This is a genomic window from Pantoea sp. S61 (genome assembly GCF_016625145.1).
GTDB lineage: Bacteria > Pseudomonadota > Gammaproteobacteria > Enterobacterales > Enterobacteriaceae > Pantoea > Pantoea rwandensis_B.
In genome coordinates, this window is the sequence record NZ_JACVUO010000010.1 from 1 (window position 1) to 211428 (window position 211428).

197 protein-coding genes, 3 pseudogenes and 1 riboswitch are annotated in these 211428 nt (G+C 54.1%); of the genes and pseudogenes, 120 read left to right on the plus strand and 80 right to left on the minus strand.

Going from position 1 to position 211428, the window contains the following annotated elements; translation table 11 throughout:
* Window positions 1–334 precede the first annotated feature (334 nt).
* The 3 genes from IAE30_RS17965 to IAE30_RS17975 form a co-directional block, all read right to left on the minus strand.
* Window positions 335–1306: a ParB family protein gene (locus IAE30_RS17965; RefSeq protein ID WP_200680524.1), complete on the minus strand. Its 972-nt coding sequence runs from the start codon at window positions 1304–1306 to the stop codon at window positions 335–337.
* Between the two features lie 7 nt (window positions 1307–1313).
* On the minus strand, window positions 1314–2513 hold the full coding sequence (locus tag IAE30_RS17970; protein WP_058960453.1) for an AAA family ATPase: 1200 nt from the start codon (window positions 2511–2513) through the stop codon (window positions 1314–1316).
* 2155 nt (window positions 2514–4668) lie between these two features.
* The gene (locus tag IAE30_RS17975) at window positions 4669–5598 is read right to left on the minus strand and encodes a RepB family plasmid replication initiator protein (protein ID WP_034822338.1); all 930 of its coding nucleotides are present in this window, start codon (window positions 5596–5598) and stop codon (window positions 4669–4671) included.
* A gap of 480 nt (window positions 5599–6078) precedes the next feature.
* Here IAE30_RS17975 and IAE30_RS17980 point away from each other — a divergent pair, with 480 nt between their 5' ends.
* The 4 genes from IAE30_RS17980 to IAE30_RS17995 all read left to right on the plus strand — a co-directional run bounded on the left by IAE30_RS17980 (window position 6079) and on the right by IAE30_RS17995 (window position 10908).
* Window positions 6079–7455: an aldehyde dehydrogenase family protein gene (locus IAE30_RS17980; RefSeq protein ID WP_045831931.1), complete on the plus strand. Its 1377-nt coding sequence runs from the start codon at window positions 6079–6081 to the stop codon at window positions 7453–7455.
* A gap of 171 nt (window positions 7456–7626) precedes the next feature.
* Window positions 7627–8901, plus strand: a complete 1275-nt coding sequence (locus tag IAE30_RS17985) for a nucleoside permease (RefSeq protein WP_045816791.1) — start codon at window positions 7627–7629, stop codon at window positions 8899–8901.
* An 11-nt stretch (window positions 8902–8912) separates the two neighbouring features.
* Complete coding sequence (locus IAE30_RS17990; protein WP_200680693.1) at window positions 8913–9944, plus strand: ADP-ribosylglycohydrolase family protein; 1032 nt, start codon at window positions 8913–8915, stop codon at window positions 9942–9944.
* Complete coding sequence (locus IAE30_RS17995; RefSeq protein ID WP_200680525.1) at window positions 9928–10908, plus strand: PfkB family carbohydrate kinase; 981 nt, start codon at window positions 9928–9930, stop codon at window positions 10906–10908. Before IAE30_RS17990 ends, IAE30_RS17995 begins: the two co-directional genes overlap by 17 nt.
* On the opposite strand, the gene IAE30_RS18000 is transcribed toward IAE30_RS17995, so the two are convergent.
* Window positions 10895–11635, minus strand: coding sequence for a GntR family transcriptional regulator (locus tag IAE30_RS18000; protein ID WP_200536956.1), 741 nt, complete (start codon window positions 11633–11635; stop codon window positions 10895–10897). The genes IAE30_RS17995 and IAE30_RS18000 overlap by 14 nt on opposite strands.
* Window positions 11636–11833: 198 nt before the next feature.
* Here IAE30_RS18000 and IAE30_RS18005 point away from each other — a divergent pair, with 198 nt between their 5' ends.
* Together IAE30_RS18005 and IAE30_RS18010 are read left to right on the plus strand one after the other, a co-directional pair.
* Window positions 11834–12223, plus strand: coding sequence for a type II toxin-antitoxin system RelE/ParE family toxin (locus IAE30_RS18005; RefSeq protein ID WP_045816787.1), 390 nt, complete (start codon window positions 11834–11836; stop codon window positions 12221–12223).
* A complete protein-coding gene (locus IAE30_RS18010; protein WP_045831927.1) occupies window positions 12216–12533 on the plus strand; it encodes a DNA-binding transcriptional regulator in 318 nt (105 codons plus the stop codon). The genes IAE30_RS18005 and IAE30_RS18010 overlap by 8 nt, the downstream gene beginning before the upstream one ends.
* A 42-nt stretch (window positions 12534–12575) precedes the next feature.
* Here the strand turns inward: IAE30_RS18010 and IAE30_RS18015 are convergent, their stop codons facing one another.
* On the minus strand, window positions 12576–12761 hold the full coding sequence (locus IAE30_RS18015; protein ID WP_034822328.1) for a tautomerase family protein: 186 nt from the start codon (window positions 12759–12761) through the stop codon (window positions 12576–12578).
* Window positions 12762–12951: 190 nt separating this feature from the next.
* Here IAE30_RS18015 and IAE30_RS18020 point away from each other — a divergent pair, with 190 nt between their 5' ends.
* The 4 genes from IAE30_RS18020 to IAE30_RS18035 are packed head-to-tail and all read left to right on the plus strand — an operon-like array spanning window position 12952 to window position 17589.
* On the plus strand, window positions 12952–14478 hold the full coding sequence (locus tag IAE30_RS18020; RefSeq protein WP_200680526.1) for an ABC transporter substrate-binding protein: 1527 nt from the start codon (window positions 12952–12954) through the stop codon (window positions 14476–14478).
* 2 nt (window positions 14479–14480) lie between these two features.
* Complete coding sequence (locus tag IAE30_RS18025; protein ID WP_200680527.1) at window positions 14481–15413, plus strand: ABC transporter permease; 933 nt, start codon at window positions 14481–14483, stop codon at window positions 15411–15413.
* Window positions 15410–16192, plus strand: a complete 783-nt coding sequence (locus IAE30_RS18030) for an ABC transporter permease (RefSeq protein WP_200680529.1) — start codon at window positions 15410–15412, stop codon at window positions 16190–16192. Before IAE30_RS18025 ends, IAE30_RS18030 begins: the two co-directional genes overlap by 4 nt.
* Complete coding sequence (locus IAE30_RS18035; protein ID WP_200680531.1) at window positions 16189–17589, plus strand: ABC transporter ATP-binding protein; 1401 nt, start codon at window positions 16189–16191, stop codon at window positions 17587–17589. Before IAE30_RS18030 ends, IAE30_RS18035 begins: the two co-directional genes overlap by 4 nt.
* Here the strand turns inward: IAE30_RS18035 and IAE30_RS18040 are convergent.
* Both IAE30_RS18040 and IAE30_RS18045 read right to left on the minus strand, forming a co-directional pair.
* Window positions 17586–18107: a GNAT family N-acetyltransferase gene (locus IAE30_RS18040; protein ID WP_200680694.1), complete on the minus strand. Its 522-nt coding sequence runs from the start codon at window positions 18105–18107 to the stop codon at window positions 17586–17588. The two genes, IAE30_RS18035 and IAE30_RS18040, sit on opposite strands and share 4 nt — an antisense overlap.
* A 133-nt stretch (window positions 18108–18240) precedes the next feature.
* Window positions 18241–18789, minus strand: coding sequence for a helix-turn-helix domain-containing protein (locus IAE30_RS18045; protein ID WP_045831923.1), 549 nt, complete (start codon window positions 18787–18789; stop codon window positions 18241–18243).
* Window positions 18790–18891: 102 nt separating this feature from the next.
* Between IAE30_RS18045 and IAE30_RS18050 the strand changes: the two genes are divergently transcribed.
* From IAE30_RS18050 to IAE30_RS18110, 13 genes and pseudogenes are all read left to right on the plus strand, one after another.
* Window positions 18892–19566 carry an AzlC family ABC transporter permease gene (locus tag IAE30_RS18050; protein WP_200680533.1) on the plus strand — a complete coding sequence of 225 codons (675 nt, stop codon included), beginning with the start codon at window positions 18892–18894 and terminating at the stop codon, window positions 19564–19566.
* Window positions 19556–19876, plus strand: coding sequence for an AzlD domain-containing protein (locus tag IAE30_RS18055; RefSeq protein WP_200680535.1), 321 nt, complete (start codon window positions 19556–19558; stop codon window positions 19874–19876). Before IAE30_RS18050 ends, IAE30_RS18055 begins: the two co-directional genes overlap by 11 nt.
* A 74-nt stretch (window positions 19877–19950) precedes the next feature.
* Window positions 19951–20421: a GNAT family N-acetyltransferase gene (locus IAE30_RS18060; protein WP_045816777.1), complete on the plus strand. Its 471-nt coding sequence runs from the start codon at window positions 19951–19953 to the stop codon at window positions 20419–20421.
* 34 nt (window positions 20422–20455) lie between these two features.
* The gene (gene corA / locus IAE30_RS18065; protein WP_200680695.1) at window positions 20456–21424 is read left to right on the plus strand and encodes a magnesium/cobalt transporter CorA; all 969 of its coding nucleotides are present in this window, start codon (window positions 20456–20458) and stop codon (window positions 21422–21424) included.
* 308 nt (window positions 21425–21732) lie between these two features.
* Window positions 21733–23220 carry an amidase gene (locus tag IAE30_RS18070; RefSeq protein WP_234472793.1) on the plus strand — a complete coding sequence of 496 codons (1488 nt, stop codon included), beginning with the start codon at window positions 21733–21735 and terminating at the stop codon, window positions 23218–23220.
* Between the two features lie 2 nt (window positions 23221–23222).
* Entirely contained in the window at window positions 23223–24020 is a 798-nt protein-coding gene (locus IAE30_RS18075; RefSeq protein ID WP_045816776.1) for a DeoR/GlpR family DNA-binding transcription regulator, read from the plus strand.
* A complete protein-coding gene (locus IAE30_RS18080) occupies window positions 23959–25242 on the plus strand; it encodes a M20 family metallo-hydrolase (RefSeq protein WP_200680537.1) in 1284 nt (427 codons plus the stop codon). The genes IAE30_RS18075 and IAE30_RS18080 overlap by 62 nt, the downstream gene beginning before the upstream one ends.
* Window positions 25236–25748 carry a hypothetical protein gene (locus IAE30_RS18085; protein WP_200680539.1) on the plus strand — a complete coding sequence of 171 codons (513 nt, stop codon included), beginning with the start codon at window positions 25236–25238 and terminating at the stop codon, window positions 25746–25748. The genes IAE30_RS18080 and IAE30_RS18085 overlap by 7 nt, the downstream gene beginning before the upstream one ends.
* A 24-nt stretch (window positions 25749–25772) precedes the next feature.
* Window positions 25773–26171: pseudogene (locus IAE30_RS18090) on the plus strand (phosphotransferase family protein); the annotation flags it as partial.
* Window positions 26168–27106: a choline kinase family protein gene (locus IAE30_RS18095; RefSeq protein ID WP_200680543.1), complete on the plus strand. Its 939-nt coding sequence runs from the start codon at window positions 26168–26170 to the stop codon at window positions 27104–27106. The pseudogene IAE30_RS18090 and the gene IAE30_RS18095, both read left to right, overlap by 4 nt.
* Window positions 27107–27278: 172 nt before the next feature.
* Window positions 27279–27548 (plus strand): hypothetical protein, encoded by a 270-nt coding sequence (locus IAE30_RS18100; RefSeq protein ID WP_200680544.1) that lies wholly within the window; start codon window positions 27279–27281, stop codon window positions 27546–27548.
* Window positions 27545–29071 carry a sodium:solute symporter gene (locus IAE30_RS18105; protein ID WP_045816772.1) on the plus strand — a complete coding sequence of 509 codons (1527 nt, stop codon included), beginning with the start codon at window positions 27545–27547 and terminating at the stop codon, window positions 29069–29071. The genes IAE30_RS18100 and IAE30_RS18105 overlap by 4 nt, the downstream gene beginning before the upstream one ends.
* Before the next feature lie 63 nt (window positions 29072–29134).
* The gene (locus IAE30_RS18110; protein WP_200680545.1) at window positions 29135–29830 is read left to right on the plus strand and encodes a DJ-1/PfpI family protein; all 696 of its coding nucleotides are present in this window, start codon (window positions 29135–29137) and stop codon (window positions 29828–29830) included.
* Window positions 29831–29950: 120 nt separating this feature from the next.
* On the opposite strand, the gene IAE30_RS18115 is transcribed toward IAE30_RS18110, so the two are convergent.
* A complete protein-coding gene (locus tag IAE30_RS18115) occupies window positions 29951–30682 on the minus strand; it encodes an SDR family oxidoreductase (RefSeq protein ID WP_200680546.1) in 732 nt (243 codons plus the stop codon).
* 160 nt (window positions 30683–30842) lie between these two features.
* Here IAE30_RS18115 and IAE30_RS18120 point away from each other — a divergent pair, with 160 nt between their 5' ends.
* A complete protein-coding gene (locus IAE30_RS18120; protein WP_200680547.1) occupies window positions 30843–31775 on the plus strand; it encodes an AraC family transcriptional regulator in 933 nt (310 codons plus the stop codon).
* A gap of 1 nt (window position 31776) precedes the next feature.
* Here the strand turns inward: IAE30_RS18120 and IAE30_RS30285 are convergent, their stop codons facing one another.
* Complete coding sequence (locus IAE30_RS30285; protein WP_255530260.1) at window positions 31777–31908, minus strand: hypothetical protein; 132 nt, start codon at window positions 31906–31908, stop codon at window positions 31777–31779.
* Window positions 31909–32101: 193 nt separating this feature from the next.
* Window positions 32102–32806 carry an SDR family oxidoreductase gene (locus IAE30_RS18125; protein WP_200680548.1) on the minus strand — a complete coding sequence of 235 codons (705 nt, stop codon included), beginning with the start codon at window positions 32804–32806 and terminating at the stop codon, window positions 32102–32104.
* Window positions 32807–32911: 105 nt separating this feature from the next.
* On the opposite strand from IAE30_RS18125, the gene IAE30_RS18130 reads away from it, so the two are divergent.
* The 12 genes from IAE30_RS18130 to IAE30_RS18190 all read left to right on the plus strand — a co-directional run bounded on the left by IAE30_RS18130 (window position 32912) and on the right by IAE30_RS18190 (window position 44547).
* On the plus strand, window positions 32912–33799 hold the full coding sequence (locus IAE30_RS18130) for a LysR substrate-binding domain-containing protein (RefSeq protein WP_200680549.1): 888 nt from the start codon (window positions 32912–32914) through the stop codon (window positions 33797–33799).
* 275 nt (window positions 33800–34074) lie between these two features.
* Window positions 34075–35262 carry a M20 family metallopeptidase gene (locus IAE30_RS18135; RefSeq protein WP_200680550.1) on the plus strand — a complete coding sequence of 396 codons (1188 nt, stop codon included), beginning with the start codon at window positions 34075–34077 and terminating at the stop codon, window positions 35260–35262.
* A gap of 21 nt (window positions 35263–35283) precedes the next feature.
* Entirely contained in the window at window positions 35284–36132 is an 849-nt protein-coding gene (locus tag IAE30_RS18140) for a transporter substrate-binding domain-containing protein (RefSeq protein WP_370585619.1), read from the plus strand.
* Between the two features lie 12 nt (window positions 36133–36144).
* A complete protein-coding gene (locus tag IAE30_RS18145; protein WP_200680554.1) occupies window positions 36145–36864 on the plus strand; it encodes an ABC transporter permease in 720 nt (239 codons plus the stop codon).
* A gap of 9 nt (window positions 36865–36873) precedes the next feature.
* Window positions 36874–37560, plus strand: coding sequence for an ABC transporter permease (locus tag IAE30_RS18150; RefSeq protein WP_200536971.1), 687 nt, complete (start codon window positions 36874–36876; stop codon window positions 37558–37560).
* Window positions 37557–38333 carry an ABC transporter ATP-binding protein gene (locus IAE30_RS18155; protein WP_045816764.1) on the plus strand — a complete coding sequence of 259 codons (777 nt, stop codon included), beginning with the start codon at window positions 37557–37559 and terminating at the stop codon, window positions 38331–38333. Before IAE30_RS18150 ends, IAE30_RS18155 begins: the two co-directional genes overlap by 4 nt.
* A gap of 419 nt (window positions 38334–38752) precedes the next feature.
* The gene (tssB, locus tag IAE30_RS18160; RefSeq protein ID WP_045831911.1) at window positions 38753–39250 is read left to right on the plus strand and encodes a type VI secretion system contractile sheath small subunit; all 498 of its coding nucleotides are present in this window, start codon (window positions 38753–38755) and stop codon (window positions 39248–39250) included.
* 29 nt (window positions 39251–39279) lie between these two features.
* Window positions 39280–40827, plus strand: coding sequence for a type VI secretion system contractile sheath large subunit (tssC, locus tag IAE30_RS18165; protein ID WP_200680562.1), 1548 nt, complete (start codon window positions 39280–39282; stop codon window positions 40825–40827).
* Between the two features lie 14 nt (window positions 40828–40841).
* Window positions 40842–41888 (plus strand): VasL domain-containing protein, encoded by a 1047-nt coding sequence (locus IAE30_RS30435; RefSeq protein ID WP_370585620.1) that lies wholly within the window; start codon window positions 40842–40844, stop codon window positions 41886–41888.
* Between the two features lie 151 nt (window positions 41889–42039).
* Window positions 42040–43371, plus strand: coding sequence for a sensor histidine kinase (locus IAE30_RS18180; RefSeq protein ID WP_200536993.1), 1332 nt, complete (start codon window positions 42040–42042; stop codon window positions 43369–43371).
* A gap of 4 nt (window positions 43372–43375) precedes the next feature.
* Window positions 43376–43987, plus strand: a complete 612-nt coding sequence (locus tag IAE30_RS18185) for a response regulator transcription factor (protein WP_200536994.1) — start codon at window positions 43376–43378, stop codon at window positions 43985–43987.
* A gap of 86 nt (window positions 43988–44073) precedes the next feature.
* On the plus strand, window positions 44074–44547 hold the full coding sequence (locus IAE30_RS18190) for a heme-binding protein (RefSeq protein WP_200680563.1): 474 nt from the start codon (window positions 44074–44076) through the stop codon (window positions 44545–44547).
* A 130-nt stretch (window positions 44548–44677) separates the two neighbouring features.
* On the opposite strand, the gene IAE30_RS18195 is transcribed toward IAE30_RS18190, so the two are convergent.
* The 3 genes from IAE30_RS18195 to IAE30_RS18205 all read right to left on the minus strand — a co-directional run bounded on the left by IAE30_RS18195 (window position 44678) and on the right by IAE30_RS18205 (window position 47058).
* Complete coding sequence (locus IAE30_RS18195) at window positions 44678–45460, minus strand: molybdenum ABC transporter permease (protein ID WP_200680565.1); 783 nt, start codon at window positions 45458–45460, stop codon at window positions 44678–44680.
* Window positions 45460–46383, minus strand: coding sequence for an extracellular solute-binding protein (locus tag IAE30_RS18200; RefSeq protein WP_200680567.1), 924 nt, complete (start codon window positions 46381–46383; stop codon window positions 45460–45462). Before IAE30_RS18200 ends, IAE30_RS18195 begins: the two co-directional genes overlap by 1 nt.
* A gap of 114 nt (window positions 46384–46497) precedes the next feature.
* On the minus strand, window positions 46498–47058 hold the full coding sequence (locus IAE30_RS18205) for a hypothetical protein (RefSeq protein WP_045813826.1): 561 nt from the start codon (window positions 47056–47058) through the stop codon (window positions 46498–46500).
* Window positions 47059–47346: 288 nt separating this feature from the next.
* Between IAE30_RS18205 and IAE30_RS18210 the strand changes: the two genes are divergently transcribed.
* The 3 genes from IAE30_RS18210 (at window position 47347) to IAE30_RS18220 (ending at window position 50008) form a co-directional block, all read left to right on the plus strand.
* Window positions 47347–47616, plus strand: a complete 270-nt coding sequence (locus IAE30_RS18210; protein WP_200680569.1) for a hypothetical protein — start codon at window positions 47347–47349, stop codon at window positions 47614–47616.
* A 110-nt stretch (window positions 47617–47726) separates the two neighbouring features.
* Entirely contained in the window at window positions 47727–48743 is a 1017-nt protein-coding gene (locus IAE30_RS18215; RefSeq protein WP_200680571.1) for an NAD(P)-dependent alcohol dehydrogenase, read from the plus strand.
* A 248-nt stretch (window positions 48744–48991) separates the two neighbouring features.
* Entirely contained in the window at window positions 48992–50008 is a 1017-nt protein-coding gene (locus IAE30_RS18220) for an NAD(P)-dependent alcohol dehydrogenase (protein WP_045813829.1), read from the plus strand.
* A 43-nt stretch (window positions 50009–50051) separates the two neighbouring features.
* On the opposite strand, the gene IAE30_RS18225 is transcribed toward IAE30_RS18220, so the two are convergent.
* Together IAE30_RS18225 and IAE30_RS18230 are read right to left on the minus strand one after the other, a co-directional pair.
* On the minus strand, window positions 50052–51794 hold the full coding sequence (locus tag IAE30_RS18225) for a DUF2534 family protein (protein ID WP_200680573.1): 1743 nt from the start codon (window positions 51792–51794) through the stop codon (window positions 50052–50054).
* A gap of 62 nt (window positions 51795–51856) precedes the next feature.
* The gene (locus IAE30_RS18230; protein WP_200680574.1) at window positions 51857–52273 is read right to left on the minus strand and encodes a DUF2946 domain-containing protein; all 417 of its coding nucleotides are present in this window, start codon (window positions 52271–52273) and stop codon (window positions 51857–51859) included.
* 186 nt (window positions 52274–52459) lie between these two features.
* Between IAE30_RS18230 and IAE30_RS18235 the strand changes: the two genes are divergently transcribed.
* Window positions 52460–53401, plus strand: a complete 942-nt coding sequence (locus tag IAE30_RS18235) for a D-2-hydroxyacid dehydrogenase (RefSeq protein ID WP_200680575.1) — start codon at window positions 52460–52462, stop codon at window positions 53399–53401.
* Between the two features lie 5 nt (window positions 53402–53406).
* Here the strand turns inward: IAE30_RS18235 and glsB are convergent, their stop codons facing one another.
* Complete coding sequence (glsB, locus tag IAE30_RS18240) at window positions 53407–54333, minus strand: glutaminase B (protein ID WP_234472801.1); 927 nt, start codon at window positions 54331–54333, stop codon at window positions 53407–53409.
* A gap of 266 nt (window positions 54334–54599) precedes the next feature.
* Here glsB and IAE30_RS18245 point away from each other — a divergent pair, with 266 nt between their 5' ends.
* Window positions 54600–54947: a cupin domain-containing protein gene (locus IAE30_RS18245; protein ID WP_200537004.1), complete on the plus strand. Its 348-nt coding sequence runs from the start codon at window positions 54600–54602 to the stop codon at window positions 54945–54947.
* A 100-nt stretch (window positions 54948–55047) separates the two neighbouring features.
* On the plus strand, window positions 55048–56451 hold the full coding sequence (clcA, locus tag IAE30_RS18250; protein WP_200537005.1) for a H(+)/Cl(-) exchange transporter ClcA: 1404 nt from the start codon (window positions 55048–55050) through the stop codon (window positions 56449–56451).
* Here the strand turns inward: clcA and IAE30_RS18255 are convergent.
* On the minus strand, window positions 56448–57644 hold the full coding sequence (locus IAE30_RS18255) for an L-talarate/galactarate dehydratase (protein ID WP_200680699.1): 1197 nt from the start codon (window positions 57642–57644) through the stop codon (window positions 56448–56450). The two genes, clcA and IAE30_RS18255, sit on opposite strands and share 4 nt — an antisense overlap.
* A 199-nt stretch (window positions 57645–57843) precedes the next feature.
* On the opposite strand from IAE30_RS18255, the gene IAE30_RS18260 reads away from it, so the two are divergent.
* Window positions 57844–58857 (plus strand): LacI family DNA-binding transcriptional regulator, encoded by a 1014-nt coding sequence (locus tag IAE30_RS18260; RefSeq protein ID WP_200680577.1) that lies wholly within the window; start codon window positions 57844–57846, stop codon window positions 58855–58857.
* Between the two features lie 93 nt (window positions 58858–58950).
* The gene (locus IAE30_RS18265; protein ID WP_200537007.1) at window positions 58951–59415 is read left to right on the plus strand and encodes a heme-degrading domain-containing protein; all 465 of its coding nucleotides are present in this window, start codon (window positions 58951–58953) and stop codon (window positions 59413–59415) included.
* Window positions 59416–59667: 252 nt separating this feature from the next.
* Here the strand turns inward: IAE30_RS18265 and IAE30_RS18270 are convergent, their stop codons facing one another.
* The 5 genes from IAE30_RS18270 to IAE30_RS18290 all read right to left on the minus strand — a co-directional run bounded on the left by IAE30_RS18270 (window position 59668) and on the right by IAE30_RS18290 (window position 65629).
* Window positions 59668–60981, minus strand: a complete 1314-nt coding sequence (locus tag IAE30_RS18270; protein WP_200537008.1) for a cytochrome c — start codon at window positions 60979–60981, stop codon at window positions 59668–59670.
* Between the two features lie 2 nt (window positions 60982–60983).
* Window positions 60984–62753 (minus strand): GMC family oxidoreductase, encoded by a 1770-nt coding sequence (locus IAE30_RS18275; protein ID WP_200680578.1) that lies wholly within the window; start codon window positions 62751–62753, stop codon window positions 60984–60986.
* An 18-nt stretch (window positions 62754–62771) separates the two neighbouring features.
* Window positions 62772–63500: a gluconate 2-dehydrogenase subunit 3 family protein gene (locus tag IAE30_RS18280; RefSeq protein ID WP_200680579.1), complete on the minus strand. Its 729-nt coding sequence runs from the start codon at window positions 63498–63500 to the stop codon at window positions 62772–62774.
* A 273-nt stretch (window positions 63501–63773) separates the two neighbouring features.
* On the minus strand, window positions 63774–64598 hold the full coding sequence (locus tag IAE30_RS18285; RefSeq protein WP_200537011.1) for a sugar phosphate isomerase/epimerase: 825 nt from the start codon (window positions 64596–64598) through the stop codon (window positions 63774–63776).
* Between the two features lie 17 nt (window positions 64599–64615).
* Window positions 64616–65629, minus strand: a complete 1014-nt coding sequence (locus IAE30_RS18290; protein ID WP_200680581.1) for a LacI family DNA-binding transcriptional regulator — start codon at window positions 65627–65629, stop codon at window positions 64616–64618.
* Window positions 65630–66083: 454 nt separating this feature from the next.
* On the opposite strand from IAE30_RS18290, the gene IAE30_RS18295 reads away from it, so the two are divergent.
* The 4 genes from IAE30_RS18295 (at window position 66084) to sfnG (ending at window position 70224) form a co-directional block, all read left to right on the plus strand.
* Complete coding sequence (locus IAE30_RS18295) at window positions 66084–67262, plus strand: Gfo/Idh/MocA family protein (RefSeq protein ID WP_200680583.1); 1179 nt, start codon at window positions 66084–66086, stop codon at window positions 67260–67262.
* Window positions 67263–67270: 8 nt separating this feature from the next.
* Window positions 67271–68212 (plus strand): sugar phosphate isomerase/epimerase, encoded by a 942-nt coding sequence (locus IAE30_RS18300; protein ID WP_200680585.1) that lies wholly within the window; start codon window positions 67271–67273, stop codon window positions 68210–68212.
* Window positions 68213–68299: 87 nt separating this feature from the next.
* Window positions 68300–68650: a helix-turn-helix transcriptional regulator gene (locus IAE30_RS18305; protein ID WP_045834301.1), complete on the plus strand. Its 351-nt coding sequence runs from the start codon at window positions 68300–68302 to the stop codon at window positions 68648–68650.
* A 485-nt stretch (window positions 68651–69135) separates the two neighbouring features.
* On the plus strand, window positions 69136–70224 hold the full coding sequence (gene sfnG, locus IAE30_RS18310; RefSeq protein ID WP_200680586.1) for a dimethylsulfone monooxygenase SfnG: 1089 nt from the start codon (window positions 69136–69138) through the stop codon (window positions 70222–70224).
* 2 nt (window positions 70225–70226) lie between these two features.
* Here sfnG and IAE30_RS18315 read toward each other — a convergent pair.
* The 3 genes and pseudogenes from IAE30_RS18315 to IAE30_RS18325 form a co-directional block, all read right to left on the minus strand.
* A pseudogene (locus IAE30_RS18315) lies at window positions 70227–71417 on the minus strand (CynX/NimT family MFS transporter).
* A 131-nt stretch (window positions 71418–71548) separates the two neighbouring features.
* Window positions 71549–71857, minus strand: a complete 309-nt coding sequence (locus IAE30_RS18320; protein ID WP_045834141.1) for a CcdB family protein — start codon at window positions 71855–71857, stop codon at window positions 71549–71551.
* A 3-nt stretch (window positions 71858–71860) separates the two neighbouring features.
* Window positions 71861–72100 carry a type II toxin-antitoxin system CcdA family antitoxin gene (locus IAE30_RS18325; RefSeq protein WP_045816186.1) on the minus strand — a complete coding sequence of 80 codons (240 nt, stop codon included), beginning with the start codon at window positions 72098–72100 and terminating at the stop codon, window positions 71861–71863.
* A gap of 154 nt (window positions 72101–72254) precedes the next feature.
* On the opposite strand from IAE30_RS18325, the gene IAE30_RS18330 reads away from it, so the two are divergent.
* Window positions 72255–72785 carry a sterol desaturase family protein gene (locus IAE30_RS18330; RefSeq protein ID WP_045816185.1) on the plus strand — a complete coding sequence of 177 codons (531 nt, stop codon included), beginning with the start codon at window positions 72255–72257 and terminating at the stop codon, window positions 72783–72785.
* Here the strand turns inward: IAE30_RS18330 and crtB are convergent.
* The 5 genes from crtB to IAE30_RS18355 are packed head-to-tail and all read right to left on the minus strand — an operon-like array spanning window position 72724 to window position 78488.
* On the minus strand, window positions 72724–73653 hold the full coding sequence (crtB, locus tag IAE30_RS18335; protein WP_045816184.1) for a 15-cis-phytoene synthase CrtB: 930 nt from the start codon (window positions 73651–73653) through the stop codon (window positions 72724–72726). The two genes, IAE30_RS18330 and crtB, sit on opposite strands and share 62 nt — an antisense overlap.
* On the minus strand, window positions 73650–75131 hold the full coding sequence (locus tag IAE30_RS18340; protein WP_200680587.1) for a phytoene desaturase: 1482 nt from the start codon (window positions 75129–75131) through the stop codon (window positions 73650–73652). The genes crtB and IAE30_RS18340 overlap by 4 nt, the downstream gene beginning before the upstream one ends.
* On the minus strand, window positions 75131–76297 hold the full coding sequence (crtY, locus tag IAE30_RS18345; RefSeq protein WP_200680588.1) for a lycopene beta-cyclase CrtY: 1167 nt from the start codon (window positions 76295–76297) through the stop codon (window positions 75131–75133). The genes IAE30_RS18340 and crtY overlap by 1 nt, the downstream gene beginning before the upstream one ends.
* Entirely contained in the window at window positions 76297–77568 is a 1272-nt protein-coding gene (locus IAE30_RS18350) for a glycosyltransferase (protein WP_200680589.1), read from the minus strand. The genes crtY and IAE30_RS18350 overlap by 1 nt, the downstream gene beginning before the upstream one ends.
* Before the next feature lie 14 nt (window positions 77569–77582).
* Window positions 77583–78488 (minus strand): polyprenyl synthetase family protein, encoded by a 906-nt coding sequence (locus IAE30_RS18355; RefSeq protein ID WP_045816180.1) that lies wholly within the window; start codon window positions 78486–78488, stop codon window positions 77583–77585.
* Between the two features lie 241 nt (window positions 78489–78729).
* On the opposite strand from IAE30_RS18355, the gene IAE30_RS18360 reads away from it, so the two are divergent.
* The 5 genes from IAE30_RS18360 (at window position 78730) to IAE30_RS18380 (ending at window position 83028) form a co-directional block, all read left to right on the plus strand.
* Entirely contained in the window at window positions 78730–79671 is a 942-nt protein-coding gene (locus tag IAE30_RS18360; RefSeq protein WP_200680590.1) for a 2-hydroxyacid dehydrogenase, read from the plus strand.
* A 117-nt stretch (window positions 79672–79788) separates the two neighbouring features.
* The gene (locus IAE30_RS18365) at window positions 79789–80970 is read left to right on the plus strand and encodes an FAD-binding oxidoreductase (protein WP_200680592.1); all 1182 of its coding nucleotides are present in this window, start codon (window positions 79789–79791) and stop codon (window positions 80968–80970) included.
* 119 nt (window positions 80971–81089) lie between these two features.
* Complete coding sequence (locus tag IAE30_RS18370; protein WP_045816177.1) at window positions 81090–82115, plus strand: Gfo/Idh/MocA family protein; 1026 nt, start codon at window positions 81090–81092, stop codon at window positions 82113–82115.
* A gap of 101 nt (window positions 82116–82216) precedes the next feature.
* On the plus strand, window positions 82217–82708 hold the full coding sequence (locus IAE30_RS18375; RefSeq protein WP_200680594.1) for a GNAT family N-acetyltransferase: 492 nt from the start codon (window positions 82217–82219) through the stop codon (window positions 82706–82708).
* Between the two features lie 101 nt (window positions 82709–82809).
* Complete coding sequence (locus IAE30_RS18380) at window positions 82810–83028, plus strand: hypothetical protein (RefSeq protein ID WP_369800373.1); 219 nt, start codon at window positions 82810–82812, stop codon at window positions 83026–83028.
* A gap of 37 nt (window positions 83029–83065) precedes the next feature.
* Here IAE30_RS18380 and IAE30_RS18385 read toward each other — a convergent pair whose 3' ends face one another.
* Window positions 83066–84121 carry a mechanosensitive ion channel family protein gene (locus IAE30_RS18385; RefSeq protein WP_045816174.1) on the minus strand — a complete coding sequence of 352 codons (1056 nt, stop codon included), beginning with the start codon at window positions 84119–84121 and terminating at the stop codon, window positions 83066–83068.
* A gap of 295 nt (window positions 84122–84416) precedes the next feature.
* Window positions 84417–85925, minus strand: a complete 1509-nt coding sequence (proP, locus tag IAE30_RS18390) for a glycine betaine/L-proline transporter ProP (RefSeq protein WP_045816173.1) — start codon at window positions 85923–85925, stop codon at window positions 84417–84419.
* 230 nt (window positions 85926–86155) lie between these two features.
* Here proP and IAE30_RS18395 point away from each other — a divergent pair, with 230 nt between their 5' ends.
* Window positions 86156–86695, plus strand: coding sequence for a GNAT family N-acetyltransferase (locus IAE30_RS18395; protein WP_200537163.1), 540 nt, complete (start codon window positions 86156–86158; stop codon window positions 86693–86695).
* Window positions 86696–86712: 17 nt separating this feature from the next.
* Here the strand turns inward: IAE30_RS18395 and IAE30_RS18400 are convergent, their stop codons facing one another.
* On the minus strand, window positions 86713–87195 hold the full coding sequence (locus tag IAE30_RS18400) for a glutathione peroxidase (protein ID WP_200537023.1): 483 nt from the start codon (window positions 87193–87195) through the stop codon (window positions 86713–86715).
* A 207-nt stretch (window positions 87196–87402) separates the two neighbouring features.
* On the opposite strand from IAE30_RS18400, the gene IAE30_RS18405 reads away from it, so the two are divergent.
* Window positions 87403–87870: a GNAT family N-acetyltransferase gene (locus IAE30_RS18405; protein WP_045816171.1), complete on the plus strand. Its 468-nt coding sequence runs from the start codon at window positions 87403–87405 to the stop codon at window positions 87868–87870.
* Between the two features lie 419 nt (window positions 87871–88289).
* On the opposite strand, the gene pckA is transcribed toward IAE30_RS18405, so the two are convergent.
* Window positions 88290–89909, minus strand: coding sequence for a phosphoenolpyruvate carboxykinase (ATP) (gene pckA, locus IAE30_RS18410; RefSeq protein WP_200537024.1), 1620 nt, complete (start codon window positions 89907–89909; stop codon window positions 88290–88292).
* Between the two features lie 156 nt (window positions 89910–90065).
* Here pckA and IAE30_RS18415 point away from each other — a divergent pair, with 156 nt between their 5' ends.
* Complete coding sequence (locus tag IAE30_RS18415) at window positions 90066–90956, plus strand: LysR family transcriptional regulator (RefSeq protein WP_200537025.1); 891 nt, start codon at window positions 90066–90068, stop codon at window positions 90954–90956.
* Window positions 90957–91108: 152 nt separating this feature from the next.
* Here IAE30_RS18415 and IAE30_RS18420 read toward each other — a convergent pair whose 3' ends face one another.
* Window positions 91109–92308: an MFS transporter gene (locus tag IAE30_RS18420; protein ID WP_200537026.1), complete on the minus strand. Its 1200-nt coding sequence runs from the start codon at window positions 92306–92308 to the stop codon at window positions 91109–91111.
* A gap of 456 nt (window positions 92309–92764) precedes the next feature.
* On the opposite strand from IAE30_RS18420, the gene IAE30_RS18425 reads away from it, so the two are divergent.
* Entirely contained in the window at window positions 92765–93286 is a 522-nt protein-coding gene (locus IAE30_RS18425; RefSeq protein WP_045816168.1) for a type 1 glutamine amidotransferase domain-containing protein, read from the plus strand.
* Window positions 93287–93402: 116 nt separating this feature from the next.
* Here the strand turns inward: IAE30_RS18425 and IAE30_RS18430 are convergent, their stop codons facing one another.
* The gene (locus tag IAE30_RS18430; protein WP_200537027.1) at window positions 93403–94410 is read right to left on the minus strand and encodes an NAD(P)-dependent alcohol dehydrogenase; all 1008 of its coding nucleotides are present in this window, start codon (window positions 94408–94410) and stop codon (window positions 93403–93405) included.
* Between the two features lie 95 nt (window positions 94411–94505).
* Between IAE30_RS18430 and IAE30_RS18435 the strand changes: the two genes are divergently transcribed.
* Window positions 94506–95408 carry a LysR family transcriptional regulator gene (locus IAE30_RS18435; protein WP_200537028.1) on the plus strand — a complete coding sequence of 301 codons (903 nt, stop codon included), beginning with the start codon at window positions 94506–94508 and terminating at the stop codon, window positions 95406–95408.
* 107 nt (window positions 95409–95515) lie between these two features.
* On the opposite strand, the gene IAE30_RS18440 is transcribed toward IAE30_RS18435, so the two are convergent.
* The gene (locus IAE30_RS18440) at window positions 95516–96370 is read right to left on the minus strand and encodes a helix-turn-helix transcriptional regulator (protein ID WP_045816165.1); all 855 of its coding nucleotides are present in this window, start codon (window positions 96368–96370) and stop codon (window positions 95516–95518) included.
* 116 nt (window positions 96371–96486) lie between these two features.
* Here IAE30_RS18440 and IAE30_RS18445 point away from each other — a divergent pair, with 116 nt between their 5' ends.
* Both IAE30_RS18445 and bamA read left to right on the plus strand, forming a co-directional pair.
* On the plus strand, window positions 96487–97896 hold the full coding sequence (locus IAE30_RS18445) for an MFS transporter (protein WP_200537030.1): 1410 nt from the start codon (window positions 96487–96489) through the stop codon (window positions 97894–97896).
* Window positions 97897–98101: 205 nt separating this feature from the next.
* Complete coding sequence (gene bamA / locus IAE30_RS18450) at window positions 98102–100540, plus strand: outer membrane protein assembly factor BamA (protein WP_200680596.1); 2439 nt, start codon at window positions 98102–98104, stop codon at window positions 100538–100540.
* Window positions 100541–100729: 189 nt separating this feature from the next.
* On the opposite strand, the gene IAE30_RS18455 is transcribed toward bamA, so the two are convergent.
* The 5 genes from IAE30_RS18455 to IAE30_RS18475 are packed head-to-tail and all read right to left on the minus strand — an operon-like array spanning window position 100730 to window position 105760.
* Entirely contained in the window at window positions 100730–101812 is a 1083-nt protein-coding gene (locus IAE30_RS18455) for an ABC transporter ATP-binding protein (RefSeq protein ID WP_200680598.1), read from the minus strand.
* Between the two features lie 3 nt (window positions 101813–101815).
* Window positions 101816–102757: a carbohydrate kinase family protein gene (locus IAE30_RS18460; RefSeq protein ID WP_045834299.1), complete on the minus strand. Its 942-nt coding sequence runs from the start codon at window positions 102755–102757 to the stop codon at window positions 101816–101818.
* Window positions 102758–102765: 8 nt separating this feature from the next.
* Window positions 102766–103605, minus strand: a complete 840-nt coding sequence (locus tag IAE30_RS18465; RefSeq protein ID WP_200680600.1) for a carbohydrate ABC transporter permease — start codon at window positions 103603–103605, stop codon at window positions 102766–102768.
* Window positions 103595–104503 (minus strand): carbohydrate ABC transporter permease, encoded by a 909-nt coding sequence (locus tag IAE30_RS18470; protein WP_200680602.1) that lies wholly within the window; start codon window positions 104501–104503, stop codon window positions 103595–103597. Before IAE30_RS18470 ends, IAE30_RS18465 begins: the two co-directional genes overlap by 11 nt.
* A gap of 9 nt (window positions 104504–104512) precedes the next feature.
* Entirely contained in the window at window positions 104513–105760 is a 1248-nt protein-coding gene (locus IAE30_RS18475; protein ID WP_200680604.1) for an extracellular solute-binding protein, read from the minus strand.
* Window positions 105761–106021: 261 nt separating this feature from the next.
* Here IAE30_RS18475 and IAE30_RS18480 point away from each other — a divergent pair, with 261 nt between their 5' ends.
* A complete protein-coding gene (locus IAE30_RS18480; protein WP_200680606.1) occupies window positions 106022–107191 on the plus strand; it encodes an ROK family transcriptional regulator in 1170 nt (389 codons plus the stop codon).
* Between the two features lie 120 nt (window positions 107192–107311).
* Here IAE30_RS18480 and IAE30_RS18485 read toward each other — a convergent pair whose 3' ends face one another.
* Window positions 107312–108019, minus strand: a complete 708-nt coding sequence (locus IAE30_RS18485) for a GNAT family N-acetyltransferase (RefSeq protein WP_200680608.1) — start codon at window positions 108017–108019, stop codon at window positions 107312–107314.
* Between the two features lie 188 nt (window positions 108020–108207).
* Here IAE30_RS18485 and IAE30_RS18490 point away from each other — a divergent pair, with 188 nt between their 5' ends.
* A complete protein-coding gene (locus IAE30_RS18490; RefSeq protein WP_200680610.1) occupies window positions 108208–108666 on the plus strand; it encodes an acyltransferase in 459 nt (152 codons plus the stop codon).
* Here IAE30_RS18490 and IAE30_RS18495 read toward each other — a convergent pair.
* From IAE30_RS18495 to IAE30_RS18505, 3 genes are read right to left on the minus strand one after another with little or no spacing between them, the layout of a single operon-like run.
* The gene (locus IAE30_RS18495; RefSeq protein ID WP_200680612.1) at window positions 108663–110453 is read right to left on the minus strand and encodes an ABC transporter ATP-binding protein; all 1791 of its coding nucleotides are present in this window, start codon (window positions 110451–110453) and stop codon (window positions 108663–108665) included. The two genes, IAE30_RS18490 and IAE30_RS18495, sit on opposite strands and share 4 nt — an antisense overlap.
* The gene (locus IAE30_RS18500; RefSeq protein ID WP_200680615.1) at window positions 110450–111892 is read right to left on the minus strand and encodes a M81 family metallopeptidase; all 1443 of its coding nucleotides are present in this window, start codon (window positions 111890–111892) and stop codon (window positions 110450–110452) included. Before IAE30_RS18500 ends, IAE30_RS18495 begins: the two co-directional genes overlap by 4 nt.
* Window positions 111893–111902: 10 nt before the next feature.
* Window positions 111903–113036 carry an ROK family transcriptional regulator gene (locus IAE30_RS18505; RefSeq protein WP_200680617.1) on the minus strand — a complete coding sequence of 378 codons (1134 nt, stop codon included), beginning with the start codon at window positions 113034–113036 and terminating at the stop codon, window positions 111903–111905.
* 201 nt (window positions 113037–113237) lie between these two features.
* Between IAE30_RS18505 and IAE30_RS18510 the strand changes: the two genes are divergently transcribed.
* The 5 genes from IAE30_RS18510 to IAE30_RS18530 all read left to right on the plus strand — a co-directional run bounded on the left by IAE30_RS18510 (window position 113238) and on the right by IAE30_RS18530 (window position 118959).
* Window positions 113238–114773: an ABC transporter substrate-binding protein gene (locus IAE30_RS18510; protein WP_097118782.1), complete on the plus strand. Its 1536-nt coding sequence runs from the start codon at window positions 113238–113240 to the stop codon at window positions 114771–114773.
* Window positions 114774–114776: 3 nt separating this feature from the next.
* Complete coding sequence (locus IAE30_RS18515) at window positions 114777–115697, plus strand: ABC transporter permease (RefSeq protein WP_045816151.1); 921 nt, start codon at window positions 114777–114779, stop codon at window positions 115695–115697.
* Entirely contained in the window at window positions 115697–116563 is an 867-nt protein-coding gene (locus IAE30_RS18520; RefSeq protein WP_200680619.1) for an ABC transporter permease, read from the plus strand. The genes IAE30_RS18515 and IAE30_RS18520 overlap by 1 nt, the downstream gene beginning before the upstream one ends.
* Window positions 116560–117495, plus strand: coding sequence for an ROK family protein (locus IAE30_RS18525; RefSeq protein ID WP_200680621.1), 936 nt, complete (start codon window positions 116560–116562; stop codon window positions 117493–117495). The genes IAE30_RS18520 and IAE30_RS18525 overlap by 4 nt, the downstream gene beginning before the upstream one ends.
* Before the next feature lie 228 nt (window positions 117496–117723).
* Window positions 117724–118959 carry an MFS transporter gene (locus IAE30_RS18530; protein WP_045816148.1) on the plus strand — a complete coding sequence of 412 codons (1236 nt, stop codon included), beginning with the start codon at window positions 117724–117726 and terminating at the stop codon, window positions 118957–118959.
* A gap of 297 nt (window positions 118960–119256) precedes the next feature.
* Here IAE30_RS18530 and IAE30_RS18535 read toward each other — a convergent pair whose 3' ends face one another.
* On the minus strand, window positions 119257–120135 hold the full coding sequence (locus IAE30_RS18535) for a LysR family transcriptional regulator (protein ID WP_200537043.1): 879 nt from the start codon (window positions 120133–120135) through the stop codon (window positions 119257–119259).
* A gap of 123 nt (window positions 120136–120258) precedes the next feature.
* Between IAE30_RS18535 and IAE30_RS18540 the strand changes: the two genes are divergently transcribed.
* The gene (locus IAE30_RS18540; protein WP_200537044.1) at window positions 120259–120984 is read left to right on the plus strand and encodes a pirin family protein; all 726 of its coding nucleotides are present in this window, start codon (window positions 120259–120261) and stop codon (window positions 120982–120984) included.
* 107 nt (window positions 120985–121091) lie between these two features.
* Here the strand turns inward: IAE30_RS18540 and iolG are convergent, their stop codons facing one another.
* The gene (gene iolG / locus IAE30_RS18545) at window positions 121092–122090 is read right to left on the minus strand and encodes an inositol 2-dehydrogenase (RefSeq protein ID WP_200537045.1); all 999 of its coding nucleotides are present in this window, start codon (window positions 122088–122090) and stop codon (window positions 121092–121094) included.
* Between the two features lie 238 nt (window positions 122091–122328).
* Here iolG and IAE30_RS30350 point away from each other — a divergent pair, with 238 nt between their 5' ends.
* Both IAE30_RS30350 and IAE30_RS30355 read left to right on the plus strand, forming a co-directional pair.
* Window positions 122329–122745, plus strand: a complete 417-nt coding sequence (locus tag IAE30_RS30350) for a LacI family DNA-binding transcriptional regulator (RefSeq protein ID WP_304622281.1) — start codon at window positions 122329–122331, stop codon at window positions 122743–122745.
* Window positions 122742–123353 (plus strand): substrate-binding domain-containing protein, encoded by a 612-nt coding sequence (locus tag IAE30_RS30355; RefSeq protein WP_370585622.1) that lies wholly within the window; start codon window positions 122742–122744, stop codon window positions 123351–123353. Before IAE30_RS30350 ends, IAE30_RS30355 begins: the two co-directional genes overlap by 4 nt.
* A 118-nt stretch (window positions 123354–123471) precedes the next feature.
* Here IAE30_RS30355 and IAE30_RS18555 read toward each other — a convergent pair whose 3' ends face one another.
* The gene (locus IAE30_RS18555; RefSeq protein WP_156150588.1) at window positions 123472–123687 is read right to left on the minus strand and encodes a hypothetical protein; all 216 of its coding nucleotides are present in this window, start codon (window positions 123685–123687) and stop codon (window positions 123472–123474) included.
* Window positions 123688–123980: 293 nt separating this feature from the next.
* On the opposite strand from IAE30_RS18555, the gene IAE30_RS18560 reads away from it, so the two are divergent.
* Together IAE30_RS18560 and IAE30_RS18565 are read left to right on the plus strand one after the other, a co-directional pair.
* Complete coding sequence (locus IAE30_RS18560; protein ID WP_200537048.1) at window positions 123981–125291, plus strand: MFS transporter; 1311 nt, start codon at window positions 123981–123983, stop codon at window positions 125289–125291.
* 326 nt (window positions 125292–125617) lie between these two features.
* Entirely contained in the window at window positions 125618–126178 is a 561-nt protein-coding gene (locus IAE30_RS18565) for a hypothetical protein (RefSeq protein ID WP_156150589.1), read from the plus strand.
* A gap of 235 nt (window positions 126179–126413) precedes the next feature.
* Here the strand turns inward: IAE30_RS18565 and IAE30_RS18570 are convergent, their stop codons facing one another.
* Window positions 126414–127088, minus strand: a complete 675-nt coding sequence (locus IAE30_RS18570; protein WP_058961675.1) for a GntR family transcriptional regulator — start codon at window positions 127086–127088, stop codon at window positions 126414–126416.
* A gap of 114 nt (window positions 127089–127202) precedes the next feature.
* On the opposite strand from IAE30_RS18570, the gene IAE30_RS18575 reads away from it, so the two are divergent.
* From IAE30_RS18575 to IAE30_RS18590, 4 genes are read left to right on the plus strand one after another with little or no spacing between them, the layout of a single operon-like run.
* Window positions 127203–127883 carry a DUF2848 domain-containing protein gene (locus tag IAE30_RS18575; protein WP_200537049.1) on the plus strand — a complete coding sequence of 227 codons (681 nt, stop codon included), beginning with the start codon at window positions 127203–127205 and terminating at the stop codon, window positions 127881–127883.
* A gap of 11 nt (window positions 127884–127894) precedes the next feature.
* On the plus strand, window positions 127895–129238 hold the full coding sequence (locus IAE30_RS18580; RefSeq protein ID WP_200680623.1) for an amidase: 1344 nt from the start codon (window positions 127895–127897) through the stop codon (window positions 129236–129238).
* The gene (locus tag IAE30_RS18585) at window positions 129238–129873 is read left to right on the plus strand and encodes a DUF4286 family protein (RefSeq protein WP_200537051.1); all 636 of its coding nucleotides are present in this window, start codon (window positions 129238–129240) and stop codon (window positions 129871–129873) included. Before IAE30_RS18580 ends, IAE30_RS18585 begins: the two co-directional genes overlap by 1 nt.
* A complete protein-coding gene (locus IAE30_RS18590) occupies window positions 129866–131179 on the plus strand; it encodes an MFS transporter (RefSeq protein WP_200537052.1) in 1314 nt (437 codons plus the stop codon). Before IAE30_RS18585 ends, IAE30_RS18590 begins: the two co-directional genes overlap by 8 nt.
* A 334-nt stretch (window positions 131180–131513) precedes the next feature.
* Here the strand turns inward: IAE30_RS18590 and IAE30_RS18595 are convergent, their stop codons facing one another.
* Window positions 131514–132131 (minus strand): Fic family protein, encoded by a 618-nt coding sequence (locus IAE30_RS18595; protein ID WP_200537165.1) that lies wholly within the window; start codon window positions 132129–132131, stop codon window positions 131514–131516.
* A 363-nt stretch (window positions 132132–132494) separates the two neighbouring features.
* Here IAE30_RS18595 and mdcA point away from each other — a divergent pair, with 363 nt between their 5' ends.
* The 8 genes from mdcA to mdcH all read left to right on the plus strand — a co-directional run bounded on the left by mdcA (window position 132495) and on the right by mdcH (window position 139547).
* Window positions 132495–134150: a malonate decarboxylase subunit alpha gene (gene mdcA / locus IAE30_RS18600; RefSeq protein ID WP_200680625.1), complete on the plus strand. Its 1656-nt coding sequence runs from the start codon at window positions 132495–132497 to the stop codon at window positions 134148–134150.
* A complete protein-coding gene (locus tag IAE30_RS18605) occupies window positions 134150–135001 on the plus strand; it encodes a triphosphoribosyl-dephospho-CoA synthase (protein ID WP_200680627.1) in 852 nt (283 codons plus the stop codon). Before mdcA ends, IAE30_RS18605 begins: the two co-directional genes overlap by 1 nt.
* Window positions 135002–135014: 13 nt before the next feature.
* Window positions 135015–135314, plus strand: a complete 300-nt coding sequence (mdcC, locus tag IAE30_RS18610) for a malonate decarboxylase acyl carrier protein (RefSeq protein WP_034830400.1) — start codon at window positions 135015–135017, stop codon at window positions 135312–135314.
* The gene (locus IAE30_RS18615) at window positions 135307–136143 is read left to right on the plus strand and encodes a biotin-independent malonate decarboxylase subunit beta (protein ID WP_200680629.1); all 837 of its coding nucleotides are present in this window, start codon (window positions 135307–135309) and stop codon (window positions 136141–136143) included. Before mdcC ends, IAE30_RS18615 begins: the two co-directional genes overlap by 8 nt.
* On the plus strand, window positions 136140–136940 hold the full coding sequence (gene mdcE / locus IAE30_RS18620; protein WP_200680631.1) for a biotin-independent malonate decarboxylase subunit gamma: 801 nt from the start codon (window positions 136140–136142) through the stop codon (window positions 136938–136940). The genes IAE30_RS18615 and mdcE overlap by 4 nt, the downstream gene beginning before the upstream one ends.
* 140 nt (window positions 136941–137080) lie before the next feature.
* Window positions 137081–138040 carry an AEC family transporter gene (locus IAE30_RS18625; RefSeq protein WP_200680633.1) on the plus strand — a complete coding sequence of 320 codons (960 nt, stop codon included), beginning with the start codon at window positions 137081–137083 and terminating at the stop codon, window positions 138038–138040.
* Between the two features lie 2 nt (window positions 138041–138042).
* Window positions 138043–138651: a malonate decarboxylase holo-ACP synthase gene (locus IAE30_RS18630; protein ID WP_200680635.1), complete on the plus strand. Its 609-nt coding sequence runs from the start codon at window positions 138043–138045 to the stop codon at window positions 138649–138651.
* Window positions 138648–139547, plus strand: a complete 900-nt coding sequence (gene mdcH, locus IAE30_RS18635) for a malonate decarboxylase subunit epsilon (RefSeq protein ID WP_045816129.1) — start codon at window positions 138648–138650, stop codon at window positions 139545–139547. The genes IAE30_RS18630 and mdcH overlap by 4 nt, the downstream gene beginning before the upstream one ends.
* Here the strand turns inward: mdcH and IAE30_RS18640 are convergent.
* The 7 genes from IAE30_RS18640 to IAE30_RS18670 all read right to left on the minus strand — a co-directional run bounded on the left by IAE30_RS18640 (window position 139529) and on the right by IAE30_RS18670 (window position 146270).
* Window positions 139529–140476, minus strand: a complete 948-nt coding sequence (locus IAE30_RS18640) for a LysR family transcriptional regulator (RefSeq protein ID WP_200680637.1) — start codon at window positions 140474–140476, stop codon at window positions 139529–139531. The genes mdcH and IAE30_RS18640 overlap by 19 nt on opposite strands.
* A gap of 108 nt (window positions 140477–140584) precedes the next feature.
* Window positions 140585–141958: a Fic family protein gene (locus tag IAE30_RS18645; RefSeq protein ID WP_200680639.1), complete on the minus strand. Its 1374-nt coding sequence runs from the start codon at window positions 141956–141958 to the stop codon at window positions 140585–140587.
* Window positions 141959–142219: 261 nt separating this feature from the next.
* Complete coding sequence (locus tag IAE30_RS18650; protein ID WP_200680641.1) at window positions 142220–143065, minus strand: metal ABC transporter permease; 846 nt, start codon at window positions 143063–143065, stop codon at window positions 142220–142222.
* Window positions 143058–143921: an iron/manganese ABC transporter permease subunit SitC gene (gene sitC, locus IAE30_RS18655; RefSeq protein ID WP_200680643.1), complete on the minus strand. Its 864-nt coding sequence runs from the start codon at window positions 143919–143921 to the stop codon at window positions 143058–143060. The genes IAE30_RS18650 and sitC overlap by 8 nt, the downstream gene beginning before the upstream one ends.
* Window positions 143905–144690: a manganese/iron ABC transporter ATP-binding protein gene (locus tag IAE30_RS18660; protein WP_200537071.1), complete on the minus strand. Its 786-nt coding sequence runs from the start codon at window positions 144688–144690 to the stop codon at window positions 143905–143907. The genes sitC and IAE30_RS18660 overlap by 17 nt, the downstream gene beginning before the upstream one ends.
* Window positions 144687–145586 (minus strand): metal ABC transporter substrate-binding protein, encoded by a 900-nt coding sequence (locus IAE30_RS18665; RefSeq protein WP_200680645.1) that lies wholly within the window; start codon window positions 145584–145586, stop codon window positions 144687–144689. The genes IAE30_RS18660 and IAE30_RS18665 overlap by 4 nt, the downstream gene beginning before the upstream one ends.
* A 246-nt stretch (window positions 145587–145832) precedes the next feature.
* Window positions 145833–146270: a 6,7-dimethyl-8-ribityllumazine synthase gene (locus IAE30_RS18670; RefSeq protein ID WP_034830445.1), complete on the minus strand. Its 438-nt coding sequence runs from the start codon at window positions 146268–146270 to the stop codon at window positions 145833–145835.
* Window positions 146271–146434: 164 nt separating this feature from the next.
* Window positions 146435–146554: riboswitch (TPP riboswitch) on the plus strand.
* A gap of 115 nt (window positions 146555–146669) precedes the next feature.
* Between IAE30_RS18670 and IAE30_RS18675 the strand changes: the two genes are divergently transcribed.
* The 8 genes from IAE30_RS18675 (at window position 146670) to fepB (ending at window position 153207) form a co-directional block, all read left to right on the plus strand.
* Window positions 146670–147614: an FAD-dependent oxidoreductase gene (locus IAE30_RS18675; RefSeq protein WP_200680647.1), complete on the plus strand. Its 945-nt coding sequence runs from the start codon at window positions 146670–146672 to the stop codon at window positions 147612–147614.
* Complete coding sequence (gene thiS / locus IAE30_RS18680) at window positions 147598–147795, plus strand: sulfur carrier protein ThiS (protein ID WP_045816121.1); 198 nt, start codon at window positions 147598–147600, stop codon at window positions 147793–147795. The genes IAE30_RS18675 and thiS overlap by 17 nt, the downstream gene beginning before the upstream one ends.
* A gap of 3 nt (window positions 147796–147798) precedes the next feature.
* Entirely contained in the window at window positions 147799–148557 is a 759-nt protein-coding gene (locus tag IAE30_RS18685; RefSeq protein WP_045833233.1) for a thiazole synthase, read from the plus strand.
* Between the two features lie 9 nt (window positions 148558–148566).
* Window positions 148567–149532, plus strand: a complete 966-nt coding sequence (locus IAE30_RS18690; RefSeq protein WP_200680648.1) for a HesA/MoeB/ThiF family protein — start codon at window positions 148567–148569, stop codon at window positions 149530–149532.
* Window positions 149529–150242 carry an ABC transporter ATP-binding protein gene (locus IAE30_RS18695; RefSeq protein ID WP_200680649.1) on the plus strand — a complete coding sequence of 238 codons (714 nt, stop codon included), beginning with the start codon at window positions 149529–149531 and terminating at the stop codon, window positions 150240–150242. The genes IAE30_RS18690 and IAE30_RS18695 overlap by 4 nt, the downstream gene beginning before the upstream one ends.
* Window positions 150226–150960: an ABC transporter permease gene (locus IAE30_RS18700; protein WP_045816117.1), complete on the plus strand. Its 735-nt coding sequence runs from the start codon at window positions 150226–150228 to the stop codon at window positions 150958–150960. Before IAE30_RS18695 ends, IAE30_RS18700 begins: the two co-directional genes overlap by 17 nt.
* 9 nt (window positions 150961–150969) lie before the next feature.
* Window positions 150970–151905: an ABC transporter substrate-binding protein gene (locus IAE30_RS18705; RefSeq protein WP_200680650.1), complete on the plus strand. Its 936-nt coding sequence runs from the start codon at window positions 150970–150972 to the stop codon at window positions 151903–151905.
* 342 nt (window positions 151906–152247) lie between these two features.
* Complete coding sequence (fepB, locus tag IAE30_RS18710) at window positions 152248–153207, plus strand: Fe2+-enterobactin ABC transporter substrate-binding protein (protein ID WP_234472795.1); 960 nt, start codon at window positions 152248–152250, stop codon at window positions 153205–153207.
* A gap of 90 nt (window positions 153208–153297) precedes the next feature.
* Here the strand turns inward: fepB and entS are convergent, their stop codons facing one another.
* The 4 genes from entS to fes all read right to left on the minus strand — a co-directional run bounded on the left by entS (window position 153298) and on the right by fes (window position 164631).
* Window positions 153298–154554 carry an enterobactin transporter EntS gene (gene entS / locus IAE30_RS18715; RefSeq protein WP_200680652.1) on the minus strand — a complete coding sequence of 419 codons (1257 nt, stop codon included), beginning with the start codon at window positions 154552–154554 and terminating at the stop codon, window positions 153298–153300.
* Window positions 154555–154623: 69 nt separating this feature from the next.
* Window positions 154624–163008 carry a non-ribosomal peptide synthetase gene (locus tag IAE30_RS18720; RefSeq protein ID WP_200680654.1) on the minus strand — a complete coding sequence of 2795 codons (8385 nt, stop codon included), beginning with the start codon at window positions 163006–163008 and terminating at the stop codon, window positions 154624–154626.
* A gap of 53 nt (window positions 163009–163061) precedes the next feature.
* Window positions 163062–163283, minus strand: coding sequence for an MbtH family protein (locus tag IAE30_RS18725; RefSeq protein WP_034830344.1), 222 nt, complete (start codon window positions 163281–163283; stop codon window positions 163062–163064).
* Window positions 163276–164631, minus strand: a complete 1356-nt coding sequence (fes, locus tag IAE30_RS18730) for an enterochelin esterase (RefSeq protein WP_200680656.1) — start codon at window positions 164629–164631, stop codon at window positions 163276–163278. The genes IAE30_RS18725 and fes overlap by 8 nt, the downstream gene beginning before the upstream one ends.
* A gap of 276 nt (window positions 164632–164907) precedes the next feature.
* Between fes and IAE30_RS18735 the strand changes: the two genes are divergently transcribed.
* Window positions 164908–167097, plus strand: a complete 2190-nt coding sequence (locus tag IAE30_RS18735) for a TonB-dependent siderophore receptor (protein WP_200680657.1) — start codon at window positions 164908–164910, stop codon at window positions 167095–167097.
* A 189-nt stretch (window positions 167098–167286) separates the two neighbouring features.
* Window positions 167287–167745 (plus strand): hypothetical protein, encoded by a 459-nt coding sequence (locus IAE30_RS18740; protein WP_097118821.1) that lies wholly within the window; start codon window positions 167287–167289, stop codon window positions 167743–167745.
* Window positions 167746–167786: 41 nt separating this feature from the next.
* Here the strand turns inward: IAE30_RS18740 and IAE30_RS18745 are convergent, their stop codons facing one another.
* Together IAE30_RS18745 and IAE30_RS18750 are read right to left on the minus strand one after the other, a co-directional pair.
* The gene (locus tag IAE30_RS18745) at window positions 167787–168416 is read right to left on the minus strand and encodes a LysE family translocator (RefSeq protein WP_200537089.1); all 630 of its coding nucleotides are present in this window, start codon (window positions 168414–168416) and stop codon (window positions 167787–167789) included.
* Window positions 168417–168491: 75 nt separating this feature from the next.
* Window positions 168492–169241: a YoaK family protein gene (locus tag IAE30_RS18750; protein WP_200680658.1), complete on the minus strand. Its 750-nt coding sequence runs from the start codon at window positions 169239–169241 to the stop codon at window positions 168492–168494.
* A gap of 218 nt (window positions 169242–169459) precedes the next feature.
* Between IAE30_RS18750 and IAE30_RS18755 the strand changes: the two genes are divergently transcribed.
* The 3 genes from IAE30_RS18755 to IAE30_RS18765 all read left to right on the plus strand — a co-directional run bounded on the left by IAE30_RS18755 (window position 169460) and on the right by IAE30_RS18765 (window position 173086).
* Window positions 169460–170362 carry a lipid kinase gene (locus tag IAE30_RS18755; RefSeq protein WP_200680659.1) on the plus strand — a complete coding sequence of 301 codons (903 nt, stop codon included), beginning with the start codon at window positions 169460–169462 and terminating at the stop codon, window positions 170360–170362.
* A gap of 290 nt (window positions 170363–170652) precedes the next feature.
* Entirely contained in the window at window positions 170653–172554 is a 1902-nt protein-coding gene (locus IAE30_RS18760; RefSeq protein ID WP_200680660.1) for an acyltransferase family protein, read from the plus strand.
* A gap of 232 nt (window positions 172555–172786) precedes the next feature.
* Window positions 172787–173086, plus strand: coding sequence for a helix-turn-helix domain-containing protein (locus IAE30_RS18765; RefSeq protein ID WP_200680661.1), 300 nt, complete (start codon window positions 172787–172789; stop codon window positions 173084–173086).
* Between the two features lie 6 nt (window positions 173087–173092).
* On the opposite strand, the gene IAE30_RS18770 is transcribed toward IAE30_RS18765, so the two are convergent.
* From IAE30_RS18770 to IAE30_RS18780, 3 genes are read right to left on the minus strand one after another with little or no spacing between them, the layout of a single operon-like run.
* Window positions 173093–173701 carry a class I SAM-dependent methyltransferase gene (locus tag IAE30_RS18770; RefSeq protein ID WP_200680662.1) on the minus strand — a complete coding sequence of 203 codons (609 nt, stop codon included), beginning with the start codon at window positions 173699–173701 and terminating at the stop codon, window positions 173093–173095.
* A 43-nt stretch (window positions 173702–173744) separates the two neighbouring features.
* Window positions 173745–174089 (minus strand): cupin domain-containing protein, encoded by a 345-nt coding sequence (locus IAE30_RS18775; protein WP_200680663.1) that lies wholly within the window; start codon window positions 174087–174089, stop codon window positions 173745–173747.
* Between the two features lie 12 nt (window positions 174090–174101).
* Entirely contained in the window at window positions 174102–174779 is a 678-nt protein-coding gene (locus tag IAE30_RS18780) for a hypothetical protein (protein WP_370585623.1), read from the minus strand.
* A gap of 853 nt (window positions 174780–175632) precedes the next feature.
* On the opposite strand from IAE30_RS18780, the gene IAE30_RS18785 reads away from it, so the two are divergent.
* Window positions 175633–176871 carry a hypothetical protein gene (locus tag IAE30_RS18785; RefSeq protein ID WP_200680665.1) on the plus strand — a complete coding sequence of 413 codons (1239 nt, stop codon included), beginning with the start codon at window positions 175633–175635 and terminating at the stop codon, window positions 176869–176871.
* Window positions 176872–177155: 284 nt separating this feature from the next.
* On the plus strand, window positions 177156–177614 hold the full coding sequence (locus IAE30_RS18790) for a GNAT family N-acetyltransferase (protein ID WP_200680666.1): 459 nt from the start codon (window positions 177156–177158) through the stop codon (window positions 177612–177614).
* A 211-nt stretch (window positions 177615–177825) separates the two neighbouring features.
* Here the strand turns inward: IAE30_RS18790 and IAE30_RS18795 are convergent, their stop codons facing one another.
* The 4 genes from IAE30_RS18795 to IAE30_RS18810 form a co-directional block, all read right to left on the minus strand.
* Window positions 177826–178245: a VOC family protein gene (locus tag IAE30_RS18795; RefSeq protein ID WP_234472796.1), complete on the minus strand. Its 420-nt coding sequence runs from the start codon at window positions 178243–178245 to the stop codon at window positions 177826–177828.
* Between the two features lie 191 nt (window positions 178246–178436).
* Complete coding sequence (locus tag IAE30_RS18800) at window positions 178437–178625, minus strand: YjfB family protein (RefSeq protein WP_045816831.1); 189 nt, start codon at window positions 178623–178625, stop codon at window positions 178437–178439.
* A gap of 150 nt (window positions 178626–178775) precedes the next feature.
* The gene (locus IAE30_RS18805) at window positions 178776–179717 is read right to left on the minus strand and encodes an aliphatic sulfonate ABC transporter substrate-binding protein (RefSeq protein WP_234472797.1); all 942 of its coding nucleotides are present in this window, start codon (window positions 179715–179717) and stop codon (window positions 178776–178778) included.
* 108 nt (window positions 179718–179825) lie between these two features.
* A complete protein-coding gene (locus IAE30_RS18810) occupies window positions 179826–180731 on the minus strand; it encodes a LysR family transcriptional regulator (protein WP_045816833.1) in 906 nt (301 codons plus the stop codon).
* 143 nt (window positions 180732–180874) lie between these two features.
* Here IAE30_RS18810 and IAE30_RS18815 point away from each other — a divergent pair, with 143 nt between their 5' ends.
* Window positions 180875–181876 carry a zinc-binding alcohol dehydrogenase family protein gene (locus IAE30_RS18815; protein WP_200680668.1) on the plus strand — a complete coding sequence of 334 codons (1002 nt, stop codon included), beginning with the start codon at window positions 180875–180877 and terminating at the stop codon, window positions 181874–181876.
* An 87-nt stretch (window positions 181877–181963) separates the two neighbouring features.
* Window positions 181964–182617, plus strand: coding sequence for an oxygen-insensitive NAD(P)H-dependent nitroreductase NfsB (locus tag IAE30_RS18820; protein WP_045833255.1), 654 nt, complete (start codon window positions 181964–181966; stop codon window positions 182615–182617).
* Window positions 182618–182762: 145 nt separating this feature from the next.
* Here the strand turns inward: IAE30_RS18820 and IAE30_RS18825 are convergent, their stop codons facing one another.
* Genes IAE30_RS18825 through IAE30_RS18835 form a run of 3 tightly spaced genes read right to left on the minus strand, consistent with a single transcriptional unit; the run spans window position 182763 to window position 185601 of the window.
* On the minus strand, window positions 182763–184142 hold the full coding sequence (locus IAE30_RS18825; protein WP_200680669.1) for a heavy metal sensor histidine kinase: 1380 nt from the start codon (window positions 184140–184142) through the stop codon (window positions 182763–182765).
* A complete protein-coding gene (locus IAE30_RS18830) occupies window positions 184139–184813 on the minus strand; it encodes a heavy metal response regulator transcription factor (protein WP_045833257.1) in 675 nt (224 codons plus the stop codon). Before IAE30_RS18830 ends, IAE30_RS18825 begins: the two co-directional genes overlap by 4 nt.
* A 26-nt stretch (window positions 184814–184839) precedes the next feature.
* Window positions 184840–185601, minus strand: a complete 762-nt coding sequence (locus IAE30_RS18835) for an alpha/beta hydrolase (protein ID WP_200537115.1) — start codon at window positions 185599–185601, stop codon at window positions 184840–184842.
* Window positions 185602–185851: 250 nt separating this feature from the next.
* Between IAE30_RS18835 and IAE30_RS18840 the strand changes: the two genes are divergently transcribed.
* The 8 genes and pseudogenes from IAE30_RS18840 (at window position 185852) to IAE30_RS18875 (ending at window position 194235) form a co-directional block, all read left to right on the plus strand.
* A complete protein-coding gene (locus IAE30_RS18840) occupies window positions 185852–186832 on the plus strand; it encodes a TIM barrel protein (RefSeq protein ID WP_200537116.1) in 981 nt (326 codons plus the stop codon).
* 50 nt (window positions 186833–186882) lie between these two features.
* Window positions 186883–187923 carry a substrate-binding domain-containing protein gene (locus IAE30_RS18845; RefSeq protein WP_097118840.1) on the plus strand — a complete coding sequence of 347 codons (1041 nt, stop codon included), beginning with the start codon at window positions 186883–186885 and terminating at the stop codon, window positions 187921–187923.
* Between the two features lie 16 nt (window positions 187924–187939).
* On the plus strand, window positions 187940–189442 hold the full coding sequence (locus IAE30_RS18850) for a sugar ABC transporter ATP-binding protein (RefSeq protein WP_200680670.1): 1503 nt from the start codon (window positions 187940–187942) through the stop codon (window positions 189440–189442).
* Between the two features lie 33 nt (window positions 189443–189475).
* A complete protein-coding gene (locus IAE30_RS18855) occupies window positions 189476–190447 on the plus strand; it encodes an ABC transporter permease (protein ID WP_045816842.1) in 972 nt (323 codons plus the stop codon).
* Complete coding sequence (locus IAE30_RS18860) at window positions 190447–191304, plus strand: MurR/RpiR family transcriptional regulator (protein ID WP_200680671.1); 858 nt, start codon at window positions 190447–190449, stop codon at window positions 191302–191304. The genes IAE30_RS18855 and IAE30_RS18860 overlap by 1 nt, the downstream gene beginning before the upstream one ends.
* 2 nt (window positions 191305–191306) lie before the next feature.
* Window positions 191307–192170 (plus strand): PfkB family carbohydrate kinase, encoded by an 864-nt coding sequence (locus tag IAE30_RS18865; protein WP_200680672.1) that lies wholly within the window; start codon window positions 191307–191309, stop codon window positions 192168–192170.
* A 181-nt stretch (window positions 192171–192351) separates the two neighbouring features.
* Window positions 192352–193122, plus strand: a pseudogene (locus IAE30_RS18870) (transporter substrate-binding domain-containing protein).
* Between the two features lie 24 nt (window positions 193123–193146).
* On the plus strand, window positions 193147–194235 hold the full coding sequence (locus tag IAE30_RS18875) for a DUF2817 domain-containing protein (protein WP_200680673.1): 1089 nt from the start codon (window positions 193147–193149) through the stop codon (window positions 194233–194235).
* Here the strand turns inward: IAE30_RS18875 and IAE30_RS18880 are convergent.
* Entirely contained in the window at window positions 194220–194990 is a 771-nt protein-coding gene (locus IAE30_RS18880; protein WP_045816847.1) for a 2OG-Fe(II) oxygenase, read from the minus strand. The genes IAE30_RS18875 and IAE30_RS18880 overlap by 16 nt on opposite strands.
* A 98-nt stretch (window positions 194991–195088) precedes the next feature.
* Here IAE30_RS18880 and IAE30_RS18885 point away from each other — a divergent pair, with 98 nt between their 5' ends.
* From IAE30_RS18885 to IAE30_RS18900, 4 genes are all read left to right on the plus strand, one after another.
* The gene (locus IAE30_RS18885; protein ID WP_200680675.1) at window positions 195089–195988 is read left to right on the plus strand and encodes a LysR substrate-binding domain-containing protein; all 900 of its coding nucleotides are present in this window, start codon (window positions 195089–195091) and stop codon (window positions 195986–195988) included.
* A gap of 102 nt (window positions 195989–196090) precedes the next feature.
* The gene (locus IAE30_RS18890; RefSeq protein WP_200680705.1) at window positions 196091–197377 is read left to right on the plus strand and encodes an SLC13 family permease; all 1287 of its coding nucleotides are present in this window, start codon (window positions 196091–196093) and stop codon (window positions 197375–197377) included.
* Between the two features lie 35 nt (window positions 197378–197412).
* Window positions 197413–198270, plus strand: a complete 858-nt coding sequence (locus tag IAE30_RS18895) for an AraC family transcriptional regulator (protein WP_200680677.1) — start codon at window positions 197413–197415, stop codon at window positions 198268–198270.
* Between the two features lie 34 nt (window positions 198271–198304).
* Window positions 198305–198712, plus strand: coding sequence for a DUF2000 family protein (locus IAE30_RS18900; RefSeq protein WP_045833270.1), 408 nt, complete (start codon window positions 198305–198307; stop codon window positions 198710–198712).
* Between the two features lie 27 nt (window positions 198713–198739).
* Here IAE30_RS18900 and IAE30_RS18905 read toward each other — a convergent pair whose 3' ends face one another.
* Together IAE30_RS18905 and IAE30_RS18910 are read right to left on the minus strand one after the other, a co-directional pair.
* Window positions 198740–200083 (minus strand): amidase, encoded by a 1344-nt coding sequence (locus tag IAE30_RS18905; protein ID WP_200680679.1) that lies wholly within the window; start codon window positions 200081–200083, stop codon window positions 198740–198742.
* 4 nt (window positions 200084–200087) lie between these two features.
* A complete protein-coding gene (locus IAE30_RS18910; protein WP_200680681.1) occupies window positions 200088–200909 on the minus strand; it encodes an MBL fold metallo-hydrolase in 822 nt (273 codons plus the stop codon).
* Between the two features lie 102 nt (window positions 200910–201011).
* Here IAE30_RS18910 and IAE30_RS18915 point away from each other — a divergent pair, with 102 nt between their 5' ends.
* The gene (locus IAE30_RS18915) at window positions 201012–201935 is read left to right on the plus strand and encodes a LysR family transcriptional regulator (protein WP_200680683.1); all 924 of its coding nucleotides are present in this window, start codon (window positions 201012–201014) and stop codon (window positions 201933–201935) included.
* A 131-nt stretch (window positions 201936–202066) separates the two neighbouring features.
* Here IAE30_RS18915 and IAE30_RS18920 read toward each other — a convergent pair whose 3' ends face one another.
* Window positions 202067–202747 carry an SDR family NAD(P)-dependent oxidoreductase gene (locus IAE30_RS18920; protein ID WP_200680707.1) on the minus strand — a complete coding sequence of 227 codons (681 nt, stop codon included), beginning with the start codon at window positions 202745–202747 and terminating at the stop codon, window positions 202067–202069.
* Window positions 202748–202880: 133 nt separating this feature from the next.
* Between IAE30_RS18920 and IAE30_RS18925 the strand changes: the two genes are divergently transcribed.
* Window positions 202881–203801 carry a LysR substrate-binding domain-containing protein gene (locus tag IAE30_RS18925; protein ID WP_200539376.1) on the plus strand — a complete coding sequence of 307 codons (921 nt, stop codon included), beginning with the start codon at window positions 202881–202883 and terminating at the stop codon, window positions 203799–203801.
* Here IAE30_RS18925 and IAE30_RS18930 read toward each other — a convergent pair.
* Both IAE30_RS18930 and IAE30_RS18935 read right to left on the minus strand, forming a co-directional pair.
* Window positions 203776–205059, minus strand: coding sequence for a histidine-type phosphatase (locus IAE30_RS18930; RefSeq protein ID WP_200680685.1), 1284 nt, complete (start codon window positions 205057–205059; stop codon window positions 203776–203778). The genes IAE30_RS18925 and IAE30_RS18930 overlap by 26 nt on opposite strands.
* Window positions 205060–205118: 59 nt before the next feature.
* Window positions 205119–206153 (minus strand): LacI family DNA-binding transcriptional regulator, encoded by a 1035-nt coding sequence (locus tag IAE30_RS18935; RefSeq protein ID WP_200680687.1) that lies wholly within the window; start codon window positions 206151–206153, stop codon window positions 205119–205121.
* Between the two features lie 214 nt (window positions 206154–206367).
* Here IAE30_RS18935 and IAE30_RS18940 point away from each other — a divergent pair, with 214 nt between their 5' ends.
* The 4 genes from IAE30_RS18940 to IAE30_RS18955 all read left to right on the plus strand — a co-directional run.
* The gene (locus tag IAE30_RS18940) at window positions 206368–207396 is read left to right on the plus strand and encodes an ABC transporter substrate-binding protein (protein WP_045816679.1); all 1029 of its coding nucleotides are present in this window, start codon (window positions 206368–206370) and stop codon (window positions 207394–207396) included.
* A 118-nt stretch (window positions 207397–207514) separates the two neighbouring features.
* Entirely contained in the window at window positions 207515–209737 is a 2223-nt protein-coding gene (locus IAE30_RS18945) for an iron ABC transporter permease (protein ID WP_200680689.1), read from the plus strand.
* Window positions 209734–210795, plus strand: coding sequence for an ABC transporter ATP-binding protein (locus IAE30_RS18950; RefSeq protein ID WP_200680691.1), 1062 nt, complete (start codon window positions 209734–209736; stop codon window positions 210793–210795). Before IAE30_RS18945 ends, IAE30_RS18950 begins: the two co-directional genes overlap by 4 nt.
* 14 nt (window positions 210796–210809) lie before the next feature.
* The coding region (locus IAE30_RS18955) for an inositol monophosphatase family protein (protein ID WP_200680692.1) at window positions 210810–211428 on the plus strand (619 nt) is incomplete at its 3' end.

Genomic DNA, 211428 nt, shown 5'->3' on the forward strand with positions numbered 1-211428 from the left:
TCAGCCTGAAATTTCTACATAGGTTAGATATTTTTCATACAGTTAGCGATGAAATTGAGATGGCGAATGAAGAGAATTTCAGGGCATCCGCAATCTTATTTCCTCCCCTGGGTAGCCTTTGTTGATTTCCTATCCAGCTGGTTATTTTGCCTTCACCATAGATTCACTAAACTCTGTAGCGCAAGAATTTTACGCATATATACGGTGAAAAAGTTGGCGATTTCAGCCTGAAATTTCTACATAGGTTAGATATTTTTCATACAGTTAGCGATGGAATAGCACTGGCGAAAAGCTGAAATTCAAGCAAAAAAAACCGCCCGAAGGCGGCATTTCGCTACTGATTGAGATATTTATTGAGTGTCTCGTTTATCACCCGATCCAACTCATCTTGTAACTCTTTCGACTGACGATTGAATTCGTAGCTGAACATACGACCGCGCGTCTTCTTACGGGCATAGCGATCTTTATCAGCAAACGTCCAGAGAGGAGTGGCGACCGCTTTGTCCTTTGTTGGCGACTGGATCAGCGTTTGGCTACCATTACGCACCAGACGCAGAATCCCATTTTTTACTTCATCTTCAGCCAGACCATCACGTGCGCAGACCGTATCAACATCCATGCCAATGGTATCAATTAACGCTTCAACCGACTGACCAATCTCCTGAAGCTTCTCATACGCCTGCAGCAGCGTTTTGTAATCCGGGTAGGTTAACTCGGAATGATTTGGGAACAGGGTAACCAACTCTAGTGGTACGCTCGCGGCCTGCAGCGCACGCGTAACTTTTGCCTGCGAAAGACCTTCGCTTTGAGCAATCTCTTTCTGTGACAGGCCACTCTCTTTTAATGACAGCAGGCGCATCCCCACTTCACGCAGGTTATGTTCGCGTGCGGTTTGAATATCCTGCGCCAGACGACGTGCTTCATCTGCCGTGATGGCAACCTCAGTGACCAGCACATCCAGCCCGGTTTTGCAGTGCAGAGCAGCGGCACGGCGGCGGGAACCATCCAAAATTTCGATGCGGTCGCCACGCTTCACACCAATAGCAGGGAAGAACTGCTGTAATTTAATGGTGCGGATAATGTCGCGCAGCGATTCAGGCGTCAGGCCTGACTGATCGCGACCGTTAGTCTCCATTACCACATAGGTTTTTTCTTCAATTTCCTTTGCAGTAATGTGTTCAAGCGTGAACAGGGCACGTTTACCGGTCGAAAGGATAAAGGTTTGAGAATGTCCATCTGAGGCATCCTCAGTCTGCAAAGGTGTCTGGCTGAAGGTACGGCCAATCGTGATTCGTTTTGCGCTCATAGTAACCTCAGTTCAGGCGAATAAATTCAATGCGGTCAAATACGGCTTTAGCGAAATCTTCCGCTGCCGAACGCGCATTCTTCAAGGCTTCGGTGCTGCCCACATAGGTCGATGGGTTCGCAGAGATCACCGTATCAAACGACTCACCACAACGCTCAAAACCGTCCAGACGTGGTAAAGCAGCATCCAGCATGTCGCCACCAAAGATCTCTTTCGCCAGGCTGTGACACAGCTTGTGGTCCGCTTTATTCGATAGCTTGGACATAAAGCCGATGTTGCCTTGCAAGCGGCAGGATGCGCCTGATTCCTCGATAATGCCAATCAGTTCCGGCAGGCGCGTCAGATACTTCAACGTCGAGTGGAAATCAACTTGTGCTGGTGGAACTGGCGTCATCAGTAAATCAGACGCGGCGATGGCGTTCTTTAAGAAGGCATCCAGATGTGGGCCACTGTCGATGAAAATGAAGTCATAGTCTTTCTTCAGTTTTGCTACGACGTTGTCATACAGAACCGCATGCACATTCTGCGTAGGCAGATGCTCAGCACACAGTTCTTCCCAACGTGATGCAATAAAGGCGTCGTCAATGGAGGCCGGCAATACGTCAACTCCAGGAATAATCGATGGCACGATGAATTCGTTAAGTAACTCTTCGCGGCCCACGTTTTGCAGCATCGCTTGCGCAGCTGTGGCTTCTACCAGTCCGACCGAACGCTCATGATTGAGGAACATGGTGGCAGAGGATTGCGGATCGAGGTCGATAACCAGAATGCGCAGGTCTTCATACAACAGATGCGGGTGCGCACGCAGCGCATGGGCCAGTGAGACCGTTGATACAGTTTTCGATACGCCACCTTTGAGATTACCAACAAACAGCGTGAATGCCTCTGCGTGACGATCGCGATACTTTGGCACACCACGGTGATGGTAGATATCAATGATGTTTTGGATGGACATTGCGTATTTGGTAGAGCTGCCCGCCGCACGTTTATCGAATGGATAGCCGTTCTCTTCCATTTCATTTACAGCGTAATCAACGCTCGCACGCGTTAATTTAGGGAGTTTGGCTAACGCCGCTTTGGCGTAAACCTGATAAAAAGTGTTTTCCTGCAACTCTTCTTTCTGCGCCTGAATCTGTTCCGTCAGGCTCATTAGCATTTTTTCTGAACGTTGTGCGACTTTCAGAACTTGCTTCTCATCGTTAGCCATACTTGCTCCACACATGTAGGATTTATGACTTTATACCGAAATCCTGCACATGAGGCAAATCTATCTCATCTAATGCGAAACATTTAGCGCTGCGAAAATACCTTGAGTAAGAGGGCGTTAGTGCAAACATTCACTGTAACCAGCGGAGATGTTTTAATCAGCTCGGAATAATGGATGAAAGTGTGAGCAACGCCGCATTCGCGAATTTGCTCCAGCATTCACTGTAATCAGTAATTTGATCGTCCGTTGCACGAGCTTTGCGGGCAGGGTGTTACGGCTGAAATCTCAGCCTGCATTCACTATATTCGGCATAACATTCACTGTAATCAGCAAACATTCACTGTAAGTGGGAATAGGTTCACTGTAATCAGTACACATCTGCGCTACGTTCACTGTATTCAGTAATATTGATTTTTCACGCTGAGCCTTTGAAAGCCTGGGTTACCCATGACGAAATCGGCTGTGGACGTTTTCGGTAGGTGGAGACGCCACAGTCCCAACATAAGCATTCACTATAATCAGTAGACTGCATGTAGAGAGCATTAATTTGCCCCTAGTGTTCACTGTAATCAGTAATCGACAGTTCGTATGGCTAGCTGGCATTCACTGTAATCAGCAATTTGTCTAAGCCACATTCAAACGTTCACTGTAATCAGTAACCCAAATCGCTCTCTCAGCGGAGCGTTCACTATAATCAGCAATTTTGTCTTAAATGGACTCGCCATAATCGGCCGAAAGGGAAGGGCATAAGTGAGAACGTTCACTGTAATCAGTAAAGGAGTCAGGAGTCAGGAGTCAGGAGTCAGGAGTCAGGAGTCAGGAGTCAGGGATGTAAATACGGGCTGGAATGACTGCCAACATTCACTGTAATCAGTAACCCAATTTGCGTTTTTAGTTGTGATTTGTGGTTTGCGAATGTGGGTTTGCTGTTTGTGAGTGAGTGAGTGAGTGAGTGAGTGAGTGAGTGAGTGAGTGACGCTAAATCATCAGTGGCTTATGACTACCTGTACGTGAGTGAAAACGGGTAGATGCTCAGCGTTCAGCCATGGCAAGTGCGCGATAGCGGGTAAGCAGTAACTGGCGAGTTCTGGCGGGTACCCATGGTCTACAGGCGATATTGAAGAATCTTCGAAAACCAATGGCCAGAGCAAGAACGACTGGAGAGGCGTGCTCGGTGATATATGGCCAATGGCAAATGACCGATTAGAGATAAGAAGAGAGAAGAGAGAAGAGAGAAGAGAGAAGAGAGAAGACCATTTTAGCTACTCTTACTGGTGGAGTGTCAGGTTTGAACGGAGGCTATTACATGTTCCGCTGCCGACTCAACCCTAAACGCAATGTTTGTCTTTGAACTCCAACGTTCACTGTAATCAGCAAAGCAGGTGAAGGCCGTTCTCCTGAAACCCCCGAATCCTGAGTCGGGACATTCACTGTAATCAGTAACTGCTGCTCGCTGGCAAAGTCATTTACGTTCACTGTAATCAGTAATGCGATCCTCAGTGACCACAACGATCAGGCAGAAAATGTATCGGAAGAGGGAAGGGCTGCTGAGCATTCACTGTAATCAGTGACAGCGTGACGCGCACGATTGAGGCCTCAAATCCATCCCCCAACCGCACTGGCCTAACGTTCACTGCAATCTGCAATAAAGGGAAAAATTTACTGTAATCAGTGAAGGTGACCAACCCTGTCACTTTTACTGTTTATTTGTACAGACAATATGCTGATTACAGTGAACGAATGCCGATCATTAAATATTAACTATAATATTCAGATGGTTATATTAAATCATTCACTATAATCTGTTTTCACCGCATCACCACCATTCACTGTAATCAGCATCCAAATGCGCTATGGCTAATGTTCACTGTAATCAGCAAACCGACTGCAAAAGAGGGCGTGCGAGTGTTAAATACCCACCTGGTAAGTACTCACTATCATATTTAAGCCCAATAAATCGTCGAATCTGATAACACCCTAAGTGGATGCAAGACTAACGTGTCGCTGAATACTGTTTACAGTGAACGTTACTGATTACAGTGAATGCATGATGGGATGCAGATTACAGTGAACAGTGCGGAGGAGAAGTGTGTCACTTTTGGCGATTAAGTGACACACTCAAGTGAAGGGGACTGATTACAGTGAACGTGAAAAATCAGTCTTCAAACTCAATATCATCGAGGGAATCAATGCTCTCAAGATTGCTGATACCGTCCAGCTTCGGCGTTCTGCTATGGATAATAAAGAACACAGAACGTCCACGCTTCACCTCTGAATAGTCGAGGTAGCCAATCTCCTTTAGCTGCTCCATCGCGCGTCGGACTACGTGGTTTTGCGTGGTCGTCTTAGAGCCTAAGTTTAAACGCATGCGCAGACGCGCCAGCGATATAGGTGCAGGATTGGTTGGCAGGCTTTCCAGGTAGGTATATAACGCCTGAGCCGATTCCTTACGTTTGAGCCGTGAAATAGCACGCAGCTGCAGCAAGACTTTATGGTCAAAGTTATACAGCTCAAACAGTTTAGGATCGGCTTGAATGCGCACCAGATCCTTTTCACGATCGTAATACGCCGACTGCACAAGGTGGGTATGATACGCTTTGCCATTACCTTCAAAGGACAACGTATTGGTTGCGATGCGTCTTAAAGAGGCATCTAAACGCTTACGTAAGGCCGCTGACGAGTTTGCCGATGGGATCCCGCACATTTTCACGAAATCAATAAACGGCAGCGTCACGGTGTCGCCCTTTGAGGGATAACGCGAGAAAGACTGAATGATGCCAGCCCAGGTTTTGAAATCATTATCCATGTCCAGCCTTGCGCCAGTAATGGTAATCTTTTCATAGCCTTCCGCTTTAACTAACGAAAGGTTCTTGAGCTCTTTAGTGGCGTCCGTTGAAGCCATCGCGCCCGATTTACCACGCGCAGTAGACTTTAGTGTCGGAACGAACAGACCCAGGCGCATCAACGCGACCGGTTGTACGGTGTTATTTTTATTAGGATGAAGCTGGATAACCTCACCGCTGTTTTTTGTCACCGACAGAAAAGGTTCTAGTAACGCCTTGTTTTCACTCTCTTTATCTGCCATAGCCTGAGATCTTCATTCTGTGGATGAAAAGGATCGATTTCTGATTACAGTGAACATTAACACTGTTTATAGTGAACATTCTACAGTCTATAGTGAATATTATGCTGATTGTAGTGAACGTTTTTCTGATTATAGTGAACGCGATCACCTTCTCAGGCCTTGTGGGGTGCGGCTTGCAGCGATCGGGGATCTCTTAGGATCTCTTTAAGATCTCTCTATGATCTTTCTTTTAGATCTATTCACTGTATAACTGCATAACCCTATGAAGAATCAGCTTCTACCCTCAAAAACTGTCAGAATATGCAGGTCAGTAAGATTGATCCCACCAATGGCGAAAAAACATTAATTCCTTGCGAAGAAGATCCGTGACTTTCATCAGAAGAGAACAACTTCCTCATTATTATTCATTTTTCATCAACCTTCACCGAGCGTAAGGTGAAACTCATATTCATCCCCTACAACTCATGACGAAGGCATCTTATGACTGACAACGTTATTTCACGTAACCCAACCACTGGCGAAATCATCGCATCCTATCCATTGCAGAATGCCGCTGAGCTCGAAGCTGCGTTACAGAGTAGCGCCGATGCATTCGCACAATGGCGAGCCACCAGCATGGCGCAGCGCGTCATCGTATTACGCCAGTTAGCAGAACAGATCCGCCAGCGTCAGGATCAGCTCGCCACCATGGCAACCCTGGAGATGGGTAAACCCATTGCACAGGCTCGTGCTGAAGTCCTTAAATGCGCAAATCTTTGTGACTGGTACGCTGAGCAGGGCCCAGCCATGTTGGCAGACAAGCCCACGCTGGTGGAAAATCAGCAAGCCTGGCAATCGTTTCGTCCATTAGGCGTGATTCTTGCGGTAATGCCGTGGAACTTCCCTTACTGGCAGGTGCTGCGCGGTGCAGTTAGCATGTTACTGGCAGGCAACACATATGTGCTCAAACACGCGCCAAGCGTAATGGGTTCAGCCAATCTGATGACAGAGCTGTTTGATGCAACCGATCTGCCAAAAGGTGGCTTCACTGTGATTAACGTCGATAACGATGGCGTTTCGGCTGCAATTAAAGATCCGCGTATTGCGGCTGTTGCGGTGACAGGAAGTGTGCGGGCTGGCGGTGCTATAGCAGCACAAGCCGGTGCGGTATTGAAAAAAACCGTGCTGGAACTCGGCGGCGCAGATCCTTTTATTGTTCTGGCAGATGCCGATCTGGATGCAGCAGTAGCTTCAGCGGTCACTGGGCGCTACCAGAACACCGGACAGGTCTGTATGGCTGCCAAACGGTTCATCATTGAAGAAAGTGTCGCAGAAGCGTTTGAGGCGCGTTTTAGCGCTGCTGTGCAAGCATTAAAGATCGGTGATCCTCTGAGCGAAGAAACTTATATCGGTCCAATGGCGCGATATGACCTGCGTGATGAATTGGATCAGCAAGTACAGCAGACCCTGAAGCAGGGAGCTCGCCTGGTCATCGGTGGCCACAAGATCGATGGTGTCGGTAACTACTATGCCCCAACGATCCTTGCTGACGTGACACCAGACATGACCGCTTTCCAGCAGGAGATCTTTGGCCCCGTGGCAGCGATTACCGTGGCACGTAATGCACAGCATGCTTTAGAGCTGGCGAATAACAGCGAATTTGGTTTGAGCGCTACCGTGTGGAGCGGTAACGAAGCGATAGCCAATGAGCTGGCAGAGAAGCTAGAAACGGGCGCAGTCTTTATCAATGGCAACGGTGCTTCCGACCCTCGCGTGGCTATTGGTGGCGTGAAGAAGAGCGGATACGGTCGCGAGCTTTCCAGCTTTGGTGTCCATGAGTTCTGCAATATTCAGACTGTCTGGAAAAACCGTCGTTAAAGATTTCAGGGCGTGCAGTGCACGCCCTTATACCTCGCACTCACTCTCGTCCCACTGTTAATTCCCCGTTAAAATTGTTGTGGAGTAGTTCAAAGAATCCGCTAATGGTATTACAAAGGTATTGTTAGTGGTGTTAGATTGGCCTCACCTACACCGGGGAGTCCTTTTTAAATGAAAACAACAATCCCAAAATTATCCTTCATGATGTTTCTTGAGTGGTTTATCTGGGGCGCATGGTTTGTGCCGCTCTGGGCTTTTCTCAGCAAAAATGGTTTTTCGCCCGTTGAGATTGCCTGGTGCTATGCCTGCACGTCGATAGCCGCCATCCTGTCGCCGATCCTCGTTGGATCTTTGGCAGACCGCTTCTTCCAGGCACAAAAGGTATTGTCGCTGCTGATGATCGTCGGTTCCATTCTGATGTATTTTGCGGCACAGCAGACGCACTTCAGTGGTTTCTTCCCACTGCTGTTGTTGTATGCGCTCACCTACATGCCAACCATTGCGCTAACGAACAGCATTGCCTTTTCGCATGTTGGCGATGTTGAACGTGATTATCCACGCGTGCGCGTGATGGGTACTTTAGGCTGGATTGCGTCAGGGATCGCCTGCGGTTTCTTGCCACCGTTGATGGGCTTTGGCGACATTTCAGCAAGTAATGTCCCGCTACTAATCACAGCTGCCAGTTCACTGGTGCTGGGGATCTTTTCGCTGATGCTGCCAGCCACTGAGCCGAAGAGCACTGGGAAATTCAGTCTGCGTGTGGCGCTGGGGCTGGATGCACTGCATCTCCTGAAAGATCGCAGTTTCCTGGTGTTCTTTGTTTGTTCCTTCCTGTTCAGTATGCCGCTGGCGTTTTACTACATCTTTGCCGAAGGCTATCTGACGGAAGTGGGCCTGCCGCACGCCACCGGTTGGATGACGCTGGGACAGGTATCGGAAATCTTCTTCCTGTTGGCATTGCCGTTCTTTATCAAGCGTTTTGGTATCGGCAAGGTGTTGCTGCTTGGCTTAACCACCGCAGCGTTGCGCTACATATTCTTCGTGTTCGGCGGAGATCAAAATGCCCTGACGATTGGCCTGTTGTTTATGGGCATCCTGCTGCACGGCGTCAGCTATGACTTCTACTTCATCACCGCTTATATCTACGTTGACAAAAAAGCACCGGTCGCGATGCGCAACGCGGCGCAGGGCCTGATCACGCTCGCATGCCAGGGTATTGGCAGCTTACTGGGCTATCGTCTCGGCGGATATTTGATGCAGGAGATGTTCGCTTACGACCAGCCACGCAATGGCCAGACGTTCAACTGGGCGGGCATGTGGATGTTCGGCAGCGTGATGATCATCATTATCACTATCGCCTTCATCGTGCTGTTCCGCGATGGCAAAAAACGCAGTGAAGAATTAACCGCTTTCGAGCAATCAGCCACCGCTGATAGCCATAAATAAGAGATGTAATGATGACAATGACACTCCAGGAAAAACGGATTTTAGGCGCTTTTTATGGTCAGGCTCTGGGCGATGCGATGGGTATGCCATCGGAATTGTGGCCGCGCAGTCGCGTTAAGCAGCATTTTGGTTGGATTGATGGTTTTCTGCCGGGACCTGCCGAAAACAATGCGGCCTGCTATTTTGGCCGCGCAGCATTTACTGACGATACGTCGATGGCGCTGGCGCTGGCCGATGCGATAGTGACCCATGATGGCGATATAAACGCCGAGACTATTGGAGCCAATATCCTGCGTTGGGCGGAGGAGTTTGATGCCTTTAACAAAAACGTGTTAGGACCCACATCAAAGATAGCCCTGAATGCACTGAAAATGGGAACGCCAGTGACGCAACTGGATAACAACGGCATGACCAATGGTGCGGCAATGCGCGTTTCGCCACTCGGTTGTCTTTTGCCAGCCAAAGATCTGGACGCTTTTATTGACGCTGTCGCACTGGCTTCCAGTCCCACTCACAAATCTGATGTCGCTATCGCGGGGGCTACGGTGATTGCCTGGGCCGTCTCACGTGCCATTGACGGAGCAAGCTGGACATCCATCCGCGATGAGCTGCCTGCGATTGCACGCGCTGCGCAGGAAAAACACGTCACGACCTTCAGCGCTTCCATGGCCGCGCGTGTTGAGTTGGGATTGAGCGTTGTGGCACAGGGCAGAGGTGTGGAATCAACAATGCAGCAGATTTACGATCTGGTCGGCACCGGTACTGCCACTATCGAATCGGTTCCTGCCGCTATTGCAATGGTCGAGCTAGCCAACACCGATCCGAATCGCTGCGCCATTCTGTGTGCCAATCTGGGGGGCGATACCGATACTATCGGCGCGATGGCTGTCGCCATTTGCGGTGCGCTGCATGGCATTGATGGGATTGATTCACAGCTCAAAGCGGAGCTGGATGCTGCCAACGCGCTGGATTTCACGCGCTACAGCAGCGCTTTTGTGCGGTTTCGTCAGCAGCGTGAGGCCGCTTATGCTGACGCCAGATGACCTGAATTGGTTGGAAGGCCGTTTGCCCGTTTGCGTCATTGGTGCAGCTGTGGTCGATGTGATTGCCGATGCGTATTCATTACCGCATCGGGGAAGTGACATTGAACTCCACCAGCAGGGCGTGAATGTGGGCGGATGTGCGTTGAATGTGGCGATCGCGTTGCATCGATTGGGCATTCCTTCCATCAATGCGCTGCCACTGGGTAACGGTATTTGGGCCAATATTGTGCGGCAGAAGCTGACGGAATATGGCATTACCAGCGTGCTGGAAACCAGTAAAGGAGATAATGGCTGGTGTCTGGCACTGGTGGAACCAGACGGCGAGCGCACGTTTCTGTCGGTTAGCGGTGTCGAAAATCTGTGGGATGCCGAACTGCTGGGCACATTGCCACAACCTGCACACCGTTGGATCTACCTTTCTGGCTATCAACTCACCAGCAAAAGCGGCGATGTGCTGATTGAGTGGCTTGAGCAGCAGGCGCAGACTTATCAGCTGCTGGTGGATTTCGGTCCGCGTTTGGCTGATATAGGTGAGCGCCAATTTGCCCGCGTGATGGCGCTAAAACCACTGATTACAGTGAACAGACAGGAAGCGGAATTACTTTGGCAGGAGCGTTTAAATCAACATGAATCCTTTGACGCCCGCCAGTTAATGACGCAATGGCAACAACGCTTTGGATCGCCGCTGGTGGTGCGTTTGGACAGTGAGGGCGCAGGTTATGTTGATGCGGACTCTCAGTGCTGGATCCCTGCTCTGGCGACGAAAGTGGTTGACACGATTGGCGCCGGTGACAGCCATGCGGGGGGACTTTTAGCGGGGCTCGCTTCAGGTTGGTCGCTGGCCGAGAGCGTGGCGTTGGGCAATGTTGTTGCGTCTTATGTGGTGTCGCAACGTGGAGGCGATTGCGCACCGGAACGCGCCACGTTGCAGGTCTATTGGCAGCAAAGGCTCATTCAGCAATAAAGACGTACATATCGCTGCGACAGTAGCTGATGCTGTACTCCAGCGGATTGCCTTGAGCGTCAAGTGCCAGCTGTTTGATCACCAGCACAGGGACATTGGCGGGCAGGGCAATCTGCTGCTGGAGCGCCTCATCAGGCATGCGGGCACTCACTCTACTTTGCGACTTAACGGGTAAAATCTGATGCTTGTTAAAGTAATCATACAAAGAAATCCCAATATCATCGGCATCCGCAATAAAGCGTGCCGGCACCCAGGATTCTTCCACGGAGACCGCTTGCTGGTCGACATAACGAATACGCTTGAGCAAGTAGACCTCGCTATCTTTACTTAATCCCAGTTTTTCACCGATCTCCGCGCTGCAAAGAATTTTGCTCTTATTAATCCACACCGTATCCGGCTTTTTACCGCGTAAAACGGCCTGCTGTGACAAACCTTTGGGCTCTTTCAGCGAATACTCAAACTGGCTACAAATCTGTGTACCGTAACCGCGTGAACGGAATACCACTCCCTCTTTTTCCAGCTCATCCATTGCTTTACGCACCGTAATGCGCGAGATGCCAAGCAACTGGCTGAAATCTCGTTCACTGGGCAGGATCTCTTCATGCAGCAGAATACCATCGCGCACTGCTTCTTTGATGCCGGTGGCAAAGCGTTTGTACAACGGCGTGCGGCTCTCTTCAGCCAGTGTGGTGGTAAGCCGCGAAAACAGCGGATTCTGTTCAGTCATAGCGGGCTGAGACACTCAATAGGGTTAATCAAGGGAAGATATGATACTGAATTTTGACCGTTCGCGTAGAGACTTTAACCGCATGTTATTGCGGTTATTAGCACATAGGTTCAATCAATTCTTTCGCTTATAATTTGACCTTACCCGTAACGAAGACTATAGTCTTGCTTACGGATTTTTTAAGGCAGGGAGGGGTAAATGGGCATTTACCTGACGCCAGAATTTCAGGAAGAGAGACGTCATGCACGCATCAACGATAAAATTCTGTGTAAAGCTGCTAAGTCGATTTTTGCGGGATTATATGGCGACCCATTAGGACGTTACACGTTCAAAAAACGACTTGGGTTGCCCGGCGTGGGGGCATCTGACGGCGCGCGTAGTATTGTTTTCTTCAATTATGGCAACAACATTTATTTCTTTGATATGTACTTGAAAAGTCAGTTGTCAAAGAAGAAAGGCAAAGAACTGGAAGATGATGAAATTGATGTTTATTGCCGTATCGCTCGGGATTTTATTGCGATGTCTGATGAGAAGGTCAGGGAATTGATTAAGCTGAAAGAATTAATCGAGGTAACTTGTGATGACTGATCGCTTGAAGAAACTCCATGAAATGGCGCAGCGCTACAACAAACTAGGTGTCGTTCAGGACGAGACGGTTGCTGAAATCAGTGCGGCGATCGAAGCACGTAATATCCCTCCTGTGCGCGATATGTCTGGGATTGAGATTAAAGCGGTACGCTTAAGATGGAAGATGTCGCAGGCTGCTTTAGCTATGACCACCGGCATGTCAGTTGAGAGTGTTTCAAAGTGGGAACGTAACGAAAGTAAACCCAATAAAGCGGCTTTACGTATCCTCAACACCATTGAGGATAAAGGCCCAGCGGTTTTCATCCTTTAAAACATAAAAGCCCATCCGGGCTTTTATGCATCAAATCTTCAATCACCGCTCATCAAACGGCACGCCGCCTTTGGATTTGTGATGCTTAGGCGTTTCGATGATTGAGACCGTCACCGAATTGGCATCAATCTCAAACGAGTCTGCGACTGCGGCAGTGACTGCTTTCAGCAACTTCTTCTTCTGCTCAACCGTGCGGCCTTCCGCAGCATAAACAACGATCTCTGGCATTTCTGTTTCTCCTACAGGGTTCAGATTCGGTTTCAGCATAACCCAGTCACGCCCGAGCATGCAGCGCCAATTTGTCATAAACACCCCCGCAACCGTTTATCCCTGAAGGCGATCTGTGTTTAAATGCGTATTGTTATGTTATAACGTAATTTCTCTGGGTTTTTTGTAGCGGTATTTTTCGGAAACTATAATGAAATCAATGAAAAAAATGCTGATCGCCACGGCGATCGGCCTGGCTTCGTGCGCCTCATTCGCGGCGCAGCATCACGAAAACACGGTGCGCATTGCCGCTCCGTTTGAAATTAAAGGAGCCGATCCGGCGCTTTCTGGCGACATTCTCCTGCGTATGGATGTGGTGGAAACGCTGGTGGAAGTGAACGAACGCGGTGAGCCCATCCCAGCATTAGCTAAAAGTTGGCAGGTATCGGAAGACGGTTTGCGCTGGCAATTACAGCTGCGCGAGAACGTGCATTTTCATGATGGTTCGCGACTCGATGCGGAAGTGGTGGTGAAATCACTTAACACGGCACGCAGTAAAGCGGGATTATTGGACAAGACACCGATAAGTGAGATCAGCGGGGCAGGGCAAGTGGTGACCATCACACTGCGCGAGCCTTTCACCCCGTTGCTTTCCGTTCTGGCGGAAAGCCGCTCCCAAATTTTGGCGTTATCCAGTTGGGATGCACAGGGCAACATCACACGCATCATCGGTTCTGGACCGTTTATGCTGACGGCATTTCAACCGCCGCAGTCGTTAGCGGTGCAACGTTTTGCAGGGTACTGGGGAGAGAACCCGCATATCGCCGCTGCCAGTTATCTCTCTTCTGGCCGGGCAGAAACCCGCGCGCTATTAGCAGAAAGCGGTGATGCGGATTATGTGTTCAATCTTGATGCGGCCAGCCGTCAGCGTCTGGCACGCAAGCCGACGCTGCAGCTTCCCGCCATTCCAGTGCCGCGCACGCTCATGCTGAAGCTTAATCTGGGGGATCCCCTGTTAGCGGAACAGCCGGTGCGCGAAGCGATTAGCATGGCCATTGATCGCAATGCGTTGGCGATGGCGGTGTTGCGCTATCCAGGGGCTGCCAGCCAGTTGTTCCCGCCAAACATGGGCGAATGGCATAACGCGACGCTGCAACCATTGGCCTATCAGCCCGATTTGGCCGTTACCCTGCTGCAAAAAGCCGGCTGGCAATCAGGATCAGACGGAGTGCTAACGCGCAACGGCCAGCGTTTCAGCCTGACGCTGCTGACCTTCCCGGATCGCCCTGAACTGCCGTTGATGGCAATGGTTATCCAGCAACAGCTGCGCAAAGTCGGTATTGAAGTGAAGATTAACTCAACGAATGCCAGCGAAATTCCCGCCCAGCATCACAGCGGGAAATTACAAATGGCGCTGTTCTCACGTAATTTCGCCTTGACACCCGATCCTACCGGCACCTTGCTGCAAGATTATGCCGAGAAAGGTGGCGACTGGGGGGCGATGAACTGGCATCCAACAGGATTCAGTGGCGCACTGCATACCCTGACGCAATCCACCGATGCCTCCGCGCGTGCCCAAGCTCGAACGCTCATCACTTCGGCACTGCAACAGGATCTCCCGGTGATTCCCATCGCCTGGTATCAACAATCTGCAGCGATCAACAGTCAGTTGCAAAACGTCGCGCTCGATCCGTTTGAGCGTCACTTCGGCCTGCGCCAACTGCGTTGGGAGCCGTGAGGATGAGACAATTATGCTGGCGTCTAATGCAGGCGTTTTTTGTCGTGCTCTCAGTGGGTTTACTCACCTGGTTTCTGGTGCGGTCATTGCCTGGTGACATGGCGTGGCGCATTGCCAGCGGTCGCTACGGCTATGACCGGGTTGATGCCGATGCTGTCGCACGCGTGCAACAGGAGTTAAGCGGGGCTGCTGAGCAAGGCAGTGCGTTACTGCACTGGTTGTTGGACCTGCTGCAATTTAACTTTGGCCTTTCACTGGTCTCCGGAGAACCGGTGATGGATGAACTGCGCTGGCAACTGAGTCAGACGTTAGCGTTAGCCGGGGTATCTTTGCTGCTGGCGCTGGCTATCACGCTGCCGTTGGGTATCTGGGCCGGTTGCCACGCCAATGGCAAACTGGATCGTCTGCTGTTTTGGCTGTCATCATTGCTTAAGTCGGTGCCGCATTTTGCGCTGGGTATGCTGCTGATTGTGCTGTTCGCGCTGCAACTCGACTGGCTGCCGAGTGCGGGACACGGTGAATTACGGCATTTCCTGTTACCGGCGATGACGCTGGCCTTGTCGCTGAGCGCGGTGGGCGTACGCGTGGTGCGTGAAGCCACCTGGCAGGTGGTGAATGCGGGCTATTACCAGTGGGGGGCGCAAAAAGGTCTGGCACCCGCCATCTTGTTGCAACGTCACGGTCTACGTAACCTCGGCACCCCGGTACTCACCTGGTTTGGCATGCAGTTTGTCTGGTTGGTGGAAGGCGTGGTGGTGGTGGAAACGTTGTTTGCCTGGCCGGGCATTGGTCATGCGTTAGTTCATGCCATCTTTGCCCGCGATGTGCCGGTGATTCAGGCCAGTGCGATGACGCTCGGCCTGCTGTTTGTCCTGCTGAATATGCTGATGGATGCAGGTTGTCATCTGCTTGATCCGCGAGGGACGCGCCCATGAAATTGACTTCACGCCACGTCGGTGGGTTGTTGCTGGCTCTACTGATGAGCTACGCCTTTTTGCTGCCTCTGTTTCATCATGGTGATCCTCTGCAACAAGAACTGCTGAACATGTTACAGCCTCCCAGCCAGGCCAATTTACTAGGTTTCGATCACCTGGGGCGTGACATGCTACCACGCCTGAGTGCGGCGTTGCGCCTGTCACTGGGCCTGGCAGCGCTGTGCGTGATCAGTGCAATGCTGGTCGGAGTGCTGGCAGGTGTCCTCAGCGCGCTCTATGGCGGTGTGATCGACCGTGTAGTCAGTATACTGGGGGATATGTGCCTGGCGCTGCCAGGGCTACTGCTGGTGTTGTTACTCGCCGCCATTGCGCCTGACTCGCCGCAGATGTTGTGGTTAGGGATCTCATTGGTGCTTTGGGTGGAATTCTTCCGCGTCACGCGTGCCACCTTGCGTCCTATTGTGCATTCGCCGGGCATGCAGGCCGCCAGCATGCTGGGTTTCAACCCAATCTATCGTTTTCGTCGTCATCTGTGGCCAGCCCTCGCACCGGTACTGCTCACGCTTGCGCTGTTCTCGTTCAGCAGCGCCATTATGGCGGTATCAGCGCTTGGATTTATCAGTGTGGGAGTCCGTCCACCCACACCGGAGCTAGGCTTGATGATGACCGAGCTGCTGCCCTTTGCCTGGGAAGCTCCGTGGTTGCTGCTGCAGCCTGTCGTCACCCTGTTTTTATTGCTGATTAGCCTCAACCTGATGATGAAAAAGGAGCGTGTATGAAAGGATTACAGGCCATCGGCATCACGATAACAACGGCGGATGCCACGCTGGTGGAACCCGTCGATTTTCAGCTGCAACCTGGCCAGCCGCTCACCTTATTGGGTGAGACAGGCTCAGGAAAAAGCCTGTTGGCGCAAGCGGTGATGGGAATCTTGCCGGAGGCCTTGCAGGCTAGCGGAACTTTAATCATCAAAGGTCAACGTTATCAATTACCGCAGGATCGTGATGCGTTATACAGCTTATGGGGAAGCACCCTGGCCTCCCTGCCACAAGAACCCTGGCTGGCGCTGGATCCCACCATGGCGATTCAGCAGCAGGTCGCGGAAGGTTATCGCTATATCCGAGGACATTCAGCGCCGCGTAGTGTGGCAGCTGCGCAGGATGACCTCACACAATTAGGGTTACAGGCTGCGGCACAGAAATTCCCGTGGCAATTATCCGGCGGCATGGCACAGCGCGCGGCATTTGCCGCCGCGCGCGCAGGCGGTGCAGAAATCCTGATAGCAGATGAACCGACCAAGGGGTTGGATGCCTCCCGACGCGATGACGTTTCTGCATTGCTGCGTCGTGAAGTGGCGGAAGGTGGGACGTTGCTGACCATCACTCACGATATCGCGCTAGCACGTCAGCTGGGCGGCAATGTCATCGTCATGCACAAAGGCAAAGTGATCGAGCAAGGCGCAGCACAACAAGTGTTACACACCCCGCAGCAGGGTTATACCCGCGAATTGCTGGCCGCCGATCCCGTTGCCTGGCCGCAACGGCAAACCACGATGATCCGCAGCAAACCCGTGGTGAGTGCGCAGGGTATAAAACTGCAGCGCGGCGGAAATACGTTGGGCGTGCCAGAAAACTTCGTCCTGCATGCTGGGGAAATGGTCGGTTTACATGGTGCCAGCGGCAGTGGGAAAAGCAGCTTTGGCGACGTATTGCTGGGGTTACTCACACCGCAACAGGGCAGCATCACACGTCATGTTGCGGCGAGTGCGTTGAAGTATCAGAAGATCTATCAGGATCCCTCGGCGCTGTTTCCCCCCACACGCACGCTGTCACAAAGCCTGGAGGATGTGCTGCGCCGTCATCGCATTGAACAGTCAAAACGCGACAGGCTAATGGAGCAATTGGCTTTAGATCCTTCATTGCTCACGCGCTGCCCGGATTCGCTCTCGGGCGGCGAATTACAGCGCTTTTCTCTGCTACGCGTCATGCTGCTTGAACCGGTTTTCCTGTTCGCTGATGAGCCGACATCGCGACTCGATCCGCTGGTACAGCAGCAAACCCTGCAGCTGATCACCCAGATGGCGCGTCAGCAGCAGTGTGGCGTGCTGCTGGTGAGTCACGATCGCGAACTGCTGGAGAAGGGGACAGATCGCGTGATCGTGATGCAGGCGGCTTAACGCTCTGGCGGCTGGCTATCACCGACACCCAGTGAGCGCTGCATCACGACGGTGTCGAGCCAGCGGCCATGTTTGAAGCCCACCGATTTCATCACACCGGTGTGCTCGAAGCCGAGCGCCCGGTGTAAACCCAGCGATCCCTGATTGGCGCTATCCCCGACGATGGCGATGATCTGACGAAAACCAGCTGCTTCTGCCAGCGCAATCGCTTTTTGCAATAACGCCCGTCCTACGCCACGTCCGGTTTGCTCGCGGTCGAGATAAATCGAATCCTCCAGCGAAAAGCGATAGGCATAGCGCGGTCGATAAGGCGCCAGATAACAGTAACCCAGCACCTGTTCATCCTCCTGCGCCACCAGCCAGAAGCCACCGCGCTGCTGGACATCCTTGATACGGTTTAGCATTTCACTTTCGCTGGGAGGCTCTGTCTCAAAGGTGGCGGTGCCGTGTAACACATGCCAGGCATAGATTTTTTGAATGGCGGCGGCGTGATGCGGTCGGGCGGGAATAATATCCATATGTTCCTGATAATCGGCTAGCGAAAAACACAGCATGCCACTGCGCTGCGTGGCGATCATCGGGTTTTATCAGAGGAAATTATTATGGGTAACGGCTCCCCGCCCGAGTGGGCGAGGGTATACGGGACCGTCGCTAGTTTTGCTCGGAAAGTTGCACCGCCATGGTATTCGCTTCCAGCGCTTCGAAGATGTGCGGTTCGTCGGCCGGATAGCAGATGTAGTCACCGGGATGCAACTCAACGGGCGCATCAGTCGGGCCGACTAATGCGCGACCCTGAGCAATGATAATGTGCTCTACGGAACCCGGTGGATGCGGATGCGAGGCGCGCGGTGCGCCTGGCTGGCTGGTGATCAGGTAGAGATCGCGGCGTCCCCCCGGCGGGCAGCTGGCCAGAAGTGCTGCCTGATAATCCGCTAATTCAGCCGACACCATCATGCCCTCGCCGCGACGGATCACTTGTAAACGCTTCACTTCCGGTTCCATCAAACGGGCGAAAGGAATATTCAGCGCCACGCACAATGACCATAGCGTCTCAATGCTGGGATTGCCGTTGCCCGCTTCCAACTGGGATAGCGTGGATTTCGCGATGCCGGCGCGACGAGCGACTTCGGTTAACGAGAGTCCGGCACGCTGACGTTCACGCACTAATCCAGCAGAGATAAGATCGATAGGCGGCGTCACAATTACTCCTGTTCTTTATATCGAACGTTTTGTTCATCTTGTAAAACACTCAGGGTGCGTTCATTATAACGGCTTTCCTGTTCGATATGAGATAAAATTGTGATGCGTCTGGGTGCAGTTCCGCTTGATCGCGGCGTATTAAAAGCGATTTTCCTGGTATGTCTGGCCGACGGTATTGTTGGACTCTCTTACGGTTCGCTGGCGGCGGCAGATGGTTTTCCGCTGTGGGTGCCGATTGCGCTCTCCACGATGGTGTTGGCAGGCGCATCTGAATTTCTCTTTATCGGTATTGTAGCTGGGGGTGGGAGCCCGCTTACGGCAGCGGCGGCAGGTTTGCTGGTCAATGCGCGTCACTTACCCTTTGGTATTGCGGTGAAAGATCTGGTCGGGCAGGGCGGACGCAGTTTGTTGGGTTGCCATATCATGAATGATGAAAGCGTGGTGTTTGGCATTTCGCAAAAGACGCACTCTCAGCGACGTGCCGCATATTGGGTATGTGGTTTGGGCATTTTTGCAATCTGGCCACTCAGTGTGGTGTGCGGCGCATTTATCGGGCGCTTCATCCCCGATGTCTCAGCGATGGGTCTCGATGCGGTTTTTCCCGCTATTTTGATCGCACTGATCTTTCCCGCCTTGCGCCAACGTCGCACGCGTATTCCGGCCACGCTCGGCACCGCACTGTCAGTGCTCGCCACGCCGTTTGTTCCGGCGGGAATGCCGGTATTGTTCTCGTTACTGGGTTTACTTAGCTGGCGGGAGCGCAAAAATGCACAATAACCTCGTGATCGCCGGCATCGCGCTGCTGGCCGTTGGCACTTACGTGATGCGCTTTGCGGGCTACCGTTTGGGAAGTCGTATGCAGATGTCGGAGTCCGTGCGCAATATGCTCTCGGATGCTGCGACGGTGCTGTTGCTGGCGGTTGCCGTCACCACGGCATTATTTGAAGGGAGCCATTTTGCGGGTGTCGCGCGGATAGCTGGCGTGTTATTTGCCATGTTTCTCGCCTGGCGCCGTACGCCGTTGATTTTGGTGATAATTGGCGCGGCCGCAATGACCGCCTTGCTGCGTTATCTGGGCGTACCCTGAACCAAAAAGAACACACGCGCGGCAAGCGTTTTGCTACTGTGGGATATCCGTCATCATCGCACAGAGAAAAATCCATGACACCGCGCTTAGCTCATCCACATGAAGCAGCCGACTTATGGCGCATCCGCAATCTCGCGATTCGCTATGGCTGCCAGTCAGTTTATCCGCCTGAGGTGATTGCTGCATGGACGCCTGACGCGTTGCCGTCAGGTTACTTTGAGGCGATCAAGGGTAATCCCTTCTTCGTGATTGACGATCCTGAACTGGGTGTCGCAGCCACGGGTTTTCTTGATCTCAAAAGCGGCAGCGTAGAAGCGATATTTACCCTGCCAGCGTGCAACGGCAAAGGCTATGCCAGCGCCATTATGATCGCGATTATCGCGGAAGCCCGCCAGCGCGGTTTCCGTCAGCTGACTCTGGCCGCAACACCCAATGCCAGCGGTTTCTATCTGCGCCATGGCTTTAGCACCGTGCGTGAGGCTTTGTATCCTTCCGCATTAGCCAAAGCCGATCTCCCCTGCGTCGAAATGATACTGACACTATGATTAAGTAAGTGAAAACAACATGGACAGTGCCAAAATGGTGATTAATTGCGTGGCCTATCGCCACGGAAAACGTGAAGAGCATGTCGATGTCGCCGACATTAGCGAAGTACTCAAAGACGAGAGTGCGTTTATCTGGCTGGGTTTGAATCAACCTGAACCGGCTTTTATGCAGACGTTGCAGGAAGAGTTCGGCTTACATGAGTTAGCCATTGAGGATGCGCTGGTAGCCCATCAGCGCCCGAAGATTGAGCAGTATGGTGAATCGGTTTTTATCGTGGTGAAAACGGCACATCTTGATGATCAGCAGCGTATCAGCTTTGGTGAAACCCACTTTTTCCTCGGTAAAAACTTCCTGATCACCGTCCGTCACGGATCATCAGAAGGCTATGCGGCGATTCGCGCCAGAGCAGAAAAAAACCACACCATGTTGTGCCAGGGACCGGGTTACGCGTTTTACTGCATCCTCGACTTTATCGTCGACCACTACAGCAAAATCATCGCATCACTCAGCGAACGCATTGGTACGCTGGAAGAGGGCATGTTTACCACGCGCTTTGACAGTAAAACCCTCGAAGATGTCTATCATCTGCGGCGCGAACTGCTGGCGCTGCGTAATGCCGCGATGCCGGTGACTGAAATCTGCGCCCAGCTGGCGCGTTTTCACGAAGACATTATCCCGAAGAATTTGCGCGCCTACCTGCGTGACGTCCAGGATCATGCTCACCATGTGATGATCGATGCCGAAGACATGCGCGAAATGCTGACCAGTGCGATGCAGGTTAATCTGGCGCTGGTGTCGGTTCAGCAGAGTGAGGTGAATAAGAAGCTGGCTGGCTGGGGTGCGGTGCTGATCGTCCCGACCATTGTCTTCAGTATGTACGGCATGAACTTCTCTGATATGCCCGAACTAAAAACCCACTTTGGCTACCCTGCGGTGCTGGTTGTCACGCTGGCGATTTGTGGCGTGATGTGGTCACGACTGAAAAAAGCGGGCTGGTTGTAATCTTTTTATCAGATGACTTTATTATCACTGCGCTGGTGATAGCGGCGCAGTGAGTTGAGATTTCCTTTCCACACATTTCCCCGAGTGATTATCCAGCACCTGAGTCGCTGCGCGTGTTGTCACGCAAAACCTTCACCGAATTGCCATGGATTTGTCATCTTGCTGCTTTTTTCATCATCATCTTTTCCTATAATAACGGTAGATTAAATACAACATATCCCACATTAACCACATAACCCGGTCTTGCTTCATTCGCCAACAGTTGCCACTATCGCTTCATAGTGATGCCAGAAACACAGGGTGTAACAATGGCGAAAGACCCGGCTTTATCTCATTCAATGCCTGATGTCATTAATGCGGCGCAACAGATACGTTGCGGCGAGGTGAGCAGCGAAACGCTGGTGGGAAATTGCCTTAAGCAAATCAAAACCCACAATCCCACATTGAATGCCTTTGGCGATGTTTACGATGAGCAGGCGTTGGAAGAGGCTATAAGCTGCGACCGCGAACGTCAGTCAGGCAAGATTCGTGGCCCACTGCACGGTGTGCCGTTCGGCGTGAAAGATTTGTTCTCAACGGCAGGCTTGCGCACGACCAAAGGATCATTGACCTCACTGGATAACGTGCCAGAAAGTGACGCCCCCATTATTGAACGACTGAAGGCGGCGGGAGCAATCATTGTCGGTAAAACCGCAACCACCGAGTTTGGCTGGACCGGATCAAGCTATTCACGGGTATTTGGCCATGGGCGCAACCCGTGGAACTCGGCGCTAACCAGTGGTGGTTCCAGTTCGGGATCGGCAATCAGTGTTGCGGCGCGCATGGTGCCTGCGGCGCTGGGCTCTGACGGTGGTGGCTCGGTGCGTATTCCCGGTGCATTTTGCGGCATTTTCGCCCTTAAAGCCTCGCTGGGACGCATCCCGACCTGGCCGTGGTCTGCGACTGAAATGCTCAGCCATGCCGGACCGATGACGCGCACCGTTCGTGACAGCGCGCTGCTGTTTGATCTGCTTTCGGGACCGGATGCGCGCGACCACCAGGCGCTGCCAGCCAAAAGTGAATCCTGGCTGGCGCGCTGCGACCAGCCTCTGCCTTCACTGCGTGTGCATTACAGTCCAACGCTGTTCAACACCCCGGTCGACGAGCAGATTGCGCGTTGCGTTGAACAGGCGGTGGAGCAGATTGCCCATTCGTTACCGGTGACGCTCACGGCACGCCCGCTTGACTGGCCATCACCGTTCGATGCGTTTGACACCTTATGGAGCGGCGGGCGCGGTGTGGCTTATGGCGCCGCACTGCAGCAGCAGCTTGACCAGCTCGATCCGGGCTTTGCCGCGCTGATTGAACGCGCGCAGAGCCTGAATCTGGCCGACTACCTGGCGGCACAGAAACAGCGTGCGGCCTTTGCCGGACAGGTACACGCCTTGTTTGACAGCGTGGATTTACTGATCACGCCTACGCTGCCGGTTCTGCCGTTCGCGGCCGATCGCCATGTGCCGGAAAATCAGTCGCCGGGCGATAGCGGAGTAGAGTGGGCGCGCTGGACACCTTTCACCTGGCCATTCAATTTGAGTGGTAATCCGGCGGCGACGATGCCCTGTGGTTTTACCCCGCAGGGGTTGCCGGTGGGATTGCAGGTGATCGGCCGACGTTATGCGGAAGGCGACGTCTTGCAGTTCTGTGCGGCGCTCGAAGCGCTGATGCCGTGGGATCAACATCAACCTTCTCTGCAGGGCGCGGCCTTGAGACCGCCCGAAAGGTATACTGCGGTTTTGGTCGATCAAAACAGAAGGTAAGCATGATTAATCAGCCACGACTGGATGAAATAAAACGGATTTTACACCACGAAAAGCGGGTACGCGTGACGGAGCTGGCGCAGAAATTCGTGGTATCAGAAGAGACGATTCGACGCGATCTTAAATATCTGGAAGAGCAAAGCGTATTACGGCGCGTGCACGGCGGTGCCATTTTACCGGTGCCTAGCGAAGAGCAGCCGTTACAGATCCGCAGCCGTATCAAGCCACGTGCTAAAGCGCGAATCGGTCAGCTGGCAAGTGAATTGGTGGAAGAGGGGATGGCGCTGTTTCTGGATACCGGCACCTCAACGCTGGCACTGGCGCAGCAGCTGACCCGCTTCTCACGTTTGAAGGTCGTCACTAACTCAATGGATATCGCCGCGCTGCTGACGCAGCAAAGCGACAACGCTGTCACGCTAACACCAGGGCGCGTTCGGCGAAATGATAACGCACTCATTGGCCCCCATACGCTGGAGTTCGCACGTCAATTCCACTACGACATTGCCTTTATGGGCATAGGTGCAGTGGATCGGGACAACGGTTTTATGGATTACGAAGAGCCCGAGGCGTTATTAAGGCGCGTGCTGAGCACGCACTGTCGCCAGAGTGTGATTCTGGCAGATGAAGGCAAATTTGGACTGCGAACCTTTGTGAACACGCTGCCGTTTAGCGCGGTCGACATCTTAGTGACCAATGCGCGACCTGCGGCAGCTTTTGTAGCGAGTCTGGAGAGTGCCCATGTCAACATCCTCCATCCCGGCAATGCCGCGGATGACACCGCAAGATTATCAGGCGTTTGATGCGCTGTTCGCCCTCAGCAGCAGCATCGGTGCGACACCCGCAGGCGGCTTACATCGCCTGACGGCGTCCGCTGCGGATAAGCAAATGCGCGATGCCTTTTGTACCTGGCTGACGCAACAGGGTTTTCACGTTCACGTGGATGAAATTGGCAACATCTTTGGCTTGATGACGCTTTGCGAAGGCGCGCCGTGGGTGCTGTGCGGTTCGCATCTGGATAGCCAACCGCTGGGAGGACGTTTCGATGGCGCCTACGGCGTCACCGGTGCAGCGGTGACCATTGCAACCTTGGCTCGCCAGCTGCGCGACCAGGCGCACACTGCGCAGCGTAATCTGGCGGTGGTGAACTGGACCAATGAGGAAGGGGCGCGCTTTCAACCCAGTCTGACCGGTAGTTCGGTGTTCACCGGCGCACTCTCGCTGGAGCAGGCGCTCGCATGCCGTGATGGCGAAGGCATCTCGCTGCAAACAGCATTACAAAGTATTGGCTATTGCGGAACGGCGTTAGCGGATCTGCCGGTGGCGGCCTATTGCGAACTGCATGTTGAGCAAGGTCCACATCTTGAGTTGCAGCAGAAGCAGATTGGTGTGGTGACAGAAACCTGGGCGGCGCTGAAGTGGCAGGTGACGTTTCGCGGCGAGCAAAACCATACTGGCCCGGCCTTAATGGATCGTCGGCGGGACGCGCTGTTGGCGGCCGCGCACACCATTGTGGCGGTGCGTGCCGAGGCCGAACATCATGGCGACGCGCTGCACAGCTCGGTGGGTCGCCTGGAAACTGCGCCTAATTCGCCGAATGTCGTGACCTCAGAAGCGACGTTATTCATAGAGTTTCGTTCTGCTGATGAAGTACTGTTGAGCCAATTGCGCGACAGTTTCAGCCAGCAGATGCAATCGATTGCGCAGTTAACCGCAACGGATGTCAGTCTCGACAGATCGCAGTATCGTCCACGGCAGCAGTTACATTCGGCACTCAGTGAACTGGCCTTAGCGCAGGCGGAAAACCTTGGGTTGAAGGCGATGCCGATGCGTTCGGTGGCCGGTCACGATGCGATAAGCATGAGCTATCACTGCCCAAGTGCCTTGCTGTTTGTGCCTAGCGTGGGCGGTCTCTCGCACAATGAACGTGAATTTACCGCCGTCGCCGACCTGCATCGCGGTCTCGATCTGCTGATGGCGTTGCTGAGTGAGCTATGCCTGAAAGGGGAGGGTGCCCTATGTTGATACGTTTGCAGCAAGCGCTGGCGGATTGGCAGCCAGCGCAATCCTTTGATATTCAGCCCGGTACCGCTGGCGTGGCGTCGCCGCATCGGCTGGCAACGGAATGGGCCGGATTTCGCTTGCAGTCGGCGGGCCAAGGTTATTACGCCAAGGTGCTGTTCGATGATCAGAAAACCTTGATCGATTTCCAGCGCAGTGCCGAAATCAGCCGTCAGGCGGGCGAGTTGGGCATCGCGCCCGCGCTGTGCCACGCCGATCCGCAGACTGGCGTACTGATCTTTGCGGCGCTGGATGACGGTTTCCGCTGGGCGCGACTGGATGCGTTACGCGATCCGCATCACTTTACCAGCCTGACGCGCACGCTGGATAAATTACACCACTCTGGTTTGCCACTGCCCTCACACAGTCGTCAACAGGATATGTTGCAGCTACGTCTGCAAGTGGAAACGCATGGCGTGCAATTGCCAGAGGAGCTGCAGTGGATCGGGGAATGTGTCGATCTGGCGTGAGAGGCCCTCAACGCCGCATCGTTTACACCCGTGTTGATCCACGGCGATAACATCGCCAGCAACTGGATGGTCAACGCTCAGGGTGAATGGCGCTTACTGGACTTTGACTACGCTGCACGGGGCGATGCCTGGCACGATATCGCCACGCTCATCCACGAACAATTGCCTACCGACGACCGCTGGCGTGATGCTATTCGGGCGTGGCGCGGGGACTGCAGCGAGGCTGATGTGGCGCGTTGCCGCTTGTATGCGCTGGTTGATGACTATCACTGGACGCTATGGGGCATGCTGAACGGCGCCACCAGCTCGCGCGGTCTGGAGTTTGCCAAGCTTGGTCAGTGGATGCTGTTACGTTGTCGTCAAAGCCTGAGCGATCCCCGTTTTGAACGTTGGTTAAACCTGACTGCGGAGCAGGCAAAATGAGCAAATCTCTGGGTGAAGCACAAAGCTGGCAGGAACAGCGGGTCGAACAAGCCATCACGGCGATGCCGGAATGGCAGGGCAGGGCGGTGCAGTATCGTCCAGTGAGCGGCGGTATTTCTAACGCCAACTGGCATGTCGTAGTAGAAGGCGCGCCTTGTGCTTATTTCGTCAAAATTCCCGGCGAAGGCACCGAACGCTTTATCAATCGCGACACCGCACATGAAGCGAGCCTGAAAGCCGCGCAAACCGGCTACGGCGTACCGGTGGTGGCGTACCTGCGCGATCTGGGTGTGGAAGTGTTTGAGTTCATTGATGGCTGGCGCGCATCGTCTAACCTCGATTTTCAGCAATCTGCGATTCGCCATCGTGCGTTGCAGGGCTTGAAAAGCTTCAACGACCAGCCGTTGCTCAAGCAGAACAAAACCGTATTCGACATGCTAAACGAACACATTGAGCAGGTCAGTGCACTCAATGTCGCGTTCTCTGCCGATGCCGCCTGGTTGCACAAACAGGCACAGCGCGCGCAGCAGGCGTTAGAAGCAGCGGGAATAGATTTGGTGCCATGCATGAATGACACTTTGGCCGGTAATTTTATGCTTAACGCGCAGAATGATATTCGCCTGGTTGATTTTGAATATGCATCAAATAACGATCGCTGTTATGAGTTAGCGCTATGGTTTGGTGAAATGTTTTTCACTCCGAAAATTGAACAGGAATTACTGGAGGACTATTTCGGCAAAGTGGATGCCGCATTATTTGCGCGCGTGCAAGTCCATAAATACCTGGCCGATATGAAATGGTCAACCTGGGCCATTATTCAACATCATGTGGCTGATATCGATTTTGATTTTTCGAAATATGGTGCCTGGAAACATTTACGGGCGCGCAGCGTGCTAAATCATCCCGATTGGGAAAACTGGCTGCGCGCATTGTAAGTTCAACCCAGAGTCCTTAACTCCTTGTTCGTCAGGTTATAACATTATCGGTCCGTTGTACCTTCGGGCAGCGCTTTTGCTTTTTATCGTTGAGGTTACACCAAAGGGGAAATGCTGATATTCAGCAGGTAAAGGAGTGCGCACACCGTCAAGTAATATTGAGGAGGTTATTATGAGTTCGATGGTCATGGCGCAGCAATTACGCGCCCGCATAAGTATTAAAAATAAAATATTCGCCCTATACCTGTTGGCATTATTGCTGCTGGCACTTTGTCCACCGCTTTATTTAAGCGTTAGCGGGAGTAGTGCATTATTGCTGGGAATACCTCTGCCGATCGTTTATTGGCTCGCGATTGCGGTATTCCTCGGTGTGGGATTATGGGTTATGTATCTGGCGGAATGCGCGTTTGGCGAAATTCCGTATGATGAGGAAGTCGCATGAAAATCAACGCAGCAGAACCCCATTATTTAATTACCTTTGGCATGATTGGCCTGTTTTTGGCAATCATGATTGCCGTGCTGTACGCCACCAATCGTAAAAGCACCTCCTTTTCCGATTACGCCGTCGGCGGCCGTTCTTATGGGCCGTGGTATATCGCCATGAGTTATACCAACTCGTGGTGGCCGGGGGCGACCTTCACCGCTTTCTTCTCACTGTCGGTGAGCGGGGTCATCGGCTTCTACGGTGCGGTGTACTCGACGCTCGGCGTGACGGCCATGTATCTGATGGCGCGCCGCGCGTGGAAATGGGGCCAGCACTTTAACCTGACCACGCAACCCGATTTGCTCGGCATGCGTTTTAATAGCCCGGCGGTGAAGCGTGTGGCGTCGATTATCGGCATCATCTGTGTATTTCCGTGGGTGGTGATGGGCATTCAGGCGTTGGCGTTGTTGGTGGAATTTGCCAGCTTTGGCCGTTGGGGTGTCACCACCTGCCTGATCGCTGGCGTATTGTTGATTTTGGTGCGTCAGTACTGGACCGTCAGCATGGGCATGCGCGGGTTGATCATGACGGATATGTATCAGGGCATCATCGCCTACGGTTTGGGCGCGCTGGTGTGCGTGGTGCTGCTGTTTGGTGGCGATCATGGTTTCGGCCAACTGGCGACATTGCCGCCCGCAATGCTGCAGATTCCAGGCGCGGAAGGTTCGCACTATGGTCCCTGGTATATGTTTAGCCTGATCTTCACTGGCGTGATTGGGTCAATGTGCTGGCCAATGAGCTTCCAGCGTATTTATACCGCCAGCGGCATCCGTGCCGTGAAGAAAGGCACCCTGCTGACGATTCTGCTGGTGGGCGGTTTCTATGCCATTCTGATGCTGTTTGCTACGGCAGTCAGCCAGGATCCTAACGTACAGGCGAATCCACAAAATGGCTTCTTCACTGCGCTGTTTGATCAAGGCGGTCCGTGGTTGCTGGCACTGGCGCTGGTGATTGTTCTTGCTGCCAGTATTGGTCATGTTGATGGTTGCGTGCAGGTGTGCGGTACCCAGTTCGCCAACGATCTGGCGACCTGGAATAAACCGCGTAGCGATCGTCAACTCACGGTGCTGGCGAAGTCGGGCATGGTGGTGTTTATCGTGGCTGCGGCGCTGCTGGCATACTTCACCTTCAACTATTCCCGTTTACAGCTGCTGGCACAGATCTCTTATCAGGGGATCATTCAGCTGGCAGTGCCGCTGTTCTTTGGCATCTTTAGCCGTTTTGGAAACAAACAAGGCGCGCTGATGGGCATGATGACCGGGATTATCATCGCTATCGTGCTCACCGTGTTCTTCCCGGATGACATCCCGGCGCTCGGCTCGCTCACCAGCGGCATTGTTGGTCTGGCGGGTAACGTGGCAGTGTTTGTGGTGTGTGGTGTGCTGATCCCGGTTGACGACAAGGAGAAAGCCCGTGTCGAAGCGTTGTTCGCGCTGGCTGATGGCGTGAAAGCGCCGGTGGCAAAACCGCTGATGAACTAACCCGTTGCATTCCTTTTCGTATCAAGGCCATGATAATGCTCTGACCCCTAATCGGAGCCTATCATGGCCGTCTCTTCGCCGTTCAATATTGGTCTGCTGCTGTTCCCCGATCTCACCCAACTCGATCTCACCGGTCCGTGGGAAGTCTTTGCCCGTATGCCCGGCGTGAGTAACTTTCTAATCTGGAAAGACCGGCAACCGGTGATGTCCGACCGTGGTTTAGCCATCGTGCCGACGACAACGTTTTCCGAGTGTCCGCCCCTCGATCTGATCTGCATTCCTGGCGGTCCGGGACAAATTGCGCTGATGGAGGATGAAGAGACGCTGGATTTTGTGCGGCAGAAGGCACAACAGGCGCAATGGGTGACCTCGGTTTGTACCGGTTCACTGGTGCTGGGGGCCGCCGGTTTGTTACAGGGATATCGTGCCACTTCGCATTGGGGATCGCTGGATCAGCTCAGCCTGTTGGGCGCAACGCCCGTGGCTGAACGCGTGGTGCGCGACCGTAATCGGATAACCGGCGCGGGAGTGACGTCAGGTATCGATTTTGCACTCACCGTGGCTGAGGAACTGTTTGGACGCGACGTGGCGGAGAACATTCAACTGCAGATGGAATACGATCCCGCGCCACCGTTTCATGCAGGTTCACCACGCAGCGCCTCGCCGCAACGACTGACGCAGGCGCAAAATCAAATGCACGACTTTCTTGCTCGCCGCCGGATAGCGACAGAAGCGGCGGCTGCCAAACTAAAGCGCTAACGAGTGGCTCGTTCATCCGTTTTAAACGCCGATTATCAAGGTGAAATTGATTATCGCTGCCGAGTTAATCCGCAGCGATTTCTACGAATTTCAGCCTGAAATCGCCAGGGATATTTCCCCTCAATGTCCACTGGCAGTAGGGCGCACGGTGATTTCGTTAACGTCTACTTCGCCAGGCTGATCGATGGCCCAGCTTACCGCCCTGGCGATTGCATCAGGCTTGAGTGCAATCTGTCGATAGCTTTTCATCGCCTCGCGCGCCACGCTATCGCTGATGCTGTCCGCCAGTTCAGATTCCACCACACCGGGGTTGATTACCGTGACGCGCAGCTCACGCGATTCCTGGCGCAGACCATCGGAAATGGCGCGAACCGCATATTTGGTTGCGCAGTAAACAGCGGCGGTGGGGGAAACCGTTAGCGCACCCACGGAAGCGATATTAATAATGTGCCCCATGCGCTGTGCCTGCATGGTGGGCAGTACCGCAGCGATACCGTACAACACGCCGCGAACGTTGACGTCCAGCATCAAATCCCACTCTTCAACTTTCATTGAACTCATAGGCGAAAGCGGCATGACGCCAGCGTTGTTGATCATCACATCAATGCGCCCGTATTTTTCCAGAGCGAAATCAGCCAACTTTTGGGTATCACCTCGTTGCGTCACATCGGTTGCGAGAAAGTCGACGCTGGCACCTTCGCGGCGCAAAGCATCGCACAGGGTGGTCAGACGATCGGTACGGCGTGCGCCGAGCACCAGTTTATGCCCTTGATGCGCCAGATGACGGGCGATGCCTTCACCAATCCCGCTGCTGGCACCGGTTAACAGGATAACTTTTTCGTTGGAGTTCATGATAGGTTCCTCGTGTAGTTGACGAGGTCATTGTTGAAAAAGTCAGTCAGACGTAACAGACCGAATTGTGGCGAATGTTTGCCTAATTCTCTCGCCGGCATTGTGCATGACAGAACGAAATGGCTATGCTTTGCCTGAACCTCTCTCTGGAACGCTATCTATGTCGAACACGGTAAAACAGCAAACCTGCCATCTGTTGCGCCAACTGGCGCGACAGGAAGGCTATACCGAATCTTTACTGGAGAATGTGCGCTTTATGCGTGCTGATCAGCAGTGGGCGCGTACGCCGGTACTTTATGAGCCAAGCATTATCATTATTTGCCAGGGATCAAAACGCGCCTTTCTCGCCGATAAAATGTATCGCTACGATGCGCAGCATTATCTGGTGCTGTCAGTGCCGTTGCCCTTTTCCGCCGAGACCGAAGCGACCTCTGAAGAGCCACTGCTGGGGATAGCGATTCGTCTGGATGCTACGATGGTCGCGCGTTTGGTGGCGCAACTTGCCGAAGTTGAAACAGCGGTCACAGTACCGCCGGCAGGGATCATCTCCACGCCGATTAATGAGGTGCTGGCTGAAAGTACGTTGCGATTACTGGAAGCACTCAGCGATCCACTCGAGGCTAAAGTGCTGGGACCGGCGCGCGTAGAGGAGATCTGTTTCCGTATTTTGATGGGTGAGCAGGGCGGGGCGGTGCGTGCGGCGTTAACCTATCAAGGCCATTTTGGTCGTATTGCCCGTGCACTGCAGCGCATCCATGCCGACTGGCAGCAGCCACTGGATGTAACGCATCTGGCGAACGAAGCGGGGATGAGCGTGCCACGTTTCCATCTGCATTTCAAAACAGTGACGCAGACGTCTCCGATTCGATATCTTAAATCGCTGCGTTTGCATCAGGCACGATTAATGATGATTCGCGATAATCTCACCGCAGCCGGTGCCGCCGCGCGTGTGGGTTATGAAAGCGACTCCCAGTTTAATCGCGAATTCAAACGGATGTTTGGCCGCAGTCCGGCGGAGGAAGCCAGAGTGATGAAAAGAGCATTTGAGCTGTTGCCACCTGCGCAATTAACCGGGCGACTGCAGGCGCACTGATTCAGCGAATTCCCATGACGGCGATGACCGCCACAATCCAAAACAGGGCACAGCCTGTCAGCATCCATTGCCAGATCTGATTGCGTTCAGGATTGAAAAGCGCATAAATTCGCGCACGTAAAATCGTTTGCATAGTCACCTCGGGTCAAAATGTTTAATCGGATATTGCGTGGCTGCGTTCAGAAATGTCTTGCAGCGGATAGGAACATTCTGACTATTTCTTAAGCAGCGATCGACGAGACCAGTCTTGTTTATGCGAGGGGAGAAGTGAGAGAGGTGCCCCCAGCCGCGCAAAATGGGACTTTACGTGGCTGGAGGCGTCGATTTTATACGCTGTGGGTGACCCCCCCATCAACCCGGATATTCTGAGCAGTAATGTAAGCCGCACCGGGTGAGGCGAGAAACGCGATGGTGGCGGCGACTTCTTCTGCAGTGCCATAGCGTTTTAGTGGCACACTCTCACGACGCTCATCACTTTTCGGCAGACTGTCGATCCAGCCCGGTAACACGTTGTTGATGCGAATGTTATCCGCTGCGTAAGCATCAGCGAAAATTTTGGTGAATGAGGCGAGTCCGGCGCGGAAAACCGCTGAAGTCGGGAACATGTCGGTGGGTTCGAACGTCCAGGCCGAAGAGATATTGATAATGCTGCCGCCGCCCTGTTTCTGCATGATAGGAGTCACCAGACGTGCTGCGCGCACCACGTTCAGGAAATAAGTCTCCATGCCGCGCTGCCAGTCATCATCACTCAGTTCCAGTATCGGCGCACGCGGCCCATGTCCGGCGCTATTGACCAGCACATCAATGCGGCCCCAACGCGCCATTGTCGCCTCAACCAGTTTTTGTAAGTCATCCACTGACTGATTGGATCCGGTGATACCTAATCCGCCTAAACGGTCAGCCAGCGCTTCCCCTTTGCCAGAGGAGGAAAGGATCGCAACGTTATAGCCTTCCGCCGCCAGTTTTTCTGCTGCTGCGGCACCCATGCCGCTGCCGCCAGCCACAATGACTGCGACTTTTTCTACTGTCATAATTCGTTTCCTTATTAGTTAGAAGTCGATTTATTGCAGTATAGGGGCTAAATTCGGCTGCAGAGAGTCAGTCTGATTCGCAATTGACGATAGGAAAACTACAGGATGAGTCAGGGGTTCCCCACACTACCGCCGCTTAATGCATTGAAAGTATTCGAAGCGGTGACGCGTCATCTCAATTTTCGCCTCGCTGCTGAAGAGCTTGGTGTCACTCAGGGCGCGGTGGCACAGCAAATTCGTGGACTGGAGAGCAGCCTGGGGCTGAAATTGTTCGAACGGCTGCCGCGGACTTTGGCGTTAACCGCAGCGGGTGCAGGTTATGCGGTGAGTGTCCGTCAGGCGTTTGAGTTGATTGATGAGGCCACACGTGCTTTGCGACCCGAACCGGACCGCTTGACCTTGAGTGTCACGCCGACTTTTGCCAGCCGCTGGATGCTGCCTCGCTTACCGGCCTTTACCGCCGCGTGGCCGGATATTGACCTTCGCGTACTGGCCTCAGAAAGATTGGTGCAGTTTCATCATGAAGGGGTTGATCTGGCGGTGCGTTATGGCCGCCCTCCGTTTGGGGCAGGGCTGGATGCCACGCTGCTGTTTCGTCAGAGTGTATTGGCAGTGGTGAGTCCGGATTTATTGGCTGGGTTGGGCGACCCGCAGGATCGGGATAGCTTTGAGCGCTATGTTTTGCTGCATGACGGGCACCATTTGTGGCCAGTGTTTCTCTCTTATCTTTTCCCGCACAACACGCTACATCATCAGCATCATTTGCGTTTTAACCAGACTGCGCTGGCCTTAGAGGCGGCGATCAGCGGGCAAGGCATTGCGCTTACCAGTCCGCACTTTGTCGAGAACGATCTCGCACACGGTCGTCTGGTGCCCGCCTTTCCTCAGCAAATGAACGTTGACGCGGGCTGGTATCTGGTCTCTCCCCATCGTCCACGTGAACACACGAGCGTTAAGGCCGTGCGTGCGTGGTTGCTTGAACAGATAAATTAGCGGTATAGGGCCGAAAATTGCTCCGTTTTTGTTCAATCACAAAATCAGTAAATCTGATGATCTTATGTGGATTATGAATGTTATAACTGACTGAAGATGCAAACCCGGGCTTTTATCCTGCAAACGCAGTGGATTAGCAAAATATCACGATATTTCAGCAAGTAACCATTAGCAATGCGCGTTGCAATCCTGCTATGGCTGTGAATAAATACGAGGTCAATCATCATAAAAATGCCATAAAGGCCAGGCGTCAGCCTGAAAAGATCAATGCCATCATGACCGACCTTAAAGATGTTTTAGCCAGGGACATCAGTGCCAAAAGCAAAAGCATGGAAGCGCACCTCATTACCATCCGCCGTGATATTCACGCGCATCCCGAACTGGGGTTCGACACGATTCGTACCGCTCATATCGTCGAGCAGGAATTGCTGCGCCTTGGTCTTTCGCCACAAACAGGCGTCGGCAAAACCGGCGTGGTCGTGGACATTGTGGGCGAACAGCCGGGCAAAACCCTCCTGATCCGCGCCGATATGGACGCGCTGCCGATACAGGAACAAACCGGATTACCTTTTAGCAGCACCTATCCCGGTAAGATGCATGCCTGCGGCCACGACATCCACACGGCGACGCTGCTTGGTGTGGCGGCGATTGTTGCGCAATATCGCGGCCAATTAAAAGGCACCGCGCGGCTGATCTTCCAGCCAGCAGAAGAGACGCCAGAGAGTGGCGCCGAGGCGATGATAGCTGATGGCGTGGCAGAGGGTGTAGATGTGGCGATCACCCTGCATAACAAGCCTGAGCTGGCGGCAGGTGAAATTGCCTTGACGCGCGGCGCCAGCACGGCTTCCAGCGACGAATTCGATGTCGTCGTCCACGGCAAATCCACTCATGCTGCGCGCCCGCATATGGGAACCGATCCGATTATTGCGGCGGCGAACCTCATCAGCCAACTGCAAACCATCATTTCACGTGAACTCGATCCGGCACATTCCGCCGTATTGACCATCGGCCATATTCACGGTGGCTCGACGCACAACATCATCTCCGATAGCTGCCTGATTCAGGGCACCGTGCGGGCGAAGTCACCTGAGTCACGCGCGCATATTGAGCACGCATTTAAACGTATCTGTGCCGGTGTGGCGCTGTCGCTGAATACACGCATTGATGTCAACTATCAGCGCGGCGTGCCCCCGTTAATGAATGATGATGCGCTGATTGATGCGCTCGAACCGATTTTGTCGCATCAGTTTGGTAAGCCGATTGTGGCGAAACCGAGTGCCAGTTTTGGCGCGGAGGACTTCTCCCTGTTTACTGAGCGAGCGCCGGGTTGCCAGATCCACATTGGATCCGGTGCGCCAGGACGCGACGACCATCTGCATAATTCGGATTACCAACCCGACGAACGCAGCATTCATGCAGGCACTCAGGCATTAGCCCGTTTAGCCATCGATTTACTCTCCTAAAATAATGAACTCTGAGGTTTTATGATAATGCGTAAAGGGCTGTTTACCGCTTCCGCTGGCCTGTTGTTGCTGGCTGCTTCTGCACTGGTGCAGGCAAAAGATTTTGGCACGCTGAAATTCGCGACTGAAGCGGCTTATCCTCCGTTCAACCAGTCTACGCCGAGCGGCAAAATTGTTGGCTATGAGCCCGATATGGTGGCGGAACTGGCTAAGCGTGCGGGCTTCAAATATGAAATCGTGGCGCAGAAATGGTCTGGCATGATCCCAGGCTTGGTCGATGGCAAATATAATGCTGTCATTGATGCGGTTACCGTGACACCTAAGCGTGAAGAAGTGGTGGATTTCACCCATCAGTACACCGTGAGCGTGTCTGGTTTTGTGACCCTGAAAGGCAGCGCTGTAGATACCTTGCCGGGTAACGGTGAAGTCGTTCAGGCGGGTGACGAGGCGGGCATGACGAAAGCCATCGATGCGCTGAAAGCAAAATTCAAAGGTAAAACTATCGCCGTGCAGGTCGCGACTATTCAGGCTGACTTCCTCAACAAATATCTGGCTGATGTTGCCACCATCCGTACCTATCAGGCTGGCCCGGAAACGTTTGCTGACCTGCTTAACGGTCGCGTTGATGCGGTGATGGCGTCACGCACCAATCTGAATGCCTATGTGAAAAAACACACTGATACCGTGAACAGCACCGGTTACGGCTTCTCCGGTGGTGTATTAGGGCAGGGTTCCGCGATTGCCATTCAGAAGAACAATCCCGAGCTGAAAGCGGCGCTGGATACGGCTTTAATTTCAATGATCAAAGATGGCACGTTGAAGCAGCTGTCAGAGAAATGGTTCGGCGAGAACGTCGCGCCTGCGGAGTAATGCTGAGCGCTTATGACTATTGACTGGCAACTGTTAGGTTTTGGTGACGAAGGCTGGGGCGGCGTGTTGCTTGACGCCGCCGCGGTGACCGTCACCGTTTCGTTATGTGCATGGCTGTTGGGCGCGGTGCTCGGTAGCCTACTCTGTTGGATGCAAATTGGTGGTGCGCGCTGGCAACAGCGCCTCGCTAATGGCTATATCACGCTGTTTCGCGGTGTCCCTGAGCTGCTGGTGATCTATTTGTTTTACTTCGGCGGACGTCAGGTGGTCTCCTTCGTCGGGGAAACATTGGGCATGCAGGTGCCGTTTGATGTTAACGGCTTTGTCGCCGGGGCTATCGCCATCGGATTGATCTCTGGCGCTTACCAGAGTGGTGTGTTTCGTGGCGCATTTTACGCCATCCCGAAAGGCACGCTGGAAGCGGCTACGGTGACAGGTATGGGACGACTGATGTTGTTTCGCCGCATGATCGTGCCGCAGGCGCTACGCACCGCGCTGCCAGGCATGGGGAATCAATGGCAATCAGTGATCAAAGAGTCTGCACTGGTTTCCGTCACAGGCTTAGTGGAAACCATGAACCAGATTTCCACTGCATCCAACTCCACGCAAATGCCGTTTTTCTTTTACAGCGTTGGCGCGGTGATCTACCTGATCATCACCACCTGTTCCGATTTTGTTTTCCGCTATGTGGAAAAAGTGGCCATGCGCGGGCAACAACGCGCGCGGTTGTAAGGAGCCACGATGGATTTCACCTTTTTACAGCATACGCTGGCCGCGTTGCTGCGCGGTTTACCACTGACCCTTAATCTGGCCGTTTTGTCACTGCTGGGTGGGGGGGTTTTAGCGTTATTGCTCAACCTGTTGCGCCAGAATCGCTATGGTAGCGTCTTTGCCCGCTTTTACGTTTGGCTGTTCCGCGGCACGCCCTTGTTAATCCAGATTTTTATGATCTATTACGGATTGGGGAGTTTACCGGCAGTGCGCGAGAGCGTGCTGTGGCCGCTGTTGCGCGATCCCTACTGGTGCGGGCTCATTGCACTGGTGCTTAACGATGCGGCTTACACCTCGGAGATTCTTCGTGGTGGTCTTAATGCCGTTAGCGTGCAGTCGCTTGAGGCAGCCAAAGTCAGCGGTATGTCGCGCTTCACGACGCTGCGCCGTATCACCTTGCCGCTCGCCGTGCGTCAGGCCTTGCCTGCTTACAGCAATGAAATTATCTCGATGATCAAATCCACTTCACTGGTCAGCACCATCAGCTTGATGGAAATGACCGGTATTGCGGACTCGATTGTGTCGGAGACGTTCCGCGCGCTGGAGGTGTTTATCAGTGCGGCGATCATCTATCTGCTGCTGACTGTGCTGGTCAGTAAAGCGGTGGCGCTGTTGGAGCGCCGTTTGTCACCTTATCATGTTGGAGCACGTCAATGAGTAAACCCACTATCGCCCTGAGTCATCTCAGAAAAAGTTATAGCGGGCATGAGGTGCTTCATGACATCAGCCTGACGGCGCAGGATGGCGACGTGATATCACTGATTGGCGCCAGTGGTTCCGGAAAAAGTACGCTATTGCGCTGTATTCCGTTTCTTGAAGTGCCGCAAGGCGGGGAAATCGCGGTCGGGGATGAGGTGGTCACCATTGACAATCCCAACGAGAAACTGAGCCGGGAGCAACTGCGCCGTATCAAACTGATGCGCATGCAATTGGGATTCGTTTTTCAGAGTTTCAATTTGTGGCCGCACAAAACGGTGCTGCAGAACATTATTGAAGCGCCCGTGCATGTCCAGAAACGCGGCCATAAAGAGGTGATTGAGGAAGCCGAAGCCCTGCTGCATAAAGTCGGCTTGTATGAAAAGCGCAACGCGTGGCCATCACAGCTGTCAGGTGGGCAGCAGCAGCGTGTGGCGATAGCGCGTGCGTTGGCACAGCAGCCCAAAGCGCTTCTTTTTGATGAACCTACCTCCGCACTCGACCCTGAACTGGTGGGCGAAGTGTTACGGGTGATCCGCAGCCTGGCTGAAGAGGGACGTACGATGATCATCGTCACCCATGAAATGGGCTTCGCGCGTGATGTCTCCAACAAAGCGGTGTTTCTGCATCAGGGCAAAATCGAAGAGTCGGGGCCGCCACAGCAGGTGTTCACTGATCCGCTCTCAGATCGATGTCGCGCATTTGTGAGTAGTCATTTACACCGCAACAGTTAATCCTGACAAACCCGCTTCTTAACGTGAACCCCGAAAGTTGGATAACCCACTTTCGGGGTTTTTCGTTTCAATGGGCAGAGAAAAATAGACGGCAGAATGTCACATCCTGACTAATGTACATTATCGACCATTTCATCATGAAATATATTAATGATTGAGATGTTTCTTACGATAAATCCTAAGAAAACAAGGCGCATAAAAACACTCATAAAAAATAAATCAGCACCATTCCACACATTAATCCTGGATTAACTTCAACGACTTAAAGCTAAGTATCAGAAATTTCCTATATAAATCAGATCGCAAAGTTCATCTTCATCTGTTGCTAACCCAAATTAGCCTGTTATATATTCGCCTCGAATCACACAAGGAAAGTGTGCATAAAGCGTGCTTTCCGCGCTTGTCTAACAGGAGGTTGTATGAGTAATTCTTATCAAAACGAAATACCCAAAGCGCGCGTTAATATCAAACTCGACGTTCACACCGGCGGCGCTGCACGCAAAATGGAGCTGCCGCTCAAACTGCTGGTGACCGGCGATTTCAGTAATGGCCAGGAAGATCGCGTGCTGAGCGAACGCGAAAAGGTCAACGTCAATAAAAACAATTTCGACAGCGTGCTCGCTGACTTTTCGCCATCAGTCCGACTCACCGTGCCGGATACCTTGTCAGCGGATGGCAGTGAACAGGCCATCAATCTGACATTCAGCAACATCAAAGACTTCGAACCTGAACAGGTCGCTCGTCAGATCCCGCAACTCAAAGCGATGCTCGCGATGCGTAATCTGCTGCGCGATCTCAAATCCAATCTGCTCGATAACGTCACTTTCCGCAAAGAACTGGAGATCATCCTGAAAGACCCGGCACTGAGTGACGAACTGCGTGCGGAACTTTCTGCGCTTGCCAGCGATAACGGCTGAACCCCTTTTAACGGACTAAATGAGAGACGATGCTGATGTCAGTTCAGAATGAAACCCGATCTTCCGGTGAAACCACTGTGCTTGAAAACCCTGCAGCGGAAGGCGTGTACGCCTCGCTGTTCGACAAAATTAATCTAAATCCGGTTAGCTCACTGAGTGACCTGAATGTCTGGCAAGACAATCAGGCAATGTCAGATGCCACTGCTGACGAGCGCGTGACGGCGGCGATGCAGGTGTTTCTTAATCGCTTAAAAATCAGCGGTGAGAAAGTCGAAAAGCTGGATAAAACCTTGTTGGATCATCACATTGCCGAGCTGGATTATCAGATCAGCCGACAGCTGGACGCGGTGATGCACCATGACGAATTCCAGAAAGTCGAATCGGTGTGGCGTGGTTTGAAATCGTTGGTGGATAAGACCGATTTCAGCCAAAACGTCAAACTGGAAGTGCTTGATGTATCGAAAGAAGATTTGCGTCAGGACTTTGAAGACGCGCCGGAAATTATCCAAAGTGGCCTCTATCTGCAAACGTATGTCGCTGAGTACGACACGCCGGGTGGCGAGCCGATCGGTGCGGTGATTGCAGCCTATGAATTCGATGCTTCTGCGCAGGATATCGCACTGCTGCGTAATATCTCGAAAGTTGCGGCATCCGCCCATATGCCGTTTATCGGATCAGCCGGTCCGGCATTTTTCCTGAAGGAATCAATGGAAGAAGTGGCAGCCATCAAAGACATCGGCAACTACTTCGATCGTGCGGAATACATTAAGTGGAAATCGTTCCGTGATACCGATGATTCACGGTATATCGGTCTGACCATGCCGCGTGTGCTGGGACGTTTGCCGTACGGACCTGATACCGTGCCGGTGCGCAGTTTTAACTATGTTGAAGAGGTGAAAGGCCCGGATCACGAAAAATATCTCTGGACCAATTCGTCTTTCGCTTTCGCCGCTAACATGGTGAAAAGCTTTATCAACAACGGCTGGTGCGTGCAGATTCGTGGTCCACAGGCGGGCGGTGCAGTGCAGGATCTGCCGATTCACCTGTATGACCTCGGCACCGGTAATCAGGTGAAAATCCCCTCTGAAGTGATGATCCCTGAAACGCGCGAGTTTGAATTCGCCAATCTGGGCTTCATTCCGCTGTCGTATTACAAAAACCGTGATTATGCCTGTTTCTTCTCCGCGAACTCGGCGCAGAAGCCCGCGATTTATGACACCACAGACGCCACCGCCAATAGCCGCATCAACGCGCGCTTGCCCTATATCTTCCTGCTGTCGCGCATCGCGCATTATCTGAAGCTGATTCAGCGCGAAAACATCGGCACCACTAAAGATCGCCGCTTGCTCGAACTCGAGCTAAACACCTGGGTGAAGAGCCTGGTGACCGAGATGACCGATCCGGGTGACGCGTTGCAGGCCTCACACCCGCTGCGCGATGCGAAGGTGGTGGTGGAAGATATCGAAGACAACCCTGGTTTCTTCCGCGTGAAACTCTTCGCAGTGCCGCATTTCCAGGTGGAAGGCATGGACGTCAATCTGTCGCTGGTATCGCAGATGCCAAAAGCGAAAGCGTAAGGCGGCTATCCGGAATGAAAATTTACCGTCCGTTATGGGAAGACGGCGCGTTTCTGACGCCGCAACAGTTTCAGCAGCAGGCCATGTGGGACGCGCATGTGGCAGGCACCGTCGCAGGCATGACGCTGGCACACCCCTGGGGCGTGCTGTGTGTTGAGTTCGATGAGGGTGCGCTGGCACTGTCGAAGCTGAATGCGACGCGCATTGCCGTCCGCTTTGCGGATGGCACCCTGGTCGATACCTGTCTGGCTGACACATTGCCTCCTGTCTGTGAGTTAAGTGATGTGACGGACCGGGACAGCGAGATGGCGGCGCAGCTATTAGAAACGGAGCGGTTGCTGATATCCCTGCGTGAAGCGTTGTTACGTTTTGGTATCAGGGAATTCGCGCAGGCCAATACCTTATTGCATCAGGTCAAACACTCCATGACGCAGCTGCAGGAGAGTCTGCCCTCTCCGGTGCAGCTTATCCCGGCAGCACTCAACAGTGAACACCACCGCCATCCGGCTCGCGTTTATGTGGTCTATCCTGATGCGGATGAGCAGCAAGACGCGCCCACAACGCCGTCATCATTAAAATCATTTGTGAGCGGGGCCTGCTGTGCGTTACTGGCTGGCGTTTTAGTCTTCGTTTGTGGCAGTTGGTATCGATACGAACAGCATCAGCACTCGATGGCCTCTCAAGCTCTGCTCGAACAACAGCGCAGAGAGAAACAAGCGATATCGCTGGAAAAATTACAGAGCTGGCATCGTGGTATGGCGCAGCTGGAAAATATGGCTGAACAACTCAATGGACTAGACAAAACTAAAGGGAAATATCTCACGGTGAGTGAGCTTAAAACGGGGATTTTTTCCGCGATGCAGGCCTTCAACCAACAGATTCCGGTTGAAGAGCAACTTCGACGTTATGCTGAAGGTAACGGTGATCAGTTGAGTGAACAAACACAGACGGGATTACTGTTAAAACAGCTCATGTTTCGTTATCAACTCATACAACAGGATAACGCAGAGTCGCTCACCGATCGGGAAAAAGCCAATCTAAATCAAAGTCGTACCAGGTAGACTTCTGAAATCAGCGCTAAACCAGTAAAACAGATTGAATCCAGGGAGTGGGCAGGTTACAACGTTGCAAAACCATGAATGGATGCAGGTGCAGTATCGACAACCCTCCTGACACGGAGGGCTTTTTTTATCGCTTTAACAACGGAAAACTATGCCTCACACTTACCGCCCATGGATGAAAAGGTATTGGCTGGTCTGGCTACTTCTCACGCTGGTGACGTTGTTCGCATTGCTTGCCGAACAAATCCTAAATCAACGTCGCACGCGTGAAGCGGAATACCATCAGCAGTTCAATCGCATTGCGGCCTATTTAACGCAGAATGAAACCCTGTTGCCATTATTGACGGGTGATGAAAATCTTGCTGAATTGCAGAAGAAATTTCCGCAAATCGTGCAGCTTGAGCACACGCAGAACTGGCCGTTAACCGGCCCGCGATTTGAAGATGCCAACGACGGACGTTACTGGCTGTATAACCCCTATCGACAATTCCGCATGCTGGTGGATTTGCATTTTGCCGTGCAAGCTCCAGAGGTCGGGCTGGCACTGGCATTTCATATTCACGCTCAGCCCGCAATATCGACCTCGGGCTATTCTGAAACGGCGCGTTGGCAATGGCAGCGCCCGTTTATCAACCTCTACCAACCTTTTCTGATTAAAGGCAGCGCGAATCCTGATTGGCGTGCGCTGCATGTCGCTCCGCCCCTGCTGGCGTTGATGTTGTGGCTAATTATCGGTTTTCTCGGTTGGGAATTATTGCGTCACTGGCGACAAAACGTCGAGATGCGCCTGCGGGCTGACTATTTCCAGCGCACGCGGCGTGAATCTTTGGGTGAATTCACGGCGGGTATCATCCATGAAATTAACCAGCCGCTCACCGCGATTAACACGTGGTTGCACACCAGCCAGCTGCTGCTTAAGCAAGGTAAACACGGTAGCCTGCCGCAGACACTCAGTGCCATCAATTTGCAAACGGAACGATTGGCTGGATTGCTACAACGTTTTCGCGACATTGTCAGCGAACGCCCGGTGGCGATGATCGCAGTCGGTGTTGAATCAACATGGCGGCGAGTCACGGTGCTATTGCAACAAGAACTGGATGCGGGCGGTGTGGTGCTTCATCAGCAGTTTCAGCATGATCACGCGCGCGTTATCGGCGACGAACAATGGCTCGAACAGGTCTTTCACAATCTGCTACAAAATGCGATCCACATGCAGCAAGGGCGGGCGGATGCGTGGGTGGCTATCACTTCAGAACGCCTGGCGCACGAGATCAAAGTCATCATCAGTGATAACGGACCAGGCTTTTCTGTCGAAGGATTAGCACAGGCCTGTATGCCGTTTTACAGCTCGCGCCCAGAAAGCATGGGGCTTGGCATGACGCTGGTTGAGAGCTTGATGTTACGCATGAATGGCCAGCTGCGGCTGGCAAACCGCGCCGAGGGCGGCGCGGAAATCACCCTAATTTTCCCACTGGCGGAGTAACGGAATGAGCGCAAAAGTTTGGTTAGTGGATGATGATTTGTCGGTGCGTGAATCACTGGGTTTTCTCTTGAGAACACTGGAATATGACGTTGCCGACTTTGCTGATTTGGCCTCATTTGAGGCGGCTACGTCAGCGCAGGAACCACTGCGCGGCTGTTTGTTGCTGGACGTCCGCATGCCGGGCATTAGTGGCCTTAGCTGGCTGGCAGAGAAGGGCGAAAGGCATCAGCTGCTGCCGGTGATCATCATGACCGGTCATGGCACGATTGAAGCCTGTCGCCGTGCATTCCGTCAGGGGGCTTTCGAGTTCTACACTAAACCGTTAGAGATTGAACCGTTGCTGGAAAGCGTTCACCAGGCAATGCATGAAAGTGAACAGCGCGCGCAGCGCTGGCAGGCGCAGCAGATTTTGCAGTCGCGTTTTGCCTTGTTGTCAGTGCGTGAAAACGAAGTGATGCAACTGATGATTGCTGGGCAAACCAGTAAAGAGATAGCGCGTGATTTATCGCTGTCACCACGAACGGTTGAAGCCCATCGCGCCTCGGTTCTGACTAAACTGGAAATGGACAATCTTGCGCAACTGATCCACGCCTGGCAGCAACTAAACCAGGTATAACTACCTGGCAGAACGCGTGATCGTCCGAATATTTATTAACCTGCTCTCGTTTTACAGTGTCACCTAACATAACTCAGGAGTGACACATGACTATTCGCCTTTCTTTGATTGCTGCTGCGGCGGCATTTGTTTCTTTTGGTAGCCAGGCCGCCGTGACTGAATCCAATCTGTCATTGGCTGAGGCGCAAAAACTGGCCAGCGCAGCCATTCAGTCCTGCGCAGCAAAAAATTACAATGTCACCGTGACAGTCGTGGATCGCGCAGGTTTAGTGACTGCGGTACAGCGTATGGACAATGCCGGTCCGCACACCGTAGAGGCGAGCCGTATGAAGGCCTACACCGCGCTGAGTACCAGGAATCTGAGTGGCAAAGTGATGGAAACAGCACAGAACAATCCAGGCGCGCAGAATATGCGTGACGTACCAGGCTTTCTGCTGTTAGCCGGTGGCGTGCCGGTAAAAAGTGGTGATCAGGTGATTGGTGCGATTGGTGTCGGTGGTGCACCAGGCGGTAATCTTGATGAGGCTTGCGCGCTGGATGCCTTGAAAGCGATTGAATAAGTCATGATGGGCGCAATAGATTGCGCCCATCATGCACATTGTCTGTCGTGTCACTTCATTTAGCCTGTCCAACATAGCCAGGGCGCATCTTACAGGCTACCCGCTCCGGAATATCGGTTTTCCTGCCGCGCTATGACTCCACTGATGAACTGCCATAACGTACGCGCCGTGATGCCACAAAACACAACAGTGGCACCGGCAAAGTAAACAACAGCAGCAACCACAGCAGCACGTACACCGCGTCCACGCCGTCATTTTGCAGATTGTTATAAAGTTGAACCGGCATCCCCTGAGGGAAATAGGCGAAAATCATGACAATACCGAACTCACCCATGGCGCGCACCCACGCCAAAGCCGTTGCAGAGGCTAAACCCGGCGCGGCCAGCGGAACCGACAAACGCCAAAACCCCTGCCACGGTGAGGCACCTAAGGTGCGACCGGCATCCAGAATATCCTGCGGAACACCTGCAAACGCGGAACGCGCGGTAGTGATGAAGTAGGGCAGTGCGCCGTACCATTGCGCCAGAATAAACGCGGCAGGATTGTTGACCAGCGTCCAGCCAAATTTCCCCAGTAACTCGCCTGGGACACTATAGGGTCCATAAGCGCTCACCAGTAAAATCCCCATTGCCAGCGGCGGTGTCAGCAAGGGAATCATCACCAACAGTTCAACGATGGCGCGCGCGCGGCCCTTTGCTTGTGACAGCCACCACGCCACCGGCAATCCGCCGATAAAAATTAACAGCAGCGCAATGGCGCCCAATCCCAGGGAGGTGGAGATGGCACTCCCATCGCCCCAGGCAAGGTGCATGTGCTGCCATTGAGTGACACCAATCAGGGTGACGAATGGCACGGCCAGCAACATCAGTGCTGGCAGTGACAACCAAAGCGCGGTGGCGTGACCGGTCTTCATTACTGATAAACAGCTCCGCCTTTCGGCGCGGCGTAGCCATTCTGTTTAAACAGCGCCTGACCTGGCTTACTCAGCATGAAATCGACAAAGGCTTTACCCGCCTCCGCACCGTGTGGCGCGTTTTTCAGCACGGCTGCGTAGTAAACCAGCGGTTGAGTGTGCAGCACTTTATCTTTGCCAGCGCTGTCTTTTACGCTGAAGCTGACAGTGTCATACCACTGTTTTGCCATGTCTGGATTGCTCAGGTTGATCTCATCCGGCAGCGCAACGTAAGGCAGATGTGCGGAAATCACTTCACTCTCATAACCTGCAGCGGCATCTACCTGACCACTCTCCAGGCGCGCCAGCAGACCGCCTTCAAGATGGGTCTGAGCAGGGTTTTGGTAGCTACCGAGAATTTTATCGGCGATGCCTGGCTGCTTAAAATACTTCTCAGCCAGCAGCAGGGTAAAGATAATGTTCTGGCCTTTTGGATCGTTAATCGGATCGGTGCGGCCGAATTTAATCCCCGGCGTGGCCAGCACTTTCAGCCAGCTGGCATCTGCGCCTTTCGCCTGTGCGAACTGCTGGGCAAATTTGCCTTTCGGGCTGTACGCCACCACCATGCTGGTGCTGGCAATCGGTACGGCATCATCAATCAATCCTGCATCTTTCAAAATCTGCATCGGGCCCGGCGTGATGGAAACGAACACATCAGCGGTGATTTTCTTACTCGCGAGCAGTCGAGCCATGCCGTATGCGCCCTGGCCTTGCCCTTCATATTTCCCATCATTCTGTTTAGCAAAGGCTGGACCTAAAGACTGGTCCATCACTTTCCCCATCGAACCAGCATAAGTTACGCGAATATCGGTACTGGCTTGTGCTTGCAGGCTGAGGCCCGCGGCGGCGGTTAACATCAATGCTGTGAGGTATCTGACTTGCATTCCCTTTCTCGCTATATAATTAGGTAAATAACGATTATCGGAAATTGTGCAATCAGTGCAAGCAGAAATCTGTTGCGAAATATGGGGATAGCCCGCCGGAGCGGGCTGACGACATCAGGCGAGAATGCGCTGAGCCCAGGACTCAATATCATCACCGCTACCGATATCCAACTGCACCAACCCGTTGGTGATAAAAGTGGGCGAGACGTGAATGCCGTTCTGGCGTGAATATTTGCAGTGCCATTTGATTTCGTTTTGCAACTCGGCGCGCAGGAACGGTGCATGTGCGTCGACGCCACTGTAGTGCTGTAAACGCGCCAGAATTTGGTTCGGCGTGGCGTCCATGTTCGGCCCATGACTGTGATCGGTGAACTCAAACTCTTCACGATGATCGGCGACTGCTTGCAGCACGCGTTTCGCCGCAATTTTGCCCTCTGGCAGCGTCGATGCGGCAAGGATGTAACGTACGATCAGCCCGGAATACATATGCCACGGCTGGGATTGCAGCCGAATCTTCAGCGTCATCTTATCTTCCCCAACCCATGCCAGCAGCGCATCCAGTTTATTAAAGGCACGGACTGAGAACGGACAGGTAGGTTCAAGAAACACTTCAAACACTTTGGGGCCATGGCCCCAGATCAGTGGATCGGCGTGTAAAGCTGTGGTTTGGCTCATATTCATTCCCTGTTGCGAGGTTAAACGTTGCTCTACTTTGGCAAAGCGCGGCGACGACAGCCAGCGTGGGTTTATGCTTTTTTGTTACAAGGGCATTCGCGGTCGTCAGCACGAGGCAAAATAAAAATCATTTTATAGATCCGTTAACTACAAGAATGTCCGCTGTTCCGGCATTTGCTCAGAAAATAAACGGCTATAGTTATGCCAGCTTTGTTCTCTTTTTGTGCGGTCAGCGCCGTGCGTTTGATTCATTTGCCTGGAGCCAATAGATAAGCAACGAGGTTAAATGTGTTTGCCGAAATATCCTGGAAAATCATCCATCAGGTGATCAATCAGACCATTGCGGAGATGGTGGATGAGCAGCAAACGTTAGATGTGGTCAGCCTGCGCAGACGACTACGTGAGATGGCCGAAAGCGAAACAGATGAAGAGATAGTGCTGTGCTACTGGCAAGCGAGCAAGGTGCTGATGCGTTTACCGCCGACGATCACCGCCAGCCAACTGATTGAAGCAGCGAGGCATGCTTTTCGCAGCCCACTGAATCACGATCCGCTTTAACCCTGAATGCTTTTCTGACGAATCGCGGATAATCGATTGATTTATCGTCATAATCCTGGCGTACGCTCTGCTAAACTAGTGAGTCGAAAACGCTGAAACAGAGGACAGTAATGAAAATCAAAAGTTATGCCGCGATGAACGCAGGCGAAGCGCTGGTGCCTTTTGAGTATGAGACCGGTCCGCTGGCAGCTGAAGAGGTACAGGTTGAGGTCGATTACTGTGGCGTTTGCCACTCTGACCTGTCGATGATTGATAACGAGTGGGGCATCTCAGCCTTCCCGGTGATCGCGGGCCATGAAGTGATTGGTCGCATCAGCGCGTTAGGGGATGCCGCACAGAACAAAGGGCTGAAAGTCGGTCAGCGCGTGGGTATCGGCTGGACAGCTAAAAGCTGCCAGCACTGTAATGCCTGTATCAACGGCGAGCAGGTTAACTGCGAAAACGGTTCTGTACCGACCATCATGAACAAAGGGGGGTTCGCCAGCCACCTGCGTGCTGACTGGCAATGGGTAATCCCGCTGCCAGAGTCAATGGATATCACCACTGCCGGCCCACTGCTGTGCGGCGGTATTACCGTGTTCAAACCGCTGCTGATGCACAACATCAATGCCACCAGTCGTGTGGGCGTGATCGGCATCGGTGGCCTGGGCCACATGGCGATCAAACTGCTGCGAGCCATGGGTGCGGAAGTGACGGCGTTCAGTTCCAACGCCAGCAAAACTGAATCTATCCTGGCGATGGGTGCGGATCGCGTGGTGAATAGCCGTGATCCACAAGCATTGAACGCGCTGGCAGGTCAGTTTGATCTGATCATCAGCACCGTTGCGGTTGATTTGGACTGGCAACCGTACTTCCAGGCGTTGGCACCACAGGGTAAATTCCACACCGTGGGTGCAGTGATGAAGCCCTTTGAAGTCCCCGCTTTCAGCCTGATCATGGGTGACCGTGCCGTGACCGGATCATCCACCGGTTCCCCGGGCCAGCTGCGTTCGTTAATGAAACTGGCATCGCGTGCTGACGTTGCACCAACGGTAGAAGCGTTCCCGATGTCGAAAATCAACGACGCGCTGGATCATGTCCGCGCCGGTAAAGCGAATTACCGCGTGGTGCTGAAAGCGGATTTCTAACATGGCGATAGGGTCGGCCCTTGCAACGTCAATGTCAGATGAGGGTCCGACTTTAGGTTGCAGTTCAGCCATGCCGACTTTGAGTCTTTCGGTGCGCATTATGCGCACCGATTCTTCGCCCCTCCATTCTTAACCTGCATCGTCCTTCCAAACAGCATTCCCCTCACTAATAAGCTGATTATTCAGCATTATATTGCTCATCACTTTGCTACTCTGATGCTCTATCGAGCAAAACTCCGAGGACAGCGATGAAGATTTCCAGCTATGCCGCTCTGCAAGCGGGTGAGGCGTTAGTGCCTTATGAATATGATGCCGGCCCGCTGGCAGCGGAAGACGTGCAGGTTGAAGTCGATTACTGCGGCGTGTGCCATTCCGATTTGTCGATGATCGACAACGAGTGGGGCGGTTCACGTTACCCGTTGATTGCCGGGCATGAAGTGATTGGTCGCGTGGCGGCGCTGGGAGAGGCAGCACAGAACAAAGGACTCAGTATCGGGCAACGTGTCGGTATCGGCTGGACAGCGAAAAGCTGCCATCACTGTGATGCCTGTATCGCAGGGGATCAGGTGAACTGTCAAAACGGCAAAGTCTCTACCATCAACAATCGCGGTGGATTTGCCAGCCATCTGCGCGCCAACTGGCAATGGGTGATCCCGCTGCCTGAGACGCTGGATCTGGCGTCGGCAGGTCCACTGCTGTGTGGTGGCATTACGGTATTCAAACCGTTATTGATGCATAACATCAACGCCACCAGCCGCGTCGGGGTGATTGGTATCGGCGGATTAGGCCATATGGCGATTAAGCTGCTGCGTGCGATGGGCGCGGAAGTCACTGCATTTAGCTCTAATGCGAGTAAAACCGATTCCATCCTGGCAATGGGAGCCAATCGGGTGGTGAACAGCCGGGATGCGGACGCTTTGAATGCGATGACAGGGCAGTTTGATCTGATTATCAGCACCGTCGCCGTGGATTTAGACTGGAAGCCGTATTATCAGGCTCTGGCGCGGCAAGGCAAATTCCACACGGTGGGCGCGGTGATGAAGCCGTTTGAGGTTCCGGCATTCAGTCTGATTGTCGGCGACCGTGCGCTGACGGGTTCTTCTACCGGATCCCCCGCTCAGTTACGCTCATTGCTTAAGCTCGCTGCCCGCGTGAATATCGCTCCGCAGGTGGAGGAGTTTCCAATGTCGCAGATCAATGCTGCGTTAGAACACGTGAGAGCGGGAAAAGCCCACTATCGCGTGGTACTCAAAGCGGACTTCTAAGTTTCACAGACGAACTGCGGTGCGCATCCCTGCGCACCCTTCTTTATTTACCTTGTGGGTCGCTCTCGCCAAGGAAGAAATACCATAGCGGAATCGACATCAGTGCGGTGAACACGGAGCTGTATAAGGCAATCATCAAACCTTGCGTGATGTACATCGTCAATGACCAGTGGCTAAACGGGATACCGTACTGATCGATCACTCCGCCAATAATCGCATTGCTCATCACCGAAACGACAATCACCGCCAGAATGCACACGCCGCGCAGGAAGTTACGCATCTCCTTGCGCTTCACCGTAAAGCGCGCGCGTATAATGCCAAGCGGAGACTGCTGCGAGGCCATAATCTCCGCTTCGGTCATGGGAACTCGCTGCTGCTTACGCCAGCGCAAAATGTCGATCAGCAGAAATGCCAGCAGACTCACTCCCATCACGGGCAGCGCATAACCCAGCGCCAACGCCACCATCAGGCAGGTGCCTTTAGTGTAGTGCGGTATAGCAAGCCAGGTCTCCGTTAACGTTTTCGCCGGGCTGGCTTCCGCCTGTTGCGGACGGCGAGCCCACCACATGCGATAACCCAGCACGATCATCATGCATAAACCGAGTCCAAAGAACGCTAATAGCAGTTGGTTAGGCAAGCCAAACAGCACGCCCATATGCGCATCCACGCCCCAGCGCGTCAGTTTTGCCACCAGTGGGAACTGGGCGAAATAGACGTGATCAACAATCGTGAAGTCCTGCGGATTCACGGAAACCGCATCAACGCGGGTTGGCCAGCTTCGATCGATTTCGGTCACAGCCCATGCTTTGTCCGCGCTTTTCGGCTGACGTAACTCCAGCTTACTGGCGCTCAATCCATCCTGACGGGCGGCGTTGAGTACGCGATCCCAATCGCTGTCCGGTTGGTTGTTGGGCATCGGCTTCGCGGGCTGTGCAACCGGTTTTGCCATCGATGACATCGACATGCTGGACATATCCATATCAGGCATGCCCGGCATGCTGTGATGGTCAGCATGAGGATCGGCAGGCGCCGTATCGCCACTGAGTGAGGTATTAACCTGCGGTGTCAGCCAGTTCAACTCCGTACGCCAGCGATCAATGTTATTGCCTGCCCACTGCGACCAGGTTAAACCGGTGGCGGAGAAAAACACCAATCCCAGCACCAGCGTCAGACCCAGCGTGATATGCCAGTGACGGCTAAAGGCGAATCCCTTGCGCGCGGCTTTCAGCTTACGTTCCGGGCGCGTACCCAGCCATAGCACCACGCCGCCCAGTGCGGCGACCCACAACCAGGACGCCGCCAGCTCGCTGTAGTTGCGGCCGAAATCACCTAACAACAAGCTGCTGTGGAGTAAATCGAGCGTGGTACGCAGCGGAAGCACGCCGCTGGTGCCGTACACCGTCATGTCGCCTTTCACTTTCAGGCTATAAGGGTCGATAAACACCGCGCGAGACTGCGAAGCACCCAGTGAGGCATCGCTGAACTGCACGCGAGTGGTATCCGTTGCGCTTGGCGCAGGCCGCACAGCGTAAATGTGCTGTTTCTCACCCGCGTAAGCGCGTGCCGCGCTGATTTGCGCAGATAGCGGCTGGGCAGGGCCATTGGGTTGTGCCGTTAACGCATCGGAGTAGATGACGTTTTCCAGTTGTGGCGTCAGCACATAGAGCGTGCCGCTGAGTGCCGCGACAAAAATAAAGGGCGCAACAAACAGGCCAATATAAAAATGTAAGCGACGAAGTAGATTAAGCACCGCACCACGCGGCGCTGCAGAGTGAGCAGCAGACAAAGCCGTCTTCCTTCCGGTTAGAGAATGCCGTGACGCAATAAAGTGCGTCGTTAATGATGTTATCAGCAGGAGAGAACAGCAGGCGGCGCACGCGGACGGTGTGTGGGGCTAAAGCGTCGGATCACCGGAGCCTGCAGAGGCGGCAGCGGTGGGGCGCGAGAAATCACCATCATCAGCCAGATGAACGGGATGAACACCCACATCATCAACGGCACATGCACCAGCAGGTCACAATAGCCGCAGGCGAATTCACCGTTTTCCATCATGTGATGGTCCATGCCCGGCATCGCCATATCCATCATCATTTCGTGATGATGCATCGACATTTCAGACGTCATGCCGTGGGATGGCATATCCATCATGCGGCTTTGTCGTTCCATCAACGTTTTCGACACGATCGGCGCGACAAACAGCAGCAGCACCGCCAGGATGGCGATACAGGCAGTCAGGCGCTGGCGAAGTTGATGTGAAAAGGTCATAGCGGCGACGAAATGATTCAACAAATGAGGCCGAAGTGTAACGCCATTGCCGCAGAAGGGTTACAGAAACTCAGGCTAATTAAGAAAAAATTCGCACCTTTTGAAAAAAGTCACTTTACGCGCTGCATTTGTTAACCTAAATGCAACCTGATGAGAACAGTACGGAAACATGTAAACGGAGACACGATGAAAATAGTGATGCTGGATGGTGATACGCTGCCGCAACCGCCGCTGCGGCCAAAATGGTGTACGGCATGGGACTTCCGCGCGACAACCGCGCACTCTGAAATCGTCTCAGCCCTACGTGGCGCACAGATTGCCATCACCAATAAAGTGCCGCTGCGCGCTGAAACACTGCACCAATTGCCGGATTTACGCTACATCTGTGTCGCGGCAACGGGTTACGACTGCATCGATTTGGATGCGTGTCGTGAACGCGGCATTGTCGTCAGCAATGTCCCGGGTTACTCCACGCGCAGCGTTTCTGAAGGCGTGATTGCCGCCTTATTTGCCCTGCGTCGCCATCTGGTGGATTACGCCAACAGCACGCGCGCGGCCTGGCCAGCATCGTCGCATTTTTGTGTGCATCGCCAGCCGATTCAGGACATTTTTGGTGCGACCTTAGGGATTGTCGGTAAAGGCGATATCGGCAGCGCGGTGGGTGCGATGGCAGAAGCGCTCGGCATGACGGTACTCTACGCGGACCGCAAAGGCAGTTCAGCGCCGCGCACAGGTTATGTACCCTTTGAAGAGGTGCTGGCACGCAGCGATGTGTTGACCTTGCATTGCCCGTTGACGCCGCAAACTCAGCAGTTAATCAATTTGCAGGCGCTGGCACAGATGAAGCCTTCTGCCTGGCTAATCAACACTGCACGCGGTGGCCTGATCAATGAAACGGAACTGGCTCACGCGCTGCGTCAGGGTGTGATTGCCGGTGCAGCGCTGGATGTGCTCAGCAGTGAACCACCGGCAGCCGATCATCCACTGTTGCAACCGGATATTCCTAACCTGCTGCTGACACCGCACATTGCCTGGGCCAGCCAGCAGGGAGTGCACAATCTGTTGCGCGGCATTGAAGCTAATCTCGGCGGATTTGCTCAGGGCAATCCATTGCATGTGGTGAGCTAAGCGCTTTAAAAAATCGAGCGGCCCAGTCGCTCGGTGAGTTTCTCCAGCAGGGCGGTGCCCGCCAGAGAGTTACCAGAATGATCCAGCGCCGGCGACCACACCGCGATGCACATTTCTCCGGGGATGACCGCGACAATGCCGCCACCTACGCCCGACTTCGCGGGCATTCCCACACGCCAGGCGAACTCGCCCGCACCGTCATACATACCGCTGGTCATCATCAGCGCATTGACCTGCCGTGCCTGACGCGGTGAGATCACGGCCCACTCATCGTGCTGACTGCGTCCCTGGTTAGCGAGATAGAGAAAGGTGCGCGCAAGCTCTTCACAGCTCATGGAGATTGAGCAGTAGTGGAAATAGGTTTCCATCACTTTGCTGACATCATTGTGGAAATTGCCAAATGATTTCATCAGCCAGGCAATCGCGGCATTGCGGGCGGAATGCTCGTATTCAGAACGCGCAACCACACGGTCATAGTTGATGTCGCTTTGCTGAGCCAGGCGGCGCACAATCTCCAGCATACGCTGGCGCGGAGCAGTTAAACGACTCTCCAGCAAGTCACACATTACCAGTGCACCGGCGTTAATAAAGGGATTGCGTGGTTTGCCCTGTTCCAGTTCCAACTGCACCAGCGAGTTAAACGCCTGACCGGAAGGTTCTTTACCTACACGCTGCCAGATCTCGGCATCGTCATATAGCGTCAGCGCGACAGTGAGTGACAGCACTTTGGAGATCGACTGAATGGAAAAACGCGTGGAAGCATCGCCAGCCTGAAAGCGCTGGCCATCGGGTGTGACAATGGCGATGCCGAGCTGATCGGCATCGACACCGGCCAATGCGGGAATGTAGTCCGCCACCTTGCCCTGACGCGTTAAAGGACGGACTTCAGCTACGATTTCTTCCAGCAATCCATTCGTGAGTTCTGACACCAGATGGCTCCAATTCTCTTGATTTTATCCGTTTCAAATACGTTTGCGGCGCGATGCATCGCGCGTATCCACAGCCATGAAGTCGCTATCGCACGCACAATAAATCGTATGGCAACCGAAGTGCGGTGGTAGAGACAGCATGATCTTTAAGGCCAGGATCATGGTGATTTGCCCTTTACTCGTCAACGAGAGACATAAAATTCTGTGAGCCTTCCGGGTGAAGCCTGCGTTACAGTGCATAAATCCAGCAAAAACATCGGGCTCACATTATGTTGACCAATCTGTTGCGTGATTTTCCGCCAGCGGCACAAAACGGCAGCGCTGAAACCTTCGAAGCGCTGCTGTCACAACCCAATCTCGTGATTGAACGTATCGTTTCAACCGGGCAGGCCAGTCCGCCCGATTTTTGGTACTGCCAGACGCAAGGTGAATGGGTGATGATTTTACAGGGGTCGGCTGGATTGCAGTTGGAAGGCGAAAGTGAAGCGCGCACACTGTTACCCGGCGATTTTATCGATATTCCTGCAGGCTGCCGCCATCGCGTTTGCTGGACTGATAGCCAGGGCCCTACGGTGTGGCTGGCGGTGCATTATGGTGAACTGCCTAGCCAACCGTAAAATTCTGTTGCCAATGATTGCGTTACGCGATCGCCTGCGTTAGCTATGCTGACGCCTTTTCGTCGCTGGAATGGCGGCGCTGATGTTATTGAGGATCTGCATGTCTGTTTCGCAAAATGCCAGTCAGCCTGAGAACGCCATGCGCGCCGGGCGTTTTATGCTGCTGCAAAAGCTGCTGCGCCGCGATAAAACACCCGTGGCTTTATTGCTGCTCGCCGCACTGGTCGGTGTCCTCACCGGTCTGGTTGGTGTTGCCTTTGACCGCGCGGTGAATCTCATCCTGCATTCACGCCTGAACTGGCTGGAAAATGCCGCCACTCATCCCATTTTTAAGGTCCTGTGTGCTTTCCTGGTTTCCGCTGTATTGGGTGCCATTGGCTACTATCTGGTGCGGCGATTCGCGCCAGAAGCGGGCGGTTCAGGCATCCCTGAAATCGAAGGGGCACTGGAGGAGCTGCGCCCGGTGCGCTGGTGGCGCGTGCTGCCGGTGAAGTTTCTCGGCGGTATGGGCGCGCTGGGCTCAGGTATGGTGTTGGGGCGCGAAGGCCCAACCGTGCAGATCGGCGGCAACATTGGCGGCATGTGTCTGGATCTGTTCCGCGTAAAGTCGTCTGAATCCCGCCATACTCTCATCGCCACTGGGGCCGCGGCGGGTTTGTCGGCGGCTTTCAATGCGCCGCTGGCGGGCATTCTGTTTATTATTGAGGAGATGCGCCCACAGTTCCGCTACAGCCTGATCTCGATAAAAGCGGTGTTTGTCGGTGTGATCGTCTCCAGCATTGTGTTTCGTTTGTGCAATGGTAATGAGGCCATTATCAACATCGGCCAGTTGCGCGATGCGCCTACCAACACGCTTTGGCTGTATCTGCTGCTCGGCATCCTGTTTGGCGGCTGCGGTGTGGCGTTTAACCGCCTGATATTTCTCGCCCAGGATCAGTTTCAACGATTACATCAAGGCCGCATCGCCGCCTGGGTGATGTGGGGCAGTTTGCTGGCGGGATTCTGTGGTGTGCTTGGGCTATTTCTGCCGGCGGCAGTGAGTGGGGGCATCACGCTGATTCCCGATTTCTCAGCGGGGAGTTACAGCGCTTTGGCCTTGTTCGGTCTGTTCGCCCTGCGGACATTGGTGACAATTTGCTGCTTCTCTTCAGGCGCGCCGGGTGGGATCTTTGCGCCGATGCTCACCCTGGGCACCTTGCTGGGCACCTGTTTCGGTCAACTGTGCATTCACTGGTTCCCCGGCTATCAACTGGAGGCCGCGACCTTTGCCGTGGCAGGCATGGGTGCGCTATTTGCCGCTTCGGTACGCGCGCCCTTAACCGGCATCGTGCTGGTGCTGGAAATGACCAATAACTATCAGCTGATTCTGCCGATGATCATCACGTGCCTGGGCGCAACCCTTGCTGCACAGTTCTTTGGCGGCAAACCGCTGTACTCTTCGATTCTGGCGCGCACGCTGGCTAAGGCTCAGCTTAGCGGTCACGCCAGCGCAAAGATCCACTAAGGGCGTTTGCCCACGCTGTGTGTGAGTGTGGTCCAGCGGCGTGCCTGTTCGCTGAGACTAAAGCCGAGGCCGTGGCGATCGGAGATCAGCATACGTCCGTCACGCAATTCTAACTGCTCATTGAACAGCGGATTGAGCCACTCAAAATGCTCCAGCCAGGGTTCAATGGGATAGGCGGCGGCGAGATGAATGTGAATCTCCATCGCGAAGTGGGGTGCCAGCTTACGTCCGTGGCGCGCCGCCAGACCCATGATCTGCAGGAATGGCGTAATACCGCCCACGCGCGGCGCATCCGGCTGCACAAAGTCGCTGGCGTTGCCAAGAATGAGTTGCTCATGTTCACGGAAGCTGGTGAGCATCTCACCGGTTGCAATCGGCGTATCCAGCGCGGCAGTCAATGCTGCGTGGCCTTCCACGTCATAGGCATCGAGCGGTTCTTCGATCCACACCAGATTGAACTGCTCCATCTTACGTCCCATGCGAATCGCTGTTTCACGATCCCACTGCTGGTTCGCGTCCACCATTAGCGGGAAATCATCGCCCAGCGTCTGACGCACCGCAGTGAGGCGACGCAGGTCTTCAGCGGTATTAGGTTGGCCGACTTTAAGTTTGATACCGCCAATGCCATTTTCACGCGAGATCGCCACGTTCTTGATCACCTGATCAAGCGGCGTATGCAGGAAGCCCCCAGAGGTGTTGTAGCACTGCACAGAATCACGATGCGCCCCCAGCAACTTCGCCAGCGGTAATTGGGCGCGACGCGCTTTCATATCCCAAAGCGCAATATCAAACGGTGAAATCGCCTGCACCGCCAACCCGCTGCGGCCCACTGATGCGCCCGCCCACAGCAGTTTGGTGTAAATCTTGTCGATGTCATTGGGGTCTTCACCGATCAACGCATCGGCAATTTCGCAAGCATGGGCGTAAATGCCCTGACCGCCAGCGCGTTTGGAATAGCTAAAACCGATGCCCTGGAAACCGTCACGCGTTTCGATCTCCGCCACGATGATCGCCACTTCGGTCAGCGGTTTCTGGCGTCCGGTCAGCACTTTGGCATCGCTTACCGGCGTGGCCAGCGGCAAAAAGGCCAATGACAAATTGACCCAAACGATGCGGTCACCACTCTCGGTAGCGTTACCGGCTCCCGCTGATTTTGCATAGCTGACGGCACTGGAATTCACACTCGACATGATGTTCTCCTATAAATGATTGCGCTAACATTTATGTTAGGAACAGACTATGCGCCAATAACGTTGAGGTTTAATGCAGAGCAGATCACAGAATAGATAATCCGGGGATTGAAATGATAGCCCTAACATTCTCAGCGTATTGCGCTGGCTTTGATAGGGCGGCCTGCTATGCTAGCGCTATCTGCTTCTAACCTGAGCCGCCATGAAACTACGCAACCCCGAGCGCAACGCTGCACCCACGCTGGAAGATGTCGCCCGCGTCGCGGGAATTTCGCCGATGACGGTGAGTCGCGCGCTCAACTCCCCGCATCTGGTTCGACCGGCGACCGTCGCCAAAGTGAAAGCGGCGATCAGCGCCACCGGCTACATTCCCAACGCGCAAGCGGGCAGTCTGGCGAGTAATCGCAGTCGCCTGATTGCCGTCGTGGTGCCGCAAATCAATAACAACATGTTCGTGGACACCATTCAGAGCCTGAACGACAGCCTGAGTGCGCAGGGCTATCACATGCTGTTGTGTGTCACCGGTTACGAAGCAGAAACTGAAGCAGAAACGGTGTCTACGCTGTTATCCCGTCGCCCGGATGGCATCGTACTCACCGGTATTCATCACAGTGCGCAGTTGAAAAAAGTGTTGTTACAGGTCAATGTGCCGGTGGTTGAAATCTGGGACATGACGCCCACGCCCATTGATATGCTGGTCGGTTTTTCTCATGAGAAGATCGGCGCGCGCGTTGCTGCTTATCTTGCCGAGCGTGGTTATCAAAAACCGGGTCTGATATGGACGGATGACCGCCGTGCATTGCAACGTAAACAGGGCTTGCTGGAGGCATTAGCGTTCCTGGAGATAAAACCGCTGGCTGATGTACCCGTCCAACTCCCTGCGCTGATGGCTCGCGGCCGTGAAGCCTGTGCACAATTGCTGGATCAGCACCCTGACGTCGATGTGCTGGTATGCAGCTCAGACACGCTGGCGCAGGGTGCACTGATGGCGGCGCAGGCGCGTGGTGTAAACATTCCACAGCAACTGGCGGTCATTGGCTTTGGCGACCTTGATTTCGCAGCGGCGAATTACCCGGCGATTTCGACAGTGCGTATTGATAGGCACCGCATGGGCGAACTTGCTGCTGAGCAATTGTTAAAGCGTCTGCAAAATCAGACGGTGGAAAATCCGATTATTGATATGGGGTTTACCATGGTGCCGCGTGATTCGGGTTAACCCAAACTGAACTGCGATCCTCATCACATGCGAAAAATATTTTCCATGCTATAAAAAGTGGAAAATAAATTTCATTTTGAGAGAATCCTATCAATGTCAGCACTGCCTTCCTTAGAAATACTGCTACAACAAGAGGCTGAGCACCGTTTGCCGCAGTTCGATCTCGATTTGGCGTGGCAAATTGGTCAGGGCATTCAACAGCGTGGCCGCGAAATGAACGCACCCATTGCTATTGAAGTTTATGCATTTGGGCAGGTGCTGTTCCTTGCGGCGTTACCCGGTTCTGCCCCCGAAAATCTGGAGTGGATGCGCCGCAAACGCAACACCGTACTGTTGACCGGTCATTCCTCCATGTACGTAGGGTTCGCTAATGAGCAGAAGGGCGAACGTATGGCGCAGCAGCGCAACATTCGTCAGGAAGATTACACCGATCACGGTGGTTCCTTCCCGCTACTGAGCCCGCAGGGCGCGATCATCGGCGCGGTGAGCATCAGTGGTTTGCCTTCTGAAGACGATCACGCTTTAGCGCTGTGGGGAATTAACCAACTGCTGCGCTAATTCCGGCGCAATGAGACGTCAGCGTGCACAAAACTGGAAAGCCGGTTTACCGAAAATGTTAAGGGTTGTTGGATGAGGGGAATGATGCAGAGCGGCCTGTTTTTTTAATTCCGGTGAATGCTTATGACTGCTCATTGTTGTTCCCCCGATACATTGGCATGGTGTCCAACTTTCGGGATTCACTTCATAGGTTGCGCCGCTACTCTTCGCACAGAAAGGAATAGCGGCGCGTTGATGATTGATGAGAAGCCGTTATTTCGCTGCCGGTACTTTGAGCTTATCTCCCGCATCCGTGGCTTTGCGCAGCGTGGCAACATCGCTGGCTTTCACCTCGGCAGCCTCGTTGCCCCATGAATTGCGCACGTAGTTGAGCACATCTGCCATCTCTTGATCGTTCAATTTCCATGAGAAGGCAGGCATACCGGCAGACGTTGGGCGTCCTTCGGTGTGCGGCGCTCGCGCCCCATCCAACAGCGCATGGATCATGTTGGTGGGATCGTTCTGCATCGCGGTGTTACCCGCAAAAGCCGGCACCATACCCGTGATACCTTCTCCCGACAAGCCATGGCAGGCTGAGCAGTCTACCTCATAGCGCAGTGCCGCCTGATCGTGTTTGGTCTTATCCATCACAAATGCAGTTGGCTTAGCCGTGGGCGACGCTGGCAGGCTGCGCAAATAGGTGGCAATGGCTTTCAGGTCCTGATCATTGAAATATTGCGTTGAGTGCTCAACCGCTTCAGCCATCGGACCGGCCGCAACACTTTCCCCGTTGGAGCCGGTTTTCAGGTAATCCGCGATCTGCTCATCGCTCCATTTTCCGATGCCAGCATGAGTATTCGGTGAGATATCCGGTGCATACCAGGTTCCTAAGTTGCCGCCTTGCAGATACTGGCTGCTGATCTCTCCCCCTAGCGCATTACGTGCGGTGTGGCACACGCTACAGTGCGCGGGGCCGTCAACGATGTATTTACCGCGGTTCCAGGCATCATTCTGCGCACTCTGGGGCTTGAACGCACTGTTATCAAAGAACAACAGGTTCCAACCCGCCATCGCCAGACGAATGTTATACGGGAAGTTCATGCCAGCGTTTTCATCAATGGCATTTTTCACTGGCTTCTGCGCGGAGAAATAGGCCCAAAGATCGTGCATGTCGGCATCGCTCATCTGCGTATAAGCGGTGTAAGGCATCGCAGGATAAAGGAAGCCGTGTTCGCCGCGTCCCTGACGGACCGCATTAAAGAAATCGTGCTCCGTCATGTTGCCGATGCCGGTTTCCCGATCGGGTGAAATGTTGGACGTTTGCAGTGCACCAAAGGGAGTGTCGATCTTGTAGCCGCCGGAGAAATCCGCGTTGTGGCACGCCGCGCAGTCCGCCAGGCGCATCACATATTCGCCACGTTTAATGGCATTCGCATCACTGCTGTGGAAATCGGCTAACCTGACCTTATCATCAGCCACATTTGAACGTGAGCTGTCCATCACCACCCACATTCTGCCGGTCACGCCAATGGCGGCGACCACGGCCAGCGCAGCGAGGGTATAGGTAATTTTCTTTGCCTTCGCCATGATTATGCTCCCACCAGCGGTGCCGGATTATTGATGTACTTCTGGTGGATAGCTTGCGCCGCACGCACCGCCAACGCACCCACGGTGACTGTTGGGTTATAGCCGCCATTGTTGGGGAACGCTGAAGCTCCGACCACAAACAAATTATGCGCATCCCAGCTTTGCAAGTACGGGTTGAGCGCGGAAGTACTCGGATCGGCCCCCATAACTGCGCCGCCAATGGTGTGCGAGCTGTGCTGCATGTAAGGGTTCCAGCTTTTCTCGGCTTGGTTATCGACCACAACGTGCTGACCGCCGACTTCTTTCATGATGTTGATTGCGCGATCGGTAACAAATTTCGCCATGCGCTGGTCATTCTGGTTCCAATCGAACGTCAGGCGGAGGAGGGGTTGGCCGTGGCGGTCTTTATAGTTGGGATCAAGGTCGAGATAGGCTTCGCGCATGGGCATCGACGTGCCCTGGCAGAAGATGGTGCCCGCCGTTTGGTAATCACGCGCATAACCCGCTTTCCATTCGCTGCCCCAGCGTTTGGTGCCGGGACGCAGGCCGTTCATGTTTTGAATCGGACGGCCATTGGTGGAGAAGCCCATAATCCCCGCGCCACCAATAAAATCGAGGTCGCTATGATCGAAGTTGTCGCCGTTAAAATCATCGATCTGCACAGCTAAAGCACCGCCGCCGATAAACGGGTTCATGTATTCGTTATCGAAGAAGCCTGTCACGCTTGAACACGTCTGATAGTTGTAGTTGCGACCAATGGTGCCACGGCCGGTGAGCGGATCGTATTTCTCTCCCACACCGGACAACAGCATCAGCCGCACGTTATCCATCTGGTAAGCGGTGAAGCAGACGACATCGGCAGGCTGGAAACCTTCCACGCCATCCTGAGTGACAAATTTCACGCCTTTCACTGTTTTGCCATCTTCATGCTTCACGGCATGCAGGACTTCTGTCTCCGTCAGCAAGGTGAAGTTCGGACGGCGCATTAACACCGGCAAAATGCAGGCCTGTGGCGACGATTTGGAGAAGTTACCGCAGCCGTGGAAATCGCAGAAACCACAATAGGTGCATGGCCCCATGCTAACGCCCAGTGGATTGACATAAGCTTGCGACAGGTTGCCCGCGGGCACCGTGAAGGGGTGGTACCCCATGCTTTCGGTGGACTTGCGATATTTGCTCATCCAGTGCGTATCTTTCAGCGGCGGGGTAGGGTAGTCACGTTGACGTGCGCCTTCAAAGACATTGCCGCCCGCCCGTTTTTCACCCTGAAGGTTGCCAGCGTAGCCGGAAGTTCCCGCAATACGTTCGAAGCGATCGTAGAAGGGTTCCATTTCGTCGTAGGTTACGCCCCAATCTTGCAGCTGCAAGCCTGCCATCTTTTTCGCGCCGTAACGTTCACGGGTCTGCGTCGCCACTTCAAAATCCCACGGTGTGAAGCGCCAGGACATTCCTGCCCAGTGCGTGCCTGCCCCCCCGACGTTCCAGCCAAACTGATATGCCGACCAGTTACGCACTGGCGCAGCAAGTTGGTCGCTGCGGTTGCGGAACGTGGTGGTTTCGACACTCATCGGCTGTAAAATTTTGCGACGCGTGTGGAAACGCAATTCATCGGCATCTATCGCCACTGGGAAATCGGTGGAAGTGTCACGCCACGCACCACGCTCGATACCGACCACATTCAGCCCGGCGCGGGTTAACTCTTCCGCCATCACGGAACCCGCCCAACCCATACCAACGATAACTACGTCAGCCTTATTTCTTTCTAATGACATTGACTCAGCTCCGGGGTATTAATCGTTTGGGATCAGACTGACAGGAATAAGCGCCAGATTTTCATTGCGGCGTTCGATATAAGGACGGTAGTCATAGCGGGCACCCGGAAAACCAATCATCTTCCAGCCCGCCATGTTTTTATTACCGCCGTAAATCGGATCGGCCAAATAACCTTCTCGGGCGTTTTGTAGCATTAATTCAAAGAAGGCCTGGCTATTCACCTCTGCCCCCAAATCGATTTTTCCGTCTTCCATTTTTGTGAGAAAATCATCAACCTGCTCAGTATTTAACGCATGGAAGGAGGATTGATGATTCTTCTGTGCCCAGTTTTCCAGTGCTTTCAAACCCGTTAAATAGCGTTCCTTGGGGGCCGAGAGAAATTGCGGGCTGCCCATTATTTTCTCTTCGTTTTCAGGATGCAGTGGCGCTTGCAAATAAAGCGCGGCCCCTGAACCGTAATCCCCCGCTAATTGATTATCGAGGAACTCAATACAGCCCGCTTCAGTGGCGGAAGGCCCTAGCTTATCGGCAGGGATCAAACGATCAAAAATGGCCTGTAGATTTTGACGGTCAAGCGGGTTGGTGAGCACCTGGTAACCGTCTTGCCACGCGGGCTGCGGCAAATGGTCGACACTAAGTTGGGTTTCCAGCGGCACATTGTGCAGCTCTTTGGCGCGCAGTTGCGGTGCCACGGCAAGTGACGCGACAATACCGCTCAGCGAAAAGAGCGCTTCTCTTCGGTTCATACTTCTTTCCCTTAATCATTCCATCATCTGATGGACACGGCAGATTAATATTGACAGAGCACGACGTTCCGGACATTCAGACATAGGCCGGCCACACGCTAATTAGCGCGCAACCGACCACGACGAATCCGTGTTCGTTATTATAAGTTCTCAGAAAGTATTGAAAGACGTTATGCGCGTGTTGTTAATCAACACGCGATTCCGTAGGCTGGAGTTTTTCCGCCATTGCCAAATGTCTTCACGGAAAACCCGTTATTCGGGTCTCCTTTATTTTTAATAAATATATTTTTTCATGTCGTCGATGCTGTGACGGGCAATATCCCAGAGATCATCTTCCCAGTTACGCGGGCTCAATAATTCCGGTGACCATACGCCGTTATATCCCGTGGCTTTCACTGCCGCCACCCAGGCTGGAATATCAACATCGCCCTCGCCGGGCGCGTAATTACGCTGGACCCATTCGTCCCAGGCTTCGCCGGGGTAGGCGGCGCGACCATCACAGAAATGCACACCGTAGATTAAATCCTTGTTCATGCGCGCCACTTCATCCGGTGTGGTGCCACCGCCGGCGTGCAGGTGCCAGAAATCGACCACCACGCCAAGGTTATCTTTGCCACTCTGTTTAATCAGATCCAGCGCGTGTTGCAGTGAATTGAAGGCGGTGAAGGCCACCACTTCTATCTGGAATTTGATGCCATGTGGCTTGCCGATATCGGCGATGGCGCAGAGGTTTTCCAGCAAGATGGCGTCACGTACGGCGTCTGGCAGATGATCTAATTCGGTTAACGCCATAATTTGCACCACCGGGCAGCGCAGTTCCACTGCCGCCTGCACCACTTTCTCCGCTTCACGCAGCAGGGCGGCACGTTCTTCTGGCTGGAAGCGACCGATGCGCTTCAGAGCATTAATGCAGGTGATCTCAATCTGGTGCTTCACCAGCAGATCGCGATATTTTGCGTAACTGCCGCCGTTCTCCAGATAGCGATACAGATGTTCAGGCAGAATCTCCAGTCCGCTATAGCCAGTTTCGTGGGCGATGCGTAACTGAGTGACGGCATTGCTGTACCAGACAGAAACACCATGCAGTGACAACTTCATCTCTCCTCCTTGTTACCTCACGGCTTCAGGTGAGAGCGTCGTATACGCAATTCTCCCTGAGACCAAACACCACCTGGAGTGGCCTTTCCGTCAATCAAGCGGTTGAGGGCTTCATTGACAATTAAATCCAATCGCTGGCTAAACGTGGTCAACTGCCAGCTGGACAAACTGGCTTCATCGATATCATCAAAACCCACCACCGCCATAAAACGGTTGCCTGCATGCTCTTTAAGCGCCGTCAGTGCGCCGAGTGCCAAAATGTCGTTCTCGCAAAACAGGGCATCAACCCGCTGCTGAGGTGCGTGCGAGTTGAGATAATCACTCAGCACTTCATGACTACGCTCACGAGAGTACTCGCCTGCAGTGAGCAGTAATTCCAGCGTCAATCCAGCCTCCTGAAGTGCCAGCTGTAGGCCATCCAGACGCTGGGTATGATGGCTGCTGGTTTCCGGCCCCATCATATAGCCGATACGGGTGTAACCCTGCGCCAGCAACAGTTCGCCTAGCTGTTTACCCGCGCGTAAACCGTCAATGTTCACCACATCGATATCGGGCTCGTCATTGTTTCGGCACACTTGCACCAGCGGAATCTGATGCATCTCGCGCGCCACACCAATCAGTTCGTCGGTTAACACGGTGCCGAGAAACAGCAGACCATCCACTTGCAACTGATCGGCGAGCGTCAGCACGGCGCTGTAATTTTTTCCGCTACCAATATTCAGCAACAACGCCATATAGCCGCGCTGTTGCAGCTGACGCGTGACCATGTCGAGCATCAGCATCGAGTGAGGATTCTTCATCTCATCGATGACCACGCCGATAATGTGCGTTTTCTTCTGCGACAGGCTGCGCGCCAGCAGGTTAGGGCGATAGCCCAGCTCCACCGCGATTTTCAATATCTGTTCGCGCGCCTTGTCAGAGATGGATGCACCGGGCGTGAAAGCGCGGGATACGGTCCATTTCGAGACGCCGGCAAGTCGTGCGACATCACTCGCTGTGGCTTTATGGGGCTTCTTTGTTGGTTTATTCATAGCACCTGCGTAGGGATAAAAAGGCGGAGACCCCTGCATTGAACGTGAAAGCCAACTGAAAATAAACACCTAAGCGCAGGCAAATGAGGCAAATGACATCGAATAACCCTGTTTTTATGATGTTACGATTATGTTTGATCTTTGCACCCGATTGCAATGAGTTTTGCGCTCGGGTGCAAATTTAAAGGTTTTTGTGATCATTCTCGCTGAATTGCATGTTGCCAGATTGACTAAAAAGTCGGCATCGCTGACATTCAACGCTTGTAAGCACAAGAATCATCCTTTTTATGCCCGATTCTGACGCGATTTGCACTCGGTAGCATATCGTGAAGGGTGGCAGTACGTGCAGTGCAATTGATATCAACGCATGAATAAATAACAAGAATCAGCAGTAACAGATAAGAACATCTACCCTCAACTCAATTTGCACCCGGGTGCAAAAACAGGAGTGACTATGTTAAACGGTGAAAAACTCATTCCACGCCCGCTCCGCTGGGCAATGATCGGTGGCGGCCGCCTGAGTCAGGTGGGTTATAAACATCGGTCCGGTGCCTTGCGTGACAACACCGCCTTCCAGATGGTGGCCAGCGCCTTTGATATTGAGGCTACACGTGGACGCGAGTTTGGCGTCAATCTTGGACTTGCGCCAGAACGTTGTTATGACAACTACCAGCAATTGCTTGAGGAAGAGTCTAAGCGTGACGATGGGGTGGAAGTCGTGTCAATCGCTACCCCCAATGGCACGCATTTTGAGATCGCAAAAGCGGCGCTGAATGCCGGTATTCATGTCATTTGTGAAAAGCCGCTGTTCTTCACCAGCGCGGAGGCGCAGGAAATTAAAGCGCTGGCAGAAGCGAAAAAGCGGATTGTCGGCGTGACATACGGCTTCTCCGGCCATCCGTTGTTGATGCAGATGCGGGCAATGATCGCCAACGGTGAGATCGGCGAAGTGCGTATGGTGGAGTTGCAATATACCCACGGCTTCAGCGCCAATGACAGCGCCGATAAATTTAGCGAAGCACAGAAATGGCGAGTCGATCCGAAAATCGCCGGCCCCTCGTTTGTACTGGGCGATATTTCCACTCACACCTTCTACATTTCGCAACTGGTGCTACCGCAGCTGAAAGTCAAATCGCTGCTGTGCGATCGCCAGAGCTTTATTCCCTCACGCGCACCGCTGGAAGACAACGCGATGGTGCTGATGCATTACGACAACGGGGCGGTAGGGCGTATGTGGGCGTCGTCGATCAACGCCGGTTCAATGGACAGCCAAAGCATCCGCATTATCGGTTCACGCGCCAGTCTGGAGTGGAGTGATTACAACCCCGGCGAGTTGAAATACGAAGTGCAGGGCCAGCCAAATCAACTTATGCATCACGGTATGCCGTATTTGCATGCCAGCGCACTGGCGGATGAGCGTCTCGGGGCGCTGCATACCGAAGGTCTGGCTGAGTCCTGGGCCAACATCTACCTGAAATTCGCTATCGCTATCAGTGCCACCCAGCGTGGCGATCAGCACACGCTTGATAACCTGATCTATCCCGACATTAATGCCGGACTGGAAGGCGTGCGCTGGATTGAAAACTGTGTTCGTTCCGCCGACAACGGCGCGACCTGGGTCAACTACCAATAAGGACTGCCATGAAACTCTCTTTTTGTACCGACAGCCTGGGGCATCTGCCGTTTGAGGCAATGCTGGATAAACTGCTGGAACTGGGTGTTTACGGCGTTGAGATGACGACGGGTGGCTGGTCCTCTGCGCCACATTTGCCGACAGAAGGGTTACTGGGCAGTGCCACACAGCGTCAGAACCTGTTGAAAGCACTGGAAAGCCGCGGGATGTCGATTGCAGCCCTGAATGTGTCGGGTAATCCGCTGGATCCCGGTGAACTTGGCCAGAAACATAAACGCGATACCGAGAATGCCCTGGCGTTAGCGGGTGAGTTGGGGGTGAAAAAAATTGTCATGATGAGCGGGTTACCGCCTGCCAGCCCACATGACACCATTCCTAACTGGATCACCTATACCGTGAGCTGGCCGCCGACACTGAAAAACTGCCTCGACTATCAATGGAATGACGTGGCGATCCCCTACTGGCAAGGGCTGGTGGCGCGCGCGAAGCAGAGTGGAGTCGAGAAGTTTGCGCTGGAAAACTTCAGCTCCATGTTGGTGTGGAATCCAGAAACCCTGTTCCGGCTGCGCAATGCGGTGGGCGACATGGTGGGGCTGAACCTTGATCCCAGCCATTTACTGTGGATGGGCGCCGATCCGATTGCCGCTGCTCGGGCGCTGGGGCCGGCGATTCATCACTGCCATGGTAAAGATGTGCGGATGGAACGGGGTCTGGTCAATATCAACGGTCTGCTGGAAACCAAACCGGTGGAAGATGTGGCAAACCGCGCCTGGAACTACGTTGCTGTGGGCTGCGGCCAGGATTTGCAGTGGTGGAAGGAGTTCTTCTCGGTGGTTCGCATGATGGGCTACAACGACTGGGTCTCACTGGAAATGGAAGATCTCACCATGTCGGTGGAAGCGGGCGTTACCTCATCCATTGCCGCGTTAAAACAGACCATCAGTCAGTAGGTGTTGAGCGCGGTGTGCTGCCGCGCTGTACATCCCGCATTCGCTGCCCGATACTTCGTGTTTATACGAACTATCATGAGGCAGCCTATGCTGGAGAATCACCCGCAGCGCGATGAAATCCGTCTGGAAAATGTGCTGGCCGCGCTCGGCAACCCGATGCGCATGAGCGTGGTCAATATCCTGGCGGATGGCGGTGATCATACCTGCGGATCGCTGCTTAAAGGCGTGTCCAAATCCACTTTAACCCATCACTGGCGCGTGCTGCGCGACAGTGGTGTCATCTGGCAAAAACCTTCAGGCCGTGAAAACCTCTTGTCACTGCGTCGTGACGACCTGGACGCACGCTTCCCCGGGCTGCTGGATGCATTTCTTACGGCGACCACGCAGGATGGTCTGACGCGTGGCACCGTGAACGACTTTCACAGCTCAGCGTCTTAATCAATTTTTGGCCGCAACAGATAGCCGGAGCGCACATCACCCTCAATATCGCCAAATGCCGATGCGCCAAAGTGCATGCCTGCTACCCGCGTTTTGTCCCTTGAAACCTGTTCGATAATAGCTTTGCGCGTGGCTTCAGCCAGTGCCGGATCGTGATCAAATGAAATGGAAACCTGCGAAGCATATTGAAACCCAGGTTGATGCTATCCGCTTTGAGTGGTGAAAAGCCAGGGACATACGGGGTGATTGTTTCAACGCGCAGATTCAATGTCTTCTCCTCTCACTGTTGCAATGGCGACGGGCGGTTTACAACGGCTGTTGTATTTGCAACTTCTCACGCGTTAAGCAACGTTATCATCTCAATTAAATCAATCGCTTATGTTTATGAAAATCTGGCACAGCTGCTGCATTACCCTATATATATCGAAAAGATTGAACTTGATTGAAATTCATATTTTTATGCTATATATCGACGGGAGAAGCTGATGTCAGATAAGAAACCCCTGCAATTTGCTTACTGGGTACCCAATGTGTCCGGTGGGTTGGTGATCAGTCAGATTGAACAGCGCACCCGTTGGGACGCGAAGTATAATCGCGAACTGGCAAAAATCGCTGAAAAGGCAGGATTCGACTATGCCCTGACGCAGATTCGATTTACTGCCGGATACGGCGCAGATAACCAGCATGAATCGGTGACCTTCTCACAGGACTTGCTCAGCCACACCTCAACGCTCAAAGTGATTGCCGCGCTACTGCCAGGCCCATGGAATCCCGTGCTGGCCGCCAAGCAGATTGCCACCATCAGTCATCTTTACGGTCCACGTATTGCCGTCAACATTGTCAGCGGCTGGTTCCGAGGCGAATTTAAAGCGATAGGCGAACCCTGGCTCGATCATGAAGAGCGTTACTTACGTTCCGAAGAGTTTATTCGCTGCCTGCAAGGTATCTGGCGCGAAGGCAGTTTCAGCTTTGCCGGAGATTTCTATCGCTTCCGCGATTACGCATTAAAACCCAAACCTCTTTTACCTTTACCTGAAATCTTCCAGGGCGGCAGTTCCCGTGCAGCGCGTGATATGGCGGCACGCGTGTCCGATTGGTACTTCACCAACGGCAATACGCCGGAAGGGGTACAGCAGCAAGTTGAAGACATTCAGGCGAAAGCCGTCACTTACGGACATCAGGTTAAAATTGGTTTAAACGGCTTCGTGATCGCCCGTGATACAGAGCAGGAGGCACAGTCCGTCCTGCAGGAAATCATCGCAAAAGCCAATCCCGATGCCGTTAAAGGCTTCCAGCATGAAGTAAAAAACGCGGGAAGTGCGTCACCGGAAGGTGAAGGCAACTGGGCAAAATCGTCGTTCGAAGATCTGGTGCAGTATAACGACGGCTTTAAGACCAATTTAATTGGCACCCCGCAACAGATCGCCGAGCGCATCATGGCGTTGAAGCGCGCAGGCGTCGATTTATTGCTGCTGGCCTTTTTGCACTTCCATGAGGACGTTGAGTTCTTTGGCCGCGAGGTGATTCCGCGAGTGCGTGAACTGGAACGTCAGGAAAGCCGGGTCTCCGCCTGACATTAAATATGGCGGGTGCGGCCCGCCAGTAACGCCATCACCATCTGAACCACAGTGACCGCCAGCAACATGATCAGCGGCACCAGCCAGTTGCCGCTGGCATCGTGCAGCATACCGAAACACAGCGGGCCAAGTGCCGCCAACCCGTAACCGACACACTGCGCCATGCCGGAGAGTTTTGATGCCTGCCGATGATCCTGGGTGCGCAGATTAAACAGTGAAAGGCTGATCACCAGCGATGCGCCCGCGCCCAATCCAGCCAGAATCAGCCACAAAAGTGACCATGCAGGCAGCAGCAGCAAGCCGCCTACCGCGACAAAAATCAGGAATGAAGCGACAAAGCCAATAGCGCGCTGATCGCGCAGTCGTTTAAGGGCACTCATGCAGGCAAGATTGGAGACGATGGCGACAATCTGATAGATGAACAGCATGCCGCCTGCCTCAATCTGGCTAATACCGTTGTCTTGCGCAAACGGGGTGAACCAGCCAATCAGGGTATAAAACAGCAGTGACTGACTGGCCATAAACAGCGAAACTTGCCAGCCCAATGCTGAGCGCCAGGGCGATCGCATCACGCTGTGGGGTGCTGCTGCGTGCACCTGCGGCCCCGATGTTTTCAGGTAAGGTAGCCAGGCGAGCAGCGCGATAAACGCCGGCACAAGCCATACCGCGAGTGAAAGACGCCAACCTGCGGAGCTCATTTCGGCCAGCGGCACCGCAATGCCCGATGCAATACTGGCTTAAATCCCCATCACCATGGCATACAACCCGATATAGCGTGCCGTGTGCTCAGTAAAGTCACGTTTGATCAGCGGTGGCAACAGGACATTGGCAGCGGCAATCCCGGAACTCAGAATAAGGGTTCCTGCCCACATGGCATTTTCACTGCCGGTAATGCGTAGCAACGACCCCAGCGTGATCAGCAGCAGCGAACCCCACAAACTACGTTCCAGGCCAAAGCGATTACCAAACCAGGCGGCCGGCGGTGCCAGCGTGGCAAACATCAGGAGCGGTAAAAAGTTGATCACACCTGCGGCACTGGCGCTCAGTCCAAAACTGGCGCGGATATTCTCCAGTATGGGACCGGTGGCGGTAATCGGCGTGCGCAGATTGGCAGCGGTAAGCAGCAATAAAAACAGGAAAAAACCCGCGCGTCGCAGGGCTGGATTTTGGGTTATCGCGGTATGGGACATATTTTGCGCACCATAGAATTGAGGCAGAACGATTCTGCATATGGTGCGTTGATTGACGTTAACGCTTACGCAGCAGTTCATTTCCGCTGAGGAGGGGGGATACTAGCGAGGGATGCTTGACATGTAAAGTCTCAAAATCCATCAAAGATAAAATCAATAGAATCTTTGATTCGCTGGCGATAAGGGCGGGCATCCATCGCCTGTTTTCCTAACAATGATACGGGCACGCTTGCCATTTCATGGGTCATGACGAGATATCCTTCTCCCTCAATTTCGATAACAGGATTAAGCCGTTTTACCTGGCCAGCCTGAAGTCGATTCATGGGATACAAGGGAATAACAATACGCGTCGTGAGCTCATCAATGATATCGCTTTGGACATCGACCAGATAAGGGTAAGCACTGTTTTTACTGGTGTTGTTATAAATGATGTACTGCATTTTTTAGAACGTCCTGTATTCATCGGACAATAAACCATGCTCTTCGGTTATGCGGTTCAGTTCCTGTAAACCGGCGCTATTTTCATGTTTCCATTTTTTTGCAGCAGCTATCCGTACTTCTTGTCGCAATGCTTCACTCAGAATCGCGGATAAGTTTAAACCGGCATCTCTGGCCTGTTGTAAAAGCATTGGTTCGACGGTAACGCTGACGGTTTTCTTTTGGTTAACACTGGTATCAGGCATGAATCCCCCGTGTTGAATACACGTGTTGCACTGCGAGTGAGTATGGATGAAAAGGCAATTGTCTTCAATCTTACAAAAATAAATGCTGGTGACTTGCCTCTCCACCTATCCGCGTCCACCTTTAAAGCCTCTGTTCAACACAAATGGATGCACGATGCTCTGGTTATGGAATACGCTGATCCTGCTGGCGTCAGTGGTAGTGATGGAAGTGGTGGCGGCACTGTCGCATAAGTACATCATGCACGGTTGGGGCTGGGGCTGGCATTTGTCACACCATGAACCACACGAAGGCAAATTTGAACTCAACGATCTCTACGCCGTGGTGTTTATGTTCATGGCGATTGCGCTGATCTACATCGGCGTAAACGGCTATTGGCCGCTGCAATGGATTGGTGCGGGCGTAACCTTGTACGGCGCACTCTATTTCATGGTGCATGACGGACTGGTTCATCAACGCTGGCCGTTCCGCTATATTCCGCGCAAAGGCTATCTCAAGCGTCTGTATATGGCGCACCGCATGCATCACGCGGTGCGAGGGCGGGAAGGATGTGTTTCGTTCGGCTTTCTCTATGCGCCGCCGTTACCTAAGTTGCAGGCGGCGCTGCGACAGCGCCATAAATCTGCTAACGCGGACGCTGCCATAACCCCTCAGGACGCGACTCCGGACGAGCCAAACGCGAAGTAAGCGCCAATCCGGCACCTTTTACCAGCAGCGCCAGTTTTTCTCCGCTGCTGGTGCGTTGTCGCGCATCCCAGGCGTGTTCGCCCGCATGTTGCACTTTCACCCCAATCTCACGATAGACACCGCGTGCGGTGGCGATAGCCCACGCGGAACGCAGCGGCAACCCTGGTAGGCCGGAACGAGCAGAGTGATAATAGGGTTCTGCCTCGCTCACCAGTCGCGCGGCCAGTGGCGCCAGGGCGGCGCGATGTTGCGGATCGGCAAGATTCTGGCCGGTTAAGCCTGCTTGATCCAACCAGCTTTGCGGCAGATAGCAGCGCCCGTTCTGCGCATCTTCGACGATGTCGCGGGCAATGTTGGTGAGCTGGAAGGCGAGCCCCAGATCGCAGGCGCGATCCAGCACCGCTTCGTCACGGACGCCCATCACGCGGGCCATCATCAGGCCCACCACTCCCGCGACGTGATAGCAGTAGCGTAAAGTATCATCGAACGTCACGTAGCGCGCCTCACGCGCATCCATCGCAAAGCCCTCCAGGTGATCAAACGCCAACTGTGGCGGCAACTGGTGAATTAACGCCACTTCCTGGAACGCTTTGAATGCGGGTTCATCCATATGCGCACCGCTGTAAGCACGGCGGGTTTCAATTTGCAGATGCAGCATGCGCGCTTCGGCATCTTCCACCACATGCTGTGTGCCGCCTTCGCCCAGCGTTTGTCCATCAATCACGTCATCACAGTGGCGACACCACGCGTACAGCATCAGCGTGCTGCGCCGCGTGGGCGCATCGAACAGTTTCGCGGCGGTGGCAAAACTCTTTGAGCCTACCGCCATGGTCTGAGTCACTTGCTCTAACAGGGGTTGGCGATTCATCCAGCGAGATCCTCCTGCATCAGTTGCGCAGTGGCTTTCGCCGAGCCAATCACACCGGGTACCCCGGCGCCGGGATGTGTGCCAGCACCAACCAGATAGAGGTTGGCGATATCCGCATCGCGATTGTGCGGGCGGAACCATGCGCTCTGCGTCAAAATCGGTTCCAGTGAAAACGCTGAACCCTGATGGGCATGCAGCGTGTCGCGAAAATCAAACGGCGTAAACATGCGGTGCGTCACCAGTTGCTGACGTAGTCCCGGCATATAGTGCTCCTCCAGATAAGCAAAAATGCGATCGCGTAAACGCGGTCCTTCCTGTTGCCAGTCGATCGCCGCCGTGCCGAGATGCGGCACCGGTGCCAATACGTAAAAACTGCCACAGCCTGCCGGAGCCAGTGAGGGATCGCTGGAGCAGGGTGCATGCAGATAAAGCGAAAAATCGTCTGAAAGCTGGCTGCTGTTAAAAATCTCGTCGATTAGCTCACGATAGCGCGGGCCAAAGCACACGGTATGATGCGCCAGCTGCGAATGCGGGTGATTCAGACCGAAATAGAGTACAAACAGCGAATTGCTCATGCGTTTACGCTTCAGCGAGGCGGCACGTTTGCTGGCGGCAGGATGCCCGCGCAGCAACCGATCATAGGTATGCACGACATCGGCATTCGACGCCACCGCATTCGCTGCAAACCGGCGACCATCTTTCAACTGCACGCCACTTATGCGGTTTCCCTCGGTTTCCAGCTGACTCACTTCGGCGTTGAGCAACAATTCGCCACCCAGGTCGGTAAACAGTTTTGCCATGCCTTGCACCAGCGCACCGGTGCCGCCACGCGGAAACCATACGCCCCATTCGCGTTCCAGCGCATGAATCAAGGTATAGATCGAGGACGTTGCAAAAGGATTACCGCCAACCAGCAGCGAGTGAAAAGAGAATGCCTGGCGCAGGTGATCGTCCTGTATAAATTTCGCCACCATACTGTAAACGCTGCGCCAGGCCTGCAAGCGCCCTAACTGAGGGCCAGCGTGCAGCATGTCACGGAAATGCAAAAAAGGCACAGTCCCCAACTTGAGATAGCCCTCTTTGAACACCTCGCGTGAATAGGCGAGAAACTGCCGATAGCCTGCGACATCGGCCGGGTTGAAGCGGGCAATTTGCTGCTCCAGCAAAGGCTGATTATTGTCATAGTCGAGCTGTTTGCCGTCTTCCCAGCATAAGCGATAGAAAGGCGTGACCGGCATCAATTCGACATAATCACTGAGCGACTTGCCCGCCAGCGTGAACAGCTCTTCAATCGCCGTCGGATCGGTGATCACTGTCGGCCCGGCATCAAAAGTAAAGCCCTGTTCCTGCCATGCGTAGGCACGTCCGCCGGGTTTATCGCGCTGCTCCAGCAGCGTGGTGGGAATACCGGCTGCCTGTAGCCGAATAGCCAACGCCAGGCCGCCGAAACCGGCGCCAATCACATAAGTGCGTGTCATTATTTCTTCCCTGGTTTAGAAGTGGTCGTCATCAGTGCGCGCACCGCTTCACCTATCGGCACGGGCGGTTTGCCACATAAAATGCGCGCTTTATCGCTGAGCTGAAGCTGCCCGGCGTAAAAGCGGCTGATTAATCCGGCATCCAGCCGATAAAAGCGCTGCATCACACGCCAGCGCTGTTCCGGGCGTCCGGCTAAGAACAGCATTCGATTGAGCAATCGGAAAAAACGCTGTGTTCGCCACTGCTCGCGCGCAAACTGTTCGATGTCGCGACTGAGCGTTACCGCATCACAAGGCAACAGTTGGGCAATGCGTTCTGCCAGCGCCAGGGCCGTGGGCAACGAGTAGCCCGTGGTGGCGTGGAACAAGCCCGCACGCAGCCCGCTGCAAGGTTGACCACGCTGTTGCTGCCAGAAGGCATCAATATCGCCACTCAATGTGATTGGCAGCGAACCTTGCTCCTCACGCAGCAGAAGGCTCAATCTCCAGTGATGCGCCTTGGCGTAGTCGGCGATATTCTGCCGTGCAGTGTGTTCTGCCAGCGTTGGCTGATTGATGTAGTGCGTATCTTCGATTAACAGACGATCTGCACTGAGCGGTAAGGTGTAGACAAAACGGTAGCCCTGTTGTTGATCCACTGTCGCATCCATCAAGATCGGCTGCGTTAAACCGTGAGGCCTCGCCAGATGCCACTCCTGACCGACAAAGGTTTGATAGCCCAGTTGCAGATGCGGCGTGTGTTGCAGGCCGCGACCATCAATCACCACCGCAGCATGCAGTACGCGATGGTCGGTAAGGGTAACCTGTGTGGGTTGCACCTCTTTCACGGGGGTATCGGTCCAGAGGTCCTCCCCCATCACCTCATAAAGCCGCCGGGCAAAATCCGCAGAGGTGATTGAGCAATACTCCCCACTGAGATCGCGGCGCAATGTGGGGAAACGCACCTGATAACCGGACCAGCGATAGGTAATCAACGGTTGCAGCCACTGAAGTTGCTCGGGGCTGAGGTCATCCTGATGGAATGACCAGGTATGGTTGCCCGCCGGGTGCGTATGACTTTCCAGCATCAGAATACGCAACTGGGGTTGGCGCTGGCGCAACTGTAGCGCGATCAAGCCATTAGCCAGTCCGGCACCCACTAAAATCACGTCATAATGTTCGGGCATCAGGTCGCCTCCGCCCGCACTACACATTGCTGACCGAGTGCCTGCTCAACGATATCCGCGGCGCGCTGGCAACCCCCTGCGCGCTGTAGCTGCGCCTGAATCGGCGAGATGCGCAGCCGATAGTTGTCATCCGCCAGCAGTTGCTGCAGGTGCTGTTCAAGCTGGTGCACGCGGCTAAAGCGAGAGGCACGATGACCGACGCCGTGCCAGATAATGCGTGATGCCACGCCGGGTTGGTCGAAGGCCAGCGGTAGCGCCAGCATCGGGGTGCCCCATTCCAATGACTCTAACGTGCTGTTGAGTCCGGCATGGGTGATAAACAGCTGCGCATGTTGCAGCGCGGCTGGCTGATCGAGAAAATCCGTCACCCACGCCGCACCGGCGCGCTCCAGCTGCTGCACCTGATTGGCGTCCAAAGCGCCACAATGGGCAATCACCAACGAGAGCTGTTGGTTGCGGCACGCTTGTGCCAGATGCAGGAACAAGCGAAAACGGTGGCCCTGTAATGTACCGAAAGAGGCATACACCACCGGTTGCCGCATCTCAGGCCAGGGCGCGCTGGCACTGCGGGGAGGATTCGATGCGTGCAGCAGACCCACAGCGTGAAAATGGCTGGGCAGATGCTGGCGCGGAAAATCAAATGCCGGAACGAGCTGGCTAATCTGCGCCAGCGGTGACAAACATTCATGCAGGCTGTGGCGATCGGGCAAACCCCATCGTTGCGCATGGTGGCTGATCACCGCGCCATGGCGCTGCATCAGGCGATCATAAATATCCTGGCTGGTCTGAAAACGTTGCAGTGATTTTTCATCCTGACCAAATTGAAACGGCATCACCGCCAGCGGAATGCCTGGTTCGCGATTCACCGGCAACGCGCAGGCCACTGAAACAAAGGGGAGCTGCAACGCTTCTGCCACTAATCCACCCGCCGCTTCCATCTGATCGGCAATCACACCATCGACTTGCAACGACGTTAAACGCGCAGGCAGTTCCTGACACAACATATCGGTGCTGGCGGCGATATCACCGATCACCCGCCATAACGCAAGAGGGGAAGCCAGATGCTGTAACACCCGTGCTAGCGAACCGGCTGGATGACTATGTTCACCCACGGCGCTGAATCCTACGCATCCATCACTCAGCAAGTGGCGTGCATCTTGCTGTTGCACAAAGGTGATGCGATGACCGCGCGCAATCAATACTTGTGATAACGCCTGCAGCGCGTGGAAATGGCTATACAGTGGCGGCGCAATAACGGCAAAGTGCCCCATTGGCAATACCGCGGTCAGTGAAACATCGCCAGCTGTTGATTAAACAGGGCGTGCATATATTGACGGGTTGCGATACCACGATGGCAGGCACAGGCGAGGTGCGCATCGGCACTGCGCAGATGGTCACGCAGGCGGCGTTCAGCACCTTCGGCCCCCAACATCTGCACCAGCGTTGATTTACCCTGATCCTGATTGATGTCCTTGCCCGTGTGTTTACTGCCGTCCGCGAGATCGTCGAGCAGTTGGAAAGCCTGACCTAAATCCTGCGCGAAATAGCTGAGTTTTTGGCGCATGGCAGGGGTTGCTTCCGCAGCAATCGCTGCCATCTGCAAGGTGGCACGGAACAGCACGCTGGTTTTCAGTTCGTTGGTGAGTGCGACGGCTTCCGCACTACGCGTTTGCGCGCCGTGCTGGAGATCCTGGAATTGGCCTTGCACCAGGCCCTGTAAACCCACGGCAGAAGAGAGTTCCGCAATCGCCTCTGATTTCTGCAGGGCGGCTAAACCCGGTGCGATGGCGATCACTTCAAAGGCGCGGCTCAGCAGGGCAATCGCCGCCAGAATCGCCACGCTTTCGCCAAATTCGCGATGCACCGTTGGACGTCCGCGTCGCATCTGCGCATTATCCATGCAGGGAATATCATCGAGGATCAGCGATGCGGCATGTACCATTTCTACCGCACAGGCGAGATCAAGCATGCCATGTTGTGATGCTTTGCAGCCCATATCTCGCGCAGCCAACAGCAGCAGCAGCGGACGAATGCGTTTACCTGGTGCCAGTGCACCGGCGCGCATGGCGGCACGAACCTGATCGCCTGGCTGGCCCGCCGGCAGCAATTGCTCAAGATGCGCCTGCAATAATTGCTGCAAAGAGTGAAGTTCGTGTTCCTGGCTTGCTGTGATATCGACATGGGCGGTCATAGCGGCTTTCCATGGTAAGTTGAATTGTTATGGTTTTTTTATTAACCGTAGACTGCGTAAGGTGAGTTCGCCAGCGCGCTCAACGCATTACGCTGTAGACAGATCCGAAATAAAACCTGATTGTCCACCGGGATTCATTTCACTTTCCCCGTGATCTTATTAGCGAAAAAAGTAACAAGGGTGCCGTAACATAAATTCATCCGGTAGTCTGAAACGACATGCTTATCCATCCGGGAAAATAATGATGTCTACGCAACCCCACATTTTGATTATCCAGCCACTGATGCCGCAGCTGGACGAAAAACTCTCGCAACATTTTCATTGCCATCGTTTATATGATGAGCAGGATGCTGCGCTATTTCTTCAGCGTCAGGGTAAAGAGATCCAGGGAATAGTGACGCGCGGTGACGTCGGTGTGGAAACGGCTATTCTTGAACAGTTGCCTGCCTGTAAAGCCATTGCGGTGTTTGGTGTGGGTACCGACCGTATCGACCTGAATTACACCTCTGCACATGCTATTCAGGTCAGCATTACCAGCGATATTCTCACCGATGATGTTGCCGATTTAGCCATGACGCTAACGTTAGCGTTCTCGCGCAATCTCGTGGCCTACCATCAATTCGCCCGCTCTGGTGCGTGGGAAAATACCGGCGCTTCACTCTCCAGTAAGGCCAGCGGAAAACGCATGGGTATCGCGGGCTTAGGCGCTATTGGGCTGGCCATCGCCCGCCGTGCAGAAGCATTCGGTATGGAGATCGCCTACACTGCGCGTAGCCAGAAAAATGTGCCTTATCAACGCTGTGAGAGCATCGAACAGTTGGCGGCATGCAGTGATTTCCTGGTGCTGGCGCTGCCGGGTAGCCCTGAAAATACCCAGCTGGTGGATGCAAAAGTGCTGGCGGCGTTGGGGAAATCGGGTGTGCTGATCAACATCGCTCGCGGCACGGTGGTGAATGAAAACGATCTTATCCAGGCATTGCAGCAGGGAGTGATAAAAGGCGCCGCGCTGGATGTTTTCCCGCAAGAACCGGTTATTCATCCTGCGCTGCGTGAATTGGATAATGTGTTATTAACGCCGCATATTGGCAGTGCCACCCATGAAACCCGTGAAGGCATGGCGAATAATGTGCTGGAGAATTTGCTGGCCTATTTCTCCGATGGAAAAATGCTGACGACCGTATAAATCTATTTTCTGGCATCAGAGGATTTTCTTATATCCTGTGAAATAAGATTTATATCGTCATTGCAATCCCTGCAGATGAAAGTTGTTATGATAGGCCCAATCATTCAGGAGCCATTTATGACAACTCAAAAGATTGCGATAGTGGGCGCTGGCGTCATCGGATTAGCGGTGGCGCGCGCGTTAGCCTTGCAGGGCGTGCAGGTCACAGTTTTTGAACAGCAACATATCGGTGCCGGCACCAGCAGCACCACCTTTGCCTGGGTCAACTCCAATGGTAAACATCCCCTTAGCTATCACCAACTCAATGTGCTTTCTATGGAGGAGCATGCCAGGTTGCAGCTGTCGCAACCGAATGGACTGCGCTGGCTGGAGACCTGCGGCACATGGGAGTGGGCGGCAGAGGGGGATGCGCAACAGAGATTGCATCAACGCGTCACCTCACTGCAATCGCTGGGCTACCCAGCGCACGAGGTCACCCCGGATGCGTTGCAGCGTGAAGTGCCGGAACTGCGTTCACAGGCTGTAAGTGGAAGTATCTGGCATTTTCCAACCGAATCGGTATTGCATCCTGCGCTGTATCTCTCGCGACTCTGGTCTGAAGCGCGTGCCAACGGAGCGATATTGCATCAGCATCACGCCATTGAACGTCTTAGCGAACACGTTGAGGGTGTGACGTTACATCTGACAAACGGTGAACAGTGGCAGGGTGATCGCGTGGTGATTGCCACCGGGCGCTGGGCCAATCAACTGCTTAACACCCTTAATCTTGATTTGGCGCTGCTCGATACCAGCAAACCCAACGCGGTGGCCTGTAGTTTCCTGGCACGTACGGCGCCACAGCCGCTATCGCTGGCAACCAATTTAATCTCCCCTCAGCTTAATGTGCGTCCGGACGGCGGCGGGCGATTGCTGTTGCAGGCGCTGGCGCTGGATGACCTTGCCGATCCTGCTGCACCCCCTTCGTGCCATGGCGATATTGCTCAGGCGTTTCGCGATCGCTACCACGCGTTGTTTGCAGATGCAGGTGAATTGCAGATTGAGAATATTGTGATTGGTCAACGCGCCAGACCGGCGGATGGTTTACCTGCCATCGGCTACGTCACGCCTCAGCAACGTGTTTATGTGGCAGTCACACACAGTGGTATCACGCTGTCACCGTTGATTGGCAAGCTGGTGGCGCAGGAGCTGGTGCAAGATCAGGCCAGTGAGCTACTGACAGATTTCCGCCCACAGCGATTGTTAGGCAAAAACGCCAGTGACTTTGCGCCGATAAAACGCAACTTCCCTGCGGCACAGTAAAGCCATTTTTCATAAAAATGATATTTTTGTGCCATTTTTGCGTGAGCGTGCAGTTTTAGTTGTTGCGATTATGTTATTACTGATTGCCTTACAACTCTTATCTGTTACAAGGAGGCAGCATGAAAATCGGTATCGTGGGCTATGGAACGGGCGGTAAGCATTTTCACGCACCGTTTATTAATGCGGCTGAAGGCGTCGAGTTAGCGGGCATCGTGGCGCGTGCGCCAGCCACTATCGCACGCGTGAAAGCGGATTTTCCCGACATTCCGATTTATGCCAGCCTGACCGACATGTTGGCGGCGGGTGTCGATGCTGTCACCATTACCACCCCACCGCAAACACGCCGCGAACTGGTGCTGGAAGCCATCGCCGCAGGTGTGGCGGTGATCGCCGACAAACCATTTGCACCCGATGCGAAAACGGGGCGTGAATTGGCCAATGCAGCAAAAGCCAAAGGCGTTGTACTGAGCGTGTATCACAACCGTCGTTTCGACCATGATGTGCGCACGCTGAAAAAACTGATTGAGCAAAATCGGGTGGGAAAAGTATGGCGTTTGCATAATCGTATGGATTTTGACGATGCCAATACCCTTGAAGGCGGCGAAACCGGCGGCCTGCTGCGTGATTTGGGCAGTCATATCGTCGACCAGGCACTGTTTCTGCTGGGGCCAGTAAAATCGGTTTATGCTCAGCTGGATATTATCGATCTGCCGGAAGGACCGACTGATGCCAGCTTTGTGCTGACGCTGACGCACCACAATGGGACGACATCCTATCTTTCCGCCACCAAACTGAATCGCTTTGTTTGCCGCGAGTTCCGTCTGTATGGCGATGCCGGTAGCTTTGTCTCGCAGGGGACGGATGTGCAGGCACAGGCCATTTTTGCCGGCCAGCGCCCCGCGGACGATCTCGCTGCCTGGGGCTATGAACAGCCTGAGCGCTGGGGCACGCTCAATACGCTGCAAGGTTCAGAGCGCGTGCCTTCCGAACAAGGTGCTTATCACGCTTACTACGAAGCTTTTGCTCAAGCAGTGCGCGATGGCAGTGAACCACCGGTAACGCCAGAACAGGCCATTGAAGTACTGGCGGTACTGGATGCTGCGTTTATCAGCGCACGGGAAAATCGGGTAGTGGAAGTTATTTAAAACAGTCGCGCTGCTGCGAAGCAGCGCTCTATTCTCTCAACCTTTCCCCATGACACCCTGCTAAAATGGCGTCCACGAGATGTTATGTTTAGAGGTCTGCTGTGTCGAATTTGATGTTCCGTACTGCCACCTTAGCCGATGTTGATCGTTGCTATGCCATTGAAATTGATGCCTACGAAGGCGATGAGGCAGCCACGCGCGAGAAAATTGCTACCCGTATTGCACAGTATCCGCAAGGTTTTATGTGCCTGGAAAGCGAGGGGCAAATCATTGGCTTTATCAATGCCGGTTGTGCCTGGGATGTGGTGATGTCAGATGAGGAGTTTAAGGAGTTAATCGGGCACGATCCTGTAGCACCTAACGTCGTAATCATGTCAGTGGTGCTCGATCCCGCGTATCAGGGCAAAGGTTACAGCACGCTGATGATGCAACAGTTCATTACGCTCATGAAGCAAATGGATAAGCAGACCATTCATTTGATGTGCAAGACCCATCACGTTGATCTGTATAAGAAGTTTGGTTATGAGTACATCAAACCTTCGGATTCCGATCACGGTGGCATGGCGTGGCACGAGATGCTGATGACGCTGTGATTATTTTTTAACCAAAAATAATTCATCACCTGATCGCGATCATAAAATTACGCTGAAAACTGCTCAACCATGTCAGTCAAATCACATGCAACGAGGAGGTTATGATGCGTACTTCACTGATGACCTTGCCGGAGGTGGCGCGCTATCTTGGCGTGCCCTCCGCCACTTTAGCCTGTGCGATTTGCAATCGTGGCACGCTAGAGAAAGTCCCGCTACCCGCCGCGGTTGACGACACCGCACCGTTGTCCTGCCGCTGCTGGACACCACAAGATGTCCGCCAGTTCAGGCTTGCGATGATGCGGGCGCGACGCGGGCACTGAAGAACAACTGGCGGTTCTGGGCCGCCAGTTTCCGTTCTTATCCATTCAGCGTTGCCCGCACTTTAGGAAGGCTCTGCGGATAATTCTGCTGAATAAACTCAATCATCTTCTCGCGCACATAGCAGCGTAAATCCCAGGCTGTTGGGGAGTTTTGTGCGGTCATTAATAAACGAATCGTCATGGTTTTGTCAGTGGTATCGGTCACCTGAAGCACCTGAGTTTGCTGATCCCAGAGTTTGGTTTCGCTGAGAATTTTTTCAAAATGCTGACGCAGCGGTTCGAGCGGCATCGAGTAATCGAGGTAAAGAAAAACCGAGCCTAATATTTGGGCATTGTTGCGCGTCCAGTTCTGGAAGGCGTTCTCGGTAAAATAGGTAATCGGCAGCACCAGTCGACGCAGGTCCCAGATACGCACCACAACATAGGTCAGGTTGATCTCCTCAATCCAGCCCCATTCATTTTCAACCACAACGGCATCATCAATTTTGATCGGTTGCGTGAAGGCGATTTGAATGCCAGCGAACAGATTTACCAGTGACTTCTGCAGCGCAAAACCAATGATGATTCCTGCCACCCCGGCGCCTGCGAGAATGGTGGTGCCGAATTTTCTCACGCCGGGAATGCTGATAAGAATCAGTGAAAGGCAGAATGACACAAGCAGGACAATCGCGACCTTTTTGACATAAATGATCTGGGTGCGAATCTTCCTGGCGCGCAGGTTGTTTGACAGATTAATATCATAGCGAATAAATAGCATATCCTGCGCGACGTTGGTCAACCTGATTAACACGGAGCATAACGACAATATGATAAAAACATTCAGTGTGGGAGTAATGAACGAAAGTGAATCGGGATGAATATTAACATAGTCAGCCCCGACATTAATCAACATGAGTGGAATGAACAGAAATAAGGATCCACGAAGATGCTTTTCAAGTGACTTAAATAATTTTCTGTCGCGATTCTGCCAGTAACGTATAAATCTAAGCAGTAGGAAGCGAGCCAAAAAACCCGCGACAAGCGAAAGGGTGACAAGTAACACAGCAGGCACCCATGAAGGGGCGTCAGATAACTCATCAAATATCGATGGCATTATTTTCCCTCATACTCAGCTGACAACTTAACGTTGTCAGATAAATTAAACATTCAGTAACCGTATTCAACCCGGTTATCAATAAATCATTTACTCACTAATAATGAGTTTATTTGTTACTCATTAGCGACCATGATAAAGCGATATTCAATGTTATTCGTTAATTGAATCTGGAGTCATCATCTAACCAACTCACTGAAAGTATAGACGGTTGTGAGTGTTCTGCGCCGGGTAACGTATAGGGGGGCGAATACGATTGAATGAAAATCCGCTGCCCGAAGGCAGCGGCTATTATTTATTGCGTTATTTCGGGGTGTTGAGCGACTAAATTGCGGCGCTTATTCTTCAACGCCTCAATTTGTTCATCAATATCCTCGATGCGCTGCTCAATGCCATCATGATGTTCCTGCAGTAACTCTTTAGCCTCTTCAAGGGATGAGGCCGCCGGGGTATCACCATACAGCGGTTTGTTAGCGGTTTCTCTCACGGTAAAACCCGTCACCACGCCAATCGCACCTACCACCATCAAATACCACGCGGGCATGTAAAGATTGCCCGTCACTTCCACTAACCAGGCGGTAAGGGTAGGGGTAATACCCGCCACCAAAATGGAGATGTTATAGGTGCTGGCCAACGCGCTGTAACGCACTTCCGTCGGGAATAACGCGGGCAGAGTGGAAGCCATCACGCCTATCAGGCAGTTGAGGATGACTGCCTGAATGAGGAGACCAAAAAAGAGTGCGACTAAACTGTGATGAGTAATCAGCATGAAGGAGGGAATAGATAACAGCACCATGGCCACGCTACCAATAATGATAAACGGACGACGTCCAAATTTATCACTGAGTAATCCCATAACCGGTTGCACAAACAGCATCGCCAGCATGATAACGACGATGATCAAAACACCCCGGTCTTCTGAATAGTGCAGATTGTGGGTCAGGTAACTCGGCACGTAAGTCAGCAGCATGTAGTAAGCCACGTTGGTGGTGATCACGATGCCGATGCAGGAGATCAGATTCCGCCAGTGCTTGCGTGCAATCTCTCTAAATGGAACGGAAGGGCCTTCACTTAAACCTTGTTTGGAACCTTCTTCCAGTGAATCTACATGTTTCTGGAATGCCGGGGTCTCTTCAAGTGCATGACGCAGGTATAGGCCGACTAAACCCAGCGGCAACGCCATAAAGAAGGGGATGCGCCAACCCCAGTCGTTAAAGGTTTCCTGGCCAAGAATGGTGGTGAGCAGCACAACCACACCGGCGCCGCAGACGAAGCCAACCAGTGAACCGAAATCAAGCCAGCTGCCTAAAAATCCGCGTTTACGGTCGGGTGAGTACTCCGCCACAAAGATGGATGCGCCGGTATATTCCCCTCCCACCGAGAATCCTTGCACCATTTTCGCAATCAGCAGTAAGACCGGTGCCCAGAAGCCGATAGTGGCATAGGAGGGAATGAGACCGATGCTGAAAGTACTGAAGGTCATCAATATGATAGTGATGGCGAGTATCTTCTGGCGGCCATATTTATCACCTAATACACCAAAGAACATTCCCCCTAGCGGACGGATGATAAACGGAACGGAGAATGTGCCCAAAGCGGCGATGATCTGGATGCCCGGAGAGGCACCTGGGAAAAACACCTTGCCCAAAACGGCCGCAACATAGCCGTAAACCCCAAAGTCGAACCACTCCATCGCATTACCCAGAGCGGCGGCGGTAATCGCCTTCTTGAGACGAGCATCATCAATGATTGTCACGTCCTTCAGCCGCATCGGTTTAACCTTTTTACGTCTTAAACTAAGCATTACCCTTCCCTTAAAAATCAAACACTTTTGGTTGATCTCTCATTATAAAAAACTGTAAATCGTTAAGCTGAATCCAGCTCATAGCTGTTGATTCAGATACAGCATAGACATAAATTTACAATTTGCCGGGCGAGGCTATGATTTAGCGGTTTTTAAAACCCTCCTATAGTCATATTTATCTTCGATCTATTAAAGTAAAGGACTCTGATGAAATGACAGGGGTAAACGGTATGTTCTGGGAGTCTGAACGCTTGCTTTATCGTTTTAATTTAGCTGAGGATCTGGACGACCTTTTCAGAATCTACGGCAATCCTGAAACGCATAAGTTTAATCCGCGTGGCCCGTATCCCAACATCGATTATGCGAAAGAAACATTAATGCGCTCACTCGAGAGTGATAAGGAAAACGGTTTCGGCGATTGGACCATTTTTGAGAAAGCGAATCCGCAGCGTGTCATTGGTTTTGGCGGGGTTTTTGTAAGCCATTTTGATGGGCGTAAAACAAATAACTTAGGATATAGATTTGAGCCAGAAGCCTGGGGTAAAGGTTATGCCACTGAACTTTCCAGAAGGGCTTTACGCTTCGGATTTGAAGAGGTTGGTCTTGACGAGATTGTCGGCGTAGTGAGAGAAAATCATATTGCCTCTCAAAAGGTGCTGGAAAAGGCAGGACTAAAATTTCAAAAAAAAGTAACGGACATAGAAGGGCTTCCACCCAGCCTGATGTACTGCATTAATCTGCAGGAGTGGAAGTCTTACCAAACCGAATAGTTCAGTGTCAGGAACATTTAAATTTTAAGTTCAGCCATTATTATTGATTCCATTTTCTCTGGCGTAGTAAAGGGTGCAAACCGCTTAATGGGGTTGCCGTCGCGTCCGATGAGGAATTTCGTAAAGTTCCACTTGATCCTACCGCCGAGCACGCCGGGTAATTCGCTTTTCAGATAACTAAACACCGGGTGGGCAGCGGCTCCGTTGACCTCGATCTTCTCGAACATCGGAAAGCTTACACCGTAGTTGATGTGGCAGGTTTGTGAGATCGCGTCGGCGTCACCGGGCTCCTGCTTACCGAACTGATTGCAGGGGAAGCCCAGCACCATCAGCCCCTGAGCGGCGTACTTCTTATAAAGCGCTTCGAGGCCTGTGTATTGTGGTGTAAAGCCACAGTGGCTGGCGGTGTTCACCACCAAAACCAGTTTGCCAGCGTAATCAGCCATTGAAATAAGCTGGCCGCTCAGGCTGGTGGCGGTAAGTTGATAAAAGGGGGTCATGTCAAAGTCCTCAAAGAACACCCGTTTAATTCTGCAGGATTTCTTTCACCCAGATTAATGACAGAGTAGCGAAAACCAACGCTCTGTTAATTAACACGGATCGATATCAATAACATCGGATCTCGCAAAGCAATATACATCAGAACCCATGGTCATTCCGCTATGATAGGATTTCAGCACCACTGAAAAAGTTATTTGGAGTGAAGAGTGACGCTTCCATCAATCCATGAATGGCATCAAAATGACTATCTCATTAGTACAGACAGCGCAAAATTGGATGTGGAGGCGATACACCAGTATCTGACGCGCTCAACATGGGCGAAAGGCATAGACGTGGAAACCGTCACCGCTTCAGTTCAAAATAGCCTCAACTTTGGCATTTATCATCATCAATCTCAGGTCGGATTTGCCCGGCTCATAACAGATTATGCGACCTTTGCTTATCTCTGTGACGTGTATGTACTGGAAGCGCATCAGGGGGAGGGGTTAGGCAGATGGTTAATGACGTGCATTCATGACCATCCTCTATTTAACAGGCTGCGCAGGATCATGTTGTTCACTACGACAGCGCCATGGCTTTATGAGAAATTTGGCTACGAGCCAGTCAATCGTCCTGATTATGCGTGGACAATCACGCGTCCAGATATTTACCGTAGCGATAACGATAAGAATTGATGCGCCGACAGGGCTTATCGAAGGCGGTTATGATTGCCGCCTGCAACCGTCAGCGTGCAGCAGACTGCTGGGCGATTTCCAGCAAAGCCGCTAAATTTTCCGGATAATAGCGTTCCCCACTGCATATCAGTTCTTCCAGTTTCCACCAGTGATAGTCCGACATCACCTCCCGCTCGTGCTGACTCCATCCCGCGGTTGAAATCTCCTGTTGAACAACCTGCACCGTATAATATTGCTCTTGTGCTAACACTACCTCGCCGCTGGGTAAGTGATAAAGAATGCCTGAGGACCAGCATTCTCTCTGTTCTTTTAAACAGAACGCTGCCCAGCGATATTACACAGGGCAGCGTGAGTTTACTGAGATTTCAGCGCCACATCAGCGGCAACCGCGTGCCAGCGAATGATAAGCCTAAGCGCATTTACAACTGCGGACCAGCCTGCGCAATACGCGCCCCGGCCTCGTTGTTGCTGTACTGTTTGAAATTATTGATAAACAGCTGTGCCAGTTTCTCTGCCGCTTCCTGCCATTCTGCTGGTGATGCCCAGCCGTTGCGCGGATCGAGCGTGTTCACATCGACGCCAGCAATCTCTTGCGGAATGGCGAGGCCAAAGATCGGCAGTTTTTCTTCACGCAATGCGCCAGTTTCCCCTTCAAGGATGGCGTTGACGATCTGGCGTGTATCTTTCAACGACAAACGCTCACCCGCGCCGTTCCAGCCCGTATTCACCAGCCACACTTCAGCACCGCTCTGCGCAACTTTCTCCTGCAGCACATCAGCATATTGTGTTGGATGCAGCATCAGGAAAGCCGCACCATAGCAGGCAGAGAATGTCGGCGTTGGGGCAGTAATCCCGCGCTCGGTGCCCGCGAGCTTGGAAGTGAAGCCAGACAAGAAGTGATACTGCATCTGTTCTGGCGTCAGGCGAGATACTGGTGGGAGCACGCCGAATCCATCCGCTGCAAGGAAGATAATGCGGGAAGGGTGACCGGCGCGAGACACCGGCTGCACGATATTCTCGATGTGCGACAGTGGATAAGAGACGCGTGTGTTCTCGGTTTTGCTGCCATCGGCATAATCCACGCTGCCATCTTCACGAACAACGACGTTTTCCAGCAACGCGTTGCGGCGGATGGCGCCATAAATTTCCGGTTCAGATTCCGCTTTCAGATTGATGGTCTTGGCATAGCAGCCGCCTTCAAAATTGAATACGCCGTCTGCATCCCAGCCGTGCTCATCATCACCAATGAGCTGGCGACGCGGATCGGTCGACAGTGTGGTTTTTCCGGTACCGGAGAGGCCAAAGAACAGCGCCACGTCGTCTTTTTCACCCCGGTTTGCTGAGCAGTGCATTGACGCGATACCCTTCAGCGGCAGCAGGTAGTTCATCACTGAGAACATCCCCTTTTTCATTTCGCCGCCGTACCAGGTCCCGCCAATCAGCTGGATATTCTCTGTGAGGTTGAAAGCAACAAAGTTCTCTGAGTTTAACCCTTGCTCCTGCCACTGCGGATTGACGCAACCGGCGCCATTAATCACCGTGAAGTCCGGGGTAAAGCTTGCCAGCTCTTCGGTGGTTGGTGCGATAAACATATTTTTGACAAAATGCGCCTGCCACGCCACCTCAGTGACAAAACGCACGGCCAGACGAGTATCGGCACTGGCACCACACCAGGCATCAACGATATACAGCGCTTTCTCAGATAAGTGATCGGCAACCAGCGTTTTCAGGTGTGCCCACACTTCAGTGGACATCGGTTTGTTATCGTTACGCCCCAGGCCAGCATCCGACCACCACAGGGTATCGCGCGTCACATCGTCGCGAACGATGTACTTATCGCGCGGAGAGCGGCCAGTGAACTCGCCGGTATCAACCGTCACCGCACCTGAGGTCGTTAATATTCCGCGCGCCGGGCCTTTAAGCTCGGTTGACGTTTCATGCTCGAACAGCAATTCGTAATTCGGGTTATAGACGATCTCGCTGACATCGTTGATGCCAAGGCTTGAGAGATGTTGCATGACAGATTTAATTGCGCTCATAAAATACCCTGACTCATTGGATGCATGGCGAGACGGCAAGGGCCGACCCGAGTAGAGGATGGATAGTAGCACTGGCTTTTTGATGCAGAAATTGCATATAAATCATTTGTCATGTAAAAAATGCATAGAAATGGGGGCTGTAATTGGAGCGAAGACGTGCTAAGTAACCTCGAAGTGAAGTGGTTCTATGATGTGATTGCATTAGAAGAATGCCGCAGCTTTACCCTTGCGGCAGAGAGACGAAATATTTCGCAATCCTCGTTTAGCAGAAGGATTCAGGCACTCGAATCGAACCTGGGTTTTAGCGTATTTAATCGTGAAGTGAACCCGCCACAGTTGACGCCGCAGGGCAGGATATTTGTCGGCTATGCCAGAAACATGCTTGACGATATGGACTTCCAGATTAGTCGAATCAAGGGGGAAGATAAGTCAAAGCAAAGTATCCGTATCGATGCGGCGCCTTCACTTTCCGTCCTTCTGCTGCCCGACATCTTAGCGGATTACCGCGACAGCCCGGACAAGGTGTTTTTTGTTGAATCGATTAACGTCAATGACGCAGTATTCAATCTTAAGGAGGGGAAAAGTGATTTTATCCTGTCCTTTTATAACGAAGAGTTGATGAATTACCCGTTCATCAACCATAAAATTTTCGATTCCGCTCTGCATCTGGTCTCACCCTGTGATCAGCACGGTAAGCCGATATTCTCTATTAATGGCGACACACTGCCGCTGGTCAAATATGCCAATGACAGTTATATGGGTCGCCAGGTTAATCAGGTAATTGATCGCATACCCAATACCACCTTTATTCTGACCTTTGTTTCATCGATGAGCGAGTTACTGAAAAGAATGATCCTGAAAGGCGATGCCGTTGGCTGGCTGCCGGATTACTCGATTCAGCGTGAACTGGAGGAGAGAAGGCTGGCGATCATGGACCACAGCCTATCGCTTAAGATTTCGGCTTATGTTTATCGCTCAGGCGCACGCTTAAATCTCACGGCGGAACGCTTCTGGCGCTATGTGAAAGGGCGGAATATTGAGGGATAAAGTGAAATTTTATGCGTGAAAAGGATATTCAGGATAAAAATGAGGGGCAGGGATGCTTTTGAGATTTTTATCAGCGTGTGTGGTACGTGCGAGTCATACGTTATGCCAATAAATCTCCATTTTATTATTCCCAACATCGTTTTTTGTTCAGCCTAAAGTGATTTAAAAACATGCTTGCTGAATATTATCCAGATGAAAACGGCGCAAAGCGCAATGCCCGCTAAAATAAGGTAGGCAAAGCTCCATGAGGTGTGGCTGACGATGGCACCAGCCAATGCCGGGCTGAATGAGGCTCCCAATCCTTGTAGCAGCATAACGAGCCCAAGCGCGGCGTTGATATGTCCTGAACCATTAAATAATGAGGCAATAAGTCCGGGAACGGCAACGCCTAAGATACCCGCAGCGACACCGTCCAGAGCCTGCACGGGAAACAACACGAACTCATTGCTCCAGAACGACGCAATCGCTGCACGAAATGGCAGTACAATCAGCGCAATAACAACAAGTCTGGCATAACCATACCGTGATGCATATCGCGCTGTAAGCAATGCGACAGGGATCATCACCGCTTGAGAAATGGCGACTGTGAGGGCAGCATAGGTTCCCGGCGAGAACAAAGATTCCGTGGGAGAGGAGGCAACCTGCATGCTTAACATGGGCAGTTGCGCTGCATTGGCCAGATGGAAGAGAAGCAAGGTCAACCCTGTTAGTGCCAGTTCGGGTCGCTTTATTAATGCCAGCACAGAGACAGACACGGTCGGACCTTCATGCTTTTCTATTCCTCTGGCCACATCGTGATCTATATCGTTTTTGTTGATCGCTAAAGTGCATAAAACCGCGCATACCGCCATGGTGGTCATCAGCAAGAATACCGAACCGGTGCCCCAGATCCAGCAGGTGATGGCCGCCAGCACCGCCACCGCCATATTGCCGCTATGGTTAAAAGCTTCGTTTCGTCCCATCTGAGACAAAAAACCTTTCTGACCGGTGATACCTAAGGTGACACCCGCAATCGCTGGCGCAACGACAGCTGCCGCAATACCGGTAATAATTTGCGATAAAATAACCACAGCAGATGTGGGGAAATACCAGAGGGCGAGGGCGCTCAAAGTAATCAGCAGAGATGCAGTAACAATCAATAGTCGTTTAAAACGGGTGGCATCGACAATCATCCCTGCGGGGAAGGTAGCCAATAGTCCAGCTAATCCGCCCAACGTCATCACCAGACCAATTTCTTCCGCTCGCCAGTGGTGGGATACCAGAAAAATGCCCAGAAACGGGCCCAGCCCATCCCGGACATCAGCGATAAAGAAGTTGAGCAGACAGAGAACCTGCAGTGAACGTAATCTCATCAACACCCGCCCCGAAAAGTTTTATCGTCCTAAAATACCCTGCGCTGTGGTCAGGGTTGATTTGCCTGTCTTTTGATTATTTTGTGACTGAAGAACCTTGATGCTTATCGTCTAGAACCTCGCTCAAAAAATAGTGCTGATCTCCCGCTTCGTCAAAGACAGCACCGCCTCTGATTTGGGACTAAGGATTGAAGCGAGGACGCTCGCGTGGGTGGGTGACTACTGTGGTGAGTTTACATATCCGGAGAGTTCCGGCACATCCTGTCAATACGGTTCACACCGTATGCTTACTATCCACTCTCATGCTGTATATGGAAGATCTATGCAAAGCATAATACTCCCCATTCAAATTGCCATGATTACCTGCCGCCTGGCTTGCGTTCTAAAACATGGCGACCAGACTTGTTGGGTTATCCAGCCATAAACGCACCGCGTTTTCCCAGCAAGGAGAAAGAAATGAGTAAGAAGATCGCCGTCCTGATCACTGATGAATTTGAAGATTCAGAGTTCACCTCGCCCGCAGAAGCCTATACCAACGCGGGTCATGAGGTCGTGACGATTGAGATGCAAGCGGGAAAGGTTGTTAAAGGGAAGCAAGGAAAAGCGGAAGTCACCATTGACAAGGATATTGATCACGTTAACGCCGCTGAATTTGATGCATTACTGCTGCCCGGCGGTCATTCGCCTGATGCACTGCGCGGTGATGACCGATTTGTGAATTTCACCAAAGAATTTGTCGCCAGTGGCAAACCGGTATTCGCAATTTGTCACGGTCCACAGTTGCTGATTAGCGCCAATGGTGTGCGCGGCCGCAAGATGACCTGTGTTAAAGCTATCGCTATTGATTTACGGAACGCGGGGGCAGATTTTTATGACCAGGAAGTGGTCGTCGATGACGATAAGCTCGTCACCAGTCGCACACCGGATGATCTTCCTGCGTTTAATCGCGAAGCGTTACGCATTTTGAATGCGATCTGAGTTTTAGCCCCCCTTTTTAGGGCTTACATGCTGGTCGCCGTGAATGGCGACCTTACGGTGACTGCTTGGAGCCGATGTGCACCGACCAATTTCTATGTGCAATGAAAGCCCCGTACTCAGACTTTCAAATCAATCACCACTTTCCCCACGTGTCCGGCAGATTGCAGATAACGATAAGCCTGCTGCGTTTCCGCAAAGGTAAACACGCGATCAATCTCGGGAACAATCCCAGACACTTCAATCGCTCTCACCGCCTGACGCAGGTCCGCCGTTGAGCCTGTGTTATTCCCGACAATATTCAACATCTTCTGCATGATTGGCAGTACCGGCACAGTCAACTCCGCACCACCCACAAACCCAATCACAAAAATCGTTCCGTTATAGGCCGCCGCATTAATCGATTTTGCAAATGTTGTCGCACCGACTGACTCCAGCACCAAATCCGCCCCCTGACCGTGCGTAAGCGCCAGCACCCGTTTATCCCACTCGGGTTCATCGCGGTAATTAATCCCTTCATCGGCACCCAGGGCTTTCACCTTCGCCAGTTTTTCATCGGAAGAGGAGAGCATAATCACCCGCGCGCCCGCCGCTTTAGCATATTGCAACGCAAACAGACTTACGCCACCTGTTCCAAGCAACAGCACTGTGCTGCCAGGCTGAACCTTACCGCGCACGATGGCATTCCAGGCCGTTGTTGCCGCAATCGGCAGTGTGGCGGCCTGCTGCCAGCTAAGGAATTCAGGAATGCGCACCAATGAAGCCGCCGGTACTACGGCAAATTCCGCCAACCCGCCATTGCCCGTCACGCCGCGTAGGGCATGATGATGTTCAGCGCGAATCAAACCCGCATGCCAGCTGTGCATCATTCCGGGTATCACAGGTTCACCAATCTCCCAGCCATGCACACCCGCACCTAATTCCACGATCTCCCCTGCGCTGTCTGCACCCGGAATAATTGGCTGTGGGAGGTCCCCAAACTGACCCGTTGCCAGCGCCAAATCGAGGTAGTTCAGGCTCACCGCATGTTGCCGTATTAACACTTCGCCCTGGCCAGGTAGTGGGCGGGGCAGTTCAGTGATCGTCAGGGCATTAATGTTCGGGGCAGTCAATTGGATAGCTCGCATCGTATTCTCCTGTGTTCAATGTGCGTTTAGTGTGGCGTGAAAACAGGCGCTATAATCGATGCTCAAACCAAATGACTGTTGCACAGGGAGCAATAATGCAGGATGACGATTTTCGCCAGCGCGAAGCGTTTTTAGCCGTGGTACGTGCAGGCAGCTTCAGTGCGGGCGCGCGTGAACTGGGACGTGATGTTTCTGTGGTCTCACGCCGCATTGCTGCGCTGGAAAAGCGGCTGGGAATTCGCCTGATCGAGCGCACCACGCGACGCATTCGTCCTACGGAGGAGGGGCAGCGCTACCGCCAGAAAATCGAACTGGCCGATGAGTTGCTGCGTGAGGCGGAGGAGGAGGCACGAGCATTGGCCGCTCGCCCCGCGGGCACCATCCGTTTAACCGTGCCAGCATCATTCGGTCGTAGCTGGGTGGCACAGGCGCTACCCGGCTTTTTGCAGGCTTATCCTGATGTTCGCATTGTGCTGAATTGCAGCGATCGTTATGTCGATTTATTGGGGGATAATTTTGACATGGCGATTCGTATTGGTGTGCTTACGGATAGCCGACTGATAGCACGCAAGCTGGCAGATACCCGTCGGTTGCTCTGCGTGTCACCCGATTATCTGGGTCGTCATTCCGCGTTAAACCAGCCTCAGGATCTCCGCCAGCACGACTGTCTGGGTTTTACCCCAATGCACAGCTGGCCGGAATGGCGTCTGGAGAAAGACGGTCATCAGATCGCGGTGCCAGTGCAAACGCGTTTTGAGAGCGACGAGATGGATGCACTGGTGCTGGCAGCCCAGGCAGGCATGGGGGTATTACTGGCGGCCAACTGGCTAGTGCAAAAGGAGCTGGCTGAGGGCTCGCTGGTTGCCGTTTTATCCGACTGGCAGGCTATCGGTGAGGATGGTGTCTGGTTGATGAAACCGTCCAGCCAACTTCAGTCGGCAAAAATCAGCGCTTTAACTGAATGGCTGGTCAGCTGGTTTGCCGAAAAGCGCTGGTAGCGTCGAAACCCAGGTGTCATTCGGAGGTGGCGGGTCTTCAGGCCGGTTCTTTGGTTAGCGCTGGCTGCCTCAATGAAAGTACAGCATTGTTGCGCTGGTGGCCGATTTTATGGTTTCACCAATTTTTGCAGCGATGCCGCACTCTGCTCATCATCCGGCACATACACCAGCAGGCGGTCGCCGTTGCGTGAAGCAGACCACCAGTTATTCTGGCGCAGCGTCATTTCACCGACTTCCTCGCGGTAAAAACGCTTCAGCCGATTTTCCACCTTGCCCAGTTCGTAGCGTTGCCAGGTATGGGCAAATTCATCCGAGCTATTCAGCAAGCGAGCCAGGAAGCTCTCCCAATGCGGGTCTCCGAGATGCTCGCCCATCTGCCCACGAAACATGGCTACCATCTGCGGCATGACATCTTCCCAATCATTAATTGCCTTGCGCCACCCGGGGTGATTAAACGCCAGCCAGATGCAGTTGCGATCCTCCACGGCGATTTCCGCAAGATCCACGCCCATCAATGCGCACCAAGCGGCGTTGTAGCCAAGAATGTCGAAGCGTGGTGTTTCGATAATCGCCGGTAACTGAATCGCATCCAGCATTTGCTGATTGTGCGCCGCAATTTTGCAGCAGGCGGCCGCCACCCGCACCGAAGGCAGTGAGTGCCCGGCAAGGGAAAACAGATGCTGAGTTTCCACATCGTTGCACTGCAGTGCTGTGGCAATCGCCGTCAGGGTTTTTGGCGAGGCTTTGATATCGCGTCCCTGTTCCAGCCAGGTGTACCAGGTCACGCCCACATCCGCTAACTGCGCCACTTCCTCACGTCTTAAACCTGGGGTCCGACGCTGACGCATAGGTGGCAAACCGAGGCGGTTAGGATCGAGGCTTTCACGGCGGGTACGTAGAAAAGTGCCCAGCAGTTTTCGATTATTGTGTTCCGCAGCGACAAGCGCAGTGGCCGTACTCATAAGCAGATCTCCGGACGAGACGGGTAGTATTTATACCATGATAAATAAGAACTGGTACCCGTTTAACGGTTAGGTGATGCTATGCCGTACTGCACTTAAAAACAAGGTCAAAAACGATGCACAGATCGCAACTTCAACGCGCGGGACTGGTGGTCCTGCTGGCTGGGCAACTGCTGCCCATGATCGATTTTTCCATTGTCAACGTGGCGTTAGATGCCATGGCGCATACGTTGCGCGCCACATCGATTGAGCTGGCGCTGATCGTCGCCGTGTACGGCATTGCATTCGCCATCTGTCTGGCGATGGGCGGACGCCTGGGGGATAACTATGGACGTCGCCGCGTATTCCTTGCAGGAGTATGGATCTTTGGTATTGCATCTTTATTATGTGGCATCGCTAACAGCGTCGGTCTGTTGATGTTTGCCCGCGCATTGCAGGGTGTCGGCGCCGCTTTCATCGTGCCGCAAATCCTCGCCACTATGCATGTCACCATGAAGGGCAGGGAGCATGCCCGCGCCATCGGTCTGTACGGCGGCATTGGCGGGCTGGCCTTTATTATTGGTCAGGTGTTGGGCGGATTCCTGATTAAAGCGGATATCGGTGGTTACGGCTGGCGCAGCGTGTTCCTGATCAACCTGCCGATTTGCCTTTTTGTGCTGATCACTGCGCGTCGTTTTGTGCCTGAAACCCACAATAACCAGCGCGTGCCGGTCGATGTCAGCGGTACCTTGCTGTTAGCGGGCGCGATTGGTTGCCTGATGCTGGCGCTCGCGCTGGGTCCGCTGCTGCACTGGTCGTGGCCCTGCATTCTGCTGCTGGTGCTGTTCCCGGTGTTATTGCATCGTCTGCGTCAGAGTTCACTCCGTCTGGAAGCAGAAGGTGGTTCGCCGTTGCTGCCCCCCTCGCTGCTGCGTCTGCCAAGCGTTCGCTTTGGTTTAACCCTGGCGGTGTTGTTCTTCTCCTGTTGGAGCGGCTTTATGTTTGCGGTAGCGCTGACGCTGCAGTCGGGTATTGGTTTAACCGCATTTCAGTCGGGTAATGCGTTTATCGCACTGGGTGCCGCCTACTTCATTGGCGCGATGCGTTCGACACGCATGGTGGAACGTTTTGGTAAGCGCACCACGCTCTTGACCGGCTGTGGCATCCAGATGATCGGTTTGATCGCCCTCATCGCCACTTTCCAGTTTGCCTGGCCAGAGGTTGGCGTCTTTACCCTGATGCCGGCCACGATACTGATTGGCTTTGGTCAGTCATTTATCGTTAGCACCTTCTACCGTATCGGCATGAGCGGTGTACCGCATCACCAGGCGGGCGCGGGCAGCGCGGTGTTATCCACCGTACAGCAATCGGCACTCGGCCTGGGCCCGATGCTGCTCGGAGGCGTGTTCACACAGATAAACGTGCATGGCAATCATTTGGCGGCCATCTCCGGTACCCTTGGCGTGGAGTTACTGATGATGGTGACACTGGTGATTCTGACCAGTCTGAACCGTCGTACTTTCCAGCCGGTGACGGCAGAAGGGTAATCCTTATGCTGTCATTTCTGCAGCGGCTTTTCAGCTTACTGTAAGGTAAGCGAAAATCCGTCAATTGCGCTGAATTTACCTTTGGCGCAGTGGTCTTTTTTCCGGAACATATCGCCGCAACTAACGGGCTGAACCGCGTGTTCAGCCCGTTTTTTTGTGGTGCGGCAGAAATGCGTTGAATGGAAAAACGGCAGGCTCATAGCAGATGAAAAAGATGTTAACCGGGTTACTTTTCATGGTAACCACCACAGCTTTTGGTGCAGACGATTTCACCCTCAGGGATATTCATTTTGACGGCTTGCAGCGCGTCGCACCGGGTGCGGCCATGCTGAGTATGCCCGTACGCGTGGGCGATCGCGTCACGGATGACGATATTCGTAACACCATTCGTGCGCTATTTGCCACGGGCAACTTTGAAGATGTGCAAGTGCTGCGCGATGGCGATGCGCTGCTCATTCGTGTGAAAGAACGCCCGGCCATTGCCAGCATTTCCTTCTCCGGCAACAAGGCAATCAAAGAAGATCAGCTGAAGCAAAATCTCGACGCCACCGGCGTGCGGGTCGGCGAAGCGCTGGATCGCACCACATTATCGGATATTGAAAAAGGGCTGGAAGATTTCTACTACAGCGCGGGTAAATACACTGCCAGCGTCAAAGCTGTGGTCACGCCGTTGCCACGCAATCGTGTCGATCTGAAGTTCGTGTTTACCGAGGGTGTATCTGCGAAGATTCAGCAGATCAATATTGTCGGCAATCACGCCTTCTCGTCTGATGAACTCATCTCCCACTTCCAATTGCGTGATGATGTGCCGTGGTGGAATTTTATTGCCGATCAGAAATACCAGAAACAAAAACTGTCCGGCGATTTAGAAACACTGCGTAGCTATTATCTCGATCGCGGTTTTGCACGTTTTGATATTGATTCAACGCAAGTGAGTTTAACGCCCGATAAGAAAAGTATTTATCTGACAGTCAATATTCATGAAGGAGATGTTTACCATATTTCCGATGTTATCCTGAACGGCGATATGGCGGGACACTCCGCAGAAATTGAGAAACTGGCCCATATACCGTCAGGGGCTTTATACAGCGGTGCCAAAATTACCGAGAACGAAGGCGCGATCAAAGCGCTGCTCGGTCGCTACGGCTATGCTTTCCCGCAAGTCAGTTCTCAGCCTGAAATTAACGATGCAGACAAAACCGTTAAACTGCATGTGAATGTTGAAGCGGGACATCGTTTCTACGTGCGTCAGGTGAAGTTCAGCGGCAATGACACCTCGAAGGATTCGGTGTTACGTCGCGAAATGCGCCAGATGGAAGGATCGTGGTTAGCCAGCGATGCTGTTGATCAAGGTAAGGCCCGTCTCAATCGTACCGGCTATTTCGAAAGCGTCGATGTTGATACCCAGCGTGTGCCCGGCAGCCCTGATCAGGTGGATGTGGTGTACAAGGTGAAAGAGCGTAACACCGGCACTTTCAACGTCGGTCTTGGGTACGGCACCGACAGCGGCATCAGTTACCAGCTTGGCGTCAGCCAGGATAACTGGATGGGTACCGGTAATACCGTGAGTTTTAGCGGCACGAAAAACAGTTATCAAACCTATGTTGAAATTGCCGCCACCAATCCGTACTTCACCGTGGATGGCGTGAGTCTTGGCGGTAAACTGTTCTACAACGATTACAGCGCCGAAGATAATGACCTGTCTGAATACACGCTGAAGAGTTTTGGTGCCAGCAGTACATTAAGCTTCCCGATCAGCGAAAACAGTAATCTGAGCTCAGGGCTGGATTACACCTACAACCGCGTCAGTAATATGGCACCGCAGGTCTCTATGTGGCGCTACCTGGGATCGCAGGGCATCCATCCGAAAGTCATCACCACCAATGAAGATGATGACGATGATTACGCCACCAGCGATGAGAAGTTTGTCGCCAATGACTTCTTCTGGAACATTGGCTGGAATTACAATTCGTTAGATCGCGGCTTCTTCCCGACCTCGGGGGTTTCAGCGGGCTTCAACACCAAAGTGACGATCCCGGGATCGACCAACAGCTATTACAAAAGTACGATGAGTGCCAACGCATACTTACCGCTGAGCAGTGACCATCGCTGGGTGCTGATGGGCCGCACCAAAGCGGGCTATGCGGATGGGTTCGGTGGCAAAGAAGTACCGTTCTACGACAACTTCTACGCCGGCGGCTCCAGCTCCGTGCGCGGATTCTCATCCAATACCATCGGGCCAAAAGCGGCTTATTACAGCTGTACCGGCAGCGAAAGCAGCTATGGCAACTGTTCGGTGAATAAGTCGGATGATGCGGTGGGGGGTAATGCGATGGCTGTGGCGAGCGCGGAGTTAATCGTCCCGACCCCATTTGTGAGCGATCGTTATGCGGATTCACTGCGCACCTCGTTCTTTGTCGATGCCGGTACCGTTTGGGATACCAAATGGGAAAATACCGCTGCAACGCGTGCGGCGGGCATTCCGGATTATGGTGATCCCAGTGAAATTCGTGTCTCTAGCGGTCTGGCACTGCAATGGCAATCACCACTGGGTCCACTGGTGTTCTCTTATGCCTTGCCGATCAAGAAATATGAAGGCGATAAGTCTGAGCAGTTCCAGTTTAATATCGGAAAAACCTGGTAGTGGTTATTTATCTGTTAAAGAAAGAAGTAAGATTTACGTTATCTTTAAACAGAGAGAACAGAATAAAATAGCCACTTGGGTAAAATAGTCAGGGTACGGTGCTTAAGGAATGAGTGCCTGCCACCATCGTTGTTATGCATTTTCTATCAATATATTTCGCCACCCATTTGGGTGGCTTTTTTATATTATTTACCCTTCGCTCAGGCGTAATCCGCTTTCCGCGTCAAACAGATGAATCTTTTCGGCGTTGAATCCAATACGAATCTGATCACCACTCACTGCAGCATGGCGCCCGGCGATCTGCATGTGCATCGCATGGCCGTGCCATTCGAGATGCAATAACGTGGATTCACCCGTGATTTCGACCACTTTTACCGTGGCGAGCGCGCGCGTGTCAGCCTCGATGAGATCGTGAGGGCGCACCCCCAGCGTCACCTGCGCGCCATTGCATTCACGTGCCGCCGCTTGCCAGCGCAAAGGTAGCGGTTGCCATAAATCCTGGCACTGCACACCCGGAATGTCATCGCGCGTGATCAACTGTGCAGGTAACAGGTTCATCGGCGGAGATCCGATAAAACGCGCCACGAACGTGTCCGCCGGCCGATCATAAATCGCCAGCGGGGCACCTTGCTGCACAATGCGACCCTCTTTCATCACCACAATTTGATCGGCCAGCGTCATGGCTTCAACCTGATCGTGCGTGACATACACCATGGTGGTTTTGAAGCGCTGGTGCAGTGATTTGATTTCTGCCCGTAACTCCATCCTCAGCTGTGCATCGAGGTTGGACAACGGCTCATCAAACAAGAACACTTGCGGATTGCGCACCATCGCGCGGCCCATCGCCACGCGCTGGCGCTGCCCGCCGGACAACGCACGCGGATAGCGCCCCAGCAACTTATCAATGCCGAGAATCCCGGCGATGCGTTCGATTTTGCTCTGTTGCTCTTCGCGCTTTACTTTCTTCACCTGCATATGAAATGCGAGGTTCTCTGCCACCGTCAGATGCGGATAAAGCGCATAACTTTGAAACACCATAGCGATATCACGATCGGCCGGGTCGCGATCGTTGATTTGGACTTTATCCATCATGATCGCGCCGTCTGACAGGCTCTCCAGCCCGGCTAGCAGACGGAGCAGCGTGGATTTTCCGCAGCCGGACGGGCCGACCAGCACGGTAAAACTGCCGTCGGGAATGGTGAGATCGAGCGGATGCAGAACCGATTGCTTGCCGTAGCGCTTAGCCACTTTTACGAGTTCAACACTGGCCATGATTTAGCGCTCCTGTGCGGAAAGTTGCAGTTGATGCCAGTCGGGATAGCGACGCGGCTGGGTACTGATTGCCAGTGAAGCCACCGCGATGCCCCATTGCAGCGCGGTGGTGATATTCTGCTGATGCAGCAATGCGGTGAGAAAACCGGCGTTAAAACTGTCACCTGCGCCAATGGTATCCACCACGGTGACGGGCCTGGCGGGCTGGATGATGTGCTGCTGCGATTGCCAGCAACCCGCCCCCTGCGCTCCGCATTTCACTACGCAAGCGCCACGTCCGCTGAGTTGTTGAGCGAGTTGGGTTGCGGCCAGGTTGAGATCCTCCGCGTTCATCAAGCCCAGCGTCTCGACTTCATTGAGCAGCAACCAGTCACACAGCGGCAACCACTGCGCAGTGTGTTGACGAACCTCTTCGGTCCAGCCCTGCGGTGGCCAGCCGGTATCGACAGCGGTGATATAACCGCGCTGCTGCAACTCACTCAGCAACAGCGGGTATTCGTTGTACAGATGCAGGCATAAGAAGGTGCCACACAGCAGCACGATATCGCCTTCACTGGCACGCAGCGGCAGTTGGTTCAGCACATCTTCGGCGGTAAGTCGCACAATATGGCCGAGATTACTGAGGAAGGAACGCTCGTGATCGGAATGCGTCACACCCACGGTGAGCGACGTTTCACAGTGGTAGCGCGTCCAGTGCGCGACGCTGTGTGGGAAGTAACTGCCAAGCCAGGCGCTTAATCCATCATCGCCCTGATTCGCCACCGCCCGATGCCGTACCTGCATCGCTTCCAGGGCTAACGCGCAGTTGCCCGCCGATCCGCCTGGACGCAGCTCGCTGTGATTCATCATTACTTCGGTGCCACGTTGCGGCCAGTGGTCGAGGGTGCCCATGATCAAATCAACGTTAATATTGCCGACCACATACAGTGTGGCGGTAGAGTCCATTTTCATCTTCATCCTTTGCTCCCACCACTGGCCAGGCCGCTCACCAGCGTTTTCTGTAGCCAGATAGCAATCAACAGTGGCGGTACCGAGGCCAGAATCCCGACCGCCGCGATCAAACCATCATCGGTGGCGCGCCCGGCGGTAAAGCCTTCAATCGTCACTGGCAAGGTTTGTGCCGCGATGTTGCTGGTGAACAACAGCGCATAGAAAAACTCATCCCACGCCAGCAACCAGCCAAACAGCGCCGCTGCACCCAATACCGGTTTCGCCAGTGGCAGGGTAATGCGCAGCAGTACCTGCCAGACGCGCAAGCCATCCAGCCGCGCCGCTTGCTCAATATCCTGTGGTAAGGCATCGAACTGGTTTTTCAGCATCCACGTCAGGAACGGCAGGATCAGCGAGCAATAAACGATGATCAAACCGGGGCGGGTATTAAGCAGATCAAACTGTTGCAGCAGGAAGTAGAGCGGCAGCACAAACGCCACCGGCGGTACCATGTAAATGGCGAGCGAGGCAAAAAGCCAGCCATCGCGACCACGGTAGCGGGAAAAGCTGAACGCCGCCGGAATGGCCAGCAGCAGACAGATAATCGTCGCCCCGGTTGCCACTAACAGGCTGTTACCCAACGCATGCAGGAACAGCGTGCCGGGTTGACCGGGTTCCAGTGAGATCAATTGGCCGTAGCGACTGAAGTCCCACTGGCGGGGCAACCATTCCAGCGGAACCCGCGTGAGATCGCTGGTGGCACTGACGCTCATCAGAAACAGCCAGCCCATCGGCGCGAGTACGGAAATCGCCACCAGCAGCGCGGCGGCATATTTGGCCGTGCTGCGTAATTTAGCCTTCATACGCGCTCCCTTTGCGGCGCTGACGCCACATTAACAACATGTACAGGGTAATCAGCACGGCGCACAGCAAGGTCATCAGCATCGCGTACGCCGCGCCGCTGCCCGCGCGCAGATAGCTGAACGACTCCTGATAAACGTAAAAACTCAGGGTTTTAGTGCTATCGACCGGACCTCCGCGCGTCATCACGTAGATGATGTCGAAAATCTTGAAAGCATCGATGGTGCGCAGCACCAGCGCGACGCTGAGCGGACCGACAATGGCCGGGAAGGTAATGGCACGGAAGCGTCGCCAGGCGGACGCGCCATCCAGACGTGCGGCTTCAAAAAGATCGTCGGGAATCGATTGCAGCGCAGCCAGTACCAGCAGCGTGACCAGCGGATAGTTTTTCCAGATATCGGCAAACATCACCGCGTTCAATGCCGAATCCGGCGATCCCAGCCAGCTACGATAGCCATCGATAATGCCCAATTGAGTCAGCAGGGCGTTAATGCTGCCGTAATCGGGGTTAAAGTTGAGGCGCCACATCATGGCGTTGACGATCGTTGGGAGCGCCCACGGCAGAATCACCAGCACGCGCAGGATATTGCGCCCGGCAAATTTCTGATTGAGCAGCAGCGCCACTAACACACCGATGATGCCCTCAAACGCCACCGATACCACGGTGAAGTAGAGCGTGCGCCACAGCGAAGTTTGAAAATCGGGATCGGTGATGGCGAACAAATAGTTCTCCACACCTACCCAGGCTGGCGCTTCGCCGCTGCCAATGAGGGCAGCATCGGTGAAACTCAGCCAGATGGTGCGCAGCAGCGGCCAGGCGGTGAGCAACAGCATCACCAGCAACATGGGTGCTAACAGCACCCATGCCTGCCGTTGTTCGCGTTGACGCAAACTCAGCATGCTGACCCCTTAACGTAAACGCGCCGCACTTTTATCCACTGCCTGCATGGCCGCGTCTGGCGTGGCGCTGCCCACCAGCACTTGCTGCAATTGCTGCTGCAAGGTGTTAGAGAGACGCGAATAATCAGCGGTTTCCGGGCGCGAGAGCATCACGTTCAATGATTTGTCCGCCGCCGCGATCAGGCTTTCCTGATTCTTCAGCACCGCAGGATCCTGATATGAGCTTTTCCAGATGGGCAGGCTCAGGGTGGCGTATTTGTTTTGCACCGGTTGCGAAGTCATGTAGCTGATGTATTGCCACGCCTGGTCACCGTGGGTGCTGCCTTTAGCAATGCCGAGCCCCATCGAACCGTTCACCGCACCAAATTTACCTGGCGCATCCCCCGGTGCCGGAACGATCCCGACCTGGCCGGCCACTTTGCTCTGCTTCGGATCGTTAGCCATGTTGTACATGTAGGTCCAGTTCAGCGCGAAGGCGGCATCGCCGTTGGAGAAGGCTTTACGCACGTCTTCTTCGAGATACTCGCGTGAAGCGGGGTTGCTCAGCCCTTCATCCAGCGAACTTTTCATCAGCTTGACCGCCTGCAAGGATGCCGGGCTGGAGAAATCGAGCTTGCCGTTGTTATAAAACTTGCCGCCAAAGCCAGATACCAGCGTGGTGTAATCACACACCAGCGCTTCCGCCTGTGACCAGCTCCACACCAGTGGATATTTGACGATGTTCTTCTGTTTGATGATGCGCGAGTCATCAATTACCTGCTGCCAGGTTTGCGGCGGGGTGGTGATCCCGGCTTTCTCCAGCATCGCTTTGTTGTAATAAAGGTACTTGGTATCCAGAATCCACGGCATGCCGAGCGTTTTGCCGTTATAGACCACGGTGTTCATTGCGCCGGGGAAGATCTTCTCTTTTTCATCGGCAGCGATGCGGCTGCTGACGTCCTGCAGCAGATCAAACTTTGTGAATTCTGCTGGCCAGATGGCGTCAAACAGCACTACGTCATAACCATTACCGCCTGCGCCACGCGCCGCGACAATTTTGTCATGCAGCGCTTCGTACGGCACAAACTCCAGATTGACCTGCACATCCGGGTGCGCTTTCTGGAACTCCTGCGTCATGGCGCGAATATCATTCTCGCTATAAGCCGCCTGAGTCATAAACAGCGCATTGAGGGTGGTTGCGGCTGCAGCGCTACCGGCGCTGGCTAACATCACCGCGATGGCACAGCCTTTCAATGTGGTCGAAAACCGGTTTTTCATAACATTTTCCGCCTTGATGCAAGAAGAGGGTGTTTAATTAAATCAATTTGATTGATTTAATAACGCGCACAGGTTGTCAGATTGCTGCTGCTGACATTAGATAGCTTAAGCAAGTGACGTGCCAGGGCATATATCGTGTTTGCCGCTGGACACTACTCTGCACAGATTTTTGCTGCTGTCAGGTAAACAGGTTGTAAATTGTGTCGTCGATCATAGATATTGATGCGCTGGCAGTCGCGGGCGTGAGAAGAGGGAAGCGGGATGAAAACATCAGGAACCAATCTGGAGCATGCGCGCGCGCACAACCGTCGTGTGATCATTGAAGCGATCCGCCTGCACGGTGAATTGACGCGGGCAGAGCTGGCGCGGCTCACTGCGCTAACCCCGCAAACCGTATCTAATATCGTGGCTGAATTGGAGGCTGCCGAACTGCTGACCAGCCGTCAACCACGCAAGCAGGGGCGCGGACAACCGGCGATTCCGGTGATCCTGAATCCGGCCAGTGCGTTCTCCATTGGTATTCATCTCGATCACCAAACACTGCTGATTGTGCTGGTGGATCTCACCGGTGAGATTCACTTCCGTCGCCTTATCCTGGTGCAAAAACCGCAACCTGATGCCACCTTAGCGCGCATTGCAGAGGTACTGGCAGAGATTAAAACGCAGCTCGGTGCCCGTTGGCAGAAAGTCCTGGGGATCGGCGTAGTGATGCCGGGTCCGTTTGGCGTTGAGGGGATTTCTTCGGTGGGCCCCACTACTTTGCACGGCTGGGAGTCGGTCGATATCGAAGCAAGACTGGCCGAAATGAGCGGCGTGCCGGTTACGCTGGAGAACGATGCCACGGTGGCGGCGATTGGGGAGCGTTTCCACGGCGTTGCGCGCCATCTCAACTCGTTTATTTATCTCTACATCGGCACTGGATTAGGCGCTGGCATCATCATGGATGGCCATGTGTACAGCGGCCATGCCCACAACGCCGGAGAAATCGGGCATGTGGTGGTGGAACCGGGGGGACGTGAATGCTATTGCGGCAATCACGGTTGCCTCGAACGCTATGTATCACTGCAGGCTGCCTATGAGTTCTGTGGGCTGGACCCGATGACCGCGTTGCCGGACGATCTGCTGGACGTCGATCCCGCTGTGTTTGACCGCTGGATTGATACCGTGCTAACACCGCTGCGCCAGGGCATCAATATGCTGGAGTGCATTTTCGATGCGGAGAGCGTGATCATCGGCGGCATGATGCCTGCGGCGCTACTGGATAAGATCATTCAGCGCTTACCACCGCTCTATCAGTCGGTGCGCGGGCGCTATCTCACCGGCTCACGCCTGAAAACCGGCTTAACCGGCAGTGATACCGCAGCGTTGGGGGCGGCGGCGTTGCCGATTTTTGATGAGTTTAATCCGCAGTTTCAGGTGTTGATGAAATGAGGGCAAAAATACGCGGGCAAGGCCCATTCCTGCCCTTGAATGACGTTGAAACAACGGAAATCCTGGCTTACCATCTGCCAGAGTACCGTTCCTGACGCCTGTGCTGCGGCCGGTGATTTGTCAGGATTTACCGGCAAAAAATACGCTCAGCTTTTGCTGCTCCCGCCCGTGCTCATCCATATTATCCGCCGCCAGCCAGGCCGATATCGCATGCTTCACCTGCGGCCATTCGCCATCAATGATCGACAGCCAGTCGGTATCGCGATTGCGCTGTTTGCGCGTCATTGCCTGACGGAAACGCCCTTCATAGGTGAAGCCAAGACGTTCCGCTGCCCGACGTGAGGCAAGGTTAGTCGAGTCACAACGCCAGGCAACCCGGCGATAACCCAGCTCAAATGCCTGTTGCAGTAACAAGTAGATCGCTTCACTGCCGAGCACGTTGCGCTGCATCAGCGGTGACCAGGTGACATGGCCAATCTCAATCGCACCGTTCTGCTCCTCAATATTGGCAAAACAAACGGCACCCACGGCTTGCTGAGTGCGATGGTCGAGCACCGCATAACTTACCAGCGCGCCATCCTGGCACTTTCCGCTGACCCACTTCTCCATCTCGGTTAGCGAAGCGGGTTTTGTTGCACCCAGCCAGGTCCAGTCCCGATCGTCAGGTGCGTTTGAGAAGGCATCGAACAAGGCGGCGCTGTGAGCAATATTTAACGGTTCAAGCGTGCAGAAGCGGCCATTAAGCGGAATAGCAGGTGGCGAGGCTAGCGGCTGCCAATCTGGCAGAGCAAAACCTACTGGCTGACCATATTGATTCAGTTGCGTCATCGTCTGTCCCTGGTTGAGTTGAATTTTAAAAACGGTTTAATGACAAAGCCCTGGATGGATCAATATCACGAAATCAAAATTTTCACATAATTAACCCACTCATTTCATTGCGAATTACCGTTGACCTCATGATAAATCGTGTCGCTAAACGCTAATTTAATGATCCAATACATCATGATGGAGACAGCATGCAGCCAAACCTTCGCGAAGTCGCAGTCAAAAACGTTGAAATCGGCAGTAACGTCACAATTTACCAGCCTGCGAATGTTTATGGCTGTACCTTACAAGACGATGTCTTCATCGGCCCGTTTGTCAAAATTCAGGCCCATACGGTAATTGGACGTGGCACAAAGGTGCAATCACACACTTTTATCTGTGAATACGTCACCGTAGGTGAAAACTGTTTTATTGGTCATGGCGTGATGTTCGCCAACGATATGTTCCGTGATGGCGAACCCAATGCCGACCGAGAAAGCTGGGCGCGCATCACGCTCGGTAATAACGTTTCAATCGGCAGTGGCGCGAGCATTTTGGCGGTGAACATCTGCGATGGTGTGGTGATCGGCGCGGGCAGCGTGGTGACGAAAGACATCACGCAGAAGGGCGTTTACGCCGGCAATCCGGCGCGTTTATTACGATATCTTTAACTCTCCATCACCCAATGCCCGGCGCTCACCTCGCGATAGCGCCGTGCTTCCGGTACAAACCCCAGTGCGCGCACCGGGCTTTTGAGTTCGCTGACTTCCATATGTCGCTTAAGGTGGCGTCGCGCCGGATCGGGAACCGGGACGGATGACAATAGCTTGCGCGTATAGTCATGTTGCGGATTCTCAAAGATAGCCGCGCGCGGACCGATTTCAACAATCTCCCCCAGCAGCATTACCGCCACGCGATGGCTAATGCGCTCTACCACCGCCATATCATGCGAAATAAACAGATACGATAGCCCGAGGCTGGTTTGCAGATCCAACAGCAGATTAATAATCTGAGCCTTCACGGTGACATCCAACGCAGAGACGGACTCATCAGCGATGATCATTTTGGGATCGAGCATCAGCGCACGCGCGATGCAGATACGCTGACGCTGGCCGCCGGAAAACTCATGTGGATAGCGTTTCATCATGGCGGCTGACAGGCCCACACGTTCCATCAAGACCGCCGCCTTCTCCTGTGCAGCCTGTTTGCTGCCAAGCCGATGTTGCAAATAAGGCTCAGTCAAGGCTTCGAGAATCGACATCCTCGGATTAAGGCTGGCGAACGGGTCCTGAAATATCATCTGCATCGCCCGACGTAATTGACGCAGTTCGCTGGTGGAGAGATTCAGCACGTCATAACCATCAAAGGCGACCTCGCCCGCATCGGCTTTGACCAGCCGGGTGAGTGATCGACCGGTCGTGGATTTGCCACAGCCGGATTCGCCGACCAGCGACAAGGTTTCGCCGGGCATCAGATCGAATGAGATATTTTCCACCGCATGTACCGCGCCGGTTTTGCGGCTTAACAAACCTTCGTGGATGCTGAACCGGGTGCTGAGGTTTTTCACTGACAGCAGCGGCTGTGTGGCGCCAGGGCGCTCCGGTGGTAATGCCACCTCATCGCCTTTCAGCGCGAACTTCAGTGGCCCGGCGAGCCCTCGCATCGCGCCGAGCTGCGGCACGGTAGCAATTAATGTGCGGGTATAATCCGCGGCAGGTGCCGAGAAAATATCTGCCGTGGTGCCGGTTTCCATCACATCGCCCTGATACATCACTAACGTGCGATCCGAGACCTCTGCCACTACGCCCATATCGTGGGTGATGAACAATACAGCGGTGCCTTCTTCTTCCTGCAATGTCTTAATCAGGTCGAGGATTTGCCCCTGAATGGTGACATCCAACGCCGTCGTCGGCTCATCGGCAATGAGCAGTTTTGGCCGCAACGCCAGCGCCATGGCGATCATCACACGCTGGCGCATGCCACCCGAAAAATGATGCGGATAATCATCAAAACGTTTTGCCGCGTTGGGAATACGCACTTTCTCCAGCAGCTTCACTGTCTCTTCGCGCGCCGCACGTTTGCTGATATGGCGGTGATTGATGAGCACTTCAGCGATTTGGTGACCAATGGTAAACGAAGGGTTCAGACTGGTCATCGGCTCCTGAAAAATCATTGCAACCGCGTTGCCACGAATATCGCGCATCGCTTTTTCGCTCAGATTCAACAGGTTCACACCGTTGAGGAGCACTTTGCCTGTCACACGTGCATGGCGCATATTCAGCAAACGCATGATCGCCATTGAGGTCACGCTTTTGCCCGAGCCCGATTCACCCACAATCGCCAGCGTTTCACCGGCATTGATGGTCATCGAAACGTTCTTCACCACCTCACGCCACTGATCGTCATGACGAAACGCAACGGTGAGGTTTTCCACCTGCAGAACCGGCTCGCGACTCATTTGGCCGCCACAAAGCGAGCCGAACGGGTGCTGACCGGCAGAAATTCAAAGTCCGTGTCGAAAGGATAGGCGGGCTGCAGTTTGCGTTTGCGCGCCAGACGTTCGACATACTGATCGACCACGCCTTCGGATAGCGCCATCAGGTTAGGGTTGGCAAGCGGTGCCAGCTCCGGTGACAGATAACCCGACTTCACCACCACAATTTTTGCCTGTGCAGGATGAAGCCCGAGCAATTCAAAATCAGCGATGTTGTGATAAGGGCGACGACGATCGGCGACCACCACGGTGATTCCGCCAGTTTTAAGCAGCGCCTGTTTCGCTAACGAACGCGCATCATCACTCACCAGCAGCACTTCAAATTCTGCGGTGACTTTGCCACCCGCGGGATCGAGCGTGGCACCGATCGTGAGTGTGAGTTTCGCCCCAACACCTGCGACGAAGGCGGCATCGGTGGCTGGTTTATCCGTTATCCCGGCGACGATCACATCCTGTGCGCCCTGGCGAATCAACTCTGCCAGCAGATTGGCGCGATCGCCCACGCCGCCGCCGGTGGGGTTATCGCCCGAGTCGGCGAGGATCACCGGCGCGGTTTCACTGGCTATCGCCATTTGCACGCACGCTTCGGTGCTGCCTGTCACGCAGCCAAAGACAAACTCATCACGCGCCTGCCAGTAGGCCAGTGCCAGTTTAGCTGCCTGTTCGGAGAGCACATCGGCGTCGGTACCGGTCATGATCGCCGCCGCCGTTGCACGCGGTTCATCGGCCCAGACATAGCCGACCATCAGTGACGCGTCCCAGATGTGGTCGATGTCATTAATGCCCGGCAGACGCGCATATAAACTTTTTGCCGGTTCATCTTCGGTGCTGGTCCGCTCGCCCGGTAATACCACCGGAATCGGTGCCCACACCACACCCGGTTTCACGCCGGTTTGCAGGCTTTTCACCAGCATCGATACCGAGCGCCGCATGGTCTCTTCCACATCAATGTGTGGTGCCGTTCGGTAAGTTGAAAACATGTCGATGGCATCAATGATGCGCTGCGTGACGTTGCCGTGCAGATCGTAACTCACGGTAATCTGGCAGTCCGGGCCAATCAGATCGCGCGTGGCAGTGATCCAGTCACCCTCGGCATCCTCCATGCCTTCGACATACACTGCGCCGTGCATCGCGAGATACACGCCATCCACTGGCAGCTGGGCTTGCAGACGGGTGAGAAAATCCTGCTTGAAGTCATCATAAGTCACGCGTGCCACCGGACCACCGGCGATGGCGCGCGCGTGGAAGGTCGGTAAAAACTCTGCATCGTAATCCTGCAGGAAAGCAAAGTAGGGGTTGGTCAGCAGATCATTACCGCGCACGATGCGGAAGTCGTCGGCATAGTTCAGCACCGGGTTATATGTACTGCACTCCGTATGAATGCCACCAAAAGCAATGCGCATACAGCCTCCGCTAGTCAGGTAATTGAATGATGAATCGATATGCCGCCACGCTTGCCGCGGCGCGCGCCCAGCTCTGTTCGCTGATCACGATGCTGGAAATCGGGGTTTTGCCCATGATCGATGGCAACACGTGGCTATCAATGGATTGCATCACCACGGTTTTCAGTAAGCCGTCAAAAGCATCGGGTTGATGAGCGATGACGATCAATTCGGGATCGTTCATCTGAATAATGTTGGCGATCGAGAGGCCCAGCGCGTGACCAGCCTGATGCAGAATGGCGATGGCGGCACTGTTGCCTTTCACCGCCAGCGCTTCCAGTTCGGCGATGGTTTGGCTCTCCAGCGCTTTATCGCGCATGCTCTCGCGAATCGCGGTCAGCGAGGCGAGAGTATCCAGACAGCCGCGTTTGCCGCATCGGCAAGGTCGTCCGCCGGGTTCGATAGTGCAGTGGGCGATTTCACCGGCCCCGCCGTGTGCGCCGCGATGCAGTTGGCCCTGGAAGAAGTGTGCGGAACCGATGCCGTCGCCGTGTGAAATCAGCGTGAAGTTGCGCGCTTTTTTCGCCACGCCGAAGATCTTCTCGCTGACGACCAGCGCTTTGGCATCGTTCTCCAGCGAGACATCAAGGCCGGTTTGCTGTTTGAGCATGTCGGCCAGCGGGACATTCTTCCAGCCCAGCAGCGCTGATTGCACGCAAATTGCCTGATTTTCATCGACAAATCCGGAGAGCGTTACGCCCAGGCCAATCAATTGATCGGCTGAAATGCCTTTTTGCGCAATCAAATCGGGAATCGCTGCCGCCAGCGTCGCACTCAGCTGTTGGGGATCAGGATTGAGCGGCATGTGCGTGCTCGCCAGTACCAATCCATGCATATCAATCAGCACTAAAACGACGTGCTCGCCGAGCAGCGAAGCGCCGAGAAAATAGGCGCTGTCAGCACGCATTTTTAATAATACCGATGGGCGACCCTGGCCGCTGGATTCTGCCAGGCTCTCTTCCAGCAATCCGGCATTCAGCATCTCTTTGACCAGTGGGCTAATCGCGGCTTTGCTCAACTTCATATTTTCCGCAATAGCAGTACGGCTCATGCCGTGCGAGGCAATAAGCAGACGCAAGATTTGCTGCTGGTGGGCATTGAGCATGTTGGTTCTCACTGCATTAGCGATATGACCTGACAATAATGAGGCTGGAAAACAAATTCAACGATATTTAGTTAATTTTCTGAACGCAGATCTAACTATAAGTAAAATATATGAACTTACGTATTGGCTTTTGTTCAGAGAGTGTGCCTTATATAGCGTTGTTATTTCACCGAACATTTCAATGATTCATTGAGGGCCTTCATGCAAAGCACATTCAAGCATTTAAAGGTACTGACGCTGGCCGGTTGTATCATGGCGTCACTGGCAAGCTCGGCGGCAATGGCCAGCCAGCTGGTGATTATGCAAAACGAACCGCCACGCAGCATGGATCCGGGCAACCAGACCGCTACCTTTACCGGCACGGTGCTCGATCCCATGTATGAAGGCCTGACGCGTCTGGGTGATGACGGCAAGATTATCCCCGCGCTGGCGCTCTCCTGGAGTGCGGATAGCAGCGGGTTACACTGGACATTCAAGCTTCGCCCCAATGTGAAATTCCACGACGGCACGCCGTTTAATGCCGATGCGGTAGTGGAAAACTTCCAGCGCCATTTGGATACCAAACGCGGCCTGGCGGGCAGCGGTAAAGTCCGCACCTTTATTCAGGATGTGAAGAAAACCGATGATTTAACGGTTGAGTTTGAGCTGAAAAAAATCAATCCGGCCTTTTTAACCGTGCTGGCATCGGGACCCGGATTAATGGTCAGCCCTACCGCAGATAAAGCGGGCAGCATCAATAATAAGGCGGACGGCACCGGGCCATATAAGCTGGAGCAATATAAATCTGGCGAATATGTGCTGGAGAAAAAGAACAGTGATTATTGGGGTAAATCAAACGGCCCTGATGAAATTAAATGGACGTGGAGCAGCGAGCCTTCCGTGATGAATATGGCGCTGCAATCCGGACAGGTCGATATTATTAATCCGGTACCACCGCAATTCGCCGGTATGCTGAAAAACAATGCCAACGTGAACCTCAAACAGTCGCCGGGGGCGGCCGTGTTCTGGGTGGATCTCAATACGCAAAGCAAAGCGTTGAGCGACGTACGTGTGCGTCAGGCGCTGAACTTTGCTACCGACCAGCAGGCGCTGGTGAAAGCCATCATGTTTGGCTATGCGCAGCCGGCTAACTCTTCACTGGCACCGGTCGATGCCAACTACGATAAGAATCTGAAGGATTACCCTTACGATGTGCAGAAAGCCAAAGACTTGCTGAAAGCGGCGGGCTACCCGGATGGCTTTAGCATGTCAATTGCTGTTCAGGCACCGGATGCGCGCACCGCGCAGGTGTTGCAGGGGCTATGGGCTAAAATCGGCGTGAAGTTGAATGTGCGCCAGATGGAAAGCGGCGTCTGGACCAAAGCCGCCTTCGCGGATGCCAAAGAGAAAGCCCAGCAGGGCACCGATGCGGTGCTGGCGTCGTGGTCCTCTGGTTTATACGGTTCCGATTTGCAACTGCGCCCGCTGTATCATAGCGCCAGCTTTGCACCGGGCGGCGCGAACCTCGGCTTCTTCAGCGATAAGCAAACTGATGACCTGATCGATACCGCCGCCTCCACGCTCGACGATGCGAAACGCAAAGATCTCTACTTCCAGGCACAGAAACAGATCAGCGGGCTGGCTCCGCAGGTGCTGTTGTTCTATCAGGATGACCTCTATGCCTCGCGCAAAAACATCAGTGGCGTCACCATGCAGCCAGGCGGACAGATTGTGGTTCGTGATGCAGTGAAGAACTGATTGATGAAAGCGTACGTTGCGAAAAAGGTGCTCTCGCTGCCGCTGATTATTTTCGGTGTGTCGATCATCGTATTCATCGCCATCCGCGCGCTGCCGGGCGATCCGGCGCGCCTGATGGCGGGACCGGAAGCACCGCAGGAAGCGGTGGATAACATGCGCATCCGGCTGGGGTTGGATCAGCCGCTGCCGCTGCAATACGTCAAGTTTGCCACTGAAGCGTTGCACGGCAATTTGGGTGACTCTTTGCAGTCGCAACGTCCGGTGATCACCGAAATCAGTGAGCGCTTGCCTTACACCTTATCGCTGGCGGCGCTGGCGTATCTGCTGGCGATTGCCATCGGCGTACCTGCGGGTATGACTGGGGCGATTTATCGCCAGCGGATTCCCGATCAAATCGTGATGGTGCTGACCATTGCGGGCGCGTCGATAGCCAACTTCTGGCTGGCGCTGCTGGCGATGAACTACTTTGCGGTGGAACTCGGCTGGCTGCCACTGTTGGGCGCGGACTCATGGAAAAACTACGTGATGCCTACCGTCACGCTGGCGATTTTACCGATGGCGATGATCGCCCGTATGACGCGATCCAGCATGCTGGATGTGCTGAGTCAGGACTACATCCGCACGGCCAAAGCCAAAGGATTGTCGTCGGCGAATATCCACTGGAAACATGCGCTGCGCAACGCCTTGATCCCGATTGTCACCATCGTTGCGCTCAACTTTGGCAGCTTGATTGGTGGCGCAGTCGTGACGGAATCGGTGTTTAACTGGCCCGGAATTGGTCGCCTGCTGGTGGACTCGGTGAAATACCGCGATTACCCGGTCATTCAGGGGGTTACGCTGGTCGCCGTCACGGGCGTGGTACTGATGAATCTGTTGGGTGAAATACTGATTGGCCTGCTCAATCCAAAAATAAGGTTCGACTGATGCACAGCCTTGATACCGCTTTAGTGCCTGCGCAGTCGCGCGGTCGCCAGCTTCTGCGTTTCCTGCTGAACAATCCGTCGATCACGATGGGCGGCGGGTTAGTGCTGTTGGTGGTACTGGCGGCAGCGCTGGCACCGCTGCTAACCCATTGGGATCCGATCGAGCAGGATCTGCTGAATACGTTACAGGCCCCGTCTGCTGCGCACTGGTTTGGCACAGACGACTATGGACGAGATATTTTTTCCCGGGTGATCTACGGTGCGCGTATCACGTTATTTGAAGTCGCCCTGAGCGTCGCGCTATCCATGGTGATTGGCATTCCGCTCGGTATCGTTTCCGGTCTGGCCGGGCGTAAAATCGATGCGCTGATTATGTGGGTGATGGACATCATCTTTGCCTTTCCGGGCATTGTGTTAGCCATCCTGATTGTCAGCGTACTGGGTGAAGGCCTGGCGAATATGTTAATCGCGATTTCGCTGTTCTCGATTCCGGTATATGCGCGTCTCAGCCGCAATTTAACGCTGGGCCTGAAGAACATGGAGTACATCGAAGCGGCACATATGCTCGGTGTGCGCTACCCCCGCATCATTACCCATTACATTCTGCGCAACGCCATTGGTCCGCTGATTGTGCAATCGACGCTGACAGCGGGCGCAGTGGTGCTGTCGGCGGCGAGTCTGTCCTTTCTGGGTTTAGGCGTGCAACCGCCGATGCCGGAGTGGGGCACCATGATGAGTGATGGTCGCAATTTCCTTGGGCTGAATATTTACGTGTCGCTGTTTCCCGGTCTGGCGATTTTGATTACCGTGCTCGGCTTTAATGTGCTGGGCGACGGCCTGCGCGATGTGATGGATAAACGTTTATGAGTACAACCCCGACAGTGATTTGCCTCGATCTGGGCGGTTCCTTTGTCAAACTGGGCGTGATGGATGTGCAGCAGCAGTTGACGCTTCTCGATCAGCAAAAAATTCCCGCCGACAGCTGGGCAGCGTTTACCGCGCTGATCGGCCGCCTGATTGAGCAACATCAGCAGCATTTCAGCACGGATTCACCGCTGGCAATTTCAACCGCAGGCATCGTTGCACCCGATACCGGAGAGATGTTTGCCAGCAATATTCCGGCTTTTCACCAACGCAATCTCAGCCAGTCACTGGGCGAGTTACTGCAACGCAACGTGATCGTGCATAACGATGCCGACTGTTTCACCTTCGCGGAAGCGCACGCTGGCGTCGGCAAAGGGCATAAAGTGGTGTTTGGTGCCATCCTCGGTTCCGGTGTGGGCGGCGGTTTGGTGGCGGATGGGCGAATCATCACCGGGCAAAATGGCCTGACGGGTGAATGGGGCCATGGTCCGATTACGCTGACCGAAGTGGACATTGAAGGCGAGACAATACGCTTGCCGCGCCAGCCTTGTCCCTGCGGTCAAAAAGGCTGTCTCGATAGCTACGGCGGCGCACGCGGTCTGGAGAATCTCCATCGCACGTTGCATAACGTCAATGCGAGCAGCATCGACATTACCACCGGCTGGCAACAGCAGGAAAACAAGGCAAAACGCACCCTTCAGGTGTGGCTACAACTCGTGAGTCAGCCGCTGGCCTACACCATCAATATCACCGGCGCTTCGCGGGTGGCGGTGGGCGGAGGATTGGCTTCAGTTAAGCCGCTGATGGAAGCGTTAAATGAGGAAGTGCAGCGTTATGTGCTGCGCAGCACTCTGCATCCGTTGGTGGTGCCAGGGGCATTTGCACATAATGGTGGGATGATCGGAGCGGCGCTGCTGGCGCGACAGATCGCTTAAGGAACATCGTTACTCTGCAGCGATGTCAGTAAAGATGCCCTTGCTTTGCGCCGTGATGGGCGCAAAGCGGCTGATTGACGATCAATTAGCGGCCACATAATTCTCTGCCATCGAATTTTCATCCAAATCAGTTATCATAAGCAGCTAAATCCTTTCAGTCTCAACGATGGTGGCCTTCAATGCCGCCACGATTGTGATTGGATTCTTCACCTGCGTTACTGGAAAACCATGTCATCTGCACAACCTCAACTTAATCAGCTGCCGGAGCAGGCATCGCTGCCGCGCGCCAGTGTGCTGAAAGCGCTGTTTGCGCTCGGCACCGGTGGCTTTGCCATTGGTACCGGCGAATTCGTCATTATGGGCCTACTGCCCGATGCTGCCACCGGTCTCAATGTTTCCATTCCCACCGCGGGCCACCTGATCAGTATCTACGCGCTGGGTGTCGTGATCGGCGCACCGCTGCTGGCTGTGCTCGGCGCGCGTGCCTCTCGTCGTAATTTCCTGATGACGCTGATGGGCCTGTTTGCTGCGGGTAACTTGTTTAGTTCAGTGGCGCCGGGCTACTACTCAATGCTGCTGGCTCGTTTCCTCGCTGGCTTCCCACATGGCACTTTCTTTGGCGTGGCGGCGCTGGTGGCGGCCGGACTGGTGGAGCGCAAAAAGCGTGCCCAGGCGGTGTCGATGGTGCTGTTTGGATTGACCATCGCGAATTTGCTCGGCGTGCCCGCTGTGACAGCCATTGGGCAGGTTTTTGGCTGGCGTGAAGCGTTCGCGATTGTTGGCGTGTTAGCGCTATTGACCATGGTGCTGGTGGGCCTGTGGGTGCCGAACGTGGCCGGTGATAAAACGGCCAGTCCGCTGCGAGAGCTGTCGGCGCTGACGCGTAAGCAGGTATTGCTGACGCTGGCGATTGGCGCGATCGGCAGCGGTGGCCTGTTCTCCGTGTTCAGCTACGTTAAACCCACGCTGACCGAGCTGGCGCAGATGCCGGTGAGTTGGATCCCGGCGGTGCTGGCGCTGTTTGGCCTCGGCATGATCATCGGTAACGTAGTGGGGGGGCGTCTGGCTGATCGCGGGCTGGAGAAAACCATTCGTATGGTGCTGATCTGGTCGGTGTTGGTGCTGAGCGCCTTTGTGTTCACCGCGCACTATGCGTTTGCCGGTTCACTGAATGTGATGCTGGTCGGCACCATGGTGGCACTGGCGAGCGTACTGCAGATCCGTTTGATGGATGTCGCAGGCGATGCGCAAACCATGGCGGCGGCGTTGAATCATTCCGCATTTAACCTTGCGAATGCGCTCGGCGCATGGCTGGGTGGCGTGACCATCTCAGCGGGCCTTGGCTGGCAGTCTACGGGTTGGGTCGGTGCGATTCTGGCGGTGTTGGGTTTGCTGATCCACGGTGTCGCCGTGCGCGATGCACGGAGAAAGTCGATTACGTTTGCGCATGAGGGCGGGGTTTAACGGCCCTTCTATGTAGGCTTGAACGTGGTCCCGTAGCCCCTCTGCGGCTACCGGACCGTCCTCGCGCCGCTGACGCGGTGCCATCGGCTTCCACGTCGTGCCGACGGATCGTTCGGGTAAGGCCGTCCTGGCCAACCCGAACTGACTGTCGCATCCCTGCGACGGGCTCCTGACCCATCGTAAAAGCCTCTGCGCTGAGGATAGCCCGGCAGCCGCAGAGGTGCTTAGGCCATAAGCAGGGTGCCATTTTTAACATCACGTCATTGTGCTTTTCAGCAGGTTGGGGTTTAAGCTGCGTCATCCTGCCAACTTTTCCTGCAAAAACGCCATAAAAACTCTGTTCACTTCGCTGCGCTGTCGATGCTGTGGATAGAGCGCGTTCAGGTTGAGTGAGGAAGGCTGCCACTCATCCAGCACCGTCATCAGCTCACCGCTGGCTAAGGCCGGTGCCACAATAAATTCCGGCAGCAGAATCAAGCCTAATCCGGCCACCGCCGCATCACGCAACATCTCGCCATTGTTGCTCACCATCGGGCCCTGCACTGCCATCACCTTGCGTTTGTCGCCGTTATACAGCTCCCAACCGGTCTGGCTTTCACGTCCATAGCGTAAACAGGCGTGATTGAGCAGATCCTCCGGTTCACGTGGTGCGCCCGCGCCCTGAATGTATGACGGGCTGCCGCAGATCACGCGGCGAAATACGCCGAGGCGTTTGGCGATCAGGCTGGAGTCGGGCAGGGTGCCAATACGGATCGCCATATCGAAGCCTTCACCGACCATATCGACGTAGCGGTCCGCCAACTCTACCTGAAACTGCAATCCGGGATGCTGGCTAAGGAATTCGGCGATATAGGGCGACAAATGGCTGATACCAAACGACATCGGCACGCTGAGTCGGAAGCTGCCTTGCAACACCTGGCGCCGCCCGGACACCGCCAGTTCGGCTTCCTGCACATCGTCAAGAATGCGTTGCGCGTGCTGGGCAAACACCTGACCGTTGTCGGTGACCGATAGCTTGCGTGTGTTGCGATTCAAAAGGCGTGCGCCGAGGGATTCTTCCAGTGCAGCAATACGACGGCTAACGTACTGCTTCGACAGCATCAGTTGCTCGGCGGCGGCGGTAAAGTTGCCGGCCTGGATTACAGCGACATAAATCCGAAGATCTTCTATCTGCATATTGTCCACTTATTGGTGACAGTCATTGTCAGGTTAGCGCATTGTTGAGCAAATCAGTTTACGTATACTGATCCTCATTCGGAAGGGCAAACGCCTTACCACAGCATATTTGAGGAGCAAATCATGATTGAACAACGTCTGTCAGAACAACGCGGCGTGGGTGACCACGGTTGGCTGAATTCGCATCACACTTTTTCTTTCGCCAACTATTGGGATCCAAAACAAACGGGCTTCTCCGATTTGCTGGTCATCAACGATGATCGTGTTGCACCGGGACGTGGCTTTGGTGCGCATCCGCACAATAATATGGAGATCATCTCCTATGTGCTGGAAGGGGCGCTGGAGCACAAAGATTCGATGGGCACTGGTTCGGTGATCGTCCCGGGTGATGTGCAGTTAATGAGCGCGGGCAGCGGCGTCACGCACAGCGAGTTCAACCACTCGAAAAGCGATAACGTGCACTTCCTGCAGATCTGGATTGTTCCAGGCGAGCGCAACACTCAGCCGGGTTATCAGCAGATTTCCGTGCCAGAGCGTGAGAAACGCGGCCAGTTGCGTTTGATTATCTCGCCAGAAGGGGAAGAGGGCAGCTTGAGCGTACGTCAGGATATTCGCATTTATGCAGGATTCTTTGACGGTGAAGAGCAGCAGACTTTCGCGTTGGGTGCCGATCGCTATGCCTATATTCACGTGGCCCGCGGCAGCATCGAAGTGAACGGTGTAAAATTCAAACAAGGTGACGGTGCGCGCGTGCGTAACGAAACGGCCCTGCAGTTCAGCAAAGGTTATGATGCCGAGGTATTACTGTTTGATCTGCGTCCGCTCGAAGTGAATCATCCACAGCGTTAATTAAAGTCAGGGCGTCTTAAAGGACGCCCTGACGCATAATGCGTTATCCATCCCTATTGGCAGCCGTTGAAGGGACGAACCCGGGCTCGCCCGCTATCGGCACCGCTTTACAGCAACGACTGCGGCGCTACCGGCTTGCCGGTTTTCAATGACTCCAGCGCGGCATCCGCCAGCAGTAACGCCTGCAATCCATCATTCCCGCTGGGATAATGACCTTCACCTTTGACCAGCGCTTCGATCAAGGTCGCGAGTTCATTGCGATAAGCTTCGGCATAACGCTGCAGGAAGAAGTGCTGCGGCTTCTGCGCCACCACGCCATTGGCAACGGATTTCACTAATTGTGACTCCAGCTGATTCGTCACCTGTAACATCCCTTCGCTACCGTGTACTTCAATACGCTGATCGTAACCATAGCTGGCACGACGGCTATTAGTGATCACCGCCATCTTGCCGCTGGCGCAGGTCAGGGTTACCACTGCGGTATCCACATCGCCCAGCGCTTTAATCTCAGGATCCACCAGTGCAGCTGCGCTGGCAAACACCGATACCGGCTCTTCATTTAACAACCAGCGTGCCATGTCGAAATCATGAATCGTCATATCACGGAACAGGCCGCCAGAGACTTTAACGTACTCGGCAGGCGGTGCGCCTGGGTCACGCGAGCTAATGGTCACCAGCTCGGTTTCACCAATCTCGCCATCACGCAGACACGCCTGCAGGTGCGCCATGCTTGGGTCAAAGCGACGGTTGAATCCCACCATCAGCGGCACGCCCGCTTTGCGCACTGTGGCTAAACAGCTCTGCACGCGTTCCAGGCTCAGGTCTACCGGTTTTTCACAGAAGATGGCTTTTTGGGCGCGGGCGGCGGCTTCAATCAAATCTGCGTGGGTGTTAGTGGCGCTGCAAATCGCCACCAGATCAATCGAACTGTCCGCCAGTATGGTGTCGAGGTCCGCCACTTGAGCGCCGTATTTCTCGGCCAGCGCATTGGCGGCAGGGGCGTAAACATCCATCACATACGCCAGACTGCACTGCGGGTGGGCGGCGATATTCCCGGCATGAATTTGTCCAATACGGCCAGCACCTAAGAGAGCAACTTTTAGCATTTTTCTTTCCTATTAAGGGCGACAGGTGATGGCGCTATTAATCGACTTAGCGTGCGGTTAAGTCAAAACAAAGTCCAAAACGAAGGGTGAAAGGATGAGGCCAATCACATATAAATTTGAGGTTTATCACCTCAAAATCAAACTAATTAAGTAAATACAGTATGTTATATCGATTTGATTTCTTTAGACTTATCAAGGTATTGTTGCCATCACGAGGTGGATAACATCAGGAACCGTCATGGCACTGCACAACTGGAAATCACCTTCCATCAAGGATATCGCGCAGGAAGCGGGTGTCAGTCCGGCCACGGTGGATCGAGTTCTTAATGGACGTGAAGGCGTGCGCGACGTGACGCGCAAGAAAGTGGACTCTGCCATGGCGCGGCTAGGTCTGCAGTCGGAGGGAGAGAGCCGCAGTGCCGGTGTTCAGCGCGTGGCGATCATCTGCGAATCGGGTAGCAGTTTTGGCGGTCAGCTTGAGCGCCAGGCGCGCGTGGTGATGGCGGATCGCCCGCAATTGCACATCAGTATGGATACCTTGCCGAGTGTCCAGTTTAACGCCGACCGTTTCAGCCAATTGATCACCCGCCGCGCCAGAGAAGCCAGCGGCATTATTCTGGTATGCCGTGACGATGTGAAAATTAATCGCGGGTGAAAGCCGCCATTGACGATGGCGTGCAGGTGATTTGCCTGACCAGCGATCTACCGAATTCCCGCCGTACCGCTTATGTCGGTATCGACCAAATCGCCTCTGGAGCGACCGCCGGTTGGTTTATGGGCCGCATGCTGCCGCCGCAGCAACCAGGCAATATTTTATTGATTTGCAGTTCGACTTATCGCACCCAGGAGGAGCGCGAAATCGGCTTTCGCCGCGTGCTACGCGAATCATTTCCGTGGCTGACGATCCGTGACCGCGTCAATATCAACGACGAAGCGGAAACGGCCTGGCACAGCGTGAAAAAGTGGCTGGAAGAGGGGAAACCGCTGGCCGGAATTTACAACACGGCGGGAGGGAATGAAGGCGTCGCCAGAGCGCTGGAAGCGTTTGGTGTGCAGGATCAGGTTATTTTCACCGGGCATGAGTTGAGTGAATCGAGTCGCTTACTGCTGGAGACAGGCACGATGGATATGGTGCTGGGACATGATATGCGGCGGGAGATTGAGCAGTGTCTGGCGATATTTGAACAGCCGTTGAGTGAGCGCTCATCGGCGGATGTGAAAACGCCGTTGCTGATTTACCACCGCTATTCGTACTTCTCATAAGCGTCGATCATGATTAACGATGAATGGTGTCAATAAAAATACTTTAAGTCATTTTGCAGAGACTATCAGCACCCCAATTCTCACGGTCAGGTCTGGAACGGCACCATAGGTATCAGCATCATTCAGCAAACTCGCTGAATCGCCAGCGGGCATTCCCTCTCCCTGGATTGAATTGCTCGGCTTGATAACGAGCAAGATGAATACGATGCAGTAAAGAGCCTGCTGATAGTTTGATGATTGAAATATCAAGTGAGGGATGCGGTGCGGGGATGATTTCCCCTGCCGTTAAACTGGACAGGGGAGGTGATTGCTTTTGCTCTGGCTGTTTATCCATGTTCAATCTAACCAGCATTTCACCATTAATAGCGACCTTGTTGCATGTCATGTTACGGCATCAGGTTACACCTGCTGTTTCAGCCACCAATCCGAATCAATCATCCCGCCAAAAATCGTATGGCTGAACTTGATGGCTCTAAAACCGGTGAATTGTGCCCCTGCGATCACGCCGTAAGTAACACAGTTTCTTAACATTCATCCCAGTGATTAAGATCGCAATAATTATTACCAAACTCTCTTTAATAAGGAGCCATAAAGCTTACGCATGGTTGCGCAAAAAGAGAGGGCGTTATGCACGAGAAAATCCCCGGAACACGTTGGTATCGCGTTATTGCCCCGATTTTAATTACCTGCATCATCTCGTTTATGGACCGCGTAAATATCAGCTTTGCGCTGCCAGGCGGCATGGATCAGGATCTGGCGATCACCAGTCAGATGGCCGGTATGGTCAGCGGCATCTTCTTTATTGGTTATCTGTTCTTACAGGTACCGGGCGGACGAATCGCGGTGAATGGCAGCGGTAAACGCTTCATCGCCTGGTCACTGATCGCGTGGATGGTGGTCTCCATCGCCACCGGTTTTGTCACTAACCACTACCAACTGCTGGCGCTGCGCTTTGTGCTGGGTATCTCCGAAGGCGGCATGCTGCCGGTGGTCCTTACCATGGTCAGTAACTGGTTCCCGGAAAAAGAACTCGGACGCGCCAATGCCTTCGTGATGATGTTCGCGCCGCTGGGTGGCATGTTTACTGCGCCGATTTCCGGATACATCATCAATGTGCTCGACTGGCGCTGGCTGTTTATTATTGAAGGCATGCTCTCTGCAGCGGTGTTGCTGGTGTGGTGGCTGGTGATCGCCGATCGCCCGGAAGAAGCGCGCTGGCTCCCTGCCCGTGAGAAAGCGTATCTGTTACGGGAACTGACCCGCGAACGCGCCGCCCATCGCAGCGCTGCGCCAGTGAACAAAGCGCCATTGAAAGCAGTTTTCCGTCATTCTGGCTTGATGAAGCTGGTGGCACTGAACTTCTTCTATCAGACCGGCGATTACGGCTACACGCTGTGGCTGCCGAGTATCCTGAAAAATCTTACCGGCACAAATATGGCGGGGGTCGGCTTATTAGCGGCAATCCCGTTTGTGGCCACTATCCTGGGTATTTATGCGATTTCGTGGCTCAGCGACCGCACGGGAAAACGCCGTTTGTGGGTGATGGTTTCCCTGTTCTGCTTTGCCGCCGCGCTGCTGGCTTCGGTGGTGCTGCACAGCAATATCGTCGCATCTTACATTGCGCTGGTGGTGTGCGGTTTCTTCCTGAAAGCGGCAACCAGCCCGTTCTGGTCGATTCCCGGCCGTATCGCCTCGCCAGAAGTGGCGGGTGGTGCGCGTGGCGTGATCAACGGGCTGGGTAATCTGGGCGGGTTCTGCGGGCCGTATCTGGTCGGCATGATGACGATGCTGTATGGGCAAAGTGTGGCGGTGTGCTGGCTGGCGGGATCGCTGGTGGTGGCCGGCATTATTACGGCATTGCTGCCGCGTAATTGCGATATCAATCCGTCGGCTCCGCGTGAAGCCGGGGCGGATGATCGGCTGATGAGCGTGAAGTAAAGGGTTGCGCTGCCGTTAGCAGCGCAACTCTGGCCTTGCAGACACCATTTAAGAGTGGCACGTAAAGTTCATTAAGAACGGCGTGCCAAATTCATTACATTCAAATTTATCGAAGATTCTTTCTCTATCAAACCCCAATTATTTGAATAAATTAACCCTAATCGGCATATCTCATTGCTGGTGCGTAAGTATTACGCTAAGAACACGCAAGCGAAATGAAATAACCCTGCGCGGCAGGATATGAAAGGTGTATGATTTTTTTGAGGCTTAAGTCCAATGTAAATCAGAAAAAACCTAATTCATTGCAACATTGCGTGAGTATTCGTATGCCACTGACTAACGCCAGGGTACTTAATCTGGGAACGACTTCGCTCGTGCTGTATTCAGATTGCCAATATACCGTAGCCGGTATTTCAGCCATGATGCGTGAGAGATTTCCACAGCAACCCACCGACAGTACCATCATTATCGTCAATGCCTGCTCGATGTCTCTGGAGGCAAGAATGAATGATGTTTTCGTATTACGAAAAAGATATGGCGAGCGCGCATTTATTTTTGTGCTGACGCAGGATAAAGACAATTACGAGATCTATTCCCGTATTCACTTTGTTTCGCTGAGATCATCAGCCAATGCGCTACTGTGTTACATCATGAGTGCGGTGATATTGCATGAAAGTAGAGCCGTCAGGCTATCGTTGCAAAGTATGCAAATCATCTACATGAAATCACTGGGTGTCGAGATTGCGGATATTGCATCACTGATGAACAGAAGTTATTCAACGATAAAAAACAACTTTTCATACTGCAAAAGGCGTTTGCATATCAGGAGTTCATTCTCTGAACGAGCACTGATCTATATTGCGAAAGGTATTGTCTGTAAACAATAATAAGGCAGGTCATGTCACAACTGGTTTTGGTTTTTATATTATGTTTAGTCCTGGCATTTTCAATTTATGCCATCGTTAATGGTAAAAAGAAAAAGCGCTTTTACAGCAGAAAAATTTCAAGTCGCCGCTAGATTCGACAGCAAGATTGAATCCCCCAGTGACCGCGAGTCGGTTGCTGGGTGCCTTGCCAACATAAGCGCTTAACGCCTGGTTACGAGGAAAATTTCCGGAGAAATCAGGTCGAGAGCAGGGCACGCTTAAACGAGAAAATATGAGCTCGGGCGGCATCGGCCGCTCGTTGCGTGTCACCGGATTCCAGCGCGTCAATAATCTCATTATGCTCCGCAATGACTTCATCCATATGGACAACATTGGACAACGTTGTCGCCCAAAAGCGCTGTGCCTGCGCATGAATCACACTCAGAATATCTGACAGCCGACTGTTTCCGGCGATATCCGCCAGCACCTGATGAAATTCGCGATCCAGCAACATCATTTCTTCGCGGCTACGTGATTCGCTCGCTCTGGCGATTTGCTGGTTCAGTTCGCGCAGCTGTTGAATGTGTGAATCAATGACTTTCTGACTGGCTAGTTCGACACACAGGGTTTCATTGACCAATCGCACCTCAATTAACTCCAGTGCATCATCTATCGACAAAGGCGCCACCATTACGCCTTTGCGCGGGATGATCTGCAACAGCCCCTCGGTGGCCAGCCGATGAATCGCTTGATTGATCGGCGTTCGGCCCATTGCCAAATCGTCCATCACCTGAGCGGTATTTAAATACTCCCCCGGTTTGTAGCGAAGCGTGATGAGCTTGTGCCTGAACGCCAGATAAGCCTGTTCATTCAAAGAGAGGCTCTTTTCCCGGCTGGCTGGGTTCACATTTTCAGTAACTGACTCACTCATCACGACGTTCCTTTTTTTGCCAATGAGACATATTACACAAAAATCTGGCATGAAAATCGCTAGTTTGAAAACACAGTGAAATTTCACAGTGATTTTTCTAATGGAGATCATCACATGCACCTTCAGTTCACAACCGGCGATGAAGCCGCTAGCACGCTCGATGTCGAGGTTTCCCATTTCATTATTGCGGGTTGGGCCGGACGCGATAGTGATGCGGTGTTGCACCATATCAGGGAGCTTGAGGCGCTGGGCGTGCCCGCTCCCGGTGCAGTACCGTTGTTTTATCGCGTCGCGACCAATCAACTGAGCCAGCAGCCACTGCTGGAAGTGGTCGGCAATGAAACTTCCGGGGAAGCCGAACCCTTTGTATTTTTCCATCGGGGTGAGTGGTGGGTCTCCCTCACCTCAGATCACACCGATCGTTATCTGGAAACCTTCAGCGTTGCCCTCTCCAAACAGGCCTGTATTAAACCGGTTGCCAGCAAAGCCTGGCGCATGAGCGAGGTGGTTGAGCACTGGGATGCGCTGGAGCTGACCTCGTGGATAAAAGAGCAAGGCGAATGGGTGGTTTATCAGCAGGGCACGCTGGCCTCATTACTGACACCACAAGATCTGCTGTCCCGCTATCTGAACGGCAGCCCGGCTAAAGAAGGGGTGGCGATGTCCTGCGGCACCCTGAGTGCGATTGGCGGTATTCGTCCCTCCAGTGAATTCCGCATGGCACTGCACGATCCACGATTGAACCGCACGCTGGAACACGCTTACTGCACTGGCGCGCTGCCAGTGGTCGCTTAAGGAGCATGCTAATGACCACACTCTGGCAAGCAAGTCAGCAGCTTCAGGCAGGTAATGCGTCTCCTGAAGCTTTTACTGAATTGGCATTGCGCGCAGCGCAGGATCCGTCAAAAGAGGGGGATCTTGTTTTCACCACCCGCTATGCCACCCAGGCTGCTCAACAGTCAACAGCAGCGAGTGCGCGCTGGCAAACCCAGCAAGCCTTTAGTGCTATTGATGGGCTGCCTGTCAGCATCAAAGATCTGTTTGATGTGCAAGGCGAGCCAACCACAGCGGGTTCACATTTGCTCCTGAATGCAGAACCAGCGGCAGCGAATGCCCGCGTGATCGATCGCTTACATCACGCCGGGGCGGCGATTGTCGGTAAAACCAACATGACAGAATTTGCCTTTTCCGGGCTGGGTATCAATCCGCATTACGGCACACCGGCTAATCCGTGGCGTCGCGAAGACAAACGCATTCCGGGCGGTTCTTCTTCTGGTGCGGCTGTCGCCGTGGCAGACGGCATGTGCCTGGGCGCTATCGGCACTGATACGGGTGGATCGGTGCGCATTCCTGCTGCGCTGTGCGGCTTGACCGGCTTCAAACCCACCGCGAATCGCATTAATCAGGTGGGTACGTTACCGCTCTCTGCTTCACTCGACAGTATCGGCGTGATTGCCCATGACGTACGCAGCTGCTGGCTGCTGGACAGCGTTATCGCAGAACAGCCGCTGGCACTCCAGCAGCTTGAGTTGTGCAATGCGCGTTTCGCCATCCCGCAGACCCGTGTACTGGATGGACTCGACCAAGACGTTGCGCTGGCCTGGAAACACGCTATCGCGGTGCTGGAACAGGCGGGGGCCACCCTCATTGCACTGCCACTTGAAGAGCTGGATGAGTTGAACAGTATGAATGCGCGTGGCGGCATTACTGCCTACGAGGCATGGCAGTGGCATCAACAATTCGCACTGGCGCAACCCGAAGCTTACGATCCTCAAGTGTTAGTGCGTGTGCAACGTGGCAGTTTGCTGACGGAGCAAGATGCCAGTGAACTTCATCAACAGCGGAAAGCGTGGCAGCACCGCATCAATAGCGCGCTGGCAGACTTTGACGCCTTACTGATGCCCACCGTTCCACGTATCGCGCCGACCATCGCTTCTCAGGACGATGCGCAGCAGTACATGGAGGTCAATGCTTTGATGCTCCGCAACACCAGCGTGATCAACATGCTGGACGGCTGTGCGCTCTCTTTACCCTGCCATCAAGCCGGTTGTGCGCCGGTTGGCCTAAGCCTTGCTTCTGTTCATGGTGATGACGCCCGCTTAATCAGCTGGTCGCTCGCCGTGGAAACTGCCCTCAACTGGAGATCCTGATGATGACTCAATCCCACGGCATGCTGTTTGTCGCCACCAACATTGGCGCTGAAGACGAAGCGGACTTCAACCAATGGTATGACCATGAACATGTAGAAGAGCGCGTCGCGATCAGTGGCTTCTTAAGCGGAACGCGCTATCAGGCTATCCATGCCGAGCGCAAATATCTTGGTCTGTACGAAACCGAGGCGCTGGAAGCCTTTACCAGCGCGGATTATCACGCGGCCTTCACTCGCCAGACCGAATGGTCAGTGAAAAATCTGCAAAAGATGGTTAATCCAATGCGTCGGGTCAGCGCGATCACCCATAAGCATGGCAAAGGGACCGGCAGCCAGCTGGCGGTGGTAACGCTGAAAGCGCTGGATGCCAGCGTGTTGACTGCGTGGCAGCAGCAAATTAGCCCTACGCCGGGCTATGTTGCTTCCAGTTTACTCACCCCGGATGTTGTGCTCAGTTCTCCGTTGCCGATGGAGAGCAAAGAACAGCGTCAAATGCTGCCCATGCTGCTGATTCACTGCAGTAACGCATCAAGTTGTGACCAGCTGGCCTCACAGGCAGCGGAACTGATGATGGGCGATGTTCAACGCTATGCCTTTAGCTGGCAGTTAACGAAACAGGAGATGGCACATGGCTAATACAGACTCTTCATTACAGCAGGCGCTGCGTGATAAGCGTACCGCTTCAAAAACCGGCCGTCTGGCCGCCGCCAGTTCTATCGGCACTGCGCTGGAGTGGTATGACTTTACCGTTTACAACATCATGGCCGCGCTGGTGTTTAACCATGTGTTCTTCCCGAGTTTTGATCCACTGGTCGGCACCATTCTGGCATTTTCAACCTATGCGGTAGGCTACATTTCTCGTCCGCTGGGCGGTTTTGTATTTGGTCATTTGGGTGATGTCGCTGGGCGCAAAGCGGTGCTGATCATTACGCTGGTGATCATGGGCGTCACCACCGCATTAATGGGTTTGCTGCCTGGTTATGCCGTGTGGGGCATCTGGAGTCCGGTGTTGTTAGTGGCGCTGCGATTTGTGCAGGGTATTGCGCTGGGCGGCGAATGGGCGGGTGCCGTTTTACTGTCGATGGAGCACGGTGATGCGGATAAACGTGGGCGTAATGCATCTTTTGCACAGGTGGGACCTTCCTGCGGAACCTTGATTGGCACCGGTTTTATCACCCTGGTGACGGTGATGATGAGCGGCGATCAGTTTCAGGCATGGGGCTGGCGCATTCCATTCCTGCTGAGTCTGTTGCTGGTGCTATTTGGATTGTGGCTGCGTCGTGGCGTGGAAGAGACACCGACCTTCGTCGCGATGCAGGCTGCGGAAAAAACGACGCATACGCCACTGAAAGAAGTGTTCGTCAACTATCCGAAACAGCTGCTGATTGCGGGTGGATCGCGTATCGGTTCCGATGTGCTCTACGCGCTGGTGGTGGTGTTTACCCTGACGTATGTCACCACCGTATTGCAGCTGCCACGTCCGCTGGCATTGATGGCCACGATGTTGGGTGCAATAGGGAATGCTATTACCGTCCCGATGTTCGGCGCGCTATCAGATAAATGGGGACGCCGCCCGGTATACATCACGGGTGCTGTGTTGGCCATCGTCTGGTCTTTCGTGTTCTTCGTGTTGTTAGACAGCACGCAGCCGGTGCTGATTGTGCTGGCGGTAATAGGAGGGCTGCTGATCCATGCGATCATGTATGGTCCGCAGGCCGCATTCGTTACCGAGCAGTTTCCCAGTCACGTTCGTTATGCCGGATCGTCACTGGCTTACACGCTGGCCGGTATTGTTGGCGGTGGATTTGCACCGTTGATCATCACCACGCTCTATAAAGAAATGGGCAGTACGCTGTGGGTGTCGCTGTATGTCACGCTGGCATTGTTGATCACGCTGTTTGCCGTGTGGAAGGCAAAAGAGACGGCGCATAAGCCGTTGTAAATGAAACACTCGCGCCGTTACCGCGGCGCGACATATCCAATACAAGAAATCTGCCGATTTTTGCTCTGCTAAGCCGCTTGAAACAATATCGAAAAATGTGATGTTATTTTGAAAGCTTGATAGAATGTTGAATTGTATCCTGTGGGTAATAGCAAAATAGAGAGGGTTTGATGAGTAATAACCGAAATGAGCAGGTCACCTATGCGAAGCCCTCTCGTGCGGATATTGCCCGTTCTGTCGCTACGTCTACGGCGGTGGAAACAGGTCAGCCATCCGCTAAAATTGAAGCCTCGCTCGAGGCAGCCCGAAAAAAATTTGCACATCTTCGCCTGGCTTAGTTGCTTTTCAATGCTTTACGCACCCAATGTTTCATTGGCTCGTAATCCATTGACATACCTGAATGTATGGCTGAAATGTACTGGGCTTTATTGCATTCCCAGCTTTGATAATTAAGTGTTTTAAATCCGGCCTGTACCGCCATCACATCGGCTAAAAGTCGCGCTAATCGTCCGTTCCCCTCTCTAAATGGATGGATCAGTATTATCTCAACATGCGTTATCGCGATGGCCTCAATGATTTGTTGTTCACTCATCTTTGAGCATGGAGTCAGTTGTGTAAGATACTTCGAGTCGAATTCGTTCAGCAGTTTTGGTAACTGAGCGGAAGGTGCAAACATAAAGCCGCCTTTGCTGATGTTGACTGTCCTCTCTTGCCCAGCCCATTCGTATATGTTGCCTAACCAACGACGATGCCAGGATTTAATCATCGCAACATCAATTTGCTTCATAGGAAATGCTTCTTCGAAAATTGATCGATAAAGCTGCTCTAGTAATACGAGCTCGGCGCCATCCATCTCTTCAGCATTGGCAATCCCCAGTTTATTTAGCAATACCTGCTCGCCAGACTCATTTTCATATTTTCCCTCACTATTTGAAACGTTGTATCGATTCATTGATTCGCTCGAAGTTAGATAAGGTGATAGGGAATCATAACCTTCAATAAAAATAGTGACAATCACCGATAAATCAATACATTATACTTGTGATGTGAAAATGTATTTTTCTTTATTTTTTGTGAGTGGGCTTAGAAAATCATGTGAGTCGCATACGCATTACTTCCCCCAATTTTCGAAGTCGGGTTTCCACCACTCATATAAATTTCCCCTAATCGTTGATCGACCGCAAATTTCTGTCCTCTCAATCATTACTCTCAGGCTAACGATCACATCCTCAGGTTGATTGATGGCTGAACGGCTTAAGACCACACTTTCCTGCATTGACGTCATCAAGATATTCGCTCATTCAGGAGGTTAGTCATGTCATCAGGACAACAAACGGCGCGAGTGTGGAATACGCGCCGCATCGAAAAACAGCGGCGGCAGGCGTCAGTGCTGGTGCAGGGTAAAGTGTTACCCACTGAACATATGGTCGAGATGCTGGAAAAATTAATCTCGCCAGGTGATCGCGTCGTATTGGAAGGCAATAACCAGAAACAAGCCGATTTCCTCTCACGCATGCTGGCCGAGGTCAACCCGCAAGTCGTGCACAATCTTCATATGATCATGCCGAGCGTGGGCCGCAGTGAACACCTCGACATCTTCGAAAAAGGCATCGCCCGCAAGCTCGACTTCTCTTTCTCCGGCACGCAGAGCCTGCGTATTTCGCAGCTACTGGAAGACGATCAGCTGGAAATCGGCGCGATTCATACCTACATCGAACTCTACTCCCGCCTCTACGTAGACCTCGCACCGAATGTCGCGCTGATCGCCGGATACAAAGCTGACCGTAAAGGCAATCTCTACACCGGGCCAAGTACCGAAGACACGCCAGCATTGGTTGAAGCAGCTGCTTTCCATGACGGGATTGTGATCGCGCAGGTTAACGAACTGGTGGATGACGAGTGTGATCTGCCGCGCGTCGATATCCCAGGCTCATGGATCGATTACGTGGTGGTTGCCGACAAACCCTTCTTTATCGAACCGCTTTTTACCCGCGATCCGCGACTAATCAAACAGGAACACATACTGATGGCGATGATGGCGATAAAAGGCATCTACGCCGAACATCAGGTGCAATCGCTCAATCACGGCATTGGTTTCAATACCGCCGCCATCGAATTGCTGCTACCAACCTACGGTGAGCAACTCGGTCTGAAAGGCAAAATTTGTAAACACTGGACGCTGAACCCGCACCCCACCTTAATTCCCGCCATTGAAAGCGGCTGGGTCGAAAGTGTGCACTGCTTCGGCGGTGAACTGGGTATGGAAGAGTACATCCGCGCGCGCCCGGATATCTTCTTCACCGGAGCCGATGGCTCGATGCGCTCTAACCGCGCGATGTGCCAGCTGGCGGGTCAGTATGCCGTCGATATGTTTATTGGCTCAACGCTGCAAATCGATGGTCTGGCAAATTCCTCAACGGTCACGCGCGGTCGCCTTTCTGGCTTCGGTGGCGCGCCGAATATGGGCCACGATCCGCACGGTCGTCGTCATGCAACCGCCGCCTGGCTGGCGATGAAAAATGGCGAAGATGCCATGGAACGCGGCCGCAAGCTGGTGGTGCAGATGGTGGAAACCTTCCAGGCCGGCGTGAAGCCGACTTTCGTCGAGAAACTCGATGCGATTGAGGTCGCGAAAAATGCCGGGATGCCGCTGGCACCGGTGATGATCTACGGCGATGACGTGACGCACGTCCTGACGGAAGAGGGCATTGCCTATCTGTATCGCGCGCAGGATCTTGAAGAGCGTCGGGCGATGGTGGCAGCGGTGGCCGGGATTACCGACATCGGTCTGGGAGTGGATGCCAAACGCGTCGCTGAACTGCGTCGCAGCGGCAAAGTGGTGTTCCCGGAAGATCTCGGCATTCGCCGCGCGGATGCCACGCGTTCGCTGCTGGCGGCCGGTAGCGTGGCCGACCTGGTCGAATGGTCTGATGGCCTTTACAACCCACCGGCAAAATTCCGGAGCTGGTAATGAAACGACTCGCGCCGCAATCGGTTGAAAGCCGCCTGCATCAACTGGCACAGCACGCCACCGATTGCCTGATCGAAGAAGTGAACCTGACGCCGAAACCGGGGCTGGTGGATCGTCGCGGTAGCGGCGCGCATCAGGATCTCTCGCTGGCGCTAATGGAACGTTCTGCACGCAGCCTGACGCCGACCTTTTATGCACTGGCGCAACAGTGCTGGCAGCGTCCAGCGGATATCGCTTTGCGCGAAACCGTTGGCCGTCTGGGCCGCGAAGGAGAGCGCCAGATGATGGCCGCCACCCATGGGGTGAATACCCATCGTGGCGCCATCTGGGCATTGGGTCTGCTGGTCAGTGCGGCGGCGATGCAGAGCGGTGATGCGAACAGTGAACAACTTTGTATTCGCGCCGCTGAACTGGCTTGCTTACCGGATCGTCATGCCCCGAAAACCTTTAGTAAAGGGCTGCGTGCGGTGCATCGCTTTCAGGTGCCAGGCGCACGTGAAGAGGCACAGCAGGGCTTTCCGCACATCACACAACGGGCGCTGCCGCAGTTATGGCGCAGTCGTGAATCTGGAGCCAGCGAAACCGAGGCGCGGCTTGATGCGTTGATGGCGATTCTCACCTCGCTCAGTGACACCTGCGTGCTCAACCGTTCAGGCATGGACGGTTTGCTGACCTTACAACGTGGTGCGCACGCGGTGTTACAGGCGGGTGGCACTGCGCACATAGCGGGTCGTCAGGCTTTACAACAACTGGATAGCGCGATGCTGGCGCTGAATGCGTCTCCCGGCGGCGCGGCTGATTTACTCGCTGCCACGCTGTTTATCGATCGCGTCAGCATCGCCACTCATTGATTAAGAGGTTGCTATGGAAAAGATAACGTTGTCTTACCCGGCACGTCGCACGCTCAGCGGAAATGCGCTGGCGGGCGTAGTGGGATCGGGTGATATGGAAGTGCTGTACCGCGCGGATAACAGTGCCGTGCTCAGCGTGGCGATCACCACTTCGGTGGATAACAGCAAAGCGCGATGGGATGCACTGTTCAGCCGCCTGGCGGAACTGACCGAGCTACCGGCGGGCCAGCTGGTGATCCATGATTTCGGCGCCACGCCGGGTGTCGCACGTATCCGTATCGAACAGGTGTTTGAGGAGGTGAATCATGCGTGATGACAGCAGCTTTATTGAATTACGCGCCCGTCAGCGTGCACTGGCATTGCTGGATAGCGGCAGCGCGCGCGAATTGCTCGATCCGTTTGAAGGCGTCATGTCACCGTGGCTGGAAAAGCAGGGCATTGTGCCGCAGGCCGATGACGGCATGGTAGTGATGAAAGGCACGCTTAACGGTAATCCTACCGTAGCAATAGCTATTGAAGGTACCTTCCAGGGCGGCAGCATGGGTGAAGTTTCCGGCGCGAAGATGGCCGGTGCGCTGGAGTTGGCGGCTGAAGACAATCGCAACGGCATTCCGACGCAAGCCATTCTGTGTCTGGAAACCGGCGGCGTGCGCTTGCAGGAAGCCAATTTGGGGCTGGCGGCGATTGCGGATATTCACGCCGCCATCGTCGATCTGCGTCAATACACCCCGGTGATTGGCATTGTTGCCGGGACCGTTGGCTGCTTTGGCGGGATGTCGATTGCCGCAGCGCTGTGCAGCCATCTGATTGTGACGCGTGAAGCCCGTCTGGGATTGAATGGCCCGCAGGTGATTGAGCAGGAGGCGGGCATTGATGAGTATGACTCGCGTAACAGACCGTTCATCTGGAGCATGACCGGTGGCGAGATTCGCTATCAAAGCGGGCTGGTCGATGCGCTGGTGCCAGACGGTGTGCAGGCGGTGAAAACGGCAGTGGATGCCGCGTTAGCACAAGGGGTTCCGGCACAGCATCGCAGCGAAAACTATGCATTTTATCTTGAGCGTTTAAGCCACTTCGATACCGCTCAACAGGCCAGCACAGCCACCATTCATCAGGTCTTCCATCCGGAGGTGAAATCATGAGCGCACACAACAGTCGGGGTGAGCTGTGGCTCGGCCAGTTAACCGCCGGAGCGGCCCGCCACACTGGGCTTTGCCCGTCCGTGCAGGTCGCAGATGCCGAGCTCAATGGCGAAACCGCCCGTTACATTGCTGTCGTTCCGGATGCGCACAATCGCTATCCACGCGCTGCGCAGGGTGAAGTGGGCCTGCTGGAGGGCTGGACGCTGGCGAAAGTGGTGCAGGAAACCCTCGCGGAAGACGCTGCCAACGCCGTGAAACGGCCGATTATCGCGGTGATTGATGTGCCGAGTCAGGCTTATGGCCGGCGTGAAGAGGGCTTTGGTATTCATCAGGCATTGGCCGGGGCCGCCGGTGCGTATGCGCAAGCGCGTCTGGCCGGGCATCCGGTGATAGGGCTGATTGTGGGTAAAGCGATGTCCGGTGCATTTCTGGCGCATGGCTATCAGGCCAATCGACTGATTGCCTTTAACGATCCGGCGGTGCAGGTACATGCCATGGGTAAAGCCTCGGCGGCGCGTATCACCCTGCGCACCGTGGAGGCGCTGGAGAAACTTGCCGCCAGCGTGCCACCAATGGCCTATGACATCGGTAATTACGCCACGCTCGGCCTGTTGTCGTCGCTGCTGGACATCACCCATCCGGATGCGCCGACGGCCGAAGAGGTCACGCGCGTTAAAGCCACGCTGGCGGAAGCGATTGACGATACGCGCCGTGTGCCTGGCCGGGGTTCGCGCCTGGCGGCACCCCATCGTCAAAGCTCGGCGCTGGTACGCGAACGTCTGCGCGCCAGCTGGTAACACCCTAATAATAAAAAGCATTAAATCAACCTGCCAGCTGTCAGTATGCCGGGCGCACGCGGCGTCCGGCCTCTGCGGCAACTGATAAATTCAACACCATCGCGTCAGTACTCACTCTTTTAATAACAAACAGGTGATTTATGACTTACGTGATTCTGCATGCTCTGGCTCCGATCTTCATTATCATGTTGCTCGGATTCTGGGCCGGCAAAGCCAAAATGGTTGATAACAAGAACGTCTCTTTGCTCAATATTTTTGTGATGGATTTTGCGCTGCCCGCCGCGTTGTTTAGCGCTACGGTGCAAACGCCGTGGAGCGGGATTGTGGCGCAGATGCCGCTGATTGTGGTACTGACGCTGGCGATGTGGCTGGCCTATACGGTGCTCTATTTCGTTGCCACTAAAATCTTCAAAAAATCACCACAGGATGCGGCTGTATTGACGCTGACTGTGGCGTTGCCTAATTACGCGGCGCTGGGTTTACCCATCCTTGGCAGCGTGGTGGGAGAAGGTTCGGCGACATCACTCTCTGTTGCCGTCTCCATTGCCTGCGGTTCAGTGCTGATGACCCCCTTCTGTCTGCTGATACTCGAACGTGAAAAAGCGCGCTCGGCGGGAGAAACACAACGCTCCACGCTGGCGATGCTGCCGGTGCTGATGTGGCGCTCGGTGAAAAAACCAATTGTGCTGGGGCCCCTACTGGGCGTGGTGCTGTCGGCGATTGGCATCAAAATGCCGGATTTGGTGCTGGCCGCGATCAAACCACTCGGTCTGGCGGCCACAGCCGCCGCACTGTTCCTCACCGGGGTGATCCTGTCGGCACGTCAGCTGAAGATCAACAGCATGGTGATCAGTTCCACCGTCACCAAACTGCTGATCCAACCGTTGCTGGCGTGGGGGATTGTGATGCTGTTTGGCCTGCACGGCACCGTGGCGATTACCGCGATTCTGATGATTGCGCTGTCAGCCGGTTTCTTTGGTGTGGTGTTTGGTAACCGCTTTGGTGTGCAATCACCAGATGCAGAAGCGGTGCTGTTACTCAGTTCGCTATTGTCGATTGTGTCACTGCCGCTGTTTATTAGCTTAACTTCAGGAATGTAATCATGAATATCCGCCCACACGACCTGCTCTGGCTGCACGCTGATACCACGCTGCTTGATATTCAGGAGAGCTGGGTAGCACTGCAGTGGAACGCTCAGCAGCCGGTTGTGGTGCGGCGCGATGTGATGCAGCAGGATCGCATTCCGATTGGCGTGCGCGGCAGTGCGCGCCATCAACGGGCGGCGGGATGGGTGCGAGGGCAGGATGTGCTGCGCATTGATACGCCGGAGGTGCTACTGGCGCGCGCAAGCGATTCCGTGTTTCGCGCATTGCCTACGGTTGAGGCAGTGATGCAACTTTATCAGCAGCGCTGGTCTTGGTCGTGGGGCGTGACCGGTAGCACGGGATTCGCCTTAGCGACCGGATTGCCGGTGCTGCATGCCACAAGCGATCTCGACCTGTTAATTCGCGCACCCCTGCCGTTGCAGACGGAGGAGGTTAAGGCCTGGCAGCAACAACTGTCAGGTTTGCCCTGTCGGGCCGATACCCAGGTGGAAACGCCGGTGGGTGCCTTCGCGCTTAATGAGTGGCTGCGCGAGGGGCGCGTGTTGCTGAAAACCGCACGCGGTCCACGCCTGACAACGCTTCCCTGGACGGAGGACATAAAATGAAAACGCTGTTCACTTTTCCGGGGCAGGGCACGCAACGGCCCGGCATGTTGCAGTCGCTGGCGCGCGATGAGACCTGGCAAGTGGCACATGAGGTGCTGGGAGAGGAGCTGATGCAACTCGATTCCTCCGTCGCACTGCAACATACGCGCGCGGTACAACTGGCGCTGCTGATTACGGGTGTGTCGGCGGCACGCCAGCTGATGTCCCGCGGCGTGCAGCCCGATATGGTGTGTGGCCTGTCGATTGGTGCGTATCCTGCGGCGGTGATCGCAGGGGTTTTGGATTTTGCCGATGCTCTGCACCTTGTGGCGTTACGCGGTGAACTCATGGAGCAGGCGTATCCACAGGGCTATGGTTTGACGGCCATCAGTGGGATGACGCTGGCGCAAGTTGAAGCGCTGGTAGATGGACAAAACAGTTTCATTGCCAACATCAATGCCGAAACCCAGATAGTGATAGCGGGAAGCGACAGTGCCATGGCCGCAGTGGCGCAGCAGGCGCTGGCGCAAGGGGCACAGCGAGCGCAGCGGCTGGCGATCAGCGTGCCTTCACATTGCGCGCTACTGGATAGCCCAGCGCAGCAGCTCAAAGCCGCTCTGGACAAGGTCAGATTACAGCGTCCGCCATTAGCGTATCTGAGCGGCAGCAGCGCTCGCGTTCTCTGGCAGCCGGAGCGTATTGCTGACGATCTGGCGATGAACATGGCGCGCAGCGTGCGCTGGCATGATGCGATGGTGGCGGCAAAAGAACGTGAAGTGCGTCTGGTCGTTGAAATGCCGCCCGGTGAAGTGCTGACGGGCTTAACGCGCAGCGTGCAGTGCCAGGGAGAGTGTATTGCCCTTGAGCGCAGCGGCGCTGAAGTGGCGCTGCGTCTGTTTCAGCGGCTCGCACGCTGAACTTTTTCCTGCAAACTCAGGGCGAACATACGCCCTTCAGCCACCAGTGCCAGCAGATTCGGATCATGTTCACGATTGCGCGGAAACACGATGGCGATCTGCTGTCGCATTTGATACGGCTCGGCTAAGCGTAGAAAACGCAGATCGTTTTCATACTGCTTACGCATCCTGCCCGGCACCAGCGAATAGCCCATGCCGGCCTGCACCAGACTGAGCATCGAGAAGATGTCATTCACGCGCGTGACGATATTGGGTTCAAAACCGGCTACGTGGCAGGCTTCCTGAAATCCGGCAAAGGTAGCAAAGCCTTCTGCCAGCGAGACAAAGGGTTTATCGCTGTAGCTGCGCAGGTCGATATCTCTTTCACTGTAGTCACTGTTACCCGCGGGCACGGCAAGAAAGATATCGTCCTGAAACAGCGCGACCTGCTCAAAAATCTTTTCATCGATCTCGGCTTCGCTGACAGAAATGATAATCGCATCCAGCTGATTATCTTTTAGCGCGCGCAGCAGCAATTCATTTGAACCCATGGTGAGGTTGAGTTCTAGCTCCGGGCGTCGCAGCTTCATTTTCATGATCAGGCGCGGCACGGTTTCCAGCGACAGAGAATACAAGGTGCCAACCCGCAGATGCCCCAGGCCAATGCCTGCGGTACGTCGTGTTTCATCAATGCCCTGGCTCAGTGTGGCCAGCGCTTCTCTGCTGTATTCCAGCAGCGTCGAGGCGGCAGGGAGTGCCACCAGGTTGCGGCCTTTATGTTCGAACAGCGGGCAACGCAAACTCTCTTCGAGCGTGTGCAGTGCACGGTGCACACTCACGGTGCTGATTCCTAACGTTTCAGCCGCTCTGGCGAGGTTTTCCGTTTCCATGTAGCAAGTGAAAATCAGCAGTTTGCGTACGGTGAGATCGTTGTCGAGGGTCAGTTTCATGCCGGTTTCAGGTCGTGAATCAGAAGTGCCACTATAGCGTTAAGTCGCGACGCGGGTTAGTCAAAAACGAGTGTGAACGTTGTCTTTCGGTCTCGCTAAAAATAATGGCTAACCTGGACGACCCTGACGAATCCACTGATCCGTTAACGATATTGAAAGACGATAGCGGGCACAATTTAACGTACTCAATATGCGCAGCTCGTTCTGCAAAAGCTGCATAAATCGCTCTCTGTCTTCAGGATCAAGGTCAATCATCTGCATGGCAGACTTGATATTCTGACCATCGGCAACGATTAAGCGAATAGTCGTGTTTAAGTTTTCACGGTGACGAAGTCTAAACGGATCCGGAACCCCCATGGCTTCCAGTGTGACGGCATAGCGCTTAATTGAACGACGATATAAATGTTCGAACAACTTAACGGCTAAAGTCACGTCACGTTTTTCATAGATTCCCATCATCGCGTATGCATAGCTTGTTACATCAGCATCAAGAAAGGAGAGTGGAGCACTATTGTAAATCATGAGCGGAATATTTGCGGCCAGCCTGCTGGTTCTTTTGTTCCCGTCTTCAAAGGGTTGCAAATAAGCGATATTGACCCACAGGAAAAAGGCTGACTCCACAGGATTATTAATCAGCCGTGCTTTTTTGAGAATAAGGTCGAACATTTCTTGTAACAGCAACGGTGCCTGTAGTGGGGTATAGGTCGTTCCCGAAATATTCACGATTTTGCGCCTGATAGCCCCCAACTCGTCAGGATTTGAGAGTAAATCGTGCATCAATAAAGCATGCAGGTTGCTGATTACCGGCCCAGTTAATCCAGACTCAGGGACCGCATCGACCAAAAACTCAATTGCCTGTTTATGGTTAAGCAGCATGACGGCATCCAAATCATTCGAAGCCGCGCCACTTTTGAACAGCTCTTCGGTGGCCAGCAATGAATATCGGTTTCCTTCAAGTTGAGAGGATGACCATGACAAATCAATGAGCAATTGCTCCAGAACTTTCCGCGCGTATGTCCCCGCGGGCTGTTGCCCTGCCATTTTGCCTTCATTCATTAAGGCCAGGGCTAGCGTCTGAGGCAGGAGGAACGTTTCGTTCGGAATATAATTGTCCACGAAGCTCCGGTCATATCCGGAAATATCCCTTACTGACAGAGGTAAGTTTAGATATTGATGCAGTGACTGAGCTGAAGAGATTGGAGAGGAATGATATTCAGGTGTTTTCTCCATAACCGATGAACTGGGTTGGGGCAGTATGTTTGAGGGCGCTTGTGCGGTATAGCGAGTCCCCCTTCCTAAGCCATGCCTGATAATTTTGTTTTGACCAAGCAAAACCTCGACATGACGTTTGATCGTTGAACGACCCACACCAAGCCGACTCGCGAGATCACCGGAACTGAGCGAAGACTCGGCAAGTGCGATGGTCGAGAGAATTCTTTGTTGTAGGTCTGAAAGATCATCTGAGGAAGTTAGCCGGATCAAAATCGTACACCTCTGAGATTAGCTTAAAATCCACATAATCAGGAACCTGCATGGCCCATGCATAGCACTCATCGAGTGCTTTAGGAGCAGGGGTTCTGGTTCGTGGCCCATAATGAATGTTAATGGCCCACGTTATTGAATTTATGGCCCACACTGAACATTTACGGCCCATTATAAATAATAATCGGCCCATTTCACTCATTATCGGCCCAGGAAAACAAATTTATGGCCCAAGTGGAAAATTTGCGGTCCGTTAGCGCTTTATTTGACAGCCACAGAGCCGCGACGATTCTCACTATCGCGCCAGCTCACACTCACGAATGTCACCACGAATAACAGGCTATACAGCACCACGATGGTGGGGCCCGGCGCGCTATCGAGCAAGAAGGATGCGTAAACGCCACAGAAGCCAGTGAGAATGGCGATCAGCGCCGCCAGCAGCATCACCTGCAGGAATCGCCGCGCCAGTAACAGCGCAATCGCCCCCGGTGCGATGAGCATAGCGATCGACAAAATCACACCCACCGATTTCAGCGCGGCAACGATGGTTAGCGCAATCAAACACAGCAGCCCGTAATGCATCAAATTGCCGTTTATGCCGCAAGCGCGCGCCTGTTGTGGGTCAAACGCATGCAGTAAAAGATCGCGCCATTTCACGCTCAGCACCAGCACCACCAAAAGCGCAATCACAGCAGTTTGCGCGATATCTGCCCAGCCAATACCCAGCATATCGCCGAATAGAATGTGGTCGAGATGAACTTCCGGTTTCAGTTTCAAATAGAGCACCAGTCCGGCACCAAACATCCCCGAAAACACAATGCCCATCACCGTATCAGGCTTGATGCGGCTGTTCTGGCTGATAAAACCGGTGGCGAGTGCGCACAACATGCCTGCGATAAATGCCCCTATCGCATACGGTAAGCCAACCCACCACGCCAGCACCACACCGGGAAAGACCGCGTGACTCATGGCATCACCGAGCAGGGACCAGCCTTTCAACACTAAAAATGCGGATAGCATGGCGCAAGGCAGTGACAACATCAGCGTGACGATCAGCGCCATGTTCATAAATTCAAACTGAAACGGGCTGAGCAATAATTCATTCATTGGCGTTGATCTCCAGAGCCTGGCGCGCACGTCGCCGCGCGGCTAGCACACCGTGTTTTGGGGCAAACACAAACGCCAGCAGGAACACAACGGTTTGTGCCACCACGATCACGCCGCCGGTGGCGCCGTCGAGGAAATAGCTGCTCCACGCGCCAAGGAAGCTGGTGATGCTGCCGATAGCCACCGCAATCATCAATAAGCGCGGGAAGCGGTCAGTCAGCAGATAAGCGGTGGCACCTGGCGTTACGACCAGACAAATCACCATAAAGGCACCGACGGTTTGCAACGCAGCCACGGTGGAGGCGGCGAGCAAGGTGAAGAACAGAATCTTCAAGCCGGTAGTATTTAGCCCAAGGGAACGCGCATGGCTTTCATCGAAGAAGGTCACCATCAGATCCTTCCATTTCAGTAGCAGCAACGTCAGCGTCACCACTCCAATGGTGCCGAGCTGCCAGATATCGGCGGGCGCCACCGCGAGGATGTTGCCGAGAACGATGGTTTGGATATTGACCGAGGTGGGATTGAGCGACACCAGAAAGAGACCAATACCGAAGAAGGAGGAGAAAATCAGTCCGATGATCGCATCCTCTTTCAGGCGCGTACGCTGGTTAAGAAACAGCATGCTGCCCGCCGCCAGTCCGCCCGAGAGAAAAGCGCCGAGCGAGAAGGGCAGCCCTAGCATATAGGCGCCGGCTACACCGGGCACAATCGAGTGCGAGAGTGCATCACCAATCAGCGACCAGCCTTTGAGCATCAGGAAACAGGAGAGAAACGCGCAAATCGCCCCGACCAGCGCGGCGATCCACATCGCGTTCAGCATATATTGATAGCCAAATGGCTCAATAATCCACGACATGATCCGCCCCCGGGCGTGCGGCAATCTTCTGTAATAACGCGGCATTGCGCTGCTGCACTTCGCCATCGAAAGTACGCGCCAGATTGGCGGCGGTGAACGTATCGCGCAACAGGCCGCTGGCCAGCACGGTGTTTTTCACCAGTACGCAACGGTCGCAGTAATCAGGAATAGTGTTGAGATCGTGTGTGGAGACCAGCATGGTGCGGCCCTCATCACGCAACTCTTGCAACAGGGTGATGATCGCCGCCTCAGTTTTAACATCGACGCCGGTAAAGGGCTCATCCAGCAAGATGATTTGCCCACTTTGCGCCAGTGCCCGCGCGAGAAAAACGCGTTTTTTCTGCCCGCCGGAGAGTTCACCAATCTGGCGATGACGAAAGTCCTGCATCCCGACGCGAGCCAGCGCTTGATCCACGCTGCGCTTGTCCTCCGCACGCGGGATGCGCAGCATGTTCATATAGCCAAAGCGGCCCATCATCACCACATCTTCCACCAGCACTGGAAAACTCCAGTCCACCTCTTCGGACTGCGGAACATAGGAGACAATATTGCGCTTCAGCGCGGCTTTGGCGGGCATCTCCGCCAGCGTCACGCTGCCTGTTGTGAGTGGCACAAAGCCCATGATGGCTTTGAACAACGTGGATTTCCCGGAACCGTTGACGCCCACCAGCGCGGCAATGCTGCCCGTTGGCACGGAAAACGATGCCTGGCGCAACGCGGTGTGGCCGTTGCGATAGGTCACGCTGACATCCTGCACGTTAAGGGTCATGATTTGCTCCCGGCGGTAATGCCTTTCGCCACGGTATCGGTGGTGACACGCAGTAAATCAAGGTAGGTCGGCACCGGTCCATCGCTGTTGCTGAGTGAATCGACGTAAAGCACGCCGCCATAGTGGATACCCGCTTCACGTGCCACCTGCTCGGCCGGTTTAGCTGAGATGGTGCTCTCGCTAAAGATGGTCGGGATCTGGTTGGCTCTTACTGCATCGATCACTTTGCGCACCTGCTGTGGTGTGCCTTGTTGATCGGCATTGATTGGCCACAGGTAAAGCTCTTTGAGTCCCAGGTCACGCGCGAGGTAAGAGAACGCGCCTTCACTGGTGACCAGCCAACGTTGATTTTCAGGCAGTTTATCGATGGCAGCACGCATCGGGGCCAGAGTTTGCTGGATTTGCGCTTTGTATCGATCCGCATTGGCCTGGTAAACATCGGCATTGGCGGGATCGTATTTCTGTAAGGCTTTACGGATATTATCAACGTAGATTAGTGCATTATCCGGTGACATCCACGCATGCGGATTCGGCTTGCCATTGTAAGGCCCCTCGGTGATGCCCAGGGGTTGGATTCCTTCTGTTACCGTCACCTCAGGCACATTTTTCAGACGCTGATAGAAGCGACTAAACCACAGTTCAAGATTAAAGCCGTTCACCAAAATCAGGTCTGCACCCTGCGCACGACGAATATCCCCCGGCGTGGGTTGGTATTCGTGGATTTCAGCGCCGGGCTTGGTAATGGAGGTCACTTCGGCGGCATCGCCCGCGACGTTCTTTGCCATGTCAGCGATCACCGTGAAAGTGGTGACCACTTTGAGTTTGTCGGCAGCAAATGCCGAAGCGCTCATCGAGAGCGTAAGCATCACCACCGATACAACGTGCCTGGTCAACATAGTCATCCCCTGAGAAGTATAGCCTGTGCTATACATTATAGTGCATGCTATGAATGTGAAGTGTTTTTGTCCAATTTTTTCTGTTTACGACAAAAATTTACTTAAGTTGAAGTTGCACAGGAGAATAATGAAAGTGGCTTATGCGATTTTCGAAATAGCGTAGAACATATTGTTCTTAAGGGCAGGGGAGTATTATTGAGAGCAAGAACACTTCATCGCGAATAATGAAGTGTTCCTGAGAGAGAATTAATCAATCGACAAATTATGAATCGCCAGCGCAGCACGCGCGGCTTCTTTGCCTTTTTTGATAAAGTGTTCGGTGTAGAAGTTTTCCAGTACATCAACCGGCTGGAAATTATGTGGCGTCAGTGACACTGAGAATACAGGCACATTGGTGGTCAGCTGCACATTCATCAGGCCATCCACCACAGCGGCAGCCACGAAGTCGTGACGATAAATACCGCCATCAACCACCAGCGCCGCAGCAACGATCGCATCGTATTTGCCGGTTTCTGCTAAACGTTTTGCCAGCAGCGGCATTTCAAATGCACCGGGTACTTCCAGTACTTTTAATTCGGCTTCGACGTTCTGTGCTTTTAATTCTTGCTCAAAACCCACTAAAGCATTGTGCACAATTTCTTTGTGCCAACCGGCTTTAATAAAGGCAATTCTAATATTTTTCATAATGAGTCCAACATCACCTGTAATTTCTTTGCGCTTGAATAGTAGCAATAATGCCTTTGTATACCATATGTTACGTTTTCGATCCAGAACGTGCACGTAGCGATAAATGCCTTTATCGCATAACGAAATCCACGCTTGACGCCGAACGGCGCCTGCAATACAAATAGACGCGTCGGGGGAGTCTCGCCAAAGAGACTGAGAGGCTAAAAGCGCAATGCGCGGCTTAGCGACCCTTTGAACCTGACCCAGTTGATACTGGCGTAGGAAGACTGACAGCGTATCCTGTACGTTGTCTGGCGCAGAGGATCGCTTGCGCCCTTTCCCTCCTCCTGTATCTGCGGGTCTCAGTCAACACTGAGAGGCCGATGTGAATTCCCTTGATATCCCGGATAACCTGCGGTGAGCCGCTGGACAGTATTAGGCTGCGGCGTAGCAGGCCTGTGCGTGGCCACGCTACTGGCGGAACGCGGTGAAGAAGTCGACGTCATTGGCGACGACTCCCGCCAGCCTGCCTCCTGGTTTGCTGGCGGCATGCTGGCACCCTGGTGTGAATCTGAAAGTGCCCCGCAAGAAGTGATCGCTCTTGGACAGCATGCTGCGGCCTGGTGGCAACAGCGCGTTAGCAGTGTGGCGCATCAGGGAACGCTGGTGGTGGCACCGCCGCGCGATAGCCAGGAACTCAACCGTTTTGCGCGCATGACTGAACAGCATCAATGGGTCGATCCCGGTGTTATTGAGCCGCTGCTGGCAGGCCGCTTTGCACGCGGGCTGTTTTTTGCCGAAGAAGCGCATCTTGATCCGCGTCTGGCGCTCACTGAAATGCGTGAAAAGCTGTTACAGCGCGGTGTGCGTTTCGATGCACAACAACCCTCTGGTCGGGTTATTGATTGTCGTGGCATGCATGCCAAAACCGATCTACCGCGCTTGCGTGCGGTGCGCGGTGAAATGGTGATTCTGCACAGCGATGAAGTGCACTTTTCGCGACCAATTCGCCTGCTGCATCCGCGCTTCCCCTGCTATCTGGTGCCGCGCCGCAATGGTCATTTCATGCTCGGTGCCACTATGGTGGAAAGCGACGATGCCAGCGCCATTAGCGCGCGCGCCATGATGGAACTGCTCAGCGCGGCCTACGCCATTCATCCTGCTCTGGCGGAAGCCCGCGTGGTGGAAAGCGGCAGCGGACTCCGCCCGGCTTATCCGGCTAACCTGCCAGAAATCCATTATCAAAACGACACTTATTATCTTAACGGCATGTATCGGCATGGTTTTCTGCTGGCACCCATGATGGCAGAACAGCTGATGCAGCGCCTTTTCGGGGAACAATCCTATGAACATTCAGCTTAACGGCCGGACGATCCGCACCGAGGCCAGCACGCTCAGCGAATTGCTGATCGAGCAGCAAATTGATGCCAGCTGCGTCGCCAGTGCTTTCAACGGCAACTTTGTGCCTAAAAGTCAGTACAGCAGCCAGCAGCTGGAAGAAGGCTGCCAGTTAGAAGTTTTATCGCCGATGCAGGGAGGTTGACGCATGTTTTACGATTTCACTCCCCAGTCACGTTTTCTGCTTGGCACCGCGGGCTACCCATCACCGGCGATTCTGCAACAGGCGATTGCCGCCTCTGGCACGGAAATCATCACCGTGAGTTTGCGCCGTGAAGGTGCGGCGGGCGCGGCTTTTCGCGAGCTGCTAACCGGGCTGGACATTCGCGTGCTACCGAATACCGCAGGCTGCCACACGGTGAAAGAGGCGGTGACCACCGCGCAGATGGCGCGCGAACTGTTTAATACCTCGTGGATCAAACTGGAGGTGATCGGCCATGCCGACACGCTCCAACCCGATCCTTTTGCGCTGGTTGAAGCGGCACGCATTCTCTGTGCGGACGGTTTTCAGGTCTTCCCGTACACCACTGAGGATCTGATTGTGGGTGAAAAGCTGCTGGAAGCGGGTTGCGAACTGCTCATGCCGTGGGGCGCGCCGATCGGTTCCGGGCAGGGGCTGCGCAACATTGAAGGATTACGCGCGATGCGGGCATGGTTCAGCGATATCCCGTTGATAATTGATGCAGGCATCGGTGCGCCATCACAGGCCGCACAGGCCATGGAGATGGGCTTCGATGGCATCCTGCTCAACACCGCTGTGGCCAAGGCGGGTGATCCCATTGCTATGGCGAACGGTTTCCGTCTGGCGATTGAAGCGGGGCAGGCCGCGCGCAGTGCGGGTTTGATGGAGAAACGGGATATGGCGGCAGCTTCAACACCGATCTTCGGTCTGGCGAGTTTGAGTTAAGGAGCCATCATGGAGCGCTATCAACGGCAGATGATGCTGCCGGAAATCGGTGTCGAAGGTCAGCAAAAATTGGCGGCTGCTCGGGTATGCGTGGTGGGCGCCGGCGGATTGGGTGCTACGTTACTGCCGCAGTTGGTTGGCGCAGGCGTCGGTTTTATCCGCCTGTGTGACGACGATGAAGTGGCCTTGCACAATCTTCATCGCCAGACGCTGTTTACGATGCAGGACATTGGTCACGGCAAGGCAGCGTGCGCGCAACAGGCGCTGTTGCAACGAAATCCCGAGGTGAAGATAGAGGTCGTGCCACGCGCTATTGGCGCCAGCGATCTGCCGCACCTGCTGACGGATATCGATCTGGTGATTGATGCCGCTGATAACTTCGCGGTGACCTATCAACTCTCTGACGCCTGTCTGGCAACGCAGATTCCTTTGATCAGTGCATCAGTATTAGGTCGTCAGGGCTACGTCGGTGGCTTCTGCGGCAGCGCGCCGAGTTATCGGGCGCTGTTTCCCCGCTTACCCGCTTCCGCAGCCAACTGCAACACCGCAGGCGTGATGGGACCGGCGGTGGCGGCTTTGGGTGCAATGCAGGCTCAGATGGCACTGAGCGTACTGCTGGGTCTGCGACCTTCACCGCTTGGCAGCGTCATCAACTGTGACTTCATCAACTGGCATGTGCGCGCATTTCGTTTTGACGGTGCAGAAGAGCCAGAAAACAGCGTGCCCTTCATCAATGAGCAACTGCTGACGAAAGAGGATTGCATTGTCGAGTTGCGCAGTGTGGAAGAAGCCCCCGTCAGCGTGGCACACAACGTCGAACGCATTCTGCCGCAGGCCATAGCTGATTGGCAGCCGCCACAGGATCGACGCATTGTACTGGTCTGTGCCAGCGGAATTCGCGCGGCACAGGCGGCCTCGGTGTTGGAAGCGCGAGGGTTTACCCGTCTGGCGATGTTGGCAGCAAGGCGACCATGAATTCGATCGGATTTAATGACATCACCTTTAGCTGGGGTGAACAGGCGCTGTGTCAGCAACTCAATCTGCAACTGCGCGGCGGTAAAACCACGGTGCTGTTGGGGCGCAGCGGCATTGGGAAAAGCACCTTATTGCGGCTGGTGGCGGGTTTGTTGCAGCCACAGCAGGGCGAAATCAGTGGCTTACCGGGCAAGGTGGCGTGGATGGGGCAACAGGATCTGTTGTATCCGTGGCTGACGGTGCTGGAAAACGTGATGCTTTCCGCACGGCTCAACGGTGAAAAACCGGACCGCGCGCGTGCGTTGGCGCTGCTTGAGCAGGTGAAGCTGAGTGAGGTGGCGCAAGCCGCACCGGATAAGCTTTCAGGCGGGATGCGGCAGCGTGTCGCACTGGCGCGTACACTGTATGCCCAACGCGAAGTGGTGCTGATGGATGAGCCCTTCGCCACGCTGGATGTGATGACCAAACTCAGCCTGCAAACCCTGACCGCCACGCTGCTCAAGGGCAAAACGGTACTGCTGGTTACGCACGATCCGCTCGAAGCCTGCCGAATGGCCGATGACATCGTGCTGTTGCATGGCCAGCCGTTAGCGGTTGAAAGCTGGTCGGTGCCTGCGGGTGATGCTCCCCGATCCCTTGATGATCCTCGCCTGTTACAGGCGCAGGGCGAACTCTTTTCCCGACTGAATCAATATGAAAAAACTGTTTAGCGCGATCTATCTGATCGCGGTGCTGCTGTGTGGCTGGCTGCTGGCGCGGCACCATGGCGTGCCTGACTTTTTGCTGCCTTCGCCGCTGGCGGTGTTGGAGGCATTATGGCTGCATCGCCAGCTGCTGGCACATCACGCGTTGTTTACCCTGGCAGAGATTGTGCTGGCGCTGCTGCTTGGCGTTGGGACGGGCGTGATGCTGGCGGTTCTGATGGCGGGCAGCCAGACTCTGCGTCGCGTGTTGTTTCCGCTCGTGACCGCCAGCCAGGCGATTCCGGTGTTTGCGCTGGCGCCACTGCTGGTGCTGTGGCTGGGATTTGGCATCGCCTCCAAAGTGGTGGTCGCGGCATTAATCGTCTTCTTCCCGCTGTGTCTGTCGCTATTTGATGGCCTGTGCCGTACGCCGTCTGGCTGGCTGGAACTGGCGGGCACCCTGAATCCTTCACGTGCGCGGATTTTCTGGCACGTGCGCTGGCCCGCAGCGCTCCCGCAGTTTTTTTCCGGTTTGCAGATGGCGGTGGTGCTGGCCCCGATTGGGGTGGTGATTGGCGAATGGGTCGGGGCCAGCGAAGGGCTGGGCTATCTGATGATGCAATCCAACGCCCGGCTGGAAACGGCCACCAGCTTTGCTGCTTTGTTGCTGTTATTGATGCTGGCGCTGCTGCTCTCCGGCGGCGTCGCGATGCTGCGTAAAAAATTCCTCTGGCACTCAACATAAGGACGTCCCTTGAACACCCTACGTAACGCGATTACCGCTTTGCTGCTGCTGGCGACCACCAGCGCGCACGCCGAACAAAAAGTTCGCCTGCTGCTCGACTGGTTTGTGAACCCCAACCATGCAGCCATTTTTGCCGCGCAGTACAGCGGCGCTTTCAAGAAAGAAGGGCTGGATGTCGAGATGATCGCCCCGGCTGATTCGGCGTCGGTGCCGCTGCTGCTGGCGGCAGGCAAGGCCGATCTGGCAATCAGCTATCAGCCACAGCTTTATACGCTGGTAGACAAGGATGTTCCGGTGATCCGCGTGGGCACGCTGATTGGACAACCGCTGAATACGCTGACCACCGTGTCCGGCGATATCCACTCGCTCAAGGATTTAGCTGGCAAAACGCTGGGCTATGCGGTGCCAGGATCGGAAGATGTGGCGATCCGCAATATGCTGAAATCGCAGGGAGTGGATGTTAATTCGGTGAAATTGATCAGCCTGAATATGGATTCAACTTCGGCGCTGCTGACGCACAAAATCGATGGCGCGATGACCATTTTCCGCAATTACGAGCTTATCGATCTACAGGATAAGGGCGCGAAGCCCGTCGTGTTTAAACCCGAAGATTACGGTGTGCCCGCTTATGATGAGCTGATTATTCTGGCGAACAACAAGAGTGCGGCGCAGGACAAGCGCATCCCCGCATTTTTACGCGGCCTGGATGCTGGCGTTGTGTGGCTGCGTGCGCATCCGGAAGAAGCCTGGGAGGCGTTTATTAAACAGTATCCTGAGCTGAACACCAAACTCAATCATCAGGCATGGGAAGCGACACTGCCGTTGTTTGATGGGCACAGCGCCACCTTTGATAAAGCGCGCTATCAGGCGTTTGGTGAATATATGAAAGCCAACGGGCTGATCAAGGATGTGGCGCCGATGACGCGCTACTCGCTGGAGCAGTAATCGTTTTGCGGGCTTGCTAAAAAGCTGGCCCGCAACACGCTTTCACCTTTCATCCTTTATGCTCTAACCTGCAGAACGCAGAACGCAGAACGCAGAACGCAGAACGCAGAACGCAGAACGCAACCACTAGCCCATCCGGCACGACCACTCAATCTTCATCCGCACTTCAGCATCAAATTTCACCAATCACCAATCACCAATCACCAATCACCAATCACCAATCACCGACCCTCAACCACTCCTCGCCAACTTTCCTCAGCCCCTGGCCGCCAAATCCTCTTGCACCCCATCCTTATTTTGATAATGATATCCATTCTCAATTATCAAGTAATGGATAACCTGATGCGTTTGCCCGTTCTGGCGTTATTGCTTTGCCTCTGCTCCCTGTTCAACTATGCGGCCGCCGCTGAGGCCTCAGCCCGCTGGCCACGCACAATATCCACACCGCAGGGGCCGTTCACTTTGCAACAGCCGCCACAGCGCATTGTTTCAACCAGCGTGACGTTAAGCGGCACTTTACTGGCGATTAACGCGCCGCTGATTGGGTCGGGTGCCACCAGCCGCAACAGCAGCGTTTCCGATGCCCAGGGCTTCTTTACCCAATGGGGGGAGGTCGCCAAAGCCCGTCACGTCAAGCCGCTGTATGTTTCCCAGCCCAACGCAGAAGCGATAGCGGCGGAGGCACCAGACCTGATCGTCATCTCTGCCACGGGTGGAGACTCCGCGCTGAAACTCTACGATCAGCTGAAAACCATCGCGCCCGTGCTGGTGGTTGATTACGGCGATAAGAGCTGGCAGGCGCTGGCGTTGCAGCTGGGTCATATCACTGGCCACGAAGCGGAGGCGAAGCAGGTGATTGCAAAGTTTGACCAACGTGTTGAGTCGCTGCGCAGCAAAATTACCCTGCCGCCGCAGCCCACTTCAGCGATTGTTTATTACGAAGATGGTCGCGGGATGAATGTATGGACGCCGGCTTCGGCGCAGGGAGAGTTACTCAAGGCGCTGGGCTTCACGCTGGCGATGCCGCCTGCCAGCCTGCAGGGCAGTACCAGCATGGGCAAACGCAACGACATCATCCAACTTAACGGCGAGACGATGGCGGATGGCGTTACCGGCAGTACGCTGTTGCTGTTTGCCGCCGATGATAAAACCGTGCCGCAGGTGGCGAAGAATCCGTTCCTCGCGCATTTACCCGCGGTGCAGCATCACGACATTTTTGCCATGGGTAACGACACTTTCCGCCTCGATTACTATAGCGCCAGCAACATGCTCAGCAGTATTGAGCGGCAGTTCGTGCACTAACAGGTAGCAATATACTCAACAGTATTGAGCGGCAGTTTGTGCACTAACAGGTAGCAATATACTCAACAGTATCGAACGACAGTTCGTACACTAAGCGGCAGCTTGCTCAGCGGCAGGAGGTTCCTGATGCAGCTGTGCCGTGCGCAAACCGCGTGCGGCCAGCGCGACCAGCAGCAGTAAACCTGCGGCCACGCCCCCAAACCACAGCACACTGTTGAGCGCGCTCAGCGCACGTGCCAATGCACCGAGTCCTAATGCACCCAGCGAATCGCCACTCACATCCTGCGCGGTGCCCAGACTGTTGACCCGACCCAGCAGAGCGTCCGGCGTGTGGTGCTGAATCAGGATGAATTGCAGCAGGGACGCGATGGCATTGCTGTAGCCATAAGCCACCAATGCCAGCAACGCCGGGATCAGTTGGCTGTAAAGACCCAGAGAAGCGATGCAGCCAAAGGCCACCAACGCACTCACCAGCAACACCAGACCCGGTCGTGACAGCTGTCGCACCCAGCCACTGGTGAACGCGCCGATCATCGCACCGAGCGGCACGGCGGAGTACATTAACCCCAGCGCTGAGGCATCAACCTGCCACACCTGCGCCAGCGCCGGGAAAAGAATGCGCACCGCACCCACCATACTGAGTAGCAAACCCACCAGCACCGCAGCACCCACCACATTGTGCCGACAGACAAATTGAATGCCGCTGGCGAGCGCGCGCAAAGGGTGTTCAGGCTCTTGCTGTTCAGGTTTCATCGCGGGCAGCCGCACCAGTGGGATCAGGGTCGCCAGCGTGCCGAGGGCGGCGACGGCAAACGCCCAGCCAACACCTGCCGCCACGATAATCATGCCACCCAGCGCCGGAGACAGGATCGCACCCAGCCGCACGGTTAACATGCTTAATGCACCGGCCTCCGCCAGATGCTCGCGTCCCACAATTAACGGAATCACCGCCATCAGCGCCGTCATGCCCAGCGCACCAAAAAAACCATCCCAGAAGGCGAGGAAATAGAGCGCCCACAATGAAGGGGCAGGACTAAACGCGTTCAGGCTCAGCAGCACAAAACCGATGCCACAGGTGCCACGCGCAAACAGGATCAGTTTGCGGCGATCGTAGCGATCTGCCAGCACCCCGCCGAGCAGCAGGCCAATAAACATGCCGATACCATCGAGCATCACGGCCACGCCAACCTGTAAGGTCGAGCCGGTCATGGCTTGAATCTGAACCGGTACACCCACGGCCAGCATGCCCAGCGCAAACACGGATAGCATGCGAGCGCAGAAGATGGCGCGAAACGCGGCGTTGTTTTTCAGCAGGCTGAAATCAAGAAAAATTGAAGGCTTAGCCATAAATATCCATTGTTAAAAACGAGCTGGGGCGCACATCAGCGCGCCCACATTCATTGGCCGAGGGCCGGGTTATAAGCGAGTCGCGGTCAGCAACCGGTTGATCAGCGGACCCAGCACTTGCAGCGAGGTCGCAGACAAAATGTCAGCGTGCTCACAATCCAGCGGCCAGATTTCCAGGTCTGAGACAAACGGTTTCCAGGTCGCAGGCACATCCATGTCGGCAGGCAGGGTTTTCTCTGCCATAAACAGCGTGGCTTTACCGGCATAACGCGGCGTACGCGCTTCCGCCAGCCGTGCAACAGCGTCCTTGTAGTTGGCGACGATGGTGCTAAACATCGCGGCTTTCTCAGCACGCAACAGGGGATCGCGCTCATCTTCGGTGGCGGCCATAAATTCGGCCTGTTCCCGTGCTACTTCCTGCTCTGCCTCTTCAGCATCGGGCGTGCGCCAGTCCTGTCCTTCGGCTGGGTAGGTATCCAGCAGACCAAGGAAGGCCACGCTTTCGCCACTGGCCTGCAGACGCGCCGCAATGCCTTGTGCCAGCGTGCCACCCAACGAGTAGCCCAACAGGAAGTAAGGCCCCTGTGGCTGGTGTTCGCGTATAGCGGCCAGATGGCGATCGCACATGGCTTCTACGCTGGCACAGGCTGCGATAACGCCCGTCGGGCGCGGTGATTGCAGCCCCACGATCGGGAAATCGCCATCGAGATAGTGCAGCAGCGCGCTGTACTGCCAGGCGAAGCCCGATGCCGGATGGATGCAGAACAGCGTCGGACCCTGGCCGGCACGCAGTGGCAGCAACTCCCCGTTGCCGCTGCTGTCACTGACATCACCCGCCAGCAGTGCCGCCAGTTTCTCCACGCTGCGTGCGGCGATGATCTGCCCGACACTCACTGGCTGCGCTACACGGCGGCGTATTTCTGCTGCCAGTCGCATCGCCAGCAGCGAATGACCGCCCAACGCAAAGAAGTCATCGTCGGCATACACCTGCTCACATCCCAGTAGCTGCTGGAACAGTTCTGCCAGCATCTGCTCGTGAGGCGTTTCCGGCAGACGGCCAGCCTGCGCGCTGCGTTGCGGCATCGGTAGTGCTTTACGATCCAATTTGCCGTTGGCACTAAGGGGCAAATCGTCCAGCAGCAAATAGCTCACCGGCTGCATGTGGGCGGGCAGGCGAGTGCTCAACTGCTGTTTTACCTGTTCGATGTCCAGTGCCACGCCAGGCTGAGCCACCAGCCAGCCGAGCAGCTGGCGATTATCGACGCCCGCCGTCGCCTGTTGTGTCAAATTGCGTGCAGCCACGACTGCCTGCGCCACGCCCGGCAGTGCCACCAGCGCCTGCTCAATTTCACCCGGTTCGATACGTTGTCCACGCATCTTCAGCTGGTCGTCGCTGCGCCCCAGATACTCCACGGCGCCATCCTCGCGCCAGCAGGCGATATCACCGGTGCGGTACATACGTTCGCCATCGGCAAACGGAGCGGCAATAAAACGCTGCGCGGTAAGATCGGCACGATGCAGATAGCCATCGGCAAGCTGGATGCCGCTGAGATAAAGATCGCCAGGCACGCCGACCGGCACCGGGCGCAGCAGATTATCGAGGATATGCAGTTGGGTGTTCCACACCGGGCGACCAATCGGCACGCCGGGGCCATTCAGGCCTTCGAGCGCGCTACCGCTGGCGGGTTGCCAGGTCACATCCACGGCCGCTTCGGTGGGGCCGTAAAGATTATGCAGCGGTGCCGCGATCACTTGCTGATAGCTGCGAGCCAGATCGCAGGCTAATGCTTCACCGCTGCAAAATACACGGCGCAGCGAGGCGCAGGCGTGATCGGTTTGCGCACTGACATGCCCGACAAAGGCGGCCAGCATCGACGGAACGAAGTGCAGGGTGGTGACCTGATAATCGTCAATCAACTGCCACAACGCCTGCGGATCGCGATGGGCATCCGGGGGCGCCATCATCAGCTGTGCGCCAGTCATTAACGGCCAGAAGAACTCCCAAACCGAAACATCAAAGCTGCACGGGGTTTTCTGCAACACCACGTCGTCGTTACGCAATGGATAGCTGGCTTGCATCCAGCGCAAGCGGTTAACGATGGCGCGCTGATTGACCACCACGCCTTTTGGCTTGCCGGTCGAACCTGAGGTGTAAAGCACATAAGCCGGTCGCTGCGCGTCGGGTTTAGGCAACGTATGACGCGCCACACTCTGCTCACTGGCAAGGCGATCGAACATCATCAGGGTGCCAAAGTTGGCGAATCGACTTTCCAGCGCCGATTCGGTGATCACCACCCACGGTCGTGCATCGTCCACCATGTACTCCAGACGCTCATCGGGATAACCAATATCCAGCGGCAACCAGGCCGCGCCTGCCTGCAAGATGGCGGTAAGGGCAATACTCAGACGAACCGAGCGCGGCAAGGCAACGGCAACGATATCGCCTGGCATCACGCCCGCTTCGATGAGTCGATCGGCCAGCAATGTGGCCTGACGCTGCATCTCGCGGTAGGTGAGTTGATGATCGACGTCGCTCAGCGCCAACGCGTCCGGCGTGCGTGCGGCTTGCTGGGCGATGGCTTGTTGCAGGGTTTCATTCTCCAGCTGCACACCGGTGTTATTGACCCACTCGAGCAGCGATTGCTCGGCGAGGGTTTGTAAACGCCATTGCGTTAACGGCAGATCCGGTGTGGTGACCAGCTGTTGCAACAGCAGCAACAGGCGTTCAGCCAAACGATCGGCATCGGTGACACAGGCGCGATATTCCATCAACAGCGTTAGCTGTTCACCCGGCAGCACCAGCAGCGTCAACGGATAATGGGTGTAGCCACGGTTGTGGATCGCTTCACAGCGTACTCGCGCGTTGGCATCCTGTAACGATGGATTGTCAGGGTAGTTTTCCACCACCAGCAAGGTATCAAACAGGGTGCCTGCACCTGCCAGCTGTTGGATTTCAGCCAGTCCGAGGCAATCCTGTTCAATCAGCTGGATCTGCTGATTTTGATGCGCGGCTAACTGCTCCAGCAGCGGGCGCTGAGTATCAAACCGCACGCGCACCGGCAGCGTATTACTGAACAGACCGACATGTTGATCGATCCCTTCAATCTGGCCGAAACGACCGGATACCGGCGCGCCAAACACCACGTCCTGCTGACCACTGGCAATCGACAACATCATGCCCCACAGGCCCTGCATCACAGTATTGAGGGTCAATCCGCGAGTGCGGCACAGCGCATAGAGTTCGCGCTCCAATGTGGCATCCAGGGTAATGCGTTTTTCCTGAACAGCACTGTCGGCGGCATTGGGATACAGCAACGTGGGCCGCACGTCGTGCAGACATTCCTGCCACTGCTGGCGTGCCTGATGCACATCTCGTTGGCTAAGCTGGCGCACGATGTCGGCATAATGGGTGCGTTGGGCGGCCAGCGGCTGTTGACGCAACGCACTAAGTAAATCGTTTAAAATCACCGGCGTTGACCAGCCATCCACCACCAGATGATGTGCATTCAGCAGCAGCGTCCAGCGTGCTTCAGGCTGATGAGGGATCAGCGTGGCCTGCAACATCACCGGCTGCTGGAACAGATCCTGTGACAGCGCCTGATGCTCAGCGGCGTCAATATCCCCGGCTTCCAGCACCTGCAGCGGCCAATGCAGATCGCCTTCCGGCAGCAACTGCAAGGGTTGCAGACTGAGTTCGCTGTCAAACCGGGCGGCGAGCTGCGGATGGCGCTGCAACACCTGGTTGAGCGCCTGCTGCACCGATGCTACCGACACATCACCGCTGAGGGTTAATCGCGTCAGTGAGTTATAGCTGCCTTGCGCGCCACTGGTCTGTGCGTGGAACAGTAATCCTTTCTGCAACGGCAGCAGCGGCAAGACGTGTCTAAAGGCCCCGTGACGTGCGCGCAAGAGTTGCAGCAGCGCATCATCCACACCTTCAAGATTGATTTCCGCAGCGACCAGCGTGTTAGCGGCCTGCTGTGGCTGTTGCTCTGCGAAGTGGCAAAGCTGTTGTGCACCCAGCGCGATAGCCTGATGCAGTTGCTGAATCTGATCGGCATGCAAGACGCCCTCCGCCCAGCTCCAGTTCAGCGCCAGCTGCTGGTCATCAACAAACACGTTGAGTTCCAGTGCGTGCTGTAACGGCATAGCATCGTCCTGAATCACCGCAAAGGTGTCGCGGAACTGCTGCGCGGTGCGCTGAGGCTGCCAGTGACCAGCGGATTGAGTGAAGCGGCCGAGATAATTGAACAGCACCTGTGGCGCATGGTCGGCGGCCAGTTTCGCCAGCGTGATGCCACGGTGGGCATCCAGCCAGCGCAGTTGGCCATAACCGATGCCGCGATCCGGCACGGCACGCAGCGCAGATTTCACCGCGCGCACGCTGTCATTCAGGTCGGCCGAAGCAGGCAGGGCGAGCAGCAGAGGAAACTCCGCTGTCAGCCAGCCCACCGTTCGCGCCAGATCCTGATGATCGTGCAACTCGGCACGGCCGTGTGACTCCAGCGTCACGCGTTGTAACGCACTGCCGTTCATGCTGCGCAGCGCCAGTGATAGCAGAGTCAGCAGTAACTCTTCGCTGGTGGCGCGGAACTGCTGCGGCAGGGTATGCAATAAGGCGGCGCTGGTGGCCGCATCCAGCAGAGTGCGCTGATGCAAGGCGCGTTCATGACCGTTTAAGGCACGCTCACCCAGTGCAGGCAACGGTTGCTCCAGCATGCGTTGCCAGAACGGCATTTCGCTGGCGCGTGAGGCCAGGTTGGCCAACAGCGTAGCGGACCAGTCATGCAGCGAGGTCTCTTCAGCGGGTAAGGCGATCGGCGCGCCGCTCAGCAGTGCATCACCGGCCTGTTGCAGTTCATCCAGCAACACGCGCCATGACACGCCATCCACCACCAGATGGTGCAGCGTTAACACCAATCCGCAGCTTGCACCTTGTGTCTGAAGCAGGGTCGCCTGTAGCAATGATCCTGTCGCCGGATCGAGGCGTGCTGCATCGTCACAGAAGACCTGATCGGCGGCCTGGTCACGCGCTGTTACTTCGATAACGCGACAACGCGCAGGGCGCGCAGAGAGCGGTTCGCCCACCACTAACTGATTATCACGTGTGAAGGCGTTGAGGGCTGGATGTGTGCTGGCAAGCTGTTCAATCAGCTGTTCCAGCTGCGCGAGTTGCAGCTCTGGCGGCACGGACAGCAGCACGCCGTGGGCGAAGCGGGCATTGATGCCTGCTTGCGCATTGAACCAGTGCAGAATCGGCAATCCGCCAATCGCCCCCTGTTGTGACACACGGGCATGTTGAGAGTGCTGTGCCAGCGGGGCTAAATCTTGTGCCATGCGCGCGGCGGTGCGTTCGGCAAAAATGTCTCGCGGGCGCAGCATATACCCCGCGCGGCGAGCGGCAGTGCTAAGACCCATCGCCGAAATGCTGTCACCACCGAGTGAGAAGAAGTCATCCTCCGCGCCGACGCTCTCCAATCCGAGCAGGCTGGCCATCGCCTGGCAAATCAACGTTTCCTGCGGGGTGCGCGCAGCGCGGCTTTGCTGTTGCTGAGCCTGCTGTGGTTTCGGCAGTGCCTGGCGGTCGATTTTGCCATTCACATTCAGTGGTAGATCATCCAGCACCATCAGCACGGCTGGCAGCATATAGTCCGGCAACTGGGTACCCAGCTGCGCCAGCAAGCGGGTGCTGAGTTGCGGATCGGCGCGCAGGGCATCATCCTGTACCGAGCAGTAGCCAATCAGACGGTGAGTGGCGCCCATCACTTCGGCAATCACCACTGCGGTACTCACTTCGGGCAGTGCCACTAGTGCGTTTTCAATTTCACCCAGTTCGACGCGGAACCCGCGCACTTTGATCTGGTGATCCACCCGCCCGATAAACGCCAGTTGACCATCCTGACGCCAGCGCATCACATCACCGCTGCGGTACATCACCTCGCCTTCACGGAAGGGGTTAGCGACAAAGCGGGCGGCAGTCAGATCCGGGCGGCGCAGATATCCGCGCGCGATGCCCATTCCGGAAATATAGAGTTCGCCGGTGCAGCCAATCGGTACCGGCCGCAGTTGGCTGTCGAGCAGATAAACCTGGCTGTTGCCCACCGGACGACCAATTACCGGCTGCGGTGAAGCCAGCACGCTGGCACCGAGGGTATCTATGGTGTACTCAGACGGGCCGTAATAGTTGTGGATTTCCATCTGCTGCTGTTGCTGCATCAGTTTCCACAACGTCGGCGTGGCGGCTTCACCGCCGATCATGACAAAAGCAGGGCGATGGTTTTCCGCTTCCAGCAATCCGCTGTCGATCATCTGAGAGAAGAATGACGGCGTGATGTCCAGCAGATCGACCGGCACCGCGTTCATCTGCTGAATCAAACCCCAGGCATCGCGACGCAGTTCTTCGTCGAAGATATTCAGCTCGCAGCCCATCAGCATGCAGAACAGCGGCTCCCACGAAGAGTCGAATGAGAACGACGCGGTATGGCCGGCGCGCATCCGGCGCGGGTTGCTGGCGTGGAAGCGGTCAATCGCCGGTCCAAACAGATGTTCGCGATGTGACAGGAACAGATTCAGCAATCCCTGATGTGTGCTCATCACGCCTTTTGGCCGGCCGGTTGAACCGGAGGTGTAAATCATATAAGCGAGATCGACACCGCACAACGCGGTGTGCGGCACACTCGACGGCTGTGCCGCCAGTTCACTCTCCAGCTGATCGATGCACAGCGCGGGAAGTGTCGGCATCTGCGCCAGTGTAGCGGAGTGGGTCAGCAATAATACGGGTTGAGCATCGTCGCACATCAGTGCCAGACGTTCGCGTGGATAATCGAGATCCAGCGGTATGTAAGCCGCGCCGCTCGCCAGTACGCCGAAGATCGCAACCAGCGAATCTACCGAGCGCGGAATGCCAATCGCCACTACGTCGTCCGCTCGCAGGCCACGCGCAATCAGTACATGCGCCAGTTGCATGGCGCGATTGGTGAGTTGGCGGTAGGTCAGCGACTGTGCGCCACAGACGACCGCCGTCTGGTCAGCGCTTTGCGCCGTGCGTTGCAGCAGCATATCCACGATGGTGGTCGCGCCCGCAGGCAGAGTGAATTCCGGGCCAGTGGACCAGCGCTGCAAATCAGCCTGTTCGTCTGGGGCAATGATCGACAGCGTATCCAGGCTGATTTGTGGTTGCGCGGCGAACTGCGTGAGCAGATGACGAATGCGATTGGCGTGACGCTGTAACATTTTCGCGTCATAGCGCGTCGAGTTAGCCACCAGCGTTAACTGCAATGCGCCATCACGGAAGCCCACTTCAAACTCGATATCGTCGACTGGGCCCATGGCTAAGGTGTGAGTCGCCGCCGGAATGCCATCGAATTGCAGTTCATCATGATAGACCTTGACGTTAATCACCGGTCCGTAAAGCTGTTGGTTGCTGCCGACCAAACCCAGATCGCGACGGAGTTGCTCTGCTTCATAGCGCTGGTGGCGGCGTGCTTTACGGATTTCCGCCTGCACCTGCTGCACCAGCGTGGCTAAATCGCTCTGATGAGGAATGTCGAAGATCAGCGGCAGGACGTTGACCACGGGACCCAACGCCGTCAGCGCCGCTGAACCCATGCGGCGCATAAAGGGAAAGCCAATCGACAAGCGCGGGCTGTCGCTGATGCGCGCCAGATAAGCCAGCAGCAGGGCACTGACGATATCGCCTTCGCTGAAATCCTGGAATGCAGCGTGCTGACGCAATGTTGCCAATTCCGGCAGCGCGACGTGGCAGCTGATCGGGCGATCGCCAGCATCCAGTACGCTTTCACAGGAGAGGGTTAAGGTTTCAGGCAGTTCAGCTGCATAGGTTTGCCAGTGGCTGGCGGAGCGGGCAAAAGCCGGTGATGCCTGCCACTGCTGATATTCATCAATCACTTCACTAAATGGCGTGAAGGGTGAAGGTGAGGGTTCTTCGCCACGGCACAGTTCGGCATAGATGGCCGCTACACGCTGCGTCAGCGCCTCGAAGCTGAATCCATCAACCAGCAGATGGTGATAGCGCTGATACCACCACCAGCTGCCATCACCCACGCGCATCAATAGGTGGCGATAGAGCGGTTTATCGCCGTCAGCCGCCAGGTCGGCACGCAGATCGGCCTGCATAAGTTTATGTGCCTGACCGGTGGCGTCCCCGCGCTGGCTGAAGTCGTGCCACTCCGGCAGCACCAGAGCTTGCGCATCAAACCACTGCGCGGGATCACCGTTTTCATCGAGGCCAAAGCGTGCCTGCACGGTGTCGGCTTCTGCCATCGTCTGGCGGATGGCGCTGTCCAACGCCGCGCGGTTAATGTCGCCGTGCAGCACGCTGTAGTGCGCCACGGTAAATTGATTGCGCTGCTGCGCAATAGCGTCCGCGATCCAGATGCCGGGCTGAGCCGCCACCAAAGGATACGCAGGTGAATGCGTGATTATCGATGCCAAAGGAATGTTCCCGTCTAAAAAATCAAAAAAAGGAAAAGTTAAAAAACGAAAAATTAATGTGCGCTGGACGACGTCTGTTGCGTCGCTGGTCGCATGTCTTGCCAGTGGGTTTCGATGTACTCAATCGCTGCGGCACGTGGTAGTGGACCCGCCACGTTTTGCCAGCCCGCGGGCACCTGGGCAAATGCCGGCCACAGGCTGTACTGCTGGCGCGCATTGATCAGCACCAGAAAATCGAGCGCATCGTTATCAAACGGATTCTGTTGTTCAGACATGGTGGTTACCTTTTGAGGTTGTTTCAGAGAGAAGATCGGCCAGCAACCAGCGGCAGCCGTCGATCAAGCCACCGCGCCAGCACAGTGCGTCGTGCCCTCCGGCGTAGCAGCGGAAAAAGAGTTCATGGCCTGCGGCTTCCAGCGCGGGACGTATTTGCTGGTTAACGAACAGCATGTCCTGCTCACGATCGCCGACTTCCTGGAAAATCTTCAGTTGTCCAGCGGGCAGGGCATTGTTCTGCAAACGCTGCAACAGCAGACCCGGCGCGTGCTGTTCACGGTTGGCGTAATCGCGGATGTATTGCAGGTGCGGCCACCAGAAAGAGCCAGATTGTGTGAGGATGCGGCCAAAACGCTGCGGCCAATGTAGACCGGCATACAGCGCGGCGAGGCCTCCATAGCTTTGACCCGCCACCAGCGTGCGGCTGCCATCACTGCTGAACGCCGCATGCTGGCGTGCGAGTGGCAACAGTTCTTGTTGTACCGCCAGCCAGAAGGTTTCGTTGCAGGGCAGTTCAACTTCGCGATGCTGGCTGTCGATCACGTCGATAAATAACCAGCAGGCAGGCGGCAGCTCACCCGCATCAGTAACCTGATCGAGGGCGCTGAAAATCGGCTGTCCGTACACCCAGTTTTGCCCATCCAGCAAAATTGCCAGCGGGCGCTGGTCCGTTTGTGCGGTCTTTCCGGTGGTGTAAAGCCAGACGTGACGCGTGACGTTGAGCAGGTGGCTGTGCCACTGCAAGGTTTGCAGGCCATCCGGCCAGGTGTCGGCCAATCCGGCATCCAGCGGTTGCCAGGCGGATTGATCCGGCGCGTCGGGCATATGCGCATTACTCAACGCAAAACGGCGGCTACTCAGAAACGGGGGCGAAGGATTCAGCGTATCGGGGATCGCCAGCGGCATCAGCGATATCCACCACTTGCGTTGGAGTACCCGGCAGGATTCGTCACTGCCGCAGAACAGCGGGGGCAAATGCTCAGCGGTCACCGGGATCAGACTGTAGCTGCCGCGCCAGTCAGATTCGATAGGCGTCGACCAATGCCAGACATCGCTATGACCGACGCGAACAAGGGATTCAGGCGCCTGGCTGTGATGATCGGTGACGCCGTTTATATCGATATAGACCTTTTTGGTAGACGATAGCTCGGAACGGCCTTCCGGATCGCGCCAGAAAAAGTGCATACGGGTTTCGCCGCCTGCCTGGTGCTCAATCACCGGCGTACCCACGGATTGAAGCCGCTCCCACCAGTGGTGACTGCCTAAATCATCAAGCTGTAACCATTGGGTGACGGTTCCGGCTGGCAACTCGTTTTGCGTCATTTGCTCTGCATCACTGAGAAACATCCTGCAATCTCTCTCCACATTTTCTTCAAAGACTTTACATTAAAAAACGTAATGCAAATGCTATTGATAACGATTTACATTTGCAATATTATTTTTGCGCCGAATAAATCCCCTAATTTTCAGATGATTATTCTGAGATGGGTGTTGAAGGGAAATTCAGGGCCGTGTTTTATCAGAGGAAGTTATATTTCAATCCGTTACAGCTTTCGCCGTTGGGTGAAGGGGAATGGACGGATTATTTCATCGACAAGGCAGTTTGAAATAGAGATGGCAACTATGTCCGTTAAAGCAAAAAATTTAGCAATACCTGCTGTGGCACTTCCGTTCAGATTCTCCCGTCTTCACCTGTCACTGGCCTCAATCCTGCTGGTGGCGCCTGCCGCCTTCAGCGTCGCGGCGGAAGAGACCCTCACCGTGAATGCAGATACGCGTGAAAGTGTGACGTCTCCGCTGCAAGGTTATGTGGCGAAAGAGAGTGCCGCTGGCACTAAAACTTCAACGCCACTGCGTAAAACCCCGCAATCGATTTCGGTGATTACGCGTGAGCAGATGGACGATCAGGCGGCACCTTCGGTGGCGGATGCATTGAGTTACACCAGCGGCGTACTGACCAACTACCGTGGTAACTCGAATCGTAACGATGAGATCATCGCACGTGGTTTCCGCTATGCACCGAAATTCCTTGATGGCTTGAGCTACGGCCTGTCAGGACAGCAGGGTGCGGCAGGACAGATCGACCCGTGGTTGCTGGAACGTGTGGAGATGATTCATGGCCCGGCATCGGTGTTGTATGGCCAGGTGAACCCTGGCGGCATCATCGCGATGACCAGCAAACGCCCGACTGCGCAGAGCATTCATAAAGTTCAGCTCAGCACGGGTAATCAGCATCTGGGCGAAGCTGCGTTTGATTTCGGCGGCAAACTGAATGACGACAACACGCTGTTTTATCGTCTTAACGGTATCGCCAGCACCAAACATGAGTTCGTGAAAGATAACAAACAGCAGCGCATGGCGATTGCCCCCGCGCTGACGTGGCTGCCAAACGCGGACACCAGTTTCACCTTGCTGACGATGTATCAGAACGAGCCAAAGGCCGGATATCGTAACTTCCTGCCTGCCAACGGCACGCTGTTTAACACCAGCGCGGGCTACATTCCTTACGATCTCAATGTCAGCGATCCGAGCTTTAACGAAGCGAAACGCGAGCAGACTTCAGTTGGCTACATCTTCGAGCATAACTTCAACGACAACATCAGCTTCACGCAGAATATGCGTTACAGCAACATGGATGAGTCGTACAAATATCTGGTCTATACCTTCGATGTGGATGGCAGTGACCATCAGATCAACCGTCGTCCACAGCATGACAAAATCAAGTCCAAAGAACTGGGCATTGATAACCAGGTTAAAGCGACGTTCGATACCGGCAACGTAGCGCATACCGTGCTGGGCGGGCTGGATTACAAATGGAGCGATGTCGACAACAAACTGTGGCGCGACAGCGGTGACCAGTACATTCTCGACTGGGCGAATCCGACCAGCGTGACAATCAATGAGAGCGATCTGGCATTGAACACCAGCACGCGCAAAAAGCTCGATCAGGTTGGCGTGTATCTGCAGGACCAGCTGGAATGGAATCAATGGAATCTGCTGCTGTCGGGTCGCCAGGACTGGTCAGAAGTGCGTTCGCAGGACCGCATTGAGAACAGCACCACCCAGCAGAATGATAGCAAGTTCACCGGCCGTGCTGGCCTGCTGTATGCTTTCGATAATGGCCTGTCGCCGTATATCAGCTACAGCACCTCGTTCGAACCGAATCTGAGCACGGGTGCGCCGGGTAGCGATCCCTTCGCACCGACGACTGGCGAGCAGACGGAAATCGGTATCAAGTATCAGCCTGTGGGTTGGGATGCGGTGTTTACCGTTTCCGCGTTTGATATCACGCAGAAAAACATCACCACTTACAACAGCGAACTGGGCTACAACGAGCAGATCGGTAAGGTGAAGTCCAAAGGCATTGAGACAGAAGCGCACGCGCAGATCACCCCGGAGATTAAGGTGATGGCGGCGTATACCTTTACCGATGCGGAAACCAAAGAGAGCAACACCGCGGCACAGGTCGGCAAAACACCTGCCAGTATTCCGCGCCATGCTGCTTCGGCCTGGGGCAGCTACAGCTTCCTGGACGGTGTGCTGAACGGTCTGACGCTCGGCAGCGGTGTGCGTTATACCGGCACGGCCTGGGCGGATTCCACCGGTCAGGACAAGGTTCCGCATTACACGCTGTATGACGTGATGGCGAAGTATGAGCTGGGCGAAGCGGCTAACTCACTGCGTGGCACCACGCTGCAGCTGAACGTGAACAATGTGGCCGATAAGCACTATGTTGCATCCTGTAGCAACACCAGCGCGTGCTTCTACGGCAGCGGTCGTTCGATTGTGGCGTCTGTGAGCTACAGCTGGTAATCACTCTCAGGCAGGGCGTCCTTCATTCCGGGCGCCCTCAATTTACCCATTTGCATTCCGTGCTGCTTTCCCCTGGATGAAACACATCGAGACAGGTTTTCGGAAAATACTGGATTTGTGTGACTGTCATCACTCCGCGAGGCACGCTAAAATAATTGCTTCTCATTTAGCAAAAGGTTTTTCGTCACGATGTTTTCGCGTTTCACTCTGGCCGCTTTGACGGCCGCACTCATGCTTACCGGTTGTGCACGCCACGCCGCAGATAGCAACGCTACCGCGCAAGCTGACGCTCCAGCTGCTGCCCCCATCGAGAATGACAACATTCCTTCCCAGTTTGATAGCGGGCCGACCGTGATCAACGTTTCCCATCTGATCACGCGTACCGATGACGGGTCTTCCGTTTACGTGACGGTAGATGGTCAGGATGCCGGGCTGCTGCAAAAAGGCGAGAATAAAGAGATCCGCGTGAGTGAAGGTAAACACCAGGTCGGTGGTTACGTGCAGACGCTGTTCGGTTTTGGCAAGGTGACCATTGCGTCGGTGGATGTGACCACCGACACTAAAGGCCCGAAGAACGTGGTCTATTCGGTGACACGTCAGAAGCCGACCTTTAGCGAAACCCAGGCCGCTGCGCCGAACAACTCCTGATGAGTTGCAAGCGGTGCTGCGCTTGCCAGCACCGCTTCCGGTTAACTCCGGCTAAAAACCAGTTTCAAACCCGCAACGGCGAAGCAGCACGCCAGCAGCGCATCCAGCCCACGGCGGATACGGCGATAAAATGCTGCCATGACCGCAGTGGAGAACAGCAGGGCATAGCCGCAAAACACCAGCACGCAGATCGTGGCACAACCGGCGATGATCATCGGTAAAGTTGAAGCCGCTGCATCCGGTTTCAGTGCCACCGACATGATCGCCACCCAGGTCAAAATCGCCTTGGGATTGCCGACGTGCATCAAAATACCCTGCCGAAACAGCCTGACAAAAGTGACTTTGTCGCCGCTGGCGCTGAATTCATTCGCATCAGGACGACGTAATGCCGATTTACCCGCCTTATAGGCCAGCCACAGCAGATATAAGCCACCGCCGATTTTCAGCACAATCAATAGCTGAGCAAAGGTTGCCAGTACGGTCAACACGCCGCAGGCTGCCAGCAGCGCCCACATCATCGAACCGCTAATCACTCCACTTGCCAGCGCCAGTGCGGCACCGCGCCCTTTCTTCATTGCCGTGCCCATGATCGCCATATTGCTCGGGCCAGGGCTGGCGGTGGCAACAAAATAGGTGGTGTAGATCAGAATCAATTCGTGTGAAAGCGCCATATTGTCCTCTGCGATGAGATTGTCCTGCTTTTGTTATATCGCCTGCATCGCAGAATGACTACTGATGATTCTGTATTAAGAAGGGATCGCTTTGGCGTAGCTGCGACTTTTCACTTTATAAAGCGTGAAAACAATCGAAAGCGTGGCAATTACTACCAGAATTAATCCGGGGCCAATCAGCGATCCGAAGCCTAAAGCATTGAAGATTAGCAGGCCGACAATGCCACCGGTCAGGAAGGAGAAAATGGTCACCAGATGGGTGTTCAGTTGCTGCTTAAAGGCACGGATATTTTTCGAGGGATCGCGGCGCAATAATGCGACAAATACCGAACCGATAGAGATACCTGCATCGGTTAGGGTGCCGGTAATATGGGTGGATCGTACGCGACCGTTCGAAAGTTGCGTCGAGGTAGAATTGTGCACACCCATCAAAAAGGCCAATAGCAGCAATATTTCGCCGTTATTATTTGATGAGAAATAATAGATCTCGAACAGCGACGTCAATATTAACAGCACGCCTTCCACCAGTAAAATGCAGCTAAATATGGTGCGCAGCCCATTAATCACCCCAAGCACCACCGAAATCCTCGCCACCACCGCGCCGGTGACAAAGGCGCCAATCATGGCGATGAAGACTTTAAGATTACGAATATCCATCTCGTTCAAATCGCTGGAGATTTGTGCAATGTTGCCGGACATATGCGAGGGGAAAAAGCCGAAGGCAGCTAGCGCCATGGCGTTCAATAATCCCGCTGATGTGGCCAGGCACAGGGCGAGATTACGATCTTCAACGTGTGTTCTGGTGCGCTTCAGTTTTATCAGCATAATTCACCCTTGCTCATTGAGAGTATTGTGATAACGCAATGCGTCAAATCCAGTGTTCGCCAGTGAATAAGTGAAGCACAAAAATCTTAAGAGGATCTTAATTACTTTTAGATATAGAAAAATCCTATTATGGGTGTAAAGATATCTAAGGAAGATTGCCAGTTTCGTTATCTCTGTTTACTTTCGCCTGATGCATTTAATTTCAGGGAAATATCGAAATGACCAATCCTGGTGCTCAACCTGAGCAGCGGCGCGCGCTCCTACTGGTCAATCGTCGGGCACGCCGTGGTGCACAGTGGGCGGATCTGGCACATCAACTATTATCGGCAGCAGGTTATTCCCTTATTACCCCTCACGAAGAGGATGAACGCAGTTACAGTGAATTGATTCTGGCGCATCAGCATCAAGTGGATGTGGTGATAGTCGGCGGCGGCGATGGCACGCTGAATGCGGCGGCACCAGGATTGATGCAATCCCGCTTGCCGCTGGGCATTTTGCCGCTCGGCACGGCCAATGACTTTGCCCGTACGTTAGGCATTCCTTTCAATCTGGATGCAGCGATTAACATCATCGTCGCGGGACACACGCGGCGTATCGATTTGGGTGAAGTCAACGGCCATCTGTTTTTGAATGTGTCCAGCGTAGGGTTTTCTGCCAGCCTGGCACGCAATCTCACCGCAGCAGCCAAGAAAAAGTGGGGCACTGCGGGTTATGCGCTTGCTGCTTTACGCCTGCTGCGGCAAAGCCGTCCCTTCAGCGCCATGCTGCATTATGATGGCCAGCAGGAAGCCATTAAAACGGTGCAATTTTCAGTTGGCAATGGCCGCTTTTACGGCGGTGGGATGACGATAGAGAAGGACGCGGCACCCGATGATGGTCGTCTGGATGCTTATAGCCTGGAAGTGCGTCACTGGTGGCAAATTCTGGCGCTATTTCCCTCTCTGCGCCGTGGTACGCATGGTCGCTGGGGCAGCGTGCGTACGCTGAGCGGCACCCAATTTAGCCTGCACACCCGGCGTCCGCATGACATTAATGCTGATGGGGAAATTATTGGTCGCACACCTGCACATTATCGTTTAATCGAAGGTGCCATTGCGGTATTAGCACCCGATAAATCATAATGGCTCACTATTTTGGAACGTTAATATCGGCTGATGGGAGTGTGCTACTATTCTGAATATCCTGATCTCATTTCATTTAAGTTAATAATGATTTCGTAAAGCTGTTCCTGTTTGCGCGTCTGACAACCTGATGATTATTCGAGGGGGAATTACATGACCTTAAGATAAATCATCGGGTGTACAGTTCCATTTTTTGTGTCATGGACATGTAATTACAGAGATTTCATCGATTGCTGAGTCTTTTCACAATCTTTACATAATCCTGAAAACCTCTTTCACGGATTATTCCCATGACTTTCCGCTCTGACATTAACGGGCTGCGTGCCTATGCGGTGATGTTAGTCCTCCTCTATCACTTTGGTTTTACCCATGTTAGCGGGGGATTCCTCGGCGTTGATGTGTTCTTTGTTATTTCTGGCTATTTAATGACGAGTATTATTCTGTCACGACCTAAAAATCAGAAATTTTCGCTGATGGCATTTTATGCGGCGCGCTGTAGACGCATTATCCCGCCATTAATGGTGCTGTGCGCAATATTAATGCTGATGGGTTATTTTTTGATGTCGCCCGCGGAGTATCAGCGCATGGCGGAGCACGCGGTTTCCAGCCTTAGTTTTATCTCTAATGTGGTCTATTTCAAACAGGGCGGTTATTTTGATACCGGTTCGGTGTATAAATGGCTGCTGCATACCTGGTCATTAAGCGTTGAGTGGCAGTTTTATTTATTATTACCTCTGGCATTAATGTTTACCGCACGTTTCTTGCGTCAGCAATTTGCCTGGGCGATGGGTATCGCTGCGCTGTTGTCGTTTGGATTAGTACTGGCGATGGTCGCCACTGATTATCATCTCACCGCCACTTATTATTTGTTGCCCACCCGCGCGTGGGAGATGCTGGTTGGCGGATTAGTGTATCTGGCACCTAAAACCCAACTGAGCGAGCAGGGTTGGGTTCCGCCAGTCAGTATTTTGTCACTGATATTATGTGCGTTAATGTTTGATGAAAACATCGCCTGGCCTGGCATCATGACGCTGATACCGGTGATGTTCACCGCGTTGATTCTTCACGCGGGGGTACAGAACAGTCGGTGGTTAAATCATCGCGTCGTGCAGCACATCGGCAAAACGTCTTACTCGATCTATTTATGGCATTGGCCCTTGTGGGTGTTCTGGCATCTGGCGGACTGGCCGGTCACGTTTGTCAGCCAGCTGGTGCTGATCCTGCTGTCACTGGCTGCTGGTTGGGCTTCTTACGTCTGGGTTGAGAACAGGCAAAGCTGGTTCAGCCGGGAAACCTATATCGCGCTAGGACAGGCTGCTGTGGTGATGTTGTTCGGGGTGACGATCGTAGCGAGGGCGGGAATCCCTTCACGTGCGCCCGCAGTGGTGGCCTCAATCGATCACTATTCGCAGCAACGTTTTACGCTGGCTAAAAATTGCTTTGTGCTCAGCGGCATCACATCACCACAGTGCGTGTTTGGCGATGCCAGTCGGGTGAATCTGGTGGTACTGGGTGATAGCCACGCCGCCGCGATGTTGTCCTCGATTGTGGATAGCGCCAGTACGCAGGATGGCGTGGTATTCATCGCACAGTCTGGTTGCCCTTCGGTCCCGGATATTCAACGCAGCGCCAGCCCTGATTGCGGTGGTTTTGTGAAGGCGGCGATGGCTGATATCGAACGCAAATATCCCAAGGCATCGGTATTGATCATCAATCGCATGTCGTTTTATCTGCACGGCGAGTATGGCAACGGCAGCAGCGCACCCACCTACAGTTTCAGGCAGGACGGCAGTTCCATCGCCGCCTATCAACGGCATTTTGGTGCCGCAGTGAAACAACTCGCCAGCCATCACCGAGTCTTTATCATGACGCCGGTGCCGGAATTTGGTTATGACGTCATTTATCGCATGTCACGCGATGCGATGCGTGGCAAAGCGCTGACCATTCAGCAATCTCGTGCCGACTATCAAGCACGGCATCAGGACGCGCTGGCAATGCTCAACAATATCGCGGCGCTTTCGCCCAACGTTACCTTGCTGGATGCCACGCAGGGGTTATGTGACAGCCGTTTCTGCTACGGAGCGAGGGAGAATGTGCCGCTGTATCGAGACGATAACCACCTTTCGGAAGTGGGAAACAAAAGTCTGAGCGGAGTGTTTGCAGGGATGTGGGGGATGATTGAGGGGAGGTGATTAGTTAAGCACTCCCGTCAACGTGTGGTAAAGCCATCTCATTTTCGGGTATGTATCTGAAATTTTTGAAACAACGCGACAAGAATGCGCAGGACTAATGAAGCGGGCTCTCGTTTATAGCACTTGACTGCTGATTAGTCAGGAATGGTTCAATATAGATTGTAATATATATCCTTGTATAGAAGGATGAATGGTGTGAAGTGTTTTAGGCAACGAATTAAGGGGCTACAAAATGAAAACGTTAGAAGACCTGATGGCGGATTTAACGCCTGAGGAACTTGTACAGGTCAATGATAAAGTGGTGGCAATGCGCCTGGATTCCCAACTGTATAAGTTACGCGAGGCGCTTCATAAAACGCAAAAACAACAAGCGGAAGCCATGGGAATCGCCCAACCTTCGGTTGCAGCAATTGAGGCGCGTGGCGAAGACCTGAAAATTGCCACTTTAAAGCGTTATGTCGAGGCGCTGGGCGGGCAATTAACGATTGGCGTGAATATGCCTGGCGGGCAGCACGTGGATTTCGCGCTTTAAGCAGTTTCATTGTTTCTGTGCCAGCCAAACCGTTCTGCCACCGCAGGTCGCATCTTCAGTCACCTGCTTAACCACGCTGAAGCCGTTATCCGACAGCCGTTGGCGGAACTCATCTTGAGACAGACTGGCATGATAGAGCGGACGTTCAAGGAAAGTGCCCATCGCCTCACCATCATCGGGGCCGCTGGTGAACATTAAGCCAGCACCGACCTGAGCATGCTGAGCAAAGCGCGGAAACATCGCCCGTTGGTTGTCGCGTGTCAGATGGAAGAAGCTGTCCCATGCGATGATGCCATTAAAGGTCTTCTCGAGTTCCAGCGTGCGCATATCGGCAATGTGCCATTGCGCCTGTGGGAACCTTTCCCGACAGCGGGCGATCATCGGCTCGGAAGCATCCACGCCCGTGACTTTGAACTGCTTTTGCAAAAAGTACTGTGCAATCGGAATACCCGCACCACAGCCGACATCCAGAATCTCTCCGCCTGCAGGGATCAACTCGAGAAAACGCGCCAGCCAGTGCTGCTCGATGAAATGCTGAGTACGGTGGTTATCCCAGACTTCGGCACCTTCTCTGTACAGATCAATAATATGTTCAGCTTCTTGCTCGTGATTCATGATTTGGCTTCATGCAGGGTCGAGGGTTCATCATAAGCGAAACTCAGCATGCTGAAAGATCAGTACGATCCCCTCGTGGTGTTGGATGGGAGATAACAAGAAATTCCACTGGAGATCCACTGTCGTTCCTGGCCTGGTGTTTCAACCCTGGGGCGATCTCGAGACCTTGCTGGGCGTTAATCTCATGTTTTTCACCTTCCAGTTCCATCGTCAATACGCCTTGCAGAACGAAGAAGAATTGTCTGGACACTGAGTGAAAGTGACGCGTTTCACGCGTGTCAGGAGGCATTTTCTCATGAATAATCAGCATGTCCTGACGATTGACTAAATACCAACCGTCGCAGCTATCACCCCATACATAATGCTCAGCATTCTCTTTAGAAATCATTCCGTTTACCTTTTATGAGGGTATTTCCAGCTCATGCTTAACTGAACTCAACATTCTGCGTCGGATTAGACCACTCCCCGCTCTGATCGCCAGCCAATAAGCCGCCATCTTACAATGAGAAGCTTTATCCGGGCAGTGAATGAACGTTTCAGTGATAAGTTCGGATTGGCTGTCATTGATAAGATTGACTTGATAGCGCAGCAACAGCTTAGCAGCACCCGGCCGCGCGGGCTGCTGATACTCTTCAGCGTTAGAAATTTTTTCCAGGCCAAAGTCTGCGCGCCAAAACTCTCCTCTTAACCCATAGCAAAGTTCTAAATCAGACGCGTGAAGAAGCGTGAACGTTTGCAGTCCGAATTCATCATCATGGGTTTTAGGCGCCTTGCCTTGCAACTTCTGGGGCAACTGTCGTATCGACATCAATGCCCGGATGACAGAATCCTGCTCAAGATCGAATGACTTAATAAGCGGCATGATCTTTTCAGGGCAGTTCGTTTTGATTACAGCGCTGTGTTTTTCGTGGAACTGGAAATCAGGCAGGTGAAGCGGGGCGCCATTCCAATTGGCAAGCATTTTTTTTGACACAAAACCCAGTGAAATCATCCTTAACCTCGATTTGGGGTGTTTATGCAGAGCCCTTTGCGTGCTGCACATGTTCACGAAGATATTCACGTTATCAGCGAAATACATCTCATGCCACCTGTCTTCGAGTGCTGTCAACTTGGACGCAGTGGTCTTCTTTGTGGAGTCAGGTAGGAGCGACGTTCGTTAATTGCAGTGCTGCAACCTTGTGGGTGTCCGTTTTGTGCATGGAGCGGACGTTTTAGTCGTTATTTTATGTAAAGCGCCTTTTACTGGGCTAACTATTCAGGTGATATAACCGCTACAAAGCACTTTTGCCTCAGTTAGGGTGTCTTACTCAAAATGAAAGGATGCGGAAATTTTATTTAGTGCAGGTCTGGATGGGTTAGGTTTTATTTATCTTGCTTGCAATCGTTTTACTAATCATGGTTATTTCTTAATTAATCGGTATAGAGAAATAACAACCCGGCATCGTGAAAGTATTCGTACTTATTTCGGCTATATTAAGAATGCACCTGATTAAAGCTTTAACTGGAAAGCGCTCTGGAATTTCTAGAAAAGATAGTATTGGCCGTAGCCTATTGTTAAACTATCTGAATTAAACCGCGATTGCAGTTGCACCGATAGATAACTTTGTCTAGTTATCTCGTTCTTATCTCCCGATGTTATAGGTCATCACATCTTTTGAAGCCCCTTGCAATTATGCAAAATTAACGTCCGCTCAACGCGGATCAGGACGCTAACCTGCGCACAGTACGCTCTATGCCAAAGTAGATGTGGAAAATAGCGTAGCGTTTTAAATGGGAGGCTAAGAAATTTACACCGATAGAATGTATTACACTGTATAAACTGATTCTGGTTTTTTGCTACCGTATACATCGGGGATATCCTGGAGTGTTGTAGTTTCATCTGTTTGTGATAACATCCCAGCGGGACATGAAGCGCATAAAGGGATAATGGAATGAAGAATACGATATCAGCAATATTGATTTTTTTAATATTGCCATCATCAAGTTGCCTTGCAGTGGAAAATAAAACGCTGCATTTCATTTTTGGGGTTAGTGATCTTTATTCACCTGTGCTTTCTGATGATGAAAACAAGTCTGTATTGGAAAGTCTGACAAAGAGGGCTACTGTTACGGCGACATACAGACAAACTACTCGTAAATTTCATTGGTTTTCAACAATGAGTGGAGTCGTTACGTTCCCTGATCCAGGATACAAATATACATCAAAAGATGAGACCCGCAACTATACACTGAAACCAGAAACTGATAATCCATCTATTTTAGGGGTTGATATGCCGGTATCGCTGGATGGTGACTATGTGCTTGCTGAATTGTACGTGCAACTATATCCATCACTCTACCAACAACCCGGATATCTTGCGGCAATAAAAAATTTGCCTGAAAAAGACCTGGAGTTTGCCCGTGAATTCAGAGGTTCATCATCATTTAGGTATCTTGTCAGCCAGGATATAAGAAGAACACAAAGTCCTGTTAATGAACGTCAAGGGTGTCTCTTTGTCACTACCCCCTATGGCTATCCTGATACCACTATTCCGGTTGTAACACTTTTGGGTACAAATTTTAAAAATTTGCGTCTAACCAGTATTATGCATCGGCCTTGCTCACTAGTTAATGTATATGCCAATGAGAAATCGACGGTTCTGACTGGACATTTGCCACCTGCCAGAATAGCGGCTGCACAAGCTAATATAGATTACTCTACAACTAAAGGTATTACCCAAAAATCGGGGGCGCTCCATCCTGTCAATAAAGAGATGGATCGATGGTATCAGCGAAACGATGAAGGGGTTTATGCTGCCTTACAGGCATTTGGACCTTTTAAGTTATTTAGGATGCGTATCCGTTTTGATGCAGCGTATCCTGAAGGAAAGCGACTACCGATACGAACTGAAAGCTGGTATCTCTATAATGAAAAATTAGTTAAATACTCTGCTTCAATTTATTTTCTATCCACTGACAATGAAAAAAGCATGTCAGCAGAGGAAGTGGTTTATTTTCATGACGGACAAAAAGTCTTCAATGAGAGTAAACAGGATAATTGTAATGCTCTAGGCTGTCAGAATGCTCTTGCTAATATAAAACAACATTCAACTAATTCTTGGGATGATTTACAACGAGAAGCAGTACGCTATATGCAACTCAATTTGATTCCAATAACTGATGATGAGTGATTTAACTCACGTTTGACATTTCAATAGTTAGTTTTAACTCATAATCCAGGGGGGATTATAGCCCTGAAAACTTAAAGCCAGAATTCATCCCGGGGTCGTATCCACAACGTGGGTAGGGGGCTTTTACGTCTCCTGTTCGCTCCTAGCAGATCTTGCGCTGCGTACAGGCTAGCTTCTTACCAACAACGGAACTTGCAAACGAACCCGTATGTTAAATACTGAATGCCGAAATAGGTGGAACACTATGGTAGATTCCGTAGTTAAAACTGAAACGAGGATAATGCATGTTCAGCATTTCAGAAGTAGACAAATATGATTCTGACCTCACGTGGCTGGTGAGCGAGCTAGATGCCTTTCAAAGCCAACTGTATCCTGCAGAGAGTAATCACTGCCTGGATCTTTCAACAGTTACTGACAAGCAACTCCGGTGCGTTATCGTGCGTGATGAAAGTGGCTCACCTGTAGGCTGTGGTGCTCTGCTACTCCAGGAAAACGGCTCAGCTGAGATTAAGCGGGTTTATATTCGACCGGAATACCGGGGCAGGAAGCTCGGAGAAAAAATTGTCACTGCAATCGAGACGATGGCTTCAGAAAAGAATTCGGGCATCTTGCTGCTTGAGACAGGGATTCACCAGCAACCGGCTATAGCACTTTATCGTAGATGTGGTTACGAGACATGCGATGCATTCCTCCCATATGCAGCAGATCCGTTGAGTGTCTTTATGTGCAAAAAGCTCAGGTAATTTAACGTTATCAGGATTACAGGAAAGGGCGAAACAGTGCTGTGATGGTAAATAACCACGGCAGAGAGGATGTATTTATGCGGAAAATTATTGTTGTGCCATACGATGATAGATGGCCTGAGATGTTTGAAGCTGAAAGCTTACTGATAAAGACATTGCTCGGTGGTGGAATGACCCCGAGCCCATTGACAAATCTGCCCTGTAAATACACTCACTCAATAAACTGGCAAAAACGCAAAAGATAGCCATCCGGATCCTGAACAAGAAACTCTCTCTGGCAAGCCGTGGTATCTCCAATATGATAAGTGTTTTCGCGCAAATCCCGATACAGCGGCACGCCATATTTCCTCACCCGCGTCAGCACACACTCAATATCGTCCACCTCAATCTGGAAATTTACGCCGCGCCCCAGCGGTTTGACGAGTTCAGCAGTATTCCAGCCTTCGGTGTGATACTGCTCAAGCATCAGTTGTGCTTCGCCGAGGTTGATGTAAGCAAATTCGGGATCGCTTCGTCTGACCATAATCTGGAATCCCAATACTTCAGTGTAAAAATGCAGTGAGGCAGTAAAGTCCGTTACGGTGAGTTCGGGAACCATTCGGTTCCAGTAGGGTTCATGCTGAACTGTCATTGTTTCTTACCTATAAACTGTATTATCTAACGGCAAATGGTCGGATGAAGGGTGCAAAGCCAGACCATGCGATAAAGGTCATGTTCATCTATTGAGGTGAAGCCAGGAAGCAACCACTCCCTGGAAAGGGAGTGGTCAAAAAACACATGCTAACGGAGGTCGTTCAGTGAGTGCAACGATGCAACGTGAGTTTATGCGGTGGTATTGATGTTGCGGCCAACAGCGGGATTTGCCGGCAGTTGCGGAATCGAATTAAGAATTCCCGCTGCCATAGACTGCTGATTATCCAGGGTCTTTTTCAGTACCATGGTGCTCACCTTACTGCTGAGGTCCATGTTAGACAGACCGATAGCCAGTGAAGTAATCTGTGATACATCCATCTTGCTCTCCTTTAAAACGACTAATGGGGGGCTGAAACGGCTTTGAGAAAGCCTGATACGTCTATCGGCATCGCCGGGCAAAGCTTCAATGCGTTCTGCGGACCTCACCGATGGCAGCCTGCCTGAGTAGACCATTATCTGGTAGAGCGATTATTTCGCCTGCGGCTGCCAGGTACCTACATCCTGGGCATCAATCGCTTTCGGCAGCAACTTCGCCTGATAAAACGCATCCGCAATCTTTTGCTGCTCAGCCAGATCGCTCTTCTTCACCGGCTCGATCTGATAACTGCGTTGCTGATTGGCCTGTTCCACCGTCGCCAACGGCAAATTACCCCACAGCGGAGAGAGAATCTTTGCGGCATCTGTCGGATGTGCTTTCAGCCATTGTGCTTCCTGATCCAGCGTTTTATACACAATGCCCAATACCTCAGGATGCTTCTGCGCGTAAGGCGTCGACACCAGATAGTAGCGCTGGTAACTGGCGAGACCTTTGCCGCTCACCAGCACGCGAGTGTGCTGTTCCACTTTGGAACTGGTCACAAAGGGTTCCCATGTCACCCATGCATCGACGCTGCCGTGTTCCAGCGCGGCACGCCCATCGGCAGGCGTCAACCATGCAGGTGTAACATCGCTGAATTTTAGTCCCGCCTTTTGCAACGCGGCGATCAGCAGATAATGGCTGCCAGCCGCTTTGGTGACGGCAATCTTTTTACCCTTTAAATCCTGCAGTGATTTGATGCTGGAGTTGGCCGGAACCAGAATGGCCTGAGCCTCAGGAGAGGGCGTCTCGCGTGCGTAATACGTGAGGTCCGCACCTGCCGCTTGCGCGAACACCGGCACGGTATCGGCCACGTCAGCAGACAGGTCAACGTTGTTGAGATTCAGCGCCTCCAGCAGCGGCAAACCGCTGGTGAACTCGTGCCATGTCACTTTAATACCGCGATCGGCGAGGGCCTTATCCAGGTCGCCACGCTGCTTAATGAGTGTCAGCAAGGTAGAGGATTTTTGATAGCCGATGCGAAGTGTCTCCTCGGCGCTGGCGTTGGCAAGCAGCGAGAAGAAAAGCAGTGAAGCGAGAATTGTCTTTGTCATTTTGCGCATGTGAGTCCCTGAAGGTGTTATCAATTTTCAAAAATGATAAAGCCGCTCACGAGGCAATCAAAACCGCAAGTTCGCATAAGCTCTGCACATTTACAGCTATCACAGTTGCGCGGTCATCGCCCGCAAATGCATCCGCAATACGCCATGTAGCGCCCGAATAGCGGGAGAGAACTGCTTGCGATGCGGGCAGATTAAATGCAGCGGCGTACTTTCACCGGGGATTTCAGGCAGCACCCGTTCCAGGCGGTGCTGCTGAATATCCTCACAGACATCAATCCAGGATTTATACGCGATGCCCATGCCACTGATAGCCCAACGCCGCGCCACTTCGGCGTCATCACACAGCAAGCGACTTTTGACGGTGATTTGTCGGCGCATACCTTCCTGCGGGAAGGTCCACTTGTCGTAGACGTGGCCGCCCATCACAAACGGCAGACAATGATGTTGTGCTAAATCTTCCAGCTGTTGCGGGCGTCCATGTTGGTCGAGATAGGCTGGTGAAGCCACCATGATGCGGCGATTGTCCTCGGCGAGCGGTAATGCCACATAGCTGCTGTCTTCCAGTTTGCCGTAGCGAATGGCGATATCTACCGGATCGCGGAACACATCACTGATCTGATCGGATAACGATAAACGAACCGATAAGGCAGGATGCTCACAGCAAAACTCGGTGATCAGCGGCAAGAGAATGTTGCGGCCAATATCGGAAGGCATCGCGATTTTAAGCTCGCCGCTCAGCGCGTCTTCATGACTTTGCAGGCTGTCGGCGCCCGCTTGCACCAGGTTGAGCATCTCCTGCGCGTACGGCAGATACTTTTCACCTTCAGCGGTCAAGCGCAGACTCCGTGTGGATCGTGCAAACAGGCGGCGATCCAGTTCTCGCTCCAGTCGCTGAATCGCGGCGCTCACTTGTCCCGGCAGCAAATTCACTTCACGGGCCGCGCGCGAAAAGCTGCCTAGTGCCGCCGATCGCACAAACAGCGTGACATCTTCCAGTCGGATCATTTCTTTACTCATCGTCAAAACACGCAGGGATTTTCACTCTAAGAGTGAAAGTGTTGCTGTGCAATCGGCATTTTTCCTCAACGCGCTGGCCGCTATGCTGACTTCAAATTACCTAACACCCTGATGAATTGAGGAACGGCTGGATGAAAGCGATTGTTTATAGCCAAAATGGTTTACCGATTTCCGATGAAAATGCGTTGTATGAACTGGATGTTGCCCAACCGCAGCCGGGCGCGCGCGATTTGCTGGTGAAGATTCACGCGATTGCCGTTAACCCGGTGGACACCAAAGTGCGTAACGGTGCGCCAACGGATAAACCGCGCATTCTGGGTTGGGATGCCGTCGGCGTGGTGGAAGCGGTGGGCGAGGCGGTTACGTTGTTCCAGCCGGGCGATGAAGTGTTTTACGCGGGCGATATTACGCGTGCAGGCAGTTATGCCGAGTATGGGCTGGTGGATGAACGCATTGCCGGGCATAAACCGCGTACCCTCAGTGATGCCGATGCCGCTGCATTACCCCTGACGTCGCTGACCGCATGGGAACTGCTGTTTGACCGTCTGGAAGTGCAGGCAGAAGACAATGCGGCTTTACTGATTATCGGTGCAGGGGGTGGCGTGGGATCGATCCTGACGCAGCTGGCGCGCAAACTGACCAGCCTCACGGTGATTGGTACGGCTTCGCGTCCAGAAACCGCAGACTGGGTGCGTTCACTGGGTGCGCATCATGTGGTGAATCACCAGCAGCCGTTGGGTGAACAGCTGGCGGCGATTGGCTATCCACAGGTGCGTTATGTGGCATCACTGACGCACACTGATAGCTATTATCCACAGTTGGTGGACGTGCTGGCCCCGCAGGGAAAACTGGCACTGATCGATGATCCGGAAACGCTGGACGTGGTGCCGCTGAAACGCAAAGCCATCTCGCTACACTGGGAGCTGATGTTTACCCGCTCACTGTTCCAGACCAGCGACATGCAGCGTCAACACGACATCTTGCAGCGCGTAAGCCAACTGATCGATGACCAGACACTGAAAACGACCGCAGGTGAACATCATGGCACCATCAACGCGGCGAATCTGCGTAAAGCCCATGCGCTGATCGAAAGCGGTCGCGCACGCGGAAAAATCGTGCTGAGTGGCTTTTAACTCTTTGAAACACAATTCGTTAACCGCTGTGTAAGCGCGGCGGGTAAGGTATGGCCAATTTGTCACTTATCCCTTCAGGAGAACACCATGACACTTAATGACGCAGTGGCTCGTCGCCACACCGTAAAAGCCTTTGCCAGTGGTAAAAGCTTGCCGCAGGAAGAGATCGAAACGCTGCTCAACGTGCTGCGCAACAGCCCGTCTTCCGTCAACTCTCAGCCGTGGCATTTTGTGGTGGCTTCCACGCCGGAAGGACGTGAGCAGATAGCACAATCCACCACCGGTGCGTTTGTCTATAACGGCCCGAAAGTGCTCAATGCTTCCCATGTGATCGCGCTGTGCATGCGCACCGATCTGGATGACGCACATCTGCAAAATGTGCTGGCGCAGGAAGAGCAGGATGGCCGTTTTGCCAAACCCGAAGGTAAAGCCGGTCAGGATAAGAGCCGCCGTGGCTATGTCGACATGCACCGTTATGAGCAGCGTGATATCCCGCAGTGGATGGAAAAACAGGTTTACCTGGCGCTCGGTGGTTTGCTGTTAGGTGCCGCGATGTTAGGGATTGATGCGACGCCGATGGAAGGTTTTGATCAACGTGCGCTGGATCAGGCGTTAGGCTTGCGTGAGAAAGGCTTTACCAGCGTGGTACTGGTATCGCTGGGTTATCGCAGCGACGAAGATTTCAATGCGGCGCTGCCAAAATCACGTTTGCCGCGCGAAGAGATTTTCACCTTTATTTAAGCCGTCGTGGTGCAAGGCTCTTCACTAGAGGCCATATAGCAAAGGCTGTCACGGTTAAAAGTGGCAGCTTTTTGTTTGGCTGAAAATACCGGAGGACGTGTAGACCCCTTCTGCTGCTGCCAGGCAAACATCGCACCATTCAGATTTAATGTGGAAACAGCAAACTAAACCGATTCACCCCGTTTTCACTGCTCACCGCACAACTGCCGTGATGCAAGCGCATGATGCTGCGTACAATCGACAACCCCAGCCCGCTGCTGCTTTGATGGCGTGATGCATCGGCGCGCCAGAAGCGATCAAACATTCTTGCCTGCTGCTCGACACTGAGGGGCGCACCGTCATTCTCCACCACCAATTCGATTCCCTGATCGCGCTCCGCACTTAGCACGCGAATGGTTGATTCTCGCTCGCCATAGCGCAAGGCATTCGCCATCAGATTTGCCAGTGCACGCTGCAACAGTTGCGGATCGGCGCTTAATTCTCCCTGCATACGCATCTCCAACCGCATCGCATGCTCTTCGGCCATGCCATCAAAATAGTCCTGCAATTTCTCGCCCAGCTGTGCCAAATCGATAAGCTGCCAATCCATCGCCTGGCTGGCGTCTTCCGCTTTAGCGAGGAACAGCATGTTATCGATCATCTTCGCCAATCGCTCCAGCTCCTCATAGTTGGAACCCAGCAACGCCTGATAATCGCCCACGCTGCGCGGCTGACTGAGCGCCACTTCGGTCTGGCCGATCAAGGTACCAATCGGGGTGCGCAGATCGTGCGCCATATCTGCCGAAACCTGGCTGAGTTGTTGATAGCCCATTTCCAGGCGACTGAGCATCTGGTTGAAGGCGGCGACCAGCGGTTGCAGTTCAGTCGGCGCATCGCTGAACTGGATGCGGTGTGATAAACGTCGCACATCGATAGCATCGGTTTCTGCTGCCAGCCGACGTAATGGCGACAAGCCGCGCCGAACCAGCCAGATACTTAATGCTGCGACCAGCAGCGCAGCCAATGCGGTCGATACAATGATCTGGTCGCGATAGCTATTTAGCGTTTGGGTACGATCGCTCATCAGGCGGCCAGTCATGATCTCAATTTGCCCGTTGCCATCACGCGTGGGGGCTAAAGCGGCGGCAGAAATAAAAGGCGTGCCGTCCTCTGCCTGCTGGTGATGTACAGAGGCCAGGCTCAGTGGCTGATCGGCGGGCACGGGCGCGATGTCCGGCAGGGGGCGTGCGCCGGGATTGACCACAATCAGCGGGGCTTGACCGGGAAAGCGCAGCACCAGCAAGGATTCTGTGTTGCCCAGCATATTGGCAAACAAGCGCGGTTTTTGCTGGATTAGCGTAATGGCGTTTTCATCGCGCAGCAACGTACGTATCTGGTCGATGCGCGTCAGCAGGGCCGCGTCATCGCGGACACCAATCTGCTTCGCCAGCGACTGATACAGCGCAAAGCCGCTCAGGGCAAAAATCACGATCACCGTGATGCTGAGCAGCACGGATAAGCGGGTGGCGAGCGAAAGTTTCGTCATGCTTCAGCTTCGCAGCGATACCCAACTCCGTGCACGGTGTGAATTAGCGGTTGGGCAAAGGGACCATCGATTTTCTGGCGCAGGCGTTTTACTGCCACGTCTACCACGTTGGTGTCGCTATCAAAATTCATATCCCATACGCGGGAGGCGATCACCGTGCGCGTCAACACTTCGCCGGGATGCAGCATAAACAGATGCAGCAGGTTGAACTCTTTATTGGTGAGGTCGATGCGTTGACCCGCACGCTCAACCCGGCGTTTAAGGATATCGAGTTGCAAATCGGCGAGGATCAAGAGATCGGGCAATTTCTGTTGGCCGCCGCGTCTTAACTGGGTGCGTACGCGCGCCAGCAGTTCAGCAAACGAGAAGGGCTTCACCAGGTAATCATCCGCTCCCAGTTCCAGCCCTTTGATGCGATCTTCCAGCGTGCCCTTAGCAGTGAGGAAAATGACCGGCGTATGGATTTGTTTATCCAGCGCGGCCATCACCTCCCAGCCGCTCATGCCGGGCATCATCACATCGAGTAAAATCAGATCGTAATGATGCTCCTGGGCAAAGAACAAACCATCTTGTCCGTTTTCCGCCACATCCACGATAAATCCCGCTTCGGTTAATCCTTTGCGCATGTAATCGCGCGCTTTGGCTTCATCTTCAATCACCAAAATTTTCATGCGCATCTCCGGGCGGGATGAGGGTGTTAGGGTTGTGCCTGCTGAGCAGCCTGTTCAATCAGTTTCGCGACCTCATCAGGATGAGATTCATACACCGAGTGACTGGCGCCGGCGACTTCAACGGTGTGGCTGTGCGCGCGTTTGGCGTACATCCGCTCCAGATCAGGGTTTATGATTTTGTCAGCTTTCGCCACCATGTACCAGCTAGGCTTGGTCTTCCACGCCGGGTCTGGAATATTGGCGGTGAATACAGCGGCGTTGGTTGGCATCTGCGCGCGGGCTTCAAAATCCGCCTGGGCCGCCGGTAAATCCGCGGCGAAATCGCTGTGATAATTTTCTGGCGCGATGGTCAGATAGCCATCAGTCGATTTGGCAAACGGATGCGCGCTGTTCGGGAATTTCTTGCCGTTGATCGCTTCGGTTTCACCATTGTCCAGTGCATGAGCGGCGATATACACCAGACCTACCACTTTGCTGTCGTTTCCGGCTTCGGTGATGATTGCGCCGCCATAGCTGTGGCCGACCAGAATCACTGGCCCGTTCTGCTGATCGATGATGCGGCGGGTGGCGGTGACATCTTCCGGGAAACCGGTCAGCGGTTCCTGTACCAGCGTCACTTTATAGCCATCATGTGTCAGGCGGTCATACACCGGACGCCATCCTGCACCCCCCACAAATGCACCGTGTACTAACACAATATTCTTCACCGGCTGCGCTTTGGCGTGTGCCGCGCCGCCTGCCATCGCCAATAAAATGCCCGCTGCTAACGTCAGTTTTTTCAGTTTCATGTTTGTGCTCCAGATAAGGAAGGTTCGGGCACAGGATATGAAAATGGCTCTGACAGCAGGGTGAGCGAGTTATGACAAAAGAATGACAGAGGCTGAGCGCTGATCGATCTCAGGATTTCGTGAACGGCCTCGCAAATTGAAGCGATGCCGTCTTGCTAAACAAATTGGCTTGTGTAATTTATGCCATAACTTCACAAATAATCGTGAAGAAGGAAAGTACATTACAACCAGCACTGAAGGATCCTTCCTCATGTCAGAATTAAAGTTTGCCACACGTTTGAACTCTTTCGCCTCCGGGGCGCACTTATACTGGCCAGATCTCCAGGGAAAACCTTCTGTATTACAGATGATTGCGCGCGCCGGTAAGGTGAACGGCCTGACGCATCTCGATCTTAACTATCCGCAGCACATGACCAGTGACATCCCCACCATGCGTCAGGCTATTGCCGATGCGGGTCTGGCGGTCAACGGCATGCAGATGCGCTGGGATGCTCCTCAATTCAAAATTGGTGCTTTTACTAACCCTGATGCCAAAATTCGTCGCGAAGCCATTGAATTAACTAAGCGCGGTATTGACGCGGGCCGCGATTTTGGCTCAAGCCTAATGACCTTGTGGATGGGCCAGGACGGTTTCGATTATTGCTTCCAGGCCGACTATAAAAAGATGTGGGAAGACGCAGTCAGCGCGGTGCGAGAAGTGGCCGAATATGCGCCCGAAATCGACGTCAGCATTGAATACAAACCGAATGAGCCACGTGCTTACAGCATCTTCCCGAATGCCACCACCTGCTTGCTGGCCGTGGAAGAAGCAGGGTGTGCCAATCTCGGCATTACGCTGGATTTTGCCCACGTGCTGTTTGCCAATGAAGTGCCTGCGTTTGCGGCTGCCATGGTGGCACGTCGTTCACGCTTGTTAGGACTGGACCTGAATGATGGCTGGGGCAAGCGCGATGATGGTTTGATGGCGGGCTCAGTGAATCCACGCGCCACGCTGGAATTCTTGTGGCAGATGCAGCGGGATGGCTATCAGGGGGCTTACTACTTCGACACCTTCCCGGATGCCAGCGGCCTCGACCCAATCCGTGAAGCGGAAATTAACATTGTTACTGTGAAGCGCCTGCTGAAGTTGAGTGAAAAACTCAACAATAACCCAGCATTGGAAGAAGCAATCAGCCGTCAGGATGCGGTGGCCTCACAACAAATTGTGAATGACATCATGCTTGCACAATGAGCAAGCGAGTAACCCTGCACCTCAAATAAAACGATAAAAAGGCTACCACCATGAAAAAGCTCTTACTCTCTGTACTGACCTCCGCATTGCTGTGCTCCAGCGTGCACGCTGCTACCTTGGCTCCCCTGAAATCTGATTCAGAACCTGATCGCACGGACTGGACGCAGCTGGAAAGCAAATACGGCCCGATGCCCAAAGTCGACAGCAAGCTAAAAATTGGTGGCGTATCGAAAACGCTGACCAATGAGTACTGGCGTTCACTCGGCGAGGGCTATCAAAACGTAGCGAAGAAGTATGGTTTCACCGTCGCTTACCAGGCTGCCGCCAATGAAGATGATCAAATGGGCCAGCTGTCCATCGCTGAAACCCTCATTGCGCAGGGCTTTAATGGCTTACTGGTGTCACCTCAGACAGATATCAACCTTGAGCCGGCATTGGAAAGCGCCAGCAGCAAAGGCATTCCAGTGGTGAACGTCAACGATGCCGTGGTGCCAAGCGCCCAGTACTATGTTGGTAACGTGCAGAAAGACAACGGCGTACGCGTCGCCAAATGGTTTATTCAGCACTATCCGCAGGGCGGCAAAGTGGCGGTGATTGAAGGCCAACCGGGCGTGTACGCGGCCGGACAGCGCACCGCAGGCTTTAAAGAGACGTTGCAGGCGAATGGCAAGTTCAACATTGTCGCCAGCGTGCCAGCGAACTGGAGTCGCGAGCAGGCCTTTAACGCCGCATCGACTATTCTGCAGCAACATCCGGATCTGATTGGTTTCTACGCCAACAACGACACCATGGCGCTGGGCGTGGTGGAAGCGGTACGTTCGCTGAATAAAGCCAAACAAACCGCAGTATTTGGTACCGATGGTATTTCTGATGCCTATGCTTCGATTAAGCGCGGTGAACTGACCGGCACGGTCGATAGCTTCCCGATCCTGACCGGGGAAGTGGCCATGGAAGTGATGCTGCGTCTGGTGAATGGGCAGAAACTGTCGCGTGTGATTGCGACGCCACAGGCGCTGATCACCAAAGAGAATGCCGATGCCTTCTCTACCAAAGACAACGACAAATTGCGTCAGTTGCTGGCTCAGCAGTAATACAGGCGGAGAGCGTATGGAACAGTATCGCTTAATGATGCGCGGCATCAATAAAACCTACGGTAGCGCCATCGCGCTACAGGATGTGGACTTTATGGTGCGACCGGGCGAAGTGCACGCGCTGATCGGTGAGAATGGGGCAGGCAAATCCACGCTGCTGAACATTCTCTCTGGCGTGCGCCCGGCGGATAGCGGTGACATCCACGTCAACGGCGAGCCAGTGCAGATGAAAAATCCGCTCAGTGCGCGCCATGCGGGCATTGCGATGATTCATCAGGAGTTGCAGCATGTTCCTGAGCTCTCCGTTGCCCAGAATATGTTTCTGGGGCGCCCCATGACCACCCTGAACGGTTTGTTTGTCGATAAACGCGCTCAGCTGGCACGTGCTACACATATTTTGAAGCAGCTTGATCCCAGCATTAATCCCGCTGAGCCGATCAAGAATCTAAAGGTATCGCAGCAGCAGATTGTGGAAATTGCGCGTGCACTGCTGGACGAGGCAAAAATCATCGCCATGGATGAGCCAACATCCAGCCTGACGCCGCGTGAATTTGAGCGCCTGGCGGAGTTGATAGCAGATTTGAAATCCACCGGCGTCTCACTGATTTACGTATCGCATAAGATGAATGAAATCTTCCAGGTCTGCGATCGCGCCACCATCATGCGCGATGGTCGTCAGGTCGGGGTGGTGAACATCTGCGATGAAACTGAAGAGAGCATCGTCGCGAAGATGGTAGGGCGCAAAATCGATAAGCAAGCCCACCAATCCTGGGCCACCGATCGTGAGGTGCTTCAGGTTGAGAATGTGACGCGTGGAACGGAAATCAAACCGGCCAGTTTCAGCGTTTGCGCCGGGGAAGTGTTGGGCGTGGCGGGTCTGGTGGGTGCAGGCCGTACCGAATTACTTAAACTGATTGCCGGTATCGACAAACGTAGTGCGGGTGAAGTGCGCGTTAATGGTCAGTCAGTGCGCAATCACAACGTCAGCGCGGCAATTCGTGCCGGTATTGGTCTGGTGCCGGAAGATCGTAAGAAAGAGGGCATCATCAAAGCGCGTGCGGTGAAAGTAAATATGGCGCTGCCATCGATGCGCAACTTCACACTCGCGGGCGTCATTCGTAAAGTGAAACTGGACGCGGTGGCGCAACAGGTGATGTCAGACTTAAAACTGCGTCCGCTTAATATCGAAAAACCGATTGGCACTCTGAGTGGCGGTAATCAGCAGAAAGTGATTATTGGGCGCTGGGTGGCAGCGGATGCTGAAGTGTTTTTATTTGATGAGCCAACCCGGGGAATTGATATTGGGGCCAAAGCTGAAATATATAACCTGATCGAAAAGTTGGCCCAGCAAGGTAAAGCGATTGTCGTGGTGTCGTCAGAAATGACCGAGATATTACGTGTATCCGACCGCGTCTTAGTGATGCGGGAAGGAAAAATTACGCGTGAATTAACAGGTGATGACATTACCGAAGAGAATATCGCACGCTTTGCCATAAACGACATTAAAGAAGCCGTCTAGCACTTAATCTGCACTCCATAAATAGGCATAACTATGATGACGCAAACAAACACACAGCCAGCGGCTGCGCCGTCGGCAAAATTTAAATTAAATCTCCGCGATGCCGGTACGTTAATCGGGCTGTTAATTATCGTGGTGACATTTTCATTTTTGTCACCGGTATTTTTTACCGTGCCAAACTTGCTGAATATTTTACAGCAATCTTCCATCAATGCGTTGATTGCATTGGGGATGACGCTAGTGATCATTTCCGGCGGTATTGATTTATCCGTTGGGCCGACCGCTGCGCTCTCTGCGGTATTGGGCGCTACCCTGATGGTGGCCGGTGTGCCGGTGCCGGTAGCGATTCTTGCCACACTTGGTATCGGTGCGTTGTGCGGGGTGTTCAGCGGGATGCTGGTGGCCTATGCAGGACTGCAACCGTTTATCGTCACGCTGGGAGGACTTTCGCTGTTCCGCGCCATCGCGCTGATTTATACCGGCGGTAATCCGGTGTTTGGCATCCCGATGGAGTTTCGCAGCATTATTAACAGTGATGTGTTCGGTATTCCAACCCCGATCATCATTGTTGCGGTGATTGCGCTGGCGCTGTGGCTGGTGATGAATAAAACGCCGTTGGGTGAATATATTTTGGCGGTGGGCGGTAATGAAGAAGCAGCTCGTGTGGCTGGCGTACCAGTTAAACGCACCAAAGTGACGGTGTTCATTATCTCAGGCACCTTAGCGTCACTGGCATCGCTCATTCTGATTGGGCGGTTAGGCGCGGCTGAGCCGACTATCGGCAATTTATGGGAACTGGACGCAATTGCCGCCGCGGCGATTGGTGGTGCCTCACTGATGGGCGGAAAAGGCAGTATTGTCGGCACCATCATCGGCGCCATCATTCTTGGTGCATTACGTAATGGCTTGACTCTGCTGAATATTCAGGCCTTTTATCAATTGCTTGCTACTGGCCTAATCATTATCATAGCGATGTTGATTGACCGGGCGACAAGAGGCAGGTAATGAAGCAAGATCCGCGAGCCATTGGCGCTCAAATACGTATGCGATTACCGCAACTCACGCCGCTGGAGCGGCGTGTTGCCGAAGCCATCATCGCCAGAACCGACATTAATGAACAGACTTCGCTGCAAGAAATTGCCGAAGAGAATAATGTTTCCCAGGCGATGATTGTGAAAATCACTAAGAAGCTCAATTTTACCGGCTTCCGTAATTTTCGCACTGGACTGATTTATTATAATCAATCTGAAGTGGCGGGTTTGCATGCGGAAATTGAGCCGGACGACTCGTCGGAACAATTACTGGCCAAAGTATTCAGAACTTCAATTCAGGCGATTGAAGAGTCATTATCGATTCTTGATATTTCTGAGTTTAATCGTGCTGCCGATATTTTATTTAAAGCGCGCCACATCGATCTGTATGCCGTTGGTGGTTCCGCCACGGTGGCGCGGGATTTATCGCACAAGCTGCTAAAGATTGGGATTAAGTCCACGCCTTACGACGATGCGCATATTATGCTGATGTCTGCAGCCGTGTTATCGGATGATGATGTGGTGATTGCAATCAGTCATTCAGGTGCGACGCGAGCAGTAAACGATCCCATTAAACTGGCGGCACGAAATGGCGCAAAGATTATCGCTATTACCAATTATGCCGAGTCGCCTATTGCGCGTAATGCGCATGTGGTATTGACATCAACCTCTCAGGGATCGCATCTGCTTGGGGAAAATGCGGCTGCACGTATCGCGCAATTAAATATTCTCGATGCGCTATTTGTGGCAATCGCCAAAAAAGATTTAAAGCTGGCGGAAAAAAATCTGATGAAAACCCAGCGTGCGGTTCAGGATCTGCGGGACTTTTAGACATGAACAACATTATCGTCGCCGGTAGCCTGCATTACGACATTATGCTGGCGGCCCACCATCGCCCGGAAAAGGGCGAAACCGTCATGGGCAGCGGCTGTAGCTATAAATTTGGCGGTAAAGGGGGCAACCAGGCGGTAGCGGCAGCCCGCGCAGGTGCCGCGGTGCGTTTTATTGGCGCGGTAGGTGCTGATGCGCAGGGCGAGTTTCTGCTCACAGCGCTGCGTGATGCAGGCGTTAACACCGATGCAGTAGCGATTTTGCCGGATATGCCTTCAGGAATGAGCGTGGCAATCAGTGATGCGGAAGGCGATTACGGTGCCGTGGTGGTGTCCAACGCGAATCTGCATATCGATGTGGCTAAGCTGCCTGATTCGCTGTGGCAGAGTGTTGGCTTGCTGGTGTTGCAAAACGAAGTGCCCGCCAGCGTGAACCTGCAACTGGCTCAGCAGGCCCGGCAAAAGGGGATTGCGGTGTGTATCAATGCCGCACCAGCGCGAGAAATTGAACCGGCGCTGGCATCCTGCATTGATCTACTGATTGTGAATGCGGTAGAAGCTCGCGACATGTGCCAGATCGAGGTCAATGATTTGACCTCTGCAGAACGGGCGGCACAAAAACTGGCGGAAGATTTCGCGCAGGTGATTGTGACGGCGGGTGAGCACGGTCTGGCGGTGTGTCAGTCGGGTGAGCCGGTACAGAGCCTCTCCGCCATCCCGGTGAAGCTGATCAGCACCCATGGCGCAGGCGACTGTTTTGTCGGTGTGCTGAGCCAGGCACTGATGTCCGGATCCTCCCTGCTTGGGGCGGCAGAGAAAGCGAATCAGGCAGCCGCAGAGCACGTTTCTCGTCCTGCCATCGCGTAACAACTCACCTCACATCTCCGGCATTAAGATTCTCTTACTGCCGGAGATAAAATCACTTAACTCCTTCTGTTTAATAAGAATTACCTCTGCATTATTTCCACTATTTTAGTGGTGGTAATGTTTGCGCCATGTTATTAACTCTGCATGCCGTCGAGAATTTACCTGCCTGCTGGAGATAACAATGAAAAAAAGTTTGTCCTTCGCATTACTGCTTTCACTGGGCGCTTTCAGCACCTTATCGTTTGCTGAGCAGACGTTGCGTTTTGGTGTGGATCCGACTTTCCCACCGTTTGAATCCAAGGCCAGCGATGGCTAACTCAAAGGATTTGATATCGATTTGGGTAACGCCATTTGTGCCCAGGCAAAAGTAAAATGCCAGTGGGTGCAGATTGGCTTTGATGGCAGCATCCCGGCGCTGCAGGCGAAGAAGTTCGATGCCATTCTGTCGGCGATGTCGATGACCGAAAAACGTCGCGAGCAGGTTGATTTCAGCAACATGCTGTACATCACTCCAAGCGCACTGTTGACGCCGAAAAGCAGCACACTGACCGAAGATATCAGCACGCTGCGCGGCAAGAATATCGGCGTCGCACAAGGCACCATCCAGGAAACTTACGCCAAAGCGAAATGGGCTGCGCAGGGCGTGAATGTGGTTTCCTATCCGAATCAGATGGAGATCTATCCCGATCTGGTGGCGGGGCGACTGGATGGCACACTGGCAAATGCGGTGTCAGCGGATCAGGGGTTCCTGAATACGCCGGAAGGCAAAGATTACGTCATCAAAGCGACACTGGTGGATAAAGAACTGCTGGGCAATGGCGTGGGAATTGGTCTGCGCAAAGGCGATACCGTGCATCTGAAGCTCATCAATGATGCGCTGGCCGAACTGCATAGCAACGGCACTTACGATCAGCTCGCGAAGAAATATTTCAAGTTTAAGGTCTATCCATAAGCGCCATTATTTACAGGAAACAGCATGTCAGAATTGCCGCATTACCCGTCCCAGCGTGCCCGTTTCCTCGCGGCAGTCGAGCGCCAGCACGGCGCTCTGACTTCGTATCCGCATCCGCTGCCGGGCCCACAAGGTGAAACGCTTTACACTGATGTCGCCGTCATTGGCGATCCCGCAGCCAGCAAACTGATGCTGATCATCTCTGGCACGCACGGAGTGGAAGGTTATTACGGTTCGGACAGCCAGATCGAGTGGCTTAATCGCTTTAGCCTCACGGCCTTACCCGAAGACACCGCGATTATACTGCTGCACCTGTTGAATCCCTGGGGCGCAGCCCATTTGCGGCGCGTCAACGAAGACAACATCGATCTTAATCGCAATTTCATCGATTTCGCTCAGCCTGCACCTGCCAACCCTGATTACCCGTCATGGCACGGGATCTACCACGGCGAGCGGACACAAGCTGATGAGCTATTAGCTAAAACCCTTAATGGCGCAGGTTGGCTGGCGGTGAAACGGGTGGTGGAAGCCGGGCAATACCAATTTGCTGACGGCTTCTTCTTCGGTGGGCAGCAGCCAAGCTGGTCTTATCACACCATGCAAACCATCATCGCGGAACATTTGTCGCAGGCGAAAACCATCCTGAGTTTCGATTTGCATACCGGTGCCGGAGCCTGGGGCCACCCCATGCTGCTTTCCATCGCTGAACAACGGGTCGCTGCGCATCAGTGGGGGAAATCGCTGTATGGCGAGTGGTTGACGCTGCTGTTTACCGGGGCGGGTCGTGACAGTGTCACAGGAGTGACCGCCACTGCAACGGGCTATCTGTCGCAGTTCCTGCTGGGGTCGCTGCCGCAGACGCGCATCTTACCGCTGGTGGTGGAATGCGGGACTTATCCCGGCGAAGAGATGCACCGCCGCGTGCGAGACGACCATTGGCTGCATTTGCAGGGCGATCCGGCCAGTGAGGCGGGGCGTGCACTCAAGCAACAGCTGGTGGAAGGCTTCTGGCCAGCAGACCGCGACTGGCGCGATCTGGTGGCGTTTCGTACTCAGCAGATATTTGTCCGCGGCTGGCAAGGTTTGTTAAACGCCGATCACAAGCGACCATAGAATGTCATGCGCGCCGTTTCCGACAGGGCGATGCCAGGTTGCGTGTTGTACGCCAGCACTGCCAGCATGCGGGTGATGTCACCTTCGGTTGGCGTCACGCGATGGAGTGAATTTCGACCACGGAACAGCACCAAATCACCCGCTTCAATCGCCAGCGCGTCCACCGGCTGGCGCTGATCCAATACCGCGGCAACGCCGTCAAAGTTCATCTCCCCGGCATCGGCATCGCGCAGATCTTTCACATACTGGAATACACCGCCCGCGCGGGGTTTCTGCACCAGCAGGGTGATGGCGAAAGAAGAGTTATCAAAGTGCCAGCCGAGTTCCTGACCATCGGGGGCGTAATGCAAATTGATGGAAGAGAGCGGATCGGCATAAGGATAGAGCGCGGTTTCACCCAGCACATCACACAGGAAGCTTTTGAACAGTTCGTCGTTATACAGCTGGCGCAGCGGCGATTCAGCGGCAATCACGTCGTCGGTAATACAGCCTTTGGTGCTGATGACATCACGATTGCGCGGATGGTCAGCGTCGTACGCCTCGTCTTTCTTCATCAGATAGACGTTATGCTTGCTGAGGGTGTGATACGCCAGATGGCGCTGAGCATCCCCTTCGGCAATGATGCTTTGCAGCGCGTTGGGTTGTAAAAACTGACGCAGAACCAGCGCGCCATGCTGGTTGAGCTGTTCACGGCACTCACGTCGCCAGTCGGCGTCGGCCAGCGGATGCAGATCGAAACGAATCAATGCAGACATAGCAACAGTTCTCATTGTGACAGGTGTGTTATCACAGTAACTCACTGATATGTTAGTGCGTAACGATATAAATTTAATGCCCTGCTAAGGAAACTTTAATGCCCGCACAGTCACCGCGTTTACCGAAAATCAGCGTTATCCAGTCATTTAAGGTGGCGGCGGAATTAGGCAGTTTGGCAAAAGCCGCCGCGCAACTGGCCCTGACGCCTGCGGCGGTGAGTCAGCAGATCCGCCAGCTGGAAGAACAGCTGGGCAGCGCGCTGTTTGTGCGCACACAGAGTGGGGTCATGCTCACCGAAACCGGCAAGGAGTATCTGCGCTACGTCACGGAGGCCTTTGATATTTTGCATCTCGGGCAGCAAAACCTGCGTCATGTGGCGGCGATGCCCAAGTTAACGCTCTATTCACTGCCCGCGCTGGCCTCAAAGTGGTTGCTGCCAAACATTGCGCAGTGGCGTGTTCACTGCCCTGATATTGACCTATCGCTGCATGGCACCCATGCTCAGGTGGATTTTAATGCCACGCCAGCCGATTTTGTCATCTGTTTTGGTGAAGATCGCTACCCTCAACTCGATAAGCAGCGTCTGTTTTTGGATGAGGTGGTGCCCGTGGTGAGTCCCGCGCTCCTACAGCAGTTTCCGTTAGATAACGTGTTGCAACAGGCGCCATTGATCCATCTTGATTGGGGTAACGAAGGGCGCTTTTTGCCTGACTGGCGCAGTTGGTATCAGGCCAAAGGGATGGCGGAACCCGCGTCACAGCCCGCGTTAAGTTTTAATCTCACTTCTCTGGCGATTGATGCTGCGGTGGCAGGCGCGGGTTTGTTATTAGGGCAGAAAAGGCTTATCGCTGCAGAGCTGGCACGAGGCGATTTGGTTATGGTTGATGCGTTAAGCCTGCCGTTAAGTAAACCTTATTTTCTTGCATGGCCCCAGCGTTCGCGCAGCCAGCCGGGCAGCGAAGCGTTAATAAACTGGCTCGGACAGCTAGCAATTTAACAAACTGTTAACTGACTCAGCATTGCATATTGTGGATTGCACTATGCTTATCCGCTTTGTGCGACGGATCGTAGAAAGGGAGTTTAGTCAGTGACTTCAGATATGCATTTCTGGCTTACCACGCTGATTATAGCCATCACCATTTTGCTGTGGGCGAGTGCTCGCTTGCCCGAATATCTTACCGCGCTGCTGTTTTTTGCTGCTGCCACGTTGTTCAGCATCGCCCCCGCCAGCACCATCTTCAGCGGATTTGCCTCTTCAGCCTTCTGGTTGGTATTGAGCGGTTTTGTGTTAGGCGCGGCGATCCGCAAAGTCGGGCTTGCTCAGCGCTGGGCTAACTATTTGGTGGTGCCGTTCAGCCAGAGCTGGCCGCGCATGGTGGTGGGGACGCTGGTGCTGACCTATCTGTTGGCGCTGGTGATGCCATCGAATATGGGACGTATTGCACTGTTAATGCCTGTGGTGCTGGCAATGGGTGAGCGTGCAGGCATTAAAGCGGGGAGTCGTGGCAGCATTGGTCTGGCTTTGGCCGTGGGATTTGGCACTTTCCAGCTCTCCGCCAGCATCTTACCGGCTAACGTACCTAACCTGGTGCTCAGCGGTGCTGCCGAAAACGCTTACCAGATCCATCTTCAGTGGCTGCCCTGGTGGCTGTTGCATATGCCGGTGGTGGGGATCGGCAAGGGAGTGGTGCTTGCCGCCTCTATTCTGTTTCTGTTTCGCGCACAACCGCAGCCTGTGCGCCATCGCGATCAACTTCAACCGCTCAGCCGTAGCGAATGGCGGCTGATGGGGCTGCTGGCAATCACCCTGTTGCTGTGGATGACGGACAGCCTGCACGGCTTGCCTGCTGCATGGGTTGGGCTGGCGGCGGCCTGTATTTGTCTGCTGCCGCGCATTGGCTTTCTTTCAGGAGATGATTTCGCCAGCGGGGTTAATTTCCGCACCTGTATCTATATCGCGGGTATTCTCGGGGTGGCGACAGTGGTGGTGGATTCAGGGCTTGGCCGACTGATCGCCAATCTGTTACTGAGTGTGCTGCCGCTTCAGGATCACGCTTCGTTCGGTAATTTCGCGATGCTTAACGCGCTGGTCTCGCTGCTGAACTTTGTGCTGACCGCCAACGGCGTGCCAGCGATGGTGACACCGATCGCGCAGGAGCTGGCAAACGCATCCGGCTTTTCTCTGATGAGCGTAGTGATGATGCAGGTATTTGCCTACGCGACGCCGCTTTTGCCTTATCAGGCTTCGCCAGTGGTGGTGGCAATGGGGCTGGGCAACGTGCCTGCCAAAGCAGGCTTGCAGCTGTGCGCGCTGGTGTTTATCTTCAGCGTGCTGCTGCTGTTACCACTGGATTATCTCTGGTTCAGGCTGCTAGGCTATGCCTGACTTCTCCTCACACCATGAGCACTGAGATTGCCGTCATGCCAGCCAATAATGATTGGGTCGATTTTCGTCGCGATGACGAAACCGGTATCGAAAGCGTCAACGCGCATTTTCGCGGACACGCCTACGATCCGCACGATCACGACGAATTATTGGTGGGCGTGACGCAGCAGGGCTTACAACGTTTCAACTGCCATCGCGCATTGCACACCAGTACGCCGGGCCGCGCCATATTGATTGAGCCGGGCGCGGTGCATGACGGCCACGCGCCTAACGAAGAAGGTTTCACCTATACCATGCTCTATCTGCCGCAGCGTTGGGTGGCAGAGATGATGCAGCGACGCGGTCTGGGGGATATCTCCCACATTGAAGGGGCGTTCCGTCATACGCTGAATGATGATGCGCTGCTGGCCAGTGCCATCCAGCAGGCGTGGTTTTCAGTGCATCACAGTGAAGGGCGACTGGCGCGCGATCAGAGCCTCGATCATCTGATGACGATGCTTTCCCGCCATCTTGAAACCAGACCCAGTGCGCAATCAGGCGCAGCGATGCAGCAAATGCAGCAGTTACGCGATTATCTGCATGATTTTATGGCGCAGGATATCGGGCTGGATGAGTTGTCACGTCTGGCGGGCATCGATCGTTTTAAGCTGACGCGCCAGTTTAAGCAGGCGTTTGGCCAGTCGCCGCATGCCTATCTGGTTCGACTGAGATTGCGCAGCGCACGCGTGCTGCTGGCGCAGGGCATTGAGCCGGTACAGGTTGCCGCACAGGTTGGTTTTTCCGATCAAAGTCATTTAGGGCGTTGGTTCCAACGCGCCTACCGCATGACACCGGCCTCCTATCAACGACAGTGCACAAACGTTCTATATCCCACCCCCGCGACTCTAAGATGATAGTGTTTTAGACCTCATCGGAGAGTAGTTGCAGATGTTTGATACCAAAATCGCCCTGATTGTTCGTGATGATTTAGCCACCTGGCAGCGCCTGAATGTGGTGGCCTTTCTCGCCACCGGCATTGCTTCTGCCGCGCCTGACATGATGGGCGAACCCTACGTGGATGCGAAGGGGCGCCAATACGGCAATATGGCAGGCCAGCCGATGCTGGTGTTTGCGGGTGATGTCACGGGATTACAACGGGCTCATCGGCAGGGTTTGGAACGGGAGTTGACGGTGATCCCGTATGTGGAAGCGATGTTCGCCACCGGACATGACGCAGCCAACCGCGAGGTATTTATGGCTGAAGATGCCGACAACCTGAACCTGGTCGGCATCGCGATTCGTGGGCCAAAGAAAGCAGTGGATAAGGCGATTAAAGGGCTGTCACTGCACGGATAAATGCGGTCGCCCCCTGCGGCGACGCTTTCATTTATTCAGCGATATGCGCAGCTCGATGGCTTCAGCTGCGCGCAGCAACAAATCTTCCCGACCTCGCAGCGCCAGCAATTCGAAGCCAATCGGCAACCCGTCATCACTCAGGCCAGCGGGAATCGCAATCGCTGGCGCGCCAGTCACCGCTGAAACCAGCGCATTGCTGCCTTCCTGCATCTCACCATGTGTGACTGGGGAGCGGCGCACCACCGGGTAGGCCAGCAGGTTAATGTTGTGCTGGTCGAACATCGCCACCAGCTGCTGATAAAGATCGCGCTGACGTTGCTGCACCTGAGCATAAGCTTCGCTAGCCGTACCTGGATGAACTGCGCGGGTCTTAAACACGGCTTCAAGCTGGGGATGATACAACCCGGACGCGGCGATCTCAGGCAAGGAATGGAACTGTGCCTGGGGTTTATCGGCTAAATACTCCGCCAGCGCTTCAGCAAATTCATAGCCGATGATATTGGCATCAGCCGCTAACGTCTCTAATGCTGGCCAGCTCAGTGTGGCGGGTGCGAATCCGGCGACGGCGGCTAGTACCGCCTGGTTAATCTCATCTTCATCGGCGGCGAATCCTTCCTGCCAGATACCGACCCGCAAGGCTTCTCCCTCAATAGCAAACGTCTTACCGCTGAGTATTTCGCTGGCGATGCGCAGATCGGCCGTGCTGCGCACCAGCGGGCCGGGGATATCCTGAGTGGGTGACAGCGGCACAATTCCGGCCGTGCTAAGCGCACCGCGCGTCATGCGTAAACCCAACAGACCATTAAACGCGGCGGGAATACGCACTGAACCTGCTGTGTCACTGCCGATAGCGAGCGGCACATAACCGGCGGCAACGGCAACCGCGGAACCGCTACTTGAACCGCCTGGTGAACGTCCTTGCTGCCAGGCATTGTGGGTAAAGCCGCTCAGCGATGAGGCGCCAGTAATGCCCGCTGCCAGTTCATGCATCGCCGTTTTGCCGATCAAAATCGCGCCTTGATGGCGCAGTGTGGTGACCAGCGGAGCATCGTTATCAGCGATGACGCCGCGCAACATGACCGAGCCCGCGCTGGTGGGCCAGCCCCGGACTTCAATATTGTCTTTAATCAGCACTGGTACGCCGTCCAGCGGACCCCACGCCTCACCACGTTGACGGCGTTTATCACTCTGTTCTGCTGCTGCACGCGCCTCATCAGCAAACAGCCAGGTGATGGCGTTGTAGCGCGGCTGGTCTGCCTCGCCAATGCGCTGTAGGGCGTAGTCGGTCAGCTGGCGCGCGGTGACTTCGGCGCGTAGCAGTGCCTGGTTTAAGTCGCTCAGCGACGCGGTGAGATAGTCAGCGTATTGCATCCGGTCAATCCTCGAGTGGACTCCATTGCCCATCAGGCGCAACGCGCCCAACAGAACGGCTATGAAAATGGGAACTGAACCAGATTGCCTGATGTTGCTGGCACCAGTCTATAACGCGTTGACGCGAGGCCATCGCGAGTGGGAGGTTTTCACAGAACAGCGAGTTCCAGTGTGGGTGTTGAAATTGCACCGGATGGTGCATGACATCACCCGGGAATATCGCATACTCGCCCTGGCTCTCCAGCACAATCGACGCGTGATCGATGCTGTGACCCGGTGTGGGAATGTAGCGCAGCACCCCGGCGAACAGCGGGGAATCCGTTACATTGATGGTCTGCAACTGGCCGCGTTCGATCAGCGGCAGAATACTGTCGCGATACAATTCCTGATGGGCGGGGTTGTCCTGACAGTGCTGCAATTCCACCGCCGAGCACACATAACGCGCGTTGGGGAACAGGGGTTGCCACTCACCTTCCACCCAGTGCGTATTCCAGCCAACGTGATCGGTATGGATGTGCGTCATCAATACCAGCGTCACTTCAGCAGGGTCAACGTCTGCCCGTGCGAGATTCTCGACATAAGGCGTATTCAGCTGATGGAATAACGGTTTGTTATCCCGATTGCGCCCATTGCCGGTGGCGGTATCAATCAGGATGGTGTGCTCAGCGGTGCGCACCAACCAACTGTGAATCGAGACCTCCGCAGGCTGTTCGGCAAAGGCGTCACTCATCTCGCTGCGATGTGCTTTAAATAACGCACCGAATGGAAAGGCTGCACGCTGTTCTGTGATTTTTTCAACCTGGCACTCGCCCACCTGAATCTTCATGTTGTGCTCCACTTGATAGAAGACGCGCTCAACGGCGTCCGTGACAGTCAGTTGAAAGTCACTATACTAAGGCGCAGAGCATTATTTAAATCGATTAAAATCATGAACAACATCAATGAAAATGATTTCTCTCGTGTCGATCTCAATCTGCTGATTGTGTTGATGGTGATGTACGAGGTACGCAGCGTCACGCAGGCCGCCAATCGCCTCTACCTGGGTCAGCCAGCTGTGAGCGCCGCCCTGAAGAGGTTGCGCGAGATGTTTAACGATGCGCTGTTTATCCGAACGTCACACGGCATGACGCCAACACCACGCGCGGCACAATTAGTACAGCAGTTCGCACCGCTGATGCAGGATCTGCATCGGGTGATCTTCACGCCGGATGCGTTTGATGCGCAGCGTGATAACCGTCGTTTTCGTATCGGCATCAGCGATTGGCTGGAACAGTGGTTGATGCCTGATTTGTTAGCGGAACTCGCCACAGACGCGCCCGGTGTGGATATTCATGTCGTTGCTGCCGATCCCTGGCAGGCGATTCCATTAATGGAGCAGCAGCAGGCGGATGTGGTGATCACCGTCGGGAATGAAGTGAGTCGTGACTTAACTCGCGAGAAAATCGGCCCGGCGGGTTTTCGTACTGTGTGGAGCCGCCAGCAAATTGCACTGGAACGCCTTACGCTGGCGCAGTTTGTCCGTCATCAGCATGCGCTGGTGTCTTATCGCGGTGCCAGCGAAAGTGCCCTTGACCATGCTCTGCAGCGACTGGGGAAATCCAGACGTGTACGCTATGTCACGCCGCACTTTTCCAGCTTACCGCTGCTACTCCAGCAGATGCCGCTGTTCGCCACGGTACCGCAGGGGCTGGCTCCCGCATGGTGCCAACGCTATGGCTTAAATGCTGCGCCGGTGCCGGTTGAAATGCCGGATTATGAGCTGAGCTTGCTATGGCATAACGCGCAGCAAGATGACCCGGCAAACTGCTGGTTGCGGGGGATTTTGCGAAATCTTTTGCAGCTGAAGATATAATCTGGCCCACAGCCCACAGCCCACAGCCCACAGCCCACAGCCCACAGCCCACAGCTCACAGCCCACAGCTCACAGCTCACAGCTCGCAGCCCAGAGCCCACACCTTTAGCGTACGGTGCGTCCCTTTGACTTCACCACGGCACGATGCGACCCAGATAATCGAGATAATGCAGCCCGGTGCGACCCGCATACGCCTCCACAGTGTTGAGCAGATTCGGGATACTTTCGTCGATGGTCAGGCGCGCTTCCGGCCCGCCCATATCGGTTTGCACCCAACCCGGCGCCATCAACAGCAATGTACGCGCATCCTGATGACGGGCGGCAAAGCTGCGCATAAACATGTTCAAGGCTGCTTTGCTACCGCGATACACCTCGTAGTTGCCATTGGTGTTGTTGGTCAGACTGCCCTGACCGGAAGACATCACGGCGATCGTGCCGCTGATGCTGACCCGATCTTTGAATGTCTCGATCACGCGTAATGGGCTGAGCGCGTTGGTCACCATCACACGGGTGAACTCCTCGGTTGAAACATCGGCTATGGTTTCCCGATCGTCATTTTTCACCCCGGCATTGACGAACAACATGTCAAACTCCGTCCCGGTCAGGCGTTGATGCAGAGCGTGAACCTGGTCGAGTTCTGTAATATCCACCGTTTCCACCGTAAGCTGTTGCGGATAGCGTGCAGCAAGCTGCACCAGTTTATCGGTAGAATGGGCTCGTCCGGTGGCCACAACCTGATAGCCTCGCTGCAGCATGGTTTCTGCCAGTGCGAATCCCAGCCCGCGTGATGCGCCAATCAATAATGTTTTCATCATTTGTTCCTCAGTAAGCGTTGATGGGGAAAGTCTAGCGCGTGACAAGGGGAGGCGGAACACGCAGCCTATGCAGTGATAACCTGCATCAAACGCCTTGTTATGCAGCGTGACATCCAGCAGGATATTGCCCATGAATACCACCGATCTGAATTTACTCACGGCACTCGACGCGCTGCTCACCACGGGCAGCGTGGTGGGCGCGTCACGCCAGCTCAACCTGAGCGAATCCGCGATGAGCCGTACGCTGGGCCGCCTGCGCAAGGTGACGGGCGATGCGTTATTGGTACGGGCCGGCCGGCAGATGGTGCTGACCCCTTATGCAGAAGCGATACGAGAACGGACGCAGTGTACGTTGCGGGAAGCACATGCTGTGCTCAGCCCGGATGCTGAAACGCTGGATTTGGCACAGCTGAATCGCTGTTTCAGGCTGCGCACCAATGAAGGCTTTGTCGAAGCGTTTGGCAGTGCGCTGATTGCGGCTGTGACTGCGCAGGCACCGAATGTCGAGTTGGTCTTTGTGGCAAAACCGGAGAAAAGCGATCGTGAGTTGCGTGATGGCAGCATTGATATAGAGATTGGCGTGCTCGGTAATATGGGGCCTGAAATCCGCTTGCAGGCGCTGTTTCGCGATCGTTTCGTCGGCGTGGTGCGTGCGGGCCATCCTTTGACACAGCAGATGGACATCAACCAATTGGCCCGATTTGGCCACATTGTGGCGTCTCGTCGAGAAGAGCGGGGTGGACCGATCCATGAGGCGATTGAGCACGCCGGATTGCAGCGCAAGATTGTCGCTGTCGTGCCCGCGTTCTCCGCCGCCGTGGCGTTGGTGGTGAATTCGGATTGGGTGGCGCTGGTACCTCGTTCGCTGGTTGAGCATCACCCATTGATTGTGCACAGCCAGGCGTTGGTGATGCTTGCGTTGCCGTTTACCACGCCAGAAATGACAGTGTCACAAATGTGGCATCCACGACTGGAAAATGATGCCGCGCATCGCTGGTTGCGCGGCGTGGTGAAACAGGTGTGCGTTATGGCGCGTAACTCACCGGCGTAACGGCAGTGGGATCAAGCTGCTGACCCAATACCGCTAACGTGGATGCCATTGGACAGAGCGTGCCGATCTCGGTGACCCGACAATCTGGCGCTCGCCACTCTTCACGCAGCAGCGGGTGCGATTGATCCACGGAGTGCAGATTACGCAGATCGTCGAGGCTTTGTGCCTGGAAATAAACATGCAGCCAATGCTTGCCGCTCTGCTTATCGCGCCAGCGTTCAAACACCAGGCTGCTGCCGGGGGGAATGTTGCCGCGCGTATAGCCCGGCAAAGTCCAGGTGAAGCCCATCAAAGTGCGCACCATCGCGATATTGGTGTCATGTGCGACAAACAGCAGCCAGCGTGCATCCGGCAGGGCATCTGAAACAGGGCTGACACCCTGTTCAACACCCTGAATCATTTCATTCAGCAGAATGGAGCCACGCTTTTTCGCCGTATACAGCACGTCGTTACTGAGATCGTAATTAGCGGTTAACAATGGTAATACAGCGGTAATCTGCGCGGAGTGGGTGATATTGCCCCAGGCCAGTTGATCTGCCGGCAGGTTCTCACTCCAGCCCAGACGCAACGTCTCCACCATGTTGGCAAGGACACTCAATCCCTGCACATAGGTCTTGCCGCTCTTGCTCTGCTTGATCTGCCACGGATTGTCAAAGAACGAGCAATCGCTGCCTGGCTGACACACAGCACTTTTTAATGCCTGAACGGCAGGTTGTAGCGCCTGCTGGCGAGCCACCAGATTCCCTGTCGTAGCGGTCACGGCGGCAAGTTGTTGTGCCGGATCGGTATCGGTAGCCGGAAAGGCTTCGGTCTGGAACAGGGGATCATCTTCACCCGCCACACGATGCACGGTTACGCCACAGCCTGGAAATGCACCATCCACCAGCGCCTGGGCAGTGGCGCGGGTGCGTTGCAACGGGCTGGCGCGAACATACACCTCCTGAGCCTGTGGACAGCCTGACGTCAATAAACCCAGCTGACGATAGTGATCGCCTTCCCAACGCCCCTTGTTCACGACGGCAGCGTAGCCGTGCCCGGTCAACTCGCCATCGTGTGTGGTCCAGATTGTCCACGGGCGCTGAGTCGCTGCTTCAATCTCTTTACGGTTGCCAGGCGTGGGTGGGCGAATACCATGACGGCTCAGTTCCACGACCTTTTCCAGTTGATACTGCGCTTCCGCGTGCGCCGGTAGGGCGCTTAACCAGGACGCACCGGCAACCAACAGGCTGGTGGCAAACAGATTTCTACGAAGGTTCATCGTGATCCTTTATGAAAATAGGGCGCTTATGCACAACCGGATGAGATAACACGCTGTGTTTAGGCACCGCGCACGGATCCACGCCACACCACATCGGCCTGGTACAGCAAGCTGTCATGCTGTTGCTCAGTTTGCGGAGTAAAGCCGGTCTCTTTGGCTTCGGTTTGCATCAGCCAGTTCACGGCATCGCGCGCAAATTGCTCAACCGGCTGGGCAAACGTGGTGAGATGGTAAGAAGACCAACCCGCTTGCGCGATATTGTCATAGCCGATCAGACATAAGTCCTCGGGCACGCGCAGGGCAAAACGGTGGCGCGCTTCATCCATAAATCCGCAAGCAACCAGGTCGGTCACGCAAAACACGGCGTCGGGTCGTTGATGCTGAGTCAGCAATCGGTGGGCCAGAATCTGCCCGCTTTCGTAAGAGGTGGAGCCAAAGCGCTCAACGGTAACCGTCATCCCAACGCGCTGCGCTTCGGCAACAAATGCCGCTTCGCGTTTCATCAGGCTGGGTGTGCCCGCCAGGGAGTTAGCGAAGGCGAGGTGTTGACAGCCGGCGCGCTGAAACGCCATCACCGCTGTGGCAGCGGCTCGCTGTGCATCCAGATTGATGCTGAGTGAACCGGGTAGTGCTTCATCGCGGTTAATCAAAATGATGCGCTGACCATGCTGATAACACTGGCGCGTGATGGTGCGATCCGGCATACCGGAAAGGATGATCGAGGCGTCCGCACGGAAGTTAATCGCCTGCTGTAACGCGGCTGACACGCTGTTGTCGGAACGATCCGTATTGATCAGCATGGCAATTTTTCCCGCTTCCTGCAGGAACTGGGTCAGCCAGCGCACCAGGCTGGCGCGATAGGGTGTGGCGATTTCCGAGACAATCAAGCACACAATTCCACTGCGATTACGCACCAGGCCGCGCGCCAGATGGTTGACGTGATAGCCCAGTTCTTGCGCGGCTTTCATGACGCGGATTCGCATGGCAGGGGACACGCTGGCACCCGGTGTAAACACGCGTGACACCGCTGAGCGTGATACGCCAGCGCGTTCTGCCACATCCTGCGCACTGACCACGGTTTTCTCACTCTGCATGCTTAACTCCTGCGCAAACATCGGTTGAAAAAGAGTCTGCCTCAAATTGCAAAGCTGTGCAAACCGTTCGGGATCTAATTTGTTGCATTTTTGTGACACAACCTGTCAATTGCATTGCAAGCTGTTTGACAGCTGTTTTTTTGTTCATTACTACTTTGCACAGATGTGCAAAAGGTGCCGGTGAAGCACCACCTTACAATCCAAGGAGAACACCATGCGAGCTACCTCAATCGCCGTCGCTCTATCCCTCTCTTGTACAGCACTGCCCTTTGCTGCCTCTGCGGCGGGCAATCTCAACATGGTTTGTTCCGCTGACGTGGTGGTGTGCGAGCATATGACACGCATCTTCAGCCAGAGCCATCCGGATATCAAAGTCAGTATGGTGCGTTTGTCGGCGGGGGAAGCGTATGCGCGTTTGCGCAGCGAAGCGCGTAATCCGCGTACCGATATCTGGTGGGCCGGAACCGGCGATCCGCATATGCAGGCGGCCGATGAGGGGTTAACGCAAGTGTATAAATCACCGCTGCTTGACCAGCAGCAGGATTGGGCACAAAAACAGGCTGAAAACTCGGGCTATCGCACGGTGGGAATTTACGCGGGAGCACTGGGCTGGGGCTATAACACCAAACTGTTAGCCGATAAAAAACTAAAAGAACCCCTCTGCTGGAAGGACTTGCTGGATCCCGGCTTTAAGGGGGAAATCCAAATCGCCAATCCTAACTCTTCCGGTACCGCCTACAACACGTTGGCCACCCTGGTGCAAATCATGGGGGAAGATCAGGCCTTCGACTACCTGAAAAAACTCAATGCCAACGTCTCGCAATACACCAAGTCTGGCTCTGCACCGGTAAAAGCCGCGGCGCGAGGTGAAACTACGGTCGGTATTGTGTTCATGCATGATGCCGTTGCAATGCAGGTGGATGGTTTCCCGATCAAAACCGTGGCGCCCTGTGAAGGTACAGGCTATGAGATTGGCTCAATGTCGATTGTGAAAGGGGCACGCAACCTGGCGAATGCCAAAGTCTGGTACGACTGGGCGCTCAGCGCTGAGGCGCAGTCGCATATGAAGGAAGCGAAATCCTTCCAGCTGCCGTCAAATCGTCACGCAGAAATCTCGGAATACGCCCCGCGCTTCGAAAACATCAAGCTGATCGATTACGACTTTAAAACCTATGGCGACTCAGCCAAACGCAAAGCGTTGCTCAGCCGCTGGGATAAAGAGATTGGTGCCAGCGCACAGTGATGGCCTGATTGCGTGAACCCGCGCCACATCCTGCGAGATCCTATCCTTGCCGTGGCGCCTTTCAACACATCATTCCACTGCGAGCCGGAGAGCCAGACTCTCCCTCTTGAGGTGTTTTATGCATGCAAATAATCGTCGGCTTACCGGCGCACTGTTGATCGGCCTGGCATCACTACTCTTGCTGCCGTGGTACAGCCTGGAGGCCGGATTTTTTGATGGCGGCTGGCTGTTCAATCTGTGGAGCGATCCTGCTAATGCGCCCGCCTTATGGCAGGTCAGCTCACATCCGTGGCTGGCGATTGCGCTGACCTTATTCGCGCTGTGTGCCGCGTGTGGATTACTTCCATCTGGCGCGCGCAGCCGCCTGATGCTGTTATTTAGCGCACTGGGCGTCATTTTTCTGGTGATGGAAGGCCATGCCATCGGTTACAGCGGCTGGAGTTGGCTGTGGCTGGAAAATCGCTTCGGGCCACTGGATCAGGGCCAACCGGCAATGGGCGCGGGTGCGTTGCTGATGCTGACCACCTTTTTACTGCTTTTTTCATTTGCGCTGGCCGAGCGGGGCGTGCTGAAAGGCGATGCCTTTGTGGTGGCGTCGTTGGTGTTACTGACCGCGCTGGTCAGCATATTTGTGCTCTATCCGGTACTCAGCATGTTTGTAGTATCGGTACAGGATGTTGATGGCAGTTTTAAACCCGACGGACTGATCAGCAACATTCAGGACCCTTCGATCTGGAGTCTGGCCTGTCTGAAAGGCGGCACCTGCGGCACCGCCTGGCGTACGTTGTGGCTGGCGCTAATGACGGCCTCTGGTTCTACGTTATTGGGGCTGGCCTTTGCGCTGGCCGCCACGCGCACGCCGCTGCCCTGTAAAAAAGCGCTGCGTATGCTGACCATTTTGCCGATTATCACGCCGCCGTTTGTGATTGGTCTGGCGCTGATTCTGCTGTTTGGCCGTTCAGGCGTGGTCACGGAATATCTGGCGGCGCTGTTTGGCATCGAACCCGGAAGATGGCTGTATGGTTTAACCGGCATCTGGATTGCGCAGGTGCTGTCATTCACGCCTATCGCGTTTCTGGTGCTGATTGGTGTGGTCGAGGGGGTAAGTCCTTCACTGGAAGAAGCCTCACAAACGCTGCGCGCTAACCGCTGGCGCACCTTTAGTCGTATTTCTCTGCCGTTAATGGCGCCCGGTCTGGCCAACGCTTTCCTGATCAGCTTTATCGAAAGCATGGCTGATTTTGGTAACCCGATGGTGCTGGGCGGCAGTCACGGTGTGCTCTCCACCGAAATCTTCTTCTCGGTAGTAGGAGCGCAGAATGATCCCAGTCGGGCAGCGGTGCTGGCGATGATTTTACTCAGCTTCACCCTGGCGGCGTTCGTACTGCAGCGTTGGTGGTTGGGCGGCAAAAACTTCGCCACCGTCACCGGTAAGGGCGATGGCGGCAAACATGGTCAACTGCCCAGACTGTTACGCTACGGCGTGTACGGCATGGTGATTCCGTGGGGGCTCTTCACGCTGGTAATCTACGGCATGATCGTCGTCGGTGGGTTTGTGCAGTCATGGGGGCTAAATGACGCCCTCACTGTCGAGCATTATGTGCGGGCCTTCCGTGTCAGCATCAGTGACGGGCATCTGCTTTGGACTGGCGTGGCGTGGAACTCGTTCTGGACCACGCTGGAGATTGCACTGATTGCTGCGCCGCTCACCGCGATTGTCGGCTTGCTCACCGCCTGGCTGATTGTGCGGCAGAAGTTTGCCGGCCGTCAGACGTTTGAATTCTTGCTGATGCTGAGTTTTGCTATTCCGGGCACGGTGATCGGTGTGAGCTATGTGATGGCCTACAACCTGCCGCCGCTGGAGATCACCGGTACGGCTCTGATTCTGATTGCCTGCTTTGTGTTTCGTAATATGCCGGTGGGGGTGCGCGGGGGCATTGCGGCGATGAGCCAACTGGATAAAAGCCTTGATGAAGCCTCACTGACGCTGGGTGCCAACAGTTTCCGCACGCTGCGCAAAGTGGTGTTGCCGTTGCTCAAACCGGCGATCAGCGCCGCGTTGGTGTATGCCTTCGTTCGCGCGATTACTTCCATTAGTGCCGTGATCTTCCTTGTCAGTGCGCAGTACAACATGGCGACCTCCTACATTGTCGGGCTGGTGGAAAACGGTGAGTACGGCGTGGCAATTGCTTACTCCACTGTATTGATTGTGGTGATGCTGCTGATCATTGGCGTGTTTCAGTGGCTGGTCGGTGAGCGAAAACTGCGCCGCGCTGCCCGCCCCGTTGATATCGCCATGCCGCCTTCTTCAACTTCGTTAACTCAGGAGAGAACCGTATGACCAGTATCAATGCGGGTTCCGTGGTATTTGAGCATGTCACCAAACGTTTTGCGGGTTTCAACGCCTTGCCGGATCTGTCGCTGACGGTGGAACCTGGTACGCTGGTCACGCTGCTTGGCCCCTCAGGCTGCGGCAAAACCACCACACTGCGCTTGCTGGCGGGGTTGGAACATCCGACCTCCGGGCGCATTCTGATTGGCGGTAAAGATGTGACGCATCTGCCTGCCAACGAGCGCGATGTGGCAATGGTGTTCCAGTCTTACGCGCTGTTTCCGCATATGAGCGCGCTCGACAACATCATGTATGGGCTTCAGTCCTCGGGAATGAACAAGCGAGAAGCGCTGGATCGTGCCCGCGAAGGGTTGAAACTGGTTGGGCTGGAAAACCAGGGGCAACGATTGCCATCCGAACTTTCGGGCGGTCAGCAACAGCGTATCGCCGTGGCGCGTGCGCTGGTGCTGGAACCGCAGGTACTACTGCTGGATGAGCCGTTATCTAACCTCGATGAACGTTTGCGCCGTCGTGTCCGTACAGATATTCGTGAGTTACAACAAAGACTTGGATTTACAGCCGTCTACGTCACGCACGATCAGGAAGAAGCGCTGGCGGTGTCTGATAAAATTATTGTCATGAAAGAGGGGGATATTGCCCAGCAGGGCGCACCTGAAAGCCTCTACCACGCGCCGAACTCGGTGTTCATTGCTGATTTTATGGGCGAAGCCAACATCCTGCCGTGCGAGGTCGAACAGGTGGAGGGCAACGATGCGCTGGTGCGGCTGGGAAATCTGCGTTATCGCGTGCGCGGTAACGGCGTGCCAACCGGCTCGGCCCAATTGTCGGTGCGTCCGCAGTTTATTACGTTGCATAGCGATGGGCAGGGAGCCTTGCAAGGCGAAGTGACCCACAGCACATGGCTGGGGGATCACGTCGAATATGAAGTGGCCACGCCGCTCGGTTCCTTGTTTATCGTTGATGCGCAGATGGAGCAGCGTCTGCCGCTGGCTTCTACCGTGGCGATTGATTTTAAACCTCAGGGATTAGCCCTGATTGCCGGTTAATGTAAGGACAGATAATGAGTGACACCGTAAATGACGCACTGCTATCACGTTTGATTTTGGCAGAGAAAGTGGCACGCGCAGGGGGCGAAAAGGCGCTGGAGTATTTCCATCATCGCGACACGCTGGTGGTCGAGACCAAATATGATCTGCAGGATGTCGTCTCGCGCGCTGACCGCGAAGTCGAGCAGATGATCGACCAGCAGATTCGCGCTCAGTTTGCCGATGACGGTTTTCTGGGGGAAGAGTACGGATTGCAGGAAGGCACATCGGGATACACCTGGGTGGTGGATCCGATTGATGGCACCAGCCCGTTCCTCAATGGCATGCCTAACTGGTGCGTGTCGGTGGCGGTACTGCATGACGGCGTGCCGGTGATTGGCGTGATTTTTGCCCCCACTTATCAGGAGTGCTATGTGGCGGCGCTGGGGCAAGGCGCGACTTTAAATGGTCGCCGCTTGCAGGTTGATCCGAGCCGCACGCTACAAAACCATGTCACAGGCTTTGGTGCTAACAGCCACGTTAGCCCTGCTGAAGTGGGTAAAATTCTGGCCTCATTGCTGGAAGCCGGGGGTAACTTCATCCGTATCGGTTCCGGCGCATTAATGCTGGCGTGGGTGGCGGCGGGTCGGGTGG

Excerpts from the sequence above, each read along its gene's own strand:
- IAE30_RS17965 (WP_200680524.1), bottom strand. The coding sequence starts at position 1,306 with ATGAGCGCAAAACGAATCACGATTGGCCGTACCTTCAGCCAGACACCT.
- IAE30_RS17970 (WP_058960453.1), bottom strand. The coding sequence starts at position 2,513 with ATGGCTAACGATGAGAAGCAAGTTCTGAAAGTCGCACAACGTTCAGAA.
- IAE30_RS17975 (WP_034822338.1), bottom strand. The coding sequence starts at position 5,598 with ATGGCAGATAAAGAGAGTGAAAACAAGGCGTTACTAGAACCTTTTCTG.
- IAE30_RS17980 (WP_045831931.1), top strand. The coding sequence starts at position 6,079 with ATGACTGACAACGTTATTTCACGTAACCCAACCACTGGCGAAATCATC.
- IAE30_RS17985 (WP_045816791.1), top strand. The coding sequence starts at position 7,627 with ATGAAAACAACAATCCCAAAATTATCCTTCATGATGTTTCTTGAGTGG.
- IAE30_RS17990 (WP_200680693.1), top strand. The coding sequence starts at position 8,913 with ATGACAATGACACTCCAGGAAAAACGGATTTTAGGCGCTTTTTATGGT.
- IAE30_RS17995 (WP_200680525.1), top strand. The coding sequence starts at position 9,928 with ATGCTGACGCCAGATGACCTGAATTGGTTGGAAGGCCGTTTGCCCGTT.
- IAE30_RS18000 (WP_200536956.1), bottom strand. The coding sequence starts at position 11,635 with ATGACTGAACAGAATCCGCTGTTTTCGCGGCTTACCACCACACTGGCT.
- IAE30_RS18005 (WP_045816787.1), top strand. The coding sequence starts at position 11,834 with ATGGGCATTTACCTGACGCCAGAATTTCAGGAAGAGAGACGTCATGCA.
- IAE30_RS18010 (WP_045831927.1), top strand. The coding sequence starts at position 12,216 with ATGACTGATCGCTTGAAGAAACTCCATGAAATGGCGCAGCGCTACAAC.
- IAE30_RS18015 (WP_034822328.1), bottom strand. The coding sequence starts at position 12,761 with ATGCCAGAGATCGTTGTTTATGCTGCGGAAGGCCGCACGGTTGAGCAG.
- IAE30_RS18020 (WP_200680526.1), top strand. The coding sequence starts at position 12,952 with ATGAAATCAATGAAAAAAATGCTGATCGCCACGGCGATCGGCCTGGCT.
- IAE30_RS18025 (WP_200680527.1), top strand. The coding sequence starts at position 14,481 with ATGAGACAATTATGCTGGCGTCTAATGCAGGCGTTTTTTGTCGTGCTC.
- IAE30_RS18030 (WP_200680529.1), top strand. The coding sequence starts at position 15,410 with ATGAAATTGACTTCACGCCACGTCGGTGGGTTGTTGCTGGCTCTACTG.
- IAE30_RS18035 (WP_200680531.1), top strand. The coding sequence starts at position 16,189 with ATGAAAGGATTACAGGCCATCGGCATCACGATAACAACGGCGGATGCC.
- IAE30_RS18040 (WP_200680694.1), bottom strand. The coding sequence starts at position 18,107 with ATGGATATTATTCCCGCCCGACCGCATCACGCCGCCGCCATTCAAAAA.
- IAE30_RS18050 (WP_200680533.1), top strand. The coding sequence starts at position 18,892 with ATGCGTCTGGGTGCAGTTCCGCTTGATCGCGGCGTATTAAAAGCGATT.
- IAE30_RS18055 (WP_200680535.1), top strand. The coding sequence starts at position 19,556 with ATGCACAATAACCTCGTGATCGCCGGCATCGCGCTGCTGGCCGTTGGC.
- IAE30_RS18060 (WP_045816777.1), top strand. The coding sequence starts at position 19,951 with ATGACACCGCGCTTAGCTCATCCACATGAAGCAGCCGACTTATGGCGC.
- corA (WP_200680695.1), top strand. The coding sequence starts at position 20,456 with ATGGTGATTAATTGCGTGGCCTATCGCCACGGAAAACGTGAAGAGCAT.
- IAE30_RS18070 (WP_234472793.1), top strand. The coding sequence starts at position 21,733 with ATGGCGAAAGACCCGGCTTTATCTCATTCAATGCCTGATGTCATTAAT.
- IAE30_RS18075 (WP_045816776.1), top strand. The coding sequence starts at position 23,223 with ATGATTAATCAGCCACGACTGGATGAAATAAAACGGATTTTACACCAC.
- IAE30_RS18080 (WP_200680537.1), top strand. The coding sequence starts at position 23,959 with ATGTCAACATCCTCCATCCCGGCAATGCCGCGGATGACACCGCAAGAT.
- IAE30_RS18085 (WP_200680539.1), top strand. The coding sequence starts at position 25,236 with ATGTTGATACGTTTGCAGCAAGCGCTGGCGGATTGGCAGCCAGCGCAA.
- IAE30_RS18095 (WP_200680543.1), top strand. The coding sequence starts at position 26,168 with ATGAGCAAATCTCTGGGTGAAGCACAAAGCTGGCAGGAACAGCGGGTC.
- IAE30_RS18100 (WP_200680544.1), top strand. The coding sequence starts at position 27,279 with ATGAGTTCGATGGTCATGGCGCAGCAATTACGCGCCCGCATAAGTATT.
- IAE30_RS18105 (WP_045816772.1), top strand. The coding sequence starts at position 27,545 with ATGAAAATCAACGCAGCAGAACCCCATTATTTAATTACCTTTGGCATG.
- IAE30_RS18110 (WP_200680545.1), top strand. The coding sequence starts at position 29,135 with ATGGCCGTCTCTTCGCCGTTCAATATTGGTCTGCTGCTGTTCCCCGAT.
- IAE30_RS18115 (WP_200680546.1), bottom strand. The coding sequence starts at position 30,682 with ATGAACTCCAACGAAAAAGTTATCCTGTTAACCGGTGCCAGCAGCGGG.
- IAE30_RS18120 (WP_200680547.1), top strand. The coding sequence starts at position 30,843 with ATGTCGAACACGGTAAAACAGCAAACCTGCCATCTGTTGCGCCAACTG.
- IAE30_RS30285 (WP_255530260.1), bottom strand. The coding sequence starts at position 31,908 with ATGCAAACGATTTTACGTGCGCGAATTTATGCGCTTTTCAATCCTGAA.
- IAE30_RS18125 (WP_200680548.1), bottom strand. The coding sequence starts at position 32,806 with ATGACAGTAGAAAAAGTCGCAGTCATTGTGGCTGGCGGCAGCGGCATG.
- IAE30_RS18130 (WP_200680549.1), top strand. The coding sequence starts at position 32,912 with ATGAGTCAGGGGTTCCCCACACTACCGCCGCTTAATGCATTGAAAGTA.
- IAE30_RS18135 (WP_200680550.1), top strand. The coding sequence starts at position 34,075 with ATGACCGACCTTAAAGATGTTTTAGCCAGGGACATCAGTGCCAAAAGC.
- IAE30_RS18140 (WP_370585619.1), top strand. The coding sequence starts at position 35,284 with ATGATAATGCGTAAAGGGCTGTTTACCGCTTCCGCTGGCCTGTTGTTG.
- IAE30_RS18145 (WP_200680554.1), top strand. The coding sequence starts at position 36,145 with ATGACTATTGACTGGCAACTGTTAGGTTTTGGTGACGAAGGCTGGGGC.
- IAE30_RS18150 (WP_200536971.1), top strand. The coding sequence starts at position 36,874 with ATGGATTTCACCTTTTTACAGCATACGCTGGCCGCGTTGCTGCGCGGT.
- IAE30_RS18155 (WP_045816764.1), top strand. The coding sequence starts at position 37,557 with ATGAGTAAACCCACTATCGCCCTGAGTCATCTCAGAAAAAGTTATAGC.
- tssB (WP_045831911.1), top strand. The coding sequence starts at position 38,753 with ATGAGTAATTCTTATCAAAACGAAATACCCAAAGCGCGCGTTAATATC.
- tssC (WP_200680562.1), top strand. The coding sequence starts at position 39,280 with ATGCTGATGTCAGTTCAGAATGAAACCCGATCTTCCGGTGAAACCACT.
- IAE30_RS30435 (WP_370585620.1), top strand. The coding sequence starts at position 40,842 with ATGAAAATTTACCGTCCGTTATGGGAAGACGGCGCGTTTCTGACGCCG.
- IAE30_RS18180 (WP_200536993.1), top strand. The coding sequence starts at position 42,040 with ATGCCTCACACTTACCGCCCATGGATGAAAAGGTATTGGCTGGTCTGG.
- IAE30_RS18185 (WP_200536994.1), top strand. The coding sequence starts at position 43,376 with ATGAGCGCAAAAGTTTGGTTAGTGGATGATGATTTGTCGGTGCGTGAA.
- IAE30_RS18190 (WP_200680563.1), top strand. The coding sequence starts at position 44,074 with ATGACTATTCGCCTTTCTTTGATTGCTGCTGCGGCGGCATTTGTTTCT.
- IAE30_RS18195 (WP_200680565.1), bottom strand. The coding sequence starts at position 45,460 with ATGAAGACCGGTCACGCCACCGCGCTTTGGTTGTCACTGCCAGCACTG.
- IAE30_RS18200 (WP_200680567.1), bottom strand. The coding sequence starts at position 46,383 with ATGCAAGTCAGATACCTCACAGCATTGATGTTAACCGCCGCCGCGGGC.
- IAE30_RS18205 (WP_045813826.1), bottom strand. The coding sequence starts at position 47,058 with ATGAGCCAAACCACAGCTTTACACGCCGATCCACTGATCTGGGGCCAT.
- IAE30_RS18215 (WP_200680571.1), top strand. The coding sequence starts at position 47,727 with ATGAAAATCAAAAGTTATGCCGCGATGAACGCAGGCGAAGCGCTGGTG.
- IAE30_RS18220 (WP_045813829.1), top strand. The coding sequence starts at position 48,992 with ATGAAGATTTCCAGCTATGCCGCTCTGCAAGCGGGTGAGGCGTTAGTG.
- IAE30_RS18230 (WP_200680574.1), bottom strand. The coding sequence starts at position 52,273 with ATGACCTTTTCACATCAACTTCGCCAGCGCCTGACTGCCTGTATCGCC.
- IAE30_RS18235 (WP_200680575.1), top strand. The coding sequence starts at position 52,460 with ATGAAAATAGTGATGCTGGATGGTGATACGCTGCCGCAACCGCCGCTG.
- IAE30_RS18245 (WP_200537004.1), top strand. The coding sequence starts at position 54,600 with ATGTTGACCAATCTGTTGCGTGATTTTCCGCCAGCGGCACAAAACGGC.
- clcA (WP_200537005.1), top strand. The coding sequence starts at position 55,048 with ATGTCTGTTTCGCAAAATGCCAGTCAGCCTGAGAACGCCATGCGCGCC.
- IAE30_RS18260 (WP_200680577.1), top strand. The coding sequence starts at position 57,844 with ATGAAACTACGCAACCCCGAGCGCAACGCTGCACCCACGCTGGAAGAT.
- IAE30_RS18265 (WP_200537007.1), top strand. The coding sequence starts at position 58,951 with ATGTCAGCACTGCCTTCCTTAGAAATACTGCTACAACAAGAGGCTGAG.
- IAE30_RS18270 (WP_200537008.1), bottom strand. The coding sequence starts at position 60,981 with ATGGCGAAGGCAAAGAAAATTACCTATACCCTCGCTGCGCTGGCCGTG.
- IAE30_RS18275 (WP_200680578.1), bottom strand. The coding sequence starts at position 62,753 with ATGTCATTAGAAAGAAATAAGGCTGACGTAGTTATCGTTGGTATGGGT.
- IAE30_RS18280 (WP_200680579.1), bottom strand. The coding sequence starts at position 63,500 with ATGAACCGAAGAGAAGCGCTCTTTTCGCTGAGCGGTATTGTCGCGTCA.
- IAE30_RS18285 (WP_200537011.1), bottom strand. The coding sequence starts at position 64,598 with ATGAAGTTGTCACTGCATGGTGTTTCTGTCTGGTACAGCAATGCCGTC.
- IAE30_RS18290 (WP_200680581.1), bottom strand. The coding sequence starts at position 65,629 with ATGAATAAACCAACAAAGAAGCCCCATAAAGCCACAGCGAGTGATGTC.
- IAE30_RS18295 (WP_200680583.1), top strand. The coding sequence starts at position 66,084 with ATGTTAAACGGTGAAAAACTCATTCCACGCCCGCTCCGCTGGGCAATG.
- IAE30_RS18300 (WP_200680585.1), top strand. The coding sequence starts at position 67,271 with ATGAAACTCTCTTTTTGTACCGACAGCCTGGGGCATCTGCCGTTTGAG.
- IAE30_RS18305 (WP_045834301.1), top strand. The coding sequence starts at position 68,300 with ATGCTGGAGAATCACCCGCAGCGCGATGAAATCCGTCTGGAAAATGTG.
- sfnG (WP_200680586.1), top strand. The coding sequence starts at position 69,136 with ATGTCAGATAAGAAACCCCTGCAATTTGCTTACTGGGTACCCAATGTG.
- IAE30_RS18320 (WP_045834141.1), bottom strand. The coding sequence starts at position 71,857 with ATGCAGTACATCATTTATAACAACACCAGTAAAAACAGTGCTTACCCT.
- IAE30_RS18325 (WP_045816186.1), bottom strand. The coding sequence starts at position 72,100 with ATGCCTGATACCAGTGTTAACCAAAAGAAAACCGTCAGCGTTACCGTC.
- IAE30_RS18330 (WP_045816185.1), top strand. The coding sequence starts at position 72,255 with ATGCTCTGGTTATGGAATACGCTGATCCTGCTGGCGTCAGTGGTAGTG.
- crtB (WP_045816184.1), bottom strand. The coding sequence starts at position 73,653 with ATGAATCGCCAACCCCTGTTAGAGCAAGTGACTCAGACCATGGCGGTA.
- IAE30_RS18340 (WP_200680587.1), bottom strand. The coding sequence starts at position 75,131 with ATGACACGCACTTATGTGATTGGCGCCGGTTTCGGCGGCCTGGCGTTG.
- crtY (WP_200680588.1), bottom strand. The coding sequence starts at position 76,297 with ATGCCCGAACATTATGACGTGATTTTAGTGGGTGCCGGACTGGCTAAT.
- IAE30_RS18350 (WP_200680589.1), bottom strand. The coding sequence starts at position 77,568 with ATGGGGCACTTTGCCGTTATTGCGCCGCCACTGTATAGCCATTTCCAC.
- IAE30_RS18355 (WP_045816180.1), bottom strand. The coding sequence starts at position 78,488 with ATGACCGCCCATGTCGATATCACAGCAAGCCAGGAACACGAACTTCAC.
- IAE30_RS18360 (WP_200680590.1), top strand. The coding sequence starts at position 78,730 with ATGATGTCTACGCAACCCCACATTTTGATTATCCAGCCACTGATGCCG.
- IAE30_RS18365 (WP_200680592.1), top strand. The coding sequence starts at position 79,789 with ATGACAACTCAAAAGATTGCGATAGTGGGCGCTGGCGTCATCGGATTA.
- IAE30_RS18370 (WP_045816177.1), top strand. The coding sequence starts at position 81,090 with ATGAAAATCGGTATCGTGGGCTATGGAACGGGCGGTAAGCATTTTCAC.
- IAE30_RS18380 (WP_369800373.1), top strand. The coding sequence starts at position 82,810 with ATGATGCGTACTTCACTGATGACCTTGCCGGAGGTGGCGCGCTATCTT.
- IAE30_RS18385 (WP_045816174.1), bottom strand. The coding sequence starts at position 84,121 with ATGCCATCGATATTTGATGAGTTATCTGACGCCCCTTCATGGGTGCCT.
- proP (WP_045816173.1), bottom strand. The coding sequence starts at position 85,925 with ATGCTTAGTTTAAGACGTAAAAAGGTTAAACCGATGCGGCTGAAGGAC.
- IAE30_RS18395 (WP_200537163.1), top strand. The coding sequence starts at position 86,156 with ATGTTCTGGGAGTCTGAACGCTTGCTTTATCGTTTTAATTTAGCTGAG.
- IAE30_RS18400 (WP_200537023.1), bottom strand. The coding sequence starts at position 87,195 with ATGACCCCCTTTTATCAACTTACCGCCACCAGCCTGAGCGGCCAGCTT.
- pckA (WP_200537024.1), bottom strand. The coding sequence starts at position 89,909 with ATGAGCGCAATTAAATCTGTCATGCAACATCTCTCAAGCCTTGGCATC.
- IAE30_RS18420 (WP_200537026.1), bottom strand. The coding sequence starts at position 92,308 with ATGAGATTACGTTCACTGCAGGTTCTCTGTCTGCTCAACTTCTTTATC.
- IAE30_RS18425 (WP_045816168.1), top strand. The coding sequence starts at position 92,765 with ATGAGTAAGAAGATCGCCGTCCTGATCACTGATGAATTTGAAGATTCA.
- IAE30_RS18430 (WP_200537027.1), bottom strand. The coding sequence starts at position 94,410 with ATGCGAGCTATCCAATTGACTGCCCCGAACATTAATGCCCTGACGATC.
- IAE30_RS18435 (WP_200537028.1), top strand. The coding sequence starts at position 94,506 with ATGCAGGATGACGATTTTCGCCAGCGCGAAGCGTTTTTAGCCGTGGTA.
- IAE30_RS18440 (WP_045816165.1), bottom strand. The coding sequence starts at position 96,370 with ATGAGTACGGCCACTGCGCTTGTCGCTGCGGAACACAATAATCGAAAA.
- IAE30_RS18445 (WP_200537030.1), top strand. The coding sequence starts at position 96,487 with ATGCACAGATCGCAACTTCAACGCGCGGGACTGGTGGTCCTGCTGGCT.
- bamA (WP_200680596.1), top strand. The coding sequence starts at position 98,102 with ATGAAAAAGATGTTAACCGGGTTACTTTTCATGGTAACCACCACAGCT.
- IAE30_RS18455 (WP_200680598.1), bottom strand. The coding sequence starts at position 101,812 with ATGGCCAGTGTTGAACTCGTAAAAGTGGCTAAGCGCTACGGCAAGCAA.
- IAE30_RS18460 (WP_045834299.1), bottom strand. The coding sequence starts at position 102,757 with ATGGACTCTACCGCCACACTGTATGTGGTCGGCAATATTAACGTTGAT.
- IAE30_RS18465 (WP_200680600.1), bottom strand. The coding sequence starts at position 103,605 with ATGAAGGCTAAATTACGCAGCACGGCCAAATATGCCGCCGCGCTGCTG.
- IAE30_RS18470 (WP_200680602.1), bottom strand. The coding sequence starts at position 104,503 with ATGCTGAGTTTGCGTCAACGCGAACAACGGCAGGCATGGGTGCTGTTA.
- IAE30_RS18475 (WP_200680604.1), bottom strand. The coding sequence starts at position 105,760 with ATGAAAAACCGGTTTTCGACCACATTGAAAGGCTGTGCCATCGCGGTG.
- IAE30_RS18480 (WP_200680606.1), top strand. The coding sequence starts at position 106,022 with ATGAAAACATCAGGAACCAATCTGGAGCATGCGCGCGCGCACAACCGT.
- IAE30_RS18485 (WP_200680608.1), bottom strand. The coding sequence starts at position 108,019 with ATGACGCAACTGAATCAATATGGTCAGCCAGTAGGTTTTGCTCTGCCA.
- IAE30_RS18490 (WP_200680610.1), top strand. The coding sequence starts at position 108,208 with ATGCAGCCAAACCTTCGCGAAGTCGCAGTCAAAAACGTTGAAATCGGC.
- IAE30_RS18495 (WP_200680612.1), bottom strand. The coding sequence starts at position 110,453 with ATGAGTCGCGAGCCGGTTCTGCAGGTGGAAAACCTCACCGTTGCGTTT.
- IAE30_RS18500 (WP_200680615.1), bottom strand. The coding sequence starts at position 111,892 with ATGCGCATTGCTTTTGGTGGCATTCATACGGAGTGCAGTACATATAAC.
- IAE30_RS18505 (WP_200680617.1), bottom strand. The coding sequence starts at position 113,036 with ATGCTCAATGCCCACCAGCAGCAAATCTTGCGTCTGCTTATTGCCTCG.
- IAE30_RS18510 (WP_097118782.1), top strand. The coding sequence starts at position 113,238 with ATGCAAAGCACATTCAAGCATTTAAAGGTACTGACGCTGGCCGGTTGT.
- IAE30_RS18515 (WP_045816151.1), top strand. The coding sequence starts at position 114,777 with ATGAAAGCGTACGTTGCGAAAAAGGTGCTCTCGCTGCCGCTGATTATT.
- IAE30_RS18520 (WP_200680619.1), top strand. The coding sequence starts at position 115,697 with ATGCACAGCCTTGATACCGCTTTAGTGCCTGCGCAGTCGCGCGGTCGC.
- IAE30_RS18525 (WP_200680621.1), top strand. The coding sequence starts at position 116,560 with ATGAGTACAACCCCGACAGTGATTTGCCTCGATCTGGGCGGTTCCTTT.
- IAE30_RS18530 (WP_045816148.1), top strand. The coding sequence starts at position 117,724 with ATGTCATCTGCACAACCTCAACTTAATCAGCTGCCGGAGCAGGCATCG.
- IAE30_RS18535 (WP_200537043.1), bottom strand. The coding sequence starts at position 120,135 with ATGCAGATAGAAGATCTTCGGATTTATGTCGCTGTAATCCAGGCCGGC.
- IAE30_RS18540 (WP_200537044.1), top strand. The coding sequence starts at position 120,259 with ATGATTGAACAACGTCTGTCAGAACAACGCGGCGTGGGTGACCACGGT.
- iolG (WP_200537045.1), bottom strand. The coding sequence starts at position 122,090 with ATGCTAAAAGTTGCTCTCTTAGGTGCTGGCCGTATTGGACAAATTCAT.
- IAE30_RS30350 (WP_304622281.1), top strand. The coding sequence starts at position 122,329 with ATGGCACTGCACAACTGGAAATCACCTTCCATCAAGGATATCGCGCAG.
- IAE30_RS18555 (WP_156150588.1), bottom strand. The coding sequence starts at position 123,687 with ATGGATAAACAGCCAGAGCAAAAGCAATCACCTCCCCTGTCCAGTTTA.
- IAE30_RS18560 (WP_200537048.1), top strand. The coding sequence starts at position 123,981 with ATGCACGAGAAAATCCCCGGAACACGTTGGTATCGCGTTATTGCCCCG.
- IAE30_RS18565 (WP_156150589.1), top strand. The coding sequence starts at position 125,618 with ATGCCACTGACTAACGCCAGGGTACTTAATCTGGGAACGACTTCGCTC.
- IAE30_RS18570 (WP_058961675.1), bottom strand. The coding sequence starts at position 127,088 with ATGAGTGAGTCAGTTACTGAAAATGTGAACCCAGCCAGCCGGGAAAAG.
- IAE30_RS18575 (WP_200537049.1), top strand. The coding sequence starts at position 127,203 with ATGCACCTTCAGTTCACAACCGGCGATGAAGCCGCTAGCACGCTCGAT.
- IAE30_RS18580 (WP_200680623.1), top strand. The coding sequence starts at position 127,895 with ATGACCACACTCTGGCAAGCAAGTCAGCAGCTTCAGGCAGGTAATGCG.
- IAE30_RS18585 (WP_200537051.1), top strand. The coding sequence starts at position 129,238 with ATGATGACTCAATCCCACGGCATGCTGTTTGTCGCCACCAACATTGGC.
- IAE30_RS18590 (WP_200537052.1), top strand. The coding sequence starts at position 129,866 with ATGGCTAATACAGACTCTTCATTACAGCAGGCGCTGCGTGATAAGCGT.
- IAE30_RS18595 (WP_200537165.1), bottom strand. The coding sequence starts at position 132,131 with ATGAATCGATACAACGTTTCAAATAGTGAGGGAAAATATGAAAATGAG.
- mdcA (WP_200680625.1), top strand. The coding sequence starts at position 132,495 with ATGTCATCAGGACAACAAACGGCGCGAGTGTGGAATACGCGCCGCATC.
- IAE30_RS18605 (WP_200680627.1), top strand. The coding sequence starts at position 134,150 with ATGAAACGACTCGCGCCGCAATCGGTTGAAAGCCGCCTGCATCAACTG.
- mdcC (WP_034830400.1), top strand. The coding sequence starts at position 135,015 with ATGGAAAAGATAACGTTGTCTTACCCGGCACGTCGCACGCTCAGCGGA.
- IAE30_RS18615 (WP_200680629.1), top strand. The coding sequence starts at position 135,307 with ATGCGTGATGACAGCAGCTTTATTGAATTACGCGCCCGTCAGCGTGCA.
- mdcE (WP_200680631.1), top strand. The coding sequence starts at position 136,140 with ATGAGCGCACACAACAGTCGGGGTGAGCTGTGGCTCGGCCAGTTAACC.
- IAE30_RS18625 (WP_200680633.1), top strand. The coding sequence starts at position 137,081 with ATGACTTACGTGATTCTGCATGCTCTGGCTCCGATCTTCATTATCATG.
- IAE30_RS18630 (WP_200680635.1), top strand. The coding sequence starts at position 138,043 with ATGAATATCCGCCCACACGACCTGCTCTGGCTGCACGCTGATACCACG.
- mdcH (WP_045816129.1), top strand. The coding sequence starts at position 138,648 with ATGAAAACGCTGTTCACTTTTCCGGGGCAGGGCACGCAACGGCCCGGC.
- IAE30_RS18640 (WP_200680637.1), bottom strand. The coding sequence starts at position 140,476 with ATGAAACTGACCCTCGACAACGATCTCACCGTACGCAAACTGCTGATT.
- IAE30_RS18650 (WP_200680641.1), bottom strand. The coding sequence starts at position 143,065 with ATGAATGAATTATTGCTCAGCCCGTTTCAGTTTGAATTTATGAACATG.
- sitC (WP_200680643.1), bottom strand. The coding sequence starts at position 143,921 with ATGTCGTGGATTATTGAGCCATTTGGCTATCAATATATGCTGAACGCG.
- IAE30_RS18660 (WP_200537071.1), bottom strand. The coding sequence starts at position 144,690 with ATGACCCTTAACGTGCAGGATGTCAGCGTGACCTATCGCAACGGCCAC.
- IAE30_RS18665 (WP_200680645.1), bottom strand. The coding sequence starts at position 145,586 with ATGTTGACCAGGCACGTTGTATCGGTGGTGATGCTTACGCTCTCGATG.
- IAE30_RS18670 (WP_034830445.1), bottom strand. The coding sequence starts at position 146,270 with ATGAAAAATATTAGAATTGCCTTTATTAAAGCCGGTTGGCACAAAGAA.
- thiS (WP_045816121.1), top strand. The coding sequence starts at position 147,598 with ATGAACATTCAGCTTAACGGCCGGACGATCCGCACCGAGGCCAGCACG.
- IAE30_RS18685 (WP_045833233.1), top strand. The coding sequence starts at position 147,799 with ATGTTTTACGATTTCACTCCCCAGTCACGTTTTCTGCTTGGCACCGCG.
- IAE30_RS18690 (WP_200680648.1), top strand. The coding sequence starts at position 148,567 with ATGGAGCGCTATCAACGGCAGATGATGCTGCCGGAAATCGGTGTCGAA.
- IAE30_RS18695 (WP_200680649.1), top strand. The coding sequence starts at position 149,529 with ATGAATTCGATCGGATTTAATGACATCACCTTTAGCTGGGGTGAACAG.
- IAE30_RS18700 (WP_045816117.1), top strand. The coding sequence starts at position 150,226 with ATGAAAAAACTGTTTAGCGCGATCTATCTGATCGCGGTGCTGCTGTGT.
- fepB (WP_234472795.1), top strand. The coding sequence starts at position 152,248 with ATGCGTTTGCCCGTTCTGGCGTTATTGCTTTGCCTCTGCTCCCTGTTC.
- entS (WP_200680652.1), bottom strand. The coding sequence starts at position 154,554 with ATGGCTAAGCCTTCAATTTTTCTTGATTTCAGCCTGCTGAAAAACAAC.
- IAE30_RS18725 (WP_034830344.1), bottom strand. The coding sequence starts at position 163,283 with ATGTCTGAACAACAGAATCCGTTTGATAACGATGCGCTCGATTTTCTG.
- fes (WP_200680656.1), bottom strand. The coding sequence starts at position 164,631 with ATGTTTCTCAGTGATGCAGAGCAAATGACGCAAAACGAGTTGCCAGCC.
- IAE30_RS18735 (WP_200680657.1), top strand. The coding sequence starts at position 164,908 with ATGTCCGTTAAAGCAAAAAATTTAGCAATACCTGCTGTGGCACTTCCG.
- IAE30_RS18740 (WP_097118821.1), top strand. The coding sequence starts at position 167,287 with ATGTTTTCGCGTTTCACTCTGGCCGCTTTGACGGCCGCACTCATGCTT.
- IAE30_RS18745 (WP_200537089.1), bottom strand. The coding sequence starts at position 168,416 with ATGGCGCTTTCACACGAATTGATTCTGATCTACACCACCTATTTTGTT.
- IAE30_RS18750 (WP_200680658.1), bottom strand. The coding sequence starts at position 169,241 with ATGCTGATAAAACTGAAGCGCACCAGAACACACGTTGAAGATCGTAAT.
- IAE30_RS18755 (WP_200680659.1), top strand. The coding sequence starts at position 169,460 with ATGACCAATCCTGGTGCTCAACCTGAGCAGCGGCGCGCGCTCCTACTG.
- IAE30_RS18760 (WP_200680660.1), top strand. The coding sequence starts at position 170,653 with ATGACTTTCCGCTCTGACATTAACGGGCTGCGTGCCTATGCGGTGATG.
- IAE30_RS18765 (WP_200680661.1), top strand. The coding sequence starts at position 172,787 with ATGAAAACGTTAGAAGACCTGATGGCGGATTTAACGCCTGAGGAACTT.
- IAE30_RS18770 (WP_200680662.1), bottom strand. The coding sequence starts at position 173,701 with ATGAATCACGAGCAAGAAGCTGAACATATTATTGATCTGTACAGAGAA.
- IAE30_RS18775 (WP_200680663.1), bottom strand. The coding sequence starts at position 174,089 with ATGATTTCTAAAGAGAATGCTGAGCATTATGTATGGGGTGATAGCTGC.
- IAE30_RS18780 (WP_370585623.1), bottom strand. The coding sequence starts at position 174,779 with ATGTATTTCGCTGATAACGTGAATATCTTCGTGAACATGTGCAGCACG.
- IAE30_RS18785 (WP_200680665.1), top strand. The coding sequence starts at position 175,633 with ATGAAGAATACGATATCAGCAATATTGATTTTTTTAATATTGCCATCA.
- IAE30_RS18790 (WP_200680666.1), top strand. The coding sequence starts at position 177,156 with ATGTTCAGCATTTCAGAAGTAGACAAATATGATTCTGACCTCACGTGG.
- IAE30_RS18795 (WP_234472796.1), bottom strand. The coding sequence starts at position 178,245 with ATGACAGTTCAGCATGAACCCTACTGGAACCGAATGGTTCCCGAACTC.
- IAE30_RS18800 (WP_045816831.1), bottom strand. The coding sequence starts at position 178,625 with ATGGATGTATCACAGATTACTTCACTGGCTATCGGTCTGTCTAACATG.
- IAE30_RS18805 (WP_234472797.1), bottom strand. The coding sequence starts at position 179,717 with ATGACAAAGACAATTCTCGCTTCACTGCTTTTCTTCTCGCTGCTTGCC.
- IAE30_RS18810 (WP_045816833.1), bottom strand. The coding sequence starts at position 180,731 with ATGATCCGACTGGAAGATGTCACGCTGTTTGTGCGATCGGCGGCACTA.
- IAE30_RS18815 (WP_200680668.1), top strand. The coding sequence starts at position 180,875 with ATGAAAGCGATTGTTTATAGCCAAAATGGTTTACCGATTTCCGATGAA.
- IAE30_RS18820 (WP_045833255.1), top strand. The coding sequence starts at position 181,964 with ATGACACTTAATGACGCAGTGGCTCGTCGCCACACCGTAAAAGCCTTT.
- IAE30_RS18825 (WP_200680669.1), bottom strand. The coding sequence starts at position 184,142 with ATGACGAAACTTTCGCTCGCCACCCGCTTATCCGTGCTGCTCAGCATC.
- IAE30_RS18830 (WP_045833257.1), bottom strand. The coding sequence starts at position 184,813 with ATGAAAATTTTGGTGATTGAAGATGAAGCCAAAGCGCGCGATTACATG.
- IAE30_RS18835 (WP_200537115.1), bottom strand. The coding sequence starts at position 185,601 with ATGAAACTGAAAAAACTGACGTTAGCAGCGGGCATTTTATTGGCGATG.
- IAE30_RS18840 (WP_200537116.1), top strand. The coding sequence starts at position 185,852 with ATGTCAGAATTAAAGTTTGCCACACGTTTGAACTCTTTCGCCTCCGGG.
- IAE30_RS18845 (WP_097118840.1), top strand. The coding sequence starts at position 186,883 with ATGAAAAAGCTCTTACTCTCTGTACTGACCTCCGCATTGCTGTGCTCC.
- IAE30_RS18850 (WP_200680670.1), top strand. The coding sequence starts at position 187,940 with ATGGAACAGTATCGCTTAATGATGCGCGGCATCAATAAAACCTACGGT.
- IAE30_RS18855 (WP_045816842.1), top strand. The coding sequence starts at position 189,476 with ATGATGACGCAAACAAACACACAGCCAGCGGCTGCGCCGTCGGCAAAA.
- IAE30_RS18860 (WP_200680671.1), top strand. The coding sequence starts at position 190,447 with ATGAAGCAAGATCCGCGAGCCATTGGCGCTCAAATACGTATGCGATTA.
- IAE30_RS18865 (WP_200680672.1), top strand. The coding sequence starts at position 191,307 with ATGAACAACATTATCGTCGCCGGTAGCCTGCATTACGACATTATGCTG.
- IAE30_RS18875 (WP_200680673.1), top strand. The coding sequence starts at position 193,147 with ATGTCAGAATTGCCGCATTACCCGTCCCAGCGTGCCCGTTTCCTCGCG.
- IAE30_RS18880 (WP_045816847.1), bottom strand. The coding sequence starts at position 194,990 with ATGTCTGCATTGATTCGTTTCGATCTGCATCCGCTGGCCGACGCCGAC.
- IAE30_RS18885 (WP_200680675.1), top strand. The coding sequence starts at position 195,089 with ATGCCCGCACAGTCACCGCGTTTACCGAAAATCAGCGTTATCCAGTCA.
- IAE30_RS18890 (WP_200680705.1), top strand. The coding sequence starts at position 196,091 with ATGCATTTCTGGCTTACCACGCTGATTATAGCCATCACCATTTTGCTG.
- IAE30_RS18895 (WP_200680677.1), top strand. The coding sequence starts at position 197,413 with ATGCCAGCCAATAATGATTGGGTCGATTTTCGTCGCGATGACGAAACC.
- IAE30_RS18900 (WP_045833270.1), top strand. The coding sequence starts at position 198,305 with ATGTTTGATACCAAAATCGCCCTGATTGTTCGTGATGATTTAGCCACC.
- IAE30_RS18905 (WP_200680679.1), bottom strand. The coding sequence starts at position 200,083 with ATGCAATACGCTGACTATCTCACCGCGTCGCTGAGCGACTTAAACCAG.
- IAE30_RS18910 (WP_200680681.1), bottom strand. The coding sequence starts at position 200,909 with ATGAAGATTCAGGTGGGCGAGTGCCAGGTTGAAAAAATCACAGAACAG.
- IAE30_RS18915 (WP_200680683.1), top strand. The coding sequence starts at position 201,012 with ATGAACAACATCAATGAAAATGATTTCTCTCGTGTCGATCTCAATCTG.
- IAE30_RS18920 (WP_200680707.1), bottom strand. The coding sequence starts at position 202,747 with ATGAAAACATTATTGATTGGCGCATCACGCGGGCTGGGATTCGCACTG.
- IAE30_RS18925 (WP_200539376.1), top strand. The coding sequence starts at position 202,881 with ATGAATACCACCGATCTGAATTTACTCACGGCACTCGACGCGCTGCTC.
- IAE30_RS18930 (WP_200680685.1), bottom strand. The coding sequence starts at position 205,059 with ATGAACCTTCGTAGAAATCTGTTTGCCACCAGCCTGTTGGTTGCCGGT.
- IAE30_RS18935 (WP_200680687.1), bottom strand. The coding sequence starts at position 206,153 with ATGCAGAGTGAGAAAACCGTGGTCAGTGCGCAGGATGTGGCAGAACGC.
- IAE30_RS18940 (WP_045816679.1), top strand. The coding sequence starts at position 206,368 with ATGCGAGCTACCTCAATCGCCGTCGCTCTATCCCTCTCTTGTACAGCA.
- IAE30_RS18945 (WP_200680689.1), top strand. The coding sequence starts at position 207,515 with ATGCATGCAAATAATCGTCGGCTTACCGGCGCACTGTTGATCGGCCTG.
- IAE30_RS18950 (WP_200680691.1), top strand. The coding sequence starts at position 209,734 with ATGACCAGTATCAATGCGGGTTCCGTGGTATTTGAGCATGTCACCAAA.